Raw genomic sequence first — 230,686 nt, 5'->3', positions numbered from 1 at the left:
CGCCGTCGAAGACGAGGTCGTCGCCGTCCCGCGTGACGGTCGCGCCCCACAGGGGCAGGAGCGTCTCGAGGTCGGCACCGACCTGCGTGGTGTCGGTCGGCCAGGTGCGGATCCGGACGGTGCCGCCCGCGACGAGCGCAGCCGCCGCGAACGGCGCGGCGTTCGACAGGTCGGGCTCGATGACGACGTCGCGCGCCGCGATCGGGCCCGGGTGCACCACCCACTCGCCGACGGTCGGCTGGTCCACGCGGACACCTCGAGCGCGGAGCGCCGCGACGGTCATGTCGATGTGCGGCAGGCTCGGCAGCCGCTCGCCGACGTGGGTGAGGTGCAGGCCCTCGTCGAAGCGGGGCGCCGACAGCAGCAGCCCGGACACGAACTGCGACGACGCCGATGCGTCGATCTCGAGACGGCCCCCGCGGACCGATCCGGTGCCGGTGAACGAGAACGGCATCGCGCCGTCGCCGTCGTCCGTCACGTCGACCCCGAGGTCCGCGAGGGCGCGGATGATCGCGCCCATCGGTCGCCTCCGCGCGTACGGGTCGCCGTCGACCGTCACGGGGCCGGTCGCCAGCGCGGCGAGCGGCGGCAGGAAGCGCATCACGGTGCCGGCCAGCCCGCAGTCGACGGCGACGTCGCCGTGCATCGGCGCGGGTGTGATCCGGAGGTCCGGCCCGTACGGGTTCGGAGCCGTGCCGTCCGCGGGGACGACCTCGTCGATCCCGACGCCGAGCTGCCGGAGCGCGGCGACCATCAGGGCGGAGTCGCGCGAGTGCAGGGGGAGCCGGATGGTCGAGGGGCCGTCGGCCAGCGCCGCGAGGACCAGCTCCCGGTTCGTCAGCGACTTCGACCCGGGCAGGGCGACGTCGCCGCGCAGGGGTCCGCGGGCGAGGGGTGCGATCCAGGGATCGGGCTGCTGGGAATGCGTCGACTGGGCCATCGGTTCACCAGGGTACTGAACACCGCGGGAGGACCATTGGCGACAGCGACACTCGAACGGTCACGGAGGGCACTGCCGACCGTGCGGACGACGATCGACGGCTCGCTCGGCGGGCTCGGCCTAGACTCGTCCGTGATGACGACCGACGAACCGCAGGCAGCACCGCACGACCTGGTCGAGGAGACCGAGGCGCAGCTCGACGCGGTGTCCGAGGAAGCGGACGCCCTCGAGCCCGAGGCCGAACCGGCGGACGAGAAGACCGTGTCCGAGGCCGAACTGCGCTCCCTGTTCGAGGACCAGGCGCTCCCGTTCATGGACCAGCTCTACGGCGCCGCGATGCGGATGACCCGCAACCCGGCCGACGCGTCGGACCTGGTGCAGGAGACCTTCGTCAAGGCGTACGCGGCGTTCCGGCAGTTCCGTCAGGGCACGAACCTCAAGGCGTGGCTCTACCGGATCCTCACGAACACGTTCATCAACACGTACCGCAAGAACCAGCGGAACCCGTACCAGGGCACGATCGACGAGCTCGAGGACTGGCAGCTCGGCGGCGCCGAGAGCGTCACGCAGTCCGTCTCGGCGCGCTCCGCCGAGGCCGACGCGATCGACCACCTGCCGTCCTCGGCCGTGAAGGACGCGCTCCAGTCGATCCCCGAGGACTTCCGGATGGCCGTGTACTTCGCGGACGTCGAGGGCTTCTCCTACCAGGAGATCGCCGACATCATGAAGACCCCCGTGGGGACGGTCATGAGCCGTCTCCACCGTGGACGCCGGCTCCTCCGCGGGCTCCTGGCGGACCACGCACGCGAGACCGGCATCGTCCCGGACGCAGCGTCGACGGCGACGATGCGCGGGCGGGGCCGGAAGACGACTGCGGCCGCTGGTCGCACCGACGGGAAGGACGCACGATGAGCGGCTGCGACTGCTCGAAGGCCAAGGCCGAGCTCGAGGAGTTCCTGCACGACGAGCTCTGCCGCGAGGACGCCGCGGACATCCGCGAGCACATGGAGTCCTGCGAGGACTGCACGAGCGAGCACCGCGTGGGCGTCGTCCTCATGGAGACGGTGAAGCGCGCCTGCGCCGAGACCGCGCCGGACCAGCTCCGGACCGAGATCCTCGCGCGCATCCGCGTGGAGCAGGCGACGCACTAGGCGCGACCGTCCGCGGTCGTCACACGTCGCCGGCGCTGGGTAGGGTCGCCCCATGACCCTCACCGCCGAGTCGATCACCACCTGGTCCGACACGGACGTCGCCGACGTCACCGCCCTCGTCCGTCTGCTCGGGCACGTCGTCGACGAGTCCGCGATGCGCGCACGGCTGGAACGGCTCGTGCCCGAGGCCGGACACCGCACGTGGCTGGTCCGTGGCGACGACGGCCGAGCGGTCGCCGTGGCGGGTGCGCAGGTCACGTGGTCGTACGCGAGCGACGAGCCCACCGCGCAGCTCCTGCTGCTGGTGGTCGACCCGTCGGCCCGGAGGCTCGGGACCGGTTCCGCGCTCATCGACACGTTCGAGACGTGGGCGAGTGAGCAGGGGGCGCACCGGCTGAGCGCCGTGTCCGCCGCCGCCACGGACAGCGCGCACCGGTTCTACCAGAAGCGCGGGTACCACGAGGCCGGGGTCCGCTACACGAAGCTGAAGTAGCGTCGGACAGCCCCTGGCGCTGCACGTCGGTGCTGCTGCGTGCCGCGTGCGGCTGCCGCTGCTGCCGCCGCCGTCGGTGCGTCTGCGTGCCCGGGAGATGCGCCCCCTGACGAACGATGCGCCCCGTCTCCACGGGGCGCATCGTTCGTCAGGGGCCGCGGCGGGTCAGCCGAGTGCCTTGCGGACGACGTCGGCGGCCTCACCCGCGGAGCGCTTCGACGAGCCCGTCGCCGGTGCGGCACTCGCCGGGCGCGAGGCCACGGAGAGCGGTCGACCGTCGAGGTGCGGGGACAGGTTCATGCACACGAACGGCCAGGCGCCCTGGTTCTCCGGCTCCTCCTGTGCCCAGACGACCTCGGCCTGCGGGTAGCCCGCGAGCACCCGGAGCAGCTCGTCGAGGGGGAGCGGCGCGAGCTGCTCCAACCGGACGAGGGCGACGTCGGTCGCGCCGGACTTGTCGAGCTCGGCGCGGAGGTCGTGGTGCACCTTGCCCGAGTGCAGCACGACGCGGCGCACCGTGGCCTTGTCGGTCACGCGGTCGTCGTCGAGCACCTCGTGGAAGGAGCCGTTCGTGAAGGCCTCGACCGGGCTCGTCGCCTGGCGGAGGCGGAGCATGGCCTTCGGCGTGAAGACGACGAGCGGCTTCTGCGGGCGCTCCCACGCCTGGCGACGGAGCAGGTGGAACCACGACGCCGGCGTCGAGGGACGCGCGACGATCATGTTGTCCTCGGCGCAGAGCTGCAGGTACCGCTCGATGCGCGCCGAGGAGTGGTCCGGCCCCTGACCCTCGTAGCCGTGGGGGAGCAGGAGCACCAGACCGGAGCGCTGTCCCCACTTCTGCTCGGCGGACGAGATGAACTCGTCGATGACGGTCTGCGCGCCGTTCGCGAAGTCGCCGAACTGCGCCTCCCACAGCACGAGGGCCTCGGGACGTTCGACCGAGTAGCCGTACTCGAACGCCATCGCCGCGTACTCGCTGAGCAGCGAGTCGTAGATGTACAGGCGGGCCTGGTCCTCGGCGACGTTGGCGAGCGGCAGCCACTCCTGCCCGTTCACCCGGTCGTGGAAGACCGCCTGGCGCTGCACGAAGGTGCCGCGTCGGGCGTCCTGGCCGGCGAGCCGGACGGGCTTGCCCTCGACCAGCACCGACCCGATCGCCATGAGTTCCGCCATCGCCCAGTCGATGCCGCCGGAGCGGGTCATCTCGGTGCGCTTCGTGAGGAGCTGCTGCAGCTTCGGGTGGATCGAGAAGCCGGCGGGCGGGTTGCTGTGCGCGTCGCCGATGGCCCGGACGAGTTCCTCGGAGATCGCCGTCTCGTGCACCTCGACCTCGGCGTCGTCACGCTGGGCCGTCGGACGCTCGAGACCGTCCACGGCGCCGTCGTCGTCCGTCGTGATGACGGGCATCGTGCCGGTCTGCGCCTCGTGGGTCTCGGCGAAGGCGCGCTCGAGGCGGTCCTGGAAGTCGCGGTGCGCCTCGTCGTACTCCTCCTGCGTGATGTCGCCGCGACCGACGAGGGCCTCGGTGTACAGGGTGCGGACGGAGCGCTTCGCCTCGATGAGGTTGTACATGAGCGGCTGGGTCATCGAGGGGTCGTCGCCCTCGTTGTGGCCGCGGCGGCGGTAGCAGACCAGGTCGATCACGACATCACGGTGGAACTCCTCGCGGTACGCGAAGGCGAGCTCGGCGACGCGGGCCACGGCCTCGGGGTCGTCCCCGTTGACGTGGAAGATCGGCGCCTGGATCGTCTTCGCCACGTCGGTGGAGTACACCGAGCTGCGCGCGGACTCCGGGGGCGTGGTGAACCCGACCTGGTTGTTGATGACGAGGTGCACCGTGCCACCCGTGCGGTAGCCGCGGAGCTGCGACATCTGCAGCGTCTCGACGACGACGCCCTGGCCGGCCATGGCCGCGTCGCCGTGCACGAGCACCGGCAGCACGCCGAAGGTGCCGGGCGGGGTGCGGTCCTGCTTGGCGCGCACGATGCCCTCGAGCACGCCGTCGACGGCCTCGAGGTGTGACGGGTTCGCGGCGATCGTGACGGGGATGCTCGAGCCGTCCGACGCGCGGAAGACGCCCTCGGTGCCGACGTGGTACTTCACGTCGCCGGAGCCCTGACCGGACACGGAACCCGGGAGCGACGACCCCTCGAACTCGCGGAAGATCTGCCCGTAGGTCTTGCCGGCGATGTTCGTCAGCACGTTGAGGCGGCCGCGGTGGGCCATGCCGATGGCGACCTCGTCGAGGCCGGCGCCCGCCGCGTGCTGGATGAGGGTGTCGAGGAACGCGATGGTCGACTCGCCGCCCTCGAGCGAGAAGCGCTTCTGGCCGACGTACTTCGTCTGCAGGAAGGTCTCGAACGCCTCGGCCTCGTTGAGCTTGCCGAGGACGCGGAGCTGCTCGTCCTTCGACGGCTTCGAGTACGGCACCTCGATGTGGCCCTGCACCCAGCGGCGCTGTTCCGGGTCCTGGATGTGCATGTACTCGACACCGACGGTGCGGCAGTAGGCGTCGCGCAGGATGCCGAGCACGTCGCGCAGGGGTGCCGTCGTGGTGCCGGCGAGGCCGCCCGTGACGAACTCGCGGTCGAGGTCCCAGAACGTCAGCCCGTGGTTCTCGAGCTCGAGGTCGGGGTGGGTGCGCTGCCGGTACTCGAGCGGGTCGATGTCGGCCATCAGGTGCCCGCGCACGCGGAAGCTGTTGATGAGCTCCTGCACGCGCGACGTCTTGTTGACGCGGTGGGCCAGGTCGACGTTGATGTCGTTCGCCCACTGGATGGGCTTGTAGGGGATGCGCAGCGCCGAGAAGATGCCCTCGTAGAACCCGTGCTCGCCGATGAGTCGCTCGTGCACCTTCTTGAGGTACTCGCCCGAGCCGGCGCCCTGGATGACCCGGTGGTCGTAGGTGCTCGTCAGCGTGATCGTCTTGCCGACGCCGAGCTCGACCAGGGTCTTCGTCGCGGAGCCCTGGAACTGCGCCGGGTACTCGAGCGCACCGGCGCCGATGATCGAGCCCTGGCCCTTCGTCAGGCGCGGGACCGAGTGCACGGTGCCGATGCCGCCCGGGTTGGTGAGCGAGATCGTCGTGCCCTGGAAGTCGGCCGGCGTGAGCTTGTTGTCGCGGGCGCGCTTGACGAGGTCTTCGTACGCGGCGAGGAACTGGCCGAAGGTGAGGGTCTCGGCGCGCTTGATGCTCGGGACGAGGAGCGAGCGGGTGCCGTCCTTCTTCGGGACGTCGATCGCGATGCCGAGGTTCACGTGCGCGGGCTCCACCACGAAGGGCTTGCCGTCGCGCTCCTCGTAGAACACGTTCTGGCTCGGGAAGTCCTTCAGTGCCTGCACCATCGCCCACCCGATCAGGTGGGTGAAGGAGATCTTGCCGCCCCGGGCCCGGCGGAGGTGGTTGTTGATGACGATGCGGTTGTCGATCATCAGCTTCGCCGGGATCGTCCGGACGCTGGTCGCGGTCGGGACCGTGAGCGAGGCGTCCATGTTCGAGGCCAGCGTCTTCGCCATGCCCCGGAGCGGGGTCGCCACGTCCTCGTGGGTCTCCTCGTGGTCGTCGGCCTCGTCGTTGGCCTCGGCCGGGATCGGCTGCGGGGTGGGCTGGCGCGAGGTCGTCTTCGCCTGGATCGGACCGGCGGGCTTCGCCTCGCCCGGGGCGTCACCCGTGGCGGGCTGCTGCGTGGTCGACTGCGACGAGGACTGCGCGGGGGCGGGTGCGCTGGGCGCCGAGCCGGCGGCGGACTCGCCCCCGGTCTGCGAGCGGTGGTAGCTCTCGAGCACGGGCCACCACGACTTGTCGACGGACTCCTTGTCGGCGACGAACTGCTCGTAGAGCTCGTCGACCAGCCACTCGTTCGCCCCGAATTCGCCCGCGGTCTCGTCCGTACCCGTCAGATGGCTCGACACAGCCGATCGCCCACTCTCCGTCGATAGATGCTCGTGTGTGTCGTGCGAGGCAACCCTGCTCCGCACTGGCCGCCAGCCTAGCCGTTCCGCGCCGACCGTTCGGTGACCGTCGGACGCGCGCCGCGCCTCCCGGCCGTGCTCGCGCGTGTCGGGACGGGGGCCGCCCGCCGGACCGGTGGACCCGACGACGGGTGTCGCGTAGCAGGGGTCCTGCTCCGGCGTCGACGGTGCGCCGGGGAGACCTCCCGCACGCGTGTCCGCGCGGCTGCGGAGCCGTACAGTGGCACCCATGAGGTTCTACGAGACGCGGCCGACGCACGACCTGACCTACTCCGACGTCTTCCTCGTGCCGAGTCGGTCCGGGGTGACGAGCCGCTTCGACGTGGACCTCGCCACGAACGACGGCACGGGCGCCACGATCCCGATCGTCAGCGCGAACATGAACTCGGTGACCGGCCCGCGGCTCGCCGCGACCCTCGCCCGCCGCGGTGGGCTCGGTGTGCTGCCGCAGGACATGCACCTGCAGGACCTCGACGCCGCGATCCGCTGGGTCAAGGAGCAGCCGGTCGACTTCGACACCGCCTACGACATGCGCGCCGACACCACCGTCGCCGAGGCGCTCGAGCAGCTGCTGCCGGTGGCAGGTCGCGGGGTCGTGGTCCGCGACGGGGCGGGGGAGTACCTCGGCTGCGTGCCCGCCGCCCGGCTCGGCACCGCGGGTGCGGACGCGACGATCGGTGACCTGCTGCACGGACCCTCGACGGCCATCGACGCCGACGACGCCGGTACCCCGCGGCACGTGTACGACGTGCTCTCCGCCGCCGAGGTCGACTTCGCGCCCGTGGTCCGGCACGGCAGGGTCGTCGGCACCACGAGCCAGACCAGCGCGATCCGCTCCGACATCTACACGCCCGCCGTCGACGGGGACGGTCGCCTGCGGGTCGCCGCCGCGGTCGGCATCAACGGCGACGTCGCCGCGAAGGCGAAGGCCCTCGCCGCCGCCGGGGTCGACGTGCTCGTGCTCGACACCGCGCACGGCCACCAGGAGGGCATGCTCCGCGCGCTCCGCACGGTCTCGGCGCTGGGTCTCGGCCTGCCGATCGTCGCCGGCAACGTCGTCACCGCCGACGCCGTCGCGCACCTCGTCGACGCCGGTGCGACGATCATCAAGGTCGGCGTCGGACCGGGCGCGATGTGCACGACGCGCATGATGACGGCCGTCGGTCGCCCGCAGTTCTCCGCCGTGCTCGAGACCGCCGCGGCCGCCCGGTCGCTCGGCGCACACGTCTGGGCCGACGGCGGCGTCCGCTACCCGCGCGACGTGGCACTCGCCCTGGCCGCCGGAGCCTCCGCCGTCATGATCGGTTCGTGGTTCGCCGGCACGCTCGAGGCGCCCGGCGTGCTCCGTCGCGACGCCGCGGGCAAGGCCTACAAGGAGAGCTGGGGCATGGCGTCGGCGAAGGCCGTGCGGGAGCGCTTCGAGCGCCTCGACCCGTACGAGCGGGCCCGCAAGGCGCTCTTCGCCGAGGGCATCTCGTGGTCGACGATCTACCTCGACCCGGAGCGGCCGAGCGTCGAGGACCTGCTCGACATGATCACCACCGGCATCCGCAGCTCGGCGACGTACGCGGGCGCGTCCTCGTTGACCGAGTTCGCCGAGCGGGCGCTCGTCGGCATCCAGTCGGCCGCCGGCTACGAGGAGGGCAAGCCGCTCCCCGTGAGCTGGTAGCGGCGCGGGGTGGTCGGCCGCTGGCCCGAGTCTCGGCTCCACGGACAGTTTCGCGGTCCCACCGCCCCGAACGTGTCCGCCTGGCCGAGTCTCGACCAGGACCGACAGGCGGACGGGAGGCGCGGTGCCAGCTGGCACCGCGCCTCCCGTCCGTCGTCCGGTGCGGTCAGCGCCGCCGGGTCGCGTCCTCGACGGTGCCCACCAGTTCCTCGAGGATGTCCTCGAGGAACAGCACACCGATCGTGCGCCCCTCGGCGTCGAACGCCCGCGCCACGTGACGGCCTGCCGCACGCATGGTCGCGAGGGCGTCCTCGAGGTCCATGTCCGTGTACAGGGAGATGAGCTGCCGGATCCGCTTCGGGGGCACCGGCACGTCGAACTCGTCCGGACGCAGGTCGATGACGTCCTTGACGTGCACGTAGCCCGTCGGGTCGCCGTCGTCGCCGACGAGCACGTACCGCGAGAAGCCACGCTGGGCGACCGCGCGCTCGACGTCCTCGGGCGTGGCGTCCTCGGGGAGGGTGACCAGGTCGGACATCGGCACCGCGACGTCCTTGACCTTCTTCTCCGTGAACTCGAACGCCATCGCGAGCTTGCCGTCGTCCGTCAGGGTGCCCTCGCGGCGGGACTGCTCGACGATCGTCTGGACCTCCTCCACGGTGAACGCGCTGACGGCCTCGTCCTTCGGCTCGACCTTGAACAGACGGAGCACGGCGTTCGCGGTCTCGTTCAGGCCGACGATCACCCAGTGCAGGGCGTGGCCGATGTACCAGAGCGTCGGGACGAGCAGCAGTGCGGCCCGGTCGGGCATCGAGAACGAGATGTTCTTCGGCACCATCTCGCCGAACACGACGTGCAGGAAGGACACGAGCAGCAGCGTGAAGACGAACGCCACGGTGCCGATCACCTCGACGCTCCAGCCGGTCAGTCCGAGCGGGACCTCGAGCAGGTGGTGGATGGCCGGCTCGGACACGTTGAGGATGAGGAGCGAGCAGACCGTGATGCCGAGCTGCGTGGTGGCGAGCATGCGCGTGGCGTGCTCCATCGCGGCGAGCGTCGTCTGGGCGGCCTTCGACCCGGCCTCGGCGCGCGGCTCGATCTGCGAGCGGCGGGCGGAGATCACGGCGAACTCGGCGGCGACGAAGTACGCGTTGCCGAGCAGCAGGACGACGAGCCAGAAGATGCCCCACCAGTCGGAGCCGCTCGACGCGGACTCTCCGGCGGCGAGGACGACCATGCCGTCGTGGACGGACGCGGCGCTCATCGGGAGCCCTCCTTCGTGGCGGGGATGATGATCCCGGTGGCCGGGCGCTGCGCGGTCGCGGTGCTGCCGGTGGTCGGGACGGGATCGGGGTGCGTCGGGGTCCAGCGGACGCGGTCGACACGACGACCGTCCAACCGCTCGACGCGGAAGACGCCGTCGTCGAGCGCGACCTCGTCACCGACGGCGGGCAGGCGTCCGAGGGAGGACATGATGAACCCGCCCACGGTCTCGTACGGACCGTCCTCGGGGACCGTCACGCCGGCGCGGTCCTCGAGCTCGTCGGGACGCAGGAGTCCGGGGAAGGTCAACCAGTTCCGGGAGCGCACGACGTCGATGCGTGCGCGGTCGTGCTCGTCGGACACCTCGCCGACGATCTCCTCGACGAGGTCCTCGAGCGTGACGACACCGGCGGTGCCGCCGTACTCGTCGACGACGATCACCATCTGGTAGCCGCGGCTCCGGACCTCGGCGAGCAGGGTGTCGCCGGGCATGGTCTCGGGCACGCGCTCGGCCTCGGTCATCAGGGCGCCGACCGGCACCTCGGGGCGCTTCTCGCGCGGGACGGCGACGGCCTGCTTCACGTGCACGATGCCGACGACGTCGTCCGCGTCCTCCTCGATCACGGGGAAGCGGCTGAAGCCGGTGCGGCGCGCGAGCGCGATGACGTCGTCCGCCGACTCCGAGACCCGGATGGTCGACAGCCGCGGGCGCGGGGTCATCACGTCGCTCGCGTCGAGCTCGGAGAACGCGATGGTGCGCTGGAGCAGCGTCGCCGTGTCCTGCTCGAGCGAGCCCTCCGACGCCGAGCGGCGGAGGAGCGAGCTGAGCTCCTCGGCGCTGCGGGCTCCGGACAGCTCCTCCTGGGGCTCGATGCCCATCGACCGGAGGACGGCGTTCGCGGTGCCGTTGAGCAGGGCGACCGCGGGCTTGAACACGGTGGTGAAGGCGACCTGCAGCGGCACGACGAGCCGCGCGGTCTGGAGCGGCAGCGCGAGCGCGAAGTTCTTCGGCACGAGCTCGCCGAGGATCATCGACAGCAGCGTCGCGATGACGAGCGCCACGATCGAGCCGACGGTCTCGACGAGTGCCTCTGGCAGCTGCATCGCGAGGAACGGCGCCTCGAGCAGCGTCGCGATCGAGGGTTCGAGCAGGTAGCCGGTCAGCAGGGTCGTCAGCGTGATGCCGAGCTGCGCGCTCGACAGGTGCGTCGACGTGACCTTCAGCGCTGCGATGACGGGCGCCAGGCCGGACTCGCCGCGGTCGCGCCGGGCCTCGACCTCGGCGCGGTCGAGGTTCACGAGCGCGAACTCCGAGGCGACGAAGACACCGGTACCGAGGGTCAGCAGGATGCCGCCGACCAGCATGACGATGTCGAGGGGACTCATTCTCCACCTCCCGACGCACGGGAAGCGGGGCTGCTCACCGAGTGAGCGCCGGATGAGTGGGAAGGCGAAACGGAATTCGGAGGATCGTCCACAGTGAGAGTCATGGTAGCGGGTGCGCAGCGTCGGAGCCGAGAGGACGTACAGGGAGCGCGCCGTGCCTCCCGGCCCGCACGCCGCGCGCCCCCGGCCGGTGTCGGTGACCGGTCGTGAGGCGCGCGGTGCGCTGGGTGCGCCGGCCTACGCCGTGACGCGCGCGCGGTGGTACTGCTGCGGCTCGTAGTCGATCGCCACGCCGAGCTCGGCGGCGGCGCGCAGGGCGAAGGACGGGTCGCGGAGGAACTCGCGGCCGACCATGACGACGTCGGCCTGGCCGGTGGCGACGACCTGCTCGGCCTGGAAGGCGGTGGAGATCATGCCGACGGCGATGGTGCCGATGCCGGCCTCGCGCTTGACCGTCTCCGCGAAGGGCACCTGGTAGCCGGGCCCGACCGGGATCGGGGCCTTCGCGACGTTGCCGCCGGTGGAGACGTCGGCCAGGTCGGCGCCGTGCTCGGCAGCCCAGCGGGCGACCTGCACGGTGTCCTCCACTGTGAGTCCGCCGTCGACCCAGTCGGTGGCCGAGAAGCGGACGACCACGGGGAAGCCCTCGCCGACCTCGGCGCGGACGGCGTCGATCGTCTCGAGCAGGGCGCGGGCGCGGTTCTCGAGCGAGCCGCCGTAGGCGTCGGTGCGGTGGTTGCTCAGCGGCGAGAGGAACTGGTGGAGGAGGTACCCGTGCGCCGCGTGCAGCTCGACCAGGTCGAAGCCGGCCTCGACCGCGCGGCGAGCGGCCGCGGCGAACGCGAGCGCCACGACGCGGATGTCCTCGGTCTCGAGCTCGCGCGGCACCGCGTAGCCGTCGAAGGCCACGGCCGACGGAGCGACCGTCGCCCAGCCGCCCTCGGCCTCCGGCACGCTGCCCGAGGCCTCGGACCAGGGGCGGTGGGTCGATGCCTTGCGCCCGGCGTGTGCGAGCTGGATGCCGGCGGCGGCGCCCTGCGCGTGCAGGAAGTCGACGATCGGCCGGAAGGCGTCGCGCTGCTCGTCGTTCCACAGGCCGACGTCCTGCGGGCTGATCCGACCCTCGGGCACGACGCCGGCGGCCTCGACGACGACGGCGCCCGCGCCGCCCTTGGCGAACCCGCCGAGGTGCACGAGGTGCCACGGGGTCGGGACGCCGTCCTGCTGCTCGACCGAGTACTGGCACATCGGGGAGACCCAGAGCCGGTTGCGGACGGTCAGGTCGCGGATGGTGATCGGTTCGAACAGGGCGTGCGTCACGCGGGTGCTCCTTCGTCGGTCCGTGCCGCCAGGTCCTGCAGGAAGGTCCGCAGTCCGGCCGGCGACGTGAAGTGGTGGCCGACCGCCCCGATCGCGTCTGCACCGGCGGCGTTCTCGGCCCTGTTGTCGACGAACACCATCTGCTCGGGCGTGATTCCCAGGCGCTCGCACGTCGTGCGGTAGACGGATGCGTCCGGCTTGAGGACGTGCTCCTCGGCACTGACCACGACCGTCTCGAACACCGAGCCCATCGGCGACCAGCGGTACGGGTCGCCGAAGTCGCGCCCGGCGTTGGACAGCAGGGCGAGCCGGGTCCCGGCGGCGTGCAGCTCCTCGACGATCGCCAGCGCCTCGGGGTCCACTTCGAACCAGCCCGTGAAGTCGACCGCCCAGAAGCGGTGGATCTCGGTGAGGCTCCACCGCCGGCCGGTCCGCGCCGCGATCGCGCGCCAGTACTCGAGCACCGTGAGGTCGCCCCGGTCGAGGTCGTGTCGCAGCTCCTGGTACACCGGCAGCAGCTCGTCCGCGGGTACGCCGGTCATAGCGACGAGGGCGTCCCACGCGCCGTGCGGTGTCCGGCTGATCACCTCGCCGTAGTCGAAGACCACCACGCGACCGGGCAGGAACAGGCTCATGCGCTCCACCGTAACGTGGCGGTCGTGAACGACTTCGCCTCCTTCGCCCCGACCGACGCCGCTGCCTGGACCACCGCTCCGCACGGCGAGTCGACCAAGTACCGCCGGGGTGTGCTCGGCGTCGCGACCGGCTCCGACCGGTACCCGGGGGCGGCGGTGATGGGCGTCGACGCAGCGGTGCACACCGGCGTCGGGATGGTCCGCTACGTCGGACCGGACCGTGCCACCGACCACGTGCTCGCCCGCCGTCCGGAGGTCGTCTCGGGTGTCGGTCGCGTGCAGGCGTGGCTCGTCGGCTCCGGGATCTCCGCGGACTCGCTCGACGAGCTCGACCCGTCCACCGCCGACGCGTTCCGGCACGCCTCGGACGACGGCGTGCCGGTGGTCGTCGACGCCGGGGCGATCTCGCTGGTCGACCTCGGACCGCTGGCGGTGCTGACGCCGCACGCGGGGGAGCTCGCCCCGGTGCTCGAGACCTCACGCGAGGCCGTCGAGCGTGATCCGGCGACGGCTGCGGTGCGCGCGGCGGAACGGACCGGCAGCGTCGTCCTCCTCAAGGGCTCGGACACGCACGTGGCGACACCGGACGGGTCGGTCCGGCTCGTGGCGTCGTCGGCCACGCCGTGGCTCGCGGCGGCCGGCGCGGGGGACGTGCTCGGCGGGGTGCTCGGGGCGCTCGTCGCCGCACGGCAGGGCGCTGCGGAGGCGTCCGGTGCGTCGCTGTCCCCGTCGGACCTGGCGCACCTGGCCGCGACCGCCGCGGTCGTGCACGGCGTGGCGGCCCGGCGGGCGTCGCGTGGTGGTCCGTTCACGATGACGGCCCTGATCGAGCAGCTGAGCGGCGTGGTCCGGGACCTGGTCGTCGACGGCGACGCGCGGGGGTAGCGCGCGCGGCCGGGCAAATGGGGGCGCGGGTGCCGGGCGCAGGCGGGCCGGCGTGCGACATCGCGCCCGTCGATCGACGCGTGCGGTGTCGCAGGATGCGTTCGCATCCGATGCGGGCGCACGGTCCGACGTGACACGCGTCGATCGACGCGTGCGGTGTCGGCGACGTGACCCACTGCCGGACGGGAGGCGCGGGGCGGGCTGGCGGCGTGCCTCCCGGCCGGTGGCGGGGCGCGTCGGGACGTGGGGTTGCGTGACCGGGCGGGGTCGCGTTCGACCGACGCGTCAGGACGCGGGCGTGGCGTGCACGAGGAACTCGACGGCGCCCGCGTCGTCGACCTCCACGAAGCCGAGGTCGCGGGCCTGCACGCCGAAGTCCGAGAAGGTGATCGGGACCGTGCCGGACACCGCGACACCGTCGCCGTCGAGCCCGATCTGCAGGTCGGCGCGGACCGGCTTCGTCACGCCGTGCAGCGTGAGTTCCCCGTCGGCCCGGACCTCGGTCGTGCCCGAGCCGCTCGGGACGGCGTCGGTGATCGGTCCGGTGAGCGTGAAGGTCGCCTGCGGGAAGGCCGAGACGTCGAGGGCGGAGTCGCGGAAGTACGAGTCGCGCTGCGCGGAGTCCGTGGCGATGTCGGCGACCTGCACCGTGACGGTCGCCTCGGTGATCGTCGTGCCGTCGACCCGCGCCGAACCGGTGACGCTGTCCGTGCGCCCGGTCACGGTGACGTCGGAGCCGTTGAGGACCTCGTGCACGCGGTACCCGGCCTCGGAGTCGCCGCCCACGGTCCAGTCGCCGGACAGGTCGGCCGTGTCGAGCGTCGACGGGGCGCGGCTCGCGGCGACCGAGGGCGCCGCCGACGCCTTCGCGTTCTCGCTCGACGTGTACACGTTCGTGCCGACGGCGACGCCGACGACGGCGAGCACCGCGACGAGCAGGACGATCCCCGCCCAGACGAGGGGCTTGCGGCTGGTCGGGCGCTGGCGCGGGTCGGTGCTCACCCGGGAACGGTGACACGTCCTCCTCAGGGGAGCCTGTGGAGCGGTTCGCTACGCTCGCACGGTGCAGCAGCGGTTCCGGTGGGTCGAGGGCGTCTCGCTCGCCGTGGTCGTCGTCCTGGTGCACGCTGTGCTCTGGTGGCTCGCCACGACCGCGCCGAACCTGCCGCTGGGTGACGTCACCATCACCTACCGACGGTGGATCGAGGTCGGACGGATCGACCACTCGTGGGTCGGGGTCGACTCCGACTGGGTGTACCCGGTCTTCGCGCTCGTGCCGATGGCCGCTGCGGCCCTCGGCGGCACCGCGGCGATCGCGACCGGCTGGCTCGCGCTCATGGTGCTGCTCGACGCCGTCGCCTGTGCCTTCCTCTGGCGGTTCCGTGCGTTCGGCGTGCGGGTCGTCTGGTGGTGGCTCGTGTTCCTGCTCGCGCTCGGACCCATCGCACTCGGCCGGATCGACACCGTGGCCACCGCGATCGCCCTCGTCGGCGTCGCCTTCGTCGTGACCCGTCCGGTGGTCGCGTCGGCGCTCTTCACCGCAGCGGCCTGGACGAAGGTGTGGCCGGCTGCGTTGGTGGGCGTGCTGGTGCTGCTGCGTCGGGGACACCGGAGCGCCGTCGTGACCGGGGCACTCGTCGTGACCGGGCTGATCGTGCTCGTCGACGTGCTCTACGGCGGAGCGCCGTACCTGCTGTCCTTCGTGACCGAGCAGAGCGACCGGGCGATGCAGATCGAGGCGCCGCTCGCGACACCCTTCATGTGGGCGGCAGCGCTCGGGGTCCCCGGAGCGGCCGTCTACTACGACCGCGAGATCCTGACGTTCGAGGTGTCCGGAGGGGGCACCCACGCAGCGGCCGCGCTGTCGACGCCGCTGATGGCCGTGCTCGTCATCGGCGGCGTGGTCCTCGCGCTGCTCGCGGTCCGGCGGGGCGCCCGTCGCACCGAGGTGGCACCGGTCCTCGCGCTGCTGTTCGTCGCGGTGCTGATCGCGGTGAACAAGGTCGGGTCGCCGCAGTACGTCGGGTGGTACGCCGTGCCCGTCGTCTGGGGGCTCGTCGCCGGGTACCCGAGCGCGCGGCGCTTCCTGCCGGTCGCGATCGGGGTGCTGCCCCTGGCGCTGCTGACGCAGGTGATCTACCCGGGGTTCTACGACGAGCTCCTCGCGGTGCACACCTGGATGGTGTTCGTGCTCACCGTGCGGAACGTCCTCGAGGTCGCCGTGCTGGTGTGGGCGGTCGTCGTGCTGGTACGGCTCGCGCGGCGCTCGCCGGAGCCTTCGTCGGTGCGGGTGTCCGAGCCGCCGGTGCGCGGGGGAGTCGACCGGGGCAGGATGGACGCATGATCGTCGCGTTCTCCGTTGCTCCGTCCGGTGGTCCCTCGGCATCGTCGGACGGGTCCGTGCACGACGCGGTCGCCGCAGCGGTGCGCGTCGTCCGCGAGTCCGGTCTGCCGAACCGCACCTCGTCGATGTTCACCGAGGTCGAGGGGGAGTGGGACGAGGTCATGGACGTCGTCAAGCGCGCCACCGAGGCCGTCGGTGCGTACGGCACCCGGGTGTCCCTCGTGCTCAAGGCCGACATCCGCCCCGGGCACACGGGGGAGATCGACGGGAAGCTCGAGCGCCTCGAGGCGGCGCTCGGCGACTGAGCCGGTCCCGGGCCGCCCGCACCACCGTGGACGGGCCCCGCGCGGTCACCGCGCAGGTGTGCGGACGAACACGAAGTCGGGACGGGGGACGTCGAGCGATCCGGTGAAGAAGGCGAGTCCGGCATCGGTCGGGTACCCCTGGCGGACGAAGCGGTCCGCGAACCGGAACCGGATCCCCGGTGCGCTGCCGTCCGCGAGTGTCCACTGCCCGGAGAAGTCCGACGAGGAACGGCCCTCGGAGCAACCGGGAGGGCTCGTGTCGGCGTTCCTGGTCCGGCACGCCAGGGCGTCCGGGATCCCGCGAGCGGTGTAGGTGCCGTCCGCCGACACGACGAACCGGGCGGGCTCGGAGCCGTCCTGCCCGGCGAGCTGCCACGTCCCGGTGTAGTCGGGAGGTCCGGATGCCATCGACCCGGCGCAGCTCGTCAGCACCAGGCACAGCGCGGTGACCAGGGCTGCCAGGCCCGTCCGGAGTCCTGTCGCCACGGTCAGAAGTACATGCGGCCGGTGTTGCTGTCGCGCTCGGCCTGGCGGAGCGCCTCGGCGATCTCGGGGTCACTGCCGTCGTACTGCCGCGAGCGTGCGCCGAGGTCCGTCAGGTGGTGCATCCACAGCCACAGGCCCACCGCGACGAGCAGGACGACTCCGGTCACGATCCACCACCCCATGGCCCGATGCTACGCCAGCTGGGAGGTGCAGGACACGCCGATCGCCTCCCCGCGGTGTCGGTGGTCGGGTGTCTCATGGTCTCCATCGAGCCGCACCGGTGGCTCGGGACGACCCGGACGACGACGAGGAGCGCGTGATGATGCACGACGGCTGGTGCCCCGACTGCGACCTGCAGACGGTCGTCATCGACGGTGACGAGCAGACCGGCGACGCCTGGGCGAGCTGCACCGAGTGCGGGTCCGGGTGGGTGCACCGCGACGAGCTGCCCGAGCTGGCGTCGGCCGGGGCGCGCGAGGAGCGCCGCGCGGCCTGAGGTCCGTCGAGCACCGACGGCGCATGTCTCGCCGGCTCGTCCGGCGGGAGCCGGTCTTGCTCCACACTCGCGCGTCCGGCTGATGTCGAATCGATTCGGCCCGTCGTCTTCCGTCGGCTGTTTGGAGCGGTCTACACTGCTGGGACCGGGCCGCTGCACGTGTGCTCGGACCGTTCGACGCCGAACACGGACCGACCCCGTCGCCGTCTGATCGCCGTACCGCCGTCGTGCGCGTGCCGGCGGGAACGGGACCGTGTGCATGCCGTGCGGCGTGGCGATCCGGTCGATGTCCCGGCGAGCGAGCCGGGATCCGGCTCCGTCCTCCCGCCCCCGTTCCCCCCAGATCCAGACAGGCCGCATGACGCTCACCACGCCGACGCAGCGCGCGTTCGCCCTCATCGCCCTCGCCCTCGGTGGCTTCGCCATCGGGTCGACCGAGTTCGTCGCGATGGGCCTGCTGCCGAACATCGCCGAAGCCCTGCTCCCCGCGCAGTACGCGGCCGACCCCGCCGCCGGGGTCGCGCACGCCGGCTGGCTCGTCAGCGCCTACGCGCTGGGGGTCGTGGTGGGTGCGCCGACGATCGCGGCGATCTCCGCCACGTTCCCGCGCAAGGGCCTGATCCTCGTGCTCCTCGTCGGTTTCGTGGTCGCCACGGTCGCGAGTGCGGTCCTGCCGAACTTCGGGCTCGTGCTCGTCGCACGCTTCGTCGCCGGTCTGCCGCACGGTGCGTACTTCGGCATCGCGTCGATCGTCGCGGGCGAGATCATGGGGCCGGGCAAGCGCGGCAAGGGCATCGCGATGGTGATGCTCGGCCTGTCGATCGCGAACGTCGTCGGCGTGCCCGCCATCACCTGGATCGGGCAGAACGCCGGCTGGCGCATCGCGTACGGCGTCGTCTCGCTGCTCTTCGCCCTGACGTTCCTCGCCGTCGCGGCCTTCGTCCCGCGGAGCGCCGCCGACGAGCACGCGACCGTCGGACGGGAGCTCCGGGCCTTCCGGTCGCCGCAGCTCTGGATCGTGATGGGGCTCGGTGCGGTGGGCTTCGGCGGGTTCTTCGCCGTCTACTCGTACATCTCGCCGCTCGTGCAGAACGTCACCGGGCTGCCCGAGTCCGCGGTGCCGCTCGTGCTCGTCGTGGTCGGCCTCGGCATGGTCGTCGGCGGGGTCCTCGGTGGGCACCTGGCGGACCACAGCGTCAAGCGGACGATCTACATCGGGATGCTCGCGCTCATCGGCGCCCTGCTCGTGACCGTCTTCACCGCCCAGTGGGTCTGGGGGGTGTTCCTCGGCGCGTTCCTGCTCGGAGCGACCTCGTCGGCGATCCCGCCGGCGGTGCAGTCTCGCCTGATGGACGTCGCCGGCGACGCGCGGACCATCGCGGCAGCGCTGAACCACTCGGCGTTCAACATCGGCAACTCGCTCGGCGCGGCGCTCGGTGGAGCGGTCATCGCAGCCGGGTTCGGGTTCCTGGCCCCCGCGTGGCTCGGTATCGTCCTCGCGCTGCTCGGTCTGCTCGTGACGATGGTCAGCTACGGCGTCGAACGGCGGACGGACCGCCGCTCCGCCCTGCGGTCGTCGTCGCCGTCGACCGGGCCGATCACCGCGCCGGTGCCGACGGTCTGACCGGAGCCGACGCACCCCCATGACGGACGGGAGGCCCGTGGCGATGTCGCCACGGGCCTCCCGTCCGTCGTGTGGAGCGGCTACAGCCCGACCGGGCTGCCGTCCTGCACGATGATGCCGTCGGTGATCGCGCGCTTCCGCAGCGCGACCTTCGTGCCGACGTCGAAGCCCGCGACGCGGTACTTCTCGCGGATGCGCTTGAGGTAGCTCTTCGCGGTCTCCTCGGAGATGCCGAGCTGGTAGGCGACGCTCTTGACGGGCTCGCCACCGCCGTACAGCGCCATCACGCGGCGCTCCTGCGCGCTGAGCTTCGGCACGCCGCCGACGTCGCCGCTGTTGATCGCCAGGTCGAGCTCGGCGGAGACGTACTGCTCGCCGCGCTGCGCGGCACGGATCGCCTCGACGATCATGTCGGCGTCCTCGCTCTTCACGAGGTAGCCGAGAGCGCCGGAGCCGAGGGCCTCGCGGACGACGTTCGGCTCCGAGTACGTGCTCATCACGACGGTCTTCACGCCGGCGGTCTTGAGCGTCGAGATCTTCAGCGAGACCGGGATCGAGTCCTTGAGGTCGAGGTCGAGCAGCACCACGTCGACCGGGAACGCCGGGCTCGTCAGGAGCTCCGGCCAGGTCGTGACGGCGGCGACGAGCGTGATGTCGTCGGCGGCGCTGCGGATCCACTCCGTGAGCGCGCCGAGCAGCATCCGGTGGTCGTCGACCAGTGCGAGTCGGATCGGTTGCTCTGGAGTCGCCATCAGGCGTCCTTTCTCGAAGGCGGTGCACGCCGATCCTAGGTGTCGGGACCGTCCGGGCTGGGGATGTCGGCCGGGTGTCCGGCAGTTCGCGCCCGTCTACATCGACGGGTGTCGATCGACGACGCAGTGCGAGACGACGCGGAGCACGCCGTCGCGGAACGACTCGGTGTACGGGCCGATGCGCTGCAGGGCGCTCCACGCGGTCGGGCCGAGGCGTCGGCGCGGGGTCCCGCGCGACTCGAACACGATCGGGACGTCCATGCGCTCGTCGGACACCGGGTGCCCGTCGGAGCCGATCGGACCGAGCGTGACCGAGACGACGGGGGCACCCGGCTGTGCGGGGCGACCGTCACCGACCATCTGCCACAGGGCCTGCAGCAGGCCGTCCCGCTGGGCGGGGCCGAGGTGCCCGGCGAGGGACTGCGGATCGGCCACGCTGACGGCGCGCCCGAGGTGGTCGGACTCCGTGATCGCGTGGTACAGCCACGTCTCGCGGCGTCCCTCGATGAGGTGCAGGCGCAGCTCCGTCGCCAGCGACGCGGCGACGGAGGCCGAGGCGTCCGAGAGCGGCAGCGGGTCCGAGCCGTTCGCGACGGCGTCGAGGAGCTTCTCGGCGGCCAGGTCGAGCCGGGCGAGCTCGTCCGACGCGAGCATCCCGACGGCGAACTGCGGCGCCTGGACGTTGCTCTGCACGAGCACCCGGTCCAGCTCGCGCTGCACGAGCTGGCGGAAGCGGTGCACCACGAACAGTGCGATCGACGGCGGGACCACCACGAGCGCCAGCAGCGAGACGATGCCCGGCAGGGTCGCCGGGGTGATCGGCGTCGACACGGCCGCCATCACGGCGAACCCGAGACCGAGCACCGCGATGGCGGCGGCGACCTCGCGCGCGGGCCGGAGCGTCGCCACCGGGAGCAGGGCGAAGCCGGCGGCGACCGAGGCGCTGGCGGTGTGCGCGATGTCGTGCTCGGGGAGGATCCCGACGAAGTCGAGTGTCACGACGCACGCCAGGACGGCGCAGATCAGCGCGAACGCGGTGCCGGTGAGCCGCTCGCCGTAGGTCATCAGGCTGAGGCCGACGCCGATCGCCGCGACCAGGTACAGCGCCCAGGCGCCGGCGGGCAGCCACGGGTTCGCGTAGTCCGGCAGCCGGACCAGGAAGAAGACGATGCCGGCGACGGCCTCGATCGCGGTGAGGACCGCGGCGCCGAGGCCGAGGTAGCCGGCTCCGAGCGACGCACCGGGCTTGGCGGCCTGCCGGAGCGAACGGGCACCCGTCGAGGTCGAGGGGAGCCCGCGGGCCTGCCGTCGCTCGCTGCCCCGGTAGCGCTCGCGCGCTTCGCGACGGGTGCGCGGTGCCGGCTGCACGGTCTCGCCCGGGAGCCCGCGGTTGATGGTGTCCTCGGGGACGCGGGTCATCGGGGAGCCTCCAGGACGACGGTGGTGCCCGATCCCGGGGCGGAGAAGAGCTTGGCGTCGCCACCGACCTCGCGGAGGCGGTTGACGACGCTCTCCTTGTAGCCGAGGCGCTCCGCGCTCACCGCGTCGAGGTCGAAGCCGACACCGGCGTCGGTCACCATCGCGCGGACGGTCTCCTGGTCGTGGACGATCGTGACGTGCGCCTCGCCGACGCCGGCGTGGCGCCGGACGTTCTCGAGGCACTCGCCGAGGGCCAGCAGGAACGCGTCGAGCACGTTCGACGGCAGCAGGACCTGACCGGTGCCGTGCCAGCTGACCTCGAGGCCCATCCGGCCGAAGCGCTGCTTGACGGACTCGAGGGTCTGGCCGAGCGGCGACTCCTCGACGCGGGTGAGCGAGTAGTCGCCGGACTGCTGGGGCTGCGGGGTCGCGCCGAGTCGCAGGTGCCGGAGGAGCCTGGCGTCCTCGGCGGCCTGCTCGCGCATCGCCTGCTCGGACACGCCGACCCCGGAGTGGGCCAGGAGCGTGAGGGTGGCGAGCACGGTGTCGTGCAGCAGTCGGGCGCCCTGGCGTCGCTGCGCCTCGGTCTCGCTCGCCTGCCGTTCCGCGCGGTGCGCCGTGCCGATGCTCTGGATGCGCCGGGCGACGCGGGGGATGCTGCGCGCGATCCACACCGAGACCACGGCGACGAGCACCCAGCCGAGCACCACACCGGCGGTCGGGCCGGAGAGCGGACCGCCCGATGCCCAGACGACGGCGCCCACGGCCGCGACTCCGGCGACGATCGTCATCGCGAGCCCGACCGGCGCGCCGCGCTGCGCCATCAGCGGGGCGGACAACGACCCGGCCGCCAGCGGCACGACGGCGCTGGCGACGACGGACCGCACGTCGGGGTCGGCACCGAGCAGCAGGAGCGCGAGGGCCCCGAGGCCCGAGGCGAGTGCGAGGGCGGTCCACCACACCGACCCGTTGGTGCCGAAGACGAGCAGCGCCGCGATGAGCACCGCGATGCAGGCGAGTGCGCCGAGCAGGGGGACCAGGGGGACCGCGAGCGAGCTGACGATGCCGACGACGGAGACCAGGGCGCAGGTGATGCCGACGACACGGGTCGTCGACCGCAGCAAGCGGTCGCGTTCCTGTGCGATGAAGTCCATCGGTGTCCTGGTGGTGACGTCGGTTCGGTCGGGTCCGGTGGTTCGCCGGACCCCGCGGGCGGGGTACCCGTCGCCATCATTCCACGCGGCCCACCCGTTGTGGGGTGTTCGGCACGCGGACGTGGACAGATCGGTCCGCGGGTGCGCCGGGCGCGCCGCGCCCGTGCCGCGGCCGTACCGGGCCGTTCAGTCGAGCAGCCGTCGCAGGTGCGCCCCGACCGCCTCGTGCTCGATGAGGAAGCCGTCGTGTCCGAACTCGCTGTCGAGCACCGCGGCCCGGTCCCCGTCCAGCGTGTCGGGGATCCCCGCCGCGATCCGGTGCTGGTCCTCGAGCGGGAACAGACGGTCGCTCGACACCCCGACGACCAGCGTCCTGGCGGTCACCGCCGCGAGCGCCGCCGTCACCCCGCCGCGCCCGGCCCCGACGTCGTGCGAGTCCATCGCGTGCGTGAGCGCGACGTACGACGAGGCGTCGAACCGCCGGGTGAACCGGTTGCCGTGGAAGTCGAGGTAGCTCTCGACCGAGAACCGACCGTCGTCGCCGAGCGGGGAGACGTCGCTCTGCCACGACCGCGCGAACCGCCCGTTGAGCTCGTCCGGCGCGCGGTAGGTCATCAGTGCCATCCGCCGCGCGAGCGACAGCCCGCGGTGCGGTCCTTCGCCGACCGCCGCCTCGAAGTAGTCTCCACCGGCGTACGCGGGGTCGGTCTGGATCGCGGCACGCTGCAGCGAGTTCGCGGCGATCTGGTCCGCCGTGGTCTGGGCGGTCGACGCCAGGACCGCGAGCCGGGCGACCCGGGAGGGGTGCGCCACCGCGAACTCGAGCGCGTGCATGCCGCCCATCGAGCCGCCGACGACGGCGGCGAAGACGTCGATGCCGAGCGCGTCGGCGAGCTGCACCTGGACCGCGACCTGGTCGCGCACGGTCACGAACGGGAAGCGCGACCCCCACTCGACGCCGTCCGGCGCCACCGAGGACGGGCCGGTCGTGCCCTGGCACCCGCCCAGCATGTTCGGGGCGACGACGAACCACCGGTCGGTGTCGATCGCCAGGCCCGGTCCGACGACGTCGCCCCACCAGCCCGCCGTGCGGTGCCCGGGTCCGGCCGGACCGGTGACGTGCGAGTCGCCGGTCATGGCGTGCAGGAGCAGCACCGCGTTGCTGCGCGCGGCGTCCAGCTCGCCCCACGTCTCGTAGGCCACCCGCACCGACGGGATCCGTCCGCCGCGCACCCACTGCTCGCCGAGCGCGGCGAACCGCCGGGAGCCGGGGTGGTCGCCCGGGCGCCAGGCGCCGGTCACGGGCGGCTTGCCGAGCGTCCCGAGCTCGGTCCCGGGCACGAGGGTGGACGGGACCGAGTCCTCGGGGATCGTCTGCCAGTCCATCGTGTCCAGTCTGCCGGGAGGCACGCCGCACCTCCGCCGTGTTACGTCACGATCGGCGCGTGCTCCGCGACCGGGACGGGACGGGCCGGGGCGCTACGCCCGCTGGCCCTCCTGCGAGACGGCCCGCGCCGCCGCGAGCCCCGCCTCGAGGTCCGCACGGAGGTCCTCGACGTTCTCGATGCCGACCGAGAGCCGCACCAGGCCCGGGGTGACCCCGGTGGTGAGCTGCTGCTCGGGCGTGAGCTGCGAGTGCGTCGTCGACGCCGGGTGGATGACGAGGGAGCGCACGTCGCCGATGTTCGCCAGGTGCGAGAACAGCCGCAGCTCGTCGACGAACGCCTTGCCGGCCGGCACCCCGCCCTTGAGCTCGAACGACAGCACGGCACCGACACCGCGCGGCGCGTACCGGTTCGCCGCCGCGTACCAGGGCGACGTCGGCAGCCCGGCGTACGACACGGAGGCCACCTCCGGGTGCCGGTCGAGCCACTCCGCGATCTCCTGGGCGTTCGCCACGTGCCGCTCCATGCGCAGCGACAGCGTCTCGATGCCCTGGAGCAGCGCGAACGCCGTGTCCGCCGAGTTCGACGCGCCGAGGTCGCGGAGCAGCTGCACCCGGGCCTTCACGACGTAGGCGAGCTCGTTGCCGACCGCCTGCGCGAACACCGCGCCGTGGTACGAGGGGTCGGGGGAGTTGAACTCCGGGAAGCGGTCGGCGTGCTCCGACCAGGCGAACCGTCCGCCGTCGACGATCACGCCGCCGATGACGGTGCCGTGGCCGCCGAGGAACTTGGTCGCCGAGTGCACCACGATGTCGGCACCGTGCTCGAACGGCCGGATGAGGAACGGCGTCGCGATCGTGTTGTCGACGATGAGCGGCAGGCCGGACTCGTGCGCGACGCTGCTGACGCCCGCGATGTCGAGCACGTTGATCCGCGGGTTGCCGATCGTCTCGGCGAAGAAGAGCTTCGTGTTGGGGCGGACGGCGCGACGCCACTCCTCGAGGTCGTCCTGGTCCTCGACGAACGTCGTCTCGATGCCGAGCTTCGCGAGCGTGTACTTGAACAGGTTGTACGTGCCGCCGTAGATCGACGACGACGAGACGATGTGGTCACCGGCCCCCGCGATGTTCAGCACGGCGTACGTCTCGGCCGCCTGACCGCTCGACACCAGCAGCGCGCCCGTACCGCCCTCGAGCGCGGCGATGCGCTGCTCGACGACGTCGTTCGTCGGGTTCATGATCCGCGAGTAGATGTTGCCCGGTTGCGCCAGCGCGAACAGGTCGCGGGCGTGGTCCGAGTTCTCGAACACGTACGACGTCGTCCTGTAGATCGGCGTGGCCCGCGCCCCGGTGGTCGGGTCCGGCTGCGCGCCGGCGTGGACCTGCGTCGTCTCGAACCGCCAGGCGGCTGCGTCGTTCGTGCTCATCGGGGCTCCTGTCGGGTTCGGTCCGTCATGGCGTCGCCGCGGACGGCCGGGAGGCCCGGGGCGTCGTCGCGACGTCCGTCACGCTACGCAGGTGGCGGGGCGGGCACCAGCGGGGCCGCCTCGCGACGTAACGCGCGTGCGTGACGCGCGTCCGTGGAGTCGACGCGACCAGCCGAGGGACGGCAGCGGCGCGGTGCGGTGCGCCGTGCCTCCCGGCCGGACGCGTCGGCCCGCGCCTGGCAGGATCGGACGGGACGAGAGGGGGCGTCGTGCGCGCTCAGGACGTGGCGGACAGGAAGTTCCAGCCGACGGTGTTCCGGAACGGGTACTCGCAGGACGACGTGGACGACCTGGCGCTTTCGTCGGACCCGGATGAAGTCCGGGTACGACTGCGACGAGGTCGACGACTTCCTCGTCGAGGTCGTGGTCGCGCTCCGGGCACTCGCCCGCTGAGCGGTCAGCGCTCGACGGGCTCCCGGCGGAACAGCCAGTCGACGTTCGGCTCGAGCAGCCAGCGCATGCCGCGCCGCACGAACGGTTGCGCGAGGAACAGGCTCACCGCGCACGCCACGGCGACCATGAGCAGCACGTACGGCCACGCCGAGTGCTCCCCGGCCAGGACGCCGGACTCGCGGATCGGGTAGAGCACGAACGTGTGCAGCAGGTAGACGTACATGGTCGCTGCGCCGAACCGGGTGAGCCAGACCGTCCTGCGGGGCACGAGCAGCAGGAACGACGCCGTCAGCACGGTGGCGAGCAGCACCAGGCCGAGGCGGACACCGCCGGCCCACCAGGCGTCCTCGCCGAGCCCGGAGTACGAGTCGTCGTAGAAGAACCAGTGGTGCAGGTCGAAGCCCTTGAACTGCGGGATGAACAGCACGCACGCGGCCGCCCACACCGCGAAGACGACGACCGCGGCCGCGCGGAGACGGACCACGACCCGGCGGGGGGCCTCGTACCAGCGGTCGAACACCCCCCACTGCTTGACCTGCCACCCGAGCAGGAAGAACGGCAGCAGGCTGATCGCGCGTCCCAGGGAGAACGTCGAGTCGACGTTGTCGAGGTACCCGACGCCGACACTGAGCACCACGGCCCAGACGAGCGGCCACCGCAGGATCGCCAGGTAGGGCAGGATCAGCCGGAAGATCCCCAGCGCGAGCAGGAACCACAGCGTCCAGGTCGGCTTCGTCGGGTTGAACTCCTTGCCGCCCTCGACGATCGCCTGCACCACCGTCCAGATCGTCTGCATGACGATGTACGGCACCACGATGTCCGTGAAGGTCCGCCGCATCCGCTCTGCGGTCGGGGTCGCCGCCGACGAGAAGTACCCACTGATGACGCCGAACGCGGGCATGTGGAACGCGTAGATGAAGGTGTAGAGCGCGAGGGCGTGCTCGCTGCCGGCCGTCTGCCGCTGGATCGCGTGACCGATCACGACGAGCGTGACGGCGACGAACCGAGCCGTGTCCCACATCGGGATGCGTCGCGGCGACCGGCCCGGCTCGAGCGGCGTCGCTGGAGCCGAGGGCGCGGGGGGAGCGGCGTCCGTCGTCATGGCCGGTCACGTTACCGGATCGTGACCTCGACGGGTCGGTACGGTGGTGCCGACACCCACTGGAGGAAGCCATGGCAGCACGTCCCGACACCGGTCGACCCGACACCACCGAGCGGCTCGCCGTCGTCACGGGGGCGAGCTCCGGCATCGGTGCCGCCACCGTCCGGCTGTTCCGCGAGCGCGGCTGGCAGGTGCTCGCCGTCGCCCGTCGCCAGGACCGGCTCGAGGCGCTCGCCGCGGAGACCGGGGCGTCGTTCCTGGTCACGGACGTCACCGACGCCGACGCCGTCGCGGCGCTCGCCGCCCGGGTGGACGAGGCCGGCGGCGCGGACGTGCTCGTGAACAACGCCGGCGGAGCACTCGGTTCGGCGAGCGTCGAGGAGTCCGACGTGGAGGACTGGCGCGCCATGTTCGAGGTGAACGTCATCGGCACGAAGCGGGTCACCGCCGCCCTGCTGCCGCAGCTCCGGCGCCGTGCGGCCACGGCCGGGGTCGCGGACATCGTGACCGTGACGAGCACCGCGGGACACGTGGCCTACGAGAACGGCGGCGGGTACAACGCCGCCAAGTTCGCCGAGCACGCCCTGGTCGGCGCCCTGCGGCTCGAGCTGAACGGCGAGCCGCTGCGCGTGGTCGAGATCGCGCCCGGGCTCGTCAAGACCGACGAGTTCGCCCTGACGCGCTTCCGGGGCGACCGCGAGAAGGCCGAGGCGGTGTACACCGACGTGCCGGGGCCGCTCGTCGCCGAGGACGTCGCCGAGGCCGTCGTGCACGCGGTCGAGCTGCCGGCGCACGTCAACCTCGACCTGGTGACGGTGCGACCGGTCGCGCAGTCGGCACAGCACAAGCTCGCCCGCGGGCCGCTGACGCCCCGGAGCTGACACCGGGCGCGCGGGCCGGTTCGATCACGCGCGCTGGCGGGCCGTGTGCCGGTCCCGGCGCGCGCGGTGTCCGGGCGCGGGGCGCGGGCCCGTGCGACGCACCCGGCGCGCGCGGTGTCCGGGCGCGGGTCGCGGCGGGTGGCTCCCTGCCGGTACCGTGGGCGGATGCCGATCAGCAGCGAACCCGGGCAAGCCGCGCAGGCTCCCTCGACCGTGACCGTGACGAGCGGGCCCGAGGTGCTCGGTTGGCTGGAGTTCGGTGACGCGGCGCGGCTGCTCGCCAAGGACGTCCTGTCGTCCGGCTTCGAGCCCGAGGTCGTCGTGGCGGTCGCGCGCGGCGGGCTCATCATCGCCGGCGCCGTGGCGTACGCGCTCGGCACCAAGGAGTGCGGCTCGATCAACGTCGAGTTCTACACCGACGTCGAGCAGCGTCTCGACGAGCCGGTCATCCTCTCGCCCGCCCTCGACGCGCCGAGCCTGGCGGGCAAGCGCGTCCTCGTGGTCGACGACGTCTCCGACTCCGGCCGCACCCTGCGCCTGGTGGTCGACATCATCCGGAACGCCGGCGCCGACGTGCGGAGCGCCTGCCTGTACTCGAAGCCCGGCACCGTGCTCGAGCCCGACCACGTGTGGCGTCGTGTCGACGGGTGGATCACCTTCCCGTGGAGCGCCCTCGCCCCGGTGACGGCCGAGTCGTGAGCATCCACCTCGTCGGCGGGGGTCCCCTCGTCGCGGCCGACGTCGCCGCCCCGTTCCTGGCCGAGGCCGCCGCGCGTTCCGCCGCGGTCGGCCGGAGCGTGCCCCGGATCGCCCTGCTCTCCGTGACCGGCCCGTCCGGTGCCGCCCCGTCGTCGACCGCCGACATCGCCGAGGTCCTCGGTGGCGCCCGACAGGCCGAGGTCCTGGTGACCGAGGTCGCCGCGGGCGAGGTCTTCGCCACGACGGTGCTGAGCGACGTGGACGCGCTCGTGATCGGCGGCGGGGTCACCCCGGCGTACCTCGACGCGATCCAGCCCCTCGTCGACCAGATCCGGCTCCTCGTCTCCGACGGGCTGCCGTACCTCGGCTACTCCGCCGGCGCGATGGTCGCCGCAGACCGGGCGCTCGTGGGCGGGTGGCGCATCGGCGGCGTCGAGGTCTGCCCGCAGGAGTCGTCCGAGGGCCTCGACGAGGTCGAGCTCCGCGAGGGGCTCGGGCTGGTCGACCTGACGATCGACGTGCACGCCGTGCAGGCCGGCACGCTGGCCCGGCTCGTCGCGGCGGCCGAGGCGGAGTTCGTCACGGCCGGGCTCGCGATCGACGAGGACACCGCGCTGGTCGTCGGCGAGGGTGCGCTCGAGGTCCGCGGGTCGGGCAGCGTCTGGCGCGTGGTCGCCGGCGACGAGTCCGTCTCCGTCGCGACCATGGGCGCCTGACCTCCGTGCGCCCGCACCCGCTGCGCGACCTCGTCGACCCCGGGTGGGCCGAGGCCCTCGCACCGGTCGAGGCCGACGTGCACCGGATGGGCGACTGGCTCCGCGACGAGGTCGCCGCGGGTCGGCACTACCTGCCGGCCGGTGACGTCGTGCTGCGTGCCTTCACGCAGCCGTTCGACGACGTGAAGGTGCTCGTCGTCGGCCAGGACCCCTACCCGACACCCGGACACCCGATCGGGCTGTCCTTCGCCGTCGACCCGCACGTGCGACCGGTCCCGCGCAGCCTGGCGAACATCTACCGCGAGCTGCACGACGACCTCGGGGTGACGCCCCCGCCGCACGGCGACCTGCGGGCGTGGTCGGAGCAGGGCGTGCTCCTGCTCAACCGGGTGCTGACCGTCGAGGCCGGTGCCGCCGGCAGCCACCGCGGCAAGGGCTGGGAGGCCGTCACCGACCAGGCCGTCCGTGCGCTCGTCGCGCGGGGGAAGCCCCTCGTCGCCGTCCTGTGGGGCGCCCAGGCCGCGTCGGTCCGCCCGTTGCTCGGCGACACCCCGGTCGTGGCGTCGGCGCACCCGTCCCCGCTCAGCGCCTCCCGCGGGTTCTTCGGCAGCCGGCCGTTCTCGCAGGTCGACGCGCTGCTCCGCGAGCAGGGCGCCGACCCGGTCGACTGGACGCTCCCCGCCTGACCCCCCCCGTGGTGCGATGGACCCGGGCGCATCGCAGCCCGTAGGCTCGGACCGTGCTCGAGGAGGAATACCAGCGCCGTCGTGTCCTGCCGCGACACCTGCGTGCGCCCGTGCCCGCCGAGGCGACGTTCTCGTACACGATCCGGGCCGCCGACCCGCGGGACCTGCCGGACGTGCGCGAGATCCACACGCACTACGTCCGGAACTCGTCGGTGACCTTCGACCCGTCGGCGTTCACCTTCGCCCGCTGGAAGCAGCGCTACGACGAGGTGCGCCGGCGCGGGCTGCCGTTCCTCGTCGCCGAGAACCCCTCGGGGCAGATCCTCGGCTACGCCCTGGTCGACCCCTGGAACCCCCGCGACCGGTCGAACCACGTGGTCGAGGACTCGATCTACCTCGGTGCCGCGTCGGGCGGGAAGGGTCTCGGACGGGCCCTCATGGAGGCGCTGCTCGCGGAGTGCCGTGCCGCCGGCGTCCGCGAGGTCATCGCCGTGATCGCCGACCGGCAGGCCGAGGCCTCGATCCGGCTGCACGAGCGACTCGGCTTCGAGGAGGTCGGCCGCATGGGCAAGGTCGGCTACAAGTACGACCGCTGGCTCGGCACCGTCACGATGCGGCTGCGCCTGCGCGGCCCGCGGTTGTTCGCGCGCGCCGGGCGCTGACGCGAGCGGTCCGAGGCTGCGCCGTCGAAGCGGTGTCCGACGTGCGCGAGACGCCGGCGTCGGCGCGGAGCGCCCTCGACGTGCGCGAGACGCCGCCCGGATCGCGGCGTCTCGCCATCCGTGCGGCGTCTCGAGCATCCTGCGGCCTCCTGCACGGGTGCGGGCCCTTCGGTGTCGGGCGGCGCCGGGCGGGAGGCGCGTGGCGGGGTGGCCGCGAGCCTCCCGGCTGCCCGATCCTTCCCATGACGTGTGCGATGGCTGGTCGTTCCGGGCGTCCCTGGTGCTCTGGGAACGTCAGGTACGCCCGGTTCTGCCAGGTACGCCCGGTTCCGCCAGGTAAGCCCGGTACGCCAGGTACGTCAGGTACGCCCGGTTCCGCCCGGTACGCCGGGCGTCAGGCGCTCGGCGCCTCGGCGATGAACTCGTCACGGGTCACGCGCAGCAGCGCCGTGGCCGCCTCGCCGGCAGCGGCGGCGTCCCCGGCGACGACGGCGAGCGCCACCGCCTCGTGACGGACCGCGGCGTCGCGGGTCCAGCGGGAGATGGTGTCCCGCGACTCCGACGTCCGGGTCCGCAGGAGTGCCTCGACGGTGCCGGCGAAGTGCGTGAACACGGCGTTGCCCGACCCGGTCAGGAGTGCGCGGTGGAAGCGGACGTCGGCCTCGAGGTAGGCGCGACTGTCCTCCCGACCCCAGGCGTCGAGCATGTCCCGCGCCGCGAGCAGGAGCGCCTGACCGGGCGAGCCGGTGTCGCCGGTCAGCCCGGTGTCGTCGGACGCTCCGGCGTTCCCCGCGACGAGGGCCGCTGCGACGGGTTCGACCCCGAGACGGAGCTCGAGCAGCTCCCGCTGCTGCACGAAGTACGCGGGCGAGGCGCCGCGCCACCGGATGACGGTCGGCGCCAGGAGCTCCCACGACGACACGGGGAGCACCTGCGTGCCGACCCGCTGCCGGGGCTCGACCAGGCCGAGGGACTGCAGGACGCGCAGGGCCTCGCGCACGACGGAGCGGGAGACGCCGGACTCGGATGCGACGAGCTCCGGCCGGACGACGGTGCCGGCGGGCAGCACCCCGTCGACGATGCGCTGGCCGAGGGTCTCGAGCACGTGGGCATGGAGGCCGCGGGCGGTGGTCATCGTTCCTCCGGTCGTGCTCTGCGGGACGGACGGCGCGTGACGGTCCCGTCCCTGTGACGCGGACTCCATCGAAGCGGCAGAATGCGCCGGACGGCGGGTGCCGCGCGGCAGATCGTTGTACAGTCTGATTTATCAGATTATTGGGGTGCCCGATCGGACACCCGGAGGCGGCCGCGCCGAGCGGCCGTCCGGAGCGTACGACACGCACACGCACACGAAGGCGACGGAGCCGCGAGGCAGCGGCTCCAGGAAGGGGCACAGATGCCTCACGCACCCACCGGAGGAACCGCGGCGGCCGACGCGCTGCACGGCCTCACGGTCCTGGCCGCCGAGGGCGGCGGCACGCAGACCGTCGACCCGTCCGGCCCGATCGGTCAGCTCATCGTCGCGGCGCTGCTCGGCATCGTCGTCATCATCGTGCTGATCACCTGGCTCAAGGTGCACCCGTTCGTCGCGCTGACGATCGGCGCGCTCGGGGTCGGGATCGGTGCGGGTCTGGCGCCCGACAAGACGGTCACGAGCTTCGGCACCGGCTTCGGGTCGACGATGACGAGCGTCGGCATCCTGGTCGGCCTCGGGTCGATGTTCGGTCGGATGCTCGTCGACTCCGGGGCCGCCGACCGCGTGGTCGACACCCTCGTCCGTCGCTCGTCGAAGGCCGCGCTGCCGTGGACGATGGCGCTCATCGGCGCGCTGATCGGCCTCCCGATGTTCTTCGAGGTCGGCCTGGTGCTCCTCATCCCGATCATCGTGCTGGTCGCGAAGCGCAGCGGTGTCCCGATCATGAAGATCGCGGTGCCCGCCCTGGTCGGCCTCTCCACCATGCACGCCTTCGTGCCGCCGCACCCCGGGCCGCTCGTCGCGGTCTCGACGGTCGGCGCGAACCTCGGCACGACGCTCGCGTTCGGCATCGTCCTGGCGATCCCGGTGATCGTGCTGGCCGGTCCCGTCTTCGCGCGCTTCGCGGCCCGCTGGGTCGACATCCCCGCACCGGACATGTTCGGCTCGCGCGGTTCCGGCACGTCCGGCAGCGGTGGCTCGGGGCCGTCGGACCCCGCGCACGCCGGCCGGGAGGCACGTCGCGGCCCCGCCACGAAGGACACCGCGTCCCTGCCGAACGGCAAGAGCGACTTCACCCGCGTCATCAGCGAACCGCGCAGCCCGTCGTTCGCCGTCGCGCTCGTCGGCATCCTGCTGCCGGTCGTGCTCATGCTCGCCCAGGCGGTCCGCGAGGCGGTCGCCCCCGACGCCGCGGGCGGCTGGGTGTCGCTGCTCGACTTCCTCGGTACCCCGATGATCGCCATCGGGATCGCCACCGTCTTCGCCATGGTCTTCTTCGCGATCGGCGGCGGCATGGACCGGAGCGCCGTGGCGAAGTCCCTCGAGGACGCGCTGCCCCCGGTCGCCGGCGTGCTGCTCATCGTCGGCGCGGGCGGTGGCTTCAAGCAGGTGCTCATCGACACCGGCATCGGCGGGGTGATCGCCGACGCGGTGCAGGAGTCCGGCATCTCGGTCCTGCTCGTCGCGTGGGTGGTGTCCGCCCTCGTCCGCGTCGCCACCGGTTCCGCCACCGTCGCGACCGTCACCGCCGCCGGCATCATGGCACCGATCGCAGCCGACCTGTCCACGCCGGAGACCTCGCTGCTCGTGCTGGCGATCGGCGCCGGGTCGGTGTTCCTCTCGCACGTCAACGACGCGGGTTTCTGGCTCGTCAAGGGCTACCTCGGCACCACGGTCGGGCAGACGTTCAAGACGTGGACGGTGCTCGAGTGCCTCATCTCCGTCATCGGTCTGGTCGGCGTGCTCATCGCGGGGGTGTTCTTCTGATGGCGGCGACCGACGACGCTCCGGTCGGCACCGACGGCACCGAGCCGCGCGTCCTCGTGGTGATGGGGGTCTCCGGCTCCGGCAAGTCGACGCTCGCCGCGACGGTCGCAGCGCGGCTCGGGTGGGAGTTCGCGGAGGGCGACGACATGCACCCGCCCGCCAACGTCGCGAAGATGGAGGAGGGCACCCCACTCACGGACGAGGACCGCTGGCCGTGGCTCGGGACGATCGCGGAGTGGATCCGGTCGCACCTGGCCGACGACGCCCCCGGGGTCGTCACCTGCTCGGCGCTGAAGCGCTCCTACCGCGACGTGCTCCGGGCGCCCGGCGTGGTGTTCGTGCACGTCGCCGGCGACCCCGCCCTCGTCGAGCAGAGGATGTCCGCACGGGCCGGGCACTTCATGCCGACGTCGTTGCTCGCCTCGCAGCTCGCGACGCTCGAGCCGCCGCAGCCGGACGAGGCGCACCTGACCGTGTCGGCCGAGCGCTCGCCCGACGAGGAGAGCGCCGACGTCGTGGAGCGCCTGGGGCTCGCCACCGACCGGTGACCGACGTCAGGTGAACCAGATCGCGGTCCCGACCGGCAGCTCGGCCAGCGTCTTCGTCATCGCGGCGGAGATCCGGACGCACCCGTGCGAGCTGCCGTTCGGGTCCGGGTAGTAGTGCAGGGCGGTGAGGGCCGCGTTGCCGCCGTACTGCGGGATGCGTGACGAGTGCGCCCCGGTCAGGATGATCGGGTTGCCCTGCGTGTAGGTCACGCGCGCATCGACGTAGGCGGCTTCGACGTACGTCGCGGTCGCGGTGGGTGTGGGGTCGTCCGGGGTCCCCAGGCGGGCGGGCTCCGACGCCGACACCGAGTCGTCCTGGTGCACGACGGACACCGTCGACGCGGCGACGTCCACGCGGACCATCCGGTCGACCGACGCGATCGAGAAGTCCGACGCACGCGCCCACGCGAAGGTGGCGCTCGGCGCGGTCGGGTCGCCGCCGTCGCCGGGCGTGCGGTTCCGGGCGGGGGTCGACACGAGGACCATGCCGCCGTCCTCCCCGTCCGACCGGCCCCAGACGGCGGTCGCTGCGGGCGTCTCGATCGTGGAGACCGTCGAGGCGAGTGTGGCGACCGGGCGCGCATCCGCCGAGGGGGCGGCGTAGAGCGCGACGAGGCGCTGCTTCGGGGTGGCGATCTGCCACTGGTTGTCCGGTCGGACGGTGCTGCCGTCGAGGAGTTCCGGGACGACCGCGTCGTGGAACGCCAGGGGGAGTGCCGCGAGCTCGGCGTCGGACGCGGCAGCCGGGATCGCGGGCAGCGTCGGCCTCGGTGTCGGCGTCGGGGTGGCCGTCCGGGTCGGCACCGACGTCGCCCGTGCGGCGGTCGTGGCCGCCGGTCCCGGCTGCTGCACGGCCGCGCCGATCCCCACCGCGGCCAGCGTCGCTGCCGCCACCGCGGCGATCGTGATGCCCCAGGTCCTGCGTCGCATGTGTCCCCTCCCGCACCCAGTTCACCAGATCGCGGCCGTGAGCGTGTCTCAGGAGACGCTCGACGGGTCCACCACGGGCCTCCCCGCCGTCCCGTCACACCTCGGTGACGCGACCCGCCTCGACCCGCCAGCGCCGGTCCAGTCGGACGGTGTCGAGCATCCGCCGGTCGTGCGTGACGAGCAGCAGGGTGCCGTCGTAGGACTCCAGGGCCTGCTCGAGCTGTTCGATCGCAGCCAGGTCGAGGTGGTTCGTCGGCTCGTCGAGCACGAGCACGTTCACACCGCGGGCCTGCAGCAGCGCGAGGCCGGCACGAGTCCGCTCACCGGGTGAGAGCGCAGCGGACGGGCGACCGACGTGCTCCGCCTTCAGCCCGAACTTGGCGAGCAGGGTCCGGACGTCGGCGGTGGTCATCTCGGGGACGAGCTCCTCGAACGCCGCGGCGAGGGGCTGCTCGCCCGCGAACGCCGCGCGGGCCTGGTCGACCTCGCCGATCGCGACGCTGGAGCCCAGCGACGCCGAACCGCTCGTCGGCGCCGTCCTGCCGAGCAGGGCGCGGAGCAGGGTCGACTTGCCGGCGCCGTTCGGGCCGGTGATGCCGATCCGGTCGCCACCGGCGACCTGCAGCGACACGGGCCCGAGGGTGAAGTCGCCCTGCTCGTAGACGGCGTCGGACAGCGTGGCGACGACGGCCGAGGACCGCGGGGCACTGCCGATGGTGAAGGCGAGCTGCCACTCCTTGCGGGGCTCCTCGACCTCGTCGAGCCGGGCGATGCGCGACTCCATCTGCCGGACCTTCTGCGCCTGCTTCTCGCTCGACTCGCTCGCCGCCCGGCGGCGGATCTTGTCGTTGTCGGGGTTCTTCTTCATCGCGTTCCGCACGCCCTGGCTCGACCACTCGCGCTGCGTCCGTGCGCGTGAGACCAGGTCGGCCTTCGTCGCGGCGTACTCGTCGTACGCGTCGCGCTTGTGCTGCCGGGCGATCTCGCGTTCCTCGAGGTACGCCTCGTAGCCGCCGCCGAACAGCCGGTGCGACGACTGCGCCAGGTCGAGCTCGAGCACGGCGGTCACCGATCGGGCGAGGAACTCGCGGTCGTGGCTGACCATGACGGCACCGCCGCGCAGCCCCCGGACGAACTGCTCGAGTCGGTCGAGCCCGTCCAGGTCGAGGTCGTTCGTCGGCTCGTCGAGCAGCACGACGTCGAAGCGGGAGAGCAGCAGGGCGGCCAGGCCGACCCGGGCGGCCTGTCCGCCGGACAGCGCGGTCATCAGCGAGTCCGGGCCGACGCCGGAGCCGTCCGGGGTCGCCTCCAGCCCGAGCTCGGCGAGCACGACGGGCAGCCGCTCCTCGAGGTCGGCGGCGCCGGACGCCAGCCAGCGTTCCAGCGCGGTGGAGTACCGGTCGGCCGCTGCGTCGCCGCCGTCCGGGTCGCCCAGGGCCTCGGCAGCACGGTCCATGTCCGTCGTGGCGTCGGCGCAGCCCGTGCGCCGGGCGACGTACGCCGCGACCGACTCTCCGGTGATGCGCTCGTGCTCCTGGGGGAGCCAGCCGATGAAGGCGTCCGGCGGGTTCGTCGACACCGTCCCGGCGAGGGGCTCGTCGACGCCGGCGAGGAGGCGGAGGAGCGTGGACTTGCCCGCCCCGTTCACACCGACCAGGCCGATCACGTCACCCGGGGCGACGGTGAGGTCGAGGCCCTCGAAGAGCGTGCGGGCGGCGTACCCGCCGGCGAGGTCCTTGGCGACGAGCGTGGCGGTCATCCGGCAATCGTCCCACGGCCGGGACGGCGCTCAGGCCGGGCGCGTGAGCCCGAGGATGCACCCCTCGACCGCCGCGACCCGCACCGCGTCCGTCCCGTCGAACAGCACGCTCTGGCTGACCGCCCCGACGTGGGCCGCGACCACCGCGCGCGTGTAGAGCGCCGGGTCGACGGTGGGGATCCGGCCGGCCCGCTCCAGCGCTGCGACGAGGAGTGGCTGGAGCGTCGCGTGGAACCGGTCGGTGTGCGCGCGGAGCAGGGCGTTCACCTCGGGGTCGTGCCGGGCGCGCGTGGTGAGCACCGAGCGAATTGCGTACCAGCGGTCCTCGGGCGGCAGGCCGCGCACGACACCCTGCACGACCCCGTCGACCGTCGGGTGCCCGTCGAGTGCGGCGCCGAGCTCGTGTTCGAGCACGGCGAAGACGGCTTCGGCCTGCTGCTCGTAGACCGCGAAGAACAGCTCGTCGACCGTCCGGAAGTTCGAGTAGAACGCCCCGCGCGTGAACCCGGCGCGGGCGACGACCGCCTCGACGCTGACCGAGGTCGACCCGGTCTCCTGGAAGATCGCCTCCGCGGCCGCGATGAGCGTCGCCCGGGTGCTGCTCCGCCGGCGGACGGCGCGCGGCGCGGCTGGTTCGGTCACGGCTCCAGGCTAGGCCGAGTGCCGGTCGGCCAGGTAGTCGTGCACGGTGCGCACCGGGGCGAGGGTCAGGTCCGTCAGGATGTGCGAGGCGCGGACGACCTCGAGCACCGGCAGGTCCGCCATCGGTGCGAGGGCGTGTGCGAACAGCTGGAGTCGGGCGGGTCCGGTCCAGGCCTGCTCGACGGTCACGTCGGTGATCTCGGTGCGGACGAGGTCGGCCACCAGGTGGCGCTGGGTCCGAAGGTCCGGGACCAGCTTCACCATGAAGGTCGGCACGGTGATCTCCGCCAGGGCGGCGTCGTGGGCGAGCGGCTCCCACTCGTACGCCATGGTCGCGGTGGCCACGCGCTCGGTCCCGCGGTCGAGGGTGCCGACGAGCGCGCCCTGGTCGACGCGGAGCGCCGGCGTGCCGAGGACCTTCGGGTAGGCGCTCAGCTCACGGCCGGCGAGGGTCGCGGCCGCATTGTCGAGGTACATCGCGTGCAGGTACTCGCCGCGTTCGCCCTCGTGCTCGACCTGGATCGCCTGCCCGGACTCGACGTACGGGCCGTACCCGTCGACCTCGCCCATCTTCATGACCTCGAACCGGACGAGCGGTTCGGTGACCTCGAGCGGCTCCGGGACCACGGCGCGCAGCGCGTCGGGGTCGGTGCGGTAGACGACGTTGAAGTACTCGCGGCCGGTGAACCGGGTCGGCCGGAGTGGGTAGACCGGCGCGGCGAGCGGGGTGGTCAGGTGCTGGAGGACGTCGTCGGCGCGCATGCGCATCTCCTTCGGAACTTGGATACGATCTGTATCGAATACGAACTGTACCGAACTCGACCGAGAGCAGGAACCCGTGCCCTACCAGCCGCCCCGCGACACCGCCGACCGCCCCGTGACCGTGATCGGCGGTGGCACCCTCGGACGCCGGATCGCCCTGATGTTCGCCAGCGGCGGTGCCGAGGTCCGGATCCACGACCTGTCCGAGGAGGTCCGTGCCGCCGCCGTCGCGTACGTCGAGGAGACCCTGCCCGGGATCGTGGCCGCGCGCGACGGCGCGACCGCGGAGACGGTCCGTGGCGAGGCGGACCTCGAGGCCGCGGTGGTCGACGCCTGGCTCGTCGTCGAGGCCGTGCCCGAGCGCCTGGACCTGAAGACCCCGCTGTTCGGACGGCTCGACGCACTGGTCGCCGCGGACACGATCCTCGCGACGAACTCGTCCTCGTACGCCAGCCGCCTGGTGATCGACGAGGTCGCGCACCCCGAGCGCGTCCTCAACGTGCACTTCTACATGCCGCCGCAGCAGAACGCCGTCGACCTGATGAGCGACGGCCAGACCGACCCCGCCGTGATCGACCTGCTGCTCGAGGCGCTGCCCCGCTACGGCGTCCACCCGTTCCTGGCCCGCCGCGAGTCGACCGGCTTCATCTTCAACCGCATCTGGGCGGCCATCAAGCGCGAGGCGCTCGCGGTCGTCGCCGACGGCGTCTCCACGCCCGAGGACGTCGACGCCATGTGGCAGGTGAACAGCGGCGCACCGGCCGGGCCCTTCCGGATGATGGACCAGGTCGGCCTCGACGTGGTCCTCGACATCGAGGAGCACTACGCGGCCGAGGACCCGCACCTGCCGGAGGGTCCGCGTCGCCTGCTGCGCGAGCACGTCGACGCCGGCCGTCTCGGCGTGAAGACCGGACAGGGCTTCTACCGCTACGACGACTGACGTCGTCCCCACCCGCCGGACGGGAGGCGCGGTGCCGGCCCGCACCGCGCCTCCCGTCCGGTGGGGCGTCCGTGCACCCGCTGCTGGCAGGATCGAGCCGTGTCGACCCTCATCGTGACCGCCCACCCGGACCCCGACTCGCTGACGCTCGCCGTCGCCCACCGCCTCGAGGCGGCGCTCGACGCCGCCGGCGCAGGACCCGTCACGGTCGCCGACCTCGCCGCCGAGGGCTTCGACCCCCGGTTCACCGCCGCCGACCGGCACACCTACCGGACGGGGACCGACCCGGCGCCCGACGTCGCGGCCGAACAGGCGCGCCTCGACGGGATCGACCACCTCGTGCTCGTGTTCCCGGTGTGGTGGTGGTCGGTGCCCGCGCTGCTCAAGGGCTGGCTCGACCGGGTGTTCGTGAACGGGTGGGCCTTCGGCGTCGGCGAGGACGGGCGCATCGACCGTCGGCTCGGCCGACTGACGGTGCACCTGCTGCCGATCGCCGGGGACGACGCCGGGGTCTACGAGCGGAACGGGTACGAGCAGGCACTGCGGACGCAGCTCGAGCACGGCGTCGTGGACTTCTGCGGCGCGGCCCGCGGGGCGACGGCGTTCGTCCACGAGTCCGAGCACGAGGACACCACCGTGCGCGAGCGGGCCGTCGCGGCCGCGGTCGGACGGGTCGTCGACGCGGTGCGGGGATGACCCTCGACGTCCGTGCCGTGGTGTTCGACCTCGACGGCACCCTGTTCGACCACGCGGGAGCAGCGGCGCGAGCCGTCGACGACCTCCTCGGCGCGCTCGGTGTCGCCGCGACCGACCGCCTGCGGGCCGCGTGGGCAGAGGCGGAGGAACGGCACTTCGAGCGGTGGCGACGCGGGGAGGTCGACTTCGCCGAGCAGCGTCGATCCCGGCTCGTCGAGGTCCTGCCCCTCGCCGGGCTCCGGCCACCGCACGACCCGCACGAGCTCGACCTCCTGTTCGGCCGCTACCTCGCCGCGTACCGGGGCGCCTGGCGTCCGTTCCCCGGGAGTGCTCCGCTCCTGCGCGCGGTCCGCGACGCCGACCGGCCCGTCGGTGTCCTGACGAACGGGACCGAGGAGCAGCAGCGCGACAAGCTCGCCGCCACGGGGCTGTCGGACCTCGTCGACGTCGTGTGCACGTCGGAGCGGATCGGGGTGGCCAAGCCGGACCGACGCGCGTTCGAGCAGGTCGCCGACGAGCTCGGCGTGCCGGCCGCCGCGTGCCTGTTCGTCGGCGACGACCCGCAGCGTGACGTCGCCGGGGCACGTGCCGCGGGGATGCGCGCGGTCCTGGTCGACCCGGCCCGCGACGGCGGTGCCGCGGTCCGGTCCTCCGTGCTGTCGGCCCTGCGCGGGGCGTCGGGCACCGGACGGCGGTGACCGCCCCCTAGCACTCGGGGACGGCCACGACGCGGTTCTGGTACGCCCAGACCACCGCCTGCAGGCGCGAGCGCACCCCGAGCTTCGGCAGCATCCGCGCCAGGTGCGACTTCACCGTGGAGACCTCGACGACGAGTGCCTCGGCGATCTCCTCGTTCGACATCCCCTGTGCGAGGAGCAGCAACACGTCCCGCTCCCGCGCGGTCAGCAGCTCCGAGGCCCGGTCGCCCGTCACCGGCTGCAGGCTCCGCCGCGACACGAACTCCCGCAGCACCCGCCGCGTCAGGCTCTGGTCGATCGTGCCGTTCCCGGCGGCGACCTGCCGCACCGCACCGACGATGACGTCCGGCTCCGCGTCCTTGAGCAGGAACCCGGACGCCCCCGCCTCGAGCGCCCCGAACACCAGGTCGTCGAGGTCGAAGGTCGTCAGCACCAGCACCGGCACCGCCGGGTCCGCGTCAGGAGCGCAGAGCTCCCGCGCCACCTCGATGCCGTTCCGGACCGGCATCCGGATGTCGAGCACCGCCACGTCCGGCCGCGTGCTCCGTGCGAGCGTGAGGGCCTCGCCGCCGTCCGCCGCCACGCCGACCACCTCGACGTCCGGTTCGGCCGCCAGGAGCGCCGACACCCCCGCCCGGACGAGCGGCTGGTCGTCCGCCACCAGGACCCGGATCACCGGGTCACCTCGGGCGTCTCGCGTCCGAGTCGCAGCGTCACGACCCAGCCGCCGTCCGGTGTGGTCCCGGTCTGGAGGCGCGCCCCCACCAGGTCCGCCCGCTCACGCATCCCGCGCAGTCCGTTGCCGCCTGCTCCCGGACCCTCCGGGGTCGGCTCGCCCGGTCCATCGGGAGCGTCCGCGCTCGGCGCGGACACCGCGGGTGCGGCGTTCTCGACGGTCAGCTCCAGGTGGTCGACTGCACGGTCGTCGAGCGTGACCGTGACGACGGCGCCGGGTGCGTGCAGGGCGGCGTTCGCCAGTGCCTCCTGCGCGGTGCGGTAGGCCGCGAGCTGCGCCAGGGGCCCGACGCCCTCGGCGACCTCGTGCGCACCGCGGAGGACCTCGAGCCGCACGTCCGACCGGTACCGGGCACGCTCGACCAGGTCCACGATGCCCGCGACGGTCTCGACGGCACGTTCCGCGGGGGCGTCGTCCCGCAGCAGGCCGACCAGGCGACGGAGGTCCTCGAGCACCGCGGTGCTCTGCTCCCGCACCTGACGGACGCCCTCGTGCGCCGCGGTCGGGTCGGTGTCGATCTGCCGGTCGATGACGGCCGACATGAGGGCGATCCCGGACAGGTGGTGGGCCGCGATGTCGTGCAGCTCCCGCGCCATGGCCGCTCGTTCGCGGGACACGGCTGCGTCGACCCGGGCGTCCTGCTCGCGGACCGCGGCGGAGGCCTCCGCGGTCCGGGCGACGACCTCGGCGTCCCTCGCGGCCCGGACCTCGCGCCGGGACCGCACCACGAGTGCCACGACGAGCGGGAGCCCGACGGCCCCGATGGCCTGCGTGACACCGTGGGGCAATGCTTCTCCGAGCGCGAGGAGGAACGGTCGACTCCGGTCGAGTCCGCTCAGGACGACCCAGTGCCAGGCGGTGCCGAGCGTCACGAGGACCGCGGCGGCGACGAGCGCCGGCCACAGCCGGACGAGCGGCGCCCGCACGGCGGCGAGGACGACGGCGACGACGACGGGAAGCGCCGTCAGGCCGAACAGGTCACTGCCGCCGGGAATGAGACCGGCCACCACCACCGGGACCGCGGCGCCGGCGACGAGCACCGCGCGCGGCACCCGGCGTGCGGCCAGCAGCGCCGCGGACTGCCCGAGGAGTCCCAGCAGCAGGACGATCCACGGCAGGCTCCCGACAGCCGGGGACGTGAGCGGTCGACCCAGCGTGTCCGGATCGGCTGCATCCAGCGGCGGCAGCCCGAGCAGCAGCGCGAGCGAGACGACGGCGGTGGCGACCGCGACCAGGACGTCGGTGCGGCGCAGGCGACGGTCGCCGTCGACCTCCCGCGCGGTGCGGGGGTCGGCGGCGACGCGAGCCGCACTCGCTTCAGCGGGTGCCATCGTTCGATCCTACGAGGCGGGCGGAGGTCGACGCGGGGAGGTGGTCCGAGCCTCCCGGCCGGCGGTCGTACCCGAGCCGGCCCCGGGTGGCGACCAGCAGGACGGCGGCGGCCACCGTCGAGACGATCGTGAGCCCGTGCATCATCGTGCCCGCGGTCATCCCCGGGTACATGTCCGCCCACAGGGTGGAGATGGTGTTGTTCACGCCGACGTGCAGCAGCAGTGCGATCGGCAGGCTCTCGCCGGTGCGGTTGAACACCCACGACATCACGACGTTGAACGTGATCGTGAAGAGCGCGAAGACGACCGGCTCCGACCAGTGCGCGTCCGGCCACCCGCCCCAGTCCGACAGGTACAGCGGCATGTGCCACAGCGCCCACAGCGGACCGAGCACCGCGGCGGCGCCGAGCGGTCCGAAGCGGTCCTGCAGTCGGGGGAGGGCGAAGTCGCGCCAGCCGGGCTCCTCCGACAGGCCGGTGGTGAACAGCTGCACCACGAGACCCGGCACGAGGGCGAGCAGGGCGAGGGCGGTCGGTGCCTGGACGTTCCCGCCGGAGAACGGCAGACCCGTCAGGACGATGAGCGCCGGGACGCCGACCAGTGCCAGTGCGTACCAGTACCAGGAGACCCGCCACCGCCAGAGCCGACCGACCCAGCGCCGCAGGCCCGGACGGCCGTCGGCGAGGGCGGTCACCACGAACGCACCGCCGAGCGGGCCGAGGAGCGCGCCGGGCAGGATCCCGGTGAACTGGGCCGTGCCGAGGAACTCCGGGAAGTGCAGGTCCCACACGCCCAGGCCGTGCGGGCTCAGGATGTAGGGCACCCACGCGAGCCAGCTGAGGCCGAGCGCCAGGGTGGCGAAGGAGGCGAGCGGGTGCCGGGACACCACACCCCGGACCCCCGTCGCACGGGGTGCAGCGGTGCCGGCTCCGGGCCGGACTTCGGTCGTGTTCGTCATGACACCGACGCTAGGGAGGACCGTTCGTCGGGACGACCGGCGGAGGGATGCACCACCGGGAGTTCCACCGAAGGATGCAGGTGACGGACGGAGCCGGACGCCCGTGCGTAGCGTCGGGTGCATGACCAGCACCACCGTCCTCGTCGCCGGCGCCACCGGGGACCTCGGTTCCCGCATCGTCGACGCGCTCCTCGCGGCCGACCCCGACGTCCGGATCCGAGCACTGAGCCGCTCCGCCACCGGGCCCGCGGCCGACCGGCTCACCGCACGGTCCGACCGTGTCTCCGTCGTCAGCGCCGCCTACGACGACCACGACGGACTCGTGACGGCGCTCGCCGGGGTCGACGTCGTCGTCTCGGCGGTGAGCGGCACCCGCTCCGTGGTCGTCGACGCACAGACCGCGCTGCTCGCCGCGGCGGTCGACGCCGGCGTCCCGCGGTTCGTCCCGTCGGACTACTCGGCCGACTACCGCGCGATCACCCCCGGGACGAACCGGAACTTCGAGCTGCGCCGCGAGTTCGCCGCGACACTGGACGCCGCACCGATCCGGGCGACCTCCGTGCTGAACGGCGCGTTCACCGACATGCTCACCGGACAGGCCCCGATGATCCTGTTCGACCGTCGCACCGTCCTGTACTGGTCGTCCCCGGACCAGGTGCTCGACTTCACCACGAAGGACGACACCGCCTGGGTCACCGCGCGCGTCGCCCTCGACCCCGACGCACCGCGGGTCGTCGAGGTCGCCGGCGACCGGGTCACCGCCCGGCGCGTCGCCGACACCCTCTCGCGGCTCACCGGCACCCGGTTCCGCACGCAGTGGGCCGGGACCTCCGGGACGCTCTCCGCGATGGCACGCGTCGGACGACGGCTCTCGCGGGCCGACGACGCGGAGCCGTTCCCCGCCTGGCAGGGGATGCAGTACTTCGTCAGCATGTTCAGCGGCGAGGCCGAGCTCCACCACGTCGCGAACGACCGCTACGGGCCGCACGACTGGACGACGGTGCGGGACGTGCTCGCCGTGCACCTGCAGGCCTAGGCTCGGGGACCGTGTTCGAACTCCACCACCTCTCGGCGCAGGAACTCTGGGACTGGATCCGTCGGGGGGACGCGACCGCGCTCGAGGTGACCGAGCACTACCTCGCCCGCATCGAGCGGCTCGACCCGTCCCTCGGGGCGTTCGTCGCCGTCACCGCCGACAGCGCACGCGAGCACGCGGCGCGACTGGGGACGCTCCTCCCGACCTCCCGGCCGCTCTGGGGCCTGCCCACCGCCGACAAGGACCTGTACGACCGCGCCGGTGTGCCCACCCGGCACGGCTCCGCCGCGCTGCCGGTGACACCCGCGACCGCCGACCACCCCCTGGTGGCGGCGCTCGCCGCAGCGGGGACGGTGAGCCTCGGCAAGACGACCTCGCCGGAGTTCGGCATGTCGTCGTCGTCGGAGACCCGCATCGGTACCACCCGGAACCCGTACGACACCACGCGGGCGCCCGGAGGATCGTCGAGCGGCACCGCCGTGGCCGTCGCCGCCGGACTCGTGCCCGCGGCCGTGGGGACGGACGGCGGGGGATCGGTGCGCATCCCCGCCGCAGCGACCGGTCTCGTCGGACTGAAGCCGAGCCGCGGCCGGGTCCCGTCGATGCCCGGTCGGTCCGGCCTCGGCGGGCTGAGCGTCGCCGGGCCGATCACGCGGAACGTCGCCGACGCCGGGATGCTCCTCGACGCCCTGGTCGCACCGACCGGGCTGCCCGAGCCCTCGCCGTACGCGCTGGTCACGCCCGACGTCGGGGACGGGCCCTTCACCGCCGCTGCGGTGCGCGGCGAGGGGCGGTTCGTGGTCGGCGTGCTCGACGGTTCGCCGTGGGACGACACCGTCGACGTCGTGGTCGACCCTGCCGCCCGGGCAGCGGTCGACACCGCCGTGCGGGTGCTCGGCGAGGTCGGGCACGGGGTCGAGGACGTCGCGATGCCCCGGCTGCCGTACGCCGACGCGTTCCGGGTGGCGTGGGAATCCGGCGCTGCGGGGCTGCCCCGCGTGCCCGGCATCGACCTGTCCGCGCTCACCCCGCTGGTGTCGTGGCTGGTGGAGCGCGGACGTGCGCTGACCGCGACGCAGGTGCTCGACGCGATGACGACGCTCGACGCCTTCTCGGCCGGGCTCATCCGGACGTTCGCGCCGTACGACGCCGTGCTCACCCCGACGCTGGCGCTGACCCCGCGGCCGCTCGGCTGGTACGGGGACGACCCCGAGGAGGACTTCCGGCGGCAGTGCGCCTACTCGCCCTGGACCTCGATGGCGAACGTGTCGGGGCTGCCCGCGATCACGCTGCCGGTCGGGGTGACGGACGACGACCACCCGGACGGGGCGGGCCTGCCGATGGGTGTGCAGCTCATCGGACGCCCGGGCGGGGAGCGCGTGCTGCTCGCGATCGGGGCGCAGCTCGAGCGACGGCTGCGGTGGCAGCGGCGGCACCCGGCGACGTGGTGACGCCGGGCTGACGCAGGCCGGGCACCGGCGTCGGCGCGTCGCGACTGCGACGATGCGCACGTCGATCGACGCGTGCGATGTCGCGGCTCGGGAGGATGGCGCGACATCGTGGTCGTCGTACGACAGCGCATCTGTCGTCCTGACCGGAGCCCGGTCGCGGCTGTCGGGCCGAGCGACACCGTGGTCGTCGTACGACAGCGGAAGTGTCGCATCGCCCACTCCGCCCGCGCGACGCCCGCCGACCGACCCCCACCGACGCCGACCGCCGACGATGACCGCCGACGACGCCGACGACGCCGACCGCCGACGCCGACCGCCGCGCCCCTACGGCAGCGTCGGCGCCGCGGCCACCAGTGCCCGCGTCACCGGGTGCCGCGGGTCGTCGAGCAGCGACACCGGCCCCTGCTCCACGATCCGCCCCTCGGAGAGCACCGCCACGGTGTCGCACAGCCGCTGCACCACGCCGATGTCGTGCGACACGAGCACGAGCGTCAGCCCGAGGTCGTCGGCGAGCGAGCGGAACAGGTCGATCACCCGCGCGCGGACGACCACGTCGAGGGCGCTCATCGGCTCGTCCCCGAACAGGATCCGCGGGGAGTGCACCACCGCACGGGCGATCGCGATGCGCTGCCGCTGCCCGCCGGAGAACTCGTGCGGGTACCGGTCGGCGGCGTCGGCGGGCAGGTCGACGCGCTCCAGGACCGAGGCCACGAGCGCGCGGTGGTCACCCGGTAGCTGCAGCGCACGGAGCGGCTCGGCGACGATCGCGCCGACGCGCATCCGCGGGTCGAGGGACGCGTACGGGTCCTGGAACACCACCCCGGTCTCGCGACGGAACCAGCGCATCGCGGCCGCGGAGGCCGACGCGACCACGGGACGACCGCCGGCCCTCACGGAGCCCGCGGTGGGTGCCTCCAGGCCGGCGAGCAGCCGCACCAGCGTCGACTTGCCGGAACCGGACTCACCGACGATGCCGAGCCGCGCCCCGGAGGCGACCGTCAGGTCGACCCCGTCGACGGCGGTCCGCACCGACCCGGGTTCGAAGGGGCCACGGCGTGGCAGGCGGTACGTGCGGTGGAGGCCGCTGGCGTGCAGCGCGTCGGTCATGCGGGGCCTCCGGTGCGGCGGGCGGTGGCGCGGGCGGCGTCGACGAGGGCCGCCGTCGCCGGGTGCTGCGGGGCGTCGAGCAGCGACCGCACCGATGCCTGCTCGACCACGCGGCCGTGATCGAGGACGACGGCGGTGTCGGCGATGCGGGCGAGCACCGCGAGGTCGTGCGTCACGAAGAGCATGCCGGTCCCGCGCTCGGTCGAGAGCCGTTCGAAGAGCTCGAGGATCCGGGCCTCGGTGGTGACGTCGAGCGCGGTCGTCGGCTCGTCGGCGACGAGGTAGGCGGGGGAGCCGGCCATCGCCATCGCGATGCAGATGCGCTGTCGCTGTCCACCCGACAGCTGGTGCGGGTACTGGCGGAGCAGCGCGGCTGGGTCGGGCAGTCCGACGGCGTCGGCGAGTGCGACCGCGGCGGTGGCGGCCGCACGGCGGTCCAGCCCGCGGTGCAGTCGGAGCGGTTCCGCCACCTGCGCACCGACCCGGCGGAGCGGGTCCAGGGCGGTCGCGGGCTCCTGGAACACCATGCCGATGCCGGATCCGCGGTGGCGCGCACGGTCCCGATCACGCATCCCCACGAGATCGGTGCCGTCGAGGCGGATGCTCCCGGCCACCTCGGCCCCCGTCGGTTGGAGGCCCATCAGGGCGAGCGAGGTCATCGACTTGCCGGATCCGGACGCGCCGATCACGCCGACGCGTCGGCCGGGAGGCACGGTGAACGTCACGTCGTCGAGCACCGTCCGTCCCGCGATGCGGACCGTGAGTCCGGTCACCTCGAGACCGTCGCGTCCGGTCCGGTGGTCGCTCACGCCGTCACCCCCGGGGTCGTCGTGGTGCCGCCCGGTGCGCGTCGGTCTGCGCCCGGGGCGCCGGTGGCCGTGTCGTCGTCGGTCGGCTCGCCGGGGGCCGGGTCGTCACCGGCCGGGGTGCCCGTCGCAGCCCGCGAGCCCGTGGCCGCTCGGTCGCCGGTGGTCAGGCGCGGGTCGGTCGCGTCGCGCACCGCGTCACCGAGCAGCGAGAGCGCGGCGACGACGAGGGCGATCGCGGCGCCCGGCCAGGTCGCGCTCCACGGGTGCACGCCGATGTACGTCTGCAGGTCGGCGAGCAGGTTGCCCCACGACGCCGTGTCCGACCCCGCGCCGTAGCCGAGGTAGGAGAGGCCGGCCTCGGCGAGGACCGCCGTCGCCATCGCGAGCGAGAGCTGCACGGTGAACAGCGGCGCCGCGTTCGGCACCAGGTGGCGGGTGAGCACGCCGAGGGGCCCGACGCCGGAGGCCCGTGCGGCGACGACGTAGTCGCTCCGGGCGATGCGGCGGATCTCACCACGCGCGACGCGGGCGATCGTCACGCCGAACGACAGCCCGACGCTCACCACCACGACGCCGAGCGACCCGCCGAACACCGCCGTCAGGAGCATGGCGGTCAGCAGCGTGGGGAACGCGACGAGGATGTCGAGGAGGACGGCGGTGCCCTCGCGGACCCACCTCGTGGTCAGCGAGCCGATCGCCGTCAGGACGATGCCGACCAGGCTCGCGACGACGCCGGAGCCGATCGCGACGAGCACGGTCGTCCGGGTACCGGCGAGCAGGTAGCTCGCGATGTCCCGCCCTGCGGCGTCGGTGCCGAACCAGTGCGCGGGGCTCGGTGCCGCCCACTGCTGGAAGGGGTCGGCGCGGAACGGGTCCTGGGGCGTCCACACGAGGGACACCGCGGCGAGCACGACGAGGAGCGTCAGCACGACGACGGCGAAGCAGCCGGTGGGTCGGGCGAGGAGACGGCGGATCACTCGCCCACCTCCCGCTGCCGGGGGTCGAGCGCACGGTGCACGACGTCGACCGCGAAGCCGACGACCAGCACCAGGCTCGTGAGCACGAGGAGCTCCGACTGCACCTTCGTGACGTCGCGTCGCCCGACGTCGGTCACGAGCATCCGTCCGACCCCCGGGAGCGAGAAGAGCTGCTCGACGACGACGGCCCCCACCAGCAGGCCGGCGATCTGCACGCCGAGGACGGCCAGCACGGTGAGCGCCACCGACGGCAGGCCGTGCCGCAGGAGCGCCCGCGTCCGCGTCAGGCCGATCGCCGCCGCGGTCCGGACGTGGTCGGCGTCGAGCACGGTGAGCGTGGCGGAGCGGGTGAAGCGCAGGATCACGGCACCCTCGACGGCGCCGATGGTGAGCGCGGGGAGCACGAGCGACGAGAACGCGCGACCGGGTTCGTCCCACCCGTCGAGCGGGAAGCCCTGCGTCGGCAGCCAGTGCAGCGTGACGGCGAACAGCGCGATGAGGAGCATGCCGGCCCAGACCACGGGGACCGCCGCGACCGCCTGTGCGACGAAGCCGATCACCGCACCGCCGGCCCGACGGCGCAGCACCGCGGCGAGCACCCCGAGCGGGACGCCGAGCACGAGGGCGGCCACGAGCGACATCCCCGCGAGCGGCAGCGTGACGGCGAGCTTCTGCGCGATCTCCGGACCGACGGCGCCGTTCGTCACGAGCGACCGGCCGAGGTCACCGCGGAGCACACCGCCGATCCAGTCGAGGTACTGCACGACGACCGGCCGGTCGAGGCCGAGCTGCTGCCGGAGCTGCTCGACCTGGGCCGGCGTCGACTGGGTGCCGGCGACGATCTGCGCGACGTCGCCGGGCAGCACGCGCAGCGTGGCGAACACGATGATGCTCGCCACGAGCAGGCCGACGACGAGCAGCAGCAGTCGCCCGACGAGGAACCGGGTCACGCGTCCGATGCTACGGGGGCGGCGGCGCGAGCCCGGAGCGCAGCGCCGGACGGGCGCCCGGCGACCGGCCGGACCGTGTCGCCGGACCTGCGCCCGGCGACCGGCAGGGCAGTGGTCACCGGACGGCCAGTCCGGCCAGGTCGAGTCGCGAGTTGCCGCCGTCGACCGGGAACCCGGTCACGCCCTTGCGCACGGCCGTGATCTCCGTCGCGGTGTACAGCCACTCGCCGGCGGCGTCCTCGCTGACGATGCGCGCAGCCTTGCGGAGCGCCTGTTCCTTCTCGGTCTGCGAGGTCGCGGCGATCGACTCCGCGTAGAGCCGCTGCACCTCGCGGTTGTCGTACCCGAAGTAGTAGTCCGGGTTCGCCCAGTTGCCGAAGTCGCGGGCCTCGACGTGGTCGACCACCGAGAGCTGGAAGTCCTTCTTCGTGAAGACCTGGTCGAGCCACGTCGCGAAGTCGACCCGCTCCACCTTCAGGGTGATGCCCACGTCGGCGAGCTGCGACTTCAGCACGTCACCGATCGTCGCCGGGTAGACGTTGGCGTAGGTGAGGGTCAGGTCCAGGTCGGTCTTCCCCGCCTCGGCCAGCAGCTTCTTCGCGTTGTCGGGGTCGTACGCGTCGATGTCGGTCAGGTCCTCGTACCCGGGGTCGAGCTCGGGGATCGGTCCGCCCTGCTCGACGCCCGTGCCGCCGATGGCCTTGATGAGCGCCTTCGGGTCGATCGCCTGCCGGATCGCCCGGCGCACCCGCTCGTCGGTGAAGGGCGCCTGGGCGTCGTTGAAGGCGAGCGTGTACTTGTCGGTCGTCTTCCCGCGGTGCAGCTCGATGTCCGGGTTGCCCTGCAGCTGGCCCTGCAGGGTGCCGTCGACGGGGTTCAGCACGTCGAGGTCGCCGTTGGCCATCGCGTTGACGGCGGTCGACGGGTCGGTGATGTACCGGAACACGATCTTCGCGACCTTCGGCTCGGTGCCCCAGTAGTCGTCGTTCCGGCTGAAGGTGAGCGAGTCGCCCTGCTTCCACGCCGACACCTCGTACGGTCCGGTGCCGTTGGCGCTGTCGGAGAGGTCGTTCGTCGCGGCCTGCTCGAGCACGAGTCCGGCGCGGCCGGTCAGGTTGAAGAGCAGATCGGAGTCCGGCGCCTCGAGCTGCAGCTCGACGACCCCGTCCGACGGGGAGCTGATCGACGAGACGCCCGCCAGCTTGGCGGAGTCCACGTACGACGAGTTGTCCTTCGCCTGCTGCAGCGACCAGACCACGTCGGCGGCGGTGACGGGCTTGCCGTCCTGGAAGGTCGTGCCGTCGCGGAGGGTGAACGTGTACGTCTTCCCGTCCGACGAGACCTCGTGCTTCGACGCCAGCACGTCGCGGATCTCCCCGTCCGCCGTCCGGCCCACCAGGCCCTGGTACACGTTGTCGATGAGCACCTGGTCGAGCGCGGCACCGGACTGCGTGCGGATGTCGAGGCTCGTGGGCTCGAGCACGAGGCCGACGCGCACGGTGGCGTCGTCGCCACCGCTGCTGCTGTCGGAGCCCGAGCAGGCGGTGAGCGTCAGGGCCGAGGCTACGGCGACCGCGGTGGCGGCCAGGGCGACGCGTGCTGCACGGCCACCGCGGCGGGGGAGGAGCGGACTCATGGGTTGTGGGTTCCTTCCGGGCGCGTGGGGCGACGGTCGTCGCGGCGCGCTCGCACGAGGTTACCGGCGTTCGGGGCCGGATGACGGTTGTTGGACCTCGTGCAACAACCGGTGCCGTGCTCCCCATGCCCGGATCGCCGACGCCAGTTCGAGGGGGGCCTGGTTCTGCACCGCGTGCCGTGCCGTCACCGTCACGACCTCGGCGTCCGGGAGCCGCTCGGTGAAGCCGGCGTGCAGCTTCGGCGAGACGTACCCGCGGTCACCCCGGACGAGCAGCACCGGCACGGCGAGGGCCTCGAGGTCGGGCCACGCGTCGGCGAACCGCCCCACCGACGCCGTCCGGCCCGAGGGCAGGTGGGGGAAGTGGTGCCGGCGGACGAGCCGGCCGTCCTCGCCGAGCCGGGTGGTGTGCCGGGCCTCGCGGAGGAGCACCGCGCGGTCGTCCCCGACGCGGGCCTCGACGGCGCGGTCGACGACCTCGTCGAGCGATGCGAACGGCGTCTCGTCCTCCAGCGCCCGGGCGATGCGGTCGACGGCGCGCTGCGCGAAGTCCGGGGACATGTCGACGAGCACCAGGCCGGTGACGCGCTCGGGTGAGGTCGCGGCCAGGCGGGCGGCGAGGATGGCACCGAGCGAGTGGCCGACGACCACGCCCGGCGGGACCCCGAGGGCGTCGAGCGCGGCCAGCACCTGCGGAGCGGTCGCGCTCGCGCCGTAGTCGGCGTCGTCCCGCCAGGACGACCGGCCGTGCCCGGGCAGGTCGAGGGCGACCGCCGGTTGCCCGACCGCGATCGCGGTCTGGTCGAAGCTGTGCGCGTCGATGCCGAGCCCGTGCAGGTAGGTGATCCGTGCCTCCCGGCCGTCCGCTGTGTCCCAGCGGATCGCCGCGGTCTCGCGTCCGTCGTCGGTCCGGACCACCTGCCGGGAGGCGCGGAGCGGCTCCGTCACGCCGCTCGCAGCCGCCAGCGCGGCCAGGTCCGAGAATTCGTCGTCGGGTTCGTGCACGGGTCCGATCCTCGCACCCCGTCGGGTACCCCGTTGCACCCTGGAAGCCTTAGGTAAGGCATGCCATACTCGTACCTCGTGGCAGCCCGGTACCGAGTCTTCTCCGTCCGCGTCGCGGCCGTGTCGGCGCTCACCCCGTCGTTCGTCCGGGTGACGCTCACCGGTGACGCGCTCGCGGACTTCTCCGCGGTCGGGCTCGACCAGCGGATCAAGGTCGTCCTGCCGATTCCCGGACACGGGTTCACCGACCTGCCCGACGGTGACGACTGGTACGGCGCGTGGCGCGCACTGCCCGATGCCCAGCGGAACCCGCTGCGCACCTACACCGTCCGGTCCTTCCGTCCGGACGCCCGCGAGCTCGACATCGACTTCGTGGCGCACGGGGACACCGGACCGGCCTCGCGGTGGGTGTCGGCGTGCCGTGTCGGGGACGAGCTCCGCATCGTCGGTCCGGCCGTGCCGTCCTCGCCCGCCGAGCTGCCGAGCGGCGCCGCCGAGTTCGCGCCGGGGAGCGCGACCCGGATCCTGCTCGCCGGGGACGAGACCGCCGCTCCCGCGATCTGCGCCATCCTCGAGGCACTCGACGTGGCGACCGTCGGACACGTCTTCATCGAGGTCCCGACCGACGCCGACCGGCTGCCGGTCACCGCACCCGCCGGTGTCGAGGTGCGGTGGATCGCCCGCAACGGTGCCTCGCACGGGGTCCGGATGACGGACCAGGTGCACGCCTGGGCCGCCGAGGTCACGACCGGGGCCGCCTCGGTGGCGGAGCCGGTGCGCGGCGCCGTGGACCTGGCCGACGTGGACGTCGACGAGCAGGTGCTCTGGGACGTGCCGGCCGCGCTCGACGAGCGACCGGTGTACGCCTGGATCGCGGGCGAGGCCGGTTGCGTGAAGGAGCTCCGCCGACACCTCGTGCGCGGCGTCGGACTCGACCGTCGGCAGGTCGCGTTCATGGGGTACTGGCGGCACGGCAAGGCCGAGCACTGAACACGGCAGCGTCCGCCCCGGCGCCGTCCGGGCGAGCCGGTGGTCCCGTCCCGACGACGGCCCTGGGGGCGCGCGGGCTGACCCTGGCGTACGACGACCGGACCGTGGTGTCGTCGCTCGACGTCGACGTGCCCGACGGGGAGCTCACCGTGATCGTCGGTCCGAACGCCTGCGGCAAGTCGACCCTGTTGAAGGCGTTCGCCCGCACCCTCCGGCCGAGCGCCGGCACGGTGTTCCTCGACGGCACCCCGATCGACTCGCTCCGCCCGAAGGCCGTTGCCCGTCGGGTCGGCATGCTGCCCCAGACGCCCGTCGCACCCGAGGGCATCACCGTCCGGGACCTCGTGTCCCGCGGCCGCTTCCCGCACCAGGACCTGCTGCACCCGTCGTCCGGCTCCGACCGCACCGCCGTGCAGGCCGCGCTGGAGCAGACCGACACCGTGTTGCTCGCCGACCGGAGCGTCGGTGAGCTCTCGGGTGGGCAGCGGCAGCGCGTGTGGATCGCGATGGTGCTGGCGCAGGAGACCGACATCGTCCTGCTCGACGAGCCGACGACGTTCCTCGACATCGCGCACCAGTACGACGTGCTCGAGCTCGCCTCGGCACTGCACGCTGCGGGCCGCACCGTCGTGGCGGTGCTCCACGACCTGAACCAGGCCGCCCGGTACGCGACGCACCTCGTGGCGATGCGCGACGGGGCGATCGTGGCACAGGGCACGCCGGCCGCGGTGCTGACCTCGGAGCTGGTGGAGGACGTCTTCGGACTGCCCTGCGTGGTCGTGCCCGACCCGGAGACCGGGACACCCCTGGTGGTGCCGCGCCGGCGCGTCGCCTGACCGCCGACGGCTCGGCGCGGGTGCTGCCTGCCCCGAGCGGGCAGGACGTGCCGCTCGCGTTCGTCGAGCGGGCGCGATCCGTCGGTCCGGGGTGGCGAGGGTGACGGATCCGGCCCGCTCGGTGGCTCGGAACGGGCCGCCTGACGGACGGGAGGCACGGGGCGGACCCGCCGTGCGCCTCCCGTCCGGTCGTGGGTCACCGGGTCAGCGGTAGCCGCCGTCCTCGAGACCGGCCTCCACCTCGAAGCGGTTGCGGGCGGCGTCGCGCCCCGCGAAGGCGTAGAGCAGCGGCATGAGCATGCCGTAGCGACGCCACTGCGTCACGTGCACCCGCTCGTGCCGCAGCACACGCGGGCCGTCGTTGTCCCGCGTCAGGTACACCGACCCGACGCACGTGCCGCCGCGCCGGAACGCCCAGCGCGGCAACCCCGTGCACACGATCAACCCGTCCTCGACCCGTATCCGCCCGGTCGAGAAGGGCACCCCGACGGCCAGTCCGACCGCGGTGGCGAACACCCAACCGGCGCGCGAGACGGGGGAGTCGAGGAGCGGGTTGCGCACCCCTACTCCGGTCGGCCGTAGGTCTCGAGCAGGCGGAGCCAGACCTCGTTCATCGTCGGGTACGCCGGGACCGCGTGCCAGAGCCGGTCGACGGGGACCTCGCCGACGACCGCGACCGTCGCCGCGTGGAGCATCTCGGCGACGTCCTGTCCGACGAAGGTCACGCCGACGACGACGCCGCGGGACTCGTCGACGACCATCTTCGCACGGCCGGTGTAGCCGTCGGCCTGCAGCGCCGAACCGGCGATCGCACCGAGGTCGTACTCGACCGCGCGGACGTCGATGCCCTGCTCGCGTGCCGCGGCCTCGGTCAGGCCGATGCTCGCCACCTCGGGGTCGGTGAAGGTGACCTGCGGGACGGCTGCGTGGTCGGCGGTCGCGACGTGGGCGCCCCAGGGCTCGGCGTGCACCGGGCGGCCCTGCGCCCGTGCGGCGATGGCCTCGCCGGCGGCGCGTGCCTGGTACTTGCCCTGGTGGGTGAGGAGTGCGCGGTGGTTGACGTCGCCGACGGCGTAGAGCCAGTCGGTGCCCTGCACGAGCATCGTGTCGTCGACCTGCAGCCAGTCGCCCGGGGTGAGCCCCACGGAGTCGAGGCCGAGGTCGGCGGTGTGCGCCTTCCGACCCGTTGCCGCGAGGACCTCGCTCGTCACGACCGTGGTGCCGTCGTCGAGCGTCGTGGTGACCAGGCCGTGCTCGTCGCGGTCGACCCGCGTCGGGCTGACACCGGTGCGGACGTCGATGCCGAGTTCCCGCATCGCGTCGGCGACGAGCTCACCGGCGAACGGCTCCATGCCGCCGAGCAGCCCGTGCCGGGCGACCAGGGTGACCTTCGACCCGAGGGAGGCCCACGCGGTCGCGAGCTCGGAGCCGGCGACGCCGCCGCCGATGACGAGCAGGCTCTCCGGGACCTGCTGGGCGCTGGTGCCCTCGCGGGTGCCCCACGGCTGCGCATCCGCGAGACCGGGGACGTCCGGCAGCTGGTGCAGCGAACCGGTCACGACGGCGACGGCCGCGCGTGCGGTGTGCGTCTCGCCGCCGACCTCGATGGTCTTCTCGCCGGTGATGCGGGCGTGGCCGCGGATCAGGGCGATGTCCGCGGACTCGAGCCAGGCCACCTGGCTGTCGTCCTGGTAGTCGGAGGTGAAGGAGTTGCGGCGCGCGAGCACCTTCGCGGCGTCCACGTGCCCGGTGACCGCCTGCGCGGCACCGTCGACGCGCTTCGCAGCCGCGACCGCGTGGCCGCTGCGGAGGAGCGCCTTCGACGGCATGCACGCCCAGTAGGAGCACTCACCGCCGACCAGTTCGGCCTCGACCACGGCGACCGACAGGCCGCGCTTGTGGGCGTAGTCCGCCACGTTCTCGCCGACTGCGCCGGCGCCGATCACGATGAGGTCGTAGTCCGTCATGCTCCCGAACCTACGCGGAGCGGCGGGGCGTCGGCCGTGTGCGGCGCGGCGCGGATCCGGAGGACCGGTCAGCCTTGGTCAGGCGGTGCGGGACGCGGTCGTCAGGGCACCGACCGCACGCAGGATCACGCCCAGGTCGTCGACCGCTCGGTCGGGATCCACCGGTGCGAAGCCGGTCAGCGCGGCCCCGACGAGTCGCCGTCCCCGCGTCGCGGCCTGGATGCGCTCGACCAGACCGGAGGCGTCGAGCCCGAAGGGCACCGGCTCGAGCAGTCCGTCCACCTCGGCCGGGTCGAGCACGTCGAGGTCGACGTGGACGAAGACGCGCTCGGCACCGGTGGACCCGACCGCGGCCGCGATCGCGTCCGGCGTCGCCGCGTCCACGTCGAGGTGGGTGATCCCGACCCGGTCGAGGGCGGCGATCTCGGCGTCCTCGACTCCGCGGACCCCGGCGAGCACGACCCTGCCCGGGTCCAGGACCGGCAGGTCGGGGAAGAGGTCCTCCGGGCGGTCGACGAGCAGGCGCAGGACGGCGGTCTCGGCTGCGACGGGTTGTGCGCGGTTCAGCGACCGGTAGCCGCTCGATCCGGCGATGCGCACGAACGCGGTGTCCGGACGCACGAGCACGGAGGCGCCGAGCACGCTCGACCCGTCACCACCGACCACCAGGACGGGTTCGCTCGCGACGCCGGTCTCCTCGGCGACGCGGTCGGCCACGGCACGGACCGACGTGTAGCGGGCGACGGCGGTCTCGAGCCGGTCGCCCGCGCCGGCCGGCACGTCGACGACGGTCGTGGCGGCACGGGGGAGATCGGCTGCGATGGCCTGTGCTCCGTCGCCGAGGCGCATCGCGCGCGACGACGCCGAACCCTGCCACTGACCGACGACGAGGAACTGCATCGTCTCAGTCTGGCAGCAGGGTCCGGCGCCGTCCGCAGTTCCGCGTCAGATACCCGCGGACCCGCCGTTCTTCAGCGCGGCGAGACGTGCCTCGACCTCGGCGTCGCGACCCACGTCCTCCAGGCTCTCGAACTGCGCGTCCAGGCTCGATGACTGCAGTTCCTGCTGCCCGAGGACCTTCGCCTCCTCGCGGCGGACCTTCTCCTCGAAGCGGTTGAGGTCGCTCGTCGGATCGGTGATGTCGATGTTGCCGATGGCGTCGTTGACCTTGGACTGCGCCTCGGCGGTCTTCTGACGGGCGACGAGCGAGTCGCGCTTGGCCTTGAGCTGTTCGAGCTTCTGCTCCATGCCGGCCAGCCCGGACTTGAGCTTCTCGACCTGCTCGTTCTGCGTGGCGAGCGGGCCCTCGTTGTCCTTGACCTCCTGCTCGGCCGCGATCTGCTTGCCGATCGCGATCTTCGCGAGGTTGTCGAACTTGTCCGCGTCCGCGGTCTTGCCCTCGGCGCGGTACTTGTCGGCGGCGGCCGAGGCGTTGGCGGCCTTCTGACCCCACTCGGTCGCCGCGCGCTTGTCCTCCTCGTGGTCCTGCTCGAGCAGGCGGAGGTTACCGATCGTCTGCGCGATCGCCGTCTTCGCGTCGGCGATGTTGTTCGTGTAGTCGCGGACGAGCTGGTCCAGCATCTTCTGCGGGTCCTCGGCGTCGTCGATGAGCTGGTTCACGTTCGCCCGGATGAGCGAGGAGATCCGGCCGAGAATCGTCTGCTTTGCCATTGTGTTCCCTTTCGTGGAAGGTCTCTCGTGGTGCTGCTGGTCCTGGTGGTCGTGTGTCCCGAGGGGGTGGTGTCGGCTGTCAGAAGCGGCCGCCGCCGGAAAAGCCCCCGCCGCCCCCGCCGCCGCCTCCGCCGAAGCCTCCGCCGCCGCTGAAGCCCCCGCCGCCGCCGAAGCCCCCACCGCCGAAGGAGCCGCCCCCGTAGCTGCCGCCGCGTCCGCCGAGGAGGCCGCCGAGCACGATCCCGGTCACGAGGCCCCCGAGCTGTGCGCCGTTGCCGCCGCCGCCCTGCCCGGGCCATCCGCCCATGTCGTCGTTCGCCGCGTCCATCGCCGCGGCGGCGTACTGCTCGGCGGCGCGTGCAGCCCCGAGGGCGCGGGCGGGGTCGCTCGTGGCGAGGTCGACCGCGTCGTCGAGCGCGCGCTCGGCCTCGGACAGGCGCGTCCGGGCCGTCGTGCCGACGGCTCCCCGGCGGAGCGAGATGAAGTCGCGCGCCTGGCTGATCCGGGCCCGGGCGTCGCGCAGGGCGTCGTCGAGGGCGCGGCGTGCGCGCTGCTGCTGTTCCTGTGCACCGCGCGCGGCGGCCAGTGCGGCGTCGATCTCGGTGTTCGCCTTCGTCAGCGCGTCGACGGCGGCGATCGGGTCGCGCGGGTCGGAGCCCTGGCGGAGGACGGTGTCGGCACGGGTCACCGCGGCCGCGAGGGCCGGGTCGCCGGACCGCATCGAACGGGCTGCGGCGACGTCTCCCTCGATGTCCGCGCGCATCGCCTGGACCCGGGTGGTCGCCTCGGCGAAGGTGCGCTCGGCGCCGGTCGCACTCGCGGTCAGCTGCTGCACCTGTGCGAGCGCGTGCTGGGCGTCGCGCACGGCGATGACCGCCTCGCCCTTGTCCCCGGACGCGATGGCCGCGGTCGCCGCCTGCGACCGCTCCGTCGCGTAGCCGAGGACCTGCTCGGCCTGGTCGACGTTGTCGGAGACCGTCGCCAGGGTCCGGCCGCCGTACGACCCGCGCACCCGGTCGAGCGCGCGGCGGGCGGCGTCGAGCTCGACCGGGGCTGCCGCGACTGCGGAGGCGAGGGCGGTCGAGGCGTCCTCGACCCCGTCCTCGAGGGACCGCAGGTGGTCGAAGGCCTCGGTCTGCTCGTCGATGGACGCGTGCGCCTGCTCGCAGATGGCGACGATCTGGTTCGCCCACTGCGCGCGCTGCTGCGGGGAGTCCGGTACCTCGTCGTCGAGCTGCTGCTGGTAGGAGAACGCCTGCCGCACGTTCCGCTTCGCGGTCGCGACGGCCGCGGCGAAGGGCTTCGCCGCGTCCTCGCCGAACTGTGCCGTGGCGAAGCCGACCTCCTGCTCGGCCGTCCGGAGCTCGTCGTCGATGGTGACCAGCGCCGCGCCCGCCTTGCGCTCGAGCCCGGCGAGGGACGCCTCCTGCGCTCGTGCGGCCTCGGCGGTGCGTCGCTTGTTGCGGGTGCGGATCACCATGACGGCGACGACCGCACCGACGACGACCACGAGCAGCAGGACCCACAGCCAGGTGAGGTCCGGCGGGGCCTGCGAGGAGACGAGTCCGTCCGCGAGGGCGACGGCGGCGCCCGCCCAGTCGCCGTCCCGCAGCTGCGGGACGGCGTCCTGCTGGTAGGCGGACTCGACGTCGCTGCTCGACAGTGCGGTCGCGTTCGTCTGCTGGATGTCGGCGATCCGGTCGTCGACCGCCACGGAGAGCACGATCGCGTCGGAGTCGATCTGGTTGCGCTCCATCAGGGCGTCACCCCAGGCGGCGTGGTCGGTCGGGTTCGTGAAGGTCGGCACGTAGACCACGTAGAGCTGCGTCTGCGTCCGGTCGTAGAGGTCCTGGACCGCCCGTTCGACCTGGGTCCGCTGACCGCTGCTGAGGGCACCGGCCTCGTCGACCACGTAGGCGCCGCCCAGGTCGACCGGGTCCGTCGCGTGGGCTGCTGCGGTGGGCGTGATCACGAGTCCGGCCGCGAGGAGCACGGCACCGATCCGACCCACGGCGCGTGTGATCGCCGAGCGGGCGCCGCGGACGGCCGCGTGGGGGCCTTCGCGATGCCGACCGAGCGCCCGAGGGGCCGATCCATCGTCGGTGCGCGATCCGTGGTGAGCCGCTCGCATCCGTCCTCCATCCGTCGTCCGGGAGCCCACGTTGCGCCCCCGACGGCCCCCGCACGGGCGCCGTCGCCCCGATGCTATCCAGAGCACGCACACAGCGGGTGGATCCTCGGACGACCCCCGGCGACGTCGGTCATGTGGAGGACTTGTACCCCGGACCGGGGTATGGTGGAGGCCATCGTTCGACGACGAGCGGAAGGGGAAAGCGATGGAGCGTACGACGAGCACCGAGGTCGTCCCACTGGAGGACGGCTACCACCGCGTCTCGACACCGGCGAGCGGTGTCATCGGCTTCGTCCGTGAGCAGGACGGCCGCTACGAGGTCCTCCGGGGCCGGGTCCGACAGGCCACGCGCTCCGAGGGCGCCTACAGCACCATGAACGTCGCGCTCATCGCGCTCACGCACGCCTGAGCCCGCGCCGGGTCCGCGGCGACCGCTCCAGCCTCGCGCTGACGTGGAGGCGCGGAGACGCTGACGCGGAGGCGCAGTGGCCGGCTTCGACCGCGTCAGCTGCCGGGACGGGTGAGCACCTCGACGCCGTCCTCGGTGATCGCGACGGTGTGCTCGGTGTGCGCGGTCCTCGCCCCCGTCGCGCTCCGCAGCGTCCACCCGTCGGGATCGGTGACGAGCTCGTCCGTGTCCGCCATCACCCAGGGCTCGAGCGCGAGGAGCAGCCCCGGTCGCAGGGTGTAGCCGCGCCCCGGCCGACCCGTGTTCGCCACGTGCGGGTCCTGGTGCATCGTCGAGCCGATGCCGTGCCCGCCGAACTCGGTGTTCACGGGGTAGCCCGCGGCGGTGAGGACCTCGCCGATGGCGTGCGACACGTCCCCGGTCCGGACGCCGGGGCCCGCGGCGGCGATGCCGGCGGCCAGCGCCCGTTCGGTGGCCTCGATCAGGGCGGTGTCCGCCGGGTCGGCGCGCCCGACGACGAAGCTGATCGCCGCGTCGGCGGCGATCCCGTCCAGGGTCACCGCGAGGTCCAGGGTGAGCAGGTCGCCGTCGGCGAGCTCGCGGTCGTGCGGCAGGCCGTGGAGCACCGCGTCGTTCACCGCGGTGCAGACGTGGTGGCCGAAGGGGCCACGACCGAACGAGGGGGCGTAGTCGACGTAGCAGGAGACCGCGCCGGCGTCCTCGATCATCGTCCGGGTCCACCCGTCCACCTCGAGCAGGTTCGTGCCGACCGTCGTCCGCTCCCGGAGGGTCTGCAGGATCGTGCCGACGAGGGCGCCGGTGCGGCGGGCCCGGTCGACCTCGGCGGGGGAGAGGATCTCGATCATGCCGATGATCGTACCGGTATTGTCTGGCCGGTACTAGTATCGGCGCCATGGTCCGACTCCCGCTGAGCCCCGCCGAGCTGGAACGCGGTCGCCGGCTCGGCGCACTGCTCCGTCGCGCTCGGGGTGAGCGCTCGATCCTCGACGTCGCCCTCGATGCGGGCGTGTCGCCCGAGACCCTGCGGAAGATCGAGACCGGTCGCATCGCGACGCCGTCGTTCGCCACGATCGCCGCGGTCGCGAGCGTCGTCCGACTGTCGCTCGACGCGCTCTGGGACGAGGTGCACCCCGAGGCGGAACGGGTGGCCCCGGACCGGGCGACGCACCCCGTGCACGAGGAGAGCCCCCGGCGATGACGCCGGGGGCTCGATGTGCCCCCAGGAGGATTCGAACCTCCGCCCCTGCCTCCGGAGGGCAGTGCTCTATCCCCTGAGCTATGGGGGCTCGTGGGTGAGATCAACCGTAGCAGGTAACGCGAGCCGGTCCCGACAGCGCGTGTCGCGTCCGTGTCGCGACCGCCGTCGGACGGGAGGCGCGGCACGGGCCCGCACCGTGCCTCCCGTCCGGCTGCGGTGCCGTCAGCCCGCCGGGCTGGCCGACGCGGACGGCAGCAGCACGGAGCGCACCGCGTCCACGACGGGCTGCGCCCCTCCGGGCTCGGTGTACAGCGTCGACTCGGTGGTGACCCAGTACGGATCCGGGAAGGCGTCCGCGCGGCCGACGCCGTCGTCCAGCGCGTAGTAGCCCTCGACGCGGTAGGTCGGGACGGACCCACCGCGCTCGTAGAGGGCGTCCTTGAGCGTCGTGAGCGACTTCTCAGGCAGGTGCGCCACGGCGAGCGTGATCGTCGTCGACGGGTCGTCGGTGGCGACGAGGTGGCAGACCCGGCCGCGCTGGCGGGCGATCGTCGCGGCCGGCGTGCCCCTCGCGGGCGTCCAGGTCGTGTCCTGCTCGAAGGTCTTGCCGTAGACGGCGAGGACGCTCGTGGGCAGCAGCTCGGCGCACGTCTGCCGCACGGCGGTGCCGATCGGGGTGGCGCTCGCGCTCGGGGCCGCGTCGTCGGACCCGCCCGTGCAGCCGGACAGGGCGACGGCGGCGGACACGGAGAGCAGGGCGACGGTGATCGCCCGGACACGGCTGCGGGAGGTCATCCAGCCATGATGCTGCACGCCGTCCGGCACCGGCCCGCGAGGCACCTGGGCGTCCCGGTAGACTCGACCCTCGTGACTCCTGCCGAACTCTCCGCCGCGTACCTGTCGATCCTGACCGGGATCGTCGAGCGACGAGGCGCGTCCGACACCGTGACGATCGGGGAGTCCCACGTGGCCCTCGAGCGGCCGAAGAACCGTGCGCACGGCGACTGGGCCTCGAACGCGGCGATGCAGCTCGCGAAGCGCCTCGGTACGAACCCGCGCGAGCTCGCGACCGAGATCGCCGGCGAGCTGACCGAGCTCGACGGTGTCGCGTCCGTCGACGTCGCCGGCCCCGGCTTCATCAACATCACGCTCGAGGCCGCCGCCGCCGGTGAGATCGCCCGCACGATCGTCGACCAGGCCGACGCGTTCGGACACGGCGACCTGTACGAGGGCGTGTCCATCGACCTCGAGTTCGTGTCCGCGAACCCGACCGGTCCGATCCACATGGGCGGTGTGCGCTGGGCCGCCGTCGGTGACTCGCTCGCCCGCGTGTTCGAGGCGCAGGGCGGCCTCGTCACCCGTGAGTACTACTTCAACGACCACGGCGCACAGATCGACCGCTTCGCCCGGTCGCTCGTCGCCTCGGCGCTGGGGGAGCCCACGCCGGAGGACGGCTACGGCGGTGCCTACATCGGCGAGATCGCCGCGCGGGTCATCGCGACGCTGCCCGCCGGCACCGACGTGCGCGACCTGCCGCGCGACGAGGCGCAGGAGCTGTTCCGCCGCGAGGGCGTCGAGTTCATGTTCGCCGACATCAAGTCCTCGCTGCACGACTTCGGCGTGGACTTCGACGTCTACTTCCACGAGAACTCGCTGCACGAGTCGAAGGCCGTCGAGCGGGCCATCGAGCGGCTGCAGTCCCTCGGCAAGATGTACGAGGCCGAGGGCGCGCTCTGGCTCCGCACGACCGACTTCGGCGACGACCGCGACCGCGTCGTGATCAAGTCCGACGGGCAGCCGGCGTACATCGCGGGCGATCTGGCGTACTACCTCGACAAGCGCGAGCGCGGGTTCGAGCGCAACCTCATCATGCTCGGCGCGGACCACCACGGCTACGTCGGTCGCATGATGGCGATGTGCGCGGCGTTCGGTGACGAGCCCGGCAAGAACCTCGAGATCCTCATCGGCCAGATGGTGAACCTGCTCAAGGACGGCCAGCCCTTCCGCATGTCGAAGCGCAACGGCACGATCGTGTCGATGGAGGACCTCGTCGACGCCGTGGGTGTCGACGCCGGTCGCTACGCCCTCGTGCGGTTCGCGAGCGACACCTCGATCGACATCGACCTCGACCTGCTCACCAAGCGCACCAACGACAACCCGGTGTTCTACGTGCAGTACGCCCACGCCCGCACGCAGTCGGTCGCCCGCAACGCTGCGGCCTCGGGCGTGGACCGCTCCGCGTTCGACGCGTCCCTGCTCACGCACGAGACGGAGAGCGCCCTCCTCGGAGCCCTCGCCGAGTACCCGCGCGTGGTGCGCCAGGCCGCGGAGCTCCGCGAGCCGCACCGCATCGCGCGGTACATCGAGCAGCTCGCCGGGCTGTACCACCGCTGGTACGACTCCTGCCGGGTGACGCCGCTCGGCGACGAGGCCGTGACGGACCTGCACCGCACGCGCCTCTGGCTGAACGACGCCACCGGGCAGGTCGTCCGCAACGGCCTCGGCCTCCTCGGGGTGAGTGCGCCCGAGCGCATGTAGCGCGGCGCGCGGCGTCGCGTCGCGTCGCGTCGCGTCGCGTCGAACCACGTTCTCGACATCGAACCAGGCGATCCGCCTGGTTCGATGTCGTTTCAATGGTTCGTCGCCGGCGCGCCCAGCACACGTCCGCACAACCGGAAGCACGTCGCGCCAGGTGTTCTCGTGGCGCGACGTGCTTCTGCTTGTGCGCGAGCACGTCGCGCCGCGTCGGGCGGTGCGCCGCGTCGCGCCGCGCACCGCGCCCCGCCCCGCCCCGCCTCGGCGCGCCTCGCCCCGCCGCGCCCCGCCGCGCCTCGCCCCGCCGCGCCTCGCCCCGCCGGCCGCCGCGCCCCGCCGCCCCGTCCGCCGCAGCGCGCACACCGGGCGCACACCGCGCCTCCAGGCCGGCTGCGGGGAGCACCTGGCAGGGTGGGACGCATGTCCGTCGCCACCGAGCCCTCCCGGAAGCGCCGTCGCTGGCCCGTCGTCCTCGTCGTCCTGGTGCTCGTGCTCGCCGCGCTCGTCGTCGTCGCGGAGTTCGTGCTCCGGGGCGTCGTCGACCGGATCATCGCCGACCAGGTCGAGCAGTCCCTCCCGGAGGGCGCCACCGGCGAGGTCACCGCACACGCCGAGGGCATCGTCGTCCCGCAGCTGCTCGCCGGCACGCTCGACCGGGTCGACATCACCTCGGACCGGCTGACCGTCGACGGGGTCCCGCTGGCCGCCGACGTCACCGCTCGCGACGTCCCGGTGGACGGCAAGGGCGACGTGCGCGACGTCGACGGCCACGTCACCCTCGCCGCGACGAGCGTGCAGGACCTGGCGAAGTACAGTCCGCTGTTCGAGCGGCTCCGGCTCGTCGACGGCGGCGTCGAGCTGTCCGGTTCGACCGCGGTGCTCGGGTACGACATCGGCTACGCGGCCACCGGCGACGTGGTGGCGCAGCAGGACGGCCGTGGCGTCACGATCACCCCGCAGAGCGTCCGCATCACGAACTCGGACCTCGGCCTGAAGGTCGACCGCATCCCCGGCGTCACGGGCGTCCCGGTGCAGGTCTGCACAGCGCAGTTCCTGCCCGAGCAGCTCCGGGTCCGGTCCGTCGACGTGACCTCCGCCGAGGCCACCGTCCGGGTCACCGCCGACTCGCTGCCGCTGACCGAGCAGGGTCTGCGCACGGTCGGCGCCTGCGGCTGACGCCGTCGATCCCGGCGCGTCACCACCGCGGTCGACGGGCGTAACACCGGCCTGGAGGCCCGTGGTGGCTCGGTAGGATCGGGTCCCGTGAGCGCCAACCCCCTTGCCCCGCCGCGGCTGCGGTTCCCCGCCGACGCCTCCGCGCTGACCGCGCGGATCTGGCCGGCCTCGGCCACGCGGACGGACGACGGTGAGCTCGCCGTCGGCGGCATCACGGCGTCGGACCTGGTCGCCCGGTTCGGTTCCCCGCTCTACGTCGTCGACGAGCGGGACGTCCAGGCACGCGCGTCGAGGGTCCGCACGGCCTTCACCGAGGCGTTCGCCCGCATCGGCACGCGGGCCCACGTGTACTACGCCGCCAAGGCGTTCTTCACGACCCAGGTCGCCGCGTGGATGACCGAGGCCGGACTGCGGTTGGACGTGTGCACCGCCGGTGAGCTCGCCGTCGCGCTGGCCGGGGGAGCGGACCCCGCGCTGCTCGGCTTCCACGGCAACGACAAGTCGGACGCCGAGATCGCCCGCGCGGTCGAGGTCGGCCTCGGCACGATCGTCCTCGACAGCCACGAGGAGATCGGCCGCGTCGCGCGTGCCGCCGCCGACGCCGGCACGGTCCAGCGCGTGCGCATCCGGATCAACAGCGGCGTGCACGCCTCGACGCACGAGTACCTCGCCACGGCGCGTGAGGACCAGAAGTTCGGCATCCCCCTGAGCGAGGCCGCCGCCGCCGCGGCGGCGGTCCGGGCAGAGCCGTCGCTCGCCTTCGTCGGGCTCCACTCGCACATCGGGTCCCAGATCTTCGACGAGTCCGGGTTCCGTGAGGCAGCTCGGCGACTGATGGACGTGCACGCCGAACTCGTGGCGACGGGTCCGGTCCCGGAGCTGAACCTCGGCGGCGGGTGGGGCATCGACTACACCGAGGCCGACGAGGCGTTCGCGCCCGAGGACGTCGCCGAGGCCCTCGCCACGATCGTCGCCGACGCCTGCACCGAGCGGGGCATCCCCGTCCCGGAGATCGCCGTCGAGCCCGGTCGCTACATCGTCGGCCCGGCCGGCACCACGCTGTACCGCGTCGGCACCGTCAAGCCCGTCTCGCTGGAGACCGAGGACGGCTCCTCGGCGACCCGCACCTACGTGTCGGTCGACGGCGGCATGAGCGACAACGCCCGTCCGGCGCTGTACGGCGCCGACTACACGGCCCGGCTCGCCCGCAGCTCGGACGCCCCGGCGGTGCTGACCCGGGTCGTCGGCAAGCACTGCGAGTCCGGCGACATCGTCGTGAACGACGAGTACCTGCCGGGCGACGTGCACCGCGGTGACCTGCTCGCCGTCGCGGCGACCGGTGCCTACTGCTGGTCCCTCGCCAGCAACTACAACCACGTGGGCCGTCCGCCGGTCGTCGCGGTCGCGGACGGCGCAGCCCGTATCCTCGTCCGTGGCGAGTCGATCGACGACCTGCTCGCCCGCGACACGGGGGTCGTCGCCGGCTGACGCCGCTGACCCCGACCCGACCGGGCTGCCGCCCGCCCCACAGGAATGCGCACCACATGATCGAATACCGCAACGTCCGCGTCGCGCTGCTCGGAGCCGGCTCCGTCGGTTCCCAGGTGGCGCGCCTGCTCCTCGAGCACGGCGACGAGCTGGCCTCGCGCGCGGGTGCCGGACTCGAGCTCGTCGGCATCGCGGTGCGGGACCTCGACGCTCCGCGCGACGTGGACCTGCCGAAGGAGCTCTTCACGACGGACGCGCAGTCGCTCATCCTCGGCGCGGACATCGTCGTCGAGTTGATCGGCGGCATCGAGCCCGCGCGCACGCTGGTGCTCCAGGCGCTGCAGTCCGGTGCGGACGTCGTCACCGGCAACAAGGCGCTCCTCGCCACGCACGGCCCCGAGCTCTTCGCCGCGGCGGAGCAGGTCGGCGCACAGCTCTACTACGAGGCCGCGGTCGCCGGCGCGATCCCGATCATCCGGCCGCTGCACGACTCGCTCGCGGGCGACCGCATCGAGCGGATCATGGGCATCGTCAACGGCACGACGAACTTCATCCTCGACCTGATGGACCGCGAGGGCTCGACCTTCGAGGCGGCCCTCGCGACCGCCACGGAGCTCGGGTACGCCGAGGCCGACCCGACCGCCGACGTCGAGGGCTACGACGCCGCGCAGAAGGCCGCCATCCTGGCCTCGCTCGCGTTCCACACCTCCGTGCCCCTGGCCGCCGTGCACCGCGAGGGCATCACCGCCGTCACGATCGAGCAGGTCCGCGCCGCGCGGAAGGCCGGCTACGTCGTGAAGATCCTGGCGACCGCCGAGCGCCTGACCGACGAGGACGGCGTCGAGGGCGTCAGCGCCCGTGTCTACCCGGCGCTCGTGCCGGAGTCGCACCCGCTCGCCAGTGTGCACGGGGCGAAGAACGCCGTGTTCGTCGAGGCCGAGGCCGCCGGCGACCTGATGTTCTACGGCGCCGGTGCCGGTGGCGTCGAGACCGCGTCGGCCGTGCTCGGCGACCTGGTGTCCGCCGCCCGTCGTCACGTCATCGGCGGCCCCGGCATCGCGGAGTCGACCCAGTCGGCGCTGCCGGTCTTCCCGATCGGGACGGTCCGCACCCGCTACCAGATCACGCTGCACGTGGCCGACGCCCCCGGCGTGCTGTCCACCGTCGCCGGCGTCCTGGCGAAGCACGGCGTGAGCGTCGAGACCGTCGAGCAGTCCGCCGCGACCGACCCGGGCGACGGCACGGCCGGCACCGCGAACCTCGTCATCGGCACGCACCTCGCCCGCGAGTCCGACCTGGCCGCCACGGTCGTCGCGCTCCGGAGCGAGGACGTCGTCGTCGAGATCACCAGCGTCCTGCGGGTGGTCGGGGCCTAGCCCCGCACCGTCAGCAACCCGACTGCACAACACCGAACAAGGAGAGCCTGATGGCCCACCAGTGGCAGGGAGTCCTGCGCGAGTACGCCGACCGTCTCGACGTCACCGAGGCGACGCCCGTCGTCACCCTCGGCGAGGGCGGCACGCCGCTCATCCCGGCCCGACGCCTGTCGGAGCGCACCGGCGCGGACGTGTACGTCAAGTTCGAGGGCATGAACCCGACCGGGTCGTTCAAGGACCGCGGCATGACGATGGCGATCTCGAAGGCCGTCGAGCACGGCGCGAAGGCCGTCATCTGCGCGTCGACCGGCAACACCAGCGCCTCGGCGGCCGCCTACGCCACGCACGCGGGCATCACCGCCGCGGTGCTCGTGCCCGAGGGCAAGATCGCGATGGGCAAGCTCAGCCAGGCCGTCGCGCACGACGCCCAGCTGCTGCAGGTGCAGGGCAACTTCGACGACTGCCTCGACATCGCGCGCGACCTCGCCGCCAACTACCCGGTGCACCTGGTCAACTCGGTGAACAACGACCGCATCGAGGGGCAGAAGACCGCCGCGTTCGAGGTCGTCGACGTGCTGGGCGACGCCCCGGACTTCCACTTCCTGCCGGTCGGCAACGCGGGCAACTACACCGCGTACTCCCGCGGCTACCGCGAAGACGTCGCCGCGGGCCGCTCGACGCGGATGCCGCGCATGTTCGGCTTCCAGGCCGCCGGCTCCGCCCCGATCGTCTCGGGCGAGGTCGTCCGCCACCCGGACACCATCGCCTCCGCCATCCGCATCGGGAACCCGGCGTCGTGGCAGTACGCGCTCGAGGCGCGTGACGAGACCGACGGCTACTTCGGTGCGATCACCGACGAGGGCATCCTCGCCGCGCACCGCATCCTGTCCGCCGAGGTCGGGGTCTTCGTCGAGCCCGCGTCGGCCATCGGCGTCGCCGGGCTGCTCGAGCGTGCGGACGCCGGTGTCGTGCCGCAGGGCGCGAAGGTCGTCATCACGGTGACCGGCCACGGCCTGAAGGACCCGCAGTGGGCCCTCCGCACGGAGGACGGCGGCGAGGTCGCACCGACGAGCGTCCCGGTCGACACGAAGTCGGTCGCCGAGGTGCTCGGACTGGTCGGCTCCGCGTGAGCGTCGACCGCTCGTCCGGACCGGGGGAGGGCGTGACCGCCCGCAGCGCTGTACCGGCCGGACGGGCGGTCCGTGTGCGGGTCCCGGCGACCTCCGCGAACCTCGGCCCGGGCTTCGACTCGCTCGGGCTGGCGCTGTCGGTCTACGACGAGGTGGTCGTCCGCGTCCGCCCGGAGCCCGGCGCGACCGTGATCGTCGAGGGCGTCGGTGCCGGTGAGGTCGCCACCGACGAGTCGAACCTCGTGGTGCAGGCCGTCCGTCGTGGCCTCGAGCACGCCGGTGTGGAGCAGCCCGGACTCGAGCTGCACGCCGTGAACGCGATCGCGCACGGCCGCGGCATGGGCTCGTCGGCCGCCGCCATCGTCGCCGGGCTGATGGCGGCCCGCGGCCTGCTCGAAGGGGTCGTCGACCTCGACGCGTCGACCCTGCTCACCCTGGCCACCGAGATGGAGGGCCACCCCGACAACGTCGCTCCGGCGCTCTTCGGTGGTCTGACGATCGCGTGGATGACCGCCGAGGGTCCCGCGGTCAAGCGCCTGCTGGTGCACCGAGGCGTCTCGCCGGTGGTCTTCGTGCCGACGTCGACGCTCTCGACGAAGCTCGCGCGGTCCCTGCAGCCCGCGAGCGTGCCGCACGAGGACGCCGCGTTCAACGTGTCGCGCTCGGCGCTGCTCGTCGCCGCCCTCATCCAGAGCCCGGAGCTGCTGCTCGCCGCGACCGAGGACCGGCTGCACCAGTCGTACCGTGCGAGCGCCATGCCGGAGACCGATGCACTGATCGGTCTGCTGCGGCAGCACGGGCTCGCCGCGGTGGTCTCCGGCGCCGGGCCGAGCCTGCTCGTGCTGGGCAGCGACCCGGCACAGCGCCTCACCGCGGCCGACCTGGTGGCGCGACACGCGCAGTCCGACTGGCGGGCGCTCATGCTGGCCGTGGACCTCGGTGGTGCTACAGTGGTGCCGCACTCGGCGCTCGAAGCCGATCCAGCGTAGGCGCACAGACCGATCCGAACCGGATCCGTCGGCGCTGGCGCAGGGTCCGGTGCGCGGGGGCACTCTCTTTCAGATCACCGAATCCCGGTCCGTCGTCTGAACGGCGGTCCCAGCGCACCCATGCGCCGGGACGGTGGAAACTCTCCGCGTTCTGCGGTTCGAAAGGAAACACCGACCTTGACGAACGTCAACGACTCCACCCCGGTGGAGATCCCCAGCGACCTGCGCGCGCTCCGTCTCCCGGAGCTCCAGCGCATCGCCTCCTCGCTCGGCATCACGGGGCTCTCGAAGCTCCGCAAGGGCGACCTCATCGCGTCGATCGAGGACAAGCGCCCCGCGACCGACGACGCCGCCCCTGCTGCCGAGACGCCGGCTGACGAGGCACGCGCAGCCGCGGAGGCCGCACCCGCGGCGCAGGAGACCCCCGCCGAGCAGCCGACGCTGGCCGCACCGGCGACCTCGCCGGCCGCCGACGACGCCGCAGCCGACCAGACGGAGTCGGCTCCGGAGCCCCGCGGTCGCCGCTCGCGCCGCGCCTCCTCGGCCGGCACGGTGAACACCGCGCAGACCTCGGCCGCGGAGCACACGAACCACGGGCACACCGGCACCGAGGACCTGCTCGCGGGGCTCGACCAGGTCCGTGCCGAGAAGGACGCGGAGGAGGCCGCGCAGTCCGGTCGCCGCCGCGGCCGCCGCGGGAACCAGGACGCCGGCCAGCAGGACGGCGGCCAGCAGCGGGACGGCGCCGAGCAGGCCGCTGCCCCCGAGACCGACGAGGCGACCGGCGCGCAGCCGACCTCGGCGACGGACCAGGGCGACCAGGCCGACCAGCAGGGCGAGGGCGGTTCGCGCCGCGGACGTCGCAGCCGTGGTCGCGGTCGTGGCCGCGGGCAGAACGCCGAGGGCACCGAACAGCAGAGCGGTGACCAGCAGGGCGGCCAGCAGAACGGTGGCCAGCAGAACGGTGGCCAGGCGAACGCCGGCCAGCAGAACGGTCAGCAGCAGAAGCAGAACGGCAAGCAGGACGAGCAGAAGTCCGGCGACGCGAAGCAGGACGACCGTCAGCCGAAGCAGAACGGCCAGCAGAAGCAGAACGGCCAGCAGCAGAACGCCCAGCAGCAGCAGCAGCACGCCGACGAGGCCGAGGCCGGCCGCGGTCGTCGTCAGCGTGACCGCAAGCGCGGCCGCGGCGGTCAGAACGACGAGTTCGAGCCGGAGATCACCGAGGACGACGTCCTCATCCCGATCGCGGGCATCCTCGACGTCCTCGACAACTACGCGTTCGTCCGCACGACCGGCTACCTGCCGGGACCGAGCGACGTCTACGTGTCCCTCGGCCAGGTGAAGAAGTACCACCTGCGCAAGGGCGACGCGATCGTCGGTGCGATCAAGCAGCCGCGCGACAACGAGCAGCAGGCGCGCCAGAAGTACAACGCGCTCGTCAAGGTGGACTCGGTCAACGGCCAGACCGCGGACGAGGCAGCGGCCCGTGTCGAGTTCCACGACCTGACCCCGCTGTACCCGAACGAGCGTCTCCGCCTCGAGACCGAGCCGGCGAAGCTCAGCACGCGCATCATCGACCTGGTCGCACCGATCGGCAAGGGTCAGCGCGGCCTCATCGTCTCGCCGCCCAAGGCCGGCAAGACCGTCGTGCTGCAGGCCATCGCCAACGCGATCGCCAAGAACAACCCCGAGGCGCACCTCATGGTCGTGCTCGTGGACGAGCGGCCCGAAGAGGTCACCGACATGCAGCGCTCGGTGAAGGGCGAGGTCATCGCCTCGACCTTCGACCGTCCGGCGGAGGACCACACCACGGTCGCCGAGCTCGCCATCGAGCGTGCGAAGCGCCTGGTCGAGCTGGGCCACGACGTCGTCGTGCTCCTCGACTCGATCACCCGTCTCGGCCGCGCCTACAACCTGGCGACGCCGGCCTCCGGCCGCGTGCTCTCCGGTGGCGTGGACTCGGCGGCCCTGTACCCGCCGAAGCGCTTCTTCGGCGCTGCGCGCAACATCGAGGACGGCGGCTCGCTGACCATCCTCGCCACCGCGCTCGTCGAGACCGGCTCCAAGATGGACGAGGTCATCTTCGAGGAGTTCAAGGGCACCGGCAACATGGAGCTCCGCCTCAACCGGCACCTCGCCGACAAGCGGATCTTCCCGGCCGTCGACATCAACGCCTCCGGCACCCGGCGCGAGGAGCAGCTCCTCTCCGCCGACGAGGTCAAGATCACGTGGCGCCTGCGCCGTGCCCTCGCCGGGCTCGACCCGCAGCAGGCGCTCGACGTCGTCCTCCGCAACCTCAAGGAGACGCAGTCGAACGTCGAGTTCCTGGTCCAGGTGCAGAAGTCGGTCCCCACGACCGGCGGTCGCCACGACGGCCACCAGGAGTAACGCGTGTTCGAGTCGGTGGCCGGGCTGCTGGCGGAACACGAGGACCTGACGCAGCAGCTGTCGGACCCCGCGCTCCACGCCGATGCGGCCCGCGCGAAGAAGGTGAACCGGCGGTACGCCGAGCTCAACCAGATCAAGGCCGCGTACGAGGCCTGGCAGGCGGCGGGGGACGACCTCGCCGCCGCCCAGGAGCTCGCCCGCGAGGACGAGGCGTTCGCGGACGAGGTCCCGGCGCTCCAGGAGCAGCTGTCGGAGCGCCAGGAGCGACTCCGCCGGCTGCTCATCCCGCGGGACCCGGACGACGGCCGCGACGTCATCATGGAGATCAAGGGCGGTGAGGGCGGTGAGGAGTCGGCGCTCTTCGCGGCCGACCTCCTCCGCATGTACTCGCACTACGCCGAGACGAAGGGCTGGAAGGTCGAGCTCCTCGAGCGGACCGAGAGCGACCTCGGCGGCTACAAGGACGTGCAGGTCGCGATCAAGTCGAACGCGACCGACCCGTCCCAGGGCGTCTGGGCGCACCTGAAGTACGAGGGCGGTGTGCACCGGGTGCAGCGCGTTCCGGCGACCGAGTCGCAGGGCCGCATCCACACCTCGACCACCGGCGTGCTGGTGTTCCCCGAGGTGGACGAGCCCGAGGAGGTCCAGATCAACCAGAACGACCTCAAGATCGACGTCTACCGGTCGTCCGGCCCCGGCGGGCAGTCGGTCAACACGACCGACTCCGCCGTCCGCATTACCCACCTGCCCACGGGCATCACGGTGGCGATGCAGAACGAGAAGTCCCAGCTGCAGAACCGTGAGGCCGGCATGCGCGTCCTGCGCGCCCGCATCCTCGCGCGACAGCAGGAGGAGCTCGACGCCATCGCCTCGGACGCACGCAAGTCGCAGATCCGTGGCATGGACCGTTCGGAGCGCATCCGCACGTACAACTTCCCGGAGAACCGCATCGCGGACCACCGCACCGGGTACAAGGCGTACGACCTGGACCGCGTGATGAACGGTGCGCTCGAGCCCGTCGTCCGGTCCGCCATCCAGGCGGACGAAGAGGCACGCCTGGCCGCCATCGGCGACCAGGACGCCTAGGCCCGGTCTGGAGGCACGGATCACCTCCGACAGCCGACCCACGTCCGCAGCGGATCGCCTCCTCGACGAGGCGACCGCTGCGCTCGTCGCGCACGGTGTCCCGACCCCGCGCGTCGACGCCGAACTCCTGCTCGCCTGGGCGACCGACACGTCGCGGGGTGCCGTGCAGGCCCGTGCCCTGACGGGCGGCGCCATCGCGGCGGAGCACGTCGAGCGCTTCCGGTACGCCGTCGCCCGTCGCACCACCCGCGAGCCGCTGCAGCACATCACGGGCGAGGCGCACTTCCGGGCGCTGACGCTGTCCGTCGGGCCGGGCGTCTTCGTCCCGCGCCCGGAGACCGAGGGCGTCGTGCAGTTCGGCATCGACGCACTGCGTGCGACCGCGGTGGCCGAGCCGGTGGCGGTGGACCTCGGCTCCGGCAGCGGGGCGATCGCCGTCGCGATGGACACCGAGGTGCCGAACGCCCTCGTCTACGCGGTCGAGCGGTCACCGGAGGCGCTGCCCTGGACCCGGCGCAACATCGACGCGCACGGCGGCACCGTCCGACTGGTCGAGGGCGACCTCGCCGACGCGCTCCCGGAGCTCGACGGCACGGTCTCGGTCGTCGTCTCGAACCCGCCGTACGTCCCCGACGACATGGTGCCCGTCGACCCCGAGGTCCGCGACCACGACCCGGCGCTCGCGCTGTACGGGGGACCCGACGGGCTCGACGCCGTCCGGGCACTCACCGACACCGCCTGGCGGCTCCTCGTCCCGGGAGGGCTCCTCGTCATCGAGCACGCCGAGCAGCAGGGCGCCGGCGTGCGCGACGTGCTCGCACGGCGGGGGTTCCGGTCCCCGGAGACGCACGTCGACCTGACGGGGCGCGACCGCACGACCACCGCCACCCGCTAGGCGTGGTCGCTCCGGGCCTCCCGGCCGTCGTCCCGGTCCCCGCACGACGCGACCTCGGCGGATCTGCGCAGCGGTACTGTGCTGCGAGGAACCGCGCCCGTTGCGTGTCGCGGGCGTGACGGGTCAGGCGGTGGCGACCCGCTGCTGGGCTGCGACGAAGGCGCGGACCGCTCTGCGCAGGTCGGTGTGCTCCTCGACCAGGACCGCGTGGATGCCGACGACGCGGGCCGCCTCGACGTTGACCGGCATGTCGTCGGCGAAGAACGCGCGCTCGGCGGGCACACCGTGGTGCGCGAGCGCCCGTTCGAACACCTCGGGCTCGGGCTTGCGCGCGCCGAAGTTGCTCGTCGTGTCCAGATGCTCGCCGAAGAGCGGCGGCAACGACGGTGCCCACGTCCCGATCCACCGGCCCGCGAGCGGACCGTTGTTCGTGAGCAGGCCGACACGGCCGTGCTCGGACGCGATCCGGACGGCCTCGATGCGCTCGGGCAGCTCGGTCATCGCCGCGCCGCGGATGCGCGCCCAGTCCGCCTCGGGCACCGCACACCCCATCGCCTCGGCGAAGGCGGCGAGGTAGGCGTCCCCGTCGGGGAAGTGCCCGGCCTCGGCACGGGACTCGTGGCCGCAGTCCCACCAGCGTCGGCGGAGCTCCTCGAAGGAGTGTCCGGTGTACTCACCGAGGGCCGCCATCCGGACCCGCCAGTCGTACCGGACGAGCACGTCGTCCATGTCGAAGAGGAACAGGAGTCGGGGCGCGGGCGTCTCGTTCACGATGCCGTCCATTGTGTCGCACTATCATCGTCGAGTCATGGCCTCCCGATACGACTGCACCGACCCCGACGGGCTCCTGACCGGGATGCGGCTCGCACGTGCCGCCCTCGGCCGGGGAGAACTCGTCGTCGTCCCGACCGACACCGTCTACGGCGTCGCGGCGGACGCCTTCAGCGCGACCGCCGTCCAGCGCCTGCTCGACGCCAAGGGCCGCACCCGCCAGTCTCCGCCCCCGGTGCTGATCCCCGGACCGCCGACGCTCGAGGCGTTGGCGACCGAGATCCCGCAGCAGGTCCGCGACCTCGTCGACGAGTTCTGGCCCGGCGGGCTCACCGTCATCCTGCGCGCGCAACCGTCGCTGGACTGGGACCTGGGGGAGACCCGGGGGACCGTCGCGCTCCGCATGCCGGACTCGCGCATCGCCCTCGAGCTGCTGCAGGAGGTCGGACCGCTCGCGGTCTCCTCCGCGAACTCGACCGGAGACCCTGCCGCGATGGACGTGGACCGGGCCGAGTCGATGCTCGGCGACAGCGTGTCGGTCTACCTCGACGGGGGACCGCTCGCGGTGCACGACGGCTTCGCCGCCTCGACCGGGTCGACCATCGTCGACGCGACCGGCCTCTCGACCGGCGGGAAGCTGACGATCGTCCGACACGGGGTGATCGCCGACGAGGACATCGTCCGGGTCGTCGGAGCCGACCTCGTCACGTGAAGTACTACCTGCTCGCCGGGGCCATCGCGGCCGTGGTGAGCTTCGTCTGCAGCTGGGCCGTGTGGAAGCTCGGCCTGCGCTACGGCTGGTACCCGAAGGTCCGCGAGCGCGACGTGCACCGCACGCCCACACCGCGGCTCGGCGGGATCGCGATGTACCTCGGCGTGATCGTGTCGCTGCTGGCGGCCTGGTTCCTCTTCCCCTCCATCGCGGGGACCGACTACTTCCGGCTCGTGTTCTCGGAACCCGGGCGCGTGATCGCGGTGCTCGCGGGTGCGACGATCATCGTGGTGCTCGGTGTCGCCGACGACATCTGGGACCTCGACTGGATGACGAAGCTCGCCGGGCAGATCATCGCCGCGGGGATCCTGGCCTGGCAGGGCGTGGCGATCGTGTCGCTGCCGATCGGCAACACGCTCGGGGTCGGGTCGTCCTACATGAGCCTGATCTTCACCGTGCTCGCCGTCGTGCTCGTGATGAACGCCGTCAACTTCATCGACGGTCTGGACGGCCTCGTCGCCGGGGTCGCGATCATCGCCGGCGGCGTGTTCTTCCTCTACACGTTCTTCATCAACCGCGTGGTCGTGCAGACGGAGTTCTTCTTCAACCTGCCCTCGTTGCTCACGGCGGTGCTCGTCGGTGCCTGCACGGGGTTCCTCGTCCTCAACTGGCACCCGGCGAAGCTCTTCATGGGCGACGCCGGCGCGCTGCTCGTCGGGTTCCTGATGGCCACGAGCGCCGTGTCCGTGACGGGCAACATCGACCCCGCGGTCATCTCGACACGCCAGGCCCTGCTGCCGGCGTTCATCCCGATCCTGCTGCCCTTCGCGATCCTGATCGTGCCGATCCTCGACTTCGGGCTCGCCGTCACCCGTCGGCTCAGCGCGGGCAAGTCGCCGTTCTCGGCCGACCGGAAGCACCTGCACCACCGTCTGCTCGACATGGGGCACTCCCACTTCCACGCCGTGCTGATCTTCTACGCGTGGACGGCCACCGTCGCCGTCGGGTGCCTGCTGTTCCTCTTCGTCGAGTGGTACTGGGTGGTCACCGTCGTCGCGATCGGCTTCACCGTGTGCGCGATCGCCACCTTCGCCCCGCTCGGCCGGAAGCGCGCGGAGTTCGCCGCGCAGGCCGCCACCCGCTCGAACACCGTCGTCGACGCCAGCCTCGATCCGCTCGACCGCGCCGCCAACGACCGAACGATCCCTGGAGACCCCTCGTGACCGCACCGAACGCCCTCGACCACGTCCGGCCGGTGTTCCGCCGGATCCTCCTCTGGGCGGCCCTCCTCGCCGTCGGCCTGGCCGTCGTCGGGGGAGTCGTCGGGCTCGTCGTCGCCGGGACGCCCGGACTCGCCGGTGGCCTGCTCGGCGCCGTGCTGAGCGTGGTGTTCCTCGGGCTCACCGCGGTCTCGGTGCTCGTCGCCCTCCGGGTGTCGAAGGGGCAGATGATCTCGGGCGCCTTCTTCGGGATCGTGATGGGGACGTGGATCCTGAAGTTCGTGCTCTTCCTGGTGGTCCTGCTCGCACTGCGCGACCGTGCCTGGGTGGACTTCCCGGTGCTCGCCGTGGTGATCATCGCGGGCGTCGTCGGGTCGCTCGTGATCGACGTGGTGGCGGTCGCCAAGGCCCGCATCCCGATCGGGGTGCGCCTGCCCGGCGACGCGGTCGATCCTGGGAACGACACCCCACGGCCCTGAGAGCCCGAGAAGCCTCTCGCACCTGATAGGCTTCTCGAAGTCCGCGTCCGGAGCCTCGCTCGGAGCGGACGAGCCTCCACAAAGTCCACCATCGCGTGCCGTGTGTGCGCGCGCCGACACAGGAGACAGCGCTGCTATCCCACGCTCTTCCCCTGTCCCTCACCGCCGCGGCCAACACCGTGGCGGCGGGGAGCAGCAAGGCCGCCGAATTCCATGGTCCGTCGATCAACGAGTTCTTCCCGGACCCGATCTTCTTCGCCGGGACCCCGATCGAGATGGACCGCATCGTCCTCATCCGCTTGTTCGCGGTGGCCGTGCTGCTCGTCTTCGCGTTCGTCGGGACCCGTGCCCTGAAGCTCGTCCCGAACCGCGGACAGGCCTTCATCGAGTACGCGTTCGACGTCGTCCGCCGCAACACCTTCGACAACCTCGGTGAGAAGGACGGCAAGCGCTTCCTGCCGCTCCTGGCCACGGTGTTCTTCGGAGTCCTGTTCATGAACCTGACGGGTCTCATCCCGTTCATGAACATCGCCGGCACGAGCCGCATCGCGATGCCGATGATCCTGGCGATCGTCGCGTACGTCGCGTTCATCTACGCGGGCCTCCGCAAGCACCCGGGCACGTTCCTCCGCAACGCGCTCTTCCCGCCCGGTGTCCCGTGGCCGCTCTACATCATCGTGACGCCGATCGAGCTCGTCTCGACCTTCGTGCTCCGTCCGGTGACGCTGACGCTGCGACTGCTCATGAACATGGTCGTGGGTCACCTCCTCCTGGTGCTCTTCTTCTCGGCCACCTGGTTCTTCTTCTTCGACGCCGAGAGCCTCTTCAAGCTCTTCGGCATCGGGACCCTGGCGTTCGGCATCGCGTTCAGCTTCTTCGAGATCCTCGTCGCGCTGCTGCAGGCGTACGTCTTCATGCTGCTGACCGCTGTGTACATCCAGCTCGCGCTGGCTGACGAGCACTGACCGACCCCTTCTGACCCCCATACGGCACGACATCCGTCGGGCCGCACTCGAAAGGAAAACACGTGGACGCAACGACCGTTCTCGCGGAGATCAACGGCAACATCGCGACGGTTGGCTACGGCCTCGCTGCGATCGGTCCGGCCATCGGCGTCGGCATCGTCGTCGGCAAGACGATCGAGTCCGTCGCTCGCCAGCCCGAGCTCCAGGGCCGTCTGACGACCCTCATGTACATCGGTATCGCCTTCACGGAGGCCCTGGCCTTCATCGGTATCGCGACGTACTTCATCTTCACCAACTAAGGCTTCTCGATGCAGACTGCACTCATCATCGCGGCGGAGGAGACCCACAATCCGCTGATCCCACCGGTGTACGACATCGTGTGGTCCGCGGTGGCCTTCGTCATCATCTTCCTCGTGATGTGGCGCGTCGTGACGCCGCGCATCACGAAGATGCTCGATGAGCGCACCGAGGCCATCGAGGGTGGCATCAAGAAGGCGGAGGCCGCTCAGGAGCAGGCCGCCGCTGCACTCGACGAGTACAACAAGCAGCTCGCCGACGCGCGTGCCGAGGCCTCGCGCATCCGTGAGCAGGCCCGTGCCGACGCGACCGCGATCGGCAACGAGGTCCGCGAGCAGGCGCAGGCAGATGCAGCACGCATCACCGCCAACGCCCAGGCGCAGATCGAGGCCGAGCGGCAGAGCGCGCTCCAGTCGCTGCGGAGCGAGGTGGGCACCCTCGCCCTCGACCTCGCCTCCGGTGTGATCGGTGAGTCCCTCCGGGACGACGCGAAGTCGGCTGCGGTCGTCGACCGCTTCATCGCCGACCTCGAGGCGTCCCAGGGCCAGCCGGCCGGGGAGCGCTGAGCATGCGGAGCGCCACGCGGTCCGCACTCTCGTCCACGCGGGCGGTCCTCGCTGACCTCGGCGGGTCGATCGACCTCGCCACGGGCATCGAGATCCTCTCCACCGGGCGTGCGATCGCCGGTTCGTCCCAGCTGCTCGGACTGCTGGCGGACCCGACCGCGGACGTCGTCGGCAAGAAGGTCCTCATCGACCGCGTCTTCGCCGGTCAGTCCGAGGCGACGCGTGCGGTGCTGACCGCGGTGGCCGGCTCGCGCTGGTCCTCGCCGTCGGACCTGCTCGCGGGTGTCGAGGACGCGGGCATCCGCGCCGTCGCCGGAACCGCATCGTCGGAGACGTCGATCGAGGCCGAGCTGTTCTCCTTCGAGACCGCCGTCCGCTCGGACGCGGCGCTCGAGCTGGCACTGGGCACGAAGCTCGGCAGCCCGTCGGAGAAGGCTGCGCTCGTCCAGCGGCTCGTCGGTTCGAAGGTCTCGGCGCAGACCACCGCGATCCTGGAGCACCTCGTGCAGCAGCCGCGCGGCCGCCGCATCGGTGAGATCGTCCGCGATGCCTCGCGCATCGTGGCCGACCAGGCCGGCAAGCTCGTCGCCACGGTGACCACCGCGGCCCCGCTCTCGGACGGTCAGGCGGCTCGCGTCGCCCGCGGCATCAGCGAGCGGTACGGCAAGGACATCAGCGTCAACCAGGTCGTCGACCCCGCGGTCGTCGGCGGGATGCGCGTGCAGGTCGGTGGCGACGTCATCGACGGCACGGTGTCCACGCGCCTGTCGGAGCTCCGGCTCCAGCTGGCCGGCTGAGCGTACCGTCGAAGCCGACCCCTCCAAGTCCACAACGGGAACTGTCCCTCACCGGGCAGCATCACCCTCTCGGAGCCGCAGGGCCCCGGAAACCAACAAGGAAAATCCCATGGCAGACATCACCATCAGCCCCGATGAGATCCGTGATGCCCTGAAGGACTTCGTCTCGAACTACGAGCCGACGAAGGCCTCCACGGCCGAGGTCGGGCACGTCACCGACGCGGGCGACGGCATCGCGCACGTCGAGGGCCTGCCCGGCGTCATGGCGAACGAGCTCATCCGCTTCGAGGACGGGACCCTCGGTCTCGCGCAGAACCTCGACGAGGACGAGATCGGCGCCATCGTGCTCGGCGAGTTCGGCGGCATCGAGGAGGGCCAGGAGGTCACCCGCACCGGCGAGGTCCTCTCGGCTCCCGTCGGCGACGGCTTCCTCGGTCGCGTGGTCGACCCGCTCGGCAACCCGATCGACGGTCTCGGCGAGATCCAGGCCGAGGGTCGCCGTGCCCTCGAGCTCCAGGCCCCTGGCGTCATGTCCCGCAAGTCCGTCCACGAGCCGCTGCAGACCGGCATCAAGGCCATCGACGCGATGATCCCCGTCGGCCGCGGCCAGCGTCAGCTGATCATCGGCGACCGCCAGACCGGCAAGACGGCCATCGCGATCGACACGATCATCAACCAGAAGGCCAACTGGGAGTCGGGCGACGAGGACAAGCAGGTCCGCTGCATCTACGTCGCCATCGGCCAGAAGGGCTCCACGATCGCCTCCGTCAAGGGTGCGCTCGAGGACGCCGGTGCGATGGAGTACACCACCATCGTCGCCGCCCCGGCCTCCGACCCGGCCGGCTTCAAGTACCTCGCCCCCTACACCGGTTCGGCCATCGGCCAGCACTGGATGTACGGCGGCAAGCACGTCCTGATCATCTTCGACGACCTGTCGAAGCAGGCCGAGGCCTACCGTGCGGTGTCGCTCCTCCTGCGTCGTCCGCCGGGCCGTGAGGCCTACCCGGGTGACGTCTTCTACCTGCACTCCCGCCTGCTGGAGCGTTGCGCGAAGCTGTCCGACGACCTCGGTGCCGGTTCGATGACGGGTCTCCCGATCATCGAGACCAAGGCGAACGACGTCTCGGCCTACATCCCGACCAACGTGATCTCGATCACCGACGGCCAGATCTTCCTGCAGTCGGACCTGTTCAACGCGAACCAGCGTCCGGCCGTCGACGTGGGCATCTCGGTGTCCCGCGTGGGTGGTGACGCCCAGGTCAAGTCGATCAAGAAGGTCTCCGGCACGCTCAAGCTCGAGCTCGCGCAGTACCGCTCGCTCGAGGCGTTCGCGATGTTCGCGTCCGACCTCGACCAGGCGTCGCGTCGCCAGCTGGACCGTGGTGCGCGCCTGACGGAGCTCCTCAAGCAGCCGCAGTACTCGCCGTACCCGGTCGAGGAGCAGGTCGTCTCGATCTGGGCCGGCACGAACGGCAAGCTCGACGAGGTGCCCGTCCCCGACGTGCTCCGCTTCGAGGCCGAGCTGCTCGAGCACCTGCGTCGCAACTCCGACGTCCTGACCACCCTGCGTGAGACGAACCAGCTCAGCGACGAGACCGTCGCCGCGATGGACCGCGAGATCGACGCCTTCACGAAGGGCTTCCAGACGAGCGACGGCAAGACGCTCGGCTCGGAGTCGTTCGACGCGGCCCAGGCCGAGGACGTCGACCAGGAGCAGATCGTCAAGGGTCGTCGCTAGATGGCGGCACAGGTCCGGGTCTACCGCCAGCGCATCAAGTCGGCGAAGACCACGAAGAAGGTCACCCGCGCGATGGAGCTGATCTCGGCGTCGCGGATCCAGAAGGCACAGGCGCGCATGGCCGCGTCCGGTCCGTACTCGCGGGCCGTGACGCGGGCCGTGTCGGCCGTGGCGACGTTCTCGAACGTCGACCACGTGCTGACCACCGAGCCCGAGTCGTCGACCCGCGCAGCCGTGGTGCTGTTCACCTCGGACCGCGGCCTGAACGGCGCGTTCAGCTCGAACGTCCTCAAGCAGGGCGAGGAGCTCGCCTCCCTGCTCCGCAGCGAGGGCAAGGACGTCGTGTTCTACCTCGTCGGTCGCAAGTCGGTCGGGTACTTCGCGTTCCGCGAGCGCCCGTCCGAGCGGCAGTGGATCGGCGGGACGGACCAGCCGGAGTTCTCGACGGCGAAGGAGATCGGCGACGCGGTCGTGTCGAAGTTCCTCCAGGACACGGCGGAGGGCGGCGTGGACGAGATCCACATCGTCTTCAACCGGTTCATCAGCCTCGCGACCCAGGAGCCGCAGGTCGTGCGCCTGCTCCCGCTCGAGGTCGTCGAGGGTGTGGAGGAGCCGTCGAACGGTGAGCCCCTGCCGCTCTACGAGTTCGAGCCCGATGCGGACGCCGTCCTCGACGCGCTGCTCCCGGTCTACATCGAGAGCCGCATCTTCAACGCCATGCTGCAGTCGGCCGCTTCCGAGCACGCCGCCCGGCAGAAGGCCATGAAGTCCGCCAGTGACAACGCCGACTCGCTCATCAGCGAGTTCACCCGTCTCGCGAACAACGCGCGTCAGGCCGAGATCACCCAGCAGATCTCCGAGATCGTCGGCGGCGCCGACGCCCTCTCGTCGAAGAAGAAGTAGTGGTCCGCGAAGCTCGCGGACAGAACCCCTCAGGAAGGCACCAGCCATGACCGACACCGCCACCACCGCGGTCGAGACGTCGTCGGCGCCCGGTGTCGGCCGGATCGCCCGTGTCACGGGTCCCGTCGTCGACATCGAGTTCCCGCACGACGCCATCCCGGAGATGTACAACCTCCTGTACACGACCATCACCATCGGTGACTCGTCGCAGGAGATCGGCCTCGAGGTCGCGCAGCACCTCGGCGACGACCTGATCCGCGCCATCTCGCTGAAGCCGACCGACGGCCTGGTCCGTGGTCAGGAGGTCCGTGACTCGGGCGCCCCGATCTCGGTCCCCGTCGGCGACGTCACCAAGGGCAAGGTCTTCGACGTGCTGGGCAACGTGCTCAACACCGACGAGAAGCTCGAGATCACCGAGCGCTGGCCGATCCACCGCAAGGCGCCGGCCTTCGACCAGCTCGAGTCGAAGACCACCATGTTCGAGACCGGTATCAAGTCGATCGACCTCCTCACGCCGTACGTGCAGGGTGGCAAGATCGGCCTCTTCGGTGGTGCGGGCGTCGGCAAGACGGTCCTCATCCAGGAGATGATCCAGCGCGTCGCGCAGGACCACGGTGGTGTGTCGGTGTTCGCCGGTGTCGGCGAGCGCACCCGTGAGGGCAACGACCTCATCGGTGAGATGGAAGAGGCGGGTGTCTTCGACAAGACCGCCCTCGTGTTCGGCCAGATGGACGAGCCGCCGGGAACGCGTCTGCGCGTGGCCCTGTCGGCGCTGACGATGGCGGAGTACTTCCGCGACGTCCAGAAGCAGGACGTGCTCCTCTTCATCGACAACATCTTCCGGTTCACGCAGGCCGGCTCCGAGGTCTCGACGCTGCTCGGTCGCATGCCGTCCGCGGTGGGCTACCAGCCGAACCTCGCCGACGAGATGGGTGTGCTCCAGGAGCGCATCACCTCGACGCGTGGTCACTCGATCACCTCGCTGCAGGCGATCTACGTGCCGGCCGACGACTACACCGACCCGGCTCCGGCGACCACGTTCGCGCACCTCGACGCCACGACCGAGCTCTCGCGTGAGATCGCGTCGCAGGGTCTGTACCCGGCCATCGACCCGCTGACCTCCACGTCGCGGATCATGGACCCCCGGTACCTGGGTGCCGACCACTACGAGACGGCGACGCGCGTCAAGCAGATCCTGCAGAAGAACAAGGAGCTGCAGGAGATCATCGCGATCCTCGGTGTCGACGAGCTCTCCGAAGAGGACAAGATCACGGTGGAGCGCGCTCGTCGCATCCAGCAGTTCCTCTCGCAGAACACCTACATGGCCAAGAAGTTCACGGGTGTCGAGGGTTCGACGGTCCCGCTCAAGGACACGATCGAGTCCTTCCGCGCGATCGCCGACGGCGAGTTCGACCACGTGGCGACGCAGGCCTTCTTCAACGTCGGTGGCATCAACGACGTCGAAGAGAAGTGGGCGCAGATCCAGAAGGAGAACCGCTGACATGGCGGCACTCACCGTGAGCGTCGTCTCGGCGGACCGTGAGGTCTGGACGGGCGACGCCACCATGGTCGTGGCACGCACGACGGAGGGCCAGATCGGCATCCTCGCGGGGCACGAGCCGCTGCTCGCCACCCTCGCGCAGGGCCAGGTCCGCATCACCCGGGCCGACGGCTCGACGGTGACGGCGGACGCCGAGGACGGCTTCCTGTCGGTCGAGCACGACACGGTCACGATCGTGGCGCGGCAGGCCGCGCTGGCATCCTGACCGGACTGACCGTCCTCCTCCCGCCGTCCGAGACGAAGCGGGAGGGCGGGGACACGGCACGCACCCTCGACCTGGGTGCGCTGTCCTTCCCGGAACTGGCCGACGAGCGGGCCGCGGTGATCACCGCGGCCCGCTCCGTCAGTTCCGAGGAGTCCACGGCACGGACGGCCCTCAAGCTCGGACCGAAGTCGGTGGCCGAGCGCCTCCGCAACCTCGAGCTCGACACCGCGCCGACACTGCCGGCGGTCGAGCGCTACACGGGCGTGCTCTACGACCCGCTGGACGCCACGGGCGCGGACGACGCCACACGTCGCTGGTGGACGGACCACGTGCTGGTCCAGTCCGCGATGTTCGGACCGATCGGTGCGGGCGACCACATCCCGGCGTACCGGCTCTCGCACGACTCGAGGCTCGGTGCGCTCCGGCTCGCGAAGCACTGGCCGGGACCGTCCAGCGACGTGCTCGGCGCTCGGACCGGCGGTCTCGTGCTCGACCTGCGCTCCGAGGGCTACCGGTCGCTCGGACCCGTGGACGACGCGGTCGTCCTACGGGTGGTCAGTGTCGACGGCGGCGGACGACGTCGGGCGCTCAACCACTGGAACAAGACGGCGAAGGGTCGACTGACCGCGCTGCTCGCACGGACCGGTGCGGACGTCGGCGACCCGGCATCGCTCCTGCGGTGGGCGGGCGAGCACGGCGTCGTGGTGGAGCGGACCGACGACGGCTGGGACCTGGTCGCGGAGAGCCTCGAGCCCGCGCGGGTCTGACGGCGGAGCAGCGCTCGCTCCTGCACAACCTCCCGGACGGCCGTGGCCGTCCACAGACGGGTCGGGGCGCGCCGGTCTGGAGGCGCTCCTCCCGTCACGATCTCGTGCATGACCTCGACGAGACACGGACTCCCACCCACCCTGGTGCGCTACCCGCGCGAGATCGCGGCCGCGGTCACGCTGCGTGCCGCCTGCGTCGCCCTCGTGGCGCCGGAGGCGGCGACCGGTGGAGGCACCGGCGCGGAAGCGCTCGCCCGACCGCAGGCGGTCGCGGTCGCGACGGCGTGCGGCGCCCTCGCGACCCGCTTCGCGCTGGTCGGCTTCCTGGCCGCGCGTGACCGGCCGGACCCCCGGACGGTCGTGCCGTTCGACCCGTTCCGCGATCCGACGCCGCCCGCGCTCGGCGGGTCGGGTCCGGAGCCGGACCGCGCGCGACTCCGGCTGGCCGGCGACCGGTGTGCCTCGGCATGGCGGACCTGGCGTGCGGACGGAGCCCCGGGCGGCGACGTCGCGGTGGGGGCGGCCGGTGCGCTGGCGCTGGGCGCCTGGTGCGCCTGGGCGCTCGGGTCGTCCGCCCGTGCGGAGGTCCGTGCCCGGCACGCCCTCGACTCCCGACCGGACGACCCCTTCGGGTGGTTGGTCCTGCGCGCGGTCCGGTCCGGCCACGGACCGGCGTGGGGCACCCCCACGGGGTCGACCGGATCGTCTACGGTTGGATGACCATGGTGCGGGAACCGGTGCGCGAGGACGACGACACGGTCATCCGTGCGCGCCCCGGTGCCCGACCGTTGCCGACCGACGCAGGTCGTGACCCGTCCCGCACGGGGAGCGCCGGCCTCCGTGCCCTCGGCGCCGCCGCTGCGGCCGCCGACGGTGCCCTCGACGACGATCCGTACGGCGACCCGTACGGCGACACGGTCGTCCGGCCCGGGCGCGGTGCGCGACCGGGGGCCGGGCCGTCCGACGAGGACACGGTCCTGCGCGCTCGACCCGGTGGTCCACCACCGGTGGCGCCGCCCGGAGCGGCAGCACCACGTGCCGGGGACCGGCCGCTCGTCCGACGGACCCCGTCGGTCCGCGTCGGCGGCCGGGTGGTCCGCCTCGACCGGCCCCTGGTGGTGGGTCGTCGGCCCGCCGCGCCGCGCGTCGTCGTCGACGGCGGGCCGGTCCTGGTGACCGTCCCGTCGCCGAGCGGCCAGGTGTCGTCGTCGCACGTGCTGCTGCACGCCGAGGGCGAGGCCGCCGTCGTCGCGGACCTGCGGTCGACGAACGGGACCGTCGTCCGCCCTCCCGGCGCCGCGCCGTTCCGGATGACGGCGGGTGCATCGATCGTCGTCCTGACGGGTACGCTCGTCGAGATCGGTGACGGCAACGTCATCGAGGTCCTGTCGCCGCACCTCCGGGCCGGACCGGACGACGGCCTCCCACCGTTCCCGCCGGCCCCGTGACGGACCCACCGTCCGGCACGCCCCTCCACTCCCAGAGAGCGACCCTGAAACCGTGACCGAACTCGGCCGAGCTGCCACCGAGCACGCCATCGACGTCCCCGGCGCTGCCGGCACACCCCTGACGCTCTCGTGGGGAGCGGCGACCGACGTCGGTCGCCGTCGCGACCACAACGAGGACAGCTACCTCGTCGGCGCACCCTTCTTCGTGGTCGCCGACGGCATGGGCGGACACCTCGCGGGTGACCGGGCGAGCGACGCGGTCGTCCGTCGTCTCGACCAGGTCACCACCGGTGCCTTCACCAGCCGTCAGGACATCCAGCGCGCGCTGCTGCTCGCGACCGCCGACATCGAGCGCGCTGCCGGTGGCAACGCCCTCGGCGCCGGCACGACCGTGACCGGGGTCGCACTCGTCGCGTCCCACGGGCAGCCGGCAGCGCTGGTCTTCAACGTCGGCGACTCCCGCACCTACCGGATCGAGTCCGGCGCGCTCCGTCGGGTGACGATCGACCACTCGGTCGTGCAGGAGATGGTCGACGCCGGGCTGCTCCGGGCCGAGGACGCCGAGCAGCACCCCGACAGCAACGTCATCACGCGGGCAGTCGGCTTCGGCGAGCCCCCGGAGCCCGACTGGTGGACCCTGCCGCTCCGCGCGGGGGACCGTTACATCGTCTGCTCCGACGGCCTCACCAAGGAGCTCGGCGACGTCGGCATCGCCCGGATCGCGGCCCGGGTGCCCGCGGCACAGGCACTGGCGGAACGTCTGGTCGGGGACGCGGTGGTCGCCGGCGGTCGTGACAACGTCACCGTGGTGGTCGTGCAGGTCGACACCGCACCGGAGGACTCCGACGTCGAGGACACCCTGCCGCGCCACTGAGCGTCGCACCCGTACGACCACCCCCGAAGTGGGGGATGGTCGTCCTCCACAGGGACGCCCACGGCCGCCGGCTGTCGGATCGCCCTTCGTAGAATGGCCTGGCCGCGACGAACGGAAGGGCCGGCCGCGGGCCGGGGAAGGGAACGACGCTGATGGCTCGACGCCTGCCGTCCGACCCGCCGGTGATCGCCGGGTTCACCCCCGTCCACGTCCTCGGCTCCGGGGGCTTCGCCGACGTCTTCCTCTACGAGCAGGACATGCCACGCAGGCAGGTGGCGGTGAAGGTGCTCCTCGACGAGGTCGTGGACGAGCGCGTGCGGCAGATGTTCCAGGCCGAGGCGAACCTGATGGCGCGGCTCAGCACGCACCCCGCGATCCTCACGGTGTTCCAGGCGAGCATCGCGGCCGACGGCCGTCCCTACCTCGTCATGGAGCTGTGCTCGTCGTCGCTCAGCCAGCGCTACCGACGCGAGCCGCTCCCCGTGTCCGAGGTCCTGGCCGTCGGTGTCCGCATCGGCTCCGCGCTCGAGACGGCCCACCGCGAGGGCGTGCTGCACCGAGACGTGAAGCCCTCGAACATCCTGCGCACCGCGTACGGCAGCCCCGTCCTCTCCGACTTCGGCATCGCCGCGACCATCGGCAGCGCCGACCCCGACGAGCCGGTGGGCATGTCCATCCCGTGGTCCGCGCCCGAGGTGCTGGGGGACGAGTCCCGCGGCACCGTCCAGTCCGAGGTCTACTCGCTCGCAGCGACCGTGTACTCGCTGCTCGCGGGGCGCTCTCCGTTCGAGGTCCCGGGCGGCAGGAACTCGGCGGCAGACCTGATGGACCGGATCGACAAGGGCGGCGTGGGGTCGACCGGCCGGACCGACGTGCCCCCGTCGCTCGAACGGCTGCTCGCGACGGCGATGGCCCGTCGTGCGGCTGCTCGTCCCGCCACCGTGATGGAGTTCGTCCGCGGGCTCCAACAGGTCGAGGCGGAGCTCGGGATCCCGCAGACCCCGGCCGACGTGGCGGTCGAGTCGTGGGCGGTGGCCACCCCGTCGTCGGAGGGCGACCGGACCGTCGTGCGGGAACTGCAGACACCCTCGCGTGTGGCGGCCCGCCGACGGACACGGCGGGCGGTGCGGGGCGGGACGTCCGTCGGCGTCCAGAGCGTCGGCACCGTGCACCGCACCGGGTCGGCGACGATCGCGCGTCGCCGGAAGCGCTCGACCCTCGTGGTCGCCGGCGCGGCCGGTGTCGTCGTGGTCGCGGCCCTCGCCGTGGTGAGCGTCCTGCTCGTGACGCGCGCCGGCACGGGGTCCGTCCCGACGGTGCGCGACGTGACCGCACGCGGGGGAGGCGACTCGGTGTCCTTCAGCTGGGACGATCCCGGGCTCCGTGCCGGGGACACCTACGTCATCACGTCGGCCGGCGCGACGAGCCAGCAGACCGGCACCACCTTCGTCGTGTCCGGGGATCCCGGTACCGAGCAGTGCATCACGGTCGCGGTGAACCGGGACGGCAGGACGGGGGCCGCGAGTCCCGAACAGTGCGGCACGATCGGGAGTGCCGGGTGATCCGGGCGTTCCTCGCCGAGCACCGTTCCGCGGCGGTCACGGCCTGCGCGTCGATCCTCGTCGGCGCCGTCGTCGCGACCGCCGCGGTGGTGTCCACGGGGTACCACACCCAACGGGTCGACCTGGGGGACGGCACCGTCTGGGTGCCGTCGGCGGAGTACGGCGCCGTCGGGCGCGCGAACACCGGCGTGCTCGAGCTCAACACCGCCGTCGACACCCCGAGCGACGACCTCTCGGTCGTGCAGCGCGGCTCCGAGGTGTACAGCGTGGACGGCACGAAGGGCACCGTCGCGAAGGTCGACGTCGCCGACGCCACCGTGGGCGATGCCGTGACGCTGCCGGCGGGCTCGCCGCAGGTCTTCTTCGCGGGGGACACCGCGGTGGTCGGGAACGGCGACACGGGCGAGCTCTGGGCGACCCCGGCGGCCGAGCTGTCCGACTTCGACGCGTCCACGAAGGCCGACCTGAGCCTCGGCGCCGACGCCGTCCTCGACGCCTCCGACGAGCGGGTCGCGGTGTACTCGCCGCGCACCGGCCGCGCCTCCCTCGTCGACGTCGGCACCGAGCTGACCGTCGAGCGGCGGTGGGAGGTCCGGTTCGACCGCAGCCACGAGTTCCAGGTGGCGTCCTTCGGGGACCACGTCGCCGTGCTCGACCGCACCTCGGGGCAGCTCTCGGTCGACGGGGACAGCGTCGACCTCGGCGACCGCGTCGGTGGATCGCCCGCGCTGCAGCGGTCCTCGGACTCCTCGTCCACGGTCCTCGTCGCCGGGACGGCCGGGCTGGTGCGCGTCTCCGCCTCCGGTCAGGTGGACCGGACCGCGCTCCGGGTGTCGGGTCGAGCGGCACGACCGACCGTCGTCGGCTCCTGCACCTACGCCGCGTGGGCGGGCGGACAGGCGATGGACTCGTGTCGGGGCACCGGCCTCCAGCGGCTCGCGCAGACCGCCGACGCCGACGACCTGCAGATCGTGCACAACGGCGACACCGTCGTGGCGAACGACCCGCGCAGTGGGCGGTCGTGGGCCATCGGCCGCAGTGGACAGCTCATCGACAACTGGGCGGACCTGGTCGACCAGGACGACGAGCGGCAGCAGGAACGGGTGTCGGACGACGACCCGCAGGTGGACAAGGAGCAGAAGCCGCCCGTGGCGGTGGACGACGACCTCGGCGCACGACCGGGTCGCACGACCAGCCTGCCGGTGCTCCTCAACGACTACGACCCCAACGGCGACCCACTCGTCATCAGCGAGGTCGGCGACGTCCCCGACGGCCAGGGCAGCGTCGCCGTCGTCGGTGACGGCCAGCGGCTCCAGGTCTCGCTCACGGCGGAGGCCAGCGGCACGCTCTCGTTCCCGTACACGATCACCGACGGCAACGGCGGGTCGGCCAGCGCGACCGTCCGGGTGACCGTCCGCCCCGAGTCCGAGAACGAGCCACCGCGGCAGGTCCGGAGCACCTCGGCGGACGTCGTGCAGAACGGGCACGTCGTCACCGACGTGCTGTCGGACTGGGTCGATCCCGACGGCGACCCGGTCTACCTGGAGTCCGCCTCGGCGGACGGCGACCGCGTCTCCACGACACCGGACGGGCTGCTCGACTTCCGCAACGCGAGCGGTCGCACCGGTGACCGCAGCGTCCAGCTCGTCGTGAGCGACGGCCGCGACCCCGGCCGCGGATCGATGACCGTGCGTGTCGCCGCCCAGGGGAGCGTGCCGCTGCGCGCCGACGCGTTCGCCGTGCAGGGCTACGCGGGCAAGGCGTTCACGGTGACGCCGCTCGACCACGTCCGCGGGGGCAACGGAGCCGTCACGCTCACCAGCGTCTCCTCGTCGAGCGGCCTGACGGTCACCCCGTCCTACGACGCGGGCACGTTCCGCGTCCAGGGGGCCGGAGCGGGGGACCACCAGCTCGAGTACACCGTCACGGACGGCACGAAGACCGCGAGCGGCGTCGTGCGCGTCTCCGTGCTCGCTCCGCCCGACGCCTCGACGCCACCGATCACGACGCCGAAGACGGTGTTCGTGACCACCCTCTCGACGAAGGACACCGACGTCACCGCGACGGACACCGACCCGGCCGGCGGTGTGCTCATGGTCACGGCGCTCGACGGCCCCGGCCGTGGCAGCGGGGTCGAGGCGAGCATCCTCGACCAGCACGTCGTGCGGGTCACCCTGACCGCGCCGCTCGACGCACCGGTGACCTTCGCGTACACGGAGTCGAACGGTCTGGCCAGCGCCACCGGGACGATCACCGTCGTCGAGATCCCGCGACCGGACCGCATCCAGCCGCCGGTCGCGCAGTCCGACTCCGCCACGGTGCGGGTCGGCGACGTCGCCGAGATCGACGTGCTGGCGAACGACACCCAGCCGGAGGGCGAGCCGCTGACGCTCGACCCGCAGCTCGTGCAGAACGTGCCCGGTGACGGCGGGCTGCTCTTCGTGTCCGGCGACCGGCTCCGGTACCTCGCCCCGGACACACCCGGCAACCACACCGCGGTCTACCGCGTCCACGGTCCGGACGGGCAGTACGCGGACGCGTCCGTGTCGATCTCGGTGCGCGAGCGTGACGCCGCGACGAACAACCCGCCGGTGCCGAAGACCGTGACGGCGCGCGCGGTCGCGGGGCAGGCGGTGCGCATCACCGTGCCGTTGAACGGCACCGATCCCGACGGCGACTCGGTGCAGCTCGTCGGGGTCGGCGACAACCCCGAGAAGGGCTCGGTCAGCGACGTCACCGCCGATGCGCTGACCTACGACGCCGGGGACTACTCCGCCGGGACCGACGAGTTCACCTACACGGTGGTCGACGCGCTGGGTGCCCGCGCGACCGGCACGATCCGGGTCGGCATCAGCCCCCGTGCGGAGCAGGCATCGAACCCGGTCGCCCAGGCCGACCACGTCACCATCCGCCCCGGTGGGTCCGTGACCGTGCGCGTGCTGCAGAACGACTCCGACCCGGAGGGCGGGCAGCTGTCCGTCACCGCGGCCGAGCCGACCGCCCCGGGGGTCACCGCCGAGGTGCTCCACCGCAGCCAGGTCCGGGTCACGCCACCGCGTTCGGCGACCGAGGGCGACTTCGCGGTGCTCTACACCGTCACGAACGAGAGCGGCGGTTCCAGCACCGCGTTCCTGACGGTGACAGTCGACCGCGACGCCCCGCCGCTCCGTCCCGAGGTCGAGGACACCACGCTCGACCTGCAGGACATCCTGCGTCGCGAGAGCGTCACCGTCGACGTCCTGCAGAACGTCTTCTTCGCCGAGGGGTCGACCTCCCGCCTCGAGGTCGGGGTGGTCGACGGGTACGGCGACACCGCCCGGGTCACGAGCGACCGTCGGATCGAGATCCGGTTGACGGACGCGTCACAGGTCGTGCCGTTCTCCGTCACCCGGAGCGACCACCCCGACGTCGTCGCCTACGGGTTCGTCCACGTGCCCGGGTTCGACGACGCCCTGCCGCAGGTGGACCGCAGCGTGGGCGCGGTGACCGTGAAGAGCGAGGCCACCGTGCGCATCCCGCTCGACCGCTACGTGGTCACGGCCAACGGACGGACCGCGCAGATCACCGATCGCGGGACCGTCAAGGCGACGCACGCGAACGGGCAGGACCTCGTCGTCGACCGGTCCACGCTGCAGTTCACGTCCTCGAAGCTGTACTACGGCAACGCGTCGATCTCGTTCGAGGTCACCGACGGGTCGAGCGCGAACGGCGGCAAGGGCCGCGTCGCGACGCTCGTGCTCCCGATCAAGGTGACACCCCGGTCGAACCAGCCGCCGGCGTTCACCGGGTCGTCGATCGACCTGCAGCCCGGTGACTCCCGCACCCTCGACCTGACGAAGCTGACGGACTACCCGTACCCGGACGACCTCCGGGAGCTCCGGTACTCGGTGGTCAGCCGCCCGGGCGCCGGCACCACCGCGACCGTGCAGGGCCAGCAGCTCCGGATCTCGGTGGCGGAGGACGCCCGGAAGGACACGACGGCCTCGATCGGCATCGGGGTGTCGGACGACGCGAACGCCGGTCGCGCCGGGGTGGTTCGGGTCGGCATCGTCGGTTCGACCAGGCCGCTCGTGCAGCCCGGGGCGGACCGGGCGGTCGTCGAGCGTGGCACGACCGCGACCATCGACGTCCTGTCGAACGACCAGGCGACGAACCCGTTCCCCGACCAGCGGCTGCGGGTCGTCGCCATCCGCGGACTCTCGGGCGGTCTCCCCGCCGGCGTGAGCGTGACGCCCAGTGCCGACCGGTCCCGACTCCAGGTCACCGTCGGCGACCGTGCCCAACCCGTCGACGCGCACCTGCAGTACCAGGTCGCCGACGCGACGGACGACCCGTCCCGGTACGTCTGGGGCGACGTGACCATCGCCGTCCAGGACACTCCCGACGCGCCGGGCGCGCCCACCCGGACCGGCACGTTCCAGGGTGGCCAGCTGACGCTGACGTGGGCCACCCCGCAGGCGAACAACGCACCGATCACCGGCTACCGGGTCCAGGGGACGAACGGCGTCGCGAAGGACTGCGGCACCGCGACGGTCTGCACCCTGACGGGCGTCGACCCGTCCGCGTCGTACCGTTTCTCCGTCGTCGCTCGGAACGCCGTCGGCGACTCGGAGCCCTCGCCGCAGTCCGCGCCGATGAGCGCCGACTTCGTCCCGGCAGCGCCGAAGGGCGTGCGCGTCACGCCGAGCAGCGCGACGCCGGACCAGCTCGACGTCGCGTGGGACCGTGTCGCGACGCCGAACGGCGGATCGTCCGTCTCGAACTACGTCGTGTCCGTCCAGGGTCCGGGACTGTCGGCGACGAAGAACGTCGGGACCGCGACGAGCACCTCCTTCCCGGGCGCGCAGAGCGGCGCCGAGTACACGGTGCGGGTCTCCGCCCGGAACGCCGCCGACCGCGACGGCAGCCCGGTGCAGTGGAACGACGCGTCGGCCACCGGCTCGGCCGTCGGTGCCCCCGGCACGCCGGAGCTGTCGGCCACGGGACAGCCGGACGGATCGACGACCGCGGTCGCCCTCAGCGCGTCCGAGGCCGACTGGGCCGGCGGGACCCCCGGTTGGCGCATCGCGAAGTACGCGGCGTCCACCCCGATCCCGTCCGGGTGCTCGACCGCCGGAGCCGAGAAGGTCTGGAACGGTTCGTCCGCGAACGACCGCATCACGAGTCAGTACCGCTACGTCGCCCTCGCCGACAACGGGCTCTTCTGCACGGCGTCGCAGCCGGCCAGCGTGCAGGGCTACCAGACGCCCGACGCCCCGACGGGCACGGTCGAACCGGCCGGTGGGCCCGACGCCGACGGGGCGGTCGGCCTCCGCGCCACCGCGCAGGCGTCCACGCCCTACCTCTACTACTCGGTGGGCGGCGGTCCCCGCGTGCGCTTCAGCGGCTCGGCGTCGCTCGGGGCGGGTGCGGGCTACGGGCTCGAGACGAGCGTGGTGTTCACCGCGTGCGCGACCGACGGACAGTACTGCGCGTCGAGCGCCCCGGCGACCGACACCGCGTTCACCACGCGCGCGTCCGTCGTCAGCGCGGTCGTCGGGCAGGCGCCGGTCATCAACCCGCCGGACAACAACGGGCGCATCGCACCGGACGGCTACCGGATCTCGTACTGCCGACCCGGGCTGCTCGGGAGCGAGAGCTGCTCCGACACGAACCCGGAGACCGGCAAGGCGTGGACCACGGGAGATGCCGTCCCGGCAGGCTCCAGCGCGATCGTGGTGCAGGCAACCGTGAACGGGCAGCAGGACCCGACCGGTGCTCGCGGCGCCGTCACCACCCCGGACGCCGGCACGGCCGACCCGCCGTCCGGCACCGACCCGAGTACCTCCTCCGCAGGCTAAGGTCACGACCCGGCAGCGATCCCACCACCAGAACGAGGACCCCACCGCATGAGCATGACCCCCGAGCAGGCCGCCTGGTTCGCCGACGTCGCCGGACGGATCGTGACCAACGTCGAGCAGGTGCTCCTCGGGAAGACGTTCGTCATCCGCCTCGCCGTGACGACCATGCTCAGCGAGGGACACCTGCTCCTCGAGGACGTCCCCGGCACCGGCAAGACGAGCCTCGCCCGTGCGATGGCACAGAGCGTGCAGGGGTCGACCAACCGGATCCAGTTCACCCCCGACCTGCTGCCCGGCGACATCACCGGCATCAGCGTCTACGACCAGCGCACGCAGGAGTTCGACTTCCACCGCGGGCCGGTGTTCGCCAACGTCGTCCTCGCCGACGAGATCAACCGGGCCAGCCCGAAGACGCAGTCCGCGCTGCTCGAGGCGATGGAGGAGTCGACGGTGACCGTCGACGGTGTGAACCACCGCCTGGCTGCCCCGTTCATGGTCATCGCCACGCAGAACCCGATCGAGCAGGCCGGCACGTACCGCCTGCCCGAGGCCCAGCTGGACCGGTTCCTCGTGCGCACCTCGATCGGCTACCCGGACCACGCCGCCACCGTGCGGATCCTCGAGACGTCCTCGGCGCCGTCCGCCTCGGTGCCGCTGCCGAGCGTCGTCCCCGCAGCGACCGTGACCGAGATGGCCGCCCTCGCCCGCACGGTCCACGTCGACCCGACGATCGCCGACTACGTGGCACGCCTGGTCGACGCGACCCGCGCCGCGAGCGAGGTCCGACTCGGCGTCAGCGTCCGCGGTGCCATGGGGCTGATCCGTGCCGCACGCGTGTACGCCGCCGTGCAGGGCCGCCACTACGTCACGCCGGACGACGTCAAGGCCCTGGCCGTCCCGGTGCTGGCACACCGCCTGGTGCTCGACGCCGAGGCGGAGTTCGACGGGGTCAGCGCCACCAGCGTCGTGGCGCAGCTCCTCGTCGAGACCCCGCCGCCCGCCGACCGAGCGGCGTCGTGACCGACCGCCGTCCCGGCAGCACCAGGACGCGACGCGGCAGCACGAGGTCCCGTCGCGGCTCCGTCGCCGCCGAGCGGACGACGACGGTCGCCGGGCTCACGAACGTGCGCACCCGACTCGTCGGTGACCGCGAGGGCGTCGCCGCCGACGCCGTCGTCGGGATCGCGAAGGCGTGGGCGACGGCCTGGAGGACCGTGCGGCGTCTGTGGGGCGAGGTCGCCGCGGTGGTCACCGGCCTGGGCTGGACGGTCGCCGTCGTCACGGTCGTCGCCTTCGCCGTGGGGTACCGCTTCGGTCTGCGCGAGGTCGTCGTGGTGGGCTTCGCCGGGGCGGTGCTCGCCGTCGTGGCCGCGGTCGCCCTCGTCGGGCGGACCCGGCTCGTGGTCCGGATGCGCCTGCCGCAGCACCGTGTGGCGGTCGGCGACGACGCCGGCGTCGTGGTCACCGCGGAGAACCCGGCCCGGTTGCCGTCGGTCCCGACCACGGTGGAGCTGCCGGTCGGGGACGGACTCGTGGACGTCGCCGTGCCGACCGTCGCCCCGGGAGGCGTGTTCGAGGAACAGGTACCCGTGCCGACGGTCCGACGCGGGGTGCTCGACGTCGGACCGGTCACCGGCGTCCGGGCCGACCCGGTGGGGCTGGTGCGGCGCGAGGTCGTGTGGACCGCCCGCGAACAGGTCATCGTGCACCCGCGGACGATCGCGATCCCGTCGACGAGCACGGGACTCGTCCGCGACCTCGAGGGGCAGGCCACGACCGACCTCTCCCCGGCGGACATCGCCTTCCACGCCGTCCGCGAGTACGTCCCGGGCGACGACCCGCGCACCGTCCACTGGAAGTCGACCGCGAAGTCCGGCGCGCTCATGGTCCGGCAGTTCGAGGACACCCGACGCTCGCACCTGGTCGTCGCCCTCGCGAGCCGTCGGGCCGAGTTCGCGGACGACGACGAGTTCGAGCTGGCGGTGAGCGCTGCCGCGTCACTCGGGGCTCGTGCGGTCCGCGACGGACGGGACGTCTCGGTCGTGGTGTCCGAGCGCACGTCGGAGTACGCGAAGCGGCCGTCCTACGCGGTGCACCGGCTCGCCACCGTCACACCGACCCGTCTGCTCGACGAGTTCGCGACCGTCGGGCTGTCCGACGCGTGCCTGCCCGTCGCGGAGGTCGCCCGGATCGTCGGGAACGACACGGCCGGCATCTCCGTCGCGTTCCTGGTCGTCGGGTCGACGGTCGGGCTCCCCGCGCTCCGGCTCGCCGCCACGCGCCTCCCCGTCGGGGTCGAGGTCGTCGCCGTCACCTGCGAACCGGAGGCCCAGCCCCGGGTGCTCCGGGTGGCAGGGCTCACCGTCCTGACCATCGGCTACCTCGAGGACCTCCGCCAGGCGTTGCACCGGACGGCGGCCGCCGCGTGAGTGCCGCACCCCCGCTCGAAGGCCCGACCAGGGGCCGCCGCGCCACGCGCCGAGCGGCTCGCCGGCGCGCCCCGGTCCGCTCGGTCGGCGGCACCCTGGTCGTCTGGCTCCTGCTCGCCGTGGCGAGCACCGCCTGGTGGCCGGTCCACCGGGACGGGTCGATGGTGACCGCCGGCGTCACCGCCGTGGTCGCGGGCACCGCGGTCGCGCTGACCGGTGCACTGGGTCGGCTGCCGGCGGCGGTCGTCGGTGTCCTCACCGTGGCCGTCTTCACCGTGACCGGGGTGCCCGCCGCGGTCCCGGGGGAGTCGGCGGGGCTGCTGCCGACCGGACCCGGACTCGTCGACCTCTTCGCCGGCGTCGCGCTCGACTGGAAGCGGCTGGTCACCGTCAGCCTGCCGGTCGGGTCCTACGAGTCGCTGCTCGTCCCGTACTTCGTGACGACCCTCGTCGCCACGGTGACGGCCGTGACCGTGGCGGTCCGTGCCTCCCGGCCGGAGACCGCGAGCATCCCGGCGCTCGTCCTCTTCGCGGCGGGCGTCGTGGTCGGTCCGAGCCGTCTGGACCTGTCGGTCGCGACCGCCGTCGGCCTCGGCGGGATCGCGCTCGTGTGGGCGCTCACGGTCCGGCACGCGCGCCGGGCCGTCGCCGTGGCGACGACCGTCGGCGCCCGTGTGCCGGTGTGGCGGTCCGTCGCGCGTCCGGCGCTCGTCGGCACCGGGACGGTCCTGGCCGCTGCGGTCGTCGCGACCGGTCTCGGGTCGGTCGCCCCGCCGACGGTCGGCCGGAGCGTCGCGCGCACCGACGTCGTGCGACCGTTCGACCCGCGGGACGAGGTGAGCCCGCTCAGCGCGTTCCGGTCGTACGAGGAACCAGGTGCTGCCGACGCACCGCAGCTGCGCGTCACCGGGCTGCCGCAGGGCGGGTTCGTGCGCATCGCGACCCTCGACACGTACGACGGTGTCGTCTTCCGTGTGGGTGGCGACGACGGGTCCTCGGCCTCCGGCACCTTCGAACGGGTCCCCACGACCGTGGACGTGAGCAACGTGCGCGGCAGCGACGTGCGCGTCGGGGTGGACGTCGCCGCCTACCGTGGCGTGTGGTTGCCCACCGTCGGCGACCTGGAGTCGGTGACGTTCCGCGGGGCCGACGCCGAGCAGGATCGCCGGTCCTTCTTCTACGACCGCGCGACGTCGACCGGTGCGGTGGTCGGCGGGGTGGGGACGGACACGCGCTACGACCTCGAGGCCGTGCTGCCCGACCAGCCGGACGACGAGCAGCTCGCGTCGGCGCGTCCCGGGACCGCCGACGTGCCGTCGCCGACCGGGGTGCCGGACGCGGTGCGGGAGCGGGTCGAGTCGACGACCGCGGACGCACGGACGCCCGGCGAGGAGCTCGTCGCGGCCGTCCGGTGGCTCACCAGCACCGGGTACGTCAGCCACGGCGTCGGCGACGACCGGGCCAGCCGGTCCGGGCACGGCGCTGACCGGATCCAGGAGCTCCTCACCGCGCCGGTCATGATCGGGGACCAGGAGCAGTACGCGGTCGCCGCCGCGCTGATGGCCCGGCAGATCGGGTTCCCGTCGCGGGTGGTGATGGGGTTCACCCCGGGCGGGGACGTCCGGAGGTCCTCGTCGGAACCGGGTTCGGCGGCAGCCGGTCCGTCGGGCGGGGCCACGACCCTGCGCGGGTCGGACGTGACCGCGCGGGTCGAGGTGGACACCGCGCAGTGGGGGTGGGTCACCCTCGACCCGAACCCCGTCCTCCGCGAGATCCCGGACGAGCAGGACCAGACGCCGCAACCCGTCACGCGCCCGGAGACCGTCGTCCCACCGCCGCCCGTCGAGCAGCAGGACCAGGACCAGCAGGCCCCGCCGCAGAGCGACCGCGAGACACCGCCCGTCCCGCCGCTGTGGCTGCAGGTGCTGCTCGCCGCCCTGCCGTGGGTGCTCGCGACCCTCGGGTTCCTCGCGCTCGTCCTCCTGCCCTTCGCGGTGGTGCTGCTGCGCAAACGGCTGCGCCGACGTCGACGACGCCGCGCCCCGACACCGCGTGCCCGGGTCACCGGAGCCTGGGAGGAGTACCGGGACGCGCTGGTCGACCGCGGGCACGAGGTGCCGGGCGCAGCGACGCGGCGCGAGGTGGTCGCCGGCGCGCCCGGGCGCGGCGGGAGCGGACTCGCCGCGCTGGCGGACCGCAGTGTGTTCGGACCCGGGGCGGTCGACGCGGCGACCGCGGACCGGATGTGGTCAGCGACGGACGAGGCCATCGCGAGCCTGGCCGATGACCGCACGCGGCGCCAGCGCTGGCGGGCGGCCGTGTCGCTGCGGTCCCTCCGCTCCGCCGGGTGGGGTCGACGCCGTCCGGCGACCCGGCGGAGGCCGAGCGGTGCGGTGCGTCCGTCCGGCACCGATCGCCACGACCAGGGGCGTCCCGGGGCCGGTGACTACGATGGGCCGGAGGCCGGCGAGCGTCGTGGACGGCCGAGTGAGGACAGAGGCGAACCGTGATCAGATGCGAACACTGCGGCTCGATGCTGCCCGACGGGGCGATCTTCTGCGGTGAGTGCGGGCGGTCGGTGAACGTCTCGGCGAACCGTCGGCCCGCGCCGGCTGCGCCCGTCGACGACACCCCGCCGCCACCGCTCCGGCAACCTGACCAGCACGGCCGCCGACCCGATCCCGCCGCCGAGGCCTGGCTGCCCGAGGCGACGCTCGACCCCGCGACCCGTGCGTGGCTCATCGGCGAGGACCGGCAGCGCTCCGGCGCGACCGGGGACGCTCGCCCCACCGCACCGTCCGCTCCTGTGGTCCCGGCCGTTCCCGCAGCTCCGGCTGACGATCCGTCGTGGCTGCGCCCCGAAGGCGTCGACCCGGGTCGGTCGGACCGCGTCGGGGACGACCGGTGGACGCACGAGCAGCACCGCACGGACGAGCGGTCCGGGGCGTCGGAGCCGGAGCCGGAGCCGCCCCTCGATCCCGACGCGTACCCGTCGTCCCCGACGGGGTCCTCCGCCGACGACGAGGCCGACACCGAACGAACCCGTCTCGCGCCGGCCCCGGGGGACCTGTCCGGCTCCGGGACGCCGTCCCCCGTGCCCGAGGCACCGTCCGCTGCGCCCGAGGCGCCGCCGACGGCCCCGGTGTGGGCGCCGCCCGTCGTACAGCAGCCGACGGCAGCTCCGTCGCGACCGTCGTGGTGGGTGGGCCGCGGAGGCGCGGCAGCCGAGCCGCCGGTCGAGGACCAGGTCGATGAGCCGTCCGCCGACGAACGTCCCCGTGCCGGCGACACCGCCGTCGTGGAGCCACTGGTCGACCGTCGTCCGGCACCGACGCCCCTGATCGCTCCGGGGAACGGTCCGGCCACCTGCCCGGTGTGCGGCCACGCCCTCGAACCCGATGACATCTTCTGCGCGGAGTGCGGCGCCGTCCGTCCGACCGTGACGGCTGCCTTCACCGGGCCCGTCGTGCCGCTGCCCCTGGCGCGGCCGGACTGGGCGGCCGACGACGAGATCCGTGTGGACGACGAGCCCTCGGACCCCGGTTCCGCGGACGGCGGCGCCGAGCGGGGCTCCACGGACCACGCGTCGCAAGCGGATGTCCCCGAGGACGCCGGGTCCGGCACCGAGCACCGCGACGGCGCGGCGTCCGACGCCGGACAGCACGATGCCGGACAGCCCGACGCCGGACAGCCCGACGCTGGACAGCCCGACGCTGGACAGCCCGACGCCGGACAGCCCGACGCCGGACAGTCCGACGCTGGACGTCCCGACGCCGAGCGGCCCGACGCGGACCAGGCGCACGAGGACCGGTCGGACGAGCCCGCTGCGGGGCCGGGCCGCCACCTCGCCGACGACGAGGGGGCCGCGCCCGGCGGGCACCGGAGCGCACACGACGGAGGACCGGTCCCGCCTGCTCCCGCTTCGCCGACCCTGCCGTCCTCGGCGCAGGGCGCCGGCGGTCCCGACCTGCCGCCGGTCCCGCGTGCCGCGCCGCTGCCCCCGATCCCGGGGGCGACCGGCCCGGTCCTCCCGCCCGTCGGGTCCACGACGGTGCCGTCGAGCGGCGACCTCGACCCCGACGAGGACGTCGAGGAGACGCGGATCGTCGTCAAGACCACCTCGGACGCGCCGTTCGTGCTGCACTTCAGCACCGGGGAGCGCACGGCGGTGCACGGTACGGGCCTGCTGGGCCGGCTGCCTCGACCGCAGCCGGGCGAGCGGTTCGACGACCTGCTCACGGTGCACGACCCCGGCAAGTCGGTGTCCAAGACGCACCTCGAGCTCGGGCGTGACGGCGACGACCTCTGGGTGTCGGACCGGCACTCGGGCAACGGCACGGTGATCCGGCACATCGACGGGAGCATCCGCCGCTGTGAAGCCGGGCGTCGCTACCGCGTGGAGCGCGGTGCACGGGTCGACATCGGGGAGCAGTTCTTCCTCGTGCAGTAGCCCTGACCGCCAGCCGGCCGTTCCTCCACAGGGCAGCGACCGCGACCCGATCTCCACCAGCAGCCCCGTGCGCCCGAACCCGGACGCGCGGGGCTGTCAGTCTCGGTCCGTGTCCCCGCTCGTCGCCCGCTGCTGCCTGGTCGGTTCGGCCGTGGTGCTGCTGCTCGTCGGGGTCGTCGGCGACCTCCCGGTGGTCGCCAGGACGGTGCTGCTCGTCGCCGCAGCGAGTTGCGCGGTGCTCGACGCCCTGACGGTCCGGGGCACCGGTGCCGATCCTCCGCCCGCGGTCGTCGTGACCATGCCGACGGATGCCGTCTCCGGACCAGCAGTCTCCGGACCAGCAGTCGCCGGACCAGCAGTCGCCGCACCAGCAGTGTGCGGAGACGACGCGCTGAGCGACGCCGTCGGGGCGTCGTCGTGGACCCCGGACCCGCACGCTTCCGGCGTCGGCGTCGGCGGCGCCGTTGTCGAGGGGCTGGTGCTCGGACGAGGACCCGACGGTCGAGCCGAGCGGATCCGCGCCGACCCCGGGTCGCCGTCCCACGTCGTCGTCCTCGGCACCGGGGCGTTCGCGCGGGCGGTGTTCGATGCGCTCGGCGCCCAGCTCGCCGCGTCCGCCATCGACGGGACAGCCGGTGCGGCGGGGAGCGCGGACGCCGGCGTGCGGATCGTCTCCGATGCGGGTCCGCAGTCCGGAGCGCCGCCCGGCGTGCGTCCGACACCGACGGGGACCGCGGTCGCCGTGCGCCACGACGGTCTCGGCAGGGTGCAGGCGACCGTGGTGCTCGTCCCCGGCGTCCACCTGCTCCCGCGTCGACGGGACCGCGTCATCGAGGTCACGCGGCACGGGTGCCGGCTGTGGAACGACGGCGACGGCGACGGGGACGGCGTGGCGCCGTCCTTCGAGCCCGTGCTCCCGCTGCTGGCCGGGGATCCCGTCGACGAGCTCGTCGCAGGGTGACCGTGCCGTGTCGGGCAGCCGGCGGTCAGCGCAGTCCGGCCCCCGCGCGCACGGCACCGACCGGCACGCCGCCACCGAGCACCTGCTCGCCGGTGGCGGCCAGCACGTCGGCGACGCCCGCGGCGTCCACCATGCCGTTCCGCTCGAGCAGCGTGAGCGCCGCGAGCGTCCCGGCACGCTGCGACCCGTCGAGCGTCTTGACCGCGACCGCCGCTCCACCGGGGAGCCCCATCACCATCACGCCCTCGGCACCGAACTTCGCGAGCACCCGGAGTCGTTCGATCGTCACCGTGTTCGCCCGGCCCACACCGTCGATCGCCCACGGGTGGTCGAGCACCGCGTCCACGAGTGCCGCGGTGTCCGAGTCCGAACGGGCGACGACAGCCGCGAACCCACGGGCGAGCCCCTGCAGGGTGAGCGGGAACACGGGCGCGCCGCAGCCGTCCGTGCCGACGACGTCGACGGTCTCGCCGGTGTACGCCTCCACGGTCTCCCGGACCCGCTGCTGCAGCGGGTGCGCCACGTCGAGGTAGGTCGCCTCGTCCCAGCCGTTCACCCGGCACGCGGCGAGCATCCCGGCGTGCTTGCCCGAGCAGTTCATCGCCAGGCGCCGCGGGCCGTCCATGGTGCGGGCGGTGGCCCGGTCGAACGGCAGGTCGGGCGGGCAGCCCAGGTCGGACTCGACGTGGTCGAAGGACTCGAGCATGTGCAGCGCGAGGGCCTGGTGCGCAGCGGTGCCGGCGTGACTCGCCGTCGTGAGCACGAGCTCGTCGTCGCTGAAGACCGCGCCGGCGCGACGGACGGCGAGGGCCTGGAAGGGCTTCATCGTGGAGCGGGGGTACACGCTCGCCGTCACGTCGCCGACGGCGTCGAGCACGGTCCCGTCGGCGGCGACGACGACGCCGGCTCCGACGTGCCGGCTCTCGTCGAAGCCGTTCCGGTCCAGCACCGCGAGCTCGACGGAGCCCTCGGCGGTGAGAGGATGGCGGTCTGTGCGGACGTCGTGGCTCACCGTCATGCCGTCATCGTAGCGAGGGGCCGGCAGGCGCCACGTCCAGCACCCAGCAGCACGCACGAAGGAGCGCACCGTGACCGACCACACGTACGAGGTCTCCGTCCGCTGGACGGGTGACCGCGGCACCGGGACGAGCGGCTACCGCGACTACGGCCGCGACCACGACGTCACGGCGCCGGGCAAGCACGCCATCGCCGGTTCGGCGGACCCCGCGTTCCGCGGCGACCGCGACCGGTGGAACCCCGAGGAGATGCTGCTCGGCGCCCTCGCCCAGTGCCACATGATGAGCTACCTGTACGTCGCCGTGCAGCGGGGCTTCACCGTGGTCGGCTACGAGGACACGGCGACGGCCTCGCTCGACGTGCACCGCGACGGCACCGGCGAGGTCACCGAGGTGACCCTGCGCCCCGTCGTCACCGTGCTCGAGGCCGACCGCGTCGCGGACGCCGAGGCAGCCCACGCCGAGGCGAACCGCCTGTGCTTCATCGCGCGCTCGGTGGCGTTCCCCGTCCACCACACGCCCGCCACCAAGGTGCGTGCGGCAGGATAGGGCCTCGTGAAGCGTCTCCGCCTGCTCCCGATCGCCATCGTCCCAGCCGTCGTGCTCGGACTCGCCGCCTGCTCCGGGAACGGCTCGGGTGACGCCTCGGCCTCGCCCAGCGCGTCCGCCAGCGCCACGGCGACGCCCATCTCGTCGTGCCCGGAGTCGGGCTCGGCGTCGAAGCGCATCGAGGTCACCGGCGCGGTCGCCGGGTCGGAGGCGCCGAAGGTCACCTTCGACAAGGGCCTCAGCGCGGAGACCCCGCAGGCCACGACGGTGGTGCAGGGCTCGGGCAAGGCGCTCAAGAGCGGCGAGTTCGCCCAGGTGTCGTACGCCGTGTACAAGGCCTCGGACGCCTCGAAGCTCGGCGCGGTCGGGTTCGACCAGGGGAACCCGCAGGTGCTCTCCGTCGGCGGGACCGGCTTCGGCGCGCTGCTCGCCTGCACGAAGGTCGGGGACCGGGTCGCGGTGGTCGGCGAGTCGTCGGCGCTCGGCTTCAACACCGGCGGGGAGATCGTCGTCGTGGCGGACGTCGTCGCGCAGACCCCGACGAAGGCGACCGGCACGCCGCAGACGCAGGACCCGTCGCTGCCCACGGTCGAGGACAAGGCGAGCGGCGAGCCGGAGATCACGATCCCGTCCGGTGCGACGGCCCCGTCGAAGACCGAGGTCGAGGTCCTCAAGCAGGGCGACGGCGCGACGATCGAGAACGGTGACACCGCCCTCGTGCAGTACAAGGGCGTGACCCTGGCGGACGGCAAGGAGTTCGACTCCTCGTGGTCGAAGGGTGCTCCGACCACCTTCACCGTCTCCGAGGGCTCGCTCATCAAGGGCTTCGTCACCGGGCTCGTCGGGCAGAAGGTCGGGTCCCAGGTCCTCATCGTGACCACGCCCGAGGACGCCTACGGCTCGAACCCGCCCGAGGGCTCGGGCATCCCGAAGGACGCTTCCCTCGTCTTCGTCGTCGACGTCCTCGCCAAGGGCTGACCCGTGCCGACCCGGCGTCGCATCGTCGTCTTCGGCAGCACGGGCTCGATCGGCACCCAGGCCCTCGACGTCGTCGCCCGGAACCCCGACCGCTTCGAGGTCGTCGGCCTGACCGCCGGCACGAACCGTGCCCTCGTCGCCGAACAGGCCGAGCGGTTCCACGTCCGTGACACCGCCTTCGGCGCGGCCGACGCCGAACGCCTCGTCCGGAGCGTCGAGGCGGACGTCGTGCTCAACGGCATCACGGGTTCCGTCGGCCTGGGTCCGACGCTCGCCGCGCTGGAGTCCGGTGCGACGCTCGCCCTGGCGAACAAGGAGAGCCTGATCGTCGGCGGTGCGCTCGTGCAGGCCGCCGCCCGTCCCGGGCAGATCGTGCCCGTCGACAGCGAGCACTCCGCGATCGCGCAGGCGCTGCGCTCCGGTTCCGACGCGGAGGTCCGCCGCCTGGTGCTCACGGCCAGCGGCGGACCGTTCCGCGGACGCTCACGGGAGAGCCTGCGCGACGTCACCCCGGCCGAGGCCCTCGCGCATCCGACGTGGGACATGGGCCTGGTGGTGACGACGAACTCCGCCACGCTGGTGAACAAGGGGCTCGAGGTCATCGAGGCGCACCTGCTGTTCGGCGTGCCCTACGACCGCATCGACGTCACCGTGCACGCCCAGTCGATCGTGCACTCGATGGTCGAGTTCGTCGACGGGTCGACGATCGCCCAGGCCTCACCGCCGGACATGCGGCTGCCCATCGCGCTCGGCCTCGCCTGGCCGGACCGGGTGCCCGGCGTCGGGGTCCCGCTGGACTGGACGACCGCGAGCACCTGGACGTTCGAACCGCTCGACGCCGAGGCGTTCGGCGCCGTCGACCTGGCCAAGCACGTGGGCGTGCTGGGTGGGACCTTCCCGGCGGTCTTCAACGCGGCGAACGAGCAGGCGGTCGCCGCGTTCCACGCGGGTGCGATCGGCTTCCTCGACATCGTCGACACCGTCCGTCGCGTCGTCGACGAGCACACCGCGGGGGAGTCCTCCCTCGACGGCGTCCTGGCGGCGGAGCGCTGGGCGCGCGTGACGGCGGACCGCCTGCTGGCCCGCTGACGCACCGGGGCGTCGCGAGCCCGCCGCGCGGTCGCGCGACGGGTGCGCCCACGGTGATCCGTGCCTCCAGGCCGGCCGGGAGGCACGGCAGACCTCTCAGGGCGCGTTCGGCTCCGTCATGGGAAGGGTCCCGTACCCTCTGACGGTGACCGTCGAATCCGTGCTCCTCTTCGTCCTCGGCGTGGTCGTCTTCATCGTCGGCCTGCTGGTCTCGATCGGACTCCACGAACTCGGACACCTGTCGTTCGCGAAGCTCTTCGGGGTGAAGGTCACGCAGTACTCCCTCGGCTTCGGCAAGGCCATCTGGTCCTTCCGACGGGGGGAGACCGAGTACGGCATCCGACCGATCCTGCTCGGCGGGTACATCTCGATGGTCGGCATGCTCAAGCCGCGTGCATCGGGCCGGCCGAACGCGATCACGAACACCGGCATGTACGGCGCGTTCGTGCAGGACGCCCGCCAGGCCAGCGCGGAGCAGATCGCCGACTCCGGCGGCGACGACTCCCGCGCGTTCTACCGGCTGACGCCGTGGAAGCGGATCATCGTCATGGTCGCGGGGCCCGCCATGAACCTGGTGATCGGCATCGTGCTGTTCGGCGTGCTGCTGTGCGGGTTCGGCGCGCCGACCACCACCTTCACGTCGAGCGTCGACTGCGTGCTGCCGACGAGCAGCGCGACGACCTGCACCGCCGGGGATGCCGAATCGCCCGCGAAGCAGGCGGGCATCCGCGACGGCGACGTCGTGCTCGCGGTGGACGGGCAGCAGGACCCGACGATCGCCGAGGTGTCCCGTGTGTTCCAGCGGTCGGCAGGGGAGAGCGTCAGCGTCGTCGTGGAGCGTGACGGCCAGCGGCGGACGCTCGAGGTCACGCCGCAGCTCGCGACCCGCGACGTCGTCACCGAGCAGGGCACGGTCGCGAAGAACGCGGACGGCTCGACGAAGACCCAGCGCGTGGGCGTGGTCGGTGTCAGCATCGGGCAGTCGCTGGTCCGGCAGTCGCCGGCGGCGGTGCTGCCCGCGACCGGGGCGCAGATCGCCGCGTCGGCGCACCTCATCATCGACCTCCCGCAGCGTCTGGTCGCCGTCTGGAACGCGGCCTTCGGCGCGCAGGAGCGGTCGCAGGACAGCCCGGTGTCGGTCGTCGGCGTCGGTCGGGCGATCGGCGAGGTCTCGTCGATGAGCGGCGTGCCGGTGGTCGACAAGGCGTACACGATCCTCGGGCTGCTCGCCTCGCTCAACATCGGCCTGTTCGTGCTGAACATGGTGCCGCTCCTGCCGCTCGACGGCGGGCACATCGCCGGTGCGCTGTGGGAGGCCGTGAAGCGCCGTGCGTACCTGCTCGTCGGCAAGCCGGACCCGGGCGCGATCGACCTGGCGAAGTCGATGCCGCTGACGATGGTCGTCGTGGTGCTGCTGGCCGGGATGAGCGCGCTGCTCATCTACGCCGACATCGTCCGTCCCGTGAACCTGTTCGGGTAGCGCGGCCGCTCGCGCACGCGGGTCGCGCTGCCCACTACGCTCGGCGCATGAGCACCGCGCCAGAGGTCCGCGCCGTCGAGCGCCAGGGCATCGACGTCATCGCCGAATCCGACCGGAAGGGGCGCCCGCGCGGGCTGTTCTGGCCGTGGTTCGCCGCCAACGTGTCGGTGCTCGGGCTGAGCTACGGTTCGTTCGTCCTCGGCTTCGGCATCTCCCTGGCGCAGGCCACGATCGTGTCCGTCGTCGGGGTGGCCTTCTCGTTCCTGCTGTGCGGCATCGTGGCGATCGCGGGCAAGCGGGGGTCGGCTCCGACGATGGTGCTGAGCCGCGCGGCCTTCGGCGTGCGCGGGAACCGGCTGCCGTCGTTCCTCAGCTGGGTCCTGACGGTCGGGTGGGAGACCGCACTGGCGTCGCTCGCGGTGCTCGCCACCTCGACGGTGTTCCGCGAGCTCGGCTGGGACGACGGTGTGGTGACGAAGCTCGTCGCCCTCGTCGTCGTGGCGGCCCTGGTGGTCGGGGCCGGGATCGCGGGCTTCGACGTGATCATGCGCCTGCAGACCGTCATCACCGTCGTGACCGCCGTGCTCACCGTCGTGTACGTCGTCCTCGCGGTGCCCTCGATCGACCTCGGCACCCTCGGCGCCCTGCCGGCGGGCAGCGCGCAGAACGTCATCGGCGCGCTGGTGCTCGTGATGACGGGCTTCGGCCTCGGCTGGGTCAACGCGGCGGCGGACTACTCGCGGTACCTCCCGCGGACGTCCTCGACGGGCGGCGTGGTCTGGTGGACGACGTTCGGCGGCGCCCTGGCGCCCGCGGTCCTCGTCGTCGTCGGCGTCCTGCTCGCCGGCTCGTCGGAGGACCTGAACGCCGCGATCGGCGCGGACCCGATCGGCGCGCTGACGACGATCCTGCCGGTCTGGTTCCTCGTGCCGTTCGCCCTCGTGGCGATCCTCGGACTCGTCGGCGGTGCCGTGCTCGACATCTACTCGTCGGGCCTGGCGCTGCTCAGCGCCGGCGTGCGGATCCCGCGGCCGGTCGCGGCGGGCGTCGACGGCGTGTTCATGGTCGCCGGTGCCGTGTACGTCGTCTTCTTCGCGAAGGACTTCATCTCGCCGTTCCAGGCGTTCCTCGTCACGCTCGGCGTCCCGATCGCCGCGTGGGCCGGGGTGTTCGTCGCCGACGTGGTGTTGCGGCGTCGGGCCTACGCCGACGGCGAGCTCGACGACGTGCGCGGTCGCTACGGGGACGTGCGCTGGGCCGCGATCGGGTTCGTCCTGCTCGGGACGGTGCTCGGCTGGGGACTCGTCACGAACACGTACGGTGTGCCCGCGTGGCTCAACTGGCAGGGGTACCTGCTGGGACCGCTCGGCCTCGGCGGCCGCGAGGGCGCCTGGGCGTACGCGAACCTCGGGGTCCTCGTCGCCCTGGTCGTCGGCTTCGCCGGCACGCTGCTCACGGCGCGGGGGACGATCCGCCGCCAGGAGCACGACGCATGAGCGTCACGGTCCCGACCAATGCCTGGCTCGTCGCGATCGACCTGCAGGAGGTCTTCACCGGCGACAGCCCGTGGGCGACACCGCGGTACGACGACGCCGCTGCCGGGACGCGACGGCTGCTCCCGCGGTTCGCCGGGCGCACCGTGTTCACCCGGTTCGTCGCGCCCGAGCGCCCGCAGGGCGCGTGGGTGCCCTACTACCGCGAGTGGTCGTTCGCGCTCGTGCCCGACACCGACCCCCTGTACGACCTGACCGCCCCCTTCTCGGCTGCGGCGACGGCCCACGGCGACCCCGTCGTCACCGAGCCGACGTTCGGCAAGTGGGGAGCGGGCCTCCGGGCCGTCGTCGGCGAGCACCCGCACCTCGTGCTCACCGGGGTGTCCACCGATTGCTGCGTCGTGTCCACCGCGCTGGCTGCGGCGGACGCGGGAGCGACCGTCACGGTCGTCGCCGACGCGTGCGCCGGCGCGAGCGACGAGGACCACGAGCGTGCCCTCGCGCTCATGCGGCTGTACGGGCCGCTCATCACGGTCGTGGACCGCGGGACGGACCTGGTCACCGACCAGGTGTGACGTCACCGGGAGCGCGTAGAGTCACACCCGTGCCAGCAGTGAACCTCGGTCTGCCGAAAGTCCCCGAAACCCTGAGCCCGCGTCGGAAGTCGCGGCAGATCCGGGTGGGGAAGGTCCTCGTGGGCGGTGACGCCCCGGTCTCCGTGCAGTCGATGACGACGACGCCGACGACGAACATCAACGCGACGCTGCAGCAGATCGCCGAGCTCACGGCGTCCGGCTGCGACATCGTCCGCGTCGCGGTCCCGAGCCAGGACGACGCCGACGCACTGCCGATCATCGCCAAGAAGTCGCAGATCCCGGTCATCGCCGACATCCACTTCCAGCCGAAGTACGTCTTCCAGGCCATCGACGCCGGGTGCGCCGCCGTCCGTGTGAACCCGGGCAACATCCGGAAGTTCGACGACCAGGTCGGTGCGATCGCCCGGGCCGCGAAGGACGCCGGGGTCTCGCTGCGCATCGGTGTCAACGCCGGGTCGCTCGAACCGAGCCTGCTGCAGAAGTACGGCAAGGCCACGCCCGAGGCGCTCGTCGAGTCCGCCGTGTGGGAGGCATCGCTCTTCGAGGAGCACGACTTCCACGACTTCAAGATCTCGGTCAAGCACAACGACCCGATCGTCATGGTGAAGGCCTACCGTCAGCTCGCCGCCGCGGGGGACTGGCCGCTGCACCTCGGTGTCACCGAGGCCGGGCCGGAGTTCCAGGGCACGATCAAGAGCGCCACCGCGTTCGGCATCCTGCTCGCCGAGGGCATCGGCGACACCATCCGCGTCTCGCTGTCCGCGCCCCCTGCACAGGAGGTCAAGGTCGGCCTGCAGATCCTGCAGTCGCTCAACCTGCGTGAGCGCAAGCTCGAGATCGTCTCCTGCCCGAGCTGCGGCCGTGCACAGGTCGACGTCTACCAGCTGGCCAACGACGTGACGAAGGGCCTCGAGGGCATGACCGTGCCCCTGCGCGTCGCCGTCATGGGCTGCGTCGTGAACGGCCCGGGCGAGGCGCGCGAGGCGGACCTCGGCGTGGCCTCCGGCAACGGCAAGGGACAGATCTTCGTGAAGGGGCAGGTCGTCAAGACCGTCCCGGAGCGGGAGATCGTGCAGACGCTGATCGCGGAGGCGAACCGCATCGCCGACGAGATGGGTCCGGACGCCGCCACCGGGACCCCGCAGGTCGTCACGACGACCTGAGCCGCCGTCGTCGGACGCGCGCCGCTAGGCTTGCGTCCGTGGTCACACGGCTCTCCCATCTCTTCCTCCGCACGCTCCGCGACGACCCCTCCGACGCCGAGGTGACGAGCCACAAGCTGCTCGTCCGCGCCGGGTACGTCCGTCGTCAGTCCCCGGGCATCTTCGCGTGGCTCCCGCTCGGCCTGCGGGTGCGGCGCAAGATCGAGGACATCATCCGCGAGGAGATGGTGGCCGCCGGCGCGCAGGAGGTCCTGCTGCCGGCGCTGCTGCCCCGCGAGCCCTACGAGGCGACGAACCGCTGGACCGAGTACGGCGACGGCATGTTCCGCCTGCAGGACCGCAAGGGCTCCGACTACCTGCTCGCGCCGACGCACGAGGAGATGTTCGCGCTCCTCGTGAAGGACCTGTACGGCTCGTACAAGGACCTGCCCGTCACGCTGTTCCAGATCCAGGACAAGTACCGCGACGAGGCCCGCCCGCGCGCCGGTCTGCTCCGCGGCCGCGAGTTCACGATGAAGGACGCGTACTCGTTCGACCTCACCGACGAGGGGCTCGACCGCAGCTACCAGGTGATGCGCGACGCCTACGAGAAGATCTTCGCCCGCCTGGGCCTCGAGTACGTCATCGTCGCGGCCGACGCCGGCGCGATGGGCGGCTCGAAGTCCGAGGAGTTCCTGCACCCGATCGGCGTCGGCGAGGACACCTTCGTCCGCAGCGCCGGCGGCTACGCGGCGAACGTCGAGGCGTACGTCACGCCCGTCCCCGACGCCCTGCCGATCGCGGGGCAGCCCGAGCCCGTGCTCCTGCCCGCTGCCGACACGCCGACGATCGACACGCTCGTCGCCCACGCGAACGAGGTCGCCCCGCGTGACGGCGCACCGTGGACCGCTGCCGACACGCTGAAGAACGTCGTGCTGGCGCTGACCCACCTCGACGGCACCCGCGAGGTCGTCGTGGTCGGACTGCCCGGTGACCGCGAGGTCGACCTGAAGCGCGCCGAGGTCGCCTTCGCACCGGCCGAGGTCGAGGCTGCCGGCGACGACGACTTCCGGAAGCACCCGGGCGTCTTCGTGAAGGGCTACATCGGCCCGCAGGTGCTCGGCTCCGCGAGCCCGTCGGGCATCCGCTACCTCGTCGACCCGCGCGTGGTCGAGGGGACGAGCTGGATCACCGGCGCGAACGAGCGCGGCGTCCACGTCTCCGGCCTCGTGATGGGTCGCGACTTCGCCGCGGACGGCGTCGCCGAGGTGTCCGACGTCCGTGCGGGCGACCCCGCTCCGGACGGCTCCGGCCCGCTCGAGACCGCCCGCGGCATGGAGATCGGTCACGTCTTCCAGCTCGGCCGCAAGTACGCCGAGGCGCTCGACCTCAAGGTGCAGGACGAGAACGGCAAGCTCGCGACGGTCACCATGGGGTCGTACGGCATCGGCGTGACGCGCATCATGGCGATCCTGGCCGAGGCGCACAACGACGAGAAGGGCCTGACCTGGCCGAAGGAGGTCGCCCCGTTCGACGTCCACGTCGTGGCGACGGGCAAGGACCAGGTCGCGTACGACCTCGCTGCGTCGCTCATCGACAGCCTCGAGGGCGAGCGGTACGACGTCGTGTACGACGACCGTCCGAAGGTGTCCCCGGGCGTGAAGCTCCGCGACGCCGAGCTGCTCGGTGTCCCGGTCGTCGTCGTCGCCGGGCGGAACGCCGCCGACGGTGTGGTCGAGCTCTGGGACCGCCGCTCGGGCGAGCGTCGGGACGTCCCGGTGGCCGAGCTGCTCGAGGCGGTCCGCGCGATCTGATCGCAACCCCTCCACGGACCGGAGGCGCGGTGTCGACCGGCACCGCGCCTCCGGTCCGTCTCGTGGTTCTGGGGTACGCTTGTAGCCGACTTCTGCGCAGTTCCACCCGCAGGAGCGACTCAGCTGAACACGGAGGCACCTCGGTGAAGATCGACCTCGCAGTCCTGCGACTCATGGAGCGCGAGCGGGAGATCCCGTTCGACGAACTCGTCCGCATCATCGAATCCGCCATCCTGACGGCGTACCAGAAGCACCGCGCGGAGAACGACGAGCCCGTCGACACCCAGACCCGTGTCGAGCTCGACCGCAAGTCCGGCGAGGTCTCCGTCTACGTGCCGGAGCGCGACGAGGACGGCACCGTCGTCGGCGAGGCCGTCGACCAGCCGAGCGACTTCGGCCGCATCGCCGCCTTCGCCGCGAAGCAGGTCATCAACCAGCGTCTGCGCGACATCGGCGACGACAAGATCCTCGGCCAGTTCCGTGGCAAGGAGGGCGACATCGTCGCGGGCGTGATCCAGCAGGGTCCGAACCCGAAGATGGTGCACGTCGACCTCGGCACGGTCGAGGCGATCCTGCCGCCCGAGGAGCAGGTGCCGGGCGAGGAGTACAAGCACGGCAACCGCATCCGCGTCTACGTCACGAGCGTCGGCCGCGGTGCCAAGGGCCCGCAGATCACGGTCTCGCGCACCCACCCGGGCCTGGTCCGGAAGCTCTTCGCGCTCGAGGTCCCCGAGATCGCGTCGGGCGTGGTCGAGATCACGTCGATCGCGCGTGAGTCCGGGCACCGCACCAAGCTCGCGGTGAAGGCGAACGAGCCGGGCGTCAACGCGAAGGGCGCCTGCATCGGCGAGCTCGGTGCGCGCGTCCGCGCCGTGACGACCGAGCTCGGTGCGGAGAAGATCGACATCGTCGACTACTCGTCCGACCTGGCCTCGTTCGTCGCGAGCGCACTGTCGCCCGCGAAGGTCACGAGCGCGTTCGTGCTCGACGCGTCGACGAAGGCGGTCCGTGCCCTGGTGCCGGACTACCAGCTGTCGCTCGCGATCGGAAAGGAAGGGCAGAACGCCCGTCTCGCCGCGAAGCTGACCGGTGCGCGCATCGACATCCAGCCGGACTCCATACTGGACGGCGACGAGTAGGACACGACCGTGTCGGGCGACGCTCGTCGCCCGGCACCGTTTCGCTGGTGGCGTGGCCCGTCCGGGCGCGCCGGATCGCGGTGGTCGGAGGCAAGGAGTATGGTGGTTCCCGTCAGAACATGCATCGGCAGTCGTCGTCGTGCTCCCCGGTCCTCCCTCCTCCGTGTCGTCGCCCTGAGCGACGGTCGCGTCGTGGCGGACCCGAAGGCAGTCATGCCGGGGCGGGGAGCCTGGCTCACCCCGACCGTCGAAGCACACGATCAGGCCGTCAAGCGCAGGGCCTACCGCCGCGCGCTCCGGCTCGACCGTGAACCGGACACGTCAGCGGTACGTGACTACCTCGAGGCGCTCAGCGCCGAAGAGCAGGCGCGTCACCGGGACACGACAGAACAGGCTGAACGGCTTATGGACAACTGATGAGCGGCTCGAAGTGAGACCCGTCATCCAGTGAGTCCTGCCCCCTTCGCGGGGTGGGACCCGTGAAGGAGAACAGTGGCAAAACCACGCGTACACGAGATCGCATCCGAACTCGGTGTCGACAGCAAGACCGCAATGGAGAAGCTCAAGGAACTCGGCGAGTTCGTCAAGGGCCCGAGCTCCAGTGTGGAACCCCCCGTCGCGCGCAAGCTCCGTGCTGCGCTGCAGGCGGACGGCGCCTCGACGGCGTCGAAGCCCGCGGCCTCGGCGAGCCCGAGCGCTCCCGCGAAGGCCGCTGCCCCGCGGTCCGGCGCCCCGAAGCCCGGCGGTCCCCGTCCGGGTCCGGCGCGTCCGGCTCCCGCGCCGAAGGCCGAGCCCGAGGTCGAGGCGCCCGTCGCCGAGACCCCGACGCCCGCCGCGCCGAAGTCGGTCGCGCAGCGCCAGGCTGAGGCCGAGGCTGCACAGAAGGCCGCGGCTGCCGAGAAGGCCGCCGCTGCCGAGCAGGCAGCGTCGGGTGAGCAGTCCGGCGACGACGCGAGCGCTCCGAAGAGCGACGCCGTCAAGCCGGGCGGCGCGCCGAAGCCCGGCTCCGCAGCCGGCCCCAAGCCCGGCGGCCCGAAGCCCGGCGCACGTCCGGGCAACAACCCCTACGCGTCCAGCCAGGGCATGGGCTCGCGCCCGCCGCGCCCCGGCAACAACCCGTACTCGTCCAACCAGGGCATGGGTCAGCGTCCCGCCGGCGGTGCCGGTGGCGGCAACGGCATCCCGCGTCCGGCCCCGCCGCGTCCCGGCGTGCCCCGTCCGGGCGCACCGCGTCCGGGTGGCCCCGGTCAGGCGAACCGTGCCCCCGGCTTCGGGCAGCGCCCGGGCCAGGGCGGCGGTCGTGGCGGCCCCGGTGGTCGTCCGGGTGGTGCCGGTGGTGCCGGTGGCGGCTTCCCGCGCCCGGCGTTCAGCGGTCCGCGTCCCGCCGGCGGCGGTGGCCGCGGTCGTGGCCCCGGTGGTGGTACCGCCGGTGCGTTCGGTCGCGGTGGCGGCAAGAGCCGTGCCCGCAAGTCGAAGCGGACGAAGCGCGCCGAGTACGAGATGCGGCAGGCGCCGTCGCTCGGCGGTGTGCAGGTCCCTCGTGGCGACGGCAACACGGTCGTGCGACTCCGTCGCGGTGCGAGCATCTCGGACTTCGCGGACAAGATCGACGCCATGCCCGGCAACCTGGTGACCGTGCTGTTCCACCTCGGTGAGATGGCCACGGCGACCGAGTCGCTGGACGAGGCCACGTTCGAGGTCCTCGGCGAGGAGCTCGGCTACAAGATCCAGATCGTGTCGCCGGAGGACGAGGACCGCGAGCTCCTCGAGGGCTTCGACATCGACATCGACGCCGAGTACGCCGACGAGGACGACTCCGTCCTGCAGCAGCGTCCCCCGGTCGTCACCGTCATGGGTCACGTCGACCACGGCAAGACCCGACTCCTCGACGCCATCCGCAACTCGAAGGTGGTCGAGGGCGAGGCCGGCGGCATCACGCAGCACATCGGTGCGTACCAGATCGTCACCGAGCACGAGGGCATCGAGCGTCCGATCACGTTCATCGACACCCCGGGTCACGAGGCCTTCACCGCCATGCGTGCCCGTGGTGCGCAGGTGACGGACATCGCGATCCTCGTGGTCGCGGCGGACGACGGCATCATGCCCCAGACGATCGAGGCGCTGAACCACGCGCAGTCGGCCAACGTGCCGATCGTGGTCGCGGTGAACAAGATCGACAAGGAGGGCGCGAACCCGGCGAAGGTCCGGCAGCAGCTCACCGAGTACAACCTGGTGGCCGAGGAGTACGGCGGCGACGTCATGTTCGTCGACGTGTCGGCGCGCAACAACGTCGGCATCCAGGACCTGCTCGACGCGGTGCTGCTCACGGCGGACGCCGGTCTCGACCTGCGTGCGAACCCCGACAAGGACGCCCGCGGTGTCGCGATCGAGGCCCGCCTCGACAAGGGTCGCGGTTCCGTCGCGACGGTGCTCATCCAGTCCGGCACGCTGCACGTCGGCGACGCCATCGTGGCGGGCACGGCCTACGGTCGCGTCCGTGCCATGACGGACGAGAACGGTGTGGCGGTCAAGGCCGCGACGCCGAGCCGTCCGGTCCAGGTGCAGGGTCTGTCGTCGGTGCCGCGCGCCGGTGACACCTTCCTGGTCACGGAGGAGGACCGCACGGCCCGCCAGATCGCCGAGAAGCGTGAAGCGGCCGAGCGCAACGCCCAGCTGGCCAAGGCCCGCAAGCGCATCTCGCTCGAGGACTTCACCCGTGCTCTCGAGGAGGGCAAGGTCGACTCGCTCAACCTCATCATCAAGGGTGACGTCTCCGGTGCCGTCGAGGCACTCGAGCAGTCGCTCCTGGACATCGAGGTCGACGACAGCGTCCAGCTCCGCATCCTGCACCGCGGTGTGGGTGCGATCACGGAGTCGGACATCGACCTGGCCACGATCGACAACGCGATCGTCGTCGGCTTCAACGTCCGCCCGGACGTCAAGGCCCGCGAGCGTGCGGCGCGCGAAGGCATCGACGTGCGCTTCTACTCGGTCATCTACAACGCACTCGAGGACATCGAGCAGTCCCTCAAGGGCATGCTCAAGCCCGAGTACGAAGAGGTCCAGTCGGGTGTCGCCGAGATCCGCGAGGTGTTCCGCTCCTCGAAGTTCGGCAACATCGCCGGTGTCATCGTCCGCTCCGGCACGATCACGCGCAACGCCAAGGCGCGCGTCATCCGTGACGGTGTGGTGCTCGCCGACGGCCTGGCCATCGAGTCGCTGCGTCGCTTCAAGGACGACGTCACCGAGGTCCGCACGGACTTCGAGGCCGGTATCGGTCTGGGCAAGTACAACGACATCCAGATCGGCGACGAGATCGAGACCACCGAGCTCGTCGAGAAGCCGCGCGACTGACGCCTGGCTATCCTGGACCCCGCTCCTCCCTCGGGAGGGGCGGGGTCCGTCCCGTTCCACCAGTAGATTCCCTGCCCCAGGAGGCACCCATGGCCGATCCGCAGCGCGCTCGCAAGATGGCGGACCGCATCAAGGAAGTCGTCGCACGGCGGCTCGACAAGGGGCTGCGCGACCCGCGCCTCGGCTTCGTCACGATCACCGACGTCCGCGTGACGGGCGACCTGCAGCACGCGTCGGTGTTCTACACGGTCTACGGCACCGACGAGGAGCGTGCCGACTCGGCCACCGCGCTCAAGGCCGCGACCGGGATGCTCCGCAGCGAGGTCGGCAAGAACATCACGGCGCGGCTCACCCCGTCGCTGGAGTTCATCGCGGACGCCCTGCCCGAGACGTCGGCCCACATGGAGGACCTGCTCGTCCAGGCGCAGCAGCGTGACGCGCAGGTGCGCGCCGCGTCGGCCGGCGCACAGTACGCCGGTGATGCCGACCCGTACAAGCACGACGAGGACGAGGACGAGGAGCGCGACGAGCGCGCCTGACCTGCCGCAGCACCACGACGGCCGCCGGACACCCCGTCCGGCGGCCGTCGTGGTGCGACGGGCGGCCGATCGGCCACGGGGCAGGCGGGGCCGTCAGGCGGCGGGCCCGACGGCCGTCAAGCGTCGGGCAGTCGGTACCCGGACGCGTCGTCGCCGACCACGAGTCCGTCGCGCAGCAGGGACGCGAGCGCCCGGGCTCGCTGCTCGGCGTCCGGCCACACCAGGTCGACCTCGTCGCGCGTGACGGGCACGTCGCTGGCCCGCAGCTCGGCCATCACCAGACCGCGCACCTGGCGGTCGCTGCCGGCGAAACGCGCCTGCTTCGGCGCCCGTGGCCCGTCGTGCTCCGGGTACCCGGCAGCCCGCCAGGCACACCGGTCGGCGATCGGGCACGCGTCGCACGCGGGCGAACGGGCGGTGCAGACGAGCGCGCCGAGCTCCATCACCGCGGCGTTCGTGGCCGCTGCGGTGTCGCGGTCCTCGGGGAGCACCGAGTCCATGAGCGGCAGGTCCCGCTTCGCGTTCGCCGGTCCGGGCTCGCCCTCACCGAGGACCGCACGGGCGAGCACACGGCGGACGTTCACGTCGACCACGGGGTGCCGGTCGCCGTACGCGAAGACCGCCACGGCGCGGGCGGTGTAGTCACCGATGCCGGGCAGGGCGAGGAGCGCGTCGACGTCGCGCGGGACCACGTTGTCGTGCTGCTCGGCGATCACGGTCGCCGCCGCGTGCAGTGCGAGCGCCCGTCTCGGGTAGCCGAGCCGGTCCCACGCGCGGACCGCGTCGCCGGGGGGTGACGCCGCGAGGTCCGCAGGCGTCGGCCACCGGGTGAGCCACGCCTCCAGACGGGGGACGACCCGCGCGACCTGCGTCTGCTGCAGCATGATCTCGCTGACCAGCGTGCCCCAGGCGGGGAACCCCGGCCGCCGCCACGGCAGGTCGCGGGCCTCGGCGCGGAACCAGGCCACCAGCGGGGACGCGATGTCGGGACGGCTCCGGTCCGTCGGGTTCTCCACAGCCGGTCGGGAGGCTCCGCTCGCGTTCACCACGACAGCCTACGGTGGGTGCATGGCACGCTGGGCACCGCAGGAGACCGACACGATGGCCGCGATCGCGAGCGAGGTGATCGCGCAGGTCGGGACGAACCGGACCGTCGTCGGCATCGACGGGCAGGACGGCACCGACCTCGAACGGGTCGCCGCGGCGCTCGTCGGGGCCTTCCAGCAGCAGGGGGTGTCCGCGATGGCTGCCGCTGCGCCGTCCGCCGACCTCGACGTCCTCCGCGCCGACGTCGTGACGCCGTTCCGCACGACCGGGGCCGGGGAGGGCGTGCTCGTCGTGCACGGGCAGGGACTGCTCGCACCGGGTCCGCGGGGGCTCTGGCGCTGGTCGCTGTGGGTGGAGCAGGAGGACGGCCGCCTCGAGCGTCGAGCGGACGTCAAGATCGCCGCCTCGGCCGTGCTCGACGTGACGGACCCGGACCACCCCCGTCGCGAGTGGAACGACGCCTGCTGACCACACCGGGCAGGTCGGGCTGACGCACGTCGCTGGTACCCTCGTCCGGTGCTCGCTACCCCGCCTGACGGCATCCTCCTCGTCGACAAGCCGCAGGGCATCTCCAGTCACCGGGTGGTGTCGATCGCACGTCGGCGCCTCGGCCTGAAGAAGATCGGCCACGCGGGCACCCTCGACCCGATGGCGACCGGTCTGCTGCTGCTCGGCGCCGGACCGTCCACCCGGCTCCTCACGCACCTGGTCGGACTCGGGAAGACCTACACGGCGACGATCCGACTGGGCGTCGGGACGGACTCGGACGACGCGGACGGCACGCCGACGTCAGCCGTCGGGGTCGCGGACGCCGACGTGTCCGACGACGCCATCGAGCGTGCGGTCGCAGCGCAGCGCGGGGTGATCGACCAGGTGCCCTCGACGGTCAGTGCGATCAAGGTCGACGGGCGACGGGCCTACGACCTCGCCCGGAAGGGCGAGGAGGTCGTGCTGCGCTCCCGCACCGTCACGGTGTCCCGCTTCGAGGTCACCGGCCGCGACGACCACACCGTCACCGTCGACGGTGCAGCGGTCCCCGTCGTGGACCTCGACGTCGTGGTCGACTGCTCCTCGGGCACCTACGTCCGGGCGCTCGCGCGTGACGTCGGGGCGGCCCTCGGCACCGGCGCCCACCTCACGGCGCTCCGCCGCACCGCCGTCGGCCCCTTCGCCGTCGCGGACGCGGTGGACCTCGAGGACGAATCGGTCGACGTCGCGGCGGCCCTGGCACGCCCGGCGGACGTCGCGCGTCGACTGTTCGACGTCGTCACGCTCGACGCAGCCGCGTCGAAGGACCTCACGGACGGCAAGCGGGTCGCGGTCGAGCACCCCGACCACGACGGACCGGTCGCTGCTGTCGCGCAGGACGACGACCGGCTGGTCGGCCTCGTCTCGGTGCGGCGCGGTCGGTTGCGGGTCATCACCAACTTCCCGGCCCCGGCGACCGTCGGGACGACGACGGACGGAGCGCGCGCGTGATCGAGTGGTTCATGTGGGTGCAGCTGGCGGTGGCCGTGGTCGCCGGGCTGTTCGCCGTGGTCGTCGGGTTCCTCGGCTGGAAGCCCAACGACTACACCGTCGGCTCCCTCGCCCTCATCGAGCTGCTGCTCCTGGCGCAGGGCGTGGTCTCGCTCGTCCTCCCCGCCGTCGGCAGTCCGCCGCAGGGCAACGCGCTCGAGTTCGGGGTGTACGCCGTGTCGGTGCTGCTCGTGCCGCCGGCAGCGATCCTGTGGGCCCTGATCGACCGGACGAAGTGGAGCACGGTCGTGCTCGGCGCCGGGGCGTTCACCGTCGCGGTGATGGTCTACCGCATGTACCAGATCTGGTTCGCGCTGAACTGAGCCCGCCGTCGTCGCCGGTGCCCGCTCGTCCGCGCGCGTCACCCGTCGTCGGTAGACTCGTCGCCGTGGCGAACAGATCCTCCCTCGCGACCGGCATCGGCCGCGTCCTCATCGCCGTGTACGGCATCCTCGCCCTCGCGGCGACCGGGCGCAGCGTCGTCCAGATCATCGAGAAGTTCTCCTTCGCACCGTTCGCCTACACGCTGAGCGCCGTCGCCGCCGTCGTCTACATCGTGGCGATGATCGCGCTCATCGCCCCCGGCCGTGCCTGGTACCGCGTCGCCTGCGTGACCATCGGGTTCGAGATGGCCGGCGTGCTGGTCGTCGGCACCCTGTCGCTCCTCGACCGTCAGCTCTTCCCGGACGACACCGTGTGGTCGTACTACGGCCTCGGCTACCTCTTCGCACCGCTCGTGCTCCCGATCGCCGGGCTCTGGTGGCTCCGCAAGCACCACCGCACCGCCGTCGCCGGACCCGCTGGTGCGTCGGCGACGGTCGGCGAGTAGGGATCGACGTGCAGTACTACGACGACGTCGCCGACGTGGCGCAGGGCTTCGGACCGAGTGCGGTCACCATCGGCAAGTTCGACGGCGTCCACGTCGGACACCGGGCGGTGATCGCGCACCTCGAACGCGCCGCCCGTGAGCGCGGACTGGTGTCCACCGTGGTGACCTTCGACCGCCACCCGCTCAGCGTCATCGACCCCGAACGGGTTCCGCCGGCGCTGACGAGCACCCCGCAGCGACGCGAGCTCCTCGAGGGCATCGGGGTCGACGCCATGCTCCTGCTGCGCTTCGACCAGGACCTGCAGTCGCAGGCCCCCGAGGCGTTCGTCTCCGAGATCCTCGTCGGCACCCTGCACGCCGAGCTCGTGTTCGTCGGCAGCGACTTCCGGTTCGGCGCCCGCGGTGCCGGCGACGTCGCGCTCCTGCGTCGACTGGGGGAGCAGCACGGCTTCCGCGTCGAGCTCATCGACGACGTCGACCTGCGCGACGACGTGCGCCCCGCCGACGAGCGACGCGTCTCGTCCACCTGGATCCGCGAGCTGCTCGGTGACGGACGTGTGGCCGAGGCTGCCCGTCTGCTCGGGCGCGAGCACGCGGTCCGGAGCACGGTGGTGCACGGGAACCAGCGTGGTCGGGCCATGGGGTACCCGACGGCGAACCTCGACCCTGCGTGCGAGGGCTTCGTCCCGGCCGACGGCGTCTACGCGGCTCGCGTGCTGCACGAGGGCACGGTGTACCCGGCGGCGGTGTCCGTCGGCAACAACCCGACGTTCCAGGGCGTCCCGGCGAAGCAGATCGAGGCGCACCTGCTCGACGTCGACATCGACCTGTACGGGGACACCATCTCGGTGCTGTTCGTGTCGTTCGTCCGCGGCATGGTCGCGTTCTCGTCGATGGACGAGCTCGCGGCCCAGATGCGGCAGGACGACCTCGACATCCGGCTGTTGCTCGGACTGCCCGCGCCGGTCTGACGCCGGGCCGGGCCCGCCCTGCGCGAGTCTCGGCCAGCCCTGCGCGGGTCTCGGCCGGCCAGGGGCGAGTCTCGGCCAACCGAGGGCGAGTCTCGGCCTGAGCGACACGTCTCGCGCGTCCGAGCACGAGCACCGTCGCTCAGCCCGAGACTCGGCTCGCAGCTCGCAGCTCGCAGCTCGCAGCTCGCAGCACGCAGCGACGCAGGACGCCCCGCGACCGATCAACGGTCACGGGGCGTCCTGCGCGGTGCTGATCAGCTCCCGAGGGCGTCGAGCCAGATCTTGCGGGCGTCGAGGGCCTCTTGCGCCGCCGTGATCTTGCGGGCGTCACCGGAGGCCTGTGCGGCCTCGAGCTCGGCCTGGAGCTTGCCGATGGCGTCCTCGAGCTGACTGGCGAGGCCGGACTGTCGCGCCTTGCGCTCCGGGTCCGAGGCCTTCCAGTGCTCGTCCTCGAGGCTTCGGACGTGGTCCTCGACCGCGCGCAGGCGGTCCTCGATCCGGCGGACGTCGCCGCGGGGGACCTTGCCGATCTCGTCCCACCGGCGCTGGATGTCCGTCAGGGTCCGGCGTGCGGCGACGCGGTCGGTCTGCTGCAGCAGCGGCTCGGCCTCGGTCAGCAGGGCCTGCTTCGCGACGAGGTTCGCGCTGAACTCCTCGTTCTCGACGGCGGCCTCGGCGTGGCGCTGCTCGAACAGCACGTCGCCGGCTGCCTTGAACCGTGCCCAGAGTGCGTCGTCGTGGCGCTTGCCGGCGCGCCCGGCCCGCTTCCAGTCGTCGAGCAGCTCGCGGTAGGCCGGGATGCCGTCCGTCCCGCGGGTCGCGAGCGCCTCGGCCTGCTGCACGAGCTCCTGCTTGCGGTTCCGCGCGTCGCGGTGCTGCGCGTCGAGCTCCGAGTAGAAGGCACGGCGGTGCTGGTCGACCGTCGAGCGGGCGGCACGGAAGCGCTTCCAGAGGTCGTTCGCGTCGTTCTTCGGCAGGCGCGGACCGTCGTGCTGGTGCTGCTGCCAGCGGGCGAACACGTCGTCGAGCTGCGCGGTGATCTGCTTCCACTGCGCGCGGGCCGGGTCGACGGCGGCGAGCGACTCGGCCTCCTCGACCAGGGACGCGCGGTACGCGAGCGCGTCCGTGAGCGCCTGCTGCGCCTGTGCCTGCTGCTCCTTGGTGAGCGACCCCACCTGCTCCGACAGGCTCGCGACACGGTTCTCGAGCGACTTCAGGTCGCCGACGACCCGGGCCTCGGCGACCTGCGTGCGCAGGTGCTCGACGGTCCGGGCGACGTCGTTCGCCGAGGCGCCACGCTGGACGCGCTGCTCGGCGATCTTCACCTGCCCCTCGAGGTCGGCGTACTTGCGCGCGAAGTACGCGAGGGCCTCGTCCGGGGTGGCGTCCGGGTACTCGCCGACAGCCTTCTCGCTGTCGTCGTACCGGACGTACACCGTCCCGTTCTCGTCGACCCGGCCCCAGGTCGTTGCTTCGTCAGGTCCCACAGGTCTCGCCTCGATCGTGGTCGTGCATCACCGACGTCCCCGTCGGCACGGTCAGGTCGTCAGCCTATTGCACCGGAGGGGCGCGGGGGCCAGTGGGACGTGCGGGCTGTGGACGACCGCGGACCCGGGTCCGTGGCGACCCGGTCCGGTCAGCCGTCCTTCCGGATGGTCGCGCCGGTGATCGTCGTGGCGACCTCCGGCTCGCCGGTGCCGTCGGACCCCGCCGACGCGATGCCCTTCGAGGTGATCTCGCGCTCCAGGTCGCCGAGCCCGCTCGTGACCTTGCCGACCACGGTGTAGCCGCCCGTCGACGCGTCGAGCGTCGTGTCGCCGTAGACGATGAAGAACTGCGTGGACTGCGAGTACGGCGACGCGCCGCGCGCGATCGCCAGCGTGCCCTCGGCGTAGCGGCCGTCGCTCGGGACGTTCTCGAGCGGGCCGTACTGGAACCCGGCGTCACCCGTGCCGTCCCCGTTCGCCGAGCCGCACTGCAGGAACCGGAAGTCGGTGCTGTCGGCCAACCGGTGGCAGGTGGTGCCCTCGTAGAACTGCTTCCGGATGAGGTCGATCTCCACGCTCGCCGCCTGCGGAGCGGCCGCGCCGTCGAGCTCGATGCCGAGCTCGACGTCCTTGTTCAGCGTCAGCGTGCCGGTCCAGGTCGCCCCGTCCGCTATGCCCTTGCTCGGCACCTTCCCGGTGTTGCCGGCCGTCGCACTCGCCGACGGGGTCGGGGTGGACGTGGCACTCGCGCTCGCGTCCGGTGCATCGCCGGCCCGCGATCCTGCGAAGGCGAGCTGCGACCCGGTGGCGAGCGCCGCCACGAGCACGAGCACACCCGCGCCGACGAAGTTGTCCCGCACCCTCCGGCGTCGCTGCCGGTCGTGCAGGCCCTGTCGGGCCTGGTACAGACGGAGCCGCTCACGCGCCTCGCGGTTGTCGCGCGCCTGGTTCTTCGGTGCCACGGTGCTGATCGGACCTCTCGTCGACTGTGCCGACGAGCGTAGCGGACCGAGGGGGACGCCCGGCCTGGAGGCACGCAGCACGTCGGCGGTCCGGCCTACCATCGGAGCATGGCAGCGGATCGATCGGGCATGCGCGCGCCCACGACGGGTGGTCGCGCCGGGTTGGCTCAGGGGTCCGTCCCGCTGGCGGTGCGGATGCGTCCGACGAGCCTGGACGAGGTCGCGGGGCAGCAGCACCTGCTCGGGCGGGGCAGTCCGCTGGTGCAGCTCGCCACCGGGACGCGTGAGAACCCCGGCGGGGTGTCGGTGATCCTCTGGGGGCCGCCCGGCACCGGCAAGACGACCCTGGCGCAGGCGATCGCGCGGCAGTCCGGTCGCGAGTTCGTGGAGCTCTCGGCCGTGACGGCCGGCGTGAAGGACGTGCGCGAGGTCATGGAGAAGGCCCTCACGCACCGCGACCTGTACGGCTCGACCACCGTGCTGTTCCTCGACGAGATCCACCGCTTCAGCAAGGCCCAGCAGGACGCGCTGCTGCCCGGTGTCGAGAACGGGTGGGTCATCCTCATCGCCGCGACGACCGAGAACCCCTCGTTCTCCGTGATCTCCCCGCTGCTCTCCCGTTCCCTGTTGCTCACCCTCAAGCCGCTCACGGACGAGGACCTCGGCATGCTCGTGGACCGGGCGGTCGAGGACCCGAGGGGCCTGGGCGGCTCGGTCGTCCTCGGGGACGACGCTCGTTCGGCGATCGTCCGGCTGTCCTCCGGCGACGCGCGTCGGGCTCTCACCGCGCTCGAGGCCGCCGCATCCTCCGCGATCGCGGCGCGCACCGGCGATGCGGACGACGACGAGGACGAACCGCGCGACGACGTCGCCCTCGACGACGTCGAGACGGTGCCGCTGGTCGACGCCGACACGGTGGCCGCCGCGGTGGACCGTGCCCTGCTGCGGTACGACCGACAGGGCGACGAGCACTACGACGTCATCAGCGCCTTCATCAAGTCGGTCCGGGGGAGCGACGTCGACGCCGCGCTGCACTACCTCGCACGGATGATCGAGGCAGGCGAGGACCCGCGGTTCATCGCACGGCGCATCATCATCTCGGCGTCCGAGGACATCGGCATGGCGGATCCGCAGGCCCTGCCGATCGCCGTCGCGGCCGCGCAGGCGGTGCAGCTCATCGGGATGCCCGAGGGGCGCATCCCGCTGGCCGAGGCCGTGGTCTACCTGGCGACGGCCCCGAAGTCGAACGCGTCCTACAACGGCGTGAACGCGGCGGTGGCGGACGTCAAGGCCGGGCGGATGGGCGTCGTCCCGGCGCACCTGCGCGACGCGCACTACCCCGGCGCGAAGCGGCTCGGGCACGGCAAGGGCTACGTCTACTCGCACGACGCCGAGCACGGGGTCGCCCGGCAGCAGTACCTGCCCGACGCCCTCGAGGGCACGGAGTACTACACGCCGACCGGCAACGGGTACGAGCGTGAGGTCGGGCCCCGGCTCGAGCGACTCCGGAAGATCACCCGCGGCGAGTGACGCCCGGTGCTTCTCCGGGCCTCTCGATGCTGCTATCGTTGACGGGCCTACGTCCTGGTCCTCGCGTGCGGCTGCGCCGAGGACAGAGTCCCGCTCCGGCGGGACGGGGACAGAGGTTCGGACTGTAGCCGTCCGATCCCACAGGCTCATCCCTCTGGATCCCGTCGCCGGGACCGCGCGCACGAGTGCGTGCCGTGTCCGGCGAGTCATTCAGTTCAGACAGAGAAAAGGACCCTGTGTCTACCAAGTCACGCACCCGCAGCAAGACCCGCCTCTCGCGCGCGCTCGGCATCCCGCTGACGCCGAAGGCGGCCCGCTACCTCGAGAAGCGCCCCTACGGCCCCGGTGAGCACGGCCGTACCCGCCGTCGTGCGGACAGCGACTACGCCGTCCGCCTCCGTGAGAAGCAGCGTCTGCGCGCCCAGTACGGCATCCGCGAGAAGCAGCTCCGCATCGTCTTCGAAGAGGCCCGCAAGACGAAGGGCCTGACCGGTGAGAACCTGGTCGAGCTCCTCGAGCAGCGCCTCGACGCCCTCGTGCTGCGTGCCGGCTTCGCCCGCACCACCGCGCAGGCGCGCCAGCTGATCGTGCACCGTCACATCCTGGTCGACGGCAAGCTCGTCGACCGTCCCTCCTTCCGCGTGAAGGAGGGCCAGATGATCCACGTCAAGCAGCGCTCCGAGTCCCTCGAGCCCCTCCAGGTCGCCGCTGCCGGTGGTCACCTCGAGGTCCTGCCGAAGGTCCCGGGCTACCTCGAGGTCGAGATCGAGAAGCTCCAGGCCCGCCTGGTCCGTCGCCCGAAGCGCGCCGAGGTCCCCGTGACCTGTGAAGTGCAGCTCGTCGTCGAGTACTACGCAGCTCGCTGATCCACGGATCACGCCCGAACGGCGGGTCGTCCTCTCAGGAGGACGGCCCGCCGTTCGGCGTCCCGGCCGTCCCACGCCACTACACTCGTTCGGGCACGCACCGCTCGCGTGCGCGAGAGGGAGAGGGAGAGGCACCGTGAAGCAGCTGTTCTTCGTCGCCGTCGGCGTCGTCATCGGCTTCGCCGCCGCGCACCGGATCGCGAACACACCCGGCGGCGCCCGCCTCTTCGCGGACGTGAACGCCAAGACGAAGGCGTTCACCGACGCCGTCGCCGACGGGTACCGCTCCCGCGAGGCCGAACTCCGCACCGACGCCTGAGCGTCACCGCGCCCCAGCTCCCACGCACCCTCCGCCGACCTGAATCAGGAAGCACCATGCAGACCGCAGAGATCCGCCGCCGTTGGCTCCAGTTCTTCGGCGACCGCGGACACACCGTCGTCCCGTCCGCGTCGCTCGTCTCGGACGACCCGTCGCTGCTCTTCACGGTCGCCGGCATGGTCCCGTTCATCCCGTACCTGACCGGGTTGGTCCCCGCACCGTACCCGCGCGCGACGAGCGTGCAGAAGTGCATCCGGACCAACGACATCGAGGAGGTCGGCAAGACCCCTCGGCACGGCACGTTCTTCCAGATGAACGGCAACTTCTCCTTCGGGGACTACTTCAAGGAGCAGGCGATCCAGTACGCCTGGCAGTTCCTGACGACGCCGGAGTCGGACGGCGGCCTCGGGTTCTCGGCCGACGACCTGTGGGTCACGGTCTACGAGGACGACGACGAGGCGATCGCCTTCTGGAAGCAGCACTCGTCGCTGCCGGACGACCGGATCCAGCGCCTCGGCAAGGACACCAACTACTGGTCGACCGGGCAGCCCGGACCCGCCGGCCCGTGCTCCGAGATCTTCTTCGACCGCGGCCCGGAGTACGGCATCGACGGCGGCCCGGCGACCGACGACGACCGCTACGTCGAGATCTGGAACCTGGTGTTCATGCAGTACCAGATCGCCGACGTCCGGTCGAAGTACGACTTCACGATCACCGGCGAACTGCCGAACAAGAACATCGACACGGGCATGGGGCTCGAGCGCGTCGCCTTCATCAAGCAGGGCGTCGACAACATGTACGAGATCGACCAGGTGCGTCCGGTGCTGGACCGCGCCGCAGCGATCTCGGGCCGTCAGTACGGCGCCGTGCACGAGGACGACGTCCGGATGCGGGTCATCGCCGACCACGTCCGATCGTCGCTCATGCTCATCGCGGACGGCGTCACCCCGTCGAACGAGGGCCGCGGGTACATCCTCCGCCGTCTGCTCCGCCGCACGGTGCGCGCCATGCGCCTGCTCGGCGTCGAGGGTGCGACCTTCCCGCAGCTCTTCCCGGCGTCGCGCGACGCCATGCGCGAGGCCTACCCGGAGGTCGCCGGTGACTACGACCGGATCGCCCGGATCGCCTACGCGGAGGAGGAGACGTTCCTCCGCACGCTGGCGCAGGGCACCACGATCCTCGACGTCGCGGTCGAGCGCGCGAAGCAGGACGGTGCCCCCTCGATCGGCGGCGACACCGCGTTCCTCCTCCACGACACGTTCGGCTTCCCGATCGACCTGACGATGGAGATGGCGGACGAGGCCGGCGTCCGGGTCGACCGCGGGGCGTTCGAGACCCTGATGTCGGAGCAGCGTGCCCGCGCCAAGGCCGATGCGAAGAGCAAGAAGACCGCCCTCGCCGACCTCAGTGTCTACAGCGCCTTCCGCGCGAAGGGCGAGACGGTCTTCCTGGGCTACGACGCGCTCGAGGCCGAGTCCGCCGTGCTCGGCATCATCGTGGGCGGCGTCAGCGTCGACCGCGCCGTCGCCGGTGACATCGCCGAGGTGATCCTCGGTGAGACGTCCCTGTACGCCGAGTCCGGCGGTCAGGACGCCGACCAGGGGTCGATCGTCGGCAACGGCTTCGACCTCGAGGTGCTCGACGTGCAGCGCCCGGTCGCCGGGCTCTGGAGCCACACCGTGCAGGTCCGCTCCGGCGAGGTCGGCGTCGGTGACGCCGCCACGACGGTCGTCGACGGCGAGTACCGCCGCGGCGCGACCCAGGCGCACTCGGCGACGCACCTGGTCAACGCGGCGCTGCGCGACGTGCTCGGACCGGAGGCCCTGCAGGCCGGCTCGTACAACAAGTCGGGCTACATGCGCCTCGACTTCTCCTGGTCGCAGCCGGTCTCCGGTGCCACCCGCTCGGAGATCGAGGAGGTCGTGAACGCGGCGATCCGCTCGGACCTCGCGGTGCAGACGCGCGTGCTGCCGCTCGACGAGGCCAAGGCGCTCGGTGCGCAGGCGCTGTTCGGCGAGAAGTACGGCGCCGAGGTCCGCATGGTCGACATCGGTGGTCCGTGGTCGCGCGAGCTCTGCGGTGGCACCCACGTCGCCTCCAGCGCGCAGGTCGGCCTCGTCAACCTGGTCGGGGAGTCGAGCGTCGGCTCGACCAACCGTCGCGTCGAGGCCCTCGTCGGACTCGAGGGCTTCCGCGACCTGGCCGTCGAGCGGACGATCGTGTCGCAGCTCTCGAGTGCGCTGAAGGCTCCCCGTGAGGACCTGCCGACCCGCGTGCAGGGCCTGATGGAGGACCTGCGCACCGCCCAGAAGCGGATCGCCGAGTTCGAGTCCGCCAACCTGCAGCAGCGGGTGCCGTCGATCGCACGCCGGGCCGAGACGGTCGGCGCGGTCACCGTGGTCGCCGAGACGGTCGACGGCCTGCAGTCCGGGGACGACCTGCGTGCCCTCGCGACGGGCGTGCGCGGTCAGCTCGGGGACGGTGCCGCGGTCGTGGTGCTCGGTGCCGTGATCAGCGGCAAGCCCGTGGTGATCGTCGCGACGAACGACGCGGCGCGGTCGGCCGGCATGCAGGCGGGTCCCCTCGCCAAGGAGGCAGCCGGTGTCCTCGGCGGCGGTGGCGGCGGCAAGCCCGACCTCGCCCAGGGCGGTGGCACCGATGCGGCGGCGCTGCCCGCGGCGCTGCGCGCCGTGACCGCACGACTGGCGGGCTGATCGTGCCGGTGCGTCCGGGCCGCCGGCTCGGCGTCGACGTCGGCAAGGCCCGCATCGGCGTCGCGGTCTGCGACCGCGACGGCCTGCTGGCCACCCCGGTCGAGACGGTGCCCCGGGCCCAGGCGACCGACGTGCGCCGGATCGTCGAACTGGCCGACGAGTACGACGTGCTCGAGATCGTCGTGGGGCTGCCGCTCTCGATGTCGGGTGACGACACCCCGTCGACCGCCGATGCCAGGGGCTTCGCGGAGCGGCTGGCCGAGCACCGGACCGTACGGCTGGTCGACGAACGGCTCTCGACGGTGACGGCGCAGCGCGGTCTGCACCAGGCCGGGAAGAACACCAAGAAGTCCCGCGCCGTGATCGACCAAGCGGCCGCTGTTATCATCCTGCAACACGCGCTCGACCACGAGCGTGCGTCCAGCGCCGCTCCCGGCGCAACGCTCCCCTGACCGACCGGCCCCGGGACGGGTCGGGAGACCGTCGTTCCCGGACCGATGGGGCCCAGGTGGAGCCCCCGACCCGAGAGACCGAGGATCCCTTGGCAGACGACCTGGACTGGGACGCGATCATCGCGCCCGGTGACGACGCAGGGCGGCGACGTCGCCCCACCGACCCCGACGCCGAGCCCGACCGACCGATGTCCCGTCGTGAGGCGCGTGCTGCCGAGGCAGCCGAGTCCGAGCGGGCGCGGCGGGCGCCGGCGGAGGACACCGACGGTCGTCGTCCGGCGGACCAGGACCCGGCGTCGCAGCCCTCGACGGCGGCGACGCGACCGGCATCGCCGGCGGACGCCCCGGTCGCGCGGTCGGACGACGAGCTCCACCCGGACGTCCGAGCACTCCTGACCGGGGAGCTCCGGGCGCCCGATGCGCAGGCGGTGCGTGCGGCGCGGGCCGAGGCCGGCCCGGGCCGGGCCACGCGTGACGCGGGCGTCGTCGACGGTTCCGCTGCCGCCGCGGGCGGGCCTGCCGGAGCCGACCGGGGAACCGGCGGTACCGGAGGCGGACGTGGGCGTGGTGCCGGAGGCGGGGGAGCCTCCCGGCCGCCACGCGAACCGCGGCCGAAGCGGCGACGTGGCCCGCTCGTGGCGGGCATCGTGATCGTCGCCCTCGTCCTGGGCGGCGGCGTCGGCGCGTACGCCTTCGCCGCACCCAAGGTGCAGCAGGTGCTCAGTGCGATCGGCGGGTCCAGTGAGCCCGACGACTACACCGGCGACGGGACGAGCAAGGTCACCGTGACCATCAAGCAGGGCGACATCGGCGAGGACGTCGCGAAGACCCTGCAGCGCAGCGGTGTCGTGAAGAGCTCGAAGGTGTTCTACAAGCTGCTGTTGACCTCACCGGACGTCTCGTTCCAGCCGGGCTCGTACGAGCTCAAGAAGGAGATGAGCTCGAAGGCCGCACTCGACGCGCTCAAGGACTCCGACAACCGCGTCCAGGCCTCGATCGTGATCCCCGAGGGGACCGCGCTGCAGGACATCGAGGCGGGGATGGTCTCGAAGGCGGGGCTGACCGAGGCCGAGGTCAGCGCAGCGGCGAAGGACGTGCAGGCGTACGGGCTCCCGTCCGGCGTGACGACCCTCGAGGGATGGCTCTTCCCGGCGACGTACCCGATCAACCCCGGGTGGACCGCGAAGCAGTACTTCCAGTCGATGGTCGACACGATGAAGGAGCACCTGGCCGCAGCCGGCGTGGCCGAGGGTGACCAGGAGCGGGTCGTCGTCTTCGCCTCGCTCGTGCAGAAGGAGGCCGGCCTGGCTGCCGACTACCCGAAGGTCGCGCGGGTGTTCCAGAACCGGCTCGACATCGACATGGCGCTGCAGTCGGACGCGACCGTCGCCTACGGGACGGGCAACACGCACAAGGTGACCACGACCGACGAGGAGCGAGCGGACGCGGGCAACGCGTACAACACCTACGTGCACAAGGGTCTGCCCCCGGCACCGATCTCGAACCCCGGCGACCTGGCCATCAAGGCCGTCACGAACATGGCCGACGGGAAGTGGCTCTACTTCGTGACGGTCGACCTCGACACGGGTGAGACCGTCTTCTCGGACACGTACGCGGAGCACCAGGTGGCCGTGAAGCAGTTCCAGGCCTGGCTCCGCGCACACCCCGAGTACCAGTAGGCCCGCGGCGGTCCGGTCGCGTCGCACGACCGGACCCTGTGGGAGGATGGTCGACATGCTTCGTTGGTTGACCGCTGGTGAGTCCCACGGACCCGAACTCATCGCGATGCTCGAGGGCCTGCCCGCGGGCGTCCCGGTGTCGTTCGAGTCCATCCGCGCCGACCTCGCGCGTCGGAAGCTCGGCTACGGGCGCGGGTCGCGGATGAAGTTCGAGCAGGACGAGCTCCACGTCTCGGGCGGCGTCCGCCACGGGTACTCGCTCGGCAGCCCGATCGCCATCCGCATCGGCAACACCGAGTGGCCCAAGTGGGTCGAGGTCATGAGTCCCGAGCCGGTCGAGTCGACCGAGATGTCCCGTGGTCGCAGCGCGCCCCTGACCCGACCGCGTCCCGGACACGCCGACCTGGTCGGCATGCAGAAGTACGGGTTCGACGAGGCCCGGCCGATCCTCGAACGCGCGTCCGCTCGCGAGACGGCGGCGCGGGTCGCCCTCGGCGCGGTCGCGAAGTCCTTCCTGGCCGAGCTCGGCATCCGCTCGATCGCCCACACCCTGCAGGTCGGCACCGTCCGCGTGCCCGACGGCACGCCGCTGCCCCTGCCCGACGACGTCGACCGCCTGGACGAGGACCAGCTCCGCTGTGCCGACCCGGAGACCTCCGCGCGGATGGTCACCGAGGTCGAGGCGGCGAAGAAGGACGGCGACACCCTCGGCGGGGTCGTCGAGGTCCTGTTCTACGGCGTCCCGCCTGGGCTCGGCTCCCACGTGCACTGGGATCGTCGTCTCGACGCGCGACTCGCCGCGGCGATCATGGGCATCCAGGCGATCAAGGGCGTCGAGGTCGGCGACGGGTTCGCCACCGCGGGACGCCGTGGGTCCGAGGCGCACGACGAGCTGTACCGCGAGGACGGCGAGATCGTCCGGACGAGCGACCGCGCCGGCGGGACCGAGGGCGGCATGTCCACCGGGACGGTGCTCCGCGTCCGCGCGGGCATGAAGCCCATCGCGACCGTGCCGCACGCCCTGCACACCATCGACGTCGCCACCGGCGAGGACGCGGCCGCCCACCACCAGCGCAGCGACGTCTGCGCGGTGCCGGCCTCGGGCGTCGTCGCCGAGGCCATGGTCGCGCTCGTGCTCGCCGATGCCGTGCTCGAGAAGTTCGGCGGCGACAGCCTGACCGAGACGAAGCGCAACCTCGACGCGTACCTCGCGGCCCTGCCGGAGACCCTGCGCACCCGCCGGACGGACGGCGCTGAGTCGCGCGCGGCCGAGCCCACGACCGTCCGGTGAGCGGCGCCGACGCGTCGACCACCGGCGGTCCCGCGGGCACCGGTGCGCCGGTCGTCGTGATCGGGCCGATGGGGGCCGGCAAGTCGAGCGTCGGCAAGCGCGTCGCCAAGGCCCTGGGCGTGCCGTTCACGGACACCGATCGCGTGATCGCGCGGGAGCACGGCCCGATCCCGGGGATCTTCGCCGACCGCGGTGAGCCGGCGTTCCGCGCGCTCGAGGCCGAGGCCGTGCGCGCAGCCGTCGCGACCGGCGGTGTGGTCTCCGTCGGTGGGGGAGCCGTGACGCACCCGGACACCCGTGCTGCGTTGCGTGGCGCTCGGGTCGTGCTGCTCACCGTGTCACCCGAGGCCGTCGCCGCCCGGATCGCGGGGACCGACCGGCCGCTCCTCGCGCAGGGCGGGATCGACGCGTGGCAGACCATCGCCGACGAGCGGGCGGCGACCTACGCCGAGCTCGCACACGCGACGTTCGACACGTCGCGCCGCCCGATGTCGCACGTCGTCCGGGACGTCGTCGCGTGGGTGACCGAGCAGCAGACCGGCTCCGGCGAGGAGCGCACCGGCTCCGCCGAGGAGCGCACCGACTCCGCTGAGGAGCACATCGGCTCCGACCAGGAGCACACCACCGGAGGGACACCGTGACCGCGTCGAACCTGCCCGAGGGCACCACCGAGATCCGGGTCGGCGGCGAGGGCGGGTCCCTCGTCGTGGTCGGCAACGACCTGTCCGGCTCGGTCCCGTCGCTGCTCGGACCCCGCGTGGCGAAGGTGCTCATCGTGCACGCACCGACCCTGGGAGCGCGGGCGAACGAGCTGCGTGCCGTCCTCGTCGAAGCCGGTCTCGACGCACTGATCGCCGAGGTCCCGGACGCCGAGGCCGCCAAGCGCGTCGAGGTCGCCGCGTTCTGCTGGCAGGTCATGGGACAGGCGGACTTCACCCGGACCGACGCCGTCATCGGGCTCGGCGGGGGAGCCGTCACCGACCTCGCCGGGTTCGTCGCGGCGACGTGGCTCCGCGGGGTGCCGTTCCTGGCGATGCCGACGAGCGTGCTCGGGCTGGTCGACGCGAGCGTCGGCGGCAAGACCGGCATCAACACCAACGAGGGCAAGAACCTGGTCGGGGCGTTCCACCACCCGCGCGCGGTGGTCGCCGACCTCGACCTCGTCCGGACGCTGCCACGGAACGACGTGCTCACCGGGTTCGCCGAGATCGTGAAGGCCGGCTTCATCGCCGTCCCCGAGATCCTGGACGTCATCGAGGCCGACGTCGCCCGCGTCACCGACCCGACGACGCCCGAGTTCCGCCGCGTGGTCGAGCTCGCGATCGCGCTGAAGGCCGAAGTGGTGTCGGAGGACTTCACCGAGCAGGGTCGACGGGAGATCCTCAACTACGGGCACACCCTCGGGCACGCGATCGAGCACGCCGAGCGCTACCAGTGGCGACACGGCGCGGCGGTGTCCGTCGGCATGGTGTTCGCCGCGGAGCTCGCCCGGTTGACGGGCCACCTGGACGACGCCACCGTCGACCGGCACCGCTCGATCCTCGAGTCGCTGGAGCTGCCGACGACCTACGGACTCGGTCGCTGGGAGGGCCTGCTCGCCACGATGCGGCGCGACAAGAAGGCACGTGCGGGCATGCTGCGCTTCATCATCCTCGACGGGGTCGGCAAGCCCGCCACCCTCGAGGGTCCGGAGGACCACCTGCTGTTCACCGCGTACCAGGAGGTCGGCGTCTAGCGGGTCCGCCCGCCCGATCAGCGGAGCGTCGGACGAGTCCGACGCCACCACCACCTGAGCCGCATGGAGAGGGTGAGCACACCGGTCCGCTCCCATTCGCGGAACTCGTCGAGTGTGGCGCCGTTCTCCCACGCCCAGTACTCGTCGTCGTCGCGGTCAGGGTCGAGCGCGTCGGGGAGTGGCTTGAAGATCCGCATCATCCGAGGTCCTCTCCTGTGGGTGTGCTTGCTCGGTAGCCGCTCTGCGACTGTCGGCGCAGTGCCCGGTGCGCCAGCCGGCGGTCGGCCTTCGACCACCACGCTACGGTCGCGAGGTGCCGGAGCACAGCGATCGAGATGTCGTGTGCACGGTCACCGGGACGCTGCTCGAGCGCCCATGTGAACCGTTCCCAGGCGTGGTGGCGTACCGCGGTGCGTCGCGCCTGGAACGCGCCGAACCAGCTGACGACGGCTGCGGCGATCGACGCCGTCGCAGCGATCGCGGCGGTGGTGAGTGCAGTGTCCATGCCACGAGGGTCGTGCAGTGGACCTGACCTGACGCGTCCGGTCAGCCGACCTGTGGGCGGTGAACCGTGCCTCCCGGCTGTGCAGGGACGGGGCAGGCCCGCAGGCCCGGGGAGCAGACTGGGGCGGTGCCCACCCCGCCCCGCCTGAGCGACCTCGGCCAGCAGGACGTCGCCGCCGGCAGCCTGCGTACCCGTGCCCGACGCTTCGCCGAACTCCTGTCGATCGCCCGCCGCCACGAACTGGTGCCGTTCCGACGGCTCGACTTCTCACGCGACCCGGGGACGTCGGACCTGCGGCGGCGGCAGGCCGAGCACCTGCGTCGCGCCCTCGAGGAGGCGGGCGGCGGGTTCGTGAAGATGGGACAGCTCCTGTCGACGCGCGACGACCTGCTGCCGGACGAGTGGACCGAGGGGCTCGCGCACCTGCAGCGCAGCGTCCGCCCCGCCGACGCGGTCGAGGTCGCGGCGCTCCTCGAGGAGGAGCTGGGCGCGCCCGTCGACGAGGTGTTCGCGTCCTTCGACACCGAACCGGTCGCCGCTGCGTCCATCGCGCAGGTGCACCGGGCCACCCTCCGTGACGGCACCGTCGTCGCCGTGAAGGTCCAGCGACCCGGGATCGACGCCGCGGTCCGGCGCGACGTCGACATCGCGCTGCGGGTCGTCAGGTTCCTGGCCCGGACGAGCACCGAGGCACGACAGGTCGGCGTCGCGGACGTCGCGCAGCAGTACGCCGACGACCTCGTGCGGCAGGTGGACTTCACGTCGGAGATGCGGAACCTCACCGCACTGCGTGCGGCGCAGGCGCGGAGCGCCCGACCGGACGCGGTCGCCTACCCCGAGCCGTACCGCGACCTCTCCGGGCGTCGGGTGATGGTGATGGAGTTCCTCGAGGGCGAGACGCTCAGCGCGGTCCGGGCCGCCGGGGGCGGTCAGGACCTCGACGCCCCGATGCGGGCCGTCCTCGACGCCTTCCTCCGGCAGATCGTCTTCGACGGGACCTACCACGCTGACCTGCACCCGGGCAACGTCGTGCTGCTGCACGACGGCCGCCCGGCCCTGATCGACTTCGGGTCCGTCGGCCGGCTCGACCCGGGTCTGCGGAGCACCGTGCAGGACCTGCTCGCCGGGTACATCCAGGATGACACCGAGCGGATCGCGGACGCGGTGATGCGCATGGCCCCGGTGCGTGACGTCGAGGACGAGCCGGACTTCCGCCGGGACATCGCCGCGTTCGTCGCGGACGAGCTCGGACCCGGTGCGCGGATCGGCGTCGAGACGGTGGACGACGCCGTCGCCGTGTTCGGGCGCTACCGGCTCAAGCCGCCGCCGGACTTCGTCGCCGCGGCCCGCGCGCTGGCGATCTTCGAGGGCACCCTGCGCAGCCTCGCGCCGTCGTTCGACCTGCTCGAGGAGTCCCGCGACCTGGCGAGGCGGCAGATCCGCGACCAGCTCCGACCGCGAGCGGTCCGGGACCTCGCGGTCCGTGAGCTCTTCGGCGTGGTGTCGGCCGCGCGCAAGCTGCCCCGACGGGTCGACCGGATCACCGAGGCGCTCGAGACCGGCCGGTTCGCGGTGAACATCCGGCTGTTCTCGGACCGGCGGGACCGCGAGGTGGTCTCCGGTCTGGTCCGGCGCGTCCTGCTCGTCCTGCTCGGAGCGGGTGCCGGCGTGCTGGCGATCGTGTACCTCGCCTCGCCGGCGCGGCCGACCGCGGTGCTCTCCACCGGTGCCGCGGGCGGGATCCTGGGCGGTACCGCCGTGGTGCTGCTGGTGTGGGCCGCGATCGACGCGTGGCGGGCTCGACGCCGGCGGTGACCCACGGGTGGCCGACCGGGCAGCCTCGCCGCCGCCCGCACTGCGCCCCGCCCCGGCCGGTCCGTGCCCGTCCGCTACACTCGACGGGGCGTCGGCGCGGGCACACCCCGCCGTCGCCGGGACCGGACGCACGTCCGGGAGACCTTCACAACACCATCGAACGGAAGACCCATGGCGAGTACCACTGACATCAAGAACGGCGCCGTTCTCATCATCGACGGGCAGCTCTGGTCGGTCGTCGAGTTCCAGCACGTGAAGCCGGGCAAGGGCGGCGCCTTCGTCCGCACCAAGCTCAAGAACGTCGTCTCGGGCAAGGTCGTCGACCGCACGTTCAACGCCGGCGCGAAGATCGACACCGCGACCGTGGACCGCCGCGACTACCAGTACCTGTACCAGGACGGCGAGTCCTACGTCTTCATGGACACCGACACGTACGACCAGGTCCCCGTGTCGGAGACCGTCGTCGGCGACGCCAAGAACTACCTGCTCGAGTCCGCCATGGTCACCATCGCGATGAACGAGGGCAACCCGCTGTACATCGAGCTCCCGACGTCGATCGTCACCGAGGTCGAGACCGAGCCGGGCCTGCAGGGCGACCGTTCCTCCGGTGGCACGAAGGACGCGACCATCATCGCGACCGGTCACCGCATCCAGGTGCCGCTGTACCTCGAGAACGGCACCACCGTGAAGATCGACACGCGCGACGGCAGCTTCCTCGGCCGCGTCAACAACTAGGCGTCGACCACATGAGTGCTCGTTCGAAGGCCCGCAAGCGCGCCCTCGACATGCTCTACGTCGCCGAGGTGCGTGAGCTCCCGATCGCGGACGTCCTGGCGACCGAGACGGTCCGACACCTCGACCAGCCCGAGCGCGCCTCGAGCTGGGACTACGCCCGGCAGATCGTCACCGGCATCGACGACGACCGCGCTGCGATCGACAAGGTGATCGTCGAGCACGCGCAGGGGTGGTCCGTCGCCCGCATGCCCGTCCTCGACCGCTGCATCCTCCGGATGGGCGTCTGGGAGCTCCGGTACAACGCGGAGGTCCCGGACGCGGTCGCGATCGCCGAGGCGGTCGAGCTCGCGCAGTCGCTCTCCACGGAGGACTCGGCCGGCTTCGTGAACGGCGTCCTCGGCGCCGTCGCGGGCGGCCGTGCACCGTCCGGTCGGAGCGCCGACGAGGCCGCCGCACCGTCCGGTCGGACTGTCGCGGGGGACCAGGAGTCCGAGTAGGGTTGTCCACGTCAGCATCCTTTAAGTCCGTCCGGTGAGGCGGGGAAGGAGGTCGGCGTGGGCACCAGAACGGTCCTGCAACACCCCGACATCACGCGTGCTCTGACACGCATCGCGCACGAGATCCTCGAGGCCAACCACGGCGCCTCGGACCTCGTGCTCCTGGGCATCCCGACACGGGGTGCCGTCCTGGCCGAGCGGCTCGACCGCGTCCTGGCCGACATCGAACCCGAGTGGGCAGCGGACCGCGACCAGCGGCTCGGCTCGCTCGACGTCACGATGCACCGGGACGACCTCGGCCACGGCATCGGTCGTGCGCCGCACCGCACGACGATCCCGACGAGCGGCATCGACGGCAAGGTCGTCGTGCTGGTCGACGACGTGCTCTACTCGGGTCGCACCGTGCGGGCAGCGCTCGACGCCCTGCAGGGCATCGGCCGGCCCCGGGCGGTGCGGCTCGCGGTGCTCGTCGACCGCGGCCACCGCGAACTGCCCATCCGGGCGGACCACGTCGGCAAGAACCTGCCGACGGCCGCCGACGAGCGGGTCACGCTGCGCCTGACCGAGACGGACGGCACCGACGAGGTCGTCATCGAGCAGCACGAGCCGACGCAGCACGAGACGACGCGGCACGAGCAGGGGGTCGCCCCGTGAAGCACCTCCTCTCCACCGCCGACCTGTCGCGCGCCGAGGCCGTCCGGATCCTCGACGTCGCCGAGGAGATGGCCGAGGTCAACACCCGCGAGGTCCGGAAGCTCCCGGCCCTCCGCGGCAAGACCGTCGTGAACCTGTTCTTCGAGGACTCGACCCGGACCCGCATCTCGTTCGAGGCAGCCGCCAAGCGGCTCTCCGCCGACGTCATCAACTTCGCGGCGAAGGGCTCCAGCGTCTCGAAGGGCGAGTCGTTGAAGGACACCGTGCAGACCCTCGGTGCGATGGGCATCGACGGCATCGTCATGCGCCACTCGGCGTCGGGAGCCCCGCGGGTCCTCGCCGAGGCCGACTGGATCGACGTCCCGGTCGTGAACGCCGGTGACGGGACGCACGAGCACCCGACGCAGGCCCTGCTCGACGCCTTCACGATGCGCCGACGGATCCACGGCACCGACAGCCGCGGCCGGGCGCTCGACGGTGTCCGCGTGGCGATCGTCGGCGACGTCCTGCACAGCCGTGTCGCCCGGAGCAACGCCTGGCTGCTGCGCACGCTCGGTGCCGAGGTGACCTTCGCCGCGCCGCCCACGCTGCTGCCCGCGGTCGACCGTCCGTTCGGCGCCGCCGTGCACCACGACCTCGACGCCGCCCTCGGGGAGGACCCGGACGTCGTGATGCTGCTCCGCATCCAGCAGGAGCGGATGAACGACGCGTTCTTCCCGAACCCGCGGGAGTACACGCGGCACTTCGGTCTGACGGCGGCACGGGCGGCGGCCCTCTCGGCGCGCACGCTGATCATGCACCCGGGCCCGATGAACCGCGGCCTGGAGATCGCCGGCGTCGCCGCCGACGACCCGCGCTCGACCGTCGTCGAGCAGGTCGCCAACGGCGTCTCCGTCCGCATGGCCGTCCTGTACCTCGCCCTGACCGGCGAGCACGAACCGAAGGAGCCCGTCGCATGACCGCCCACCTCATCCGCGGCGCGCAGCTGGTCGACGGCTCGCGTGCCGACATCCGCCTGGAGGGACGACGCATCACCGCGGTCGGCTCCGGTCTCGACACGGTCGGCGCGACGGTGGTCGACGCGGACGGTCTGCTGGCCCTCCCCGGGCTCGTCGACCTCCACACGCACCTCCGTGAGCCCGGCTCCGAGGAGTCGGAGACCGTCCTCACCGGCTCGCGGGCCGCGGCAGCCGGCGGTTTCACCGCGGTGAACGCGATGGCGAACTCGTCGCCGGTCGCCGACACCGCTGGTGTGGTCGAGCAGGTGCAGGCGCTCGGCGACGACGCCGGGTACGTGACGGTCCGCCCGATCGGCGCGGTGTCCCAGGGGCTGCAGGGCACGCACCTGTCCGAGATCGGCGCGATGGCGACCTCGCGCGCCCGGGTCCGGGTGTTCTCGGACGACGGCTCCTGCGTGTCGGACCCGCTCCTCATGCGCCGGGCGCTCGAGTACGTCAAGGGCTTCGGCGGTGTGCTCGCGCAGCACGCGCAGGAGCCCCGGCTGACCATCGGTGCGCAGATGAACGAGGGTCGGCTGTCCTCGGAGCTCGGGCTCGCCGGGTGGCCGGCCGTCGCCGAGGAGGCGATCATCGCCCGCGACGTCCTGCTCGCCGACCACGTGGGCGCACGGCTGCACGTCTGCCACGTCTCGACCGCCGGCAGCGTCGAGGTGATCCGCTGGGCGAAGTCCCGCGGCATCGACGTCACCGCCGAGGTCACACCGCACCACCTGATCCTGACCGAGGACCTCATCGCGGGGATCGACGGCGCACCCGGGTACGACGCCCGGTACAAGGTGAACCCACCGTTGCGCTCCCGCGAGGACGTCGACGCGCTGCGCGGAGCACTGGCCGACGGCACGATCGACATCGTCGCGACCGACCACGCACCGCACACCGCCGAGGCGAAGTGCTGCGAGTGGCCGGCCGCGGCGAACGGCATGGTCGGGCTCGAGTCGGCGCTGAGCGTCGTGCACGCCGCCGTGGTCGAGGACGGCCGGCTCGACTGGGCCGACGTCGCCCGCGTGCTGTCCGAGGCACCGGCGCGCATCGGCCAGGTCGAGGGGCACGGTCAGCGCATCGCCGAGGGTGCCCCCGCCGAGCTGACGCTGTACGACCCCGCGGCGGTGCGGGAGTTCTCGGTCGACGACCTGCACGGCCAGTCGCAGAACTCGCCGTACCTCGGCATGCGGCTGCCCGGCCGGGTGGTCGCGACCTTCCACCACGGCTACCCGACGCTGCTCGACGGCGTGCTCGTCGACGCCGAGACCGTCGCCGCGGCCGCAGCCGCGACCCCGTCGGCGCGGTCGACGAAGGCGGCATCCGCGTGAGCCGGGCGGTGACACGGTGAGCGGCGACGCACTGCGCTGGCTGACCGGAGCGGCGATCCTGCTCCTGGTGGCCGCGCTGTTCGTCGCGATGGCGCGCACCTGGCGGACCCGGACCCGCGCGCAGACGGCAGCCGTGCCTCCCGTCCCGGTCCCGACCGGGCTGGGACCGGCGGTCGGGTCGTGGGACGGGTTCACGGTCGCGACGACCCGCGCTGACGAGCCGCTCGAGCGGATCACGGCAGGCGGTCTCGGGTTCCGAGGCCGCGGCGGCGTGACCGTGCACGACACCGGCGTGGTCCTGCACCACGCCGGAGCCGAGGACCGGTGGATCGCCGCGACCGCCGTCCGCGGCGCCGACCGGGCCACCGCGGCCATCGACCGGGTGGTCGAACCCGGGGGACTGGTCCGTCTGCGATGGACGGCGACCGGCGCCGCAGCAGCGACGGACCTCGACACCTACTTCCGGTTCCCGGAGGGCGGCGCAGCAGCACTCGCCGCCCTGCAGGGACTGACGACGACGCACGAACACCCGCACACCGCGGGCGAAGGGACGAACTGATGACACGCGAACGGGCCGTACTGGTCCTCGAGGACGGCACCCGCTACGACGGACGGGCGTACGGCGCCCGAGGCCGATCCCTGGGAGAGGTCGTCTTCGCCACCGGCATGACCGGCTACCAGGAGACGCTGACCGACCCGTCCTACGCCGGACAGATCGTGGTGCAGACCGCGCCGCACATCGGCAACACCGGTGTCAACGACGAGGACCCCGAGTCCCGTCGCATCTGGGTCGCCGGGTACGTGGTGCGCGACCCCAGCCGCGTCGTGTCGAACCACCGCGCGAACGCGACGCTGGACGACCACCTGGTGCGCGACGGCATCGTGGGCATCTCCGGGATCGACACGCGCGCGCTCACCCGCCGGATCCGCGACGCCGGCGCCATGAAGGGCGGCGTGTTCAGCGGTGCCGACGCGGACCTGTCCGCCGAGGAGCAGCTCCGGGCCGTGCGCGAGCAGGCCGCGATGACCGGCGCGAGCTTCTCGTCGATCGTGTCGACCCCGGAGACCTACGTGGTCCCCGCCGTCGGCGAGCAGATCGGCCGGCTCGCCGTGCTCGACCTCGGCGTGAAGGCCTCGACCACCCGCTACCTCGCCGAGCGCGGGTTCGAGGTGCACGTCGTGCCGCAGGACATCACGTCCGAGGCGCTGCAGGAGCTCGACCCGGACGCGCTGTTCTACTCGAACGGCCCGGGTGACCCCGCCGCGAGCGACGCGCAGGTGTCCCTGCTGCAGGAGTCCCTGCGGACCGGCCGCCCGTTCTTCGGCATCTGCTTCGGCAACCAGCTCCTCGGTCGCGCGCTCGGCTTCGGCACGTACAAGCTGCCGTTCGGCCACCGCGGCATCAACCAGCCCGTGCTCGACGCCGCCACCGGCAAGGTCGAGATCACGAGCCAGAACCACGGCTTCGCGGTCGACGCGCCCCTGGGCGAGGTCCTCGAGTCGCCGGCCGGGTTCGGGCGGGTCGAGGTCTCGCACTACTCCCTGAACGACGACGTGGTCGAGGGCCTCCGCGCGCTCGACGTGCCCGCGTTCAGCGTGCAGTACCACCCCGAGGCGGCGGCCGGCCCGCACGACTCCATGTACCTGTTCGACCGGTTCGCGGACCTGGTCCGTGCGCGACGCGACGGGGAGCCGCTCGACGCGGCGACCGCCACCGCCACGACCCCCGCAGCCGACCCGACGACCGACGCCGGCGCGTCGGCCGCGCAGAACGAAAGCAGCAACTGATGCCGAAGCGCGCAGACATCAACTCCGTCCTCGTCATCGGCTCGGGCCCGATCGTCATCGGTCAGGCCGCCGAGTTCGACTACTCCGGCACCCAGGCGTGCCGCGTGCTCCGCGCCGAGGGCGTCCGGGTCATCCTCGTCAACCCGAACCCGGCGACGATCATGACCGACCCGGACTTCGCCGACGCGACGTACATCGAGCCGATCACCAGCGCCTCGCTCGAGGAGATCATCAAGATCGAGCGTCCGGACGCGGTCCTGCCGACGCTCGGCGGCCAGACGGCGCTCAACGCCGCGATCAAGCTCGACGCCGAGGGCATCCTCGCGAAGTACGACGTCGAGCTCATCGGTGCCAAGGTCGACGCGATCCAGCGCGGTGAGGACCGCCAGCTCTTCAAGGAGCTCGTGCTCGAGTCCGGTGCCGACGTGGCCCGCAGCCACATCGCGCACACCCTGGACGAGGCGAAGGCGTTCGCGCAGGACCTCGGCTACCCGCTCGTCGTCCGGCCGTCCTTCACCATGGGCGGTCTCGGCTCCGGCTTCGCGTACAACGAGGAGGAGCTCGTCCGCTTCGTCGGCGACGGCCTGCAGTCGAGCCCGACCACCGAGGTGCTCCTCGAGGAGTCCATCCTCGGTTGGAAGGAGTACGAGCTCGAGCTGATGCGGGACAACTTCGACAACACGGTCGTGATCTGCTCGATCGAGAACGTCGACCCGGTGGGCGTGCACACGGGCGACTCGATCACCGTCGCCCCCGCGCTGACGCTGACCGACCGCGAGTACCAGAACATGCGGAACATCGGCATCGACATCATCCGTCGCGTCGGTGTCGACACCGGCGGCTGCAACATCCAGTTCGCCGTCGACCCGTCGAACGGCCGCCTGATCGTCATCGAGATGAACCCCCGCGTGTCGCGCTCGTCGGCGCTCGCGTCGAAGGCGACGGGCTTCCCGATCGCCAAGATCGCCGCGAAGCTCGCGATCGGGTACCGCCTCGACGAGATCGAGAACGACATCACCCGGGTCACGCCGGCGAGCTTCGAGCCGACGCTCGACTACGTCGTCGTGAAGACCCCGCGGTTCGCGTTCGAGAAGTTCCCGGCGGCCGACGCCACCCTGACCACCACGATGAAGAGCGTCGGCGAGGCGATGGCCATCGGCCGCAACTACGCAACGGCGCTGCAGAAGTCCCTGCGGAGCCTCGAGAAGCGCGGGTCGAGCTTCCACTGGGACACCCCGGCGGCCGAGCTCGACAAGGACGCGCTGCTGTCGAAGGCCCAGGTGCCGACCGACGGCCGCATCGTGACCGTGCAGCAGGCCCTGGTCGCCGGCGCCACTGCGGACGAGGTGTTCGAGGCCACGAAGATCGACCCGTGGTTCATCGACCAGATCGTCCTCATCAACGAGGTCGCCGACGAGGTGCGTGCGGCGGAGACGCTCGACGCGGACACCCTGCGCTGGGCGAAGGAGCACGGCTTCAGCGACGCCCAGATCGCGTCCCTGCGCGGCATCTCCGAGCAGGAGGCACGCGACGCCCGTCACGCGCTCGGCATCCGCCCGGTCTTCAAGACGGTGGACACCTGCGCCGGTGAGTTCCCGGCCCTCACGCCGTACCACTACTCGTCGTACGACGCGGAGACCGAGGTCGCCCCGAGCGACCGGAAGAAGGTCGTCATCCTCGGCTCCGGCCCGAACCGCATCGGTCAGGGCGTCGAGTTCGACTACTCGTGCGTGCACGCCTCGTTCGCACTGAGCGACGCCGGCTACGAGACGATCATGATCAACTGCAACCCCGAGACGGTCTCCACCGACTACGACACCTCGGACCGGCTCTACTTCGAGCCGCTCACCACCGAGGACGTCCTCGAGGTCATCGAGGCCGAGGCGGCCTCCGGTGAGCTCGTCGGCGTCGTCGTCCAGCTCGGCGGGCAGACCGCCCTCGGCCTGGCGAAGCCCCTCGAGGCCGCCGGCATCCCGATCCTCGGCACGACCCCGAGCGCGATCGACTCCGCCGAGGAGCGTGGCCAGTTCGCCGCGATCCTCGAGCAGGCCGGGCTGCTCGCACCGCGGAACGGCACGGCCCACGACCTCGCGAGCGCGACCGCGGTCGCCGAGGAGATCGGGTACCCGGTCCTCGTCCGCCCGTCCTTCGTGCTCGGCGGACGCGGCATGGAGATCGTCTACGACCCGGCTGCCCTGGCGGACTACTTCGACCGGATGGCCGACCAGGCGATCATCGGTCCGGACCTGCCGCTGCTGGTCGACCGGTTCCTCGACGACGCGGTGGAGATCGACGTCGACGCGCTCTTCGACGGCGAGCGGCTCTACGTCGGCGGCATCATGGAGCACATCGAGGAGGCCGGCATCCACTCCGGCGACTCGGCCTGCACCCTGCCGCCGGTCGGACTCGGCAAGGCGGAGATCCGCGGCGTGGTCGAGGCCACCGAGAAGATCGCCCGCGGCATCGGCGTGCAGGGCCTGCTCAACGTGCAGTTCGCGATCGGTGCGGGCGTGCTCTACGTCCTCGAGGCGAACCCGCGCGCCAGCCGCACGGTCCCGTTCGTGTCGAAGGCACTCGGCATCCCGCTCGCCAAGGCGGCCTCCCGCGTGATGACCGGCACCTCGATCGACGCGCTCGTCGCCGAGGGGATGCTGCCGGAGCGGGACGGCTCCTCGGTGCCGCCGCAGGCACCGGTCGCCGTCAAGGAGGCCGTGCTGCCCTTCCGCCGCTTCCGCACCCACGACGGCCAGGTCGTCGACTCGGTGCTCAGCCCCGAGATGCGCTCCACGGGCGAGGTGATGGGCATCGACCGCGACTTCCCGCGGGCGTTCCTCAAGTCGCAGGACGCCGCGTACGGCGGCCTGCCGACGAGCGGCACGGTCTTCGTGAGCGTCGCGGACACCGACAAGCGCCAGGTCGTCCTGCCCGTGCACCGCCTGCAGCAGCTCGGGTTCACGATCACCGCGACCGAGGGGACCGCCGAGGTCCTGCGCCGCAACGGCATCGAGGTCACCCTGGTCGGCAAGTACAGCGAGGGCGGTGAGAGCGTGGTCGACCTGCTCGCCCGCGACGCGGTCGACATCGTCATCAACACGCCCTCCGGCGCCGCCGGTCGTGCGGACGGCTACGAGATCCGTGCGGCCACGGTCGCCGCGGACAAGCCGCTCTTCACGACGATCGCGCAGCTCGGTGCGGCCGTCGCCGCGATCGAGACGATCGGCACCCCGCTCAGCGCCCGCAGCCTGCAGGACTACGCGCTCGAGCGCGCGACCTGGTGAGCGACGGACGGACGGGAGGCCCGGCCTCCTTCGGTGTCCGCCTCGCCGCCGCCGTGGGGGAGCGTTCCCCCCTCTGCGTCGGCATCGACCCCCACGCCGCCACCCTGGCGGCGTGGGGGCTCGGCCGCGACGAGCAGGGCCTCACCGCCTTCGGCGCGACCCTGGTCGACGCGGCCGCCGGCCGCGCCGCGATCGTGAAGCCGCAGATCGCCTTCTTCGAGGCGGCCGGGGTCCCCGGCTACCGCGCGCTCGACGCGACCCTGCGTCGGGCACGCGATGCGGGCCTCCTGGTCGTCGCCGACGTGAAGCGGGGCGACATCGGCTCGACCGGCGACGACTACGCGCTCGCGTGGCTCGACCGCGACGGGCCGTTCCGGGCGGACGCGATGACGGTCTCGCCGTACCTCGGGTACGGGTCCCTCGCCGGCACGGTCGACGTCGCCCGACGGAACGGTGCGGGCGTCTTCGTGCTCGCGGCGACGAGCAACCCGGAGGCGCGCGTGCTCCAGACGGCCGTGCTCGCCGAGGGGCCGCGTGCCGGACGGTCCGTCGCTGCCGGTATCGTCCTTGCTGTGGCAGACGACAACCGGACCGGCGGCGAGCAGCCGCTCGGGGACGTCGGGCTCGTGCTCGGCGCCACCCTCGACCTCGACGACTTCGGCATCGACGCGGGCGCCATCGGCAACGCGCCGGTGCTCGCCCCGGGCTTCGGTGCCCAGGGTGCCCGGATCGAGGACCTGCGCGCCCGGTACGGTGTGCGAGCCGAGCAGGTCCTGGTGAACGAGTCGCGCGGGTTGCTGACCGACGGCCCGGACGGGGTCGCCGCGCTGGTGCAGGACCGCGTGGACCGCATCCACGCCGCACTCGGGGCCGCCGCGTGACGGACCAGACGCCCACGGGCCAGACGCCCGGCTCCGGGACCCCGGACCGCAGCGACCTGCCCGCGCACCGCAACCCGCCGGAGGTCGACCGCGTCGCCGCCGCCCGCGCGGCGGTCGCCGCCCGGCGCGCCCGTGCTGCCGTCAAGGCGCAGGTGGCGTCGGGGGAGCGCAGCGCCCTCGAGGTCGCTCGCGCCGCGTGGTCCGACGCGGACCTGCCCGCCGAGAAGTCGCTGCGCGTGCGCGACCTGCTCACGAGCATGTCCGGGATCGGCCCGGCGCGTGCCGAGGCCGTGATGGGGGAGCTCCGCATCGCCCCGTCGAAGCGGCTCGGCGGGCTCGGCACCCGGCAGCGCTCCGCCCTGGCCGACTGGCTCGCCGCCCGCGGCCGGAAGCGCGGTGCGTCGAAGCTCGTCGTGCTGGCCGGACCGACCGCCGTCGGCAAGGGCACCGTGAGCGCGCACATCCGCGAGCACTTCCCCGACGTGGACCTCAGCGTGTCGGCGACGACCCGGAAGCCCCGCCCGGGCGAGGTCGACGGCGTGCACTACTACTTCGTGGACGACGCCGAGTTCGACCGGATGATCCGGGACCGCGAGCTGCTCGAGTGGGCCGTGGTGCACAACTCCTACCGGTACGGCACGCCACGGCCGCCGATCGACCGCGCGCTCGACGCCGGCGACAAGGTGCTGCTCGAGATCGACCTGCAGGGTGCTCGGCAGGTCCGCGACGCCATGCCCGAGGCCGTGCTCGTGTTCCTGCTGCCGCCGACGTGGGAGGAACTCGTCCGGCGGCTCATCGGTCGCGGGACCGAGTCCGCCGAGGAACAGGCACGCCGACTCGAGACCGCGAAGGTCGAACTGGCCGCGCAGGACGAGTTCGACGTGCGCATCGTGAACTCGGATGTCGGCACCGCGGCACGCGAGGTCGTAGACTTGTTCTCTGCGCCCTGACACGGCGCACCCGCGCGCGCCTCCTCGGCGTCGCGCCCGCGCAGCCCGACCGCGGTCGGGCGGTCCGATCCGGTCGGACCTGCGCCCCACGCACCCGCAGCCGACAGGAGACACCATGGCCAACCCCCAGGGCATCATCGACCCGCCCATCGACGACCTGCTCGCCAAGGTGGAGTCGAAGTACGCGCTCGTCATCTTCGCCTCGAAGCGCGCCCGTCAGATCAACGACTACTACGCCGACCTGCACGAGGGGTCGCTGTTCGACAACGTCGGTCCGCTCGTCGACTCGACGATCGACGACAAGCCGCTGTCCGTTGCTCTGCACGAGATCAACGAGGACAAGCTGACCGTCACCAAGCAGCAGCAGCCCACCGACTGACCCCGGTGAGCGGCACCAACCTGCGCCTCTTCACGTCCGAGTCGGTGACGGAGGGGCACCCCGACAAGATCTGCGACCAGATCTCGGACACCATCCTCGACGCGCTGCTCGCGGTCGACCCGCACGCGCGCGTCGCCGTGGAGACGATGGTCACCACCGGGCTCGTGCACGTCGCGGGCGAGGTCACCACGTCCGGCTACGTCGAGATCCCGAAGCTGGTCCGCGACGTCATCACGGGCATCGGGTACAACTCGTCCGAGGTCTCCTTCGACGGCCGCACCTGCGGTGTCGAGGTGTCGATCGGTGCGCAGTCGCCGGACATCGCCCAGGGCGTCGACGAGTCGCTCGACAGCCGGTCCGGTGCGGGCATCGACGAGCTCGACCGCCAGGGCGCCGGCGACCAGGGCATCATGTTCGGCTTCGCGACGAACGAGACGCCCGAGTACATGCCCGTCGCGATCTGGCTCGCGCACCGCCTGGCGGAGCGGCTGGCCGAGGTCCGCAAGAGCGGGCAGCTCGACTTCCTCCGCCCGGACGGCAAGACCCAGGTCACCGTCGGCTACGACGGCGTCGTGCCGAAGACCGTCGAGACGGTGGTCCTCTCCACGCAGCACTCGCCCGCGGTCACGCTCGACGAGCTCACCGCGCAGATCACGGAGCACGTCATCCGTCCGGTGCTCGACCTGGTCGACCTCGACTCGTCGCACGTCGACGTGATCGTGAACCCGACCGGTCGCTTCGAGATCGGCGGCCCGCAGGGTGACGCCGGACTCACCGGACGCAAGGTCATCGTCGACACGTACGGCGGGGCCTCCCGCCACGGTGGCGGCGCGTTCAGCGGCAAGGACCCGTCGAAGGTCGACCGCTCGGCCGCCTACGCGCTCCGCTGGGTCGCGAAGAACGTCGTCGCCGCGGGGCTCGCGGACCGGCTCGAGGTCCAGGTCGCCTACGCGATCGGCCGCGCGAAGCCCGTCGGTCTGTACGTCGAGTCGTTCGGCACCGGACACGTCGACGACGCCACGATCGAGGCCGCCATCACCGAGGTGTTCGACCTGCGTCCCGCCGCGATCATCCGCGACCTCGACCTGCTCAAGCCCCGGTACGCCCAGACTGCGGCGTACGGCCACTTCGGCCGCGAGCTGCCGGGCTTCACCTGGGAGCAGCTCGACCGCGTCGAGGAGCTCCGCGCGGCAGCAGGACTCGTCACCGCCGCCGTCTAGGCGCCGTGTGACCACCGTCGCGCGCGTCGTCCTCGACTCGCCGCTCCCGCAGTTGGACCGTCTGTTCGACTACCGGGTGCCGGCCGAGCTCGAGGACGACTGCGTGCCGGGGGTCCGGGTCAAGGTGCCGCTGCGCACCGGCGCCCGGATGTCCGACGCGTACGTCGTCGAGGTCGTCTCCGAGGGAGACTGGCCGGGGGAGCTCAGTCCCGTCGAACAGGTCGTGTCACCGGTGCCCGTGCTGGCCCCGGAGATCTGGACGCTCGCGCGTGCCGTCGCCGACCGCGCCGCCGGTGTCGCCTCCGACGTGCTCCGGCTCGCCGTGCCGACCCGTCAGGTCCGTGCCGAGAAGGCCTGGCTCGCCCGCGACACCTCGTGGTCACCGCCGACAGTCGAGCCGACCCCGGTGACGGGCTACGCCGAGGGCGTCCTGGAGGCCCTGCTCGCCGACCACGGACGGGCTGCGGTCGACGCCGTGCCCCACCCCGTCGACCTCGGGACCGCCGATGACCCCGTGTGGGTGCCCGGCTGGGCCGCGACGCTCGCACAGGCGGCGTCACACGTCGTCGCCCGAGAGCAGTCGGCCGTGCTCGCGGTCCCGGACTTCCGCGACGTCACGGACCTCGAACGCGCGCTCCTCGCGGTGCTCCCGCCGGAGCGCGTCGTCCGGTTCGACGCCAAGCAGACGAACGGGCAGCGTGCGAAGGCGCTGCTGGAGGCGCGGACGCACGCCGTCGTGGCGATCGGCAACCGGACCGCGGCGTTCGCACCGGCGTCCGAGCTCGGGCTCGTGGCGATGTGGGACGACGGCGACGCGTCCTTCGTCGAGCCCCGGGCCCCGTACGTGCACACGCGCGACGTCGCCCTCGTGCGGACCGCGCAGTCCGGCGCCGCACTCCTCCTCGTCGCGCACGCCAGGTCGACCGACGTCCAGCGGCTCGTCGAGCTGCACTGGCTCCAGGAGCTCGCGCCGTACCGGGTAGCGACGCCGAAGGTGATCCCGACCGCGCAGCAGGCGGGGGCCGAGGGCTTCGCGGCCCAGGCCCGCATCCCCAGCACGGCGTGGCGCGCCGCGCGGGAGGCCAGCCAGCACGGGCCCGTCCTCGTGCAGGTCGCCAACCCGGGCTTCGGCACCGGGCTGGTCTGCGCCGACTGCGGGGAACGCGCGCACTGCCGGGTGTGCGGCGGCCCCCTGGGGAGCCCGCACCGGAACGCGACCCCGCAGTGCCGGTTCTGCGGTGCCCTCGCCGTGGGGTTCCGGTGCCCGACGTGCGGCGGCGGGCGGCTCAAGCCCGTCGGGCAGGGGGCCCAGCGGACCGCCGACGAGCTCGGCCGGGCGTTCCCCGGCACCCGGATCGTGGTGGCGGACGGTTCCCGACCGCTCGACGAGGTCCCCGCCCGCCCCGCGGTCGTCGTCGCCACACGCGGCGCGGAGCCGAGCGCGCCGGGCGGGTACGCGTGCGTACTGCTGCTCGACGGCGAACGGCTCCTGGCCCGCGAGGGCCTCCGGGTGCAGGAGGACGTGCTCCGCTTCTGGACGAACGCCGCTGCCAAGGGCGCACCCGGCGCCGAGGTGTACCTCGTCGGCATCGGCGGCAAGCTCGCCACGGCGATGGCCCTCTGGCGGCTCGACGGGCCGGCGCACGACGAGCTCGTCGACCGACGGGCCCTGCACTTCCCGCCGGCCGTCCGGGTGGCGACGCTCACCGGTACGGACGAGGCGGTGACCGAGGCGGTCGAGGCCCTCGGTGACGCGGTGGTCGGGGCGGTGCTCGGGCCGGTCCCGGTACCCGACGACCCGGTGCCCGGGACGGTCCGTGCGATCGTGCGCTTCGCCTACGCGCACGGGGCCGAGGTCGCGGCGACGCTCAAGGCCGAGGTCATCCGCCGTTCGTCGACGCGCCGGGTGCTCCCGGGCGGCAACCGACGTCGCGCGGCGCCGACCCTGCGCGTGCGACTCGACGACGCCGAGCCGTTCACCGAGGTCTGACCCGCCGCGGACGCGCTCACGCGGACGAGGTGCCACGACGCGCCGGGCGCGCACCGAGCCTCCCGTCCGTCCGGACGGTGTGCCAGGCTGGTCGGTGGTGGCCACGAGCCGCCGACGACCACACCACACGCACGACGGAGTGACGAGGTGACGCCGATGCGGGCGCTCTGGAAGCCGGACGCCGGTCCGGGACTGATCATGACCGACCGGCCGGTGCCGGTCCCGACCGAGGACGAGGTCCTCGTCCGCGTGCTGCGGACCGGGATCTGCGGGACCGACCTGCACATCGAGCGGTGGGACGACTGGGCCGCATCGGCCGTGACCGCGCCGCTCGTGCCCGGCCACGAGTTCTCCGGCGAGGTCGTCGAGGTCGGCGCCGCCGTGCGCGACGTCGCCGTCGGCGACCTCGTGTCCGGCGAGGGGCACGTCGTCTGCGGCACCTGCCGGAACTGTCGCGCCGGGCGTCGGCAGATGTGCATCCGCACGAAGGGCCTCGGCGTGCAGCGCGACGGCGCGTTCGCGGAGTACCTGACGCTGCCGGGCACGAACGTGTGGGTCCACCACGGTCCCGTCGAACCCGAGGTGGGCGCACTCTTCGACCCGCTCGGCAACGCGGTGCACACCGCGCTCGCGTTCCCCCTGGTCGGCGAGGACGTGCTGGTCACCGGGTGCGGACCGATCGGCCTCATGGCGATCGCGGTGGCCCGACACGCCGGTGCGCGGTTCGTCGTCGGGACGGACGTCAGCACGGAGCGGCTGCGCCTCGCGGAGGGCATGGGCGCCGACCTCGGGGTGGACGTGCGTCACGACGGGGCGGCCACGGTCCGTGCGGCTCAGGAGCGGCTCGGCATGCGCGAGGGCTTCGACGTCGGCTTCGAGATGTCCGGCGCCCCGACCGCACTGCCCGCGATGGTCGAGAACATGAACCACGGGGGGCGGATCGCGATGCTCGGGCTGCCGAGCGGCCCGATCGCGGTGGACTGGGCCAAGGTCGTCACGCACATGCTCACGGTGAAGGGCATCTACGGCCGTGAGATGTACGAGACGTGGCAGGCGATGAGCTCGATGCTCGCCACGAGTGCGGTCCTGCGCGAGCGCATCGGCTCGATCGTGTCGGCGTGCCACCCGGCGCGCGACTGGGAGACAGCGTTCGCCGCGGCGGCGAGCGCGGACGGCGGCAAGGTCGTCATCGACTGGACGGAGACCTGATGTACGGCGCGATCAAGGACCACCTGGCGACGGAGCTCGCCGGGATCGAGGCCGCGGGGCTGACGAAGCGCGAGCGCGGCATCGCCGGTCCGCAGCGTGCGGCGATCGCGGCGGACGGCACCGACCTGCTCAACTTCTGTGCGAACAACTACCTCGGGCTCGCGGACTCGACCGACCTCGTCGACGCGGCGAAGGACGCCCTCGACCGCTGGGGCTACGGGGTGGCGAGCGTGCGGTTCATCTGTGGCACGCAGGACCTGCACCTCGACCTCGAGCGTCGGGTCGCCGGCTTCCTCGGCACCGAGGCCGCGATCCTGTACTCGTCGTGCTTCGACGCGAACGGTGGGCTGTTCGAGGTGCTGCTCGGCCCGGAGGACGCGATCATCTCCGACGAGCTCAACCACGCGTCGATCATCGACGGCATCCGGCTCTCGAAGGCGCAGCGGTTCCGGTACCGCAACCGCGACACGGCCGACCTGGAGGCGCAGCTCGCCGCCGCCTCGTCCGCCCGGTTCCGCGCGGTGGTCACCGACGGCGTCTTCTCCATGGACGGCTCGATCGCGCCGCTCGCCGAGATCTGCGACCTCGCCGAGCGGTACGACGCACTCGTCATCGTCGACGACTCGCACGCCGTCGGGTTCGTCGGCGAGCACGGGCGGGGCACCCCCGAGCTGTGCGGCGTCGCGGACCGCGTCGACGTCTACACCGGCACGTTCGGCAAGGCGCTCGGCGGGGCGTCCGGCGGGTACGTGGCCTCGCGCCGGGAGATCGTCGACCTGCTGCGGCAGCGCTCACGCCCGTACCTGTTCTCGAACTCGCTCGCGCCGGTGATCGCGGCGGGGACCGTCGCGGCGCTCGACCTCGTCGAACGGTCGGACGACGCCCGCGCCCGGCTCGCAGCCAACGCCAGGACGTTCCGGACGCTCATGTCGGACGCGGGCTTCGAGCTGCTGCCGGGGGAGCACCCGATCGTGCCCGTGATGTTCCACGAGGCCGGCCGTACCGCGCGGATCGCGGACGAGATGCAGGCGCGGGGCGTCTACGTGACGGCGTTCAGCTACCCGGTGGTGCCGCAGGGGAGAGCCCGGATCCGGGTGCAGCTCTCCGCGGCGCACACCGAGGAGCAGGTGCGCCGCTGCGTGGACGCCTTCGTCGGGGCCCGCGCCGCCGTCGACGCCTGACGACCTCCCGCGGAACGCAACGACGGCGGCCGCTCGCAGGGGAGTACCGCTGCGAGGAGCCGCCGACGTTGCGTCCAGCGGGTTCGGCCCCGGGTCAGGCGCCGACCGGACGGCGGCGCTCCCGCGGGAAGACGACGCCGAGCGCGACCATGCCGATCGCGAGCACCAGGTGCAGCCAGTTGTCCGCCCAGTTGAGCGGGACGAAGTTCGCGCCGGACATCGTGCCCGCCGTGAACAGGCCGTAGACCCACAGCACGAAGTAGACGACGCCGCCGATCACGAGGTACATCCGCGACCCCGTCGCCCGGTTCGCCGCGAGGAGGCCGACGACGCCGAACAGCAGGTGCACGATGTTGTGCAGGACCGACACCTGGAAGATCCCGAGCAGCATCGCCATCGAGTGGTGCCCGGCACCGCCGAGGTCGCCGGAGGTCAGCCCCGGCACGAACCCGGCGATCCCGACGAGCAGGAACACGATGCCGACGACGAGCGCGACCTTCTGGATCGACGAGCCGGCGTAGCGGTTGGTGGAGGTGGTGACGTCACTCATGGTCCGGACGTTACCCAGCCCGCTCGCAGTCCGTTCCCGGCCGGCAGCGTCCCGCGCGCGTCGGACACCGTCGGCCGTGGGACGATGGACCCCATGCGTCTCGTCGTCGCCGGCAGCCCCGCTGCGGCCGTCCCCACCCTCCGACGTCTCGCCGCCTCCGACCACGAGATCGCGGCCGTCCTCACCCGACCCCCGACACCCCAGGGTCGGAAGCGTGTCCTCACGCCGACCCCGGTGGCGCAGGTCGCCGAGGAGCTCGGACTGCCCGTCATCGAGGCCACCCGGGTGGACGACGCCGTCACCGCGCAGCTGGTCGAACTGCAGGCCGACCTCGGCGTCATCGTCGCGTACGGTGCGCTCCTCCGTCGTCCCGCCCTGGACGCTCCACGTCTCGGTTGGGTCAACCTGCACTTCTCCGAGCTGCCGGCGTACCGCGGCGCCGCACCCGTCCAGCGTGCCGTGATGGCGGGCGACACCCGGACCGCCGCGACCGTCTTCCAGCTCGTCGAGGCGCTCGACGCCGGTCCCGTGTACGCCGCCGACCCGTTCACGATCGACCCGGACGCCACCAGCGGTGAGGTCCTCGCCGCGATGGCCGAGACCGGAGCGGACACCGTCCTGCGGGTCGTCGACGCCCTGGCCGACGGCAGCGCGGTCGCCACCGAGCAGTCCGGGACGGTGACCCTCGCCCCGAAGCCGACCGCCGACGACGCGCACGTCGCCTTCACGGAGCCGGCCGTGGCCGTCCGTGCCCGCGTCCGCGGTGTGACGCCCGAGCCCGGCGCGTTCGCCCACCTCGGCGAGACGCGGGTGAAGCTGCTCCGCAGCGCGCTCCTGCCGGGAGGCGCGGCCTCCTCCGCCCCGCACCTCGCGCCCGGTGCGCTCGCACTGGTCGACGGACGACTCCTCGTCGGCACGGCCGACGTCCCGCTCGTGCTCACCGAGGTCCAGCCCGCCGGCAAGAAGGCGATGGACGGCGCCGCGTGGGCACGCGGCCTCGGCTCGCTCGAGGGCGTGGTGCTCTCGTGAGCGCGGCGCAGCAGTCCTCCCGGCTGTCGCGCGGCGACCGTCGCCCCCGTCCGACCAGCGCCAGGCGGGTCGCGTTCGACGTGCTCCGCGCGGTGCAGGTCGACGACGCCTACGCCAACCTGCTCCTGCCCACGCGCATCCGTCGCGCCGGTCTGTCCGCCCGCGACGCCGCCTTCGCCACCGAGCTCACCTACGGGTCGATCCGCATGCTCGGCCGCTACGACGCGATCGTCGGGGTCGCATCCGGTCGCCGGGTCGACAACATCGAGTCCGACGTGCTCGACGTGATGCGCCTCGGCGTGCACCAGCTGCTCGGCATGCGCACACCAACGCACGCGGCGGTCTCGGCGACCGTGGAGCTCGCACGCGAGGTCGGCGCCCGCCGGGCCACCGGCTTCGTCAACGCGGTCCTGCGCAAGGTCGCCGCGAAGACCGACGACGAGTGGGACGCCCTGGTCACCGAGGGTCGGAGCGGCGACGCGCTGCTGGCCACCCGCTGGTCGCACCCGTCGTGGGTGGTCGCCGCACTCCGTGACGCCCTGGCGGCCGAGCGGTCGCGGGACGAGCTCGCCGCCCTGCTCGCGGCCGACAACGTCGCGCCCCGCGTGCAGCTCGTCGCGCTGCCCGGGCTCGCCACCGACGAGGACGTCCGCACCGCGACGGCGACCGCTGCCGAGGACGGATCCGGAGCGGACGGCGGGGCCGAAGCCGACGGCGGGGACGGAGCCGACGGCGGGGACGGAGCCGACGAGCAGCCCCGCACCGACGACGGAGCCGGAGCCGACGACGAGACCGGCACCGCGCCTCCCGGCCGGGTCGCCGGGGCCGACGCCGGCCCGGTGTCCCCGGTCGGCATCCGCGGGACGACCGGCGACCCCGCACGGGTCCCCGGCGTCGCCGCCGGTCGGCTCCGGGTGCAGGACGAGGGGTCGCAGCTCGCGGCCCTCGCCCTCACGCGGTCGTCCGCCGTCCGTCCGGGGGAGCGGTGGCTCGACATGTGCGCCGGGCCCGGGGGCAAGGCCGCGCTCCTCGCCGCCGAGGCCGCCCAGGGCGGAGCGTCCCTGGTCGCCAACGAGCTCGTGCCCGCCCGCGCCGGACTCGTGCGCAAGGCCCTGTCCACCGTGGCGGGAGACGACACCGTCACGGTCGTCGAGGGCGACGGACGGCGCTTCGGCAAGCCGGGCGACGAGCTGTTCGACCGGATCCTGCTCGATGCTCCGTGCACGGGCCTCGGCGCGCTCCGTCGGCGTCCCGAGGCGCGGTGGCGCAAGCAGCCCGAGGACGTCCCCGAGCTCGCGGCGCTGCAGGCCGAGCTGCTCGATGCGGCGGTCCGTGCACTCGCCCCGGGTGGCACGCTCGCGTACGTGACGTGCTCGCCGCACCTGGCCGAGACGCGCGGGCAGGTCGACGCGCTGCTCGAGCGGCACGGCGACGTGCTCGAACAGCTCGACACCGCCGGCGTGGTCCGGTCGGTGGCGGCCCGGGACCCGCAGGTCGCCGACGGTCCGACGGCGCAGCTCTGGCCGCACCGGACCGGCACCGACGCGATGTTCGTCGCACTCTTCCGTCGTCGCCCCTGACCCCTCCCGCAACACGCAACCTCGGCGTCTGCTCGCGGGTTGTCGGCCCAGGAACGATCTGATATGTTGGAGGAACACGACCGGTTCCGCCTGCGAGAGCAGGTCCAGGGCCGGTCCTCTTCGTTCTCGGCCCGGGGGAGGCCCGCTGTGGAACCCAAGCCGTTCCGGCCGTACCGAGAGCAGGTGGCACTCCTGCGAGGACGTGGGATGCACGTGCCCGACGAGGACGCCGCCGTCCGCGAACTGCGCCTCGTCAACTACTACCGGCTGAGTGGCTACTGGTACGCGTTCCGCGAGACCACGGGCGGTGCGCGGGGTGATCGCTTCCGCCCGGGGACCCACCTCGAGGACGTCCTCGCGCTCCACCGTTTCGACGAGCGTCTGCGGACGACGGTGTTCGACGCCCTCGCTCCGGTCGAGCTCGCACTGAGAGCCGCGCTGGGGCACGCACTCGGGCGGCTCCACCCGAGCGCCCATCTGCGTCCCGATCTGCTCGGTCCGCTGGCACGCGCCGGCGACGGCCACCGCAACTGGCTGGAGCGGCACCGCGGTGAGGTCGCCAGGAGCCGGGAGGAGTTCGTCGAGCACCACCGGTCCGGGTACGGGGGAGTCCTGCCGGTGTGGGCCGCGGTCGAGGTGATGGACTGGGGGACGGTCTCGAGGCTGCTCGGCTTCGCGCCGCCGAGCGTCCAGACCGAGGTGAGCGGACGGTTCGGTCTCCGAGCACCGCAGCTGACCTCGTGGTTGCGCGCGCTCAACGTGGTGCGCAACGCATGTGCCCACCACGGACGCCTGTTCAACCGCGCGTACGCCATCCGACCGAAGCTGCCCCCGGTCGGCGCCGACCCTTCGTTGGACACCGCACGCGCATCGATGAACCGCACGTACGGGCAGCTCACCCTGGTGCAGTACCTCCGTGTCCGGAGCGGACTGGGGACCGCGACGCAGCTCACCGGTGTCCTGCGCGAGTTCCCGACCGTGCCGCTCGTCCCGTTCTCCGACACGGGAGCCCCGCTGGAGTGGGAGACCGCCGTCTGGACGGGCAGCGGCGCTCGGTAGGGTTGCCGGGTGACGATCCGCATCTCGCCGAGCATCCTGTCCGCCGACTTCGCCAACCTCGAGCGGGAGCTGCACCGCATCGAGAGCGCCGACATGGTGCACGTCGACGTGATGGACAACCACTTCGTGCCGAACCTCACCCTGGGCCTGCCGATCGTGCAGCGCCTGCAGGACGTCTCGCCGGTGCCGCTCGACGTGCACCTCATGATCACCGACGCCGACACCCAGGCGCCGAAGTACGCCGAGACCGGCGCCTCGAGCGTCACGTTCCACCTCGAGGCCGCCGACGACCCGGTGGCGACCGCCGCGGCGATCCGGTCGAACGGTGCCCGCGCCGCCGTCGCCGTGAAGCCCGGCACCCCGATCACGCAGGTGCTCCACCACCTCGACGCGTACGACATGATCCTGCTCATGACCGTCGAGCCCGGGTTCGGCGGGCAGTCGTTCATGCCCTCGGTCATGCCGAAGCTCGCCGACGCCCGTGCCGCGGTCGACGCCTCGGGGCTCGACGTCTGGCTCGAGGTCGACGGCGGCATCGCGGTCGACACCGTGCCCGAGGCGGTCCGCAGCGGCGCCGACACGCTCGTCGCCGGATCCGCCGTCTACGGCGGTGAGCCCGCGCAGCGCATCGCCGACCTGCGCGAGGCGGCTGCGGCGGCACGCGCGTGACCGCCCAGGTGGGCGGCGCGTCGGGGGCGACCGGCGCCTCCCGTCCGGACGGTGCGTCCGGCGCAGCCGCGCAGGACGGTAGCCTGGTCCCCGTGAAGACGTTCGACGACCTGTTCGCGGAGCTGACCGAGAAGGCGCGCACGCGCCCCGAGGGCTCCGGCACCGTCGCCGAACTGGACGCCGGCGTGCACCAGATCGGCAAGAAGATCGTGGAGGAGGCCGCCGAGGTCTGGATGGCGGCCGAGTACGAGGGCGACGAGCGCACCTCGGAGGAGATCTCGCAGCTGATCTACCACCTCCAGGTGCTCATGGTCGCGAAGGGGCTCACCCCGGCGGACGTCTGGCGACATCTGTAGGAACGCGTGTCGCGCTCACCGAGCGCCACCGCGACCCGCAGCCGTCCCGACCTCCAGCAGAAAGCAGACCACCTGATGCTCCGCATCGCCGTGCCCAACAAGGGTTCGCTGTCCGAGACCGCCTCCGAGATGCTCAAGGAGGCCGGGTACGCCGGTCGCCGCGACCCGAAGGCGCTCCACCTGCTCGACGAGCGCAACGGTGTCGAGTTCTTCTTCCTCCGTCCGCGCGACATCGCGACGTACGTCGGCTCCGGCGCACTCGACGTCGGCATCACCGGCCGCGACCTGTTGCTCGACTCCGGGTCGGCGGCGCACGAGGTCGACGCGCTCGGGTTCGCCGACTCGACCTTCCGGTTCGCCGGGACGCCCGGCCGGTTCACCGAGCTGCAGGACCTCGACGGCGTCCGCGTCGCGACGAGCTACCCGGGACTCGTGGGCGAGTTCCTCGCCCGGCACGGGGTGACCGCGACCCTCGTGAAGCTCGACGGCGCCGTCGAGAGCGCCGTGCGCCTCGGTGTCGCGGACGCCGTGGCCGACGTCGTCTCGACCGGCAGCACGCTCCGTGCCGCCGGGCTCGAGATCTTCGGTCCGGTGATCCTCGAGTCGACCGCGCTGCTCATCTCCAACGACGAGCGCATCCCGGGCATCGACGTCCTGCGTCGCCGCCTGCAGGGCGTGCTCGTCGCCCGCGGCTACGTCATGCTCGACTACGACATCCCGACCGACCTGCTGGAGCAGGCCACCGCGGTGGCGTCGGGCATCGAGTCGCCGACGGTCTCCCCGCTGCACGACCGCGACTGGTCGGCCGTCCGCGTGATGATCCCGCGCGAGGACGCGAACCTCATCATGGACGCGCTGTACGACCTCGGTGCGCGCGCCATCCTGGTCAGCCCGATCCACGCCGCACGCCTGTGAACGACGCGGTGCGAGCCGACGTGACCGGACCCGACAGCGGCGCGGCCGGTGTCGCCGGTGGCGTCTCGGTCCGGGTCATCCCGTGCCTCGACGTGTCCGGCGGTCGCGTCGTCAAGGGCGTCAACTTCCTCGACCTGCAGGACGCCGGGGACCCGGTCGAGCTCGCGGCCCGCTACTACGAGCAGGGTGCCGACGAGCTGACCTTCCTCGACGTCGGTGCCACGGTCGAGAACCGCGCGACCATGTTCGAGACGGTGACGCGCACGGCGGAGCAGGTCTTCATCCCGCTCACCGTCGGCGGTGGCGTCCGGAGCGTCGACGACGTCTCCCGCCTGCAGCAGTGCGGCGCGGACAAGATCGGCGTCAACAGCGCGGCGATCGCGCGGCCGGAGCTCGTGAGCGAGATCGCCGACCGCTTCGGCGCGCAGGCGGTGGTGCTGTCGCTCGACGTCAAGCGCTCGGACCGGATGCCCTCCGGTTTCGTCGTCACGACCCACGGCGGACGGACCGAGTCCGACCTCGACGCGATCGCGTGGGCACGCGAGGGCGTCGAGCGCGGCGCGGGCGAGCTGCTCGTCAACTCGATCGACGCGGACGGCACGAAGCACGGCTTCGACCTCGAGCTCATCGCCGCGGTGCGTGCGGTGTCGTCGGTCCCGGTCATCGGCTCGGGAGGCGCCGGTCGCCTCGAGCACTTCGCCCCGGCCGTCGAGGCGGGCGCGGACGCCGTGCTCGCTGCCAGCGTCTTCCACCGGGGCGAGATGACCATCGGGGACGTCAAGGCGGCGCTGCGCGCCGCCGGCCAGCCCGTCCGCTGACACCCCGTCCGCCGACACCCCGCCGTAGGCTAGGAGTCTCATGACCGACAGCACCAGCACCAGCACGGAAGCGGTCCTCGACCGCGCACGGTTCGGTGCGGACGGCCTGCTCCCCGCAGTCGTGCAGGAGGAGTCCTCGAAGGACGTCCTCATGCTCGGCTGGATGGACCGCGAAGCCCTCCGCCGCACCCTGACCGAGGGCCGCGTGACCTTCTGGTCGCGCTCCCGACAGGAGTACTGGCGCAAGGGCGACACGTCCGGGCACGCGCAGTACGTCCGGGCTGCCGCACTCGACTGCGACGACGACACGCTGCTCGTCACCGTGCAGCAGGTCGGGGCCGCCTGCCACACCGGTGCGCACAGCTGCTTCGAGGTCGACCCGCTCGAGCCCGTGACCGCGACCGCGCCGGTGCAGGCCGCGCCGGCGCAGGCCGGGACGGACGCGACTGACCCGACGTCGGCGACCACGACCGCGGAGGCGATCCGATGACCGGCGCGAGCCGCGCGGAGGAGCCGCGCACGACCTCCCGGCAGGCCTTCGACGACCTGCTCGACGGCCACCGCGTCGTCCCCGTCGTCCGCGCGCTCTACGCCGACAGCGAGACGCCGGTCGGTGTGTACCGCAAGCTGGCGGACGGTCGCCCCGGTTCGTTCCTGCTCGAGTCCGCCGGCCAGGGCGGCCTGTGGTCGCGCTGGTCCTTCGTCGGCGTCCGGAGCTTCGGCGTCCTGACCCAGGACGGCGACCGGGCGTCCTGGATCGACACCGGCATCCCGGCGTCGCGGGCCGTCGGCTCGCTCGACGGCGCCCCCCTCGACGTCCTCGCCCGCCTGCACGACCGGTGGGCGACGCCCCGCGTTCCCGGCACCCCGCCCCTGGTCGGCGGCACGGTCGGGTTCATCGGGTGGGAGGCCGTGCGGCAGCTCGAGCACCTGCCGAACGTGCCCGCGGCCGACTTCGAGGTGCCCGGGCAGGCCCTCGCCTTCGTGTCCGAGCTCGCGGCGCTCGACCACCGCACCGGCCTCGTGCTCCTCGTCGCGAGCGTCCTCAACGACGGCACCGACGACCCGGACACGATGTGGTCCGACGCGCAGTCCCGGCTCGACCGGATGCAGGCGGACCTGGTGCAGCCGAGCGCGGCGACGGTCGCCGAGGCGTTCGAGATCGCCGAGCCGACCCCGCGCCACCGGACGTCGCCGGAGGACTACATGGCCGCGGTCGAGCGGTCCAAGGACTTCATCCGCGACGGTGACGTCTTCCAGGTCGTCGTCTCGCAGCGGTTCGACCACGACGTCACCGCCGACCCGCTCGACGTCTACCGGGTGCTCCGGACACTGAACCCGAGCCCGTACATGTACTTCCTCGCGCTGGCGGACAGCGCCGACGAGCGCTTCTGGATCGTCGGCGCCTCGCCCGAGGCCCTGGTCAAGGTGCAGGACGGGCGGGCGATCACCCACCCGATCGCCGGCTCGCGCCCACGCGGCGCGAGCCCGGTCGAGGACGTCCGCCTGGGTGACGAGCTGTTCGCCGACCCGAAGGAGCGCGCCGAGCACCTCATGCTGGTCGACCTCGCCCGGAACGACCTGCAGAAGGTGTGCGAGCCGGGGACCGTCGCGGTGACCGAGTTCATGACCGTCGAGCGCTTCAGCCACATCATGCACCTGGTGTCGAGCGTCGAGGGATCGGTCCGACCGGGGGCGTCGGCGATCGACGTCTTCCGCGCGACCTTCCCGGCCGGCACCCTGTCGGGGGCACCGAAGCCGCGTGCGCTCGAGATCATCGACGAGCTGGAACCGGCGAAGCGCGGAGCGTACGCGGGCGTGGTCGGCTACTTCGACTTCGCCGGCGACGCCGACCTGGCGATCGCCATCCGTACGGCGCTCATCAAGGACGGGGTCGCACGCGTGCAGGCCGGTGCCGGCCTGGTCGCCGACTCCGACCCGCGCACCGAGCACGAGGAGGCCGTGAACAAGGCGGCCGCCCCGCTGCGCGCGGTCGCGACCGCGAACCGGATGCGCGAGGTGCGCGCGTGACGGCCCGGCGCTCCCGCCCGCTCGTCGTCGTCGCCGGCCTCGCGGTCGCCGGCATCGTGATGCTGTCGTGGACCCAGACGTGGTTCACGGTGCACCTGCACGCCGGCACCGCGGTGGTGCCGCGCGTGGTGGCGGACGGTGCCGCGGTCGTCCCGCAGTACACGGCGCTCGCGATCGCGAGCCTGGCGCTGTTCCTCGCGCTGACGATCGCCGGCCGTGTGCTGCGCGTCGTGCTCGCGGCCGTCGAGGTGCTGCTCGGCATCGCCGTCGTGGCGACCGGCATCGGCGCCCTGGCGGACCCCGTCGCGGCGTCGAAGGGCGCGGTGGGCGAGGTCGCGGGCGTCAGCGACACCGGCGCGGTGCGCCAGGTCGTCGACCGGGTCGACGTCACCGCGTGGCCCGCCGTCGGCATCGCGGGTGGCGTGCTCGCCGTGGTGCTCGGGATCGTCGTGTTCGTGGTGCAGCGGCAGTGGCCCGGGCCGACCCGGAAGTACGCCGCGGCGACCGCCGGGGCCGCCGCCGACGCCCGTGCGGCCGCCCCGACCCAACGCGACGCGATCACCGACTGGGACGACCTCAGCGCGGGTGACGACCCGACCGCCGGGGACGGTGCGGTGGGGGAACCGCCCACGACCGACACGGTAGGATCGGATCGGCGCCGATCGGACGACGGCGCCGGAGCAGAACGAGGAGCACCGTGAGCAACACTGAGCCCGCAGAACTCGGCGAAGGCCACTCGCCCGCCGCCTGGACCGCCGTCGTGATCATGCTGATCGGCTTCGCGGCAGGCACGCTGTTCTTCTGGTTCGACCTGGCGTGGGGCGTCTGGGCGTCCGCCGTCGTCGTGGTGATCGGCCTCGTCGTCGGCGCCGTGATGGCGAAGGCCGGCTACGGCGTCAACGGTCCGAAGTACGTCGCCAAGCACCACGCGGAGTAGTCCCGTGCCGAACGTGCTCGAGACCCTCGTCGCGGGCGCGCTCGAGGACGCCGCCGCCCGTCGTGTCGACCGTCCGCTCTCGGACGTCGAGCGCGACCTGGACCGGGTGGCGTCGCCGCTCGACGCCCTCGACTTCCTGTCGCCCGGCGACCGCGTGAAGATCCTCGCCGAGGTCAAGCGTGCGAGCCCGTCGCGCGGCTCCATGGCGCCCATCGAGGACCCGGCCGCCCTCGCCGCCGACTACGAGCGTGGCGGAGCGTCGACGATCAGCGTGCTCACCGAGGGGCGGAAGTTCCTCGGCAGCCTCGCCGACCTCGAGGCGGTGAAGGCGCGCGTGTCGCTGCCGGTGCTGCGCAAGGACTTCATCGCCGACCCGTACCAGGTGCTCGAGGCCCGCGCCGCCGGTGCCGACCTGGTGCTGCTCATCGTGGCGGCGCTCCAGCAGCGACAGCTCGTGGAGCTGCACGAGCTCGCCGAGCAGCTCGGCATGCGCGTGCTCGTCGAGGCCCACTCCGGTGACGAGGTCTCCCGTGGCCTCGACGCCGGCGCGCGGATCCTCGGCGTCAACGCCCGCGACCTCACCGACTTCTCGCTGGACCGCGACCTCTTCGGCTCCCTCGCCGACCGCATCCCCGACGGGGTCGTGCGCGTCGCCGAGTCGGCCGTCGCCGCGCCCGCCGACGTCGCCCACTACCGCGCAGCGGGTGCCGACGTCGTCCTGGTGGGGGAGGCGCTCGTCACGGGCGCGGACCCCGCCACCACCCTCGCGTCGTTCATCGCCGCCGCGGACGGCTCCGGCCGCCCGCGCGCCTGACCGACACCGTCCCACCGGTCGCCCCGCACACCGGGGCGTCCGAACACCCCGGGAGACCCACCGTGACCTCACTCCGTGACCTGCAGGGCCCGTACTTCGGCGACTTCGGCGGACGCTTCGTCCCCGAGTCGCTCGTGCTCGCGCTCGACGAGCTCGAGACCGCCTTCCGCGCGGCCTGGGCGGACCCGGCGTTCCGCGAGGAGCTCGACACGCTCCAGCGCGAGTACACCGGCCGCCCGTCGATCATCACCGAGGCGCCGCGGTTCGCGAAGCACGCCGGTGGTGCCCGGATCATCCTCAAGCGCGAGGACCTCAACCACACCGGTTCGCACAAGATCAACAACGTGCTCGGTCAGGCCCTCGTCGCGAAGCGGCTCGGCAAGACCCGGCTCATCGCCGAGACGGGAGCCGGGCAGCACGGCGTCGCGACGGCCACCGCCGCTGCGCTCTTCGGTATGGACTGCGTCGTGTACATGGGCGCCGTCGACACCGAGCGCCAGGCACTGAACGTGGCGCGGATGCGGCTGCTCGGTGCCGAGGTGATCCCGGTCGAGACGGGTTCGCGCACGCTGAAGGACGCCATCAACGACGCGCTGCGCGACTGGGTGGCGAACGTCGACTCGACGCACTACCTGCTCGGCACCGTCGCGGGGCCGCACCCGTTCCCGGAGATGGTCCGCGAGTTTCACAAGGTGATCGGCGAAGAGGCCCGACAGCAGGTCCTCGACCGCATCGGTCGCCTGCCGGACGCCGTCGCCGCGTGCGTCGGCGGCGGCTCGAACGCGATGGGCATCTTCGAGGCCTTCCTCGACGACGAGTCGGTCCGGTTGCACGGCTTCGAGGCCGGCGGCGACGGCATCGAGACGGGGCGGCACGCCGCGAGCATCTCGCTCGGGCGCACCGGTGTCCTCCAGGGCACGATGTCGTACCTCATGCAGGACGAGGACGGCCAGACCATCGAGAGCCACAGCATCTCGGCGGGCCTCGACTACCCGAGCGTCGGTCCCGAGCACGCCTACCTGGCCTCGATCGGCCGCGCGCAGTACTCGCCGATCACCGACGCCGAGGCGATGGAGGCCTTCCGCCTGCTCGGCCGGACCGAGGGCATCCTGCCGGCCATCGAGTCGGCGCACGCGCTCGCAGGGGCGATCAAGCTGGGCAAGGAGCTCGGCCCCGACGGCGTCGTGCTGGTGTCCCTGTCCGGACGTGGTGACAAGGACGTCGCGTCCGCCAGTCGCTACTTCGGCATCCTCGACGAGAACGCGGTGCAGCTGTGACGAACCCCGGTCGCTCCACCTCGGTCGCGACGACGATCGACACCGCCAACGCCGAGCGCGCCGGAGCCGTCGTCGGGTACCTGCCCGCCGGCTTCCCCGACCTGCAGACGAGCGTGGACGCGGCGGTCGCCCTCGCCGAGAACGGCGTCGACGTCATCGAGCTCGGCCTGCCGTACTCCGACCCGGTGATGGACGGTCCGGTGATCCAGCGCGCCGCGGAGGAGAGCCTGGCGAACGGCTTCCGTGTCGCGCAGGTCTTCGACGCCGTCGACCAGATCACGAGCCGTGTCGACGTGCCCGTGCTCGTCATGACCTACTGGAACCCGGTGCTCCGGTACGGGGTCGACCGGTTCGCCGACGACCTCGTCGCGGCCGGGGCGTCCGGGCTCATCACCCCGGACCTCATCCCGGACGAGGGTCGCGCCTGGATCGACGCCTCCGAGCGCACCGGGCTCGACCGGGTCTTCCTCGCGGCGCCGTCCTCGACGGACACCCGCATGGAGCAGGCGGTCCGCTCCAGCCGCGGCTTCGTCTACGCCGTGTCGACGATGGGCGTCACCGGCGCCCGCGTCGGCGTCGACACCGCCGCCCGCACCGTCGTGTCGCGACTGCGCGACGCCGGTGTGGAGCGCACGTGCGTCGGCCTCGGCATCTCGACGGCAGACCAGGTGCGCGAGGTCCTCGAGTACGCCGACGGGGCGATCGTCGGGTCCGCCTTCGTGCGCGCCCTCGCCGACCTCGGCGTGCAGGGGGTCGCGGACCGCGCGGCCGACCTGACCAGCGGCGCCGCGCGCAGCTGAGGCGAGCACCGGTCCGGACGGGAGGCGCGGTGTCGGTGGGTCGACCGGCGCACCGGCCCCGCGCCTCCCGTGCACCGTGCTCCCAGTTCCCACAGGTCGACCCACCCCGTTCCTGGTCGGCGCGGTTCCCGCGCTACAGTGAGCGGGGCCGACCCTCCAGCGGCACCGCGGCCGTCCAGCACCGAAAGGCGACAGCACCTCCATGCCCCTCCTGAGCATCCCGAGCCCGAGCACCGCGTGGCAGTACTTCGACCTGACCGCCTGGCTGCGCGACGTCTTCGGGTGGTCGCTGCCGCTCGACTTCCGCATCCACGCGTACGCGATCTGCATCCTGCTGGGCATCGTCGCGGCCGTCGTGCTCGCGAACCGGCGGCTCAACGCCCGCGGGGTCGAGCGCTGGATCATCATCGACATCGCGATCTGGGCGGTGCCCGCCGGCATCATCGGCGGTCGGTTGTTCCACGTGTTCAGCCACGTCAGCGACTACTTCGGGCCGGGGCGTGACCCGCTCTCGTTCCTCTACATCTGGGAGGGCGGGCTGGCCATCTTCGGCGCGCTCATCCTCGGGTCGGTCGGTGCGTACATCGGGTGCCGTCAGGTGGGCCTGCGCTTCTCGACCCTGATCGACGCGATCGCTCCCGGCGTCCTGCTCGCCCAGGCGTTCGGTCGCCTCGGCAACTACTTCAACCACGAGCTCTTCGGCATGCCGACGAGCCTGCCGTGGGGGCTCGAGATCGAGTCGACGAACGCGGCGTTCCCGAAGGGGCTGCCCGAGGGCACCCTGTTCCACCCGACCTTCCTCTACGAGATCATCTGGAACGTCGTGGGCGTCGTCGTGATCCTGCTGCTCGACAAGCGGTTCCGGCTGCAGTGGGGCAAGGTCATGGCGCTCTACCTGATCTGGTACGGCACCGGTCGCTCGGTCCTCGAGTCCATCCGCGTCGACACGAGCGAGACCTTCGCCGGGATCCGCACGAACGTCTGGATGTCCTTCGCCGCGATCCTGCTCGGCATCGTGATCTTCCTCGTACAGACCCGTCGGCACACCGGCAACGAGCCCAGCCCGTACCTGCCGGGTCGCGAGCCGCGTCGGTCCTCCGATGTAGACTCGGACGACACCTGGTCGGAACACGACGACGACGCTCCGGCGGTCGCCGACGACGCCGATCCGGTCCCAGCAGCAGGCCGCGCGCGGTAACTCCGCGACCGGCAGCACCGGCTCCTCGGACGGCACCCGCCGGCCGCGGGGCACCATCCGAACGGTCGGGTCGCCACGAGCGGCCCCGCCACCTCGCGCGTCGTCTGCGCACCCTCCACGGCGACGCGCACGGGCACCAGGTCCGCCCGCTCGGGCGGAACGCACCACCGGGCCACCGACGTCCCTGTTCCACTCCCTCGTGAGGACGGTTCCCCATGGCGCTCCAGCCAGACCCTGCCCCCCGTTCGACGCGCTCCCTGCAGCCGGCGCACCGACGATTCTCGGCCGTGCCCGAGGCGACCGGTGCGTACGACCCGGCGAACGAGAAGGACGCCTGCGGCCTCGCGATGGTCGCGACGCTCCGCGGTACCGCGGGGCACGACATCGTCGACGCCGCGCTGGGTGCACTCCGGAACCTCGAGCACCGCGGTGCCGTCGGTTCCGACGCGGGCACCGGTGACGGCGCGGGCATCCTGTGCCAGGTGCCGGACGCGTTCCTGCGCGACGAGGTGCCGTTCGACCTGCCCGCCGCGGGGGAGTACGCCGTCGGGACGGCCTACCTGCCCGTCGACGAGGACGAGCGCCACGCGGTGAAGGGTGCGGTCGAGCGCCTGGCCCGCGAGGAGGGCCTGAAGGTCCTCGGGTGGCGTGCGGTCCCGGTTCGGCCGGAGGTCCTCGGGACGCTCGCGCGCGCCGCGATGCCGGCGTTCGAGCAGCTGTTCGTCGCCTCCACCCGTCACGACGTGCACGGCGCCGCCTGGAGCGGCATCGCCCTCGACCGGCAGGCCTTCCGACTGCGCAAGCGCGCGGAGCACGGCGTCGAGGTCTACTTCATGTCGCTGTCCAGCCGCACCATGGTCTACAAGGGCATGGTCACGACGCTCCAGCTCGAGCCGTTCTACCCGGACCTCAGCGACGAGCGCTTCGCCTCGAAGCTCGCGATCGTGCACTCGCGCTACTCGACGAACACCTTCCCGTCGTGGCCGCTGGCGCAACCGTTCCGGACGCTCGCCCACAACGGCGAGATCAACACCGTCCGCGGCAACCGGAACTGGATGCGGGCGCGCCAGTCGCAGCTCGAGAGCGAGCTGCTCGGCGACCTCGCACCGCTGCTGCCGATCGTCAGCCCGGGCGCGAGCGACTCGGCGTCGTTCGACGAGACCCTCGAGCTGCTCACGCTGACCGGCCGCAGCCTGCCGCACGCGGTGTCGATGATGGTGCCGGAGGCCTGGGAGAACCAGGTCGGGATGGACCCCGACCTGCGGGCGTTCTACGAGTACCACTCGATGCTCATGGAGCCGTGGGACGGCCCGGCGGCCATCACGTTCACCGACGGCGCGGTCGTCGGCGCGACGCTCGACCGCAACGGCCTGCGTCCCGGGCGATTCCTGGTGACCGACGACGGCCTCATCGTGATGGGCTCGGAGACGGGCGTCATCGACGTGCCGCCGGGCAAGGTCGTCCGCAAGGGCCGCCTGCGTCCGGGTCGGATGTTCGTCGTGGACACCGAGGCCGGGCGGATCATCGAGGACGACGAGGTCAAGCGCGAGCTGGCGACCTCGGGGCCGTGGGCGCAGTGGCTCGACGAAGGCCGGATCAACCTGAGCGACCTGCCGGAGCGCGAGCACATCGTGCACACCCCGGCGTCGGTCACCCGGCGACAGCGCGCGTTCGGCTACACGGAGGAAGAGGTCCGCATCCTCCTCCGCCCGATGGCGCAGACGGGTGCGGAGCCCCTCGGCGCGATGGGCTCGGACACGCCGATCGCCGTGCTCTCCGAGCGCCCGCGCCTGCTGTTCGACTACTTCACGCAGCAGTTCGCGCAGGTGACGAACCCGCCGCTCGACTCCATCCGCGAGCAGGTCATCACCTCGATGGGCATGGGCCTCGGGCCGGAGCGCAACCTGCTGAGCGCCGGCCCCGAGCACGCGAAGCAGATCGTGCTCGACTTCCCGGTGATCGACAACGACGAGCTCGCGAAGATCCAGCACTTCGAGACGGAGTCCGGTCGGCACCTGACGGTGACGATCAAGGGCCTGTACCGCGTCGACGCGGGCAAGAAGGCGATGCAGAAGCGCATCGCCGCGGTCTGCGACGAGGTCGACCAGGCGATCGAGTCGGGCAAGCAGTTCATCGTGCTGTCCGACCGTGACGGCAACGCCGAGCAGGCACCCGTGCCGAGCCTGCTGCTGCTCGCTGCGGTGCACCACCACCTCATCCGCACCGAGCAGCGCATGAAGGTCGGACTCATCGTCGAGGCCGGCGACGTGCGCGAGGTCCACCATGTCGCGACCCTGATCGGCTACGGCGCCTCGGCGATCAACCCGTACCTGGCCATGGAGACCTGCGAGAACCTCGTGCGCTCGGGGATGATCACCGGGATCACCCCGGAGCAGGCCGTCCGGAACGTCATCAAGGCGCTCGGCAAGGGCGTGCTCAAGATCATGTCGAAGATGGGCATCTCGACGGTGTCCAGCTACGCCGGCGCCCAGGCGTTCGAGGCGGTCGGGCTCAGCCAGGAGTTCGTCGACCGGTACTTCACCGGGACGTCGTCCATCCTCGGTGGCGTCGGGATCGAGGTCATCGCCAAGGAGAACGCCGAGCGGCACGCCCAGGCGTACCCGCAGGACGGCGCCGTGCTGTCGCACGAGCGGCTGCAGACCGGCGGCGAGTACCAGTGGCGCCGTGAGGGTCCGCCGCACCTGTTCAACCCGGACACGGTGTTCCGGCTCCAGCACGCCACCCGTGCCCGCCGGTACGACATCTTCCGTGAGTACTCGCAGGCGGTCGACGACCAGTCCGAGGAGCTCATGACGCTCCGCGGTCTGTTCCGGTTCCGTCACGGCGTCCGGAAGCCGATCGCGTTGGACGAGGTCGAGCCGATCGAGTCGATCGTGCAGCGGTTCAACACCGGCGCGATGTCCTACGGGTCGATCTCACAAGAGGCCCACGAGACCCTCGCGATCGCGATGAACCGCCTCGGTGCGCGCTCGAACACGGGCGAGGGCGGCGAGGACGTCGAGCGTCTGCTCGACCCCGAGCGTCGCAGTGCGATCAAGCAGGTCGCCTCCGGTCGGTTCGGCGTCACGAGCATGTACCTGACGCACGCGACCGACATCCAGCTGAAGATGGCGCAGGGCGCGAAGCCGGGCGAGGGCGGGCAGCTGCCCCCGACGAAGGTGTACCCGTGGGTCGCCCGCACGCGGCACGCCACCGCCGGCGTCGGACTCATCTCGCCGCCGCCGCACCACGACATCTACTCGATCGAGGACCTCAAGCAGCTGATCTTCGACGTCAAGCGGGCGAACCCGGCCGCGCGCGTCCACGTGAAGCTCGTGAGCCAGTCCGGCATCGGCGCGGTCGCAGCGGGCGTGACGAAGGCGCTGGCCGACGTCGTGCTCGTGTCGGGCCACGACGGTGGCACCGGCGCGTCCCCGCTCAACTCGTTGAAGCACGCGGGCACCCCGTGGGAGATCGGTCTCGCCGAGACCCAGCAGACCCTGATGCTGAACGGCATGCGCGACCGGGTGGTCGTGCAGGTGGACGGGCAGATGAAGACCGGCCGTGACGTCGTCGTGGCGGCGCTGCTCGGCGCCGAGGAGTACGGCTTCGCGACGGCTCCGCTCGTCGTCGAGGGCTGCATCCTCATGCGCGTCTGCCACCTGGACACGTGCCCGGTCGGCGTCGCGACGCAGAACCCGGAGCTCCGGAAGCGCTTCACGGGCAAGCCGGAGTTCGTCGTCAACTTCTTCGAGTTCATCGCGCAGGAGGTCCGGGAGCTCCTCGCGGAGCTCGGCTTCCGCACGCTGGACGAGGCGATCGGGCAGGTCGACGCGCTCGACACCGACCGTGCCGTCGAGCACTGGAAGGCCTCCGGTCTCGACCTCGCGCCGGTGCTGCACGGACCGGAGTTCGGCCGCGACGAGCCCCGACGCCACCTGCGTGAGCAGGACCACGAGCTCGACGAGCACTTCGACGTGCAGCTCGTCCAGCAGACGGCGGACGTGCTGGAGCACGGTGGTTCCGTCGCGCTCGACCTGCCGATCCGCAACACGGAGCGCGCGGTCGGCACCATGCTCGGCCACGAGGTCACGCTGCGGCACGGCGAGCACGGCCTGCCCGCAGGGTCGATCGACATCACGCTGCGCGGCTCGGCCGGGCAGTCCCTCGGTGCGTTCCTGCCCGCCGGCATCACGCTCCGCCTGGTCGGGGACAGCAACGACTACGTCGGCAAGGGCCTGTCCGGCGGCGCCATCGTCGTCCGTCCGGACACCGAGTCGGCGTTCGAACCGTCGGAGAACGTCATCGCCGGCAACGTCATCGGCTACGGCGCGACCCAGGGCAGCATGTTCATCCGCGGCATCGTGGGCGAGCGCTTCCTCGTCCGCAACTCCGGCGCGACCGCGGTCGTCGAGGGCGTCGGCGACCACGCACTCGAGTACATGACCGGCGGGCTCGCACTGATCCTGGGCGAGACCGGACGCAACCTCGGCGCCGGTATGTCCGGCGGCACCGCGTACGTGCGCGGCCTCCGTCGGGAACACGTGAACGCCGACGCGCTGGCGACCGGTGAGCTGCGGCTCGAGGAACTGGACAGCGCCGACGTCGAGATCGTCACCGACCTGCTCCGGCAGCACCTCGCCGAGACCGGGTCGACCGTGGCCGGCGACCTGCTCGACTCCAGCGACCTCGGCGACTTCGTCAAGGTGCTCCCGCGGGACTACGCCGCCGTGCTCGCGACCCGCCAGCAGGCGGTCGACGAGGGCCTCGACCCCGACGGCACCGTCGTCTGGAACCGCATCCTGGAGGTCACCGGTGGCTGACACGACCCGGGCCGCCGTGCGGACCCCGATCCCGACCGACGCGGACATCCACACCCACACCCCCGTCCAGACCCAGACCGAGCAGGAGGCGAACCATGGCTGACCCGAAGGGCTTCCTCAAGGTGCAGGAGCGCGAGCTCCCGCCCCGCCGTCCCGTGCCCGTGCGCCTCATGGACTGGAAGGAGGTCTACGAGCAGCAGGAGTCCGGTGCCCTGAAGCGACAGGCCGGTCGCTGCATGGACTGCGGCGTCCCCTTCTGCCACCAGGGCTGCCCGCTCGGGAACCTCATCCCGGAGTGGAACGACCTGACCTGGCGCGGTGAGGGTCGACAGGCGATCGAGCGTCTGCACGCGACCAACAACTTCCCGGAGTTCACCGGGAAGCTCTGCCCGGCCCCGTGCGAGGCGTCCTGCGTGCTCGGCATCAACCAGCCGCCGGTCACGATCAAGCAGGTCGAGGTCTCGATCATCGACGAGGCGTACAAGAACGGCTGGGTCACCCCGCACCCGCCGGAGCGCCTGACCGGCAAGACCGTCGCGGTGGTCGGGTCCGGCCCCGCCGGTCTCGCTGCCGCACAGCAGCTCACGCGCGCCGGGCACACGGTCGCCGTGTACGAGCGCGACGACCGCATCGGCGGCCTGCTGCGCTACGGCATCCCGGACTTCAAGATGGAGAAGCGCCAGATCGACGCGCGCCTCGCCCAGATGCAGGCCGAGGGCACCCGCTTCCGCGCCGGTGTGGAGATCGGCGTCGACATCACCTGGGACGACCTGAAGTCCCGCTACGACGCGGTCGTCGTCGCGACGGGCGCCACGGTGCCGCGCGACCTGCCGATCCCGGGGCGCGACCTCGAGGGCGTCCACTACGCGATGGACTACCTCGTCCAGCAGAACAAGGCGAACGCGGGGACCACCGTCGACAACCAGCTCACCGCCGAGGGCAAGCACGTCGTCGTCATCGGCGGTGGCGACACCGGCGCCGACTGCATCGGCACGGCCCACCGTCAGGGCGCCCTGAGCGTGACGAACCTGGCGATCGGCAAGCAGCCGCCGCTCGAACGTCCGTCCGAGCAGCCGTGGCCGATGTTCCCGACGGTGTTCGAGGTCACGAGCGCCCACGAGGAGGGCGGCGAGCGGCACTTCCTGGCGTCGACCGTCGAGTTCCTCGGCAACGCCGCCGGCGAGGTCCGCGCGCTCCGGGTCGCGGAGACCGAGTACCTCGACGGCCGGCGCGTGCCGAAGGCGGGCACCGAGCGCGAGATCCCCGCCGACCTGGTGCTCATCGCGATGGGCTTCACCGGTCCGGAGACCGACACGATCGAGCCGCAGCTCGGGCTCCCCGCCACGGTGTCGGGCGCGGTCGCCCGCCAGGCCGACTACTCGACGAACGAGCCGGGCGTGTTCGTGGCGGGCGACGCCGGCCGTGGCCAGTCGCTCATCGTCTGGGCCATCGCCGAGGGACGCGCGGCTGCGTCCAAGGTCGACGAGTACCTCGAGGGCTCGACGATCCTGCCGGCGCCCGTCAAGGCCACCGACCGCGCGCTCACGGTCTGACGCCGTGAACGCCCCCGGAACACCGGTCCACCGATGAGCAGCAGGCCACCGGCACTCGATAGGGTGCTGGTGGCCTGCTCTCGTTCCGCGCGGCCCCACAGCGCGGAAACCGGCACCACCCACCACACGAAGGAATCCATTGAGACGCGCAAAGATCGTTTCGACGCTCGGTCCGGCTACGTCGGACTACGAGACCGTCAAGGAGATCATCGAAGCGGGCGTCGACGTCGCCCGCCTCAACCTCAGCCACGGTGACTACAGCGTCCACGAGGCCAACTACGAGAACGTCCGTCGCGCCGCGGAGGACCTCGGCAAGCCGGTCGCGATCCTCGTCGACCTGCAGGGTCCGAAGATCCGTCTGGCGAAGTTCGCCGACGGTCCGCACGAGCTCGCGGTCGGTGACGTCTTCACGATCACGACCGAGGACGTCCCCGGCTCGAAGGAGATCTGCGGCACGACGTTCAAGGGCCTGCCGCAGGACGTCAAGCCCGGTGACCCGCTGCTCATCGACGACGGCCGTGTGCGCCTGCGCGTGCTCGACACCGACGGCGTGCGTGTCCGCACCGAGGTCGTCGTCGCCGGTACGGTCTCGAACAACAAGGGCATCAACCTGCCCGGCGTCGCCGTCAACGTCCCCGCGCTGAGCGAGAAGGACGAGGCGGATCTCCGCTGGGCGATCCGTCAGGGCGCCGACCTCATCGCGCTGTCGTTCGTCCGCAACGCCTCGGACGTCGTCCGCGCCCACGAGATCATGGACGAGGAGGGCAAGCGCCTCCCGATCATCGCCAAGGTCGAGAAGCCGCAGGCCGTCGACGCCCTCGAGGAGATCATCGACGCCTTCGACAGCATCATGGTCGCCCGTGGTGACCTCGGCGTGGAGCTCCCGCTCGAGGCCGTCCCGATCGTGCAGAAGCGCGCCGTCGAGCTGTCCCGCCGCATGGCGAAGCCGGTCATCGTCGCGACGCAGATGCTCGAGTCGATGATCTCGTCGCCGATCCCGACCCGCGCCGAGACCTCCGACGTCGCGAACGCCGTCCTCGACGGCGCGGACGCCGTCATGCTCTCGGGCGAGACCAGCGTCGGCGAGTACCCGGTGCAGACGGTCCGCACCATGGCCCGCATCGTCGAGTCGACCGAGGACCACGGCCTCGAGCGCATCGCGCCGCTCGGCACGAAGCCGCGCACGCTCGGTGGCGCGATCACGCTCGCCGCGGTCGAGATCGCCGAGTTCACCGAGGCGTCGTACCTCTGCGTCTTCACCGAGTCCGGCGACTCGGCCCGCCGCATGTCCCGACTGCGCCACGGCCTGCCCATCATCGCCTTCACCCCGAACGAGGCCACGCGTCGCCGCATGGCGCTCACCTGGGGTGTCCGCTCGTTCCTCGTGGAGCGCAAGACGCACACCGACGAGCTGTTCTCGCAGGTCGACGACGTGCTGCTCGCGAACGGCCTCGCCGCCCCCGGCGACCGGGTCATCGTGACGGCCGGTTCGCCCCCCGGACTCGAGGGGTCGACGAACGACCTGCGCGTGCACCGCGTCGGCGACGCGCACGCCGAGGCGGCTCCCGCCTACGTGCGGGACTGACCCCGGTCACCACGCCGACAGGGCGCGGACGGGAGGCACGGCGCGACACCGCGCACGGCCTCCGGTCCGCGCCCTGTCGCGTGTCCGCCCGTGCGTCGCGTCGAGTCACCGGCGTGCCGACACGCCGGCGTCGCCGCGAGACGGGCCGGAGCGAGCGAGACGCCGTCGGATCCGGCGGCGTCTCGTCGGGACGGCGGCGTCTCGTGGGGACGGCGGCGTCTCGTCGGGACGGCGGCGGCGGTCTCGACACGCAGGAACCGGCCACCCGCGGTGCGGCGCGACCGCGCGTCGGGCCGAGCGGGCAGGATCGGTGCTGTGAGCCTCCAGGACGACCGCCCCACCGCACCCACCGCAGCGGACGTCCGCCGCTGGCGCCGCTACCTGGCGGACGAGCGGGCGGAGGCCGCGGTCTACCGGAACCTGTCGACCCGCAGGACCGGTGAGGAACGCGAGATCCTGGCCGCACTCGCCGACGCCGAGGGTCGGCACGAGCAGCACTGGCTCGACCTGCTCGGTGACGACGTCGGGCGGCCGCTCCGCGGCAGCCTCCGCACCCGGGTCCTCGCCGCGCTCGCGAAGCGGTTCGGTTCCGTGTTCGTCCTGGCGCTCATGCAGCGTGCCGAGGACCGTTCGCCCTACGCCGACGACGACGACGCGACCGCGCGCATGGCGGCCGACGAGCGGATCCACGGCGAGGTCGTCCGCGGCCTCGCGAACCGCGGGCGCATGCGGTTGTCCGGCACCTTCCGCGCAGCGGTGTTCGGCGCCAACGACGGACTCGTCTCGAACCTCGCGCTGATCATCGGCATCAGTGCCTCGGGCGCCGATCGGCACTTCGTGCTGCTCAGCGGCATCGCCGGGCTGCTCGCCGGCGCGCTGTCCATGGGGGCGGGGGAGTACGTCTCGGTGCGGTCCCAACGCGAGCTGCTCGACGCCTCCGCACCCCACCCCGAGGCCGGGCGCGCGGTGGCCGACCTCGACGTCGACGCGAACGAGCTCGCGCTGGTCTACCGGGCCCGGGGCATGGACGAGGCCGCGGCGCAGGAGCACGCGGCCGAGGTCCTCGGCGGTCGAACGGTCTCGGCAGCCGCCGCGACCGACGACCACGAGGCGGTGGGGAGCGGCACGAGTGCGGCGGTGTCGAGCTTCTGCTTCTTCGCCTCGGGCGCGATCATCCCCGTGCTGCCGTACCTGTTCGGGCTCGAGGGCTGGCCGGCGATCGTGCTCGCGGCCGTGCTGGTCGGCATCGCGCTCCTCGGCACCGGCGCGGTCGTCGGCGTGCTCAGCGGCGCGTCGCCGCTGCGGCGGGCGCTGCGCCAGCTCGCGATCGGCTTCGGCGCCGCCGTCGTGACGTACGGCCTCGGCCTGCTGTTCGGGACGGGCAGCGCGTAGCCGTCACCCGGCCAGGCCTGCTGTTCGGGACCGGCAGCGCGGAGTCTGCACCCGGTCGGCGGTCACCGGTCGTCGGGGCTGGCGACCCTCACCGCCGGTCGGTGCGACCGGTGCCGACCGCCTCACGGCGGACCGCAGCGCGCGGCGGCAGCAGGAGGAGCGCGGCCGCGCCGACGCCGATCAGCGCGATGCCGGAGAACACCGTGAAGACCGACAGCGCGAGCGCCGGCGCGACGAGCACGACCACGCCGCCGATGCACGACAGCAGGCCGCTCACCACGGTCGGCGATCGCGAGGAACCGGGGTGGCCCACGACGGCACCGACGAGCGCGGCGACGCCCTCCACGAGGAACCCCACCCCGGCCAGCACCGCGTAGACGAGGAGCGGGACGGCGGGAGCGAGGAGCGCGACGAGTCCCGCCACCCCGACGAGCCCGCCGACGGCACCCGCCGTCCACCGCCACACCGCGGACGTCCCGTGCCCGCGGACCGCGGCGACCACGCGCATCGTGCCGGCGACCACGAGGTAGACGCCGAAGACGAGGGCGACGAGCACGATCGACGGCGCGGGCCAGACGACGGCCACGATGCCGAGCACGATCGCGACGACGGCCGTGGCGACGACGAACGCACGGAAGGACCGCACGGCGCGAGAGTCCACGGGTGCCCCTTCCGCTCGGTCCGCGAGGACACCGACGGTACCCGGGGGCGGTCGCCGGTGTCCGGGGGAGGCCGCGGGCGCTCTGGGGAGGTCACGGGCGCCCGGGGCGGTCGCCGGCGCCCGGGGTCGCCACCCGGCGCAACCGCTTGCAACCCCCGGCGTCGTACCGTCGCCGCAGGTGCTGGACCAGCGCCACCGACAGCGTCGTCGAAAGGTGTCCACCATGACCATCGCAGCATCGCCATCGACCTACGCCGCACCCGGCGAGGACGGGGCGCTCGTCTCCTACCGTTCCCGGTACGACCACTTCATCGGCGGCGAGTACGTCCCGCCCGCCGGCGGCCGGTACTTCGAGAACCCCACGCCGGTGACGGGCAGGGTCTTCACCGAGGTCGCCCGGGGCGACTCGACCGACGTCGACCGGGCGGTGGAGGCCGCCTGGAGGGCCTTCCCCGCCTGGTCGCGCACGAGCGTCGCCGAGCGCGCCGGCATCCTCAACCGGATCGCCGACCGGATGGAGGCGCACCTCGAGGAGCTCGCGGTCGCCGAGACCTGGGAGAACGGCAAGCCGATCCGCGAGACCCTCGGCGCGGACATCCCGCTCGCCGTCGACCACTTCCGCTACTTCGCCGGGGCGATCCGCGCGCAGGAGGGCTCGACGGGGGAGATCGACCACGACACCGTCGCCTACCACTTCCACGAACCGCTCGGCGTCGTCGGGCAGATCATCCCGTGGAACTTCCCGATCCTCATGGCGGTGTGGAAGCTCGCGCCCGCCCTCGCCGCCGGCAACTGCGTCGTGCTCAAGCCCGCGGAGCAGACGCCGGCGTCGATCCACGTGCTGGTGGAACTGATCCGCGACCTCGTGCCCGCCGGGGTCCTCAACGTCGTGAACGGGTTCGGCATCGAGGTCGGCGCGCCGCTCGCCCAGCACCCGGACGTCCGCAAGGTCGCCTTCACGGGGGAGACCACCACCGGCCGGCTCATCATGCAGTACGCCTCGCAGAACCTGATCCCGGTGACGCTCGAGCTCGGCGGGAAGAGCCCGAACGTGTTCTTCGCCGACGTCGCGCAGGAGCGGGACTCCTTCTACGACAAGGCCCTCGAGGGGTTCGCGTTCTTCAACCTCAACCAGGGCGAGGTCTGCACGTGCCCGTCCCGGGCGTTGGTGGCGCGCGAGATCTACGACGGGTTCGTCGCGGACGGGCTCGACCGGGTGCGCGCGGTCAAGCAGGGACACCCGCTGGACCCGGCGACGATGATCGGTGCGCAGGCGTCGAACGACCAGCTCGAGAAGATCCTGAGCTACATCGACATCGGGAAGCAGGAGGGGGCGAAGCTGCTGACGGGCGGCGAGCGGGCGGACCTCGGCGGTGACCTGTCCGGCGGCTACTACGTGCAGCCCACCGTCTTCGAGGGCGACAACGCCATGCGCATCTTCCAGGAGGAGATCTTCGGCCCCGTGCTCGCGCTCACCAGCTTCGACGGCTACGACGACGCCATCCGGATCGCCAACGACTCCCTCTACGGGCTGGGTGCCGGGGTCTGGAGCCGCGAGGCGACGACGCTCTACCGCGCCGGGCGTGACATCCAGGCCGGTCGCGTGTGGTCGAACACCTACCACCAGTACCCGGCCGGAGCGGCCTTCGGCGGGTACAAGCAGTCCGGCATCGGGCGCGAGAACCACAAGATGATGCTCGAGCACTACCAGCAGACGAAGAACCTGCTCGTGTCGTACGCCGACGGTCCGATGGGCTTCTTCTGATGCCCGACCCGGACCGCCCGGCCGCGGCGCGCGTCGCGGTGACGCCGGCGGCGGGGGAGCTCCTGCGCTCCCTCGCCGCCCGGCACGGGCCGCTCATGTTCCACCAGTCCGGCGGCTGCTGCGACGGGTCGAGCCCGATGTGCTACCCGGTCGGGATGTTCCGGACGGGGCCGGCCGACGTGCTCCTCGGCGCGCTCGACGTCGACGGTGCCGGCCCCGTCGAGGTCTGGATGTCACGCGCGCAGTTCGAGTACTGGAAGTACACGCACCTGACGATCGACGTGGTCGACGGTCGGGGCGCGGGCTTCTCGCTCGAGGTGCCGGAGGGCAAGCGGTTCCTCACGCGGTCGCGCATGCTCACCGACGACGAGCTCGACGACCTCGGTCTGGTCCCCGCGGACCACCGGACGTAGGCTGACCCCGTCGACCGCGACGACGCGGCGGACGTCTCGTCACGAGGAGGCCCGATGCGCGCACCCGCGGGGCTCCGTCCGCTCGTCGCCGCGTCCTGGCGTCGTTGTGCCCGGGTCGACCCGGACGACCGGCCGTCGCTGGCGCTGGGGCCCGACGAGCTCGACGCGCTCCGCCGCCACGGGCCGCTCGGGACGGCACTGCCCGTGGTGCGGCGGCTGCTGCTCGACGACGTGCGGTCCGCGGGGTGCGTCGTCGCCGTCACCGACGCCGCCGGGCGTCTCGTCTGGGTCGACGGCGCGCGTCCCGCCCGCAGCGCAGCCGAGGACATGGGCTTCCTGCCGGGTGCGGACTGGGCGGAGGAGCGCGCGGGCACGAGCGCGCCCGGTACGGCCCTGCGGCTCGACCGGGCGGTGCAGATCCACGCGGACGAGCACTGGGCGACCGCCGTCAAGGCCTTCTCGTGCACGGCGGTGCCGCTCCACGACCCGACCGGCGCCGTCGTCGGGGCGCTCGACATCACCGGCGACGCGCGCGCGGTCGAACGCCACACCCTGCCGCTCCTCGTCGCCACGGCCGCGGTGGCCGAGGCGGAACTGGCACTCCGGGCGGTGCAGGGCCTCCGCACCCCCGGACCGACCGGGGACGTGCCCCGTGGACGCGGCCGCGGTGCGCCGTGTCCGGCCGTCGGACTGGCCCTCCTCGGCTCGGACACCGCGACACTGACCTCCGACGGGCGCACGGTCCGGCTGTCGGAACGGCACTCGGAGATCCTCGCGGTGCTCGCATCGACGCCCGGCGGCCTCGCGGCGGCGGACCTGGCGGTCGCCGTGTACGGCGACCGCGGTGCCGTCACCACGCTCCGTGCCGAGGTGGTGCGCCTGCGTCGCGTGCTCGCGGCGCACGCCCCCGGTGCGACGGTGACCTCGCGACCGTACCGACTCCAGGGGCTGCGGACGGACGTCGACTCCGTCCTGTCCGCGCTCGACCGCGGGGCGCGCCTCCAGGCCGTCGACCGGTACGTCGGCCCGGTCCTGCCCGGTTCCGTCTCGCCGGGCGTCGACGACCTGCGCGACCGGGTCAGGACGCGGTTCCGTGAGGCGCTCGTCGCCGACGGTGGCGTCGAGGCGCTCCAGGCGTGGGCGCGGACGGCGGACGGCGCCGCCGACGCGCAGGTGCTGCGCGCGCTGCTCGCGGTCCTGCCGCCGCGGTCGCCGCGTCGGTCGGCCCTGGTGGCGGCGATCGAGGCGCTCGACGGATCGTGACGGGCGACCCGGCCCGGCCGGGAGGCGCGCCACGCGTCGACCGTCCGGCCGACGACGTGCGCCTCCCGCACCGGGTCGTCCCGCTCAGGACCCGGAGGTCGGTGCCGGGGTGGCAGAGCCGTCCGTGCCGCCGTCCCGGTCCGGCTGCGGCGGCTCCGGGGCGTCCGTGCCCTTCGGCGGCGTGGGTGCGTCGCTCTCCTCCGGCTTCGGCGCGTTCCCGTCCTTCGGCTTCGGCGCGTCGGAGCCCGTGGGCGGCTTCGGGGCGTCCGCGCCCTCCGGCGGGGCGGGGACGGCGCCGTCCTTCGGCTTCGGGGCGTCGCCGGCCGCGGGCGGAGCTGCCACGCAGCCCGGAGCCGGAGCGGCGCCCTCCGCGCCCTTCGCGCCGGGACCGGGGGCACCCTTCGTGCCCGGAGTGGGAGCACCGGAGGGTGCGCCACTCGGTGCGCCGCTCGGCGCTCCCGTCGGTGCGCTCGTGGCACTCGGTGCGCCGGAGCCGTCCGCGACGGCAGCGGTGACGCCGAGCCCGCCGAGGAGCAGCGCCGCGGCGGCCGCGGAACCGATCCCCACGCGACGCAGGGTGCGCCGACGGCGGTCGGGCGCGGTGACGGGCTGGTCGTGTCGTTCGTCCTGCATGGTGTGCCTTCCGTGTCGGTGTCGGCGGACCGGGGCGGTCCGGCGACGAGGACGACGGTCGAGCTCGAACCTGAAGCAGGACTGAAGCACAGGCTTCGTCCAGCGTCCTCCATGCTGCTTGCGGGCAGTGCCCACCTACCGTGTCCGCCGTGAACGCACCCGCACGTGTCCTGGTGGTCGAGGACGACGACTCCCTCCGCACCGCCGTGGCCGCGACCCTGCGCGCCGAGGGGTTCGTCGTGACCGAGGCCACCGACGGCCGGGCGATCGCCGAGGACCTCGACCGCGCCGCTCCCGACCTCGTCCTGCTGGACTGGATGCTGCCCGGACCGAGCGGCATCCTGCTCGCGGCACGGATCCGGACGCGGTCGGACGCCGCCGTCGTGATGATGACCGCCCGCGACGAGCTCGACGACCGGCTGCGCGGCTTCGCCGAGGGGGCCGACGACTACGTGGTGAAGCCGTTCGCGATGGCCGAGCTCGTGGCACGCGTCACGGCCGTGCTCCGCCGCCGCGGTCGGGTCCCGTCGGTGATCGAGGTCGGCGACCTCGTGCTCGACCCGGAGGGCGCGACCGTGCGACGCGCCGGCGTCCTGCTCGACCTGACGGCCACCGAGTTCCGGCTGCTGCGGTTCCTCGCCGAGAGCCGTGGCCGGACCGTCTCCAAGGGGCAGATCACGACGCAGGTGTGGGGCTACGAGGACATCGCGCCGAACCTGGTCGAGGTCCACCTCAGCGCACTCCGCCGCAAGATGGAGGTGCACGGTCCCCGGCTCGTGCACACGGTCCGCGGGCTCGGGTACCGGCTCTCCGTCGACCGGGGCGCGGCGTGACCGCGGTCGACCGACGGCTGCGCACGTCCTCGCTGCGACTGCGGACCGTGGTCGCGGTGCTCGTGCTGCTCGCGGTGCTGCTGGCCGGGCTCGTCGTCGCGGTCGAGGCGGTGCTCGGCGCCCGACTGCGTGCACAGGTCGAGGACCGACTGCGGGACCGGGCTGCCGCCGCTGCCGCACTCGTGGGGGTGCTCGACGCGGACGACCTCGCCGACCGCTTGTCGGCGCAGGGCCTCTCGGTGCGGATCGTGCAGCCCGACGGCGCCGCGGTCGAGGCCGGGCCGACACCCGACCAGCTGCGCTCCGGACCGCCCGACCCCGGGCAGCTCCCGGGTCCGGCGCCGCGCGACCGGTCGTCCTCCAGCGGCTCGACCGGGGCTGCCGACGCCGGTGCACCGGCGTCGTCCGGTGCGACGGCGTCGTCGGGTGCGTCGGCGTCCTCCGGTGCATCGGCATCCTCCGGTGCGACGGTGGTGTCGTCGCGTGCCAGTGAGGACGACGGCGTGCTCACACTCCGGTCCGTCCTCGACGACGGCACACGCATCACGCTGACCGCCGGCACCCGCGACGTGCAGGAGACCCTGACGCAGCTCGGCTGGGTGATGGGCGGTGCGTCCGCGGTGTTCCTGGGTGTCGCCGTCGTCGGAGTGGTCCTGGTCGTGCGGCGCGCGCTGCGCCCGCTCGACGAGGTCACCGCGACGGCCCGATCGATCGCCGACGGTGACCGTGGTCGGCGGTTGCGCCCTGCCAGGACGGACACCGAGATCGGCCGCGTCGCCGCCGCGTTCGACGAGATGCTCGACGCCGTCGAGGGCGCCGAAGCGCAGGCCGTGGCCGCTGAGGAACGGGTCCGGGGCTTCCTGTCGGACGCCGCACACGAGCTCCGCACGCCCGTCGCCGGCGTCCGCGCAGCGGCGGACACGCTGGTCCGGAGCGGTGGCGACGACCCGGCGACGACCGAGGTGCTCGCGGTGCACGTCGTCCGCCAGGCCGACCGCGCGGCGCGCCTCGTCGACGACATGCTCACGATGGCGCGACTCGACCGGGGGATCGCGCTCGACCGGCGGCCGACCGACCTCGTCCCGTGGCTGCGCGCCGAGGTCGACCGGCTCGAGCTCCGGCTGCCGGGGATCACCATGCACCCCGGACTCCCGACCGAGCCCGTCCCGGTCGAGGTCGACGCCGACCGACTCGCGCAGGTGCTCGGCAACCTCGTCGACAACGCGGCGCGGGCCACGGGCGGGACGGGGACGGTGCGGCTGACCCTCGGCACGGACGCCGACGAGGCGACGCTCGTGGTCGAGGACGACGGGCCCGGCATCCCCGTCGGCGACCGGGAGCGCGTGTTCGACCGGCTCGTCCGACTGGGGGAGTCGCGGGACGTCCGGTCGGGTGGTGCCGGACTCGGCCTGCCGATCGCCCGCGGCATCGCGGTCGCCCACGGTGGCACGCTCGTCCACGACGACGACGGGACGCTCGGCGGCGCGCGGTTCGTGCTCCGCCTGCCCCGCGCGACCCGCGCCGTCGACCCCGGGTCGGGCGCGGACCGGGGTGTCGCTCCGGCCCCGGTGTCTGCCACGATGGGGACGTGAGCGCTCATCAGGAGAACGGACGGATCGTCGCGGTGAGCCGCGACGCCGAGCACCGCTTCAGCAAGCCCGTCGTCGAGGAGATCACCCTCGTCGCGGGGTGGGGCGTCGACGGCGACGCGCACGCCGGGACGACCGTGCAGCACCGCTCCCGCGTCGCCAGGGACCCGTCACAGCCGAACCTGCGGCAGGTCCACCTGCTCCACGCCGAGGTGTTCGACGAGGTCGCCGCCTCCGGGCACACCGTCGTGCCGGGGGACATGGGGGAGAACGTCACGACCCGCGGCGTCGACCTGCTCGGACTGCCGACCGGGGCCCTGCTCCACCTCGGTGACGCGGCCTGTGTGCGCGTGACCGGGCTCCGGAACCCGTGCCAGCAGATCAACGACTTCGACCCGGGGCTGCTGCGCGCGGTCCTCGGCCGAGCGGAGGACGGCACCGTGGAGCGCAAGGGCGGCGTGATGGGCGTCGTCGTGACGGGGGGCATCGTCCGCGCGGGCGACGCCGTCCGGGTCGAGCTGCCCGAGGGAGCGCTGCAACCGCTCGCCCCGGTGTGAGGACCGGGGGCGCGGCCGGGCCCTGCTAGCCTGGAGCCCTCGCGAGTGTGGTGGAACGGTAGACACGGGGCACTCAAAATGCTCTGCCTCACGGCGTGCGGGTTCGAGTCCCGCCACTCGTACAAGGTCGCTCACGGCGTGCGGGGCTGGCGTACAAGGTCGCTCACGGCGTGCGGGGCTGGGCACACCGAGCGTCCCGCCACTCGTACAGAAGTTCGTCGAACCGCGCATCCACAGCTGACGGAAGCCACGCGCTCCGTCTAGTAGGCTCTCGGTCGTGAGTGACACAGAAGCAACCCCCGCAGCACCGCGTCGCGTCGTCGTCGCCGAGGACGAGTCGCTCATCCGTCTCGACATCGTCGAGATCCTCCGCGACAACGGGTTCGACGTGGTCGGGGAAGCCGGCGACGGTGAGACCGCCGTCCAGCTCGCGACCGACCTGCGCCCGGACCTCGTCGTCATGGACGTCAAGATGCCCCAGCTCGACGGCATCTCCGCTGCCGAGAAGCTCTCCAAGAACCACATCGCTCCGGTGGTCCTCCTCACGGCGTTCAGCCAGAAGGACCTCGTCGAGCGCGCGACCGAAGCCGGTGCCCTGGCCTACGTCGTGAAGCCCTTCACCCCGAACGACCTGCTCCCCGCGATCGAGATCGCCCTCTCGCGGCACCAGCAGATCATCACGCTCGAGGCCGAGGTCGCCGACCTCGTCGAGCGGTTCGAGACCCGCAAGCTCGTCGACCGCGCCAAGGGCCTGCTCAACGAGAAGATGGGCCTCACCGAGCCCGAGGCGTTCCGCTGGATCCAGAAGGCATCGATGGACCGTCGTCTGACGATGCACGACGTCGCGAAGGCGATCATCGAGCAGCTCAGCGCCAAGAAGTAACGAGCAACCGCTCGCTCACGCGGAGAGCGCCGCCGGACACCGTCCGGCGGCGCTCTCCGCGTTCCGGACCCCGCGGACGTCGGTGTACGGGTACCGGCCGACATCACGCCGGTCGATCGTCACGTGCAACGTCGGACGATGCGCCTGCACCGGGTACGCGCGCATCGTGCGACACCGCACCTGTCGAACGACGCGTTCCGTGTCGGAGACCGCGTGCAGCGGCAGGGCCGCGGCAGAGCGCCGGACGGGAGGCGCGGGTCGGACCCGCCGCAGCCGCGCCACGTGGCAGGGTGGGGGCATGGACGACGTGGTGATCCGTGCCTCCCGGCCGGAGGACATGCCGACGGTGGCCGATCTGCGTTGGCGGTGGAGCGTCGAGGAGGACGGCGCCGTGCCCACGGTGACGCCCGACGAGTACCGCGAGGCAATGTCGGCCTTCGCCGCCGAGCACGCCGACTCGCACCGGTGCGTGGTCGCGGAGCGCGTCGGGGAGGTGCTGGGGATGGCGTGGCTCGCCGTGCACCCGCGGCCGCCGGCGCCGCACCGGCCGCGCGGACGCGTGACCGCCGAGTTGCAGACCGTGTACGTGCACCCCGACCTGCGCGGCGGGGGCGTCGCCGCACGCCTGGTCACGGCCCTGCTCGACATCGCCGACGAACTCGGCGCGGAGCGCACCGCGGTGCACTCCAGCGTCGCCGGTGAGACGCTCTACCGTCGGCTCGGGTTCGGCGATGCCCGCCTGCTGCTGCAGCGACCGCCCGAGGACTGAACCGCTAGCGCCGCTCGCGGATCATGTTCGTGATCCGCACGGTGGAGCAGCGTCGGCCCTCGTCGTCGGTGAGCACGATCTCGTGCGTGGTGAGCGTGCCGCCGAGGTGGATCGCCGTGCAGGTCCCCGTGACCCGGCCGCTCGTCGCACTGCGGGAGTGCGACGCACTGAGCTCGATGCCGACCGCGTAGCGGCCGGGCCCGGCGTGCACGTTCGCAGCCATCGACCCGAGGCTCTCGCCGAGCACGACGTACGCTCCGCCGTGCAGCAGCCCGACCGGCTGGCGGTTGCCCTCGACGGGGATCGACCCGACGGCGCGCTCCGCGCTCAGCTCGGTGATCTCCATGCCCATCTTCGTGGCGAGTTCGCCCATGCCGCGCTCGGACAGCCGTTCGTCGACGGCTCCGGAGGTGGTCGGTTCGTGGGTCACGTCGTCGGTCACGCTCGCGGACTCCCGTGTCGGATGGCGTCGGTAGGCTGTCCGGGTGTCGGACTCCGCAAAGCCTACCCTCATGGTCATCGACGGCCACTCGCTCGCCTTCCGGGCCTTCTACGCACTGCCGGTCGACAGCTTCGTGAACCGCGAGGGGCAGCACACGAACGCCATCCACGGCTTCATCTCGATGCTGCTCATGCTCCTGCAGCGCGAGAAGCCGACCCACCTGGCGGTCGCGTTCGACATCTCCCGCTTCTCGTTCCGCACCCGCGAGTACGAGGACTACAAGGGCACCCGCTCGGAGACCCCGCCCGAGTTCAAGGGCCAGATCCCGCTCCTGCAGCAGGCGCTCGAGGCGATGGGCATCACGACGGTGACGAAGGAGGACTACGAGGCCGACGACATCCTCGCCACCTTCGCGCGACAGGGTGCCGAGCAGGGGTACCAGGTGTACGTGGTCTCGGGTGACCGCGACTCGATCCAGCTCGTCAACGACGACGTCACGCTGCTGTACCCGTCGGTCCGCGGCGTCTCCGAGCTCACGCGCTACGACCGCGACAAGGTGTACGAGCGGTACGGCATCGAGCCGCACCAGTACCCGGACATCGCGGCGCTCGTGGGGGAGACCAGCGACAACCTGATCGGCATCGACAAGGTCGGCGAGAAGACCGCGGTCAAGTGGGTGACCGCGTACGGCTCCCTCGACGGTGTCCTCGAGCACGCCGACGAGATCAAGGGCGTCGTCGGGAACAACCTCCGCGAGCAGAAGGACCGGGCGATCCGGAACCGCAGGCTGAACCGGCTCGTGAACGACGTCGAGCTGCCCGTCGGACCGGCCGACGTCGCCCTCCGCCCGCTGGACGAGCAGGCCGTCCGCGACCTCTTCGCCAAGCTGCAGTTCCGCACGCTGCTCGACCGGGTCTTCAAGGTCGCCGGTACCGGTGAGCCGAGCGAGGCGAGCGATGCTCCCGGCTCGGTCGACAGCGGCGCGCCGACCCCGCCGAAGGTCACCACGGTCATCGACGAAGAGCTCGGGTACTGGCTCGAGCGCAAGGGTGCGAACGACGCCGAGAACGGGTTCGGCGTCGCGGTCGAGGTCATCGACGGCCGGCTCAGCGCGATCGGCATCGCGACCCACGACGACGCCGTCCTGGTGCCCGGCGGCAGCGGCGCGAAGGACTACGAGCAGCTCGCCGCGTGGTTCGCCTCCGACGCCCCGAAGCACTTCCACGACGCCAAGGCCGCCATCAAGGCGCTCGGCACGGTCGGCATCACGGTGCGGGGCATCGCCGGGGACGCCCGCATCACCGGGTGGCTCGCGCAGCCGGGCAAGCAGGGGCAGCCCCTCGCCGACCTCGTGTACCAGGAACTCGGCGAGGAGCTGCCGACCGCCGACCCGAACCAGCTCGTCCCCGAGACCGAACCGGTCAACGTCGGCGTGCACGCCTGGTACGTCCTGCGGGTCGACACCGCGCTGCGCTCCCGCGTCGACGAGTCCTCGCTGCGGGTGCTCGACACGATCGAGCTGCCGCTCGTCCCGGTGCTGGCGGGCATGGAGACCATCGGTGTCGGTATCGACCGCCCGGTCCTGACCGGGCTGTCGCACGACCTGGGGGAGCGCGCCGCCGAGCTCGCGCAGCAGGCCTTCGCCGAGATCGGCCACGAGGTGAACCTCGGCTCGCCGAAGCAGCTGCAGGAGGTCCTGTTCACCGAGCTCGCGATGCCGAAGACCCGCAAGACGAAGACCGGCTTCTCGACCGACGCGGCGAGCCTGGCCGACCTGCAGGAGCAGCACCCGCACCCGTTCCTCGGACTGCTGCTGCAGCACCGCGACGCCACGAAGCTCCGGCAGATCGTCGACACGCTCGACGCCGCGGTCGTCGACGGACGCATCCACACCCGCTACGAGCAGACCGGCACGAGCACCGGCCGGGTCTCGTCGACGGACCCCAACCTGCAGAACATCCCGGTCAAGACCGCCGTGGGTCGCCGCATCCGGTCGGCCTTCGCGGTCGCCGAGCCGTACACGACGCTCGTGACCGCCGACTACTCGCAGATCGAGATGCGCATCATGGCGCACCTGTCCGGCGACCCGGGGCTCATCCAGGCGTTCAACGAGGGCGAGGACCTGCACCGCTTCGTCGGTGCCCGGGTGTTCTCGGTCGAGCCGGCGGACGTCACGCCCGAGATGCGCACGAAGGTGAAGGCGATGTCGTACGGCCTGGCCTACGGCCTCAGCCCGTTCGGCCTGTCGAAGCAGCTCCGCATCGAGCAGTCCGAGGCGCGCACGCTCATGAACGAGTACTTCGCCCGCTTCGGTGCGGTGCGCGACTACCTCCGAGGCGTCGTCGAGCAGGCCCGTGAGGACGGCTACACCGAGACGATCTTCGGTCGCCGGCGTCCGTTCCCGGACCTGAAGAGCCCGAACCGCGTCCTCCGCGAGAACGCCGAGCGCGCCGCGCTGAACGCGCCGATCCAGGGGTCGGCCGCCGACATCATGAAGATCGCGATGCTCGGCGTCGACGAGGACCTCCGCGAGGGATCGCTCGAGTCGCACCTGCTGCTCCAGGTGCACGACGAGCTCATCCTCGAGGTCGCTCCCGGCGAGCAGGAGCGCGTCGAGGAGATCCTGCGCACCCGGATGGGCGCGGCTGCCGAGCTGAGCGTCCCGCTCGACGTGTCGGTCGGCGTCGGCCCGAACTGGGAGTCCGCGGCGCACTGACGCGCGCGGGTCGCGTTGCGACGCGGCCACGTCACGGACGGGAGGCGCGGTGCCGGCTGGCACCGTGCCTCCCGTCCGTCGTCCAGACAGCTCGCGCGCCGCGGTCGCGTCGAGACGCCGCGGTTGCGTCGAGACGCCGCCAGATCCGGCGGCGTCTCGCTCACCGGAGGGCGTCTCGTGTCGACGCCCCCGTCCCGCCGTCCGCAGCTCCGCCTGCCGAGGCGCTCGGTAGGGTCGGGGCATGAGCGAAGACCGACCCGTCCGCCAGCCGTCCGCCGTCGACCGCGTCGCCGAGGACTGGGTGTCCACCCTCGTCGACCTCGACCCGACCGTCGCCACGTACATCGGGGTCCCCGGGCGCACCGACGGCTACGGCGACACCTCGCCCGTCGGCGCCGACGCCCTCGCCGACGCCGCACGTTCCGCGCGCCGGGCCCTCGACGCCGCCGAGTCGACGGACGACGTCGACCGGGTGACGAAGACCGACCTCGGAGCGGAGCTCGACCTGGTCGTGGAGTCGCACGAGCGGAAGCTGCACCTGCGGGACCTCAACGTGATCGCGAGCCCCGCGCAGGAGTTCCGCGACGTCCTCGACCTGATGCCGACCGCGACCACCGACGACTGGCAGGACGTCGCGGGGCGCCTGCACGCGCTGCCGGACGCCCTGGAGGGCTACCGCGAGACCCTGCTGCAGGGCACGCGCGAGCAGGTCACGCCCGCCGCGCGCCAGGTCGCACTCATCGCTGAGCAGGCCGCGCGCAACGGTGCCGAGGACGGATTCTTCCGCCAGCTCGTCGACGGCGCCGCGCTCGAGGGCGGCGCGCCGCTGCCCGAGTCGCTCCGCGGCGAGCTGGTACGCGGCGCCGAGGTCGCGGCGGCCGCGTACCGGTCGTTCGGCGGCTTCCTCGAGCACGAGCTGCTGCCCCTGGCGACCCCGGTCGACGCGGTCGGTCGCGAGGACTACGAGCTGCACTCCCGACGCTTCCTGGGTGCCGTCGTCGACCTCGACGAGACGTACGAGTGGGGCATCGAGGAGCTCGCCCGGATGCGCGACGAGCAGGAGCGCATCGCGGACCGCATCGAGTCCGGCGCCTCGGTGGCGCACGCGATCGAGGTCCTCGACGCCGACCCCGCCCGCATCCTGCACGGCACCGACGCCCTGCAGCGGTGGATGCAGGAGACCAGTGACGCGTCGATCCGCGCGATGGACGGGGAGTACTTCGACATCGCCGACCCGATCAAGCGCCTGGAGTGCCGGATCGCCCCGACGCAGGAGGGTGGGATCTACTACACCGGCCCCTCCGACGACTTCTCGCGTGCGGGCAGGATGTGGTGGTCGGTGCCGCAGGGCGTCACGGAGTTCGGCACGTGGCGTGAGAAGACGACGGTCTACCACGAGGGCGTGCCCGGTCACCACCTGCAGATCAGCCAGGCGGTCTACAACCGCGGGGAGCTCAACACGTGGCGTCGGCAGCTGGCCGGACCGTCCGGGCACGTCGAGGGCTGGGCCCTCTACGCCGAGCGGCTCATGGAGCAGCTCGGGTTCCTCGACGACGACGGGGACCGCCTCGGCATGCTCGACGGCCAGCGGATGCGGGCGGCCCGCGTGGTGCTCGACATCGGTGTGCACCTGCAGAAGACCAACCCCGACGGCGGTGGCTGGACGTGGGAGTACGCGCTCGACTTCATGGGCCGGAACGTCAACATGGCGCCGGAGTTCGTGCAGTTCGAGGTCGCCCGGTACTTCGGGTGGCCGGGGCAGGCGCCGTCCTACAAGGTCGGGCAGCGCGTCTGGGAGTCGATCCGCGACGAGCTCGCCGCACGCGAGGGCGCTGCGTTCGACCTGAAGGCCTTCCACCACCGGGCGCTCGCACTCGGCGGGGTCGGCCTGGACACGCTCCGGAGCGCGCTGCTCGACTGACGGCGTGACGGGTCGACGGACGGGAGGCGCGTGGCGGGGTCGCCGCGTGCCTCCCGTCCGTCCTCCGGTCACCCCGCGACACGCGACACGCCCGGTTGTGGGGCCCGCGGCCCTGCGGCTAGACTCAATCGGCGCAATCCGCGCCAACCAACCACTGCCATGACGGCTCGCACCGACGTTCGGTGCGGACCAGGGGGTCGCTCCCTCGCCGTCACGGCCCGACTCATGTCCGTTCGGAGCAATCTCTACATGACAACCACCACGACCAAGGCTCCCAAGCAGGTCGCCATCAACGACATCGGCTCGGCTGATGACTTCCTGGCCGAGGTCGAGAAGACCCTCAAGTTCTTCAACGACGGCGATCTGATCTCCGGAACCGTCGTGAAGATCGACCGCGACGAGGTCCTCCTCGACGTCGGCTACAAGACCGAGGGTGTCATCCCCTCGCGCGAGCTCTCGATCAAGCACGACGTCGACCCCAACGAGGTCGTCGAGGTCGGCGACGAGGTCGAGGCCCTGGTCCTCCAGAAGGAGGACAAGGAAGGCCGCCTCATCCTGTCGAAGAAGCGTGCGCAGTACGAGCGTGCGTGGGGCGACGTCGAGAAGATCAAGGAGTCCGACGGCGTCGTGACCGGCACGGTCATCGAGGTCGTCAAGGGCGGTCTCATCGTCGACATCGGCCTCCGTGGCTTCCTCCCGGCCTCGCTCATCGAGCTGCGTCGCGTCCGCGACCTGACCCCGTACCTGGGCCAGGAGCTCGAGGCGAAGATCCTGGAGCTCGACAAGAACCGCAACAACGTGGTCCTCTCGCGCCGCGCCCTGCTCGAGCAGACGCAGTCCGAGTCGCGCACCACCTTCCTCAACAACCTCCACAAGGGCCAGGTCCGCAAGGGCATCGTGTCGTCGATCGTCAACTTCGGTGCGTTCGTCGACCTGGGCGGCGTCGACGGTCTCGTCCACGTCTCCGAGCTCTCCTGGAAGCACATCGAGCACGCCAGCGAGGTCGTCGAGGTCGGTCAGGAAGTCACCGTCGAGATCCTCGAGGTGGACCTGGACCGCGAGCGCGTGTCGCTCTCGCTCAAGGCCACGCAGGAGGACCCGTGGCAGGTCTTCGCCCGCACCCACGCGATCGGTCAGATCGCACCGGGCAAGGTCACGAAGCTCGTGCCGTTCGGTGCCTTCGTCCGCGTCGCCGACGGCATCGAGGGTCTCGTCCACATCTCGGAGCTCTCGAACAAGCACGTCGAGCTCGCCGAGCAGGTCGTCTCCGTCGGTGACGAGGTCTTCGTCAAGATCATCGACATCGACCTCGACCGTCGCCGCATCTCGCTCAGCCTCAAGCAGGCGAACGAGGGCGTGGACCCGGAGGGCACCGAGTTCGACCCGGCGCTCTACGGCATGCCGACCGAGTACGACGACCAGGGCAACTACAAGTACCCCGAGGGCTTCGACCCGGAGACCAACGAGTGGCTCGAGGGCTACGACACCCAGCGCACCGAGTGGGAGGGCCAGTACGCGGCCGCCCAGTCGCGCTGGGAGGCCCACAAGGCGCAGGTCGCGAAGACCATCGCGGACGAGGAGAAGGGTGGCTTCGACCTCCCCGCCTCGGCCTCGAGCTCGTCCTCGTCCTCGTCGACCTTCTCGAGCGAGTCGAACGGTCAGGGCACCCTGGCCGACGACGCCTCGCTCGCGGCGCTCCGCGAGAAGCTCAGCTCGAACAACTGATCGAGCGGGTCGCACGTCCCGGAAGCCCGGTACCCCTGACGGGGTGCCGGGCTTCCGGCGTTCCACGACGTCCTCGGTAGCCTGGACCCGTGCGCATCATCGGTCTGACAGGCGGCATCGCCGCGGGCAAGTCCACCGTCTCCCGTCGCTGGGCGGAGCACGGCGCGGTCGTCGTCGACGCCGACCAGCTCGCGCGGCAGGCGGTCGCTCCGGGCAGCCCCGGGCTCGCCCGTGTCGTGGAACGGTTCGGGACGGGCGTGCTCGCCCCCGACGGCGCGCTCGACCGGGCCGCCCTGGGCAGCATCGTCTTCTCCGACGCCTCGGCGCGGAAGGACCTCGAGGGGATCACCCACCCGGAGGTGTGGCGGCTCGCACGGGGAGCGTTCGACGCCGCCGAGGCCGCTGATCCGGAAGCCGTCGTCGTCTACGACGTCCCGCTCCTCGCCGAGGCCCGGGGGAGTCGGCCGATCCGGTTCGACGCGGTCGTCGTCGTGGATGCCCCTGCGGCGCAGCGGGTCGGACGACTCGTCGAGCACCGGAGCATGCCGCGTGACGAGGCCGAGCGACGCGTGGCGGCCCAGGCGTCGGACGCCGAGCGGCTCGCCCTCGCCGACCACGTCGTCGACGCGACCGGATCGCTCGAGGACACCCTGCGGTCCGCCGACGCGGTGTGGGAGCGCATCGCGTCCTGACCGGGCCCAGCAGGCCCTGGTAGCCGCTCAGCTGTGGGCGATCAGGGCCGTCGGGTGTCAGGGGGCGCGACTACCGTTGTCCCCATGGCAGTGTCGATCCAGCCCACCCGGGCGATCCGTCCCTTCGAGGTGATCAGCGAGTACTCGCCGAGCGGTGACCAGCCGGCGGCGATCGCCGAGCTCGCCGGTCGGATCAACGCGGGTGAGACCGACGTCGTGCTGCTCGGCGCGACCGGTACCGGCAAGTCGGCGACCACCGCCTGGCTGATCGAGCAGGTCCAGCGGCCGACGCTCGTGCTCGCGCACAACAAGACCCTGGCCGCGCAGCTGGCGAACGAGTTCCGCGGGCTCCTGCCGAACAACGCGGTCGAGTACTTCGTCTCGTACTACGACTACTACCAGCCCGAGGCGTACGTCCCGCAGACGGACACCTTCATCGAGAAGGACTCGTCGGTCAACGCGGAGGTCGAGCGGCTCCGGCACTCGACGACGAACTCGCTGCTCAGCCGGCGCGACGTCGTGGTCGTGTCCACCGTGTCCTGCATCTACGGCCTCGGCACGCCCGAGCAGTACATGAACGCGTCGATCGCGCTCCACGTCGGTCAGACGATCTCCCGCGACCAGCTCGTGCGCAAGTTCGTCGGCATGCAGTACCAGCGCAACGACGTCGACTTCGCCCGCGGCACCTTCCGCGTCCGCGGCGACACCATCGAGATCATCCCGATGTACGAAGAGCACGCGATCCGCATCGAGATGTTCGGTGACGAGATCGAGGCGCTCACCTCGCTGCACCCGCTGACCGGCAACGTCATCGCGGACCTGCCCGGTGTCTCGATCTTCCCGGCGTCGCACTACGTCGCCGACACCGACGTCATGCACCGGGCGATCGAGCGGATCAAGGACGAGCTGGCCGACCGACTCGCCGAGCTCGAGGGCCAGGGCAAGCTGCTCGAGGCCCAGCGGCTCCGCATGCGCACGACCTTCGACATCGAGATGATGGAGCAGATCGGCTTCTGCTCCGGCATCGAGAACTACTCGCGCCACATGGACGGGCGCGATGCGGGCGAGGCGCCGCACTGCCTCATCGACTACTTCCCGGACGACTTCCTCATCGTGATCGACGAGTCGCACGTGACCGTGCCGCAGATCGGCGCGATGTACGAGGGTGACGCCTCCCGCAAGCGCACGCTCGTGGAGCACGGGTTCCGCCTGCCGAGCGCGCTCGACAACCGACCGTTGACGTGGGAGGAGTTCCTCGAGCGCGTCGGGCAGAAGGTCTACCTGTCGGCGACCCCGGGCAAGTACGAACTCGGCGTCACCGACAGCGTCGTCGAGCAGATCATCCGTCCGACGGGTCTGGTCGACCCCGAGATCGTCGTGAAGCCGAGCGACGGCCAGATCGACGACCTGCTCGAGGAGATCAAGCTGCGCGTCGAGCGTGACGAGCGCGTGCTCGTCACGACCCTGACCAAGCGGATGGCCGAGGAACTCACGGACTTCCTCGGCAACGCCGGCGTCCGCGTGCGGTACCTGCACTCCGACGTCGACACCCTGAAGCGTGTCGAACTGCTGACGGAGCTGCGCCAGGGCGTGTACGACGTGCTCGTCGGCATCAACCTGCTGCGCGAGGGCCTCGACCTGCCCGAGGTGTCCCTCGTGGCGATCCTCGACGCCGACAAGGAGGGGTTCCTGCGGTCGTCGACGTCGCTCATCCAGACGATCGGCCGTGCCGCCCGCAACGTGTCGGGCCAGGTGCTCATGTACGCCGACAAGATCACCGACTCCATGCGCCAGGCGATCGACGAGACCGATCGGCGCCGCGAGAAGCAGGTCGCCTACAACCTCGAGCACGGCATCGACCCGCAGCCCCTCCGCAAGAAGATCGCCGACATCACCGAGGTGCTGCAGCGCGAGAGCGACGACACCAAGGCGCTGCTCGAGGGTCGCCCGGGTTCCGACGGCCGCCGGTCGCCCACGCCGAACCTGCGTCGCGAGGGCATCGCGGGAGAGGGCGCGACCCAGCTCGAGGCGACGATCGCCGACCTCAACGACCAGATGCTGCAGGCCGCGGCCGAGCTGAAGTTCGAGCTGGCGGCACGGCTCCGCGACGAGGTGCAGGACCTGAAGAAGGCGCTGCGACAGATGGAGTCCGCCGGGCATGTCCGCTGACACCTCCGGGACCGCGCGGCGGACGGTCGTCGTCACGGGTGCCAGCGCCGGCCTGGGCTACCACGCAGCCGAGCAGCTCGCGGCACAGGGCCACCGGGTCGTGCTCGCCACGCGGAACCCCGAGCGTGCCGCCGCTGCCGAGCGGAGCATCCGGAAGCACGTCGACGACGCAGCGCTCGTGCACCTGCACCTCGACCTGGCCGACCTCGACAGCGTGCGTGCCGCGGCCGTGCGGCTCCAGGAGCTCGGCCCCGTGCACGCCCTGCTCAACAACGCCGGCGTGGTCGGATCGGCTCGACCGCAGCGCACCGCGCAGGGCTTCGAACTGCAGGTCGGCACGAACCACCTCGGACACTTCGCCTGGACGGCGCTGGCGCTGCCGGCCCTCGACCAGGACGCCGGGCGTGTGGTGCACCTCGGCTCCATCGCGCACCGCCTCACGACGCTCGACCGGACGGATCCGCTCGCGGTCGGCCGCTACGAGGGCCACCGCCAGTACGCCAGGAGCAAGCTCGCGGTGATGCTGTTCGGCTTCGAGCTCGCGCAGCGGTTGGGTGACGCCGGCTCGCGGGTGCGCAGCGTCGTCGCGCACCCGGGGCTTGCGCTCGACGCCGCCGCGCCGCCCCGACCGGACGTCGCGCCGACGCGGTCGGAACCGGCGTGGATGCGGGCGGGCTCGGGCTGGGTGGCGCAGGGCAAGGACGCCGGGGCGCGGCCACTCGTGCACGCCGCCGTCGGTGAGGACGTCCGCTCGGGAGAGTACTGGGGGCCGGCCGGTCCGCTCCAGTTCGCCGGTCGTCCGGCGCTCGTCCCGGCGCGCCCGCGTGCCCACGACCGCACCGTCGCTGCGCGCCTCTGGACGGCGAGCGAACAGGCGACCGGCGTCGCGTTCGCTCTCGACGCACTCGGCTAGACCGCCACGCCCGGACGGATGTCGGTCCTGCTTCGTAGAATCGTCTGCGATGACCATCACCTCTGACCGCGGAACCGCGACCCCGGGCCGGAACGCCTTCGGCGAGCCTGCAGACCTCCACATCCCCGGCGGGACGGCGCCGCACAGCACCTCGACGCTCAGCGTCCGGGGCGCTCGCGTGCACAACCTCCGCGACGTCGACCTCGAGATCCCTCGGGACTCGCTCGTCGTGTTCACCGGGCTGTCCGGGTCGGGCAAGTCCTCGCTCGCGTTCGACACGATCTTCGCCGAGGGCCAACGGCGCTACGTGGAGTCGCTGTCGGCCTACGCCCGGCAGTTCCTCGGCCAGGTGGACCGGCCCGACGTCGACTTCATCGAGGGCCTGTCGCCGGCGGTCTCGATCGACCAGAAGTCGACGAACCGGAACCCGCGGTCGACCGTGGGCACCATCACCGAGGTCTACGACTACATGCGTCTGCTCTGGGCGCGCATCGGTGTCCCGCACTGCCCCGTCTGCGGCGAGGTGATCAGCAAGCAGAGCGTGCAGCAGATCGCGGACCAGCTCATGGAGTTCGAGACCGGCACGCGCTTCCAGGTCCTCGCGCCGGTCGTCTCCAAGAAGAAGGGCGAGTTCGTCGACCTCTTCCAGGAGCTCGCGGCCTCGGGGTACGCCCGTGCGATCGTCGACGGTGAGCGCATCCAGCTGAGCGACCCGCCCAAGCTCAAGAAGCAGGTCAAGCACGACATCTCGGTGATCGTCGACCGTCTCGTGGCGAGCGACGACATCCTCGGCCGCCTCACCGACTCGCTCGAGACCGCCCTGCGGTTGACGAACGGCACCGTGTCGATCGACCTCGTCGACCACGAGGGGCCCGGCGCGGTCCGGACCTACTCCGAGAACCTGTCCTGCCCGAACAACCACCCGCTCGCGCTCACCGAGATCGAGCCGCGGACCTTCTCGTTCAACGCACCGTTCGGTGCCTGCCCCGAGTGCTCGGGCCTCGGTACCCGCATGTCGGTCGACCCCGACCTGGTGCTCGGCGACCCCGAGGCCTCGCTGCGAGACGGCGTCCTGCTGCCCTGGACGGGCACGAGCGGGCTGTACTCGTACTTCGAGAAGCTCCTCGCGGGTCTCGGCAAGGACCTCGGGTTCGGCCTCGACACCCCGTGGAACCAGCTCGACCCGTCGGTGCAGGCCGCGATCCTGACCGGCAAGGACTTCCAGGTCTCCGTGTCGTGGAAGAACCGTTTCGGCCGCGAGATGCGGTACACGAGCGGGTTCGAGGGCGTCATGCCCTACATCGAGCGCAAGTTCGCCGAGGCCGAGTCGGACTCGCAGCGGCAGCGCTTCCAGGGCTACCTGCGCGAGGTCCCCTGCCCGGTCTGCGACGGCACGCGCCTGAAGCCCGAGGTCCTCGCCGTGACGGTCGACGGTCGCAGCATCGCCGACGTGACCGACATGTCGCTCGACCAGGCGTACGGCTTCATGGAGGAGCTGACGCTCACCGAGCGTGAGGCGCACATCGCGGCCGCCGTCCTCCGCGAGATCCGCGCGCGGCTCGAGTTCCTGCTCGAGGTCGGCCTGAACTACCTGACCCTCGCACGCGGAGCCGGCGGGCTCTCCGGCGGCGAGGCGCAGCGCATCCGGCTCGCGACGCAGATCGGATCGGGCCTGACGGGCGTGCTCTACGTGCTCGACGAGCCGAGCATCGGCCTGCACCAGCGCGACAACCGTCGGCTCATCGACACGCTCGTCAAGCTCAAGGACCTCGGCAACACCCTCATCGTCGTCGAGCACGACGAGGACACCATCCGCACGGCGGACTGGGTCGTCGACATCGGACCGGGCGCGGGCGTGAACGGCGGCAAGGTCGTGCACTCCGGCTCCTACGAGGGCATCATCGCGAACCGCGAGTCGGTGACCGGTGACTACCTGGCAGGTCGGCGCGCGATCGAGGTGCCCGCCGAGCGACGGAAGATCAACCCGAAGCGCGTCATCAGCGTGCAGGGCGCCCGGGCGAACAACCTCAAGCAGGTCGACGTCGACTTCCCGCTCGGTGTCTTCACCGCGGTGACCGGCGTCAGCGGCTCCGGCAAGTCGACCCTGGTCAACGACATCCTGTACAAGGTGCTCGCGAACCAGCTCAACGGCGCACGGCACATCGCCGGCAAGCACACCCGCGTGAAGGGCCTCGACCAGCTCGACAAGGTCGTGCACGTCGACCAGGCGCCGATCGGCCGCACCCCGCGGTCCAACCCGGCGACCTACACCGGCGTGTTCGACCGCATCCGGCAGCTCTTCGCCGAGACGCCCGAGGCGAAGGCGCGCGGCTACCAGCCCGGTCGCTTCAGCTTCAACGTCAAGGGCGGCCGCTGCGAGAACTGCTCGGGTGACGGCACGATCAAGATCGAGATGAACTTCCTGCCCGACGTCTACGTGGCGTGCGAGGTCTGCGGCGGTGCGCGGTACAACCGCGAGACGCTGCAGGTGCACTACAAGGGCAAGGACATCTCCGAGGTCCTCGACATGCCGATCAGCGAGGCGGCCGAGTTCTTCGAGCCGATCTCGGCGATCCACCGCTACATGGCGACGCTCGTCGACGTGGGCCTGGGCTACGTGCGCCTCGGGCAGAGCGCGACGACCCTCTCCGGTGGCGAGGCCCAGCGCGTCAAGCTCGCGACGGAACTCCAGCGCCGCTCGAACGGCCGCACGGTCTACGTGCTCGACGAGCCGACGACCGGTCTGCACTTCGAGGACGTCCGGAAGCTGCTGCTCGTGCTGCAGAGCCTGGTCGACAAGGGCAACACCGTGATCACGATCGAGCACAACCTCGACGTGATCAAGTCCGCCGACTGGCTGGTCGACATGGGACCGGAGGGCGGTGCCGGTGGCGGTACGGTCCTGGCCGTCGGCACCCCGGAACACGTGGCCGACGTCCCCGAGAGCCACACCGGTGTCTTCCTGCGCGAGATCTTCGATGCGCAGGACGCCCGTGTCGGCAAGGAGCAGGCGGTCGGTGCGCGTCAGGCCACCCAGAAGCACCAGGGCGGGCAGCAGAGCAAGCAGAAGGCGGGTGCTCGGTAGGTGGCGGACACCGTCTCCTGGCGGCCGAAGGCGGGGGAGATCCCGACCGACCCAGGCGTCTACCGGTGGCGTGACGAGGCCGGTCGGGTGCTCTACGTCGGCAAGGCGAAGAACCTCCGCGCCCGCCTGAGCAACTACTTCGCACCGCTGCCGACCCTCCACGAGCGCACCCGACGCATGGTGCTCACGGCCCGGAGCGTCGAGTGGACCACCGTCGGCTCCGAGATCGAGGCACTGCAGCTCGAGTACACGTGGATCAAGGAGTTCGACCCGCCGTTCAACGTCAAGTTCCGGGACGACAAGTCGTACCCGTACATGGCGATCACCCTGGGCGAGGAGTCGCCGCGGGTGATGGTGACGCGGAACCGGAAGATCAAGGGCGCGAAGTACTTCGGGCCCTACCCGAAGATCTGGGCGGTGCACGACACCATCGACCTGATGATCAAGGTGTTCCCGATCCGCACCTGCTCGGACTCGTCCTACAAGAAGGCGATGCAGACGGGCAAGCCGTGCTTCCCGGGCCAGATCGGCAAGTGCGGTGGACCCTGCTCGCAGAAGGTCACGATCGCCGAGCACCGGGCGATCGTCGAGGAGTTCGTCCGGTTCATGGGCAGCTACGACCGCAGGGTGATCACGACCCTGCGGCAGCGCATGGCCGCGGCCGCCGACGCCATGGACTACGAGCAGGCGGCGCGCTACCGCGACCAGGTCGGTGCCCTCGAAGCGGTGCTCGAGAAGTCGGCGGTGGTCCTCCGGGACTCGGTCGACCTCGACCTGTTCGGTGTGGCCGAGGACGAGCTCGCCGCCGCCGTGCAGCTGTTCTCCGTGCGCGGCGGGCGCATCCGCGGTGTCCGGGGGTGGGTGGTCGACAAGGAGCTCGACATCAGCACCGGTGACCTGGTCGAACAGATCGTCCAGGGCCAGTACGCGACGAGCGACGACGTCCCGCGCGAGGTCGTCGTGCCGGAACTCCCCGAGGACGCCGAGGCCCTGCAGCAGTGGCTCAGCGAGCGACGCGGCGGGCGCGGCACGAAGCTCAGCACGGCCCAGCGGGGCGACCGGGCGGGCCTCGCGCGCACGGCCGCCCAGAACGCCGCGCAGGCGCTCATGCTCTACAAGACGAAGCGCAGCGCCGACTACACGACGCGGTCGGCTGCCCTCGCCGACATCCAGGACGCCCTGGGCATGACCGAGGCCCCCCTGCGGATGGAGTGCTACGACATCTCCCACCTGCAGGGTACGAACGTGGTGGCGTCGATGGTGGTGTTCGAGGACGGGCTCCCGCGCAAGGACCAGTACCGCCGTTACACGATCGCCGAGACGACCGACGACACCGACAGCATGTACCAGGTGCTGTCGCGACGGCTGGCGCGCCTCGACGAGGACGCCGCGGTGCCGGACGTCCCGGACGCCACGAGCGAGGACGTCGTCGAGGGCACGAAGCCGACGAAGCGGTTCGCGTACCGTCCGCAGCTGCTCATCGTCGACGGCGGCCAGCCCCAGGTCCAGGCGGCCAAGCGGGCGATGGACGAGGCCGGCGTGCACGACATCGCCCTGGTGGGCATCGCGAAGCGCCTCGAGGAACTGTGGTTGCCCGACGACGACTTCCCGGTGATCATGCCGCGCAACTCCGAGGCGCTCTTCCTGATCCAGCGGATCCGTGACGAGGCGCACCGGTTCGCGATCACGCACCAGCGGACCCGCCGGAAGCGCGACGTCCGGTCGCAGCTGTCGGAGATCCCCGGGCTCGGCCCGACGCGGGTGAACGCCCTGCTGAAGCACTTCGGGTCGGTCGCGCGCCTGCGTGAGGCGACGGCGGATCAGATCGCCGAGGTGAACGGCGTCGGGCCGGCGACCGCGGCGGCGGTCGTCACGAAGCTCGCGCAGACGCCCCGCAGCGCGCCGGAGGGGAGCCCGCCCGGAGGGAGCGTGCCGGAGGCGAGCGACGCCGACCCTGCCGGGCCCGGCGCCGGCACCCCCGGTCCGGAGCGGACGACGGACCCGGACGCGCCCGCAGCAGCCGCCGCGGAGGAGCCGAGCCGCGCCTCCCGGCCGGTCGGCCCCGTCCGCGTCCCGGACGTCTCCGCCGACGGCCCGTCGCGTCCACGGTGACCGGCCCCGCTCCGAGCGCGGGACGGTAGCCTGGACGCGCAGCCGAGACCCGAAGCCGAGACCTCCCCGGGCCGTGGCCCGGGCCGCCACGACGGAGCCCTCCCACACATGAGCGACACGAGCGACGACCGAACAACCCCGACGTCCGCGTCGCAGCAGCACGACATCCTCATCGTCACCGGCATGTCCGGCGCCGGCCGTTCCACGGTCGGCAAGGCGCTCGAGGACCTCGGCTGGTACGTGGTCGACAACCTCCCGACGCAGATGCTCGGCCCGCTCACGGAGCTCGCGGACCGTGCCGGGGAGAAGATCCCGAAGATCGCGACCGTCGTCGACGTCCGCGGCGGACGGTTCTTCACCGACCCGGAGCAGGCGGTCGAGCAGGTCCGTGCCAGCACCTCCGCCCGGGTCCGGGTGCTCTTCCTCGAGGCGACGGACGCCGTGCTCGTGCGCCGCTTCGAGCAGGTCCGCCGGCCGCACCCGTTGCAGGGCGACGGGACGCTGCTCGACGGCATCGGCCTCGAGCGTTCGCGGCTGTCCGGGCTGCGCGAGGCCTCCGACGTCGTCATCGACACCTCGGACCTGAACATCCACCAGCTCGCCAACGCCGTCACGGAGCGCTTCGCCGACGACCACTTCGTCGGGGTCCAGGTCACGCTCATGAGCTTCGGGTTCAAGTACGGGCTGCCCGCCGACGCCGACATGGTCGCGGACGTGCGGTTCATCCCGAACCCCTACTGGGTGCCGGAACTCCGCCCGCACACCGGCCTCGACGCCCCCGTCTCGGAGTACGTCCTGTCGCAGCCGGGCGCCCGCTCGTTCGTCGAGCGGTACGCTGCCGTGCTCGAGCCCGTGCTGGCGGGATACCAACGCGAGAACAAAAGACACGCTACGATCGCCATCGGCTGTACCGGCGGCAAGCACCGCTCGGTCGCCGTCGTCGCCGAGTTGGCGAACCTCCTCCGCGGGATGTCCGACGTCGCCGTGCGTGTGAAGAACCGAGATCTCGGCCGGGAGTGACCGTTCCTCCGGCCGCTCCACACCCACGTGCGCCGGACCCGCGGACCCCACCAGAGAAAACGTTAGGAATGATGCTGTGCCGTTGACTGCCGAGGTCAAGGACGAACTGGCCAGGGTCGTCGTGAACCGCAACACGGTCCGCGCCGCCGAACTCGCGACCATCCTGCGGTTCGCGGGCGGCCTGCACGTCATCTCGGGCAGGATCGCGGTCGAGGTCGAGCTCGACACCCGGATCATCGTCCACCGCGTGCGCAAGGACCTGGCGGAGCTGTACGGCGTGCGGAGCGAGGCGTCGGTGGGGTCGTCAGCGTCCTCCCGCCGCGGCACCCGCTACCTGGTCCGCGTGCTCGAGGCGGGGGAGACGCTCGCCCGCCAGACCGGGCTCATGGACGCGCGCCGTCGCCCGGTGCGTGGCCTGCCGAACCGTCTGACGACCGGCAACCGCGAGGACCTCGCCGCCATCTGGCGCGGTGCGTTCCTCGCCTCCGGCACGCTGACCGACCCCGGTCGCGCCGCCGCGCTCGAGGTCACCTGCCCGGGCAACGAGGCGGCGATGGCGCTGGTCGGTGCCGCCTCGCGCCTCGGGATCGCCGCGAAGGGCCGCGAGGTCCGCGGCGTCCACCGCGTCGTCATCCGCGACGGCGAGGCGATCGGCCAGATGCTCACCGTCATGGGCGCCGCCCGCACCACCGCCGAGTGGGAGGAGATGCGCCAGCGCCGCGAGGTCCGCGCCACCGCCAACCGTCTGGTGAACTTCGACGACGCCAACCTCCGCCGCTCGGCGCAGGCCGCCGTCGCCGCATGTGCCCGCGTCGAGCGCGCGCTCGAGATCCTCGGTGACGACGTCCCGGACCACCTCAAGTACGCCGGGTCGCTCCGGTTGCAGCACCGTGACGCCTCGCTCGACGAGCTCGGTCAGCACGCCGAGCCGCCGATGACCAAGGACGCGATCGCCGGCCGCATCCGCCGCCTGCTCGCGATGGCCGACAAGAAGGCCGTGGACACCGGCGTGCCGGGGACCGAGGCCAGCGTGCCGGAGGAGCTCGAGGGGGCGTAGTCCCCGACCGGCCCCATGACGGACGGGAGGCGCGGTGTCGGCTGGCACCGCGCCTCCCGTCTGTCCGGGGGAGCGTCCACCACCGTCGGCGGGACCGTCCGGACGGACCGTCATCCGGCGCGGGCGCGCAGTGTCCGACTGCTAGGGTCGTTACGGCGACGTTACGGGGCGTATCGTCCACCACACGTGGGTCCGCAGGGCCGCACGACTCCGAAAAGCAGCGCCCCCGGGGCGCTCCACACCCACCAGGAGATCCATTGACCGTCAAGATCGGCATCAACGGCTTCGGCCGCATCGGCCGTAACTTCTTCCGGGCCGCCCTCGCCAAGGGCTCCGACCTCGAGATCGTGGCGGTGAACGACCTCACCGACAACGCGGCCCTCGCGAACCTGCTGAAGTTCGACTCCATCACGGGTCGTCTCGGCGTCTCCGTCGAGCTCGACGGCGACAGCATCGTCGTCGACGGCAAGCCGATCAAGGTCCTCGCGGAGCGCGACCCCGCGAACCTCCCGTGGGGCGAGCTGGGCGTCGACATCGTCATCGAGTCGACCGGCTTCTTCACCAAGGCAGCCGACGCGCAGAAGCACATCGATGCGGGCGCCAAGAAGGTCATCATCTCGGCCCCGGCGACCGGCGACGACGTCACCATCGTCCTCGGCGTGAACGAGGACCAGTACGACCCCGAGAACCACAACATCATCTCGAACGCGTCGTGCACCACGAACAGCCTCGCGCCGCTCGCCAAGGTCTTCCACGACAAGTTCGGCATCGAGCGTGGCCTCATGACGACGGTGCACGCGTACACCGCCGACCAGAACCTGCAGGACGGCCCGCACAAGGACCCGCGTCGTGCCCGCGCCGCCGCGCTCAACATCGTCCCGACCTCGACCGGTGCGGCGAAGGCCATCGGCCTCGTCATGCCCGAGCTCGCCGGCAAGCTCGACGGCTACGCCCTCCGCGTGCCGGTGCCGACCGGTTCGATCACCGACCTCACCCTCGAGACGTCGTCCGAGGTCACCGTCGACGAGATCAACGCCGCCTACAAGGAGGCCGCCGAGGGTCCGCTCAAGGGCATCCTGCTCTACAGCGAGGACCCGCTGGTGTCGACCGACATCACGACGGACCCGCACTCGTCGATCTACGACTCCGGTCTGACCAAGGTCATCGGCAAGCTCGTCAAGATCACCTCGTGGTACGACAACGAGTGGGGCTACTCGAACCGCCTCGTCGACCTGACCGAGTACGTGGGCGAGCGACTCTCGGCATGAGCCTCCGCACCCTCGAGGACCTCGGCGACCTCGCCGGCAAGCGCGTCGTCGTCCGGTGTGACCTGAACGTCCCGCTCAAGGACGGCACGATCACCGACGACGGCCGCGTGCGCGCGTCGCTGGGCACGCTCAACACGCTCGTCAACGCCGGTGCGCGGGTCATCGTGATCTCGCACCTCGGTCGTCCCGACGGCACGCCCGCGCAGGAGTACTCGCTCGCCCCCGTGGCGCAGCGGCTCTCGGAACTGCTCGGCAAGGAGGTCACCTTCGTCGGCGAGACCGTCGGCGACGAGGCGACCGCGGCCGCCGAGGCCCTCGGGGACGGCGACGTCCTGCTGCTCGAGAACCTCCGCTTCAACCCGGAGGAGACCTCGAAGGACGCGTCGGCGCGCACGGCGTTCGCCGAGCGGATCGCCGCCCTCGGTGACGCGTTCGTGTCGGACGGCTTCGGCGTCGTGCACCGCAAGCAGGCCTCCGTGTACGAGCTCGCGGCAGCGCTGCCCAGCGCGGCCGGCTCGCTCATCGAGTCCGAGCTGACGGTGCTCGAGCGGTTGACCAAGGACCCGCAGCGGCCGTACACGGTCGTGCTCGGCGGATCGAAGGTCAGCGACAAGCTCGGTGTCATCGAGCACCTGCTCCCGCAGGTCGACACGCTGTGCATCGGTGGCGGCATGCTCTTCACGTTCCTCGCGGCCCAGGGTCACGGGGTCGCGAAGTCGCTCCTCGAGCAGGACCAGCTCGACACCGTCCGGGCGTACCTCGCCAAGGCGGACGAGCTCGGCGTGACGATCGACCTGCCGACCGACGTCGTGGTGGCCTCCGGGTTCGCCGCGGACGCCGACCACGAGACCGTCGCCGCCGACGCGATCGAGTCCTCGTCGTTCGGCGCGGACGGCATCGGCCTCGACATCGGCCCGGAGACCGCGGCGCGCTTCGCGTCGGCGGTGTCCGGCTCGAGGACCGTGTTCTGGAACGGTCCGATGGGCGTGTTCGAGTTCCCGGCGTTCGCAGCAGGCACGAAGACCGTCGCGCAGGCGTTGACCGAGGTCGACGGCCTCGGTGTCGTCGGCGGTGGCGACTCCGCGGCGGCCGTCCGGTCGCTCGGGTTCTCGGACGACCGGTTCGGGCACATCTCGACCGGTGGTGGTGCGAGCCTCGAGTTCCTCGAGGGCAAGTCACTGCCCGGTCTCGAAGCACTGGGGTGGTCCCGATGACCCGCACGCCGTTCATCGCCGGTGACTCCGGGAAGGACGCAGCATGAACCGCCGTCCGTTCATCGCCGGTAACTGGAAGATGAACCTGGACCACCTCCAGGCCATCGCCACCGTGCAGAAGCTCGCGTGGACCCTGAAGGATGCCCGCCACGACCACGAGGACGTCGAGGTCGCGGTGTTCCCGCCCTTCACGGACCTCCGCAGCGTGCAGACGCTCATCTCGGCCGACAAGCTCGAGATCCGGTTCGGCGCCCAGGACCTGTCCCAGTACGACTCCGGTGCCCACACCGGTGACGTGTCCGGGGCGTTCCTCGCAGCGCTCGATGCGCAGTACGTCATCGTCGGACACTCCGAGCGGCGCACGCTGCACGGGGAGACCGACGAGGTCGTCGCCGCGAAGACCGCAGCGGCGGTCAAGCACGGCCTCGTGCCGGTGGTCTGTGTCGGTGAGACCGGCGAGGAGCGCGAGCAGCGCGGCGCCGGTGTCGTCCCGGTCGAACAGCTCAAGGTCGTCCTCGAGGCCGTGAAGCCGTCCGAGATCGTCGTCGCGTACGAACCGGTCTGGGCGATCGGTTCCGGTCAGGCCGCGACTGCGGAACAGGCCCAGGAGGACTGCGCCGCGCTGCGTCGCGGGATCGCCGAGGCCTGGGGCGACGACCTCGCCGCCAGCACGCGCGTGCTCTACGGCGGTTCGGTGAAGTCGGGCAACATCGCCGGCTTCCTGCGCGAGCCCGACATCGACGGCGCGCTCGTCGGTGGGGCCTCGCTCGACGTGCAGGAGTTCGCGGCGATCGCGCGCTTCCGGCAGCACGTCGGACTCTGATCCATCCTGCTCAGGCCGGCCACGTCCGCGTGGCCGGCCTGAGCCACGCCCGTGCCGGTGTCGGGGCTGCTCACGCGGCCCGCTACACTTGCAGGGCTGACTTCACACGAAAGGTACGTCGTGGCGATACTCTCCGTCGTGCTGCAGGTCCTGCTCGCGATCACGAGCCTCCTGCTCACGCTCCTCATCCTCCTGCACAAGGGCCGCGGTGGCGGTCTCTCCGACATGTTCGGCGGCGGCGTGACGAGCAACCTCGGGGCGTCCGGCGTCGCCGAGCGCAACCTCAACCGCATCACGGTGATCCTCGGTCTGGTCTGGATCGTCTCGATCATCGTGCTCGGTCTCATCAACAAGTTCACGGCAGGGAGCTGAGCCATGGCAACCGGAGGCAGTGCAATCCGAGGGTCCCGCGTCGGCGCGGGTCCGATGGGGGAGCAGGACCGCGGAGTCCAGGCCGAGCGCGTGGCCGTCTCGTACTGGGACGCCCTCGGCAACGAGGTCGTGCGGTACTTCTCGGCGACCCTGCCGGGCGACGAGATCCCGGAGACGGTGGACTCGCCGTCGACGGGTCTGCCGGCCGGCCGCGACAAGGAGAACCCTCCCGTCGTCGCGAAGACCGAGCCCTACAAGACGCACCTCGCGTACGTGAAGGAGCGCCGCACCGAGGAAGAGGCAGCGCAGCTCCTCGAGGACGCGCTGCAGCAGCTCCGGCAGCGTCGCGGTACCGCGAAGTAGCACCTGACTTCAGAAGGCCCCCGCACCGATCCGGTGCGGGGGCCTTCGTCGTCCGCCGGACGTGTCGTCGGTGCCCCTCGGTCCTCCGGTCCTGGCTGTTCCGGTCGCAGGACGTGCCGCGCGCGGTCGTTCGGGTCGCACGACATGCCGTCGGGGTCGGAGGTGAGTGGCAAGTCGTGCGACCGGAAGCGGGCCGGCGACGTCCGCACGGCAGTTGCGCGGGCCGGCACCGACGACGGACGGGAGGCGCGGTGCCAGCCGGCACCGCGCCTCCCGTCCGCCAGGGGGTCGCGTCTAGTAGGTCGACGCGATGAGGTTCTCGGGGACCTCGCGCGCGGCGTCCTGGTCCACGAAGAACACGGTGCGCTTGCGGCCCTGCACGCCGCCGACGGGGACCTCGTCCACCGCGGCACCGGCCAGGGCGAGGCCGAGCACCGACGCCTTCTCGGCGCCGGACAGGATGACCCACACGCGCTGCGAGGCGTTGATCACCGGGAAGGACAGCGTCAGGCGCTGCGCCGGCGGCTTGGGGGAGTCGTCGACCGTCAGCACGGCACGGTCGGTCACCGCGAGCTGCGGGAACTCGGGGAAGAGCGACGCCGTGTGGCCGTCGGGGCCGACCCCGAGCAGCGTGATGTCGAAGCGGGGCGCGACCGCGCCCTCGGGTGCTGCGTCCTGGAGCTCGCGCTCGTACTGTGCGGCGGCCTCGTCGATGGACAGCCCGGCGTCGGACGGTGCCATGGGGTGGATGTTCGCCTTCGGGACGTCCACGTGCTCGAAGAAGTCCGTCTGCGTGCCGGTGACGTTGCGGTCCGCATCGCCCTCGGCGACCCAGCGCTCGTCGACCCACCACACGTGCACCTTCGACCAGTCCACGCTCTCACGCGCAGGCGACTGCCCGATCGCCGCGAGGACCAGGGTCGACACCGAGCCGCCGCTGATCGCGATGTCCGCGCGCTCCTGCTCGTCCAGCACGTCGATGATCTTCGTGATGAAGCGAGCGGCGACCGACGCGCCGAGGGACTGCTTGTCCGGGTGCACCAGCACCCGTCGTTCGTTGGTCACGTGTCTCCCGTGTTCGTGGCGGCCGACCGGTGCGACCGCCTTCGGTCCGACCGGGGCGGGCGGCGGTCGTGTCGACCGCCGCCCGGACCCCGGCCGTGTGCGGTGCTCAGCCGGCGATGGACTCGCGCAGCTGGGGCACCCCGTGCTTGACGACGTCTCCGAAGAGGACGTCCGCGTCGAGTCTACGGAGTTCCTCTGCGAGGCAGTCGCGCAGGTTCCGTCGGGGCAGCGACAGGTCGTGCGTCGGCTGCCCGGGCATCGACAGGGTCGCGACGTCGACGAGCGAGCGCTCGAGGTCGATCGTGCCTGATGCACGCTCGAGCTTGACCCCGTGGATGCCGCTCGACCCGGTGGCCCGCGGCGAGGTGACGACGGACACCGGCACCTGCAGCTGCAGCTGGAGCCACGCGGCGAGCAGGATCGTGGACGGGCTGTCGCTCGCACCGGACACCTCGACGCCGGTGACGGGCTCGTACGGCGGCTGGTCGAGCGCCGCGGCGAGCTGGTTCCGCCAGAGCGTCAGGCGGGTCCACGCGAAGTCGGTGTCACCCGGCACGTAGGACTTCCCGAGCGCCTCGATCGCGCTGTTCGGGTCCTTCTGCGCGGCGGCATCGGTGATGCGACGCTGCGCGATCCGGCCCAGCGCGGACGCTGCCGGCTGCTCCGGAGCGGCCTGCGGCCACCATGCGACGACGGGGGCGTCGGACAGGAGGAGGCCGGTGACCAGGCTCTCCTCGTCCGTCGCGGTCTCGCCGTACGCACGGAGGACGATGACCTCGCTCGCGCCCGCATCGCTGCCGACGCGGATCTGGGCGTCGAGCCGACCGGGGGACTTCGTGTCGCCGTCGTTCTTCGACACGATGATCACCCGCATCGGGTGCTCGCGCGACGCCTGGTTCGCGGCCGAGATCGCCTCTTCCTCGTGCCCGAGGGCGGTCGAGATGATGAGTGTCAGCACGCGGCCGAGGGCGACGGCGCCACCCTCCTCGCGGATGTGGACGAGCTTCTTCTGGATCTTCGAGACCGTGGTGTTCGGCAGGTCGATCTTCATGGACGCCTCCAGGTCCGGCCGTCACGGGCGAGCAGGGCATCGGCGGACGCCGGACCCCACGTGCCGGGACGGTACTGCTCGGGCTGGCCCTGCGTGGCCCAGAACGCCTCGATCGGGTCGAGGATCTTCCACGACAGTTCCACCTCTTGGTGACGGGGGAACAGGGGCGGGTCGCCGAGGAGCACGTCGAGGATGAGTCGCTCGTACGCCTCCGGCGATGCCTCGGTGAACGCGTGTCCGTAGCCGAAGTCCATCGTCACGTCGCGCACCTGCGTGCCGACGCCCGGGACCTTCGAGCCGAAGCGGAGCGTGACGCCCTCGTCCGGCTGGACACGGATGACGAGCGCGTTCTGCCCGAGGGGTGCCTGCGTGTTGCCGTAGACGTCCTCGGGGACGCGCTTGAAGACGATCGCGATCTCGGTCACGCGACGACCGAGGCGCTTGCCTGCCCGCAGGTAGAACGGGACGCCCTGCCAGCGGCGGGTCGCGATGTCGAGCTTGATCGCCGCGTAGGTCTCGGTCGTGGACTCGGGGTCCATCCCCGCTTCCTCGAGGAAGCCCAGGACCTTCTCGCCGCCCTGCCAGCCACCGTCGTACTGGCCACGTGCCGTCGCCGTGGCGAGGTCCTCGGGCAGGCGCACGGCGGAGAGCACCTTCTCCTTCTCGGCGCGCAGGTCAGCGGCCTTGAACGAGACGGGTTCCTCCATCGCGGTGAGCGCGAGGAGCTGCAGCAGGTGGTTCTGGATGACGTCGCGGGCTGCGCCGATGCCGTCGTAGTACGCGGCCCGACCGGCGACGCCGATGTCCTCAGCCATCGTGATCTGCACGTGGTCGACGTAGTTCGAGTTCCAGATGGGTTCGTACATCTGGTTCGCGAACCGGAGCGTCAGCAGGTTCTGGACGGTCTCCTTGCCGAGGTAGTGGTCGATGCGGAACACGTCGTCGGGCGCGAAGACGCTCTCGACGATCGCGTTCAGCTCGCGCGCGGTGCGGAGGTCGGAGCCGAACGGCTTCTCGACGACCACGCGGCTCCAGGAGCCCTCGCGCTTCTCGGTCAGTCCGGAGACCTTGAGCTGCTCGGTCACCACCGGGAACATCTTCGGCGGGATGGAGAGGTAGAAGGCGTGGTTGCCGAGCGTGCCGCGCGCCGCGTCGAGCTCGTCGACGGTGCGCTTCAGCTCGAGGAAGGCCTCGGGGTCGTCGAACGAGCCCTGCACGAAGCGGATGCCCTGCTCGAGCTGCTTCCAGACGGCCTCGTCGAAGGGGGTGCGGGAGTGGTCCCGGACCGCGTCGTGCACGAGCTGGGAGAAGTCCTGGTCCTCCCAGTCGCGCCGGGCGAACCCGACGAGTGCGAAGCCCGGGGGCAGGAGCCCTCGGTTCGCCAGGTCGTAGACCGCGGGCATCAGCTTCTTGCGGGACAGGTCGCCCGTCACGCCGAAGATGATGAGGGTGCTGGGCCCCGCGATCCGGTTCAGACGTCGGTCGGTCGGCAACCGGAGCGGGTTGTGCTCCGGGGTGATCGCCACCGGTGACATGAGTGTGGACTCCTTGTGGGTCGAACGGAGACGGCGGAGCGCTGCGCTGCGGGGGCAGCGGCGACTCCGCCGTCGTGGTGGTCAGGTCCGGCCGGGAGGCGCGTCGCGGCTCCGGCGGTCGGGTCCTGACCGGGGGTGCCTGCGTCCGGGGGTCGGTGGTCCCGTCCTCCGGACGCAGGCTCCGGTCGTGCTTACTTGCTGTTCTCGAGCGCGGTCTTCACCGTGTCGACGAGCTCGCCCCAGGAGACGTTGAACTTGTCGACGCCCTCCTTCTCGAGCAGCGCGACGACGTCGTCGTAGTCGACACCGGCGGCAGCGATCTGGTCCATGACCTGCTGCGCGTCGTCGAACGAGCCGGCGATGGCGTCACCGTGGATCTCGCCGTGGTCGAACGTCGCGTCGAGCGTCTTGCCCGGCATGGTGTTGACCGTGTTCGGCGCGGCGAGCTCGGTCACGTAGAGCGTGTCGGGCAGCGACGGGTCCTTGACACCGGTCGAGGCCCACAGCGGGCGCTGCGTGTTGGCGCCGGACTCGAGCAGGCCGAGGGCACGCTCGGTGGCGAACTGCTCGGTCCAGACCTGGTACGCGAGCTGTGCGTTGGCGATGCCGGCCTTCGACTTGAGGGCCTTCGCCTCGTCGGTGCCCGCGGCGTCGAGGCGCTTGTCGATCTCGGAGTCGACACGCGACACGAAGAACGAGGCGACCGAGTGGATCTTCGAGAGGTCGTGGCCCGCGGCCTTGGCCTTCTCGAGGCCACCGAGGTAGGCGTCGATGACGGCGCGGTAGCGCTCGAGCGAGAAGATCAGGGTGACGTTGACCGAGATGCCGGCACCGATGACCTCGGTGATGGCCTCGAGGCCCTCGAGCGTCGCGGGGATCTTGATGAGGACGTTCTCGCGACCGACCTTCTCGAACAGGAACTTGGCCTGCTCGATGGTCTTCTGGGTGTCGTGGGCGAGGCCCGGCTCGACCTCGATCGAGACACGGCCGTCGAAGCCCTTGGTCTCGTCGTAGATCGGCTTGAAGACGTCGGACGCGTTCGCGACGTCCTGCGTGGTGATCTCGAAGATCGCCTCGGTGACGTCGGTGCCCTTCGCCGCGAGCTCCTTGACCTGCGAGTCGTAGCGCTCGCCCTTGGCGAGGGCCGACGCGAAGATCGTCGGGTTCGTGGTGACGCCGACGACGTTCTTCTGCTCGATGAGCTCGGTCAGCTTGCCGGTCTCGAGCAGCTCGCGCGACAGGTCGTCGAGCCAGATGCTGACGCCGACCTCGGAGAGGGCGGCGGTGGGGGTGTTCTCAGCCATGGTTTCTCTTCTTCTTTCGTCGACCGGCCCGGTGCGCGGAGGCGACCAGGGCCGTGTGTGTCGTGGTCTGTGGGCCGGGAGGCGCGGTGGCGGGACCGCCGCGTGCCTCCCGGCAGAGGGGCCGGACCCGGCGTACCGGATCCGGCCCCTCGTGGGTCAGGACGCTGCGATCGATTCCTTGGCGGCGGCGACGACGTGCTCGGTGGTGAAACCGAACTCGGCGAACAGGCGCTGGTAGTCGGCCGATGCACCGAAGTGCTCGATCGACACGCTGCGGCCCTTGTCGCCGACGATGTCGCGCCAGCTCATCGCGATGCCGGCCTCGACCGAGACGCGCGCGGTGACGGCCTTCGGCAGGACCTGCTCGCGGTAGGACTCCGACTGCTCGAAGAACCACTCGAGCGAGGGGGCGCTCACGACGCGGGCGTTGATGCCCTCGCCCTTGAGCTGCTCACGCGCGTCGACCGCGATCTGGACCTCGGAACCGGTCGCGATGAGGATCACGTCCGGGGTGCCGTTCGGCGCCTCGGCCAGGACGTACGCGCCCTTCGCGACGTTCTTCGCCGAGGCGAGCGTCTCGCCGGAGGCGTCGCCCTCGCCACGCTCGAAGACGGGGAGGTTCTGACGGCTCAGCGCGATGCCGGCCGGACGGTCCTTGTGCTTGAGCATCTCGAGCCACGCGTACGACACCTCGTTGGCGTCGGCCGGACGGACGACGTCGAGACCCGGGATCGCACGGAGCGCGGTGATCTGCTCGATCGGCTGGTGCGTCGGGCCGTCCTCGCCCAGGGCGATGGAGTCGTGGGTCCAGACGTAGATCGCCGGCGCCTTCATGAGCGCGGCGAGACGGACCGCCGGACGCATGTAGTCGCTGAAGATGAGGAACGTGCCGCCGAAGGGGCGGGTGTTCCCGTGCAGGACGATGCCGGACAGGATCGAGCCCATCGCGTGCTCGCGGATGCCGAAGTGCAGCACGCGGCCGTACGGGTCGGTGCTCCAGGTCTTCGTCGACGCCTCGGCCGGACCGAAGGACTTCGCGCCCTCGATCGTGGTCAGGTTCGACTCGGCGAGGTCCGCCGAACCGCCCCAGAACTCGGGCATGAGCGGCGCGATGGCGTTGATGACCTTGCCGGAGGCGGCGCGGGTCGAGACGGCCTTCTCGGTGGAGAAGACCGGCAGCGCCTCCTCGAGGCCCTCGGGGAGCTCGCCCGCGTTGATGCGGTCGAGCATGGCCTTCTTCTCCGGGTTGGCCGCAGCCCACGCGTCGAAGGTCTTCGTCCACTCGGCGTGCTCGGCCTGGCCCTTGGTGATCGCACCGCGGGTGTACTCGAGCACCTCCGGGTCGACGTGGAAGGTCTTGTCCGCGTCGAAGCCGAGGACCTCCTTGAGGCCCTTGAGCTCGTCGGCACCGAGCGCCGAACCGTGGATCTTGCCGGAGTTCTGCTTGGTCGGCGACGGCCAACCGATGATCGTCTTGAGGACGATGAGCGACGGCTTGGTCGTCTCGGCCTTGGCGGCCTCGACGGCGCGGTGGAGCTCCTCGACGTCCTCGGAGTACTCGCCGGTCTTCTTCCAGTCGACGTGCTGGACGTGCCAGCCGAGGGCCTCGTAGCGGGCCGCGACGTCCTCGGAGAACGCGATGTCGGTGTCGTCCTCGATCGAGATCTGGTTCGAGTCGTAGAAGACGACCAGGCGACCGAGCTGCTGACGGCCCGCGAGGCTCGCGGCCTCGTTGGTGACGCCCTCCTGCATGTCACCGTCACCGGCGATCACGTAGGTGAAGTGGTCGAAGGGCGACTCGCCGTCGGCGGTCTCCGGGTCGAACAGGCCGCGCTCGAAGCGCTGCGCGTAGCCGAAGCCGACCGCCGAGGCGAGGCCCTGGCCGAGCGGGCCGGTGGTGATCTCGACACCGTCGGTGTGGCCGTACTCCGGGTGACCCGGGGTCTTCGAGCCCCACTTGCGCAGGTGCTGCAGGTCCTCGAGCTCGAGGCCGTAGCCGTGCAGGTAGAACTGCACGTACTGCAGGATCGAGGCGTGACCGGCGGAGAGGATGAAGCGGTCGCGGCCGATCCAGGTGGAGTCGCTGGGGTCGCGACGCATCACCTTCTGGAAGAGCAGGTGGGCGACCGGCGCGAGGCTCATCGCGGTGCCGGGGTGACCGTTGCCGGCGGCCTCGACCGCGTCGGCGGCGAGGACGCGTGCCGTGTCGACGGCCTTCCGGTCGATGGCGTCCCAGGTGAATTCAGCCACTTGGATGTTGACCCTTCGTTGTTGCGACATGTGCGAGGGCTCGTGCCATCGCACGGACATGATCGCCGTCCCGGGGCCGTGTGTCGTGTCGCCGTCGAGCGGCGGCCGACCGGCTCTTCGCGGCCGACGTCTTCGGGGCACACGATGCGGGAGGGCGTGTCCAGCATAGTGACCACGCACTCAGAAGGTGTCCAGGTGACGACGGTGCCGTGTCGGGCAGCCGGCCCGGTCGGCGAGGCGGGGCATCCTCGCGGCGCCTCGATGGCCTAAACTGGTGTCGACTCGTGTGCATTCCGGGTCGACGCACGCCCCGACGGTGACGGAGCCGCCCACCGAGCGTGCGAGCTGACGCGAACGGACTGAGGTTCCCCTGTTGACTGCCACCGCGACCCGGCCCGACACCGATCGACCCCGCTCGACGCTGTCCCGCAAGGTCCGCGCGTACGTCTCGCTGACGAAGCCCCGGGTCATGGAGCTGCTCCTCGTCACGACCGCTCCGACGATGTTCCTGGCGGAGCGCGGGGTCCCGGACCTCTGGCTCGTGTTCTGGACGATGCTCGGCGGCGCGATGTCGGCAGGGTCGGCCTCGGCCTTCAACTGCTACATCGACCGCGACATCGACCGGCTGATGAAGCGCACCAGCCAGCGCCCCCTGGTCACCGGTGAGCTCTCCGACAAGGAGGCACTGGTGTTCTCGTGGACGCTCGCCGTCCTGTCGACCGCCGTCCTCGGCTTCCTGGTGAACTGGCTGGCCGCCGCGCTCAGCGTCGTCGCGATCCTGATCTACGTCTGCGTCTACACGCTCTGGCTCAAGCGCCGCACCCCGCAGAACATCGTCTGGGGCGGATCCGCCGGGTGCATGCCGGTGCTCATCGGCTGGGCCGGTGTCACCGGGTCGCTGACCTGGGCGCCGATCATCCTCTTCATGGTGATCTTCCTCTGGACGCCGCCGCACTACTGGCCGCTGTCGATGAAGTACCGCGACGACTACGACGCCGCCGACGTGCCGATGCTCGCGGTCGTGCGCGGGCGCACGGTCGTCGGGCTGCAGGTCGTGCTCTACGCCTGGGCGACGCTCGTCTGCTCGCTGCTGCTCATCCCGGTCGCGCACATGGGGCCGCTGTACACGGTCGTCGCCCTGGCCGGCGGCATCTGGTTCGTCGTCGAGTCGCACCGGCTGTACTCGCGGGCGATCCAGCACGTGGAGCAGGTCCAGCCGATGCGGGTGTTCCACAGCTCGATCACCTACCTGACGCTGCTGTTCATCGCGGTGGGCATCGACCCGCTGCTGCCGCAGGTCTTCACCTTCACGATCTAGCCAGGGTTCGTCGCCCGCGCACGGAGCGCCGCCGGTCTGCCGGCGGCGCTCCGTGCGTCGGGGCGCAGCGCGGGTGGTCCCGGGTCGGGCGGTCCCGGGTCGGGCGTTCGCGGGTCGGGTGGGCGCGGCTCGGACGGGCGCGTGGGGTGCGTGCCCGCGTCGACCCGGGTGGCGCGGGCCGACGCGACAGATCCGCTGTCGTACGACGACGGGGATGTCGCGGCTGTCCGCCGGCGACGCGGGCTGCACGGGGCGCGTGCGCCCAGCGACGATGCCGCTGTCGTAGGACGACGGGGACGTCGCAGCAGACGCTCGACCGCGACCTGGCGTCGGACGGGAGGCGCGGGGCGGGCGGTGCTGCGCCTCCCGTCCGCATCGTGGCTGGCCTGGTGCCGAGGCGCGGGACGGCGGCGTCCGCACCGTGGCCGGTCCGGTGCCGAGGTGCGGGACGGCGGCGTCCGCACGAGACAGTCGCGCCTGCGCGAGACGGTGCCGGATCCGGAGGCGTCCCGCGTGGTCGGAGGCGTCCTGCGCCGACGCCGGCGTCCTGTGCGTGGTCACGGGACCGGAGCCGTGCGGACGACGACGTCCCACGCGTCGGCGCTCGGGACGGAGGCGACGCGTGGGACGTCGGAGGGTGGCGGACGACCGCGTCAGGCGGTGATGCGCTCCCGCGCGGCCTGGCGACCGGCGCTGCCGCGCGTGCTGAGCACGACGACGGTGACCGCACCGACGAGGAGTCCGGCGAGCACCATGTGGGTCCCCACCAGGCCGACCGGCAGGCCCGTGCGCGCCTGGGTCAGGCCGACGGCGATCTGCACGAACTCGACGACGAGCAGGACGAGGGCCCAGCGGCTCGACAGCCGGAGGACGACCGCGCCGACGACGAGCGCCAGCGTCAGCGCGAACAGCGCGTAGGCCGGGATCGCGTGCAGGTGCTCCATCAGCTGCGGGTCGAACCCGGTGCGGTGCAGACGGCCCCCGTCGACCGCCTCGCTCGCACCCGCGTGCGGCCCGGAGCCCGTGGTCAGGATGCCGACCAGGACGGTGGCGACCACCGCGACGACGGTGCCGCGGACCAGGCCGGTGTACCAGCCCGGGACGAGCCGCACCGCGGTGCGCGGACCGTTCATCGAGCGGTACACGAGCGTCGCCGTCACCGCGACGAGCGTCGTCGACACCACGAAGTGCAGCCCGACGACGAACGGGTTGAGGTTCGTGAGGACGCTGAGGCCGCCGATCACCGCCTGCACCGGGATCGCGATGCCCTGGGCGAAGGCGAGCCAGAAGAGCTCGGGGCGCGTGCGGCGCATGCGGACGACGGCGAGGAACATCGCGACCGCGACCACCACCAGCACGAAGGTGAGCAGACGGTTCCCGAACTCGATCACGCCGTGGATCCCCATCTCCGGGGTCGACACGAGCGACTCGGCGGTGCACTTCGGCCACGTCGGGCAGCCGAGGCCGGACGCTGTCAGGCGGACGAGGCCGCCGGTGCCGATCAGCACCACCTCGACGACGAAGGACGCCCAGGCGAGCCAGATCACGCGGGGGTCGACGGCGCGGGGGAGGGACCACCACCGCGGCGTGCGGGTGCCGGGGCGGACGCCCTGCTCGACGGTGGGTCCGACGCGAGTCACGAGGGTGGTGCCTTCCTGTTGTTCCGTGCGGTGAACCTGTAGGATTCGAGGGTTCAGCAGCAGTCAAGTCTAGGCAGGCGCCGGCTCCGAATGGGCCGTGATCGCCGATCGGTCGGACGACTGCGTGGGACCATCGACGTTGCGAGGCAGCAACGCCGTGGGACTCCTGTCGGAGGTCCGCGGTGGAATGGCGTCCGGACGTCACGGGTTGTCCCGACAGACGCTGCCGCGAGAAGGAAACGAGGAGACCATGTCCGACGTGCTCATCGACCGTCCAGAACTCGAAGGGCTCGGCCAGTACGAGTTCGGCTGGTCCGACTCCGACACGGCCGGCGCGTCCGCGCGCCGTGGTCTGTCGGACGAGGTGGTCAGCGACATCTCCGCCCGGAAGAACGAGCCCGAGTGGATGCACAAGCTCCGCCTCAAGGCGCTGACGCTGTTCGACCGCAAGCCCATGCCGTCGTGGGGTGCCGACCTGTCGGACATCGACTTCGACAACATCAAGTACTTCGTGAAGTCCACCGAGAAGCAGGCCCAGACCTGGGAAGAGCTGCCGGAGGACATCCGCAACACCTACGAGCGCCTCGGCATCCCCGAGGCGGAGCGCCAGCGCCTCGTCGCCGGTGTCGCCGCCCAGTACGAGTCCGAGGTCGTCTACCACCAGATCCGCGAGGACCTGGAGCAGCAGGGCGTCATCTTCATGGACACCGACACGGCGCTCCGCGAGCACCCGGAGTTCTTCGAGGAGTACTTCGGCTCGGTGATCCCGGCCGGCGACAACAAGTTCGCCGCGCTGAACACCGCCGTGTGGTCCGGTGGCTCGTTCGTCTACGTCCCGAAGGGCGTGCACGTCGAGATCCCGCTGCAGGCCTACTTCCGGATCAACACCGAGAACATGGGCCAGTTCGAGCGGACGCTGATCATCGCGGACGAGGACTCCTACGTCCACTACATCGAGGGCTGCACGGCGCCGATCTACAAGTCGGACTCGCTGCACTCCGCCGTGGTCGAGATCATCGTGAAGAAGAACGCCCGCGTGCGCTACACGACGATCCAGAACTGGTCGAGCAACGTCTACAACCTCGTCACCAAGCGCGCGATCGCGCACGAGGGCGCGACGATGGAGTGGATCGACGGCAACATCGGGTCGAAGGTCACGATGAAGTACCCGTCGATCTACCTCGCCGGTGAGCACGCCAAGGGCGAGACCCTGTCCGTCGCGTTCGCCGGTCCGGGCCAGCACCAGGACGCCGGCGCGAAGATGATCCACATGGCGCCGTACACGACGTCGTCGATCGTCTCGAAGTCGATCGCCCGTGGCGGCGGCCGCGCCGGCTACCGCGGTGAGGTCCGCGTCGACCCGGCCGCGCACCACGCCGCGAACACGGTCCGCTGTGACGCGCTGCTCGTCGACACGGTGAGCCGCAGCGACACGTACCCGGCGATCGACATCCGCGTCGACGACGTCCAGCTCGGCCACGAGGCCACGGTCTCCCGCGTGAGCGAGGAGCAGTTGTTCTACCTCATGTCGCGCGGCATGCCGGAGGACGAGGCCATGGCCATGATCGTCCGCGGGTTCATCGAGCCCATCGCCCGCGAGCTCCCGATGGAGTACGCGCTCGAACTCAACAAGCTCATCGAGATGAGCATGGAAGGATCCGTCGGCTAGATGTCGAACACCAGCACCAACCCGACACCCACCGACGGGGCCACCCCCGCACCGCGCATCGACCAGCCGGTCGAGCCCTCGGCCGTCGCACAGGGCCAGCAGGCTCCGTCCGCACGCAGCACGCAGGGCACCGACCAGCACGGTGCCCGCGCGCACTCCGACGGCGGCTGGGACGCGAAGGTCCCGGTCCAGACCCGGTCCGAGCGGCCGCAGTCCGGTGACCTCGACGCGTTCCCGCCGGTGACCGGCCGCGAGGTCAACTGGAAGTTCGCGCCGCTCGCGAAGCTCCAGCCGTTGCTCGAGGGTGGCCTCGACGGCTCCGCCTACCCGTTCCTGGCGCGCCAGACCGAGGGGGCCGACGTCGAGTGGGGTCGCAGCGACGACCCGGTCGTCGGCACCGCCGGCCTGCCCGAGGACCGCGCGGCCGCGGCGGCCTGGACCGCCCGCGACGCGGTGCTGAAGGTCACCGTCAAGGCGACCGAGGCGCACGAGTCGATCTCGATCACCCGCTCGGACTTCGGCACGCAGGCCCGCGCGGCGCACACGGTCATCACGGCCGAGCAGCACGCCCAGGGCATCGTCGTCATCGACAACCGCGGCTCGGCGCTCCTCAGCGAGAACGTCGAGATCGTCGTCCGTGACGGCGCACGGCTCACGGTGGTCAGCCTGCAGGACTGGGACGACGACGCGGTGCACGTGTCGACGCAGTTCGCCGAGGTCGGTCGCGACGCCTTCCTCAAGCACGTCGTGGTCTCGCTCGGCGGCGACGTCGTCCGCGTGAACCCCTCGACGCACCTCGGGGCGCAGGGTGCGGACACCGAGATGTACGGCGTGTACTTCGCCGACGCCGGCCAGTACATCGAGCAGCAGGTGTACGTGAACCACGACGCCCCGAACACCCGTGGCCGCGTCAACTACAAGGGCGCGCTGCAGGGGGAGGGTGCGCACACGGTCTGGATCGGCGACGTGCTGATCGGGCGCGCCGGTGACGGCACCGACTCGTACGAGCAGAACCGCAACCTGGTGCTCACCGACGGCACGCGCGCGGACAGCATCCCGAACCTCGAGATCGAGACGGGCAACATCGAGGGGGCCGGGCACGCCAGTGCGACCGGTCGCTTCGACGACGAGCAGCTCTTCTACCTGCAGGCCCGTGGCATCCCCGAGGAGGAAGCACGTCGCCTCGTCGTGCTCGGCTTCCTGGTCGAGGTCATCCAGAAGATCGGCGCGCCCGAGCTCGAGGAGCGCCTGATCGCCGCGGTCGAGCAGGAGCTCGCCGACGGCCGGACCGTGGTCGCCGCTGCGGAGCCCGAGGCCGAGCAGGCGGACGCCTGATGGCCGAGAAGGTCTGCGCCGAGTCGGAGATCGCCGTCGACAGCCCGATGCGCGTCGTCGTGGACGGCACCGCCGTGGCGATCGTGAAGGACTCGGCCGGGGCCGTGCACGCGATCGGCGACACCTGCACGCACGGGGACATCTCCCTGGCCGAGGGCTTCGTCGAGGGCGACACGCTCGAGTGCTGGGCCCACGGGTCGCGCTTCTCGCTGGCCACCGGCAAGCCGCAGAACTTCCCGGCGTACGAGCCGGTGCCGGTCTTCCGGGTCGAGGTCCGTGACGGCGACGTCTACGTCGACGTGCACGACCCGGTCCCCGTCGACTGAGCGACACCACCACTCTTCCCGCGCGGCTGACGCCGCACAGCAGCTGTAACCGAAGGAACGCAATGTCCACTCTCGAAATCCGCGACCTGCAGGTCTCGATCGACACCGACCAGGGCACCAAGGAGATCCTGAAGGGCGTCGACCTCACCATCAACGAGGGCGAGATCCACGCGATCATGGGGCCGAACGGCTCCGGCAAGTCCACCCTGGCCTACACGATCGCCGGTCACCCGCGCTACAACGTCACCGGCGGCTCGATCACGCTCGACGGCGAGGACGTCCTCGCGATGAGCGTCGACGAGCGCGCCCGCGCCGGCATGTTCCTCGCGATGCAGTACCCGGTCGAGATCCCCGGCGTCACGGTGTCGAACTTCCTCCGTACCGCGAAGACCGCGATCGACGGCGAGGCCCCCGCACTCCGCGGCTGGGTCAAGGACCTGCGCCAGTCGATGGCCGACCTCAAGATGGACTCGTCGTTCGCCGAGCGCAACGTCAACGAGGGCTTCTCCGGCGGCGAGAAGAAGCGCCACGAGATCATGCAGCTCGAGCTCCTCAAGCCGAAGTTCGCCGTGCTCGACGAGACCGACTCCGGCCTCGACGTCGACGCGCTGAAGATCGTGTCCGAGGGCGTCAACCGCGCGAAGGCAGCGACCGGCCTCGGCGTCCTGCTGATCACGCACTACACGCGCATCCTCCGCTACATCAAGCCGGACTTCGTCCACGTGTTCGTCGCGGGCAAGGTCGCCGAGCAGGGTGGTCCGGAGCTGGCCGAGCGCCTCGAGAACGAGGGCTACGACCGCTACGTGCAGGCCGCAGCGGCGGGCAACTGATGATCACCGCACTCTCCCCGGAGAAGTTCGACGAGGTCGTCGAGGGCCTCAAGGAGGTCCAGGACCCGGAGCTCGGCGTCAACATCGTCGACCTCGGCCTCATCTACGACCTCGCGATGGACGACGAGGCGAACGCCCTCGTGATCAGCATGACGCTGACGAGCGCGGGCTGCCCGCTGACCGACGTCATCGAGGGCGACACCGCCAACGCGCTCGACGGCATCGTCGACGCGTTCCGCATCAACTGGGTGTGGATGCCGCCGTGGGGTCCGGAGCGGATCACCGACGACGGACGCGAGATGATGCGCGCGCTCGGTTTCTCGATCTAGCCGCCACGACACACGGACGGGAGGCGCGGTGCCAGCTGGCACCGCGCCTCCCGCCCGTCGTCGGTGCGGTGCGCCCGCCACGCCGAGTGCGCACGATCCGTCACGTTCGACCGGTCCCCGCGACGCCCGTCGCCCGCCCGGCGTTCGTTGCGCGGCGTGTCGTGCTCGCTCGCGGAGGGAGACAGCAGCCCGGGTCGGAACAGCGTCGGGCCCCGCACCAGCAGGTGCGGGGCCCGTCGTCGTGCGGGTGCGTCAGCGGCGGCCGACCAGCTTCCACGCCAGGGGCAGGACACCGGCGGCGATGAGGGCCTTGGCGACTCCACCGACGATGAACGGGTAGAGGCCGGCGGCGAGCACCGACTGGGTGTCGTTCGGCGCGCCGAGCTGACCGAGCACCACCGCGAGCCAGGGCAGGCCCGTGACGAAGGGGACGGCGGTCGCCAGGAGCATCGCGACCGTGGCACGCCCGACCTTCCGGTCCCAGTTCCGGCGGGCGAGCCAGCCGACCAGGCCGGCGGCCGGCACGAAGCCGATGACGTAGCCGAAGCTCGGCGAGGCCAGGGCTGCGAGACCACCGGAGAACTCGGCGAAGAACGGTGCACCCGCGAGGCCCGCGACGGCGTAGACGAGCAGCGACAGCATGCCGCGTCGGGCGCCGAGCGTGGCGCCGACGAGCACGACGGCCAGGGTCTGCCCGGTGATCGGGACCGGCCACATCGGCACCTGGAGCTGTGCCATCGCGGCGGTGAACAGCGCACCGCCGGCGACCAGGGCGGCGTCGGTGGCGAGCCCCGAGGTGCGAAGACGGTCGGCGAGGACTGCGCGGCGAGCGAACCCGGTGGCGTTCGTCATGGATTCTCCTAGAATGGACTGCTGGTCCCGTTCGAGGACCATCGGTCCCGTCAGCGTAGCGGTGCACCTCCCGCACACGTCGTTGTGCACATCACCAACTGATTGGACGTCCTCCTGTGCTTGCCGTGCACGACCTCGAGATCCGCGTAGGCGCTCGCCTCCTCATGGAGCACGTGTCCTTCCGCGTCGAGAAGGGTGACAAGATCGGGCTCGTCGGGCGCAACGGCGCCGGCAAGACCACGATGACGAAGGCCCTCGCCGGCGAGTCGCAGCCGACCGACGGCAAGATCGAGCGCTCGGGGGAGATCGGCTACCTGCCGCAGGACCCGCGCTCGGGCAACCCCGAGGACACCGCGCGCAAGCGCATCCTCGACGCCCGTGGTCTCGGCGAGCTCGTCGAGGGCATCCGCCAGGCGACGCTCGACATGGCGAGCGACGACGCCGACGTGGCCGAGAAGGCGATGCGCCGGTACAGCCGGCTCGACGACCAGTTCAACGCGCTCGGCGGGTACGCTGCCGAGGCCGAAGCGGCGTCGATCGCATCGAACCTCAAGCTGCCGGACCGCATCCTCGACCAGCAGCTGAAGACCCTGTCGGGTGGTCAGCGCCGGCGCATCGAACTCGCCCGCATCCTGTTCTCGGACGCCGAGACGATGATCCTCGACGAGCCGACGAACCACCTCGACGCCGACTCCGTGGTGTGGCTCCGCGAGCACCTGAAGACCTACCCCGGCGGCGTCATCATCATCTCCCACGACGTGGAGCTGGTGGACGAGGTCGTCAACCGCGTCTTCTACCTCGACGCGAACCGTCAGACCATCGACGTCTACAACATGGGGTGGAAGCTCTACCAGCGGCAGCGCGTGGCCGACGAGGAGCGCCGCCGCAAGGAGCGCGCCGGCGCCGAGAAGAAGGCTGCGACCCTGAAGGACCAGGCCGCCCGCTTCGGCGCGAAGGCATCGAAGGCTGCCGCTGCGCACCAGATGGTCGCGCGCGCGGACAAGCTGCTCGCCGGACTGGAGGACGAGCGCGTCGCCGACCGCGTCGCGAAGATCCGCTTCCCCACGCCGGCACCGTGCGGTCGCACTCCGCTGATGGCCGAGGGGCTGTCGAAGTCGTACGGCTCGCTCGAGATCTTCGCCGGGGTGGACCTGGCGATCGACCGAGGGTCGCGCGTGGTCATCCTCGGGTTCAACGGTGCGGGCAAGACGACGCTGCTCCGGATCCTGGCGGGTGCGGACCGACCGGACACGGGCGAGATCCTGCCCGGGCACGGCCTGCGGATCGGGTACTACGCGCAGGAGCACGAGAACATCGACGTGAACCGCACGGTGATCGAGAACATGGTGTCGGCGTCGACGGACCTCAACGAGACCGAGGCCCGTCGTGTGCTCGGTTCGTTCCTGTTCACGGGTGACGACGGCTACAAGAAGGCCGGCGTCCTGTCCGGTGGTGAGAAGACCCGGCTGTCGCTCGCGATGATCGTCGTGTCGGGGGCGAACGTGCTGCTGCTCGACGAGCCCACGAACAACCTCGACCCGGCGTCGCGCGAGGAGATCCTCAACGCGCTGGCCGGCTTCGAGGGCGCCGTGGTGCTCGTGTCCCACGACGCCGGTGCGGTCGACGCGCTCAACCCCGAGCGGGTGCTGCTGCTGCCGGACGGTACCGAGGACCACTGGAACAAGGACTACGCGGAGCTCATCGAGCTGGCGTAGCGACCCCCTGACGGACGGGCGCGCACCGCTCGACGGCAACGCGGAGCGTTGCGCGGGGCGCGCCGACCGAGCCTGCGAGGGAGGACGGTGCCGGCCGGCACCGCGCCTCCCGTCCGTCCCGGGGTCGCGATCCGTCAGCGGTGCGCGCCGAGCAGCTCGTCCTCGACCTCGTCGTCGGACCTCGGCTTGGCGTCCTTCCGCCGCTGCCGTTCGAGGGCGCGCTCGCGCTCCTCGGGGTCGTCCTGGTTGAGGTTCCGGTACTCCTGCAACATCACGTAGGCCAGGAAGCCGAAGCCTCCGGCGGCGAAGAGGAACCACTGGATGAAGTAGCTGAGGTGCAGACCGGTGTCCGCGGACGGACGGTCCCACCCGAGGGGCCGGGCCTCCGCAGGAGCGGGGGATTCGGAGGCGAGCTGGCCGTACGCGCCCGTCCAGATCGGTGCGTCCACCTTGCCAGCGACGTCGGCGAGCGTCACCGACTGCACCTGGTCGGTGTGCGACGGGTCGGTGCGGCCGGGGATGCGCGGCTCGCTCTGCTGCAGGCGCGCGATCACCGTCACCTGCCCGCTCGGCGGAGCGGGGACGCTGTCCGGCGCGTCCTGCCGGTTGCCGGTCGGGACCCATCCGCGGTCGACGACGAACGCGCGACCGTCGGCGGTGACGAGCGGCGTGAGGACCTCGAACCCGGGCTGGCCGTTGTGCACGCGGTTGCGGACGAGGAGCTGGTCGTCGACGTCGTACCGACCGGTGACCTCGACCCGGAGCCACTGCTGGTCGTCGGTCCACGACGAGGCCCGGGGGAGCGCCTGGTCGAGCGGCACGGGCGTGTGGTCGTAGTTCTGCGCGATCTGCTCGTTCTGCCGGACGGCCTCGTTGCGCCGGTCCCACTGCCACATCCCGAAGAGCGTGCAGATGATCGCGAAGGCCACGGCGATCGCGAAGTACCCGAGCCAGCGGCGGCTCCGGACGAACCGCCAGCCGACCGTCGGGCCGTCGGTGGTGTCCGCGTGGACGGACCCGGGAGCGGCGTCGCGCTGGAGCTTCGCGGCGTGCTTCCGGCCGTAGCGGGCGCTGGGGTCGAACTCGTCCGTCATCGTCCGGTGCCGCTGGAGCGCACCCCGACGTCGTTCTTCGGGGCGTCCTCCCGCGCACGGACGTCGTCGAGGCTGTCGACGTCCTCGTGCATCCCGGTCACCCGGACCGGGAACGAGCGGGAGCGCAGGTAGTCGGCGAGGAAGTCGCAGTGCTCCTCGCAGGCCGCCCAGATCTTCACGCGGTCGACGGCGTGGATGCGCGGGTTCCGCCAGTTGATCCGCCACTCGGCCGTGTTCGTGCAGCCGGCCCGGGAGCAGACCGGTGTCGCGCCGGGCTCCGTGAAGAGGTCGAACGTCGCCCCCATCAGCGGCGCGTCCGGGACTTCGCGGACCACACACGGGAGCGGTCGCCGTTCCGCTGCCACTCCTCCTGCGCGTGCTGGGCCTGCTCGCGGAGGCGTTCCTGCTCGGCACGGTAGGCCTCGGCCCGGGCGTCCTCCTGCTGCTCGCGGAGGCGGGGGTCGACGGCGTCGTAGAGCTCGATGGCCCCGGCCGGGGCGACGATGTCGCTCTCGGCGTGGTTGCCGGCGTTGGCGAGGATGACCGCGACCCACGGGATGACCGCGGCGAGGACGATCGGGATGACCGCGAGCCAGGTGTGCCAGGTCGTCCACACGAGGACGGCGCCGATGAAGCACACCACGCGCACGGCCATCTGCCAGACGTACTTGGACAGGCGGTGCGCCCGGTCCAGCTCGGGGGAGTCCGGCAGGGACGTGATGCTCTGCGTGGACCCGGAGTGGGTGTGCGTCGCGTGGAACCGGCGCTGCGTCGACTTCATACGGTGTTCTTCCATTCGCCAGGGTCAAGCCTAAGCCCGGACCACCGACAGTTGCCCCGCCGCGCGGGGGACAGCTGCGGGGAACGGCTCCGGTACGCTCGTCCGGGCGTGTCCAGCGGCCCACGGCTCGGCCGTCAGGTCGGCGGACACCGCGTCACCACCACTCGAACGGAGCGATCATGACCACCCCCCGTACCGTCCTCATCACCGGCGGCAACCGCGGCATCGGGCACGCCCTCGCAGCGCGTTTCGTCGCCGCCGGGCACCGGGTCGCCGTGACCTCCCGCAGCGGCCAGGGCGGACCCGAGGGGGCGCTCACCGTCGCCGCGGACATCACCGACTCCGCCTCGGTCGACGCGGCCTTCACGCAGGTCGAGGCCGAGCTCGGGCCGATCGAGGTCCTCGTCGCCAACGCGGGCATCACGAACGACCAGCTCCTGCTCCGCATGTCCGAGGAGGACTTCACGAGCGTCGTCGACACGAACCTGACCGGCACGTTCCGGGTCGTCAAGCGCGCGACCAAGGGGATGATGAAGGCAAAGTTCGGCCGCATCGTGCTCATGTCGAGCGTCGTGGGCGCCTACGGCCAGGTCGGTCAGGTCAACTACGCCTCGTCCAAGGCTGCCCTGGTCGGCATGGCGCGCTCGATCACGCGCGAGCTCGGGTCGCGCGGCATCACGGCCAACGTCGTCGCGCCGGGGTTCATCCAGACCGACATGACCGCAGCCCTGCCCGAGGAGCTGCAGGCCGAGTTCAAGAAGCAGATCCCGGCGGCGCGCTACGGCACGGTCGACGACGTCGCCGACGCCACGCTCTTCCTGGCGAGCGACGGTGCCGGGTACGTCTCGGGTGCGGTGATCCCGGTCGACGGCGGTCTCGGGATGGGTCACTAGCCCCGGACACCGACCGGCGGCCCGCTCGGACCGTCCTCGAGGCTCGGCTGGGCGGACACGTTCGCGACGTGGAGTCCGCGAACGTGTCCGCGGAGGCGAGACTCGGCTCCGCGGCGCGTGCGGCTCAGCCCCGCAGGCCCAGCGTCGCGAGCACCGCGGACAGGTCGCGGTCGACGACCGCCACGTCCGCCCGCTCGCGCACCAGCGGCTTCGCGTCGAAGGCGACGCCCAGGGCGGCGACACCCATCATGACCAGGTCGTTGGCGCCGTCGCCGACCGCGACCGTGCGCGACAGCGGGACGTCGTCCGCCCCGGCCCACGCACGCAGGGTCTCGGCCTTCGCCTCGGCGTCGACGACGTCACCGAGCACCCGACCGGAGAGCACGCCGTCGACCACCTCGAGACGGTTCGCCCGGCAGTGGTCGAGGCCGAGGCGCGCGGCGAAGGGGTCGAGCACCTCGTGGAAGCCGCCGGACACGACGCCGACCGTGCCGCCTGCGGCGTGGACGCCCCGGACGAGCTCCTCGGCTCCGCGCGTGACGCGGACCGCCTGCTGCGCGCGGGTGCAGACGTCGGCCCGGAGGCCCGCCAGGGTCGCGACCCGCTCCCGGAGGCTCTCGGCGAAGTCGATCTCGCCGCGCATGGCGCGCTCCGTCACCGCCTGCACCTGTGGCCGGGTCCCGGCGTGGTCGGCGAGCAGTTCGATGACCTCGTCCTCGAGCAGCGTGGAGTCGGCATCGAGGACGACGAGGAAGCGTGGCACGGACCAACGGTACCGACAGCAGGAGGCGCGGCCGACGTCTGTGACGTCAGCCGCGCCTCCAGGCCGGGTGGTGGGTGCGGTCAGGCCTCGACGTGGACGCCCTTGCCGACGTCGGTAGGTGCAGCCCGGACTCGGCGACCGTCCCGGACTAGGCCTCGACGCGGACGCCCTTGCCGACGACCGTGATGCCGGACTCCGTGACGGTGAAGCCGCGGGCCTCG

At 72.1% G+C, this 230,686-nt stretch carries 208 protein-coding genes and 2 tRNA genes (2 of these 210 running past the window's edge); 150 read left to right on the top strand and 60 right to left on the bottom strand.

Features of this window, described 5'->3' with window-relative positions; translation table 11 throughout:
* On the bottom strand, positions 1-940 hold the 5' portion of the coding sequence (aroA, locus tag Q9R28_RS03930; protein WP_311205509.1) for a 3-phosphoshikimate 1-carboxyvinyltransferase. It extends 449 nt beyond the left edge of the window; only the first 940 of its 1,389 coding nucleotides appear in the window; its start codon is at positions 938-940; its stop codon lies beyond the left edge, outside the window.
* A gap of 135 nt (positions 941-1,075) precedes the next feature.
* Between aroA and Q9R28_RS03925 the strand changes: the two genes are divergently transcribed.
* The 3 genes from Q9R28_RS03925 to Q9R28_RS03915 are packed head-to-tail and all read left to right on the top strand — an operon-like array spanning position 1,076 to position 2,584.
* A complete protein-coding gene (locus Q9R28_RS03925; protein ID WP_066658348.1) occupies positions 1,076-1,852 on the top strand; it encodes a sigma-70 family RNA polymerase sigma factor in 777 nt (258 codons plus the stop codon).
* On the top strand, positions 1,849-2,091 hold the full coding sequence (locus Q9R28_RS03920) for a zf-HC2 domain-containing protein (protein WP_066654764.1): 243 nt from the start codon (positions 1,849-1,851) through the stop codon (positions 2,089-2,091). The genes Q9R28_RS03925 and Q9R28_RS03920 overlap by 4 nt, the downstream gene beginning before the upstream one ends.
* Positions 2,092-2,143: 52 nt before the next feature.
* Positions 2,144-2,584, top strand: coding sequence for a GNAT family N-acetyltransferase (locus tag Q9R28_RS03915; RefSeq protein WP_066654762.1), 441 nt, complete (start codon positions 2,144-2,146; stop codon positions 2,582-2,584).
* A 165-nt stretch (positions 2,585-2,749) separates the two neighbouring features.
* Here the strand turns inward: Q9R28_RS03915 and Q9R28_RS03910 are convergent, their stop codons facing one another.
* The gene (locus tag Q9R28_RS03910; RefSeq protein WP_311205508.1) at positions 2,750-6,496 is read right to left on the bottom strand and encodes a multifunctional oxoglutarate decarboxylase/oxoglutarate dehydrogenase thiamine pyrophosphate-binding subunit/dihydrolipoyllysine-residue succinyltransferase subunit; all 3,747 of its coding nucleotides are present in this window, start codon (positions 6,494-6,496) and stop codon (positions 2,750-2,752) included.
* Between the two features lie 289 nt (positions 6,497-6,785).
* On the opposite strand from Q9R28_RS03910, the gene Q9R28_RS03905 reads away from it, so the two are divergent.
* Positions 6,786-8,225 (top strand): GuaB1 family IMP dehydrogenase-related protein, encoded by a 1,440-nt coding sequence (locus Q9R28_RS03905; protein ID WP_311205507.1) that lies wholly within the window; start codon positions 6,786-6,788, stop codon positions 8,223-8,225.
* A gap of 166 nt (positions 8,226-8,391) precedes the next feature.
* Here the strand turns inward: Q9R28_RS03905 and Q9R28_RS03900 are convergent, their stop codons facing one another.
* The 4 genes from Q9R28_RS03900 to Q9R28_RS03885 form a co-directional block, all read right to left on the bottom strand.
* Positions 8,392-9,462, bottom strand: coding sequence for a hemolysin family protein (locus Q9R28_RS03900; protein WP_066658342.1), 1,071 nt, complete (start codon positions 9,460-9,462; stop codon positions 8,392-8,394).
* A gap of 23 nt (positions 9,463-9,485) precedes the next feature.
* Entirely contained in the window at positions 9,486-10,874 is a 1,389-nt protein-coding gene (locus Q9R28_RS03895) for a hemolysin family protein (protein ID WP_066654758.1), read from the bottom strand.
* Between the two features lie 237 nt (positions 10,875-11,111).
* Positions 11,112-12,194, bottom strand: coding sequence for an NADH:flavin oxidoreductase/NADH oxidase (locus Q9R28_RS03890; protein ID WP_311205506.1), 1,083 nt, complete (start codon positions 12,192-12,194; stop codon positions 11,112-11,114).
* Positions 12,191-12,829 (bottom strand): HAD family phosphatase, encoded by a 639-nt coding sequence (locus Q9R28_RS03885; RefSeq protein WP_066654754.1) that lies wholly within the window; start codon positions 12,827-12,829, stop codon positions 12,191-12,193. The genes Q9R28_RS03890 and Q9R28_RS03885 overlap by 4 nt, the downstream gene beginning before the upstream one ends.
* A 24-nt stretch (positions 12,830-12,853) precedes the next feature.
* Here Q9R28_RS03885 and Q9R28_RS03880 point away from each other — a divergent pair, with 24 nt between their 5' ends.
* Positions 12,854-13,714, top strand: coding sequence for an ADP/ATP-dependent (S)-NAD(P)H-hydrate dehydratase (locus tag Q9R28_RS03880; protein ID WP_311205505.1), 861 nt, complete (start codon positions 12,854-12,856; stop codon positions 13,712-13,714).
* Positions 13,715-13,999: 285 nt separating this feature from the next.
* On the opposite strand, the gene Q9R28_RS03875 is transcribed toward Q9R28_RS03880, so the two are convergent.
* On the bottom strand, positions 14,000-14,716 hold the full coding sequence (locus Q9R28_RS03875) for a YceI family protein (protein ID WP_311205504.1): 717 nt from the start codon (positions 14,714-14,716) through the stop codon (positions 14,000-14,002).
* Positions 14,717-14,777: 61 nt separating this feature from the next.
* Here Q9R28_RS03875 and Q9R28_RS03870 point away from each other — a divergent pair, with 61 nt between their 5' ends.
* A complete protein-coding gene (locus tag Q9R28_RS03870) occupies positions 14,778-16,058 on the top strand; it encodes a hypothetical protein (RefSeq protein WP_311205503.1) in 1,281 nt (426 codons plus the stop codon).
* Entirely contained in the window at positions 16,055-16,363 is a 309-nt protein-coding gene (locus Q9R28_RS03865) for a thiamine-binding protein (protein ID WP_111226233.1), read from the top strand. Before Q9R28_RS03870 ends, Q9R28_RS03865 begins: the two co-directional genes overlap by 4 nt.
* Before the next feature lie 45 nt (positions 16,364-16,408).
* Here the strand turns inward: Q9R28_RS03865 and Q9R28_RS03860 are convergent, their stop codons facing one another.
* Together Q9R28_RS03860 and Q9R28_RS03855 are read right to left on the bottom strand one after the other, a co-directional pair.
* Entirely contained in the window at positions 16,409-16,849 is a 441-nt protein-coding gene (locus Q9R28_RS03860) for a hypothetical protein (protein ID WP_271826030.1), read from the bottom strand.
* A gap of 2 nt (positions 16,850-16,851) precedes the next feature.
* A complete protein-coding gene (locus Q9R28_RS03855) occupies positions 16,852-17,031 on the bottom strand; it encodes a hypothetical protein (RefSeq protein WP_066654730.1) in 180 nt (59 codons plus the stop codon).
* Positions 17,032-17,129: 98 nt separating this feature from the next.
* On the opposite strand from Q9R28_RS03855, the gene Q9R28_RS03850 reads away from it, so the two are divergent.
* Together Q9R28_RS03850 and Q9R28_RS03845 are read left to right on the top strand one after the other, a co-directional pair.
* Complete coding sequence (locus Q9R28_RS03850) at positions 17,130-17,345, top strand: hypothetical protein (protein ID WP_066654728.1); 216 nt, start codon at positions 17,130-17,132, stop codon at positions 17,343-17,345.
* Positions 17,346-17,703: 358 nt separating this feature from the next.
* Positions 17,704-18,969, top strand: coding sequence for an MFS transporter (locus Q9R28_RS03845; protein ID WP_066654725.1), 1,266 nt, complete (start codon positions 17,704-17,706; stop codon positions 18,967-18,969).
* Between the two features lie 80 nt (positions 18,970-19,049).
* Here the strand turns inward: Q9R28_RS03845 and Q9R28_RS03840 are convergent, their stop codons facing one another.
* The 5 genes from Q9R28_RS03840 to Q9R28_RS03820 all read right to left on the bottom strand — a co-directional run bounded on the left by Q9R28_RS03840 (position 19,050) and on the right by Q9R28_RS03820 (position 25,105).
* The gene (locus Q9R28_RS03840; RefSeq protein WP_066654724.1) at positions 19,050-19,721 is read right to left on the bottom strand and encodes a response regulator transcription factor; all 672 of its coding nucleotides are present in this window, start codon (positions 19,719-19,721) and stop codon (positions 19,050-19,052) included.
* Positions 19,722-19,817: 96 nt separating this feature from the next.
* The gene (locus Q9R28_RS03835; RefSeq protein WP_066654722.1) at positions 19,818-21,140 is read right to left on the bottom strand and encodes a hypothetical protein; all 1,323 of its coding nucleotides are present in this window, start codon (positions 21,138-21,140) and stop codon (positions 19,818-19,820) included.
* On the bottom strand, positions 21,137-22,294 hold the full coding sequence (locus tag Q9R28_RS03830) for a sensor histidine kinase (RefSeq protein ID WP_066654721.1): 1,158 nt from the start codon (positions 22,292-22,294) through the stop codon (positions 21,137-21,139). The genes Q9R28_RS03835 and Q9R28_RS03830 overlap by 4 nt, the downstream gene beginning before the upstream one ends.
* Before the next feature lie 186 nt (positions 22,295-22,480).
* Positions 22,481-23,680, bottom strand: a complete 1,200-nt coding sequence (locus Q9R28_RS03825) for a homoserine O-acetyltransferase (protein ID WP_271826028.1) — start codon at positions 23,678-23,680, stop codon at positions 22,481-22,483.
* A 93-nt stretch (positions 23,681-23,773) separates the two neighbouring features.
* On the bottom strand, positions 23,774-25,105 hold the full coding sequence (locus Q9R28_RS03820; RefSeq protein ID WP_066654715.1) for a bifunctional o-acetylhomoserine/o-acetylserine sulfhydrylase: 1,332 nt from the start codon (positions 25,103-25,105) through the stop codon (positions 23,774-23,776).
* Between the two features lie 372 nt (positions 25,106-25,477).
* Between Q9R28_RS03820 and Q9R28_RS03815 the strand changes: the two genes are divergently transcribed.
* Positions 25,478-25,558 (top strand): DivIVA domain-containing protein, encoded by an 81-nt coding sequence (locus tag Q9R28_RS03815; RefSeq protein WP_251155150.1) that lies wholly within the window; start codon positions 25,478-25,480, stop codon positions 25,556-25,558.
* Between the two features lie 4 nt (positions 25,559-25,562).
* Here Q9R28_RS03815 and Q9R28_RS03810 read toward each other — a convergent pair whose 3' ends face one another.
* Positions 25,563-26,660 (bottom strand): acyltransferase family protein, encoded by a 1,098-nt coding sequence (locus Q9R28_RS03810; protein WP_271826027.1) that lies wholly within the window; start codon positions 26,658-26,660, stop codon positions 25,563-25,565.
* 71 nt (positions 26,661-26,731) lie between these two features.
* On the opposite strand from Q9R28_RS03810, the gene Q9R28_RS03805 reads away from it, so the two are divergent.
* From Q9R28_RS03805 to Q9R28_RS03785, 5 genes are all read left to right on the top strand, one after another.
* Complete coding sequence (locus tag Q9R28_RS03805; RefSeq protein ID WP_251155085.1) at positions 26,732-27,541, top strand: SDR family oxidoreductase; 810 nt, start codon at positions 26,732-26,734, stop codon at positions 27,539-27,541.
* A gap of 165 nt (positions 27,542-27,706) precedes the next feature.
* Positions 27,707-28,240 (top strand): phosphoribosyltransferase, encoded by a 534-nt coding sequence (locus Q9R28_RS03800; protein ID WP_235426338.1) that lies wholly within the window; start codon positions 27,707-27,709, stop codon positions 28,238-28,240.
* Complete coding sequence (locus Q9R28_RS03795; RefSeq protein WP_311205502.1) at positions 28,237-28,956, top strand: Type 1 glutamine amidotransferase-like domain-containing protein; 720 nt, start codon at positions 28,237-28,239, stop codon at positions 28,954-28,956. Before Q9R28_RS03800 ends, Q9R28_RS03795 begins: the two co-directional genes overlap by 4 nt.
* Positions 28,957-28,961: 5 nt before the next feature.
* Positions 28,962-29,642 carry a uracil-DNA glycosylase gene (locus Q9R28_RS03790; protein WP_081984910.1) on the top strand — a complete coding sequence of 227 codons (681 nt, stop codon included), beginning with the start codon at positions 28,962-28,964 and terminating at the stop codon, positions 29,640-29,642.
* Between the two features lie 53 nt (positions 29,643-29,695).
* Positions 29,696-30,304, top strand: coding sequence for a GNAT family N-acetyltransferase (locus Q9R28_RS03785; RefSeq protein ID WP_066654705.1), 609 nt, complete (start codon positions 29,696-29,698; stop codon positions 30,302-30,304).
* A 394-nt stretch (positions 30,305-30,698) separates the two neighbouring features.
* On the opposite strand, the gene Q9R28_RS03780 is transcribed toward Q9R28_RS03785, so the two are convergent.
* Positions 30,699-31,439 (bottom strand): FadR/GntR family transcriptional regulator, encoded by a 741-nt coding sequence (locus Q9R28_RS03780; RefSeq protein ID WP_209682313.1) that lies wholly within the window; start codon positions 31,437-31,439, stop codon positions 30,699-30,701.
* 261 nt (positions 31,440-31,700) lie between these two features.
* On the opposite strand from Q9R28_RS03780, the gene Q9R28_RS03775 reads away from it, so the two are divergent.
* Together Q9R28_RS03775 and Q9R28_RS03770 are read left to right on the top strand one after the other, a co-directional pair.
* The gene (locus Q9R28_RS03775) at positions 31,701-33,266 is read left to right on the top strand and encodes an SLC13 family permease (protein WP_311205501.1); all 1,566 of its coding nucleotides are present in this window, start codon (positions 31,701-31,703) and stop codon (positions 33,264-33,266) included.
* The gene (locus Q9R28_RS03770) at positions 33,266-33,814 is read left to right on the top strand and encodes a gluconokinase (RefSeq protein ID WP_311205500.1); all 549 of its coding nucleotides are present in this window, start codon (positions 33,266-33,268) and stop codon (positions 33,812-33,814) included. The genes Q9R28_RS03775 and Q9R28_RS03770 overlap by 1 nt, the downstream gene beginning before the upstream one ends.
* Before the next feature lie 6 nt (positions 33,815-33,820).
* Here Q9R28_RS03770 and Q9R28_RS03765 read toward each other — a convergent pair whose 3' ends face one another.
* The 4 genes from Q9R28_RS03765 to Q9R28_RS03750 form a co-directional block, all read right to left on the bottom strand.
* Positions 33,821-34,744, bottom strand: coding sequence for a L,D-transpeptidase (locus tag Q9R28_RS03765; RefSeq protein WP_251155080.1), 924 nt, complete (start codon positions 34,742-34,744; stop codon positions 33,821-33,823).
* Positions 34,745-34,838: 94 nt separating this feature from the next.
* Entirely contained in the window at positions 34,839-36,503 is a 1,665-nt protein-coding gene (locus Q9R28_RS03760; protein WP_311205499.1) for an ABC-F family ATP-binding cassette domain-containing protein, read from the bottom strand.
* A 30-nt stretch (positions 36,504-36,533) separates the two neighbouring features.
* Positions 36,534-37,145, bottom strand: coding sequence for a TetR/AcrR family transcriptional regulator (locus tag Q9R28_RS03755; protein ID WP_311205498.1), 612 nt, complete (start codon positions 37,143-37,145; stop codon positions 36,534-36,536).
* 9 nt (positions 37,146-37,154) lie between these two features.
* Complete coding sequence (locus Q9R28_RS03750) at positions 37,155-37,907, bottom strand: acetoacetate decarboxylase (RefSeq protein WP_251155077.1); 753 nt, start codon at positions 37,905-37,907, stop codon at positions 37,155-37,157.
* A 76-nt stretch (positions 37,908-37,983) separates the two neighbouring features.
* Here Q9R28_RS03750 and Q9R28_RS03745 point away from each other — a divergent pair, with 76 nt between their 5' ends.
* The 3 genes from Q9R28_RS03745 (at position 37,984) to Q9R28_RS03735 (ending at position 40,241) form a co-directional block, all read left to right on the top strand.
* On the top strand, positions 37,984-38,847 hold the full coding sequence (locus Q9R28_RS03745; RefSeq protein ID WP_311205497.1) for a 3-hydroxyacyl-CoA dehydrogenase family protein: 864 nt from the start codon (positions 37,984-37,986) through the stop codon (positions 38,845-38,847).
* Between the two features lie 99 nt (positions 38,848-38,946).
* A complete protein-coding gene (locus Q9R28_RS03740; protein ID WP_311205496.1) occupies positions 38,947-39,543 on the top strand; it encodes an NAD(P)H-dependent oxidoreductase in 597 nt (198 codons plus the stop codon).
* Entirely contained in the window at positions 39,540-40,241 is a 702-nt protein-coding gene (locus Q9R28_RS03735) for an HAD family hydrolase (protein ID WP_311205495.1), read from the top strand. Before Q9R28_RS03740 ends, Q9R28_RS03735 begins: the two co-directional genes overlap by 4 nt.
* Positions 40,242-40,248: 7 nt before the next feature.
* Here the strand turns inward: Q9R28_RS03735 and Q9R28_RS03730 are convergent, their stop codons facing one another.
* From Q9R28_RS03730 to Q9R28_RS03720, 3 genes are read right to left on the bottom strand one after another with little or no spacing between them, the layout of a single operon-like run.
* Complete coding sequence (locus Q9R28_RS03730; protein ID WP_311205494.1) at positions 40,249-40,917, bottom strand: response regulator transcription factor; 669 nt, start codon at positions 40,915-40,917, stop codon at positions 40,249-40,251.
* Positions 40,914-42,308, bottom strand: coding sequence for a histidine kinase (locus Q9R28_RS03725; RefSeq protein WP_311205493.1), 1,395 nt, complete (start codon positions 42,306-42,308; stop codon positions 40,914-40,916). The genes Q9R28_RS03730 and Q9R28_RS03725 overlap by 4 nt, the downstream gene beginning before the upstream one ends.
* The gene (locus tag Q9R28_RS03720) at positions 42,295-43,266 is read right to left on the bottom strand and encodes a CPBP family intramembrane glutamic endopeptidase (protein WP_251155072.1); all 972 of its coding nucleotides are present in this window, start codon (positions 43,264-43,266) and stop codon (positions 42,295-42,297) included. The genes Q9R28_RS03725 and Q9R28_RS03720 overlap by 14 nt, the downstream gene beginning before the upstream one ends.
* A gap of 121 nt (positions 43,267-43,387) precedes the next feature.
* Between Q9R28_RS03720 and Q9R28_RS03715 the strand changes: the two genes are divergently transcribed.
* Entirely contained in the window at positions 43,388-44,302 is a 915-nt protein-coding gene (locus tag Q9R28_RS03715; RefSeq protein WP_251155071.1) for an NmrA family NAD(P)-binding protein, read from the top strand.
* An 11-nt stretch (positions 44,303-44,313) separates the two neighbouring features.
* Entirely contained in the window at positions 44,314-45,753 is a 1,440-nt protein-coding gene (locus Q9R28_RS03710) for an amidase (RefSeq protein WP_066654675.1), read from the top strand.
* Positions 45,754-46,077: 324 nt separating this feature from the next.
* On the opposite strand, the gene Q9R28_RS03705 is transcribed toward Q9R28_RS03710, so the two are convergent.
* The 6 genes from Q9R28_RS03705 to Q9R28_RS03680 all read right to left on the bottom strand — a co-directional run bounded on the left by Q9R28_RS03705 (position 46,078) and on the right by Q9R28_RS03680 (position 52,237).
* Positions 46,078-46,860, bottom strand: coding sequence for an ABC transporter ATP-binding protein (locus tag Q9R28_RS03705; RefSeq protein WP_311205492.1), 783 nt, complete (start codon positions 46,858-46,860; stop codon positions 46,078-46,080).
* A complete protein-coding gene (locus Q9R28_RS03700) occupies positions 46,857-47,669 on the bottom strand; it encodes an ABC transporter ATP-binding protein (protein WP_311205491.1) in 813 nt (270 codons plus the stop codon). Before Q9R28_RS03700 ends, Q9R28_RS03705 begins: the two co-directional genes overlap by 4 nt.
* Positions 47,666-48,646 carry an ABC transporter permease gene (locus tag Q9R28_RS03695; protein WP_311205490.1) on the bottom strand — a complete coding sequence of 327 codons (981 nt, stop codon included), beginning with the start codon at positions 48,644-48,646 and terminating at the stop codon, positions 47,666-47,668. Before Q9R28_RS03695 ends, Q9R28_RS03700 begins: the two co-directional genes overlap by 4 nt.
* On the bottom strand, positions 48,643-49,596 hold the full coding sequence (locus tag Q9R28_RS03690) for an ABC transporter permease (protein WP_066654670.1): 954 nt from the start codon (positions 49,594-49,596) through the stop codon (positions 48,643-48,645). Before Q9R28_RS03690 ends, Q9R28_RS03695 begins: the two co-directional genes overlap by 4 nt.
* Before the next feature lie 115 nt (positions 49,597-49,711).
* Complete coding sequence (locus Q9R28_RS03685; RefSeq protein ID WP_066654668.1) at positions 49,712-51,232, bottom strand: ABC transporter substrate-binding protein; 1,521 nt, start codon at positions 51,230-51,232, stop codon at positions 49,712-49,714.
* Between the two features lie 60 nt (positions 51,233-51,292).
* Positions 51,293-52,237, bottom strand: a complete 945-nt coding sequence (locus tag Q9R28_RS03680) for an alpha/beta fold hydrolase (protein WP_066654666.1) — start codon at positions 52,235-52,237, stop codon at positions 51,293-51,295.
* 60 nt (positions 52,238-52,297) lie between these two features.
* Between Q9R28_RS03680 and Q9R28_RS03675 the strand changes: the two genes are divergently transcribed.
* The gene (locus tag Q9R28_RS03675) at positions 52,298-53,227 is read left to right on the top strand and encodes a siderophore-interacting protein (protein WP_311205489.1); all 930 of its coding nucleotides are present in this window, start codon (positions 52,298-52,300) and stop codon (positions 53,225-53,227) included.
* Between the two features lie 62 nt (positions 53,228-53,289).
* On the top strand, positions 53,290-54,063 hold the full coding sequence (locus Q9R28_RS03670; RefSeq protein ID WP_311205556.1) for an ABC transporter ATP-binding protein: 774 nt from the start codon (positions 53,290-53,292) through the stop codon (positions 54,061-54,063).
* Between the two features lie 204 nt (positions 54,064-54,267).
* Here the strand turns inward: Q9R28_RS03670 and Q9R28_RS03665 are convergent, their stop codons facing one another.
* From Q9R28_RS03665 to Q9R28_RS03645, 5 genes are all read right to left on the bottom strand, one after another.
* Entirely contained in the window at positions 54,268-54,624 is a 357-nt protein-coding gene (locus Q9R28_RS03665; protein WP_311205488.1) for a Fe-S oxidoreductase, read from the bottom strand.
* A 2-nt stretch (positions 54,625-54,626) separates the two neighbouring features.
* Entirely contained in the window at positions 54,627-56,030 is a 1,404-nt protein-coding gene (locus tag Q9R28_RS03660) for an NAD(P)/FAD-dependent oxidoreductase (RefSeq protein WP_251155066.1), read from the bottom strand.
* A 78-nt stretch (positions 56,031-56,108) separates the two neighbouring features.
* On the bottom strand, positions 56,109-56,930 hold the full coding sequence (locus Q9R28_RS03655; protein WP_311205487.1) for an arginase family protein: 822 nt from the start codon (positions 56,928-56,930) through the stop codon (positions 56,109-56,111).
* Between the two features lie 45 nt (positions 56,931-56,975).
* Positions 56,976-57,701, bottom strand: a complete 726-nt coding sequence (locus Q9R28_RS03650; RefSeq protein ID WP_066654658.1) for a PspA/IM30 family protein — start codon at positions 57,699-57,701, stop codon at positions 56,976-56,978.
* A gap of 79 nt (positions 57,702-57,780) precedes the next feature.
* The gene (locus Q9R28_RS03645) at positions 57,781-59,694 is read right to left on the bottom strand and encodes a TPM domain-containing protein (RefSeq protein ID WP_311205486.1); all 1,914 of its coding nucleotides are present in this window, start codon (positions 59,692-59,694) and stop codon (positions 57,781-57,783) included.
* 343 nt (positions 59,695-60,037) lie between these two features.
* Here Q9R28_RS03645 and Q9R28_RS03640 point away from each other — a divergent pair, with 343 nt between their 5' ends.
* A complete protein-coding gene (locus tag Q9R28_RS03640) occupies positions 60,038-60,241 on the top strand; it encodes a hypothetical protein (RefSeq protein ID WP_058729997.1) in 204 nt (67 codons plus the stop codon).
* 95 nt (positions 60,242-60,336) lie between these two features.
* On the opposite strand, the gene map is transcribed toward Q9R28_RS03640, so the two are convergent.
* Positions 60,337-61,107, bottom strand: a complete 771-nt coding sequence (gene map, locus Q9R28_RS03635) for a type I methionyl aminopeptidase (protein WP_311205485.1) — start codon at positions 61,105-61,107, stop codon at positions 60,337-60,339.
* Between the two features lie 47 nt (positions 61,108-61,154).
* Here map and Q9R28_RS03630 point away from each other — a divergent pair, with 47 nt between their 5' ends.
* On the top strand, positions 61,155-61,460 hold the full coding sequence (locus Q9R28_RS03630; protein WP_209682366.1) for a helix-turn-helix domain-containing protein: 306 nt from the start codon (positions 61,155-61,157) through the stop codon (positions 61,458-61,460).
* Between the two features lie 16 nt (positions 61,461-61,476).
* On the opposite strand, the gene Q9R28_RS03625 is transcribed toward Q9R28_RS03630, so the two are convergent.
* Together Q9R28_RS03625 and Q9R28_RS03620 are read right to left on the bottom strand one after the other, a co-directional pair.
* A tRNA-Arg gene (locus Q9R28_RS03625) sits at positions 61,477-61,548 on the bottom strand.
* Between the two features lie 134 nt (positions 61,549-61,682).
* The gene (locus tag Q9R28_RS03620) at positions 61,683-62,255 is read right to left on the bottom strand and encodes a hypothetical protein (RefSeq protein ID WP_311205484.1); all 573 of its coding nucleotides are present in this window, start codon (positions 62,253-62,255) and stop codon (positions 61,683-61,685) included.
* 72 nt (positions 62,256-62,327) lie between these two features.
* On the opposite strand from Q9R28_RS03620, the gene argS reads away from it, so the two are divergent.
* The 9 genes from argS to prmC all read left to right on the top strand — a co-directional run bounded on the left by argS (position 62,328) and on the right by prmC (position 74,526).
* Positions 62,328-63,998: an arginine--tRNA ligase gene (argS, locus tag Q9R28_RS03615; protein ID WP_311205483.1), complete on the top strand. Its 1,671-nt coding sequence runs from the start codon at positions 62,328-62,330 to the stop codon at positions 63,996-63,998.
* A gap of 417 nt (positions 63,999-64,415) precedes the next feature.
* The gene (locus tag Q9R28_RS03610) at positions 64,416-65,171 is read left to right on the top strand and encodes an LmeA family phospholipid-binding protein (protein ID WP_311205482.1); all 756 of its coding nucleotides are present in this window, start codon (positions 64,416-64,418) and stop codon (positions 65,169-65,171) included.
* An 87-nt stretch (positions 65,172-65,258) separates the two neighbouring features.
* A complete protein-coding gene (gene lysA, locus Q9R28_RS03605) occupies positions 65,259-66,659 on the top strand; it encodes a diaminopimelate decarboxylase (RefSeq protein WP_311205481.1) in 1,401 nt (466 codons plus the stop codon).
* A gap of 56 nt (positions 66,660-66,715) precedes the next feature.
* Positions 66,716-68,035: a homoserine dehydrogenase gene (locus Q9R28_RS03600; RefSeq protein WP_066654640.1), complete on the top strand. Its 1,320-nt coding sequence runs from the start codon at positions 66,716-66,718 to the stop codon at positions 68,033-68,035.
* A 50-nt stretch (positions 68,036-68,085) separates the two neighbouring features.
* Positions 68,086-69,165, top strand: coding sequence for a threonine synthase (thrC, locus tag Q9R28_RS03595; RefSeq protein WP_066654638.1), 1,080 nt, complete (start codon positions 68,086-68,088; stop codon positions 69,163-69,165).
* A 32-nt stretch (positions 69,166-69,197) separates the two neighbouring features.
* Positions 69,198-70,154: a homoserine kinase gene (gene thrB / locus Q9R28_RS03590; protein ID WP_251155148.1), complete on the top strand. Its 957-nt coding sequence runs from the start codon at positions 69,198-69,200 to the stop codon at positions 70,152-70,154.
* A 177-nt stretch (positions 70,155-70,331) separates the two neighbouring features.
* Complete coding sequence (gene rho / locus Q9R28_RS03585) at positions 70,332-72,545, top strand: transcription termination factor Rho (protein ID WP_311205480.1); 2,214 nt, start codon at positions 70,332-70,334, stop codon at positions 72,543-72,545.
* Between the two features lie 3 nt (positions 72,546-72,548).
* The gene (gene prfA, locus Q9R28_RS03580) at positions 72,549-73,631 is read left to right on the top strand and encodes a peptide chain release factor 1 (protein WP_066654635.1); all 1,083 of its coding nucleotides are present in this window, start codon (positions 72,549-72,551) and stop codon (positions 73,629-73,631) included.
* 19 nt (positions 73,632-73,650) lie between these two features.
* Positions 73,651-74,526: a peptide chain release factor N(5)-glutamine methyltransferase gene (gene prmC, locus Q9R28_RS03575; protein WP_311205555.1), complete on the top strand. Its 876-nt coding sequence runs from the start codon at positions 73,651-73,653 to the stop codon at positions 74,524-74,526.
* A 123-nt stretch (positions 74,527-74,649) separates the two neighbouring features.
* On the opposite strand, the gene Q9R28_RS03570 is transcribed toward prmC, so the two are convergent.
* On the bottom strand, positions 74,650-75,309 hold the full coding sequence (locus Q9R28_RS03570) for an HAD family phosphatase (protein WP_311205479.1): 660 nt from the start codon (positions 75,307-75,309) through the stop codon (positions 74,650-74,652).
* 25 nt (positions 75,310-75,334) lie between these two features.
* Between Q9R28_RS03570 and Q9R28_RS03565 the strand changes: the two genes are divergently transcribed.
* The 22 genes from Q9R28_RS03565 to Q9R28_RS03460 all read left to right on the top strand — a co-directional run bounded on the left by Q9R28_RS03565 (position 75,335) and on the right by Q9R28_RS03460 (position 103,071).
* Positions 75,335-76,009 carry an L-threonylcarbamoyladenylate synthase gene (locus tag Q9R28_RS03565; RefSeq protein ID WP_066654631.1) on the top strand — a complete coding sequence of 225 codons (675 nt, stop codon included), beginning with the start codon at positions 75,335-75,337 and terminating at the stop codon, positions 76,007-76,009.
* Positions 76,006-77,232, top strand: a complete 1,227-nt coding sequence (locus Q9R28_RS03560) for an MraY family glycosyltransferase (protein WP_066654629.1) — start codon at positions 76,006-76,008, stop codon at positions 77,230-77,232. The genes Q9R28_RS03565 and Q9R28_RS03560 overlap by 4 nt, the downstream gene beginning before the upstream one ends.
* Positions 77,229-77,708 (top strand): hypothetical protein, encoded by a 480-nt coding sequence (locus Q9R28_RS03555; RefSeq protein ID WP_251159743.1) that lies wholly within the window; start codon positions 77,229-77,231, stop codon positions 77,706-77,708. The genes Q9R28_RS03560 and Q9R28_RS03555 overlap by 4 nt, the downstream gene beginning before the upstream one ends.
* A 179-nt stretch (positions 77,709-77,887) precedes the next feature.
* Positions 77,888-78,673: a F0F1 ATP synthase subunit A gene (gene atpB / locus Q9R28_RS03550; protein ID WP_144411309.1), complete on the top strand. Its 786-nt coding sequence runs from the start codon at positions 77,888-77,890 to the stop codon at positions 78,671-78,673.
* Between the two features lie 62 nt (positions 78,674-78,735).
* Complete coding sequence (atpE, locus tag Q9R28_RS03545; RefSeq protein WP_027465781.1) at positions 78,736-78,972, top strand: ATP synthase F0 subunit C; 237 nt, start codon at positions 78,736-78,738, stop codon at positions 78,970-78,972.
* A 9-nt stretch (positions 78,973-78,981) separates the two neighbouring features.
* Positions 78,982-79,536, top strand: coding sequence for a F0F1 ATP synthase subunit B (locus Q9R28_RS03540; protein ID WP_066654628.1), 555 nt, complete (start codon positions 78,982-78,984; stop codon positions 79,534-79,536).
* 2 nt (positions 79,537-79,538) lie between these two features.
* Positions 79,539-80,333 carry a F0F1 ATP synthase subunit delta gene (locus Q9R28_RS03535; RefSeq protein ID WP_311205478.1) on the top strand — a complete coding sequence of 265 codons (795 nt, stop codon included), beginning with the start codon at positions 79,539-79,541 and terminating at the stop codon, positions 80,331-80,333.
* A gap of 109 nt (positions 80,334-80,442) precedes the next feature.
* A complete protein-coding gene (atpA, locus tag Q9R28_RS03530; RefSeq protein ID WP_066654625.1) occupies positions 80,443-82,071 on the top strand; it encodes a F0F1 ATP synthase subunit alpha in 1,629 nt (542 codons plus the stop codon).
* Positions 82,072-82,974 carry a F0F1 ATP synthase subunit gamma gene (locus tag Q9R28_RS03525; protein ID WP_069710758.1) on the top strand — a complete coding sequence of 301 codons (903 nt, stop codon included), beginning with the start codon at positions 82,072-82,074 and terminating at the stop codon, positions 82,972-82,974.
* Between the two features lie 46 nt (positions 82,975-83,020).
* Positions 83,021-84,475, top strand: a complete 1,455-nt coding sequence (gene atpD / locus Q9R28_RS03520) for a F0F1 ATP synthase subunit beta (RefSeq protein WP_066654617.1) — start codon at positions 83,021-83,023, stop codon at positions 84,473-84,475.
* Position 84,476: 1 nt separating this feature from the next.
* On the top strand, positions 84,477-84,740 hold the full coding sequence (locus Q9R28_RS03515; protein ID WP_058729238.1) for a F0F1 ATP synthase subunit epsilon: 264 nt from the start codon (positions 84,477-84,479) through the stop codon (positions 84,738-84,740).
* Positions 84,734-85,507 carry a peroxide stress protein YaaA gene (locus Q9R28_RS03510; protein WP_308301847.1) on the top strand — a complete coding sequence of 258 codons (774 nt, stop codon included), beginning with the start codon at positions 84,734-84,736 and terminating at the stop codon, positions 85,505-85,507. Before Q9R28_RS03515 ends, Q9R28_RS03510 begins: the two co-directional genes overlap by 7 nt.
* A 108-nt stretch (positions 85,508-85,615) precedes the next feature.
* Positions 85,616-86,227 (top strand): hypothetical protein, encoded by a 612-nt coding sequence (locus tag Q9R28_RS03505; protein ID WP_251155056.1) that lies wholly within the window; start codon positions 85,616-85,618, stop codon positions 86,225-86,227.
* A gap of 2 nt (positions 86,228-86,229) precedes the next feature.
* On the top strand, positions 86,230-86,955 hold the full coding sequence (locus tag Q9R28_RS03500) for an FHA domain-containing protein (RefSeq protein ID WP_271825792.1): 726 nt from the start codon (positions 86,230-86,232) through the stop codon (positions 86,953-86,955).
* A 52-nt stretch (positions 86,956-87,007) separates the two neighbouring features.
* Complete coding sequence (locus tag Q9R28_RS03495; RefSeq protein WP_251159746.1) at positions 87,008-87,829, top strand: protein phosphatase 2C domain-containing protein; 822 nt, start codon at positions 87,008-87,010, stop codon at positions 87,827-87,829.
* A 152-nt stretch (positions 87,830-87,981) separates the two neighbouring features.
* Positions 87,982-89,391: a serine/threonine-protein kinase gene (locus tag Q9R28_RS03490; RefSeq protein WP_311205477.1), complete on the top strand. Its 1,410-nt coding sequence runs from the start codon at positions 87,982-87,984 to the stop codon at positions 89,389-89,391.
* A complete protein-coding gene (locus Q9R28_RS03485; protein WP_311205476.1) occupies positions 89,388-95,231 on the top strand; it encodes an Ig-like domain-containing protein in 5,844 nt (1,947 codons plus the stop codon). Before Q9R28_RS03490 ends, Q9R28_RS03485 begins: the two co-directional genes overlap by 4 nt.
* A 48-nt stretch (positions 95,232-95,279) precedes the next feature.
* The gene (locus Q9R28_RS03480) at positions 95,280-96,251 is read left to right on the top strand and encodes a MoxR family ATPase (RefSeq protein WP_066654604.1); all 972 of its coding nucleotides are present in this window, start codon (positions 95,280-95,282) and stop codon (positions 96,249-96,251) included.
* Complete coding sequence (locus Q9R28_RS03475) at positions 96,248-97,660, top strand: DUF58 domain-containing protein (protein WP_311205475.1); 1,413 nt, start codon at positions 96,248-96,250, stop codon at positions 97,658-97,660. The genes Q9R28_RS03480 and Q9R28_RS03475 overlap by 4 nt, the downstream gene beginning before the upstream one ends.
* Positions 97,657-100,170: a transglutaminaseTgpA domain-containing protein gene (locus Q9R28_RS03470; protein WP_311205474.1), complete on the top strand. Its 2,514-nt coding sequence runs from the start codon at positions 97,657-97,659 to the stop codon at positions 100,168-100,170. Before Q9R28_RS03475 ends, Q9R28_RS03470 begins: the two co-directional genes overlap by 4 nt.
* Entirely contained in the window at positions 100,167-102,110 is a 1,944-nt protein-coding gene (locus Q9R28_RS03465; RefSeq protein WP_311205473.1) for a zinc-ribbon domain-containing protein, read from the top strand. The genes Q9R28_RS03470 and Q9R28_RS03465 overlap by 4 nt, the downstream gene beginning before the upstream one ends.
* Positions 102,111-102,219: 109 nt before the next feature.
* On the top strand, positions 102,220-103,071 hold the full coding sequence (locus tag Q9R28_RS03460; RefSeq protein WP_311205472.1) for a hypothetical protein: 852 nt from the start codon (positions 102,220-102,222) through the stop codon (positions 103,069-103,071).
* Positions 103,072-103,096: 25 nt separating this feature from the next.
* On the opposite strand, the gene Q9R28_RS03455 is transcribed toward Q9R28_RS03460, so the two are convergent.
* Positions 103,097-104,089 carry an asparaginase gene (locus Q9R28_RS03455; RefSeq protein ID WP_271825781.1) on the bottom strand — a complete coding sequence of 331 codons (993 nt, stop codon included), beginning with the start codon at positions 104,087-104,089 and terminating at the stop codon, positions 103,097-103,099.
* A gap of 70 nt (positions 104,090-104,159) precedes the next feature.
* Here Q9R28_RS03455 and Q9R28_RS03450 point away from each other — a divergent pair, with 70 nt between their 5' ends.
* The 12 genes from Q9R28_RS03450 to rbfA all read left to right on the top strand — a co-directional run bounded on the left by Q9R28_RS03450 (position 104,160) and on the right by rbfA (position 118,260).
* Positions 104,160-104,636, top strand: coding sequence for an OsmC family protein (locus Q9R28_RS03450; RefSeq protein ID WP_209682411.1), 477 nt, complete (start codon positions 104,160-104,162; stop codon positions 104,634-104,636).
* Positions 104,637-104,642: 6 nt separating this feature from the next.
* Positions 104,643-105,614 (top strand): FKBP-type peptidyl-prolyl cis-trans isomerase, encoded by a 972-nt coding sequence (locus Q9R28_RS03445; protein ID WP_311205471.1) that lies wholly within the window; start codon positions 104,643-104,645, stop codon positions 105,612-105,614.
* 3 nt (positions 105,615-105,617) lie between these two features.
* Positions 105,618-106,703, top strand: coding sequence for a 1-deoxy-D-xylulose-5-phosphate reductoisomerase (gene dxr, locus Q9R28_RS03440; RefSeq protein WP_311205470.1), 1,086 nt, complete (start codon positions 105,618-105,620; stop codon positions 106,701-106,703).
* Positions 106,704-106,848: 145 nt separating this feature from the next.
* Positions 106,849-108,183 carry an RIP metalloprotease gene (locus tag Q9R28_RS03435; RefSeq protein ID WP_271825778.1) on the top strand — a complete coding sequence of 445 codons (1,335 nt, stop codon included), beginning with the start codon at positions 106,849-106,851 and terminating at the stop codon, positions 108,181-108,183.
* 47 nt (positions 108,184-108,230) lie between these two features.
* Positions 108,231-109,679, top strand: a complete 1,449-nt coding sequence (locus Q9R28_RS03430; RefSeq protein WP_311205469.1) for a cytosine permease — start codon at positions 108,231-108,233, stop codon at positions 109,677-109,679.
* On the top strand, positions 109,676-110,251 hold the full coding sequence (locus tag Q9R28_RS03425; RefSeq protein WP_311205468.1) for an isochorismatase family protein: 576 nt from the start codon (positions 109,676-109,678) through the stop codon (positions 110,249-110,251). Before Q9R28_RS03430 ends, Q9R28_RS03425 begins: the two co-directional genes overlap by 4 nt.
* A 50-nt stretch (positions 110,252-110,301) precedes the next feature.
* A complete protein-coding gene (gene ispG, locus Q9R28_RS03420; RefSeq protein WP_126892096.1) occupies positions 110,302-111,435 on the top strand; it encodes a flavodoxin-dependent (E)-4-hydroxy-3-methylbut-2-enyl-diphosphate synthase in 1,134 nt (377 codons plus the stop codon).
* A 38-nt stretch (positions 111,436-111,473) separates the two neighbouring features.
* Complete coding sequence (locus tag Q9R28_RS03415) at positions 111,474-113,228, top strand: proline--tRNA ligase (protein ID WP_311205467.1); 1,755 nt, start codon at positions 111,474-111,476, stop codon at positions 113,226-113,228.
* A 143-nt stretch (positions 113,229-113,371) separates the two neighbouring features.
* On the top strand, positions 113,372-114,367 hold the full coding sequence (gene nusA / locus Q9R28_RS03410; RefSeq protein WP_311205466.1) for a transcription termination factor NusA: 996 nt from the start codon (positions 113,372-113,374) through the stop codon (positions 114,365-114,367).
* 99 nt (positions 114,368-114,466) lie between these two features.
* Positions 114,467-114,784 (top strand): YlxR family protein, encoded by a 318-nt coding sequence (locus Q9R28_RS03405; protein ID WP_082687788.1) that lies wholly within the window; start codon positions 114,467-114,469, stop codon positions 114,782-114,784.
* A 75-nt stretch (positions 114,785-114,859) separates the two neighbouring features.
* Positions 114,860-117,721, top strand: coding sequence for a translation initiation factor IF-2 (infB, locus tag Q9R28_RS03400; RefSeq protein ID WP_066654580.1), 2,862 nt, complete (start codon positions 114,860-114,862; stop codon positions 117,719-117,721).
* Positions 117,722-117,810: 89 nt separating this feature from the next.
* Positions 117,811-118,260 carry a 30S ribosome-binding factor RbfA gene (rbfA, locus tag Q9R28_RS03395; protein WP_311205465.1) on the top strand — a complete coding sequence of 150 codons (450 nt, stop codon included), beginning with the start codon at positions 117,811-117,813 and terminating at the stop codon, positions 118,258-118,260.
* Between the two features lie 116 nt (positions 118,261-118,376).
* Here the strand turns inward: rbfA and Q9R28_RS03390 are convergent, their stop codons facing one another.
* On the bottom strand, positions 118,377-119,276 hold the full coding sequence (locus Q9R28_RS03390) for an A/G-specific adenine glycosylase (protein WP_396137149.1): 900 nt from the start codon (positions 119,274-119,276) through the stop codon (positions 118,377-118,379).
* Between the two features lie 52 nt (positions 119,277-119,328).
* On the opposite strand from Q9R28_RS03390, the gene Q9R28_RS03385 reads away from it, so the two are divergent.
* The 5 genes from Q9R28_RS03385 (at position 119,329) to Q9R28_RS03365 (ending at position 122,625) form a co-directional block, all read left to right on the top strand.
* The gene (locus tag Q9R28_RS03385; RefSeq protein WP_144411305.1) at positions 119,329-119,775 is read left to right on the top strand and encodes a hypothetical protein; all 447 of its coding nucleotides are present in this window, start codon (positions 119,329-119,331) and stop codon (positions 119,773-119,775) included.
* A gap of 48 nt (positions 119,776-119,823) precedes the next feature.
* Entirely contained in the window at positions 119,824-120,786 is a 963-nt protein-coding gene (truB, locus tag Q9R28_RS03380) for a tRNA pseudouridine(55) synthase TruB (protein ID WP_311205464.1), read from the top strand.
* Entirely contained in the window at positions 120,783-121,148 is a 366-nt protein-coding gene (locus Q9R28_RS03375) for a hypothetical protein (RefSeq protein WP_209682430.1), read from the top strand. Before truB ends, Q9R28_RS03375 begins: the two co-directional genes overlap by 4 nt.
* A 65-nt stretch (positions 121,149-121,213) precedes the next feature.
* Complete coding sequence (locus Q9R28_RS03370; protein WP_311205463.1) at positions 121,214-121,654, top strand: hypothetical protein; 441 nt, start codon at positions 121,214-121,216, stop codon at positions 121,652-121,654.
* Positions 121,655-121,662: 8 nt separating this feature from the next.
* On the top strand, positions 121,663-122,625 hold the full coding sequence (locus Q9R28_RS03365) for a bifunctional riboflavin kinase/FAD synthetase (RefSeq protein ID WP_311205462.1): 963 nt from the start codon (positions 121,663-121,665) through the stop codon (positions 122,623-122,625).
* Positions 122,626-122,879: 254 nt separating this feature from the next.
* On the opposite strand, the gene Q9R28_RS03360 is transcribed toward Q9R28_RS03365, so the two are convergent.
* Both Q9R28_RS03360 and Q9R28_RS03355 read right to left on the bottom strand, forming a co-directional pair.
* The gene (locus Q9R28_RS03360; protein WP_200884092.1) at positions 122,880-124,112 is read right to left on the bottom strand and encodes a DUF349 domain-containing protein; all 1,233 of its coding nucleotides are present in this window, start codon (positions 124,110-124,112) and stop codon (positions 122,880-122,882) included.
* A 149-nt stretch (positions 124,113-124,261) separates the two neighbouring features.
* Positions 124,262-125,074 (bottom strand): peptidylprolyl isomerase, encoded by an 813-nt coding sequence (locus Q9R28_RS03355; RefSeq protein WP_311205461.1) that lies wholly within the window; start codon positions 125,072-125,074, stop codon positions 124,262-124,264.
* 129 nt (positions 125,075-125,203) lie between these two features.
* Between Q9R28_RS03355 and Q9R28_RS03350 the strand changes: the two genes are divergently transcribed.
* The 9 genes from Q9R28_RS03350 (at position 125,204) to aroB (ending at position 135,660) form a co-directional block, all read left to right on the top strand.
* Complete coding sequence (locus tag Q9R28_RS03350) at positions 125,204-126,604, top strand: replication-associated recombination protein A (protein WP_311205553.1); 1,401 nt, start codon at positions 125,204-125,206, stop codon at positions 126,602-126,604.
* Between the two features lie 236 nt (positions 126,605-126,840).
* Positions 126,841-127,470 (top strand): 30S ribosomal protein S4, encoded by a 630-nt coding sequence (rpsD, locus tag Q9R28_RS03345; RefSeq protein WP_066654559.1) that lies wholly within the window; start codon positions 126,841-126,843, stop codon positions 127,468-127,470.
* Between the two features lie 136 nt (positions 127,471-127,606).
* Positions 127,607-127,789, top strand: coding sequence for a hypothetical protein (locus Q9R28_RS03340; protein WP_271825767.1), 183 nt, complete (start codon positions 127,607-127,609; stop codon positions 127,787-127,789).
* Positions 127,790-127,845: 56 nt separating this feature from the next.
* A complete protein-coding gene (gene alaS, locus Q9R28_RS03335; RefSeq protein WP_209682437.1) occupies positions 127,846-130,503 on the top strand; it encodes an alanine--tRNA ligase in 2,658 nt (885 codons plus the stop codon).
* 8 nt (positions 130,504-130,511) lie between these two features.
* The gene (gene ruvX / locus Q9R28_RS03330) at positions 130,512-130,955 is read left to right on the top strand and encodes a Holliday junction resolvase RuvX (RefSeq protein WP_066658313.1); all 444 of its coding nucleotides are present in this window, start codon (positions 130,512-130,514) and stop codon (positions 130,953-130,955) included.
* Positions 130,956-131,044: 89 nt separating this feature from the next.
* Positions 131,045-132,634 carry an endolytic transglycosylase MltG gene (mltG, locus tag Q9R28_RS03325; protein WP_235426335.1) on the top strand — a complete coding sequence of 530 codons (1,590 nt, stop codon included), beginning with the start codon at positions 131,045-131,047 and terminating at the stop codon, positions 132,632-132,634.
* A 55-nt stretch (positions 132,635-132,689) separates the two neighbouring features.
* Positions 132,690-133,925 (top strand): chorismate synthase, encoded by a 1,236-nt coding sequence (gene aroC / locus Q9R28_RS03320; protein WP_066658306.1) that lies wholly within the window; start codon positions 132,690-132,692, stop codon positions 133,923-133,925.
* A complete protein-coding gene (locus tag Q9R28_RS03315) occupies positions 133,922-134,566 on the top strand; it encodes a shikimate kinase (protein ID WP_374109575.1) in 645 nt (214 codons plus the stop codon). Before aroC ends, Q9R28_RS03315 begins: the two co-directional genes overlap by 4 nt.
* Positions 134,563-135,660: a 3-dehydroquinate synthase gene (aroB, locus tag Q9R28_RS03310; RefSeq protein ID WP_200884091.1), complete on the top strand. Its 1,098-nt coding sequence runs from the start codon at positions 134,563-134,565 to the stop codon at positions 135,658-135,660. The genes Q9R28_RS03315 and aroB overlap by 4 nt, the downstream gene beginning before the upstream one ends.
* Before the next feature lie 17 nt (positions 135,661-135,677).
* Here aroB and Q9R28_RS03305 read toward each other — a convergent pair whose 3' ends face one another.
* Together Q9R28_RS03305 and Q9R28_RS03300 are read right to left on the bottom strand one after the other, a co-directional pair.
* Positions 135,678-135,860 carry a hypothetical protein gene (locus Q9R28_RS03305; protein ID WP_209682440.1) on the bottom strand — a complete coding sequence of 61 codons (183 nt, stop codon included), beginning with the start codon at positions 135,858-135,860 and terminating at the stop codon, positions 135,678-135,680.
* Positions 135,857-136,165, bottom strand: coding sequence for a hypothetical protein (locus Q9R28_RS03300; RefSeq protein ID WP_251155040.1), 309 nt, complete (start codon positions 136,163-136,165; stop codon positions 135,857-135,859). Before Q9R28_RS03300 ends, Q9R28_RS03305 begins: the two co-directional genes overlap by 4 nt.
* A gap of 126 nt (positions 136,166-136,291) precedes the next feature.
* On the opposite strand from Q9R28_RS03300, the gene Q9R28_RS03295 reads away from it, so the two are divergent.
* The 16 genes from Q9R28_RS03295 (at position 136,292) to Q9R28_RS03220 (ending at position 155,071) form a co-directional block, all read left to right on the top strand.
* Positions 136,292-137,980 (top strand): AarF/UbiB family protein, encoded by a 1,689-nt coding sequence (locus Q9R28_RS03295; protein WP_311205460.1) that lies wholly within the window; start codon positions 136,292-136,294, stop codon positions 137,978-137,980.
* Positions 137,981-138,151: 171 nt separating this feature from the next.
* Positions 138,152-138,715: an elongation factor P gene (efp, locus tag Q9R28_RS03290; RefSeq protein WP_058729119.1), complete on the top strand. Its 564-nt coding sequence runs from the start codon at positions 138,152-138,154 to the stop codon at positions 138,713-138,715.
* A gap of 11 nt (positions 138,716-138,726) precedes the next feature.
* The gene (gene nusB / locus Q9R28_RS03285; RefSeq protein WP_311205459.1) at positions 138,727-139,212 is read left to right on the top strand and encodes a transcription antitermination factor NusB; all 486 of its coding nucleotides are present in this window, start codon (positions 138,727-138,729) and stop codon (positions 139,210-139,212) included.
* Between the two features lie 57 nt (positions 139,213-139,269).
* Complete coding sequence (pyrR, locus tag Q9R28_RS03280; protein WP_311205458.1) at positions 139,270-139,866, top strand: bifunctional pyr operon transcriptional regulator/uracil phosphoribosyltransferase PyrR; 597 nt, start codon at positions 139,270-139,272, stop codon at positions 139,864-139,866.
* On the top strand, positions 139,863-140,825 hold the full coding sequence (locus tag Q9R28_RS03275; RefSeq protein WP_311205457.1) for an aspartate carbamoyltransferase catalytic subunit: 963 nt from the start codon (positions 139,863-139,865) through the stop codon (positions 140,823-140,825). The genes pyrR and Q9R28_RS03275 overlap by 4 nt, the downstream gene beginning before the upstream one ends.
* Positions 140,822-142,195 carry a dihydroorotase gene (locus Q9R28_RS03270; RefSeq protein ID WP_311205456.1) on the top strand — a complete coding sequence of 458 codons (1,374 nt, stop codon included), beginning with the start codon at positions 140,822-140,824 and terminating at the stop codon, positions 142,193-142,195. The genes Q9R28_RS03275 and Q9R28_RS03270 overlap by 4 nt, the downstream gene beginning before the upstream one ends.
* 16 nt (positions 142,196-142,211) lie before the next feature.
* Positions 142,212-142,754, top strand: coding sequence for a hypothetical protein (locus Q9R28_RS03265; RefSeq protein WP_066654534.1), 543 nt, complete (start codon positions 142,212-142,214; stop codon positions 142,752-142,754).
* Complete coding sequence (carA, locus tag Q9R28_RS03260; protein ID WP_311205455.1) at positions 142,754-143,983, top strand: glutamine-hydrolyzing carbamoyl-phosphate synthase small subunit; 1,230 nt, start codon at positions 142,754-142,756, stop codon at positions 143,981-143,983. Before Q9R28_RS03265 ends, carA begins: the two co-directional genes overlap by 1 nt.
* Positions 143,983-147,261 (top strand): carbamoyl-phosphate synthase large subunit, encoded by a 3,279-nt coding sequence (gene carB, locus Q9R28_RS03255; protein WP_311205454.1) that lies wholly within the window; start codon positions 143,983-143,985, stop codon positions 147,259-147,261. The genes carA and carB overlap by 1 nt, the downstream gene beginning before the upstream one ends.
* The gene (gene pyrF / locus Q9R28_RS03250; RefSeq protein WP_251155035.1) at positions 147,258-148,142 is read left to right on the top strand and encodes an orotidine-5'-phosphate decarboxylase; all 885 of its coding nucleotides are present in this window, start codon (positions 147,258-147,260) and stop codon (positions 148,140-148,142) included. The genes carB and pyrF overlap by 4 nt, the downstream gene beginning before the upstream one ends.
* Positions 148,143-148,198: 56 nt before the next feature.
* Complete coding sequence (gene gmk, locus Q9R28_RS03245) at positions 148,199-149,092, top strand: guanylate kinase (protein ID WP_066658295.1); 894 nt, start codon at positions 148,199-148,201, stop codon at positions 149,090-149,092.
* A gap of 115 nt (positions 149,093-149,207) precedes the next feature.
* Positions 149,208-149,471, top strand: a complete 264-nt coding sequence (gene rpoZ, locus Q9R28_RS03240) for a DNA-directed RNA polymerase subunit omega (protein ID WP_022906709.1) — start codon at positions 149,208-149,210, stop codon at positions 149,469-149,471.
* 5 nt (positions 149,472-149,476) lie between these two features.
* Entirely contained in the window at positions 149,477-150,691 is a 1,215-nt protein-coding gene (gene metK, locus Q9R28_RS03235) for a methionine adenosyltransferase (RefSeq protein ID WP_311205453.1), read from the top strand.
* Positions 150,692-150,698: 7 nt separating this feature from the next.
* The gene (locus Q9R28_RS03230) at positions 150,699-152,681 is read left to right on the top strand and encodes a primosomal protein N' (protein ID WP_311205452.1); all 1,983 of its coding nucleotides are present in this window, start codon (positions 150,699-150,701) and stop codon (positions 152,679-152,681) included.
* A 156-nt stretch (positions 152,682-152,837) separates the two neighbouring features.
* Entirely contained in the window at positions 152,838-153,890 is a 1,053-nt protein-coding gene (gene tdh, locus Q9R28_RS03225; protein WP_066658292.1) for an L-threonine 3-dehydrogenase, read from the top strand.
* Entirely contained in the window at positions 153,890-155,071 is a 1,182-nt protein-coding gene (locus Q9R28_RS03220; protein ID WP_066654521.1) for a glycine C-acetyltransferase, read from the top strand. The genes tdh and Q9R28_RS03220 overlap by 1 nt, the downstream gene beginning before the upstream one ends.
* Before the next feature lie 94 nt (positions 155,072-155,165).
* Here the strand turns inward: Q9R28_RS03220 and Q9R28_RS03215 are convergent, their stop codons facing one another.
* Positions 155,166-155,621, bottom strand: coding sequence for a DUF4383 domain-containing protein (locus Q9R28_RS03215; RefSeq protein WP_174234689.1), 456 nt, complete (start codon positions 155,619-155,621; stop codon positions 155,166-155,168).
* Between the two features lie 93 nt (positions 155,622-155,714).
* Here Q9R28_RS03215 and Q9R28_RS03210 point away from each other — a divergent pair, with 93 nt between their 5' ends.
* From Q9R28_RS03210 to Q9R28_RS03120, 19 genes are all read left to right on the top strand, one after another.
* Positions 155,715-156,650 (top strand): methionyl-tRNA formyltransferase, encoded by a 936-nt coding sequence (locus Q9R28_RS03210; protein ID WP_311205451.1) that lies wholly within the window; start codon positions 155,715-155,717, stop codon positions 156,648-156,650.
* Positions 156,647-158,230, top strand: a complete 1,584-nt coding sequence (locus tag Q9R28_RS03205; RefSeq protein WP_311205450.1) for an RsmB/NOP family class I SAM-dependent RNA methyltransferase — start codon at positions 156,647-156,649, stop codon at positions 158,228-158,230. Before Q9R28_RS03210 ends, Q9R28_RS03205 begins: the two co-directional genes overlap by 4 nt.
* A gap of 183 nt (positions 158,231-158,413) precedes the next feature.
* A complete protein-coding gene (locus Q9R28_RS03200; protein WP_307810340.1) occupies positions 158,414-159,289 on the top strand; it encodes an Abi family protein in 876 nt (291 codons plus the stop codon).
* A 9-nt stretch (positions 159,290-159,298) separates the two neighbouring features.
* Positions 159,299-159,958 (top strand): ribulose-phosphate 3-epimerase, encoded by a 660-nt coding sequence (gene rpe / locus Q9R28_RS03195; RefSeq protein ID WP_251155028.1) that lies wholly within the window; start codon positions 159,299-159,301, stop codon positions 159,956-159,958.
* 92 nt (positions 159,959-160,050) lie between these two features.
* Positions 160,051-160,314 carry a phosphoribosyl-ATP diphosphatase gene (locus tag Q9R28_RS03190; protein ID WP_058726551.1) on the top strand — a complete coding sequence of 88 codons (264 nt, stop codon included), beginning with the start codon at positions 160,051-160,053 and terminating at the stop codon, positions 160,312-160,314.
* Between the two features lie 75 nt (positions 160,315-160,389).
* A complete protein-coding gene (gene hisG / locus Q9R28_RS03185) occupies positions 160,390-161,229 on the top strand; it encodes an ATP phosphoribosyltransferase (protein WP_066654512.1) in 840 nt (279 codons plus the stop codon).
* Positions 161,230-161,249: 20 nt separating this feature from the next.
* Positions 161,250-162,047, top strand: coding sequence for an imidazole glycerol phosphate synthase subunit HisF (gene hisF, locus Q9R28_RS03180; protein WP_066658289.1), 798 nt, complete (start codon positions 161,250-161,252; stop codon positions 162,045-162,047).
* Between the two features lie 40 nt (positions 162,048-162,087).
* Complete coding sequence (hisI, locus tag Q9R28_RS03175; protein ID WP_066654510.1) at positions 162,088-162,537, top strand: phosphoribosyl-AMP cyclohydrolase; 450 nt, start codon at positions 162,088-162,090, stop codon at positions 162,535-162,537.
* Positions 162,534-164,078: an anthranilate synthase component I gene (locus Q9R28_RS03170; protein WP_066654508.1), complete on the top strand. Its 1,545-nt coding sequence runs from the start codon at positions 162,534-162,536 to the stop codon at positions 164,076-164,078. The genes hisI and Q9R28_RS03170 overlap by 4 nt, the downstream gene beginning before the upstream one ends.
* Positions 164,075-164,779, top strand: coding sequence for a Trp biosynthesis-associated membrane protein (locus tag Q9R28_RS03165; protein ID WP_066654506.1), 705 nt, complete (start codon positions 164,075-164,077; stop codon positions 164,777-164,779). Before Q9R28_RS03170 ends, Q9R28_RS03165 begins: the two co-directional genes overlap by 4 nt.
* Positions 164,776-165,015: a DUF6704 family protein gene (locus Q9R28_RS03160; RefSeq protein WP_066654504.1), complete on the top strand. Its 240-nt coding sequence runs from the start codon at positions 164,776-164,778 to the stop codon at positions 165,013-165,015. The genes Q9R28_RS03165 and Q9R28_RS03160 overlap by 4 nt, the downstream gene beginning before the upstream one ends.
* A gap of 13 nt (positions 165,016-165,028) precedes the next feature.
* Positions 165,029-165,829, top strand: coding sequence for an indole-3-glycerol phosphate synthase TrpC (gene trpC / locus Q9R28_RS03155; protein WP_066658277.1), 801 nt, complete (start codon positions 165,029-165,031; stop codon positions 165,827-165,829).
* Between the two features lie 62 nt (positions 165,830-165,891).
* On the top strand, positions 165,892-167,106 hold the full coding sequence (gene trpB / locus Q9R28_RS03150) for a tryptophan synthase subunit beta (RefSeq protein WP_066654498.1): 1,215 nt from the start codon (positions 165,892-165,894) through the stop codon (positions 167,104-167,106).
* Positions 167,103-167,906 (top strand): tryptophan synthase subunit alpha, encoded by an 804-nt coding sequence (gene trpA / locus Q9R28_RS03145; RefSeq protein ID WP_209682465.1) that lies wholly within the window; start codon positions 167,103-167,105, stop codon positions 167,904-167,906. The genes trpB and trpA overlap by 4 nt, the downstream gene beginning before the upstream one ends.
* A gap of 202 nt (positions 167,907-168,108) precedes the next feature.
* Positions 168,109-169,104 carry a prolipoprotein diacylglyceryl transferase gene (gene lgt, locus Q9R28_RS03140; RefSeq protein WP_311205449.1) on the top strand — a complete coding sequence of 332 codons (996 nt, stop codon included), beginning with the start codon at positions 168,109-168,111 and terminating at the stop codon, positions 169,102-169,104.
* Between the two features lie 347 nt (positions 169,105-169,451).
* Positions 169,452-173,927 carry a glutamate synthase large subunit gene (gene gltB, locus Q9R28_RS03135; RefSeq protein ID WP_396137148.1) on the top strand — a complete coding sequence of 1,492 codons (4,476 nt, stop codon included), beginning with the start codon at positions 169,452-169,454 and terminating at the stop codon, positions 173,925-173,927.
* A 95-nt stretch (positions 173,928-174,022) separates the two neighbouring features.
* Entirely contained in the window at positions 174,023-175,480 is a 1,458-nt protein-coding gene (locus Q9R28_RS03130; protein WP_066654496.1) for a glutamate synthase subunit beta, read from the top strand.
* Positions 175,481-175,619: 139 nt separating this feature from the next.
* Entirely contained in the window at positions 175,620-177,065 is a 1,446-nt protein-coding gene (gene pyk / locus Q9R28_RS03125; RefSeq protein WP_066654495.1) for a pyruvate kinase, read from the top strand.
* A 315-nt stretch (positions 177,066-177,380) separates the two neighbouring features.
* A complete protein-coding gene (locus tag Q9R28_RS03120; RefSeq protein ID WP_066654492.1) occupies positions 177,381-178,457 on the top strand; it encodes a VIT1/CCC1 transporter family protein in 1,077 nt (358 codons plus the stop codon).
* 88 nt (positions 178,458-178,545) lie between these two features.
* On the opposite strand, the gene Q9R28_RS03115 is transcribed toward Q9R28_RS03120, so the two are convergent.
* Positions 178,546-179,118: an HdeD family acid-resistance protein gene (locus Q9R28_RS03115; RefSeq protein WP_158407755.1), complete on the bottom strand. Its 573-nt coding sequence runs from the start codon at positions 179,116-179,118 to the stop codon at positions 178,546-178,548.
* A gap of 223 nt (positions 179,119-179,341) precedes the next feature.
* On the opposite strand from Q9R28_RS03115, the gene Q9R28_RS03110 reads away from it, so the two are divergent.
* From Q9R28_RS03110 to Q9R28_RS03100, 3 genes are read left to right on the top strand one after another with little or no spacing between them, the layout of a single operon-like run.
* Complete coding sequence (locus tag Q9R28_RS03110) at positions 179,342-180,883, top strand: aldehyde dehydrogenase family protein (protein ID WP_311205447.1); 1,542 nt, start codon at positions 179,342-179,344, stop codon at positions 180,881-180,883.
* Entirely contained in the window at positions 180,883-181,296 is a 414-nt protein-coding gene (locus Q9R28_RS03105; RefSeq protein ID WP_251155023.1) for a DUF779 domain-containing protein, read from the top strand. Before Q9R28_RS03110 ends, Q9R28_RS03105 begins: the two co-directional genes overlap by 1 nt.
* Positions 181,297-181,350: 54 nt before the next feature.
* On the top strand, positions 181,351-182,559 hold the full coding sequence (locus Q9R28_RS03100) for a GAF domain-containing protein (protein WP_251159772.1): 1,209 nt from the start codon (positions 181,351-181,353) through the stop codon (positions 182,557-182,559).
* 84 nt (positions 182,560-182,643) lie between these two features.
* On the opposite strand, the gene Q9R28_RS03095 is transcribed toward Q9R28_RS03100, so the two are convergent.
* Positions 182,644-183,192, bottom strand: a complete 549-nt coding sequence (locus Q9R28_RS03095; RefSeq protein ID WP_251155021.1) for a hypothetical protein — start codon at positions 183,190-183,192, stop codon at positions 182,644-182,646.
* 149 nt (positions 183,193-183,341) lie between these two features.
* Between Q9R28_RS03095 and Q9R28_RS03090 the strand changes: the two genes are divergently transcribed.
* The 6 genes from Q9R28_RS03090 to Q9R28_RS03065 all read left to right on the top strand — a co-directional run bounded on the left by Q9R28_RS03090 (position 183,342) and on the right by Q9R28_RS03065 (position 187,823).
* Positions 183,342-184,025 (top strand): response regulator transcription factor, encoded by a 684-nt coding sequence (locus tag Q9R28_RS03090; protein WP_235426333.1) that lies wholly within the window; start codon positions 183,342-183,344, stop codon positions 184,023-184,025.
* Positions 184,022-185,617 carry a HAMP domain-containing sensor histidine kinase gene (locus tag Q9R28_RS03085; protein ID WP_311205446.1) on the top strand — a complete coding sequence of 532 codons (1,596 nt, stop codon included), beginning with the start codon at positions 184,022-184,024 and terminating at the stop codon, positions 185,615-185,617. The genes Q9R28_RS03090 and Q9R28_RS03085 overlap by 4 nt, the downstream gene beginning before the upstream one ends.
* A complete protein-coding gene (locus Q9R28_RS03080; RefSeq protein WP_066654478.1) occupies positions 185,614-186,171 on the top strand; it encodes an MOSC domain-containing protein in 558 nt (185 codons plus the stop codon). Before Q9R28_RS03085 ends, Q9R28_RS03080 begins: the two co-directional genes overlap by 4 nt.
* A 41-nt stretch (positions 186,172-186,212) precedes the next feature.
* Positions 186,213-186,293, top strand: a tRNA-Leu gene (locus Q9R28_RS03075).
* A gap of 155 nt (positions 186,294-186,448) precedes the next feature.
* Positions 186,449-187,054 (top strand): ANTAR domain-containing response regulator, encoded by a 606-nt coding sequence (locus tag Q9R28_RS03070; protein ID WP_022903868.1) that lies wholly within the window; start codon positions 186,449-186,451, stop codon positions 187,052-187,054.
* Positions 187,055-187,352: 298 nt separating this feature from the next.
* On the top strand, positions 187,353-187,823 hold the full coding sequence (locus Q9R28_RS03065; protein ID WP_066654475.1) for a GNAT family N-acetyltransferase: 471 nt from the start codon (positions 187,353-187,355) through the stop codon (positions 187,821-187,823).
* Between the two features lie 4 nt (positions 187,824-187,827).
* On the opposite strand, the gene Q9R28_RS03060 is transcribed toward Q9R28_RS03065, so the two are convergent.
* Positions 187,828-188,196: a hotdog fold thioesterase gene (locus tag Q9R28_RS03060; RefSeq protein ID WP_311205552.1), complete on the bottom strand. Its 369-nt coding sequence runs from the start codon at positions 188,194-188,196 to the stop codon at positions 187,828-187,830.
* A 112-nt stretch (positions 188,197-188,308) separates the two neighbouring features.
* Here Q9R28_RS03060 and polA point away from each other — a divergent pair, with 112 nt between their 5' ends.
* The 15 genes from polA to Q9R28_RS02985 all read left to right on the top strand — a co-directional run bounded on the left by polA (position 188,309) and on the right by Q9R28_RS02985 (position 209,715).
* A complete protein-coding gene (gene polA / locus Q9R28_RS03055; RefSeq protein WP_251155017.1) occupies positions 188,309-190,981 on the top strand; it encodes a DNA polymerase I in 2,673 nt (890 codons plus the stop codon).
* Between the two features lie 241 nt (positions 190,982-191,222).
* Positions 191,223-192,902 carry a DUF885 domain-containing protein gene (locus Q9R28_RS03050; protein WP_311205445.1) on the top strand — a complete coding sequence of 560 codons (1,680 nt, stop codon included), beginning with the start codon at positions 191,223-191,225 and terminating at the stop codon, positions 192,900-192,902.
* 249 nt (positions 192,903-193,151) lie between these two features.
* Positions 193,152-194,627 (top strand): 30S ribosomal protein S1, encoded by a 1,476-nt coding sequence (rpsA, locus tag Q9R28_RS03045; protein WP_066654468.1) that lies wholly within the window; start codon positions 193,152-193,154, stop codon positions 194,625-194,627.
* A gap of 89 nt (positions 194,628-194,716) precedes the next feature.
* Positions 194,717-195,319, top strand: coding sequence for a dephospho-CoA kinase (coaE, locus tag Q9R28_RS03040; protein WP_251155016.1), 603 nt, complete (start codon positions 194,717-194,719; stop codon positions 195,317-195,319).
* Positions 195,320-195,415: 96 nt separating this feature from the next.
* Positions 195,416-197,488, top strand: a complete 2,073-nt coding sequence (uvrB, locus tag Q9R28_RS03035) for an excinuclease ABC subunit UvrB (protein WP_066658265.1) — start codon at positions 195,416-195,418, stop codon at positions 197,486-197,488.
* A complete protein-coding gene (locus tag Q9R28_RS03030) occupies positions 197,478-198,401 on the top strand; it encodes an SDR family NAD(P)-dependent oxidoreductase (RefSeq protein WP_311205444.1) in 924 nt (307 codons plus the stop codon). Before uvrB ends, Q9R28_RS03030 begins: the two co-directional genes overlap by 11 nt.
* 49 nt (positions 198,402-198,450) lie before the next feature.
* A complete protein-coding gene (gene uvrA / locus Q9R28_RS03025; RefSeq protein WP_311205443.1) occupies positions 198,451-201,486 on the top strand; it encodes an excinuclease ABC subunit UvrA in 3,036 nt (1,011 codons plus the stop codon).
* Positions 201,487-203,598 carry an excinuclease ABC subunit UvrC gene (gene uvrC, locus Q9R28_RS03020; protein WP_311205442.1) on the top strand — a complete coding sequence of 704 codons (2,112 nt, stop codon included), beginning with the start codon at positions 201,487-201,489 and terminating at the stop codon, positions 203,596-203,598.
* 108 nt (positions 203,599-203,706) lie between these two features.
* Positions 203,707-204,618, top strand: a complete 912-nt coding sequence (rapZ, locus tag Q9R28_RS03015) for an RNase adapter RapZ (protein WP_066654437.1) — start codon at positions 203,707-203,709, stop codon at positions 204,616-204,618.
* A gap of 76 nt (positions 204,619-204,694) precedes the next feature.
* Positions 204,695-205,675 (top strand): DNA-binding protein WhiA, encoded by a 981-nt coding sequence (whiA, locus tag Q9R28_RS03010; RefSeq protein WP_209682494.1) that lies wholly within the window; start codon positions 204,695-204,697, stop codon positions 205,673-205,675.
* Between the two features lie 257 nt (positions 205,676-205,932).
* The gene (gene gap / locus Q9R28_RS03005; protein WP_058749583.1) at positions 205,933-206,943 is read left to right on the top strand and encodes a type I glyceraldehyde-3-phosphate dehydrogenase; all 1,011 of its coding nucleotides are present in this window, start codon (positions 205,933-205,935) and stop codon (positions 206,941-206,943) included.
* The gene (locus Q9R28_RS03000; RefSeq protein WP_311205441.1) at positions 206,940-208,157 is read left to right on the top strand and encodes a phosphoglycerate kinase; all 1,218 of its coding nucleotides are present in this window, start codon (positions 206,940-206,942) and stop codon (positions 208,155-208,157) included. The genes gap and Q9R28_RS03000 overlap by 4 nt, the downstream gene beginning before the upstream one ends.
* A gap of 43 nt (positions 208,158-208,200) precedes the next feature.
* The gene (gene tpiA, locus Q9R28_RS02995) at positions 208,201-208,980 is read left to right on the top strand and encodes a triose-phosphate isomerase (protein WP_311205440.1); all 780 of its coding nucleotides are present in this window, start codon (positions 208,201-208,203) and stop codon (positions 208,978-208,980) included.
* A 120-nt stretch (positions 208,981-209,100) separates the two neighbouring features.
* On the top strand, positions 209,101-209,352 hold the full coding sequence (secG, locus tag Q9R28_RS02990; RefSeq protein WP_058727797.1) for a preprotein translocase subunit SecG: 252 nt from the start codon (positions 209,101-209,103) through the stop codon (positions 209,350-209,352).
* 3 nt (positions 209,353-209,355) lie between these two features.
* Positions 209,356-209,715: an RNA polymerase-binding protein RbpA gene (locus Q9R28_RS02985; RefSeq protein WP_311205439.1), complete on the top strand. Its 360-nt coding sequence runs from the start codon at positions 209,356-209,358 to the stop codon at positions 209,713-209,715.
* A gap of 294 nt (positions 209,716-210,009) precedes the next feature.
* Here Q9R28_RS02985 and pgl read toward each other — a convergent pair whose 3' ends face one another.
* The 5 genes from pgl to tkt all read right to left on the bottom strand — a co-directional run bounded on the left by pgl (position 210,010) and on the right by tkt (position 216,920).
* A complete protein-coding gene (gene pgl / locus Q9R28_RS02980) occupies positions 210,010-210,780 on the bottom strand; it encodes a 6-phosphogluconolactonase (RefSeq protein ID WP_311205438.1) in 771 nt (256 codons plus the stop codon).
* A gap of 106 nt (positions 210,781-210,886) precedes the next feature.
* Positions 210,887-211,831, bottom strand: coding sequence for a glucose-6-phosphate dehydrogenase assembly protein OpcA (locus tag Q9R28_RS02975; protein ID WP_066654421.1), 945 nt, complete (start codon positions 211,829-211,831; stop codon positions 210,887-210,889).
* Positions 211,828-213,366, bottom strand: coding sequence for a glucose-6-phosphate dehydrogenase (zwf, locus tag Q9R28_RS02970; RefSeq protein ID WP_311205437.1), 1,539 nt, complete (start codon positions 213,364-213,366; stop codon positions 211,828-211,830). Before zwf ends, Q9R28_RS02975 begins: the two co-directional genes overlap by 4 nt.
* A gap of 191 nt (positions 213,367-213,557) precedes the next feature.
* Positions 213,558-214,670: a transaldolase gene (gene tal, locus Q9R28_RS02965; protein WP_066654417.1), complete on the bottom strand. Its 1,113-nt coding sequence runs from the start codon at positions 214,668-214,670 to the stop codon at positions 213,558-213,560.
* Between the two features lie 156 nt (positions 214,671-214,826).
* On the bottom strand, positions 214,827-216,920 hold the full coding sequence (tkt, locus tag Q9R28_RS02960; protein ID WP_209682499.1) for a transketolase: 2,094 nt from the start codon (positions 216,918-216,920) through the stop codon (positions 214,827-214,829).
* 373 nt (positions 216,921-217,293) lie between these two features.
* On the opposite strand from tkt, the gene Q9R28_RS02955 reads away from it, so the two are divergent.
* Entirely contained in the window at positions 217,294-218,238 is a 945-nt protein-coding gene (locus tag Q9R28_RS02955; protein ID WP_066654411.1) for a heme o synthase, read from the top strand.
* Between the two features lie 653 nt (positions 218,239-218,891).
* Here Q9R28_RS02955 and Q9R28_RS02950 read toward each other — a convergent pair.
* Positions 218,892-219,878 (bottom strand): COX15/CtaA family protein, encoded by a 987-nt coding sequence (locus Q9R28_RS02950; RefSeq protein WP_311205436.1) that lies wholly within the window; start codon positions 219,876-219,878, stop codon positions 218,892-218,894.
* A gap of 250 nt (positions 219,879-220,128) precedes the next feature.
* Between Q9R28_RS02950 and sufB the strand changes: the two genes are divergently transcribed.
* From sufB to Q9R28_RS02925, 5 genes are all read left to right on the top strand, one after another.
* Positions 220,129-221,547, top strand: a complete 1,419-nt coding sequence (sufB, locus tag Q9R28_RS02945; protein WP_066654410.1) for a Fe-S cluster assembly protein SufB — start codon at positions 220,129-220,131, stop codon at positions 221,545-221,547.
* A complete protein-coding gene (gene sufD, locus Q9R28_RS02940) occupies positions 221,548-222,882 on the top strand; it encodes a Fe-S cluster assembly protein SufD (protein ID WP_311205435.1) in 1,335 nt (444 codons plus the stop codon).
* Positions 222,882-223,208, top strand: coding sequence for a non-heme iron oxygenase ferredoxin subunit (locus Q9R28_RS02935; RefSeq protein ID WP_081984870.1), 327 nt, complete (start codon positions 222,882-222,884; stop codon positions 223,206-223,208). The genes sufD and Q9R28_RS02935 overlap by 1 nt, the downstream gene beginning before the upstream one ends.
* 62 nt (positions 223,209-223,270) lie before the next feature.
* Positions 223,271-224,038 carry a Fe-S cluster assembly ATPase SufC gene (gene sufC, locus Q9R28_RS02930; protein WP_066654406.1) on the top strand — a complete coding sequence of 256 codons (768 nt, stop codon included), beginning with the start codon at positions 223,271-223,273 and terminating at the stop codon, positions 224,036-224,038.
* Positions 224,038-224,367, top strand: coding sequence for a metal-sulfur cluster assembly factor (locus tag Q9R28_RS02925; protein ID WP_022902786.1), 330 nt, complete (start codon positions 224,038-224,040; stop codon positions 224,365-224,367). The genes sufC and Q9R28_RS02925 overlap by 1 nt, the downstream gene beginning before the upstream one ends.
* Positions 224,368-224,619: 252 nt before the next feature.
* On the opposite strand, the gene Q9R28_RS02920 is transcribed toward Q9R28_RS02925, so the two are convergent.
* A complete protein-coding gene (locus Q9R28_RS02920; RefSeq protein ID WP_307810341.1) occupies positions 224,620-225,261 on the bottom strand; it encodes a biotin transporter BioY in 642 nt (213 codons plus the stop codon).
* A gap of 74 nt (positions 225,262-225,335) precedes the next feature.
* Here Q9R28_RS02920 and Q9R28_RS02915 point away from each other — a divergent pair, with 74 nt between their 5' ends.
* Entirely contained in the window at positions 225,336-226,934 is a 1,599-nt protein-coding gene (locus Q9R28_RS02915) for an ABC-F family ATP-binding cassette domain-containing protein (RefSeq protein WP_066654400.1), read from the top strand.
* Positions 226,935-227,068: 134 nt separating this feature from the next.
* Here the strand turns inward: Q9R28_RS02915 and Q9R28_RS02910 are convergent, their stop codons facing one another.
* The 3 genes from Q9R28_RS02910 to Q9R28_RS02900 are packed head-to-tail and all read right to left on the bottom strand — an operon-like array spanning position 227,069 to position 228,824.
* A complete protein-coding gene (locus tag Q9R28_RS02910; protein WP_311205434.1) occupies positions 227,069-228,028 on the bottom strand; it encodes an SURF1 family protein in 960 nt (319 codons plus the stop codon).
* Positions 228,025-228,333: a hypothetical protein gene (locus Q9R28_RS02905; RefSeq protein WP_081985298.1), complete on the bottom strand. Its 309-nt coding sequence runs from the start codon at positions 228,331-228,333 to the stop codon at positions 228,025-228,027. The genes Q9R28_RS02910 and Q9R28_RS02905 overlap by 4 nt, the downstream gene beginning before the upstream one ends.
* Entirely contained in the window at positions 228,333-228,824 is a 492-nt protein-coding gene (locus Q9R28_RS02900) for a DUF3099 domain-containing protein (protein WP_271825684.1), read from the bottom strand. Before Q9R28_RS02900 ends, Q9R28_RS02905 begins: the two co-directional genes overlap by 1 nt.
* 164 nt (positions 228,825-228,988) lie before the next feature.
* Here Q9R28_RS02900 and fabG point away from each other — a divergent pair, with 164 nt between their 5' ends.
* Positions 228,989-229,702 (top strand): 3-oxoacyl-ACP reductase FabG, encoded by a 714-nt coding sequence (gene fabG / locus Q9R28_RS02895; protein ID WP_066654398.1) that lies wholly within the window; start codon positions 228,989-228,991, stop codon positions 229,700-229,702.
* A gap of 124 nt (positions 229,703-229,826) precedes the next feature.
* Here fabG and serB read toward each other — a convergent pair whose 3' ends face one another.
* Positions 229,827-230,465, bottom strand: a complete 639-nt coding sequence (gene serB, locus Q9R28_RS02890) for a phosphoserine phosphatase SerB (RefSeq protein WP_311205433.1) — start codon at positions 230,463-230,465, stop codon at positions 229,827-229,829.
* 148 nt (positions 230,466-230,613) lie between these two features.
* Positions 230,614-230,686: the 3' end of a glucose-1-phosphate adenylyltransferase gene (glgC, locus tag Q9R28_RS02885; protein ID WP_066654395.1), read on the bottom strand. The gene runs 1,169 nt beyond the window's last position; the window shows 73 of its 1,242 coding nt (coding positions 1,170-1,242); the start codon falls outside the window, past its right edge; the stop codon is at positions 230,614-230,616.

This window comes from Curtobacterium sp. BRD11, from assembly GCF_031844345.1.
Classification (GTDB): domain Bacteria; phylum Actinomycetota; class Actinomycetes; order Actinomycetales; family Microbacteriaceae; genus Curtobacterium.
This window is presented reverse-complemented; position numbering and strand designations above follow the sequence as displayed.

Coding starts and splice junctions, on each gene's coding strand:
- Q9R28_RS03925 (WP_066658348.1), top strand. CDS start 1,076: ATGACGACCGACGAACCGCAGGCAGCACCGCACGACCTGGTCGAGGAG.
- Q9R28_RS03920 (WP_066654764.1), top strand. CDS start 1,849: ATGAGCGGCTGCGACTGCTCGAAGGCCAAGGCCGAGCTCGAGGAGTTC.
- Q9R28_RS03915 (WP_066654762.1), top strand. CDS start 2,144: ATGACCCTCACCGCCGAGTCGATCACCACCTGGTCCGACACGGACGTC.
- Q9R28_RS03905 (WP_311205507.1), top strand. CDS start 6,786: ATGAGGTTCTACGAGACGCGGCCGACGCACGACCTGACCTACTCCGAC.
- Q9R28_RS03900 (WP_066658342.1), bottom strand. CDS start 9,462: ATGGTCGTCCTCGCCGCCGGAGAGTCCGCGTCGAGCGGCTCCGACTGG.
- Q9R28_RS03895 (WP_066654758.1), bottom strand. CDS start 10,874: ATGAGTCCCCTCGACATCGTCATGCTGGTCGGCGGCATCCTGCTGACC.
- Q9R28_RS03885 (WP_066654754.1), bottom strand. CDS start 12,829: ATGAGCCTGTTCCTGCCCGGTCGCGTGGTGGTCTTCGACTACGGCGAG.
- Q9R28_RS03865 (WP_111226233.1), top strand. CDS start 16,055: ATGATCGTCGCGTTCTCCGTTGCTCCGTCCGGTGGTCCCTCGGCATCG.
- Q9R28_RS03855 (WP_066654730.1), bottom strand. CDS start 17,031: ATGGGGTGGTGGATCGTGACCGGAGTCGTCCTGCTCGTCGCGGTGGGC.
- Q9R28_RS03845 (WP_066654725.1), top strand. CDS start 17,704: ATGACGCTCACCACGCCGACGCAGCGCGCGTTCGCCCTCATCGCCCTC.
- Q9R28_RS03840 (WP_066654724.1), bottom strand. CDS start 19,721: ATGGCGACTCCAGAGCAACCGATCCGACTCGCACTGGTCGACGACCAC.
- Q9R28_RS03835 (WP_066654722.1), bottom strand. CDS start 21,140: ATGACCCGCGTCCCCGAGGACACCATCAACCGCGGGCTCCCGGGCGAG.
- Q9R28_RS03830 (WP_066654721.1), bottom strand. CDS start 22,294: ATGGACTTCATCGCACAGGAACGCGACCGCTTGCTGCGGTCGACGACC.
- Q9R28_RS03825 (WP_271826028.1), bottom strand. CDS start 23,680: ATGGACTGGCAGACGATCCCCGAGGACTCGGTCCCGTCCACCCTCGTG.
- Q9R28_RS03820 (WP_066654715.1), bottom strand. CDS start 25,105: ATGAGCACGAACGACGCAGCCGCCTGGCGGTTCGAGACGACGCAGGTC.
- Q9R28_RS03815 (WP_251155150.1), top strand. CDS start 25,478: ATGAAGTCCGGGTACGACTGCGACGAGGTCGACGACTTCCTCGTCGAG.
- Q9R28_RS03810 (WP_271826027.1), bottom strand. CDS start 26,660: ATGACGACGGACGCCGCTCCCCCCGCGCCCTCGGCTCCAGCGACGCCG.
- Q9R28_RS03805 (WP_251155085.1), top strand. CDS start 26,732: ATGGCAGCACGTCCCGACACCGGTCGACCCGACACCACCGAGCGGCTC.
- Q9R28_RS03800 (WP_235426338.1), top strand. CDS start 27,707: ATGCCGATCAGCAGCGAACCCGGGCAAGCCGCGCAGGCTCCCTCGACC.
- Q9R28_RS03780 (WP_209682313.1), bottom strand. CDS start 31,439: ATGACCACCGCCCGCGGCCTCCATGCCCACGTGCTCGAGACCCTCGGC.
- Q9R28_RS03775 (WP_311205501.1), top strand. CDS start 31,701: ATGCCTCACGCACCCACCGGAGGAACCGCGGCGGCCGACGCGCTGCAC.
- Q9R28_RS03770 (WP_311205500.1), top strand. CDS start 33,266: ATGGCGGCGACCGACGACGCTCCGGTCGGCACCGACGGCACCGAGCCG.
- Q9R28_RS03765 (WP_251155080.1), bottom strand. CDS start 34,744: ATGCGACGCAGGACCTGGGGCATCACGATCGCCGCGGTGGCGGCAGCG.
- Q9R28_RS03760 (WP_311205499.1), bottom strand. CDS start 36,503: ATGACCGCCACGCTCGTCGCCAAGGACCTCGCCGGCGGGTACGCCGCC.
- Q9R28_RS03750 (WP_251155077.1), bottom strand. CDS start 37,907: ATGCGCGCCGACGACGTCCTCCAGCACCTGACCACCCCGCTCGCCGCG.
- Q9R28_RS03735 (WP_311205495.1), top strand. CDS start 39,540: ATGACCCTCGACGTCCGTGCCGTGGTGTTCGACCTCGACGGCACCCTG.
- Q9R28_RS03725 (WP_311205493.1), bottom strand. CDS start 42,308: ATGGCACCCGCTGAAGCGAGTGCGGCTCGCGTCGCCGCCGACCCCCGC.
- Q9R28_RS03720 (WP_251155072.1), bottom strand. CDS start 43,266: ATGACGAACACGACCGAAGTCCGGCCCGGAGCCGGCACCGCTGCACCC.
- Q9R28_RS03715 (WP_251155071.1), top strand. CDS start 43,388: ATGACCAGCACCACCGTCCTCGTCGCCGGCGCCACCGGGGACCTCGGT.
- Q9R28_RS03705 (WP_311205492.1), bottom strand. CDS start 46,860: ATGACCGACGCGCTGCACGCCAGCGGCCTCCACCGCACGTACCGCCTG.
- Q9R28_RS03685 (WP_066654668.1), bottom strand. CDS start 51,232: ATGAGTCCGCTCCTCCCCCGCCGCGGTGGCCGTGCAGCACGCGTCGCC.
- Q9R28_RS03675 (WP_311205489.1), top strand. CDS start 52,298: ATGCCATACTCGTACCTCGTGGCAGCCCGGTACCGAGTCTTCTCCGTC.
- Q9R28_RS03660 (WP_251155066.1), bottom strand. CDS start 56,030: ATGACGGACTACGACCTCATCGTGATCGGCGCCGGCGCAGTCGGCGAG.
- Q9R28_RS03655 (WP_311205487.1), bottom strand. CDS start 56,930: ATGCAGTTCCTCGTCGTCGGTCAGTGGCAGGGTTCGGCGTCGTCGCGC.
- Q9R28_RS03650 (WP_066654658.1), bottom strand. CDS start 57,701: ATGGCAAAGCAGACGATTCTCGGCCGGATCTCCTCGCTCATCCGGGCG.
- Q9R28_RS03640 (WP_058729997.1), top strand. CDS start 60,038: ATGGAGCGTACGACGAGCACCGAGGTCGTCCCACTGGAGGACGGCTAC.
- map (WP_311205485.1), bottom strand. CDS start 61,107: ATGATCGAGATCCTCTCCCCCGCCGAGGTCGACCGGGCCCGCCGCACC.
- Q9R28_RS03630 (WP_209682366.1), top strand. CDS start 61,155: ATGGTCCGACTCCCGCTGAGCCCCGCCGAGCTGGAACGCGGTCGCCGG.
- Q9R28_RS03620 (WP_311205484.1), bottom strand. CDS start 62,255: ATGACCTCCCGCAGCCGTGTCCGGGCGATCACCGTCGCCCTGCTCTCC.
- Q9R28_RS03610 (WP_311205482.1), top strand. CDS start 64,416: ATGTCCGTCGCCACCGAGCCCTCCCGGAAGCGCCGTCGCTGGCCCGTC.
- Q9R28_RS03600 (WP_066654640.1), top strand. CDS start 66,716: ATGATCGAATACCGCAACGTCCGCGTCGCGCTGCTCGGAGCCGGCTCC.
- thrC (WP_066654638.1), top strand. CDS start 68,086: ATGGCCCACCAGTGGCAGGGAGTCCTGCGCGAGTACGCCGACCGTCTC.
- Q9R28_RS03570 (WP_311205479.1), bottom strand. CDS start 75,309: ATGGACGGCATCGTGAACGAGACGCCCGCGCCCCGACTCCTGTTCCTC.
- Q9R28_RS03565 (WP_066654631.1), top strand. CDS start 75,335: ATGGCCTCCCGATACGACTGCACCGACCCCGACGGGCTCCTGACCGGG.
- Q9R28_RS03540 (WP_066654628.1), top strand. CDS start 78,982: ATGCAGACTGCACTCATCATCGCGGCGGAGGAGACCCACAATCCGCTG.
- Q9R28_RS03535 (WP_311205478.1), top strand. CDS start 79,539: ATGCGGAGCGCCACGCGGTCCGCACTCTCGTCCACGCGGGCGGTCCTC.
- atpA (WP_066654625.1), top strand. CDS start 80,443: ATGGCAGACATCACCATCAGCCCCGATGAGATCCGTGATGCCCTGAAG.
- Q9R28_RS03525 (WP_069710758.1), top strand. CDS start 82,072: ATGGCGGCACAGGTCCGGGTCTACCGCCAGCGCATCAAGTCGGCGAAG.
- atpD (WP_066654617.1), top strand. CDS start 83,021: ATGACCGACACCGCCACCACCGCGGTCGAGACGTCGTCGGCGCCCGGT.
- Q9R28_RS03515 (WP_058729238.1), top strand. CDS start 84,477: ATGGCGGCACTCACCGTGAGCGTCGTCTCGGCGGACCGTGAGGTCTGG.
- Q9R28_RS03505 (WP_251155056.1), top strand. CDS start 85,616: ATGACCTCGACGAGACACGGACTCCCACCCACCCTGGTGCGCTACCCG.
- Q9R28_RS03500 (WP_271825792.1), top strand. CDS start 86,230: ATGGTGCGGGAACCGGTGCGCGAGGACGACGACACGGTCATCCGTGCG.
- Q9R28_RS03490 (WP_311205477.1), top strand. CDS start 87,982: ATGGCTCGACGCCTGCCGTCCGACCCGCCGGTGATCGCCGGGTTCACC.
- Q9R28_RS03480 (WP_066654604.1), top strand. CDS start 95,280: ATGAGCATGACCCCCGAGCAGGCCGCCTGGTTCGCCGACGTCGCCGGA.
- Q9R28_RS03455 (WP_271825781.1), bottom strand. CDS start 104,089: ATGACGGTGAGCCACGACGTCCGCACAGACCGCCATCCTCTCACCGCC.
- Q9R28_RS03430 (WP_311205469.1), top strand. CDS start 108,231: ATGAGCACCGCGCCAGAGGTCCGCGCCGTCGAGCGCCAGGGCATCGAC.
- Q9R28_RS03425 (WP_311205468.1), top strand. CDS start 109,676: ATGAGCGTCACGGTCCCGACCAATGCCTGGCTCGTCGCGATCGACCTG.
- Q9R28_RS03405 (WP_082687788.1), top strand. CDS start 114,467: ATGGTGGTTCCCGTCAGAACATGCATCGGCAGTCGTCGTCGTGCTCCC.
- rbfA (WP_311205465.1), top strand. CDS start 117,811: ATGGCCGATCCGCAGCGCGCTCGCAAGATGGCGGACCGCATCAAGGAA.
- Q9R28_RS03385 (WP_144411305.1), top strand. CDS start 119,329: ATGGCACGCTGGGCACCGCAGGAGACCGACACGATGGCCGCGATCGCG.
- Q9R28_RS03350 (WP_311205553.1), top strand. CDS start 125,204: ATGCGCGCGCCCACGACGGGTGGTCGCGCCGGGTTGGCTCAGGGGTCC.
- alaS (WP_209682437.1), top strand. CDS start 127,846: ATGCAGACCGCAGAGATCCGCCGCCGTTGGCTCCAGTTCTTCGGCGAC.
- aroC (WP_066658306.1), top strand. CDS start 132,690: ATGCTTCGTTGGTTGACCGCTGGTGAGTCCCACGGACCCGAACTCATC.
- Q9R28_RS03305 (WP_209682440.1), bottom strand. CDS start 135,860: ATGATGCGGATCTTCAAGCCACTCCCCGACGCGCTCGACCCTGACCGC.
- Q9R28_RS03300 (WP_251155040.1), bottom strand. CDS start 136,165: ATGGACACTGCACTCACCACCGCCGCGATCGCTGCGACGGCGTCGATC.
- efp (WP_058729119.1), top strand. CDS start 138,152: ATGGCGAGTACCACTGACATCAAGAACGGCGCCGTTCTCATCATCGAC.
- nusB (WP_311205459.1), top strand. CDS start 138,727: ATGAGTGCTCGTTCGAAGGCCCGCAAGCGCGCCCTCGACATGCTCTAC.
- Q9R28_RS03270 (WP_311205456.1), top strand. CDS start 140,822: ATGACCGCCCACCTCATCCGCGGCGCGCAGCTGGTCGACGGCTCGCGT.
- carA (WP_311205455.1), top strand. CDS start 142,754: ATGACACGCGAACGGGCCGTACTGGTCCTCGAGGACGGCACCCGCTAC.
- carB (WP_311205454.1), top strand. CDS start 143,983: ATGCCGAAGCGCGCAGACATCAACTCCGTCCTCGTCATCGGCTCGGGC.
- rpoZ (WP_022906709.1), top strand. CDS start 149,208: ATGGCCAACCCCCAGGGCATCATCGACCCGCCCATCGACGACCTGCTC.
- tdh (WP_066658292.1), top strand. CDS start 152,838: ATGCGGGCGCTCTGGAAGCCGGACGCCGGTCCGGGACTGATCATGACC.
- Q9R28_RS03220 (WP_066654521.1), top strand. CDS start 153,890: ATGTACGGCGCGATCAAGGACCACCTGGCGACGGAGCTCGCCGGGATC.
- Q9R28_RS03215 (WP_174234689.1), bottom strand. CDS start 155,621: ATGAGTGACGTCACCACCTCCACCAACCGCTACGCCGGCTCGTCGATC.
- Q9R28_RS03210 (WP_311205451.1), top strand. CDS start 155,715: ATGCGTCTCGTCGTCGCCGGCAGCCCCGCTGCGGCCGTCCCCACCCTC.
- hisG (WP_066654512.1), top strand. CDS start 160,390: ATGCTCCGCATCGCCGTGCCCAACAAGGGTTCGCTGTCCGAGACCGCC.
- hisI (WP_066654510.1), top strand. CDS start 162,088: ATGACCGACAGCACCAGCACCAGCACGGAAGCGGTCCTCGACCGCGCA.
- Q9R28_RS03170 (WP_066654508.1), top strand. CDS start 162,534: ATGACCGGCGCGAGCCGCGCGGAGGAGCCGCGCACGACCTCCCGGCAG.
- lgt (WP_311205449.1), top strand. CDS start 168,109: ATGCCCCTCCTGAGCATCCCGAGCCCGAGCACCGCGTGGCAGTACTTC.
- gltB (WP_396137148.1), top strand. CDS start 169,452: ATGGTCGCGACGCTCCGCGGTACCGCGGGGCACGACATCGTCGACGCC.
- Q9R28_RS03130 (WP_066654496.1), top strand. CDS start 174,023: ATGGCTGACCCGAAGGGCTTCCTCAAGGTGCAGGAGCGCGAGCTCCCG.
- Q9R28_RS03110 (WP_311205447.1), top strand. CDS start 179,342: ATGACCATCGCAGCATCGCCATCGACCTACGCCGCACCCGGCGAGGAC.
- Q9R28_RS03105 (WP_251155023.1), top strand. CDS start 180,883: ATGCCCGACCCGGACCGCCCGGCCGCGGCGCGCGTCGCGGTGACGCCG.
- Q9R28_RS03100 (WP_251159772.1), top strand. CDS start 181,351: ATGCGCGCACCCGCGGGGCTCCGTCCGCTCGTCGCCGCGTCCTGGCGT.
- Q9R28_RS03095 (WP_251155021.1), bottom strand. CDS start 183,192: ATGCAGGACGAACGACACGACCAGCCCGTCACCGCGCCCGACCGCCGT.
- Q9R28_RS03065 (WP_066654475.1), top strand. CDS start 187,353: ATGGACGACGTGGTGATCCGTGCCTCCCGGCCGGAGGACATGCCGACG.
- Q9R28_RS03060 (WP_311205552.1), bottom strand. CDS start 188,196: ATGGGCGAACTCGCCACGAAGATGGGCATGGAGATCACCGAGCTGAGC.
- Q9R28_RS03050 (WP_311205445.1), top strand. CDS start 191,223: ATGAGCGAAGACCGACCCGTCCGCCAGCCGTCCGCCGTCGACCGCGTC.
- rpsA (WP_066654468.1), top strand. CDS start 193,152: ATGACAACCACCACGACCAAGGCTCCCAAGCAGGTCGCCATCAACGAC.
- Q9R28_RS03030 (WP_311205444.1), top strand. CDS start 197,478: ATGTCCGCTGACACCTCCGGGACCGCGCGGCGGACGGTCGTCGTCACG.
- uvrA (WP_311205443.1), top strand. CDS start 198,451: ATGACCATCACCTCTGACCGCGGAACCGCGACCCCGGGCCGGAACGCC.
- rapZ (WP_066654437.1), top strand. CDS start 203,707: ATGAGCGACACGAGCGACGACCGAACAACCCCGACGTCCGCGTCGCAG.
- Q9R28_RS03000 (WP_311205441.1), top strand. CDS start 206,940: ATGAGCCTCCGCACCCTCGAGGACCTCGGCGACCTCGCCGGCAAGCGC.
- tpiA (WP_311205440.1), top strand. CDS start 208,201: ATGAACCGCCGTCCGTTCATCGCCGGTAACTGGAAGATGAACCTGGAC.
- Q9R28_RS02985 (WP_311205439.1), top strand. CDS start 209,356: ATGGCAACCGGAGGCAGTGCAATCCGAGGGTCCCGCGTCGGCGCGGGT.
- Q9R28_RS02975 (WP_066654421.1), bottom strand. CDS start 211,831: ATGAAGATCGACCTGCCGAACACCACGGTCTCGAAGATCCAGAAGAAG.
- zwf (WP_311205437.1), bottom strand. CDS start 213,366: ATGTCACCGGTGGCGATCACCCCGGAGCACAACCCGCTCCGGTTGCCG.
- tal (WP_066654417.1), bottom strand. CDS start 214,670: ATGGCTGAGAACACCCCCACCGCCGCCCTCTCCGAGGTCGGCGTCAGC.
- sufB (WP_066654410.1), top strand. CDS start 220,129: ATGTCCGACGTGCTCATCGACCGTCCAGAACTCGAAGGGCTCGGCCAG.
- sufD (WP_311205435.1), top strand. CDS start 221,548: ATGTCGAACACCAGCACCAACCCGACACCCACCGACGGGGCCACCCCC.
- Q9R28_RS02935 (WP_081984870.1), top strand. CDS start 222,882: ATGGCCGAGAAGGTCTGCGCCGAGTCGGAGATCGCCGTCGACAGCCCG.
- sufC (WP_066654406.1), top strand. CDS start 223,271: ATGTCCACTCTCGAAATCCGCGACCTGCAGGTCTCGATCGACACCGAC.
- Q9R28_RS02925 (WP_022902786.1), top strand. CDS start 224,038: ATGATCACCGCACTCTCCCCGGAGAAGTTCGACGAGGTCGTCGAGGGC.
- Q9R28_RS02920 (WP_307810341.1), bottom strand. CDS start 225,261: ATGGTCCTCGAACGGGACCAGCAGTCCATTCTAGGAGAATCCATGACG.
- Q9R28_RS02910 (WP_311205434.1), bottom strand. CDS start 228,028: ATGACGGACGAGTTCGACCCCAGCGCCCGCTACGGCCGGAAGCACGCC.
- Q9R28_RS02905 (WP_081985298.1), bottom strand. CDS start 228,333: ATGGGGGCGACGTTCGACCTCTTCACGGAGCCCGGCGCGACACCGGTC.
- Q9R28_RS02900 (WP_271825684.1), bottom strand. CDS start 228,824: ATGGAAGAACACCGTATGAAGTCGACGCAGCGCCGGTTCCACGCGACG.
- fabG (WP_066654398.1), top strand. CDS start 228,989: ATGACCACCCCCCGTACCGTCCTCATCACCGGCGGCAACCGCGGCATC.